Here is a 223,576-nt window from a genome sequence, read left to right on the forward strand (position 1 = left end):
GCGAACTCGACCTTGAGGGACAGCGTCGCTGCATCGATTTCATGATCGACGCAGGCTCGAACGGTCTGTGCATTCTCGCCAATTTCTCCGAGCAGTTCGTGCTCACGGATGCCGAGCGTGAGACCGTGATGCATGCGGTGCTGGAGCATGTCGCGGGCCGCGTTCCCGTGATCGTCACCACCACGCATTTCAGCTCGGCCGTCTGCGCCGCGCGCAGCCGGCAGGCCGAGGCGGCCGGTGCCGCCATGGTCATGGTGATGCCGCCCTATCACGGCGCCACCTTCCGCGTGCCCGAAAAAGGCGTCGTCGAATTCTTCAAGGTGCTGTCGGGCGCGATCAAGATTCCGATCATGATCCAGGATGCGCCTGTCGCCGGCACCCCCCTGTCGGTTGAGCTACTCGCGCGGCTGGCGCGCGATTTCGCCAACATCCGTTATTTCAAGATCGAGGTGCCGGGCGCGGCTGCAAAGCTGCGCAGCCTGATCGACGCCGGCGGCAGCGATATCGAGGGTCCCTGGGACGGCGAGGAAGCGATCACGCTGCTCGCCGATCTCGATGCCGGCGCCACCGGCGCGATGACCGGCGGCGGCTATCCCGACGGCATCCGCCAGATCGTCGATCCCTATTTCGCCGGCAAGCGTGAAGAGGCCAAAGCCGCCTACGAACGCTGGCTGCCGCTGATCAACTACGAAAACCGCCAATGCGGCCTGATCGCCTGCAAGGCGATGATGCAGGCCGGCGGCGTGATCAAGTCGGACACGGTGCGGCATCCGCTCCAGCCGTTGCACCCGGCGACGCGGGCCGGGCTGCTGGAGTTGGCCAAGGAGCGCGATGCGCTGGCGTTGAGGTGGGGGAAGTAGCGCAACGCTGTCGTCCCGGCGAAGGCCGGGACGACGCTGAGTGTGAGGTGCGCACCCCTGGCCTGATCCCGCCAGCTTCCATCTGGCTGAAGGCGTCGAATTAACGCGGTTCGGGCGGTTTCCCGCAGCCCGGCGATGACATATTGTACGCTCGCCAACCTGGCCCGCGGAGCAACTCAAGACATCGCGCAACAGCTCTTCATTATGCCGCTATTCCGAACCAGGTTGGTGCGAACCAACGAAACAGGGAGGCAGTGCCATGACGATGAGGCCGGATCCCACCTTTCACGCATCGCCCAAGCTTGCGATGGAAGCTCCTGCGGAGAACTTTGCCTACACGTTGCTGCTCAGTCCGGATTTCTCGAAACCGGATGCTCTCGCGGTGATCGACGCCAAGCCGGGATCGCCGACCTACAGCCAGATCGTCCACACCGTGACGATGCCCAACAAGGGCGATGAGTTTCATCACTTCGGCTGGAATGCCTGCTCCTCCGCCTTGTCGCCGCTCACTGGGCATGCCTTCATCGAGCGGCGCTATCTCATCATCCCCGGGCTGCGCTCGTCGCGGATTTACATCATCGATACCAAGCCCGATCCGACCAAAGCCAAAATCCACAAGATCATCGAGCCCGAGGAAGTCTTCAAAAAGACCGGCTATTCGCGGCCGCACACCATCCATTGCGGGCCGGACGGCGTCTATGTGAGCACGCTCGGCGGCGGCGGCAAGGACGGCACCAACGGGCCTCCAGGCGTCTTCATCATGGATTGCGAGACGTTCGAGGTCCTTGGACGATGGGAGATCGACCGCGGTCCGCAGACGCTGCACTATGATTTCTGGTGGAACCTGCCGCGCGACTACATGGTGACGAGCGAATGGGCATTGCCGCCGCAGTTCGAGAACGGGATCGTCCCGGAAGATCTGCTGGCGAACAAATATGGCCATCGTCTCCACTTCTGGGATCTCCGCGCCCGTCGCAACGTGCAGACCATCGACCTCGGCGCCAATCATCAGATGGCGCTGGAGGTACGGCCGGCGCACGATCCGGTTCGCGAATACGGCTTTGTAGGCGTTGTGGTCGACACCACGAATCTCGAAGCCTCGATCTGGACCTGGTGGCGCGAAGGCGGAAAATTCCATGCGGAGAAGACGGCGACGATCCCGCCCGAGCCTGCGCCAAAGGAGAAGCTCCCGCCGCTGCTTCAGGGCTTTGGCGCCGTGCCGCCGCTGGTGACCGACATCGACCTGTCGATGGATGATCGTTTTCTCTATGTCTCGTGCTGGGGCACGGGTGAAATGCGCCAGTACGACGTGAGTGATCCGCGAAAGCCGAAGCTTGCGGGCTCGGTTCACATCGGCGGCATCGCGCGCCGCACCCCCCATCCGAACGGCAAGGCATTTGCGGCCGGTCCGCAGATGGTCGAGATCAGCCGGGACGGCAGGCGGGTGTACTGGACCAATTCGCTCTATTCCACCTGGGATGACCAGTTCTATCCCGATGGCGTTCCGGGTTTGGAAGTCATGGCCAATGTCGGTCGCAATGGTGGCTTCGAGCTCGACAAGAACTACTTCGTGAGCTTCCCCGACGGATATCGTGCGCACCAGATCAGGCTGGAGGGCGGCGATTGTTCGACGGACTCCTTTTGCTACCCGTCGGCCTAGATTGGGCACACGCGAGCCTCGGCTGGCTGTGGCTCGCTCTTGTTGCGAGCGGTCTCTATCACGGGGTCAATCCGGGAATGGGCTGGCCGCTCGCCGTTTCGGCCGGGCTCATGGACAAGAGCCCGCGCGCGCTCTTTCGTGCGTTGTGGGCTCTGGCCGCCGGACATCTCCTGGCAACGCTTCTCGTGCTGCTGCCATTCGCGTTCCTGCTCGTGCTGGCCGAGTGGCAGCGTTCGATCCAGCTCGGCGCGAGCCTTTTCGTCATCGGCTTCGGCGTCTATCGGCTGGTCGAGCGGCGCCATCCGCGCGCGCTGGCACGAATTCCGCCGACGCAATTGGCGCTCTGGTCATTTGCCGTTGCCATTGCTCACGGCGCCGCCTTGATGCTCGTGCCGATCTATCTCGGGCTCTGCCAGGCCTTCGAACTCGATGCCGGCCATGAGGCCGCCGGCGCGCTGATGAAGGCGAGTCTCGGGATGGCGGTTCTGGTGTCTTTGGTGCACGTCGCTGCCATGGTCAGCGCCGGCGGATGTCTGGCGTGGCTGGTCTACCGCCATCTGGGATTGAGGTTCGTCTCGCGAAGCTGGTTCAATCTGGATGTAATCTGGGCCACCAGCCTCATTCTGGTTGGCGTTGTGGCCTTCGGCTTCAATCTCGCGAGCTGGCACTGACACTTACTGGGTCAAAGCCCACTCGCCGATGATGCGGAAGCGAGCCTTGGCGTGGTCCTGTTTGAACAGCGCGACGCGATCGATCGCAAGCGTCTTGAGGCCGAGCGCAGCAAACCTTCCCTGCAGCATTTCCAGAATCGGCCCGCGCCGCTCCACGTCGAGCCGGCCCGTCAACGTCATGTGGAAACGGAATTCCTCCATCACGTAAGGATAGCCCCAGCGGTCGAGATAGTGGCGCTGCCGTTCGCTCAGCTTCTCCGGCTTGCGCCGCGCACGGTCTTCCGCGCTCAGCGGCGCGCGGAAGGAGTCGAAGTCGCGCGCGCAATCGGCGGCGAGCTGCTGGAGTTCGCCGACCGGCTCCCCGGGAATGACGGCGATGAAGCCGCTGATGGAATCGACGACCGGGCGGATCACCGGAATTGCGCGTGCCCTGCCGGCGAATGTCGCGCAGGCCGCAACAAGCTCGACCTCGCGCCTGTCGGACGCCAGCGCCATCGGCGCCTTCAGCGTGGCGTGAAAGCCGTATTTGCGGGGATCGGCGGTGACATCACGCCAGTCCGGCGCGAGACGCGATGCGTCGGCGGGAAACGGCAGCTCGTTGCCGGTATAGGCATCGTAGCCGAGCAACTCCGCGCCGAAGCGGGTGAGCGCGCTGTCGCTGCCTGCGGCAAAATAGATCGCGTAGCGGGGGAAACTCGTCATCGTCCGAGCATAGCGGGTTTATGCCGCGGCGACAGCTTGGCGCGGGGTAGCTGGCATGCCAAGCAACCGCGTCGCCTCGGTGAGATGCACGAGCTTGCCGCCTGATATCACGGCGATCAGCCGCGGCCGCAGCGGCATGCTGTCGTCGACCAGCAGAATGTCCGCGCGCCGGCCTTCCGCGAGCACGCCGCGATCTGCAAGACCGGTCGCGCGCGCGGGCGCGGCGGAGACCAGATTCCAGGCCTCGGTCAGCGGCAGCACGCCATCGGCGGCGAGCCGGAACGCAGCGAGCAGCTGCGCGGGATAGTAGTAGTCCGAGGCCAGAACCGAGCAGAGCCCTTTGGCGATCATGTCGGATGCCCTGGTCCAGCCCGTGTGGCTGCCTCCGCGCACGACGTTCGGCGCGCCGTAGACGATGGCGTCACCGTGGCTTGCTGCCGCCCGCGCTGTCTCCTCGTTGATCGGAAACTCCGCAATCGCCACGCCCATGGCGCGAAAGCCTTCGCGCATCGCCGGCGTCGCATCATCGTGCGAGAGCATCCGCACGTCGGCGGCGCGGGCCGTCGCGGCCAGCCGTGACACGGAAGCCGGCACATCCGCGGCGCGGGACATTATGTGTCCGACCAGCCGGTCGAATTCCTCGCTCGACAGGCCGGTGCGCTCCACCATGCGATTGCGCTTGCGCGGCTTGGCCATGTCCCCAACCGTGCCGTCCATGTGGTCGTTGAAGGCGAACAGGTCGACGCGGCCCTCAGTGAGCCATTGGCTGATCTCGGTTTCGGCGTCGAGATTGTAGGTCTCGTGGCGCAGGTGAAAGCGGGTGTCGGCGGCGAATTGCGGGCGCTGCCGTTCGATCGCCTCCATCAGGCTGCGCGCATTGCCGGCGCTGCGCAGGCCCGGCTCCCACGAACAGGTCGTGGCGTGAAAAACCGTGGTGATGCCGTTGCTGATCGCCTGGCGGTCGCTGTCGGCGAGCGCGACGTCGATCGGGAAATCGACCCCGGCGCGCGGCATCATCTGTCGCTCGAAGGCATCGCCATGCAGATCGACGATGCCCGGCAGGACCAGCAGATCGCGCGCCTTGATCGCCAGCCGCGCCCGGCTGCGCGAGGCATTGATCTCTGCGATGTCCGTTCCGGACACGAGAAGCGACGTTTCGGCGAACTCGGAGCCGATCAGGGCCCGCCCGCCCTCGAGGAATATGTCTGTCACGCGACCGCGCTTCGTTTGCTGGCAGAAGAGGGTGCCCCTGCTTCGTATGCCGTGAGGAAATCCTCAATCCCGAGCTTGCGGAAATTGGGCAGGGCTTCACGCAACTTGTCGTGATCCCAGTCCCACCAAGCGAGCCTCGCAAGCCGCCCCGCAACCTCTTCCGAGAACCGCCGGCGCACGATGCGCGCCGGATTGCCGGCGACGATGGTGTAGGCCGGAACGTCCTTGGTGACGATGGCGCCGGCCGCGATCACCGCGCCGGTGCCGATGTTGCGGCCCGGCAGAACGATCGCGCCATGGCCGATCCAGACGTCATGGCCGATATGGACGTGATGCTGGCGCCGCCAGTCGAAGAATTCCGTGTCGTCGCTCTCGCCTTCGAAATAGGCGCTCGAACGATAGGTGAAGTGCGCCTGCGTGGCGCGTTGCATCGGGTGATTGCCCGGATTGATCCGTGTCATCGCCGCGATCGAGCAGAATTTTCCGATGGTGGTGTAGGTGATCTGGGCGTCGTTCACGACATAGGAGTAATCCCCCATCGTCACCTCGTGCAGCATCGTGCGCGCGCCGACCTCGGTGTAGGCCCCAAGCCTGGCGTCGTGCAGCTTCGCGGAGGGATCGACAGTCGGCTGGACCGAAAGAGCTTTGGCGGCCATGTTGAATCCGAACGAGAGGGCGGGCGTTTCTCTTCGAGCGGCTTGATGACAATGTCATGACGACGCCATGACAGGGGATGAACAGGAGATGAGGTGTGTAGGATCGCCGCACCGCAACGTCCGTGTCACACAAGTGTCAAGCGCCGGCGTTAGCGGTGGGTCCCAGCTACTCTGGAGCCCTGCATGCTGGTGGTTGAAGGTCTGACGTGTCGCTTCGGCGTGAAAGCCGCGGTGGACGACGCCTCGTTTCAAGTCTCTCCCGGCGGCTTCGTCGGCGTGATCGGACGCTCCGGCGCCGGCAAGTCGACCCTGCTGCGCACCATCAACCGTCTCGCGACCCCTGCACAGGGCCGCATCCTGTTCGACGGCCTCGACGTCACGGCGCTGCGCGGCAAGGAGCTGCGGCAGTGGCGGGCGCGCTCGGCGATGATCTTTCAGCAGTTCAATCTGGTGGGCCGGCTCGATGTGCTCACCAACGTCCTGATGGGACGGCTTGCGACGATGCCGGCCTGGCGCTCGCTGTCGCAGACCTGGCCCGAGCAGGACAGGGCGCTGGCGATGTCCGCGCTCGAACAGTTCGACATTGCCCCGCTCGCGGCCCAGCGCGCCGATCAGCTCTCCGGCGGCCAGCAGCAGCGCGTCGCGATTGCCCGCGCGCTGGTGCAGCAGCCCGACATCATCCTCGCCGACGAGCCGATCGCCTCGCTCGATCCGCGCAACACCAAGATCGTCATGGATGCGCTGCTGCGCATCAACAAGCACTTCGGCATCACGGTGCTCTGCAATCTGCATTCGCTCGACCTGGCGCGCAGCTATTGCGACCGCCTGATTGGCATGGCGCAGGGCCGCGTGGTGTTCGACGGCGCGCCGGCCGAGTTGACCGACCACGTGGCGCGCGAGCTCTACGATCTCGAAGCCGCCGAAGTCATGGGCGGCACGCCTGCACCGGTGCGACAGGGCATTCCGGCGCTTGGAACGGCGGCCGCCGCCTGAGCTGCGCCGCATCAGGACTTACCAATTTTGCGTCAACCGACCTCAACCAATGAAGAGGCTATCATGATTACTCGCAGATTGATTCTCGCCGGCGCCGCCGCGCTCGCGTTGACGACTTCGGCCTCCGCCGAAGACTGGAAAGCCAAATATCCCGAGCTGACCTTCGCGGTCATTCCGGCGGAAAACGCCTCGGGCGTGACCGAGCGCTGGGCGCCGTTCATGAGCTATCTCTCCAGGGAATTGGGCGTGAAAGTCACGCTGCGCATCGCCAACGACTACGCTGCCGTAATCGAAGGCCAGCGTGCCGGCAACATTCACATCGCGAGCTACGGCTCGGCCTCGTTCGCCCGCGCCCGCCTGACCGGCGTCAAGACCGACGCCTTCGCCAACGACATCAACTCCGACGGCTCCACCGGTTATTACTCGGTGTTCTTCGTCAAGGCGAGCAGCGCCTACAAGAGCATCGACCAGCTCAAGGGCAAGAACCTCGGCCTGGTCGACCCGAACTCGACCTCCGGCAACAACGTGCCGCGCTTCGAGCTCGACAAGATGGGCATCGCGGACGCCGACACCTATTTCAGCAAGGTCGTCTTCACCGGAAGCCACGAGAACGCGATCCTGGCGCTGGCGCAGGGCACGGTCGACGTCGCGGCCAACCAGTGGACCAGCGACAACGACTCGACATTAGCGCAGATGCTGACCAAGGGCATGCTGAAGAATGCCGATGGCTCGGCGATGAAGAAGGATGATTTCCGCATCATCCACAAGTCGGCGCCGATCATCAACGGCCCCTATGCCTACAATTCTGACCTGCCGGAAGAGGCCAAGGCCGCCATCGCCAAGGCGTTCTTCGACGCGCCGGCCAAGGACAAGGCTGCGTTCCATCGCCTCCAGGACGGCCAGAAGAAGGGTTTTCATCCCGCGACCACCAAGGATTGGGATGGCACGATCGAGCTGATCAAGTTCGTCGATGCGCTGCGTAAGAAGAAGGCGTCCTGAGTTTCGGGACGATGCCACTGGAGCCGGGTCGATGGACCCGGCTCTTTCTCTTTGATTGACCATTTTCCTGGCCAAGATGACCGTCGCGGTTTCGATCCTCCCCGAGCAACAGCTCGCCGTGCTCAACGCCGCCTATCGCCAGGCGGTGGCGCGCAAGCGGCTCCGAATCCTGTCTGGAGCCGTGATCTTCGCCGCAGCACTGTGTCTGGCCGCGATCGGCGCTGAAGTGAATCTGCGCACGCTGTTCGCCCACTTTGGCAACTTCATCAGCTATTTCGACCGCATCCTCACACTCGACACCGGCCAGCGGGTCTGGACCGATGTCGGCGAGTGGCTGTGGGGCTGGCGCAAATGGCTGAGGATGCTGGGCGAGACTTTGCTGATCTCCTATGTCGGCACGCTGATCGGCGCGACTTTTGCGTTTTGCCTGAACTTCTTTGCGGCTGAAAACACCTCGCCCGCGCCGTGGTTGCGCTTCGTCGTGCGGCGCCTGCTCGAATTCGCCCGCACGGTCCCCGGCATCGTGTTTGCCCTGATCTTCGTGATCGCCTTCGGGCTGGGGCCGATGGCGGGCGTGCTGGCGATCGCGATTCACTCCACCGGCGCGCTTGGAAAGCTGTTCTCGGAGATCGTCGAGAACGCCGACATGAAACCGGTCGAAGGCGTCCGCTCGACCGGCGCGAGCTGGCTGTCCTGCATGCGCTTCGCCATCCTGCCGCAGGTCACGGCGGGCTATGCCAGCTACGCGCTGCTGCGTTTCGAGATCAACGTCCGCGAGGCCTCCGTGATGGGCTTCGTCGGTGCCGGCGGCATCGGCCAGGAGCTCGTCGTCGCCATCCGCAAGTTCTACTACTCGGACGTCAGCGCCATCCTGCTCACCATCATCGTCACGGTTTTCATTATCGACATCAGCACCGGCTGGCTGCGCGGCCGCCTGTTCGGCAAGGAGGCGCGGACGTGACGGGGCCGCAGGACATTGACACATCAGCGCTTCGCGCGCGCTACCCTGATGTGTTCGACCGGCCGGCTTCGGCGCGGCTCCCGATGCCGGCGATGATCGTCGCGGCGCTCGCGGTTCTGATTTATGGCCTCATCGATCTCGACTTCTCGCCGTCGCGGTTGTTCGCGGGGCTCAGCCAGCTCGGTTGGATCAGCCTGATGATGATCCCGCCGGATCCCGGCTCGTCGCTGCCGGTCTATCTGAAGGCGCTGGGCGAGACGCTGTCGATTGCGCTGCTCGGCACGACGCTGGCCGCGGTCTTCGCGCTGCCGGTCAGTCTTCTTGCCGCGCGCAATGTGGTGCCGTCGAGGATTTTGCGGCGCTTCCTGGATTCAATCCGCGGAGTCGACACGCTGATCTGGGCGCTGGTGTGGATCAACGTGGTCGGGCTCGGCCCGTTTGCCGGCGTGCTCGCTATTGCCGTGTCGGATTTCGGCGCGTTTGGAAAACTGTTCTCGGAGGCGATCGAGGGCGCCGACCAGAAGCAGGTCGAGGGCATCCGCGCCTCCGGCGGTAGCGCGCTGCACGAGATTCGCTTCGGCCTGCTGCCGCAGGTCCTGCCCGTGATTGCCGGGCAGGTGCTCTATTTCATCGAGTCGAATACGCGCTCGGCCACCATCATCGGCATCGTCGGCGCCGGCGGCATCGGCCTCCAGCTCGCCGAGCAGATCCGCGTGCTGGAATGGCAGAAGGTGTCGTTCCTGATCCTGATGATCCTGGTCGCAGTCGCCGCGATCGATTTCGTTTCGGGCAAATTGCGTTTTGCGATTATCGGGCGGCGGGCGGTGGCGTAACCTTCTTCCTTCTCCCCTTGTGGGAGAAGGTGGCGCGAAGCGCCGGATGAGGGGTCTGCATCCTCAATTCAGATCAGTGCGCGGAGGCAACCCCTCACCCGTCTCGCCGCTAGCGCGGCGAGCCACCCTCTCCCGCAAGGGGAGAGGGGCAGAGGGCAGCCAGTTCACCCGTTCTCCACCAGAAATTCCACCCGCTCCGCCGCAAAGCGCGAATGCTTGGTGACCAGCGGCTTGCCGTCGAGATCGTGATCGGTGGCGTCGACCACCAGGATCGGCCGTCCCAGCGCCAGATCGAGCCGTGCGGCGTCGGTTGCGTCGACGATACCGGCGGTGATCCGGGTCGCGCCGCGGCGATAGTCCCGGACGCCGTAATGCTCGAGCAATTTCGTCATCGAGCGGGTCGCGGCAAAGACGTCGCCCGCAGCGGGGAATAGCTGTGCCGATAGCCACGTCGTGGAGACACAGATCGGCGTGCGGTCGGCGAGGCGCATCGCCTCGATCCGGACCAGCGGTGCGCCGGTCTTGAGGCCAAGCTCCCGCGCGAGTTCGCGGGTCGCAACGTCAGCGGACGCCTCGATCAGCCGGCCATGCGGTTCGCGGCCGTCCGCGCCGACGATCTCGGAGAAACGGGTCCGCGAGCGCAGTGGATAAGCGAGCTTCTGCGCCTCGACATAGGTTCCGCTGCCGCGTTCTGCCCGCACGATGCCGCGCTCGGCAAGCGCGGCCAGCGCGCGTCGCACGGTGTGGCGGTTGACGCGATAGGTTTCGGCGATCTCCACCTCGCCCGGCAGCTTGTCGCCCGCCGCAAAGCGGCCGTCGGCGATGCCGCGCTCGATGCCGTCGGCAACGAGGCGCCACAACGCGACGCCGGAGGAGGCTGTGTCCTGCATGCTCATGTGGCCGGGAAGCTACTCCAGAAATCACGCCTTTGTCACGAAACAGTCATGGCGCTCCCGTATCAAGTTGTCTAGTATCATAGACAACTTGGATTCGGCAAGTTCTGCAGAGAAGTCGGTGGATGCGGTGACCCAGCACAATAATCAGCAAGCCCAGCGCAAGGCCGCAATGTCCGTGCTGGCGCACGCGGAGGCGGGCGAGATCGCCGCTCGCCTCCACGCTCTCGCTTTGCCGGCGCATCAGGATCTGCGCGCGCCGGAAAACGGCCTCGTCATGCTGCGCGGCCGGGTCGGCGGCGATGGTGCGCCGTTCAACCTCGGTGAAGCCACGGTGTCGCGCGCCGCGGTGCGGCTTGCGAGCGGCGAGGTCGGTTTCGGCTACACGCTCGGCCGCGACGGCGAGAAGGCGCGGCTGATCGCGCTGTGCGATGCCCTGGTGCAGTCCAGCGATTTCGGCGCCGCGGTGGAGCGGGACATTATCGCGCCGTTGCGTGAGCAGCTGATGGTCAGGCGCAAGCAGGTGGCGGCCCAGACCGCCGCGACGAAGGTTGATTTCTACACCATGGTGCGCGGTGAGGGGTGAGATCATGACCACGATTGCGGAACTGCCGCCGGGGTTCGCCGATAAGGTCTTGTCGGCGCAATCGACCTTTCGCTCGGTCATGGACGCGATGGCGCGGCCGGGATCGGTGCAGCGCATCGTGCCGACATCAGGAGCGCCTCGTGTGATGATGCGCGGGACGGCCGCGATCGCGCTGACGCTGTTCGATCACGACACGCCGCTCTGGCTCGATGCGCGCATGCATGAGACTTCCGACGTCGTGAAATGGCTGAAATTCCATACTGGTGCGCCGGTGGTGCAGGATTCTTCCATCGCCAGCTTCGCGCTGATCAGCGACGGCGGGGCGCTGCCTTCGCTGGAGCGCTTCGCGCTCGGCACCAGCGAATATCCGGATCGGTCGACCACGTTGATCCTGCAGGTCGAGAGTCTCGATTCGGGACGCAGCTTCGAGCTGCGCGGGCCCGGCATCGACGGCGTCGCCACGCTCCAGGCGTCGATCAAGCCGTTCGACGTGTTCGAGCGACTTCGTATTAACGAGGCGCTGTTTCCGCGCGGTATCGATGTGGTGCTGGTCGCCGATGACGCCATGGTTGCGATCCCGCGCACCACGCGTATCGTGAGCAGGGGAAGCTAAGCATGTATGTCGCAGTCAAAGGCGGCGAACGCGCCATCGAGAACGCCCATCGCCTGCTCGCCAGTGCGCGGCGTGGCGACCAAAGCGTTCCGGAAATCTCGCTCGACCAGATCTCCGAGCAGCTTGGTCTCGCCGTGGACCGCGTCATGAGCGAAGGCTCGCTCTATGACCGCGAGCTCGCGGCGCTCGCCATCAAGCAGGCGCGCGGCGATCTGATCGAGGCGATCTTCCTGGTCCGCGCCTTCCGCGCGACGCTGCCCCGCTTCGGCGCCAGCGAGCCGGTCGAGACCGGCGCGATGCGGATACGGCGGCGGGTGTCCTCGACCTTCAAGGACATTCCCGGCGGCCAGATCCTCGGCCCGACCTTCGACTATACCCACCGCCTGCTCGATCCCTCGCTCGCCGAGGGCTTTGTGCCGGAGACACCGGCGACGGCCGAAGCATCGTCTGCGCCAACCCCGCGGGTGACCGACATCCTCGGCCGCGACGGGCTGATCGAATCCTCGCCTCAGGCTGAGGACGGCGCCAGCGTCGGCGATCTCACTCGCGAGCCGCTCAATTTTCCCGCCGATCGTGACCTGCGCCTGCAAAATCTCGCGCGTGGCGACGAAGGTTTTCTGCTGGCGATGGGCTATTCCACCCAGCGCGGCTACGGCCGCAACCATCCCTTCGCCGGCGAGATTCGCTTCGGTGAGGTCGAGGTTGAATTCTCCGCGGAAGACGTCGGCTTCGCCGTGCCGCTCGGCTCGATCGAGCTCACCGAGTGTCAGATGGTCAATCAGTTCAAGGGCTCCGCGACGGAGGCGCCGTGCTTCACCCGCGGCTATGGCCTCGCCTTCGGCCAGAGCGAGCGCAAGACGATGTCGATGGCGCTGGTCGACCGCGCGTTGCGTGCGCGCGAGCTCGGCGAAGAGGCACTCGCCCCCGCGCAAGACGAAGAATTCGTGATGTCGCATTCGGACAACGTCCAGGCTACCGGCTTCGTCGAGCATCTGAAGCTACCGCATTATGTCGACTTCCAGTCTGAGCTCGGCCTGTTGCGCAAGCTGCGGAAGGAATTCACTGAGGCCAATGCGCCCGATGCCATGAAGGAGGCCGCGGAATGAACGCGCCCGCCTACAATTTCGCTTATCTCGACGAACAGACCAAGCGGATGATCCGCCGCGCGATCCTCAAGGCGATCGCGATCCCCGGCTATCAGGTGCCGTTCGCCAGCCGTGAAATGCCGATGCCCTATGGCTGGGGCACCGGCGGCGTGCAGGTGACGGCCGCGATCCTCGGGCCCGAGGACGTGCTGAAGGTGATCGACCAGGGCTCCGACGACACCACCAATGCGATCTCGATCAGGAAGTTCTTTGCCAAGACCGCCGGCGTCGCCACGACGACGGCGACGATCGATGCGACCGTGATCCAGACCCGCCACCGCATTCCGGAGACGTCGCTACACGCAAACCAGGTGCTGGTCTACCAGGTGCCGATCCCGGAGCCGCTGCGCTTCCTCGAGGCGCGCGAGACGGAGACGCGGCGCATGCACGCGCTCGCCGAATACGGCCTGATGCATGTGAAGCTCTACGAGGACATCGCCCGCTTCGGCCACATCGCGACGGCTTACGCCTATCCGGTGAAGATCAATGCGCGCTACGTGATGGACCCGTCGCCGACGCCCAAATTCGACAATCCCAAGATGGACAATTGCCCGGCGCTGCAACTGTTCGGCGCCGGCCGCGAGAAGCGCATCTATGCGATCCCGCCCTATACGCAAGTTGTGTCGCTCGACTTCGAGGACCATCCCTTCGAGCCGTACCGCTTCAACGCGCCGTGCGCGTTGTGCGCCGCTGAAAATTCCTACCTCGACGAGATCGTGACCGACGACAAGGGCGGGCGCATGTTCGTCTGCTCCGACACCGATTATTGCGAGGGACGTCAGGCCGCCGGCCATCACGGCAGCCTCAGCGCCGCGCCGTACAAGGACAAGGCGCAGGAGGCATCGAATGGCTGATCAAGACATGCTCGAGAACGACGAGCCGCTGCTGGTCGCAAAATCCCTCAGTAAGTCCTATGGCCGGATCGCGGCGTGCCGCGACGTGTCCTTTGCGCTCTACCCCGGCGAGGTGCTGGCGATCGTCGGCGAATCCGGCTCGGGCAAATCGACGCTGCTGCAGCTGCTGTCGGGTCAGCTCGCGGCCAGCGGCGGTGAGGTGTCCTACCGGATGCGCGATGGCGTCACCCGCGATCTCACCACGCTGGGCGAGGCCGAGCGGCGCTTCCTGTTTCGTACCGATTGGGGCTTCGTTCATCAGGATCCCGCGCAGGGGCTGCGCATGACCGTCTCGGCCGGCGCCAATGTCGGCGAGCGGCTGATGGCGGTGGGGTGGAATCACTACGGCCGCATCCGCGATACCGCGTCGGACTGGCTGACTCGCGTCGAGATCGACATCGCGCGCATCGACGATGCGCCGCGGACCTATTCCGGCGGCATGCGCCAGCGGCTCCAGATCGCCCGCAACCTCGTCACCGAGCCGCGGCTGGTGTTCATGGACGAGCCGACCGGCGGCCTCGATGTTTCCGTGCAAGCCCGTCTGCTCGACCTCGTGCGCAGCCTGGTCGCGGAGCTGCATCTCGCGGTCATCATCGTCACCCATGATCTCGCGGTCGCGCGCCTGCTGTCGCATCGGGTCATGGTCATGAAGGGCGGCCGAGTCATCGAGACCGGCCTCACCGATCAGGTGCTCGACGACCCCCGCGAGCCCTATACCCAGCTGCTCGTCTCCTCGATCCTGCCGCCATGAGCCTTCCAACGTAATGAGCCTTGCAAGAAGAGTTCTCCAATGACCGCCATGATCGACATCGCCGACGCCAACAAGACCTTCACGATGCACCTGCAAGGTGGCATCGAGCTGCCCGTGGTGCGCGGCGTGACCTTTCACGTCAATCCCGGCGAATGCGTCGTGCTGTCGGGGCCATCAGGCGCCGGAAAATCGTCGATCCTGAAGATGATCTTCGGCAATTATCGTTGCGATTCCGGCCGGATCGGCATCCACCATCGCGGCGCGCTGGTCGATCTCGCCACCGCCGAGCCGCGGCAGGTTCTCAACATCCGCCGCGCGACCATTGGCTATGTCAGCCAGTTCTTGCGCGCGGTGCCGCGCGTCGCGACCCTCGACGTGGTCGCCGAGCCGCTGATCGTCAACGGCCTGGCGCGCGCGGAGGCGCAAGCCCGTGCTGGCGAACTGTTGCATCGCCTCAACATCCCCGAGCGGCTCTGGCAGCTTCCGCCCGCGACCTTTTCCGGCGGCGAGCAGCAGCGCGTCAACATCGCGCGCGGCTTCATCTCGGATCTGCCGATCCTGCTGCTCGACGAGCCGACCGCGTCGCTCGACGCCGCCAACCGCGCCGTCGTGGTCGGGCTGGTAGCCGAAAAGAAGCGCCAGGGCGTCGCCATGGTCGCCATTGTCCATGACGACGAAATCCGTCATCAGATTGCCGACCGCACCGTCGACGTCACCAGCTTCGCCGCCGCGGCCTGAAGGAAATGGACATGAACGCCAAGAAGGACATCGTGATCGCCAACGCCAGGATCGTGCTGGCGGAACGGGTGATCGAGCAGGGCTGGCTTGCCCTCGCCGATGGACGCATTGCCGAGATCGGCGAGGGCAGGGCGCCCGCGGGGGCAGAGGATGCCGGCGGCGATCTGATCATGCCCGGCTTGATCGAGCTCCACACCGATCACCTCGAGGCGCATTACGTGCCGCGACCAAAAGTGTTCTGGAATCCAGTCGCCGCCGTCGTCTCCTATGACGGCCAGCTCGCGACATCAGGCATCACGACGGTGTTCGACTCGCTCCGGGTCTGGCGCGAGGATGGCGCCGAGGAAGTCGACGGCCGCGCCGGCACGCTTGCCGCCGCAATCACGACCGCTCGCGATGCTGACCTGCTCCGCGCCGATCACTTCCTGCATCTGCGCTGCGAAATCCCGATGCCGAGCGTGGTCGAGGAGGCCAGGGAGCTGATCGACCGTCCCGACGTGCGGCTGATGTCGCTGATGGACCACACCCCCGGCCAGCGCCAGTTCCGGGACGAAGGCAAGCTGCGCGACTATTATCGCGGTAAGGGCGGCGGCAAGACCGACGCCGAGCTCGACGAGCTGTTCGCGAAGCGCTTCGAATATCAGAAGGCCTATGCCGCGACCAACATGCGCGAGATCGTGGCGCTGGCCCACAAGTACAAGATCCCGCTGGCGAGCCATGACGACACCACTGAGGAGAACGTCGTGGACGCCGTGCGCGATGGCGTTTCGGTGGCGGAATTTCCGACCACGCTGGAGGCCGCGCGCGGCCTGCACGAGGCCGGCATCGACATCCTGATGGGCGCGCCGAACGTCGTGCGCGGCGGCTCGCATTCCGGCAATATCGCCGCGGTCGATCTCGCCCGCGAGGGCCTGCTCGACATCCTGTCGTCGGACTACATCCCCTCGAGCCTTCTGATGGCCGCGCTGCACTTGCCCGAGCACGTGCCCGCCATCACTCTTCCGGCGGCGATCCGCACCGTGACGAAGGCGCCCGCGGAGGCAGTCGGCCTGTCCGACCGCGGCGAGATCGCGATCGGCAAGCGTGCCGATCTGATCCGCGTGCATGTCGCGGGCCGCGTCCCCGCGGTCCGCAGCGTCTGGCGCGAAGGAAGCCGTGTCGCATGAGCGAGGCCGTCACCGTGGCGGGAAAGACAACGGGTGCGATCGGGCCCGGGCGGCTCGTGCTCGTGGTCGGTCCCAGCGGTGCCGGCAAGGACACGCTGCTGCGGCTGGCGCGGGCAGCCTGCATCGAGGATCACGACATCGTCTTCCCGCGCCGTGTCGTGACGCGGGAATCCTCGGCCGACGAAGACAATATTGCGGTGAGCCCTGACGAATTCCGTCGCGCGCGCGAGCATGGCGAATTCGCCGTGCATTGGGAGGCGCATGGGCATTGTTACGCGCTGCCGCTCGACCTCAACGACGATATTCGTGCCGGACGCGCCGTCGTGGCCAATGTTTCGCGCACGGTGATCGGCGTGCTGCGCCAGACCTATGCAAACGTCGTGGTGGTCGCGATCACGGCGCCTCCGGATGTGCTGGCGCAGCGGCTTGCCGCTCGCGCCCGGCACAGCGACGGCAATATCGCGGAACGGCTGACGCGCAGCGTCGACGACGCATCGACTCAGGCCGACGTCACCATCCTCAACGCCGGCAGCGCTGAGTATCACGGCCGCCAGCTTCTGCGCGTGATCAGGAACCAGGGCTGGCACGAATAGCCCGCACAACAAGGAGACTGGAATGTCGGTGATCGAAACGGTCGAGCAGCTGGAGGCCATCTACGGCGTCACCAACGACGCATCGATCGTGAAAGTCGCCGACCACGTCACCCCGCTCTATCGCGTCTTCATCGAAAAGGCGCCGTTCGCCGCGCTCGCTACCATCGGACCCGAGGGGATCGACTGCTCGCCGCGCGGCGATCTCTCCGGCTTCGTCCGCATTCATGACCCGAAGACGCTGATGCTGCCGGATCGCCGCGGCAACAACCGGGTCGATTCCTTGCGCAACATCGTGCGCGATCCCAGGGTATCGCTGATGTTCCTGATCCCCGGCTCCGGAAATGCGGTTCGGGCCAATGGCCGGGCGCATCTGTCCATCGATTCCGAATTGCTGGCCTCGTTCAAGGTCGACGGCAAGGCGCCGCGCAGCGTCATGGTGATGACGGTCGACGAAATTTACTTCCAGTGCGCCCGCGCCATCGTCCGCTCCGATCTCTGGAATCCCGACAAGCGCATCGACCCCAAGACGCTGCCGACGCCCGGCCAGATCCTCGCCGAGATGAGCGAGAACAAGGTCGGCGGCGCGGAGTATGATCGCGCCTGGCCGGAGCGTGCGGCCGCGACGATGTGGTGAGTTCGTTCTTCCCCTCTCCCCTTGCGGGAGAGGGTGGCTCGCCGCGTAGCGGCGAGACGGGTGAGGTCTCTCTCCGCGTGCGACTCTCTTGAGGATTCGCGGAGGCAAACCCCTCATCCGGCGCTTCGCGCCACCTTCTCCCGCAAGGGGAGAAGGAAGAACTCATCGCGAGATGAATTCGTTTGTCGGCGCTCGCACCCGGAGACGCGCCCCTGCGCGCTCATCGCAATTATGGATAGACATTTCATTGACCGTTCGCGCTAAACGCTCGATATTCGACGCATCGACACTGCTCCTTCGAGCCGAAGCCGCGATATGAGAACCGATCACCCGCGCAGTAACAATGACATGCATGCGTGCATGACGCGCCGCTGTTTCTCGGCGGCCACCGGCGCATGTTGTTGTTGCTGACCGCCGCCTCCTAGCAGCACCTCACCCAGCAAATCCCAAGAAGCAAATCCAAAGACAGGAACGCCGAGACCCGGCGGACGAGCAGTCATGTCCCGAACTCAATCGAATGCCTACGTCATCGAGATCCACGACCGCGCCGCCGGCATCGTCACGAGGGATACGCGCGGCTTCCGCTTCTTCTCCTCCGAGCGTCTGTTCGACAGCCTCGAAGGCCGCCAGTTCCGCTCGGCGCGCGAGGCGGAGCGCGCCGCCCGTGCGGTATTCTCCGAGCGGGGCCGGCGCGCGAACTGATCAGCTCCGGCGGCGCGCCCTGGTGCGTGCCGCCTTCTTTGCGGCGCTGGAGCGGGCCTTGGCGCCCTTGGTGCGGCTCGCCTTGCGCGCGGCGGCTGAACGCGACGCGGCCGTTCGCCGGCTCGCGGCACGTTTGCCCTGCTTCGACAGTGCACTGCGCGAGGCGGTCGAGCGCGGCTCCTTCTTCAAAACCTTTTCGACTGCTTGCGACACGCGCGGCCGGCGCTTCGGGGTGCGCTTGCCCTGACCGACCTCGTAGGCATATTTGGCGCTGCGTCGCGTCGATTTCTTGACGCTTTCCTTGCGCGGTGGCGGCAGATCGATGCCGGCGCGGCGCGCTTCGGAGAGACCGATGGCAATGGCCTGCTTCGTCGAGCGGGCGCCATGCTTGCCCTTGCGGATCTTGTCGATCTGGTCCTTGACGAATTCGCCGGCCTGCGTGCTTGCCGATTTACCGGCACGCTTGTCTTGCCTGGCTTTGCGAATGACTTCCTGTCTTGGCATGGGTCCTGTTCCCTCGATCTTCACAGGGATATCTGACCGCAACGCGCAAGATGGATGATTGATCCTGTCAGTTCCGGAGCGCAGCCAACAACTCATCCGGGCGTTCGGCCATGATCATGTGGCCCGCGCCGGGCACCACGACGGTCTTCGCATGCGGGATCGCGGCGGCAAGTGCCTTGCCGGCCTTCACCGGCGTCATCATGTCCCGTTCGCCGAGGATGAGCGTCGTGGGCACCTTCACGCTTGCGGCTGCTTGCAGCGCATTCGCGTAAGCATTGCAGGCCGACAAATCCCGGAACAGCACGCCCGGCTCGCAGTGTTTCAATACGGCCTGCGCCCCGCCATGCATCCACAGGCCCGGTGCGAGGCTGCCACCGAGCTCGGCGTTGAAGCCGAGGCCCCAGATCGAGACCATGTCGTTTGCATCCTGCGAATTGGCTTCGGCCGCCTTCAGCAGATCCGGGCCGACCGTCATGGTCGCGGCCGTGCCGATCAGGCTGAGCGCGGAAACCTTGTCGGGGTGACGTGCGGCCGTCTCCAGCGAGATCAGCGAGCCCATGGAATGGCCGATCAGATGCGCTTTCGTCACTCCGGCCGCATTGAGCAGGGCCGCCGTCCAGTCGGCCATCTCGGCGATGCTGCCGAGCGAAGGTCCGGGCGAGCGGCCGTGGCCGGGCAGATCCGGCGCCAGCACGCCAAAGCCATGATGGGCGAACCAGCGCGTGTGCAGCGCCCAGGTCGAATGATCGAAGCCGGCGCCGTGGAGGAAGGCGACCGCGGGCAGGGATCTGTCGAAGTCGCGGCCGCCGGTTGCGACCAGCACCTCGGCGCCGTTGACGGAGAGCTTCATGGTGTCAGACCTTTTGCGAGATGCGCAGCGCTTGGGTGAGATCGTCGACGATGTCGCTTGCGGTCTCGATGCCGACCGAGAGTCGCACCAGCTCCTCGCCGATGCCGGAGGCCTTGAGCTGCTCGGCGTCCATCTGCTGGTGTGTGGTCGAGGCGGGGTGGATCACCAGCGTCTTGGCGTCGCCGACATTGGCGAGATGGCTGATCATGCGCAGCGATTCGATGAACTTGCGGCCGGCGGGCCGCCCGCCCTTGATGCCGAAGGAGACGATCGAGCCGGCGCCGCGCGGCAGCAATTGTTTTGCGAGCTGGTAGTCCGCATGATCTTCCAGCGAGGGATGCAGCACCCAATCCACGGCCTTGTTGGACTTCAGTGCTTCCAGCACGAGCTGGGTGTTTTGCATATGGCGGTCCATGCGCACCCCGAGCGTCTCGACGCCCTGCAACAGCTGGAACGCGTTGGTCGGGGATAGACAAGCGCCGAAATCGCGCAGGCCTTCGGTACGCGCGCGCATGATGAAGGCGGCGGTGCCGAACTGCTCGTCGAAGACGATGCCGTGATAGCCGCCATAGGGCTCGGTCAGCACGCCGAATTTTCCGGATGAGCGCCAGTCAAAACGACCGCCGTCGACGATGGCGCCGCCGATCGCGATGCCGTGGCCGCCGATCCATTTGGTCGCCGAATGCATGACGATGTCGGCGCCGAGCTCGATCGGACGGCTGAGATAGGGCGTGGCAAAGGTGTTGTCGATCAGCAGCGGAATCTTCGCGTCATGCGCGATCGAAGCGACTTTCGGAATGTCCAGCACCTCGAGCCCGGGATTGCCGATGGTCTCGCCGATCATCAGCTTCGTGTTCGGCTTGATCGCCGCGCGGAACGCGTCGAGATCGCGCGGCTTGACGAACGTTGTGGTGATGCCGAAGCGCGGCAGCGTGTGCGCCAGCAAATTGATGGTGCCGCCATAGAGCGAGCTCGATGCCACGATATGGTCGCCGGCGTTCAGAAGCGTGGCGATGGCCAGATGCAGCGCCGCCATGCCGCTCGCGGTGCAGATCGCGCCGACGCCGCCTTCCAGCGCCGCAAGCCGTTCTTCCAGCACGCCGGTGGTCGGATTGGAGATGCGCGTATAGATGTGGCCGGCGCGTTCGAGATTGAACAGCGCGGCGGCGTGATCGGAATCCTGGAACACGTAGGACGTGGTCTGGTAGATCGGCACCGCGCGGGCGCCGGTCGCGGGATCCGGATGCTGGCCCGCATGCAGGCTCAGGGTCTCGAAGGCAGGCGGTTTTGGCGCGGGCATGCGGGGCCTCGTTGCTCGGTCGGCGGAGGCGGCTCTTGTGCCATAAAATGGCGCGCTGCGTCAGCCCATTGACAGCGTTGTCTAACCCCGGATCGCCTGCTCGATGATCCGCGCCTCCCGCAGCAGGATCTCCGCGACCTCCTGTTCGCGTCGTGGGCCGAGCCTGGTGCGAACGGCGGAGACGGTCATCGCGGCAGCGGGACGGCCGTCCGGGGTCTCGATCCAGGTCGAGATCGACTTCGTACCCTGCACGAGACCAATTTCCCTCATGCCGTATCCCAGCCGTCTTGCGGCGGTGACCTGGCCCAGCACCGTCGCAACATCGGTCCGGTAGGCCTCCAGTCTCTTCTCGTTGGCTGCGACGATTTTTCGCGCGTCCTGCGCCGGCATCGCGGCGAGGATGGCGACGCCTGCGCTGGAGACGCCGAGCGGTCGGCGCGCGCCGACCTCGATCGACAGCACCTGGATCGGATAGACGCCAATCCGGCGATCAACGCACAGCGTGTCGTTGCCGGTCCGCACCGTCAGGAACAGCGTGTCGCCGATCTCGGCCGAGGCGCGTTGCAGCGACGGATTTGCCGCGATCAGCAGCCGCGACGGCCGAGGCCGTGCGAGCGCGAGCTCCGGCACCTGGTTGCCGATCGCGTAGCGGCCGGTCCGGTCATGCCGTTCGACGATGCCTTCCTCGATCAGCACGTGGACGATGCGGTGCACGGTCGGGCGGGTGAGGCCGGTCGCCCGCACCACCTCGGCCAGCAGCACGCCGTCTTCGCGGCCTGCGGCAAGGATGCGCAGCACCGCGAGCGCGCGCCGGATCGCCTGCGCGCCCTGTCGCGGTCCCGTGATGCGGCGGGTGGATTTCGCGGAAGTCGTCTTGTCCATAATATGGACGAGAACGCCACAATTCACTCGACAGGTAAAGCGCCCATCTGGAGATTGCGCTCCGAATCGACATGCCGTGTACGACGTCAGGCAAATCGACGTAAAATTGGAAGCGCCGCCGGGAGGTTAACATGCGATTAATCTGGATTGCCCTAGCTGCCGCAGCGGCGATGTTGACGGGACCGGCGTCGGGCCAGCAATGGCCGGCGCGCAACGTCAAGCTGATCGTGCCCTATCCGGCCGGCGGCAATGTCGATAGCGCCGCGCGCATCATCGCGGACAAGCTCCAGGAAAAGCTCGGCCAGCCCTTCATCATCGAGAACAAGGCGGGCGCCGGCGGCATGATCGCGGGCGAGGCGTTCGCGAAATCCGCGCCCGACGGCTACACGCTGTTCGTCGGCGCCAACGGCCCGGTGCTGTTCGCGACCGAAATCAACAAGCGCGACGCCTACAATTGGAAGAAGGACTTCCTGCCGATCACGACGATCTCGATGACGTCGTTGGTGCTCGAGGTGCATCCGTCGGTGCAGGCGACCACCTTCAAGGAATTCATCGACCTCGCCAAGCGCGAGCCGGGCAAGCTGACGATGGCCTCGCCCGGCCCCGGCACCACCAATCATCTGCTCAGCGAGCTGATGCAGTCCAGCCTCGACCTGCAATGGGTCACCGCGCATTATCGCGGCAATGCGCCTGCCGTCAACGATCTCTTGGGCGGGCAGGTGCAGTTCGCGTTCGACCAGCTCACGGTCAGCCTGCAGCACATCAAGGCCGGTCTGTTCCGGGCGCTGGCCGTCACCAGCCCGCACCGCCTGAAGTCGCTGCCCGACGTGCCGACCTTCGCCGAGCTTGGTTACAAGGATTTTGACGGCCAGACCTTCACCGGCCTGTTCGCACCGGCAGGCACGCCGGCGCCCGTGATCGACAAGCTGCACGAGGCACTGACCGCGATCCTGAAGGACCCCGCCGTGGTCGACAAGTTCGAGAAGCTCGGCGGTGAAGCCGTCGCGATGACGCCCGACGAATTCAAGGCCTATCTCGCGCGCGAGGACGCCAAATGGATTCCGATCGTGCGCAAGGCCAACATCAAGGCGGATTGATCGATGCGGATCGACCCCAGCGAGCTCGGCGCCGAGCGCATCTACCGGCTGATGACCGGCATCGTGGTGCCGCGTCCGATCGCCTGGGTGACGAGCCTGTCGCGCGCAGGCGTGCTCAACCTCGCGCCGTTCAGCGCCTTCACCTTCGTCTCGCAGAAGCCGCCGATGCTCGCGATCAGCGTCGGCCGCAAGGGCGCGGACTACAAGGACACCGCGCATAACATCCTCGATACCGAGGAATACGTGATCCACATCGCCGATACCCCGCTGATGCAGGCGGTGCACGACTCATCGGTCGAGCATCCGCCCGAGATCAGCGAGGTCGCGGAGCTCGGCCTTGAGACGCTCCCGAGCGAGCGCATCAAGGTGCCGCGGCTCAGCGTTGCACCCGTTGCGATGGAGTGCCGCTTTCGGCAGTGCCTCGAATTCGGCGACGCCCGCAGCCGTCTCATCGTGGGCGAAGTCGTGATGTTCCACCTCCGCGACGGCCTCGTGAACGACGGCAAGGTCGAAACCGTCGCGCTCGATCCGATCGCGCGCATCGGCGGGCCGCGCTACGCCCGGCTCGGCGAGATCGTGACGCTGCACGGCGTGTTCCAGACTCCCAAATCGAAAGACTGAGCGCGCCGCCCCCGCGCGCGCCCCAAGACCATTGGAGAACGACCATGCGACTCCTAAGCTATCTCGTGGACGGAGAGCCGCGCTACGGTGCCGTCATGGAAGGCGGCGTCGTTGATCTGACCCGGCGGATCGGCCGCGACTTCTCCGATGTCAGGGCGCTGATCGCAGCCAACGCGCTGGCCGACGCGCAGGAAGCCGTCGCCGGACAAAAGCCGGACTACGCGCTGGAAGAGCTCGTGCTGCTTCCGCCGGTGCTGGCGCCGGAAAAGCTCTGGTGCATCGGAGTCAATTACGCCGAGCGCAATGCGGAGTATAAGGACAGCTCTGACCTGCCCAAATATCCCAGTCTGTTCGTGCGCAGCATGTCCTCGATGACGGGCTCAGGCCAGCCGCTGGAGAAGCCTCACGTCTCCGAGCAGCTCGACTATGAAGGCGAGCTCGTCATCGTGATTGGCCAGGGCGGCCGCCACATTCCGCGCGAAAAGGCCTGGGCGCACATCTTCGGCATGACGCTGTGCAACGAGGGCACGATCCGCGACTGGCTCCGCCACGGCAAGTTCAACGTCACGCAGGGCAAGAATTTCGACCGCTCCGGCAGCATCGGTCCGTGGATCGTCACCGCGGACGAGCTCGATCCGCGCGGGCCTCATGACATCGTCACGCGCGTCAACGGCGAGGTGCGGCAGCAGGACACCACCGAGCGGCTGATGTTCCCGTTCGATTTCCTGATCTCCTATCTCTCGACCTTCGCAACCCTCAAGCCCGGCGACATGATCGTGACGGGCACGCCGACCGGCGCCGGCGCCCGCTTCGACCCGCCGCGCTGGCTCAAAGTCGGTGACGTCGTCGAGGTCGAATCCAGCCGCATCGGCGTGCTGCGCAACACCGTCGCGGCGGAGCAATAGGTCATGCTGGATACTGCCACGATCGAACGTCTTGCCACGCGGCTCGACGAAGCCGAACGCACCAAGACGCTGATCACGATGTTTTCGAAAGACCATCCCGATTTCAGCATCGAGGATGCCTATGCCGTTCAGCGCGCCTGGACCAGACTCCAGCTCGGACGCGGCCGGGTCATCAAGGGCCACAAGATCGGCCTGACCTCGAAAGCGATGCAGAACGCGGTCGGCATTTCCGAACCCGATTACGGCGTGCTGTTCGCCGACATGTTCTATGCCGACGCCACGCCGATTCCGTTCGACCGCTTCCAGGCGCCGCGAATCGAGGTCGAGCTCGCCTTCGTGCTGAAGGCGCCGCTGCGCGGGCCCGATTGCACCATCTTCGACGTGCTCAACGCCACCGACTACGTCACCCCGGCGCTGGAGATCCTGGAGACGCGCATGCACCGCGTCGATCCCGAAACGGGCAAGGCGCGAAAGGTCATGGACACGATCTCGGACAACGCGGCGAACGCCGCGCTGGTGCTTGGCGGCCGGCCTTTCCGTCCGATGGACGCGGACATGCGCTGGATAGGCGCGCTGTTGTTCCGCAACGGCGAGGTCGAGGAAACCGGGCTTGCCGCCGGCGTGCTCAACCATCCCGCCAACGGCATTGCCTGGCTCGCCAACCGCCTCGCGCCGCATGACGAGCATCTGGCCGCCGGCGAGGTGGTGCTGGCGGGATCGTTCACGCGTCCGGTCGACATTCGCCGCGGCGACACGTTTCATGCCGATTATGGCGCGTTCGGCTCGGTGTCGTGCCAGTTCGTCTGAATCAACACATGAAAGGGAGCGCATCATGACCGGTCACACGCGGCGCAAGAGCATCCATATCGGCGGCTTCAAGCATGCCAACCCGATTCCGAACGCCTGCCGCATCGGCAATCTCGTGATGTCGGGCGTCATTCTCGGCCGCGATGCGACTGGTGCGATGCCCGAGAGCCTGGAGGCGCAATGTGCCAACATGTTCGCGCATATGAAGGCGACGGTCGAGGCTGCCGGCGGCACCACCGACGACATCATCAAGATGACGGTGTGGCTGAAGGACCGTACGCAGCGCGGCCCGGTCAATGTCGAGTGGCTGAAGATGTTTCCGGACGAGCATTCGCGCCCGGCGCGCCACGCGCTGCCGATGGACAACATGGACGGCGGCGCGCTGGTGCAGTGCGACTTCACCGCCGTAATCGACTGAGGGAGTTTTGCGCATGCCGACCTATCTTCCGTTCGACCCGAACCCGCGCCGCCCGGTCAAGGGGCCGCCGCCCAAATCCCTCGACAGCCAGTTTCACGTGCTCGGCCCCCTCGACAAATATCCGGAGCGTCCCGGTGCTGCCTATCGGATGCCGACCGCGACCTGGGAGGCGGCGCTGCGCGTGCACAAGACGCTCGGCATCGAGCGCGGCATCATCGTGCAGACCACGACGTATGGCGCCGACCATGCCGTCGTGCTCGACGGTCTCGCCGCGATGGGCCCGAACTATCGCGGCTGCGCCAACGCGCTGGTGTTCGCCGAGGCGAACGATTCGTATCTTGCCAAGCTGCATGATGCTGGGGTCCGCGGCGCGCGCTTCAGCTTCCGCCAGGAGCTCGGCGCTGTGCTGTCGGATGCCGATTTTGCCCGCGCGATTGCGCGCATCCGCGAGCTCGGCTGGTACGTCAAGATCCAGCCCGAGAAGGACGGCATCGTCTCCAGCGTCGCCAAATACGAGAATCTCGACGTGCCCGTGCTGATCGACCACATGGCACGGCCCGATCCTGAAGCCGGCAGGAACGATCCGAACCTGCGCAAGATGCTGGAGCTGCTCGGCAAGGGCAATTTCTGGGTGATGCTGTCGCTCGGCGAGAAGTCCTCGAAGCTCGGGCCGCCCTACGACGACGTCATCCCGATCGCGCGTGCCTATATCGAGGCAGCAGTCGACCGCTGCGTCTGGGCCAGCGACTGGCCGCACCCGGTCTCGGTCAAGCAGCCGCCCAACGACGCCGATCTGCTGGAGTTGATGTACCGCTACGCGCCCGACCAGTCGACGCTGGAGAAGATCCTGGTGCACAATCCGGCCAAGCTGTTCGGCTTTCCGGACTAGGGCGCTCACGGCCTGCCACGAGCGCAGCTTCACCGTCGCAACAATCGCACCCGCTCACCCCGCCAACCGGTCCCTTACCCCGGCTGCGATCTCGAACGAGCGCAGCCGTGCGGCGTGGTCGTAGATCTGCCCCGTCGTCATCAGCTCGTCCGCGCCGGTGTCGGCGATCAGCGCCTTCAGCTTCGCTTCGACCATGTCAGGCGTGCCGACCGCCGAGCACGACAGCGACTGGCCGACCATCGCCTTCTCGGCTGGCGACCACAGCGCGTCCATGTCGTCGACCGGCGGCGGCAGCGGGCCGGGCGTGCCGCGGCGCAGATTGATGAACTGCTGCTGCAGCGAGGAGAACATGCGCTGCGCGTCCGCGTCGCTGTCGGCGGCGAACACGTTGACGCCGACCATCGCATAGGGCTTGTCGAGCTGCGTCGAGGGTTCGAACCGCGCCCGATACTCCCGCAGCGCCGGCATCATCATTTGCGGTGCGAAGTGTGAAGCGAACGCGAACGGCAGGCCGAGCATCCCTGCGAGCTGCGCGCCAAAGGTGCTGGATCCCAGGATCCACAGCGGCACCTTCGTCCCCATGCCCGGCACGGCCCGGATGGCCTGGTTCGGCTGCACGTCGCCGAGCAGCGCCTGCAACTCCAGCACGTCCTGCGGAAAGTTTTCCGAACTCGTCGCGAGGTCGCGCCGCAGGGCGCGTGCGGTAAATTGGTCGGTGCCCGGTGCCCGCCCGAGCCCGAGATCGATCCGCCCGGGATAGAGCGAAGCCAGCGTGCCGAACTGCTCGGCGATGACGAGCGGCGAATGGTTCGGCAGCATGATCCCGCCGGACCCGACCCGGATCGTCTTCGTCCCGCCCGCGATATGCCCGATCACCACCGACGTCGCCGCGCTCGCGATCCCCGTCATGTTGTGATGCTCGGCCAGCCAGAACCGCTTGTATCCCCAGCCCTCCGCATGCTGCGCGAGATCGAGCGAATTGCGGAACGCTTGTGACGCATCGCCGCCTTGGCGGATGGGCGCGAGGTCGAGCACGGAGAAGGGGATCATGGAAGGGTCCGGATGGAGCGTGCGGTGGTAACGTGGACTCGACATGTAGGAGCCGGTCGCAGGAATACCAGCCGAAACGATCATGGTGCTGCGCCGGCGGCTCCATCGCGCGGAGACGGGGCCATCGCTGCGCTGCATGCGGCAAATTCGCCTGTATGGAAACCGCGGGCCGCATTGCCGCGTTGCCGGCCGGTTTGATCAACGGCGACGATTTTCATTTCGGGGGCTTTCTTTGGACAGATTCAACATTGGTGTTCATGTCGTTGCGCTGGCTGCGGCCTTCGCACTCGCCGTTCCCATTGGCTGGGACCGCGAGAAGCGGGCGCGAAGCGCGGGCTTGCGCACCTTTCCACTGGTCGCAATGGCAAGCTGCGGCTTCGTGCAGGCCAGCGAAAGCCTGCTCGTGCATTCGCCTGACGGAATGGCGAAGGTGATCGAGGGCCTCATCACCGGCATCGGCTTCATCGGCGGTGGCGCAATTCTCAAGCAGGGGAATTCGGTGCAGGGGACCGCGACGGCCGCGAGCCTCTGGGCGACCGGCGCCATCGGCGTCTCCGTCGGGCTCGGCGCTTTTGATGTCGCGGTGACGGTCGCCGTATTCACGTTCCTGACGCTTCGCTTGTTGACGCTGGTCAAGGAAGAAGACGATCACTGATGCATGTGCGAGCGGCCTGCACCCCGTTCACAACAACGTCATCGCGACCCGCTGCGTCCCCCGGCCCAACTGTGCGTCTGGCGCGTTTTCTTGTACACTCACTGAGCCTTTGGACGCTCGCCAGGAGGAACCGACATGACCACGGTCGTACTCAATCGCCGGAGCCTCCTCGCCGCGGGCGGCTCGATCCTCGCAACCGGGCTCTTGGCGACCGGCGTCCCCGGCCTGCTGTTGCCTGCACGCGCGGACGGCCTCGCACCGACCGAGACGATGTCTGGCGGGGCGAACAACTACCGCAAGGGCGCGGCGATCGTGGAGCGGATCGGAAAGGGTGGCTTCTGGATGAGCGGCACCGTGCGCCGCGCCGGCGACGGGACTCCCTTGGCCGGGCAGCGCATCCAGATCTGGGCGCACACGGTCGAAGGCCAGGAGCACGAGCCGCAGAGTCATGGCGCCACGCTCACCGACAAGGACGGCAAGTTCCGGCTCGAAATGCCGCAGATCATTCCCATCTTCGGCCAGCCGCATGGCCACCTCGCCTATGACAGCGGTGAATTCAAAACCGTCTTCCTGCGGCCGATAATGCGGAGCGCAAAGGAAACCAGCCTCGAGGCGCACTTCGTCCTGCAGCCGGCCTGATCGCATTGGAGATGAAGGGGCGGAGATCGGCCCGGGCGCCCCTGATCTGGATCGCCCTTGCCTTGGCCATCGGCGTGCCGATCGCGCTCGCTGCGGGAAGCGAACAGCTCACATGGCGCGGCCCGGTCTACATCCTCGCCGGCTTCGCTGGCATCATTGCGCTCGGTCTCGTGCTCGCTCAGCCCCTGCTGATCGGCGGATATCTGCCGGGACTGTCGGCCTATCGCGGCCGGCGCGCCCACCACTGGATCGGCGGCACGCTGGCTCTGGCGGTGGTGATCCACGTCGCCGGCCTCTGGATCACCAGCCCGCCCGACATGATCGACGCCCTGACTTATACGTCACCGACACCGTTCTCCCCCTTCGGCGTGACCGCCATGTGGGCCATCTTCATTGTTGCGCTCCTGGCTCTGCTGCGCCGGCGGCTGGGATTGCGGTTGCGCACGTGGCGCATCGTCCATATTCCCCTCGCGATCGTCATCGTCGCAGGCAGCGTCGCCCATTGCCTGCTGATCGAGGGGACGATGGAGACGATCTCGAAGGCTGCGCTTTGCGCAGCTGTGCTGGCGGCGACCGTCAAGGTGATGGTTGATCTCTGGAGAAGGCGGACGTTGCGCGATAGCAGCATTGCGCGGCCGTAAGCGTAGGGTGGGCAAAGGCGCGTAGCGCCGTGCCCACCATCTATCTATCAATGGTGGTTGGTGGGCACGCTTCGCTTCGCCCAGCCTACGAGCTCCGAAACTTTCGCTGACCCCCTTGTTCCAACACGTTCGGCGTCGTTACCGCTGGTATCGGCTCCGCTTGCCCGGGAAGGCGGTCAAGATTATCCTCGCGCGATGGCCGTCAGTGTCCCCGACCTGAGAGCATTCCTGCTCGCCACACCGTTCTTCGGCGGTATCCCGGATCAAAGTCTCGACCTCCTGATGTCGATGCTGGTTGAGTGCCGATTTGATACCGGAGCAACCGTCGTGACGGAGGGCGAGCCCGGACGCTCGCTGTTCATCGTCAAATCCGGCCGGCTGGCGGTGAGCAAGCGGGCGAATGCGGGCAACGTCATCCCGATTTCCGTTCTGGAGCCCGGCGATTTCTTCGGTGAGATGACGCTGATTGAAATGCAAAATCGATCCGCCACGGTGGTCGCGGAGAGTCCGACCGTGCTTTACGAGCTGACCGCCCAGAAGCTCTACGCTTGCTACAAGGCCGATATCCACACCTATGTGATCGTCCTGCAAAACATCAATCGCGAGCTATGCCGACGGCTGCGCCGTTCAGACGATCGGTTAGCGGGGCATCAGGTGGGTGACGAGAGTTGACATGCGTAGCATGGGTAGAGCGAAGCGAAACCCATCATGTCTCGTCACCGCGCAAATCTTCCATGGATTTTCGTTTCGCTGTACCCATCCTACGAACTCCCCGGCACCGTAGGCTTCGAATAGGAAACTAACATGGCTCAAGCCGGAGATAATGGACGGTTCGCGGCGTTCAAGCACCACGCCAAGGTGCACTCCTTCAGAGTCAGCACTGCTTTTCTGACTTGGATTCTGCTCGGCGCGACGCTCTTTTACAAGCCTGAGTGGGTCCGATGGGCCCTGCGAACAGGCACGCACGCTATTGAAGCTGTCGGCGATGCGCTTCCTGGTTATTGGGGCGCTCAGGCCGAAATTGTCTTGCGCGAACTCGGTGGTTTCCTTTGGATCCAGATCACGGCCGCGATCCTGTTTGTCCGGTTCGTGTTCTGGCTGATCGGGGCCTCGTGGCGACGTGGTCGGCGGTAGATCCAGTCAGCTCGCGTAGGATGGGTAGAGCACTTGCGAAACCCATCATGCTTCGTCACCGAGCAATGCTATGCAATTCCTGGCCAAAACTGACTGGAGCTCTCGCTCGGGCGATGCCCGCAAGTGACCCCGAAGCGGCGGTCGCGGGGAAGTTGAGGTTCGCTAAGGCCCCACAGGCCTAAAATGTGCTTTAAGGAATATAAGAGACATCCTCAGCTGAGGGAGCCAACCTCAGCGGCGATTTCTTCCGTCAACCACGCAATGCCCGCATCCATCATTGCTGCCTTGGTCGTAATGGCCATGATTGCATCGGACTTCCGCTTCAAAGGAAGCTCAACCAATTGCAGCGCGAAACGAGCCGCGTATCTCTCGACGAGACGGCGCGGCAATGTTGCTATCAAGTCCGAGTTTGAAATTTGCGTGAGTGCCATCATAAAGGTGGGCACGGTCAGGACAATGCGGCGCTGGAGGCCGCGCTTCTCCAGGAGTTGGTCGACAAAACCTCGCGGATCGCCGTCGAGCGACACAAGAAGATGCTGTGCTCTGCAGAATGCAGCAATCGTTGGTGCGCGGGCGAATCCGTTTCCCTTGCGCATTGCGACCACGAAACACTCATCGTAAAGCTTTCTTGCCTGGAAGCGGGTTGGCACTGTGCCCAGGGGCAGGATGGCCAAGTCGATTTCGCGCTTCTCCAGCTTCTCCAGGCTTGACCGCCAAGGGTGCTCCACAGCGCTTGCATGCCTCCCTGGCATCAGATGGATCAAGCTCAGGTCGGCACGGGGTGCCTTTCTCCTGAGCCGCCCCGCAAATGGTCCCATCACCGTGTCCATGATCGCATCAGGAGCGCCAATGGAAAAACGGCGGCTACTTGTAGTCGCGTCGAAGGGCGTAGCTGAAGCAAATACGCGCCCTACGCGAGAAAGGATATCTGCTACTGGCTCGCCGAGTTCCAGCGCACGCTCCGTCGGCACAACACCCTTCGGCGTCCGTAAGAACAGGGGGTCATTAAATAGATGCCGTAGCCGCCCAAGTGAATGACTTACGGCAGAAGGGGTGATGTTCAAGCGGCTAGCCGCTCGCGCCACGTGGCTCTCCTCCAGCACAGTGTGGAAGACCAGCAGCAAGTTAAGATCGACTTTTGACAAGGAAATGTGGTTCAGCATATTGCTGAGGTTATATCACTGGATTCATGTCTCTGAAAGCTCCATGGATTGCGCAACGTTAGCCACAGGAGCTGAAATGACCAAACACCATGCAAACTGGCCAGGAACGCTGTCACGGCGGTCCGCGATCACGACAGTCGCTGCGGCATCGTTGACCCCTCGATTTTGCGCTAGTGTGGCTGCCAGTGACGACGTCGCTCACCTTATCGAGCGCGCCGCTGCGAAAAACGCGGCCTTCATGCGCGGGGACATGGATCGTTGGCTGGCCCTTGTTCGCATCGCCAGTGACTTCACGTTAATGCAACCATTCGGCGGCCCAACTAGCCACGGGTTCGACGCAAGTCCTGAACGTTTGGCGAAGCTATCCCAGTTTTTCAAGAACGGTGAGACGACCTTGGAGGTCGTGCAAACCTATGCATCGGACAAGCTGGTCGTTCTCGTCATGGTCGAGCGGCAATATGCCGAAGTCGGGAGCTTACCAAAACAAGACTGGTCGCTCCGAGTTACGGAAATCTATCGCAAGGACGGTTCTGAATGGCAGTTAGTCCATCGCCACGCAGACCCGCTGGTTCATGGCGTTACGTTGCAGGAGGCGGCGACGATTGCTCGCGGCGGACGTAAGGATGAATGACCGCGGCAACTGGCGTCTTATCAGAAGAAGGATCGATTGCGCCGAAGACTGCATTACATGCAGGTCCACTTCCCCTTTTGGCCCCATAGCGGAAGTCTGCTCGACGTCGGCTTGTATCCCCTTCCATAGGTTGGGCGATATACGTGCTTAGGCGCGCGCTAGGCAGGCAAATCTGACCCGTCGGGCAAAACACCTCTCTCCTGCAAAATCTCGTCAACCCTCCCCCACAAAAATATTCCACTTTACCGAAATTCGGAATCGCAGTATCAATCCGCCATCCCGGTCCAGGGAGAGGGGCGATCGTCCGTCGTAACGTGCGTGGGTCGGGGGGCGGTGGACGCGGCAGTGTCGGGCACGCGAAGGCGGAACCAGGGCGAGATGAACCTCGTGAGGTCCTGTTGCGTGCGGACGAACGGCGCCTGTGTCCGGCGAGCCTCTTGGCGAAGCCGGATCGCTGCGTACGGCAAAATCGTGTGGTCCTGGCCGTCGTTGCTACGGTCAAGCCTTGCGGAGATGGATCGAGGCTCAACCGGGTCTCAATGCATCGTCAATTCGCAAGGCGACGGTGACAAAAAGGAACTCGTCGCCGGGGAGAGCGCGGCATAAGCCGTCAACCCACTGCGCAGGGAAGGCCGAGTGTTCGGCGTCACCTGTATGCTGCTGTGCGGTCTTTTTGCGCTACATTTTCGCGCAGCGGACCGCGGGTGCTAAGCCGGCACCCGGTCTTCCCTGCGCCTCTTCACAGAGGAGGGTCAAGGTAGAAGCAAAACTCGGGCATCTCATGCCGCGAGAAGGCTGTTTCATGTGTGATTTGAGCGAGGGAATGGTGCTGCCAGACAGGATTGAACTGTCGACCTCTCCATTACCAATGGAGTGCTCTACCACTGAGCTACGGCAGCATGTGCTGGGATAAGAATCGGCCGCCACGAGGGGCCTACCAAGCGGGCCGATATCTGCCACAAGGCCCCCTCCTGTGCAAGCTTGCTAGCTCCGCCAAAGCGATAAAATCGGGTCGATATCGGGGCCAAAATGCCTGTTCTGGCGCGAAACGGCCGACTTTCCGCGGAATAGGTTCCGATATCCCCACCCAACTGGCCAGTTGCCCGATACGCCGGATTCGATCCATTTCGATTTTCGCACGATCGGATCGCGCGGGCCTCTTGAGCCGCCTTATTCCTCGGGCATGTTATCGCCGATCGCTGTAATGGACCGGTGATGGCAGACGAGAACGACAAGAGCACGAAGCAGGACTCCAGACAGGCGAGGGCGTTCCGCGACGACCGGCTCAAATCGGCGCTGCGCGAAAACCTGAAGCGGCGGAAGATGCAGGCGCGCGAACGCGCCGCAAGCACCGACCCCTCGCAGAATGAAGATGGTTCCCTAGATGAGGGGGCCGCCGGCGAGATAGCCGGCAAGACCGGCGACTAGAATTTTTGGAGTGCATGGACGTGGCAATGGGGCAGGACGAATCGCAACGACCCGAGAGTGACGCGCAGATGTCGCGGTTCACCCGCCCTGAACAGACCTTTCCGGCGCTGACACCAGCCGAGATCGGGCGTGTCAGGCATTTCGGCGAGGTCCGCAACTATGCCGATGGGGAATTCCTGTTCGAGACCGGTAAGCCGGGACCCGGCATGTTCGTCGTGCTCAAGGGCCACGTCGCCATCACCCAGCGCGACGGCCTCGGCCATGTCACGCCGTTGATCGATCAGGGGCCGGGGCAATTTTTGGCCGAGCTGAGCCAGCTCTCCGGACGGCCGGCGCTGGTCGACGGCCGCGCCGAAGGCGATGTCGAGACGCTGCTGTTGCCGCCGGAGCGGCTGCGCGCGCTGCTGGTCGCCGAGGCCGAACTCGGCGAGCGCATCATGCGCGCGCTGATCCTGCGCCGGGTCAATCTGCTCCAGGGCGGCGTCGGCGGCGTGGTGCTGATCGGTCCGTCGCATTCGGCAGGCGTGGTGCGGTTGCAGGGCTTCCTCACCCGCAACGGCCAGCCGCATCATCTGCTCGATCCCGCGCGCGATCGCGACGCCGCCGACGTCATCGCGCGTTATTCGCCCAAGCCGGACGACTGGCCGCTGGTCGTCACACCCGATGGTGCGGTGCTGCGCAATCCCGGCGAAACCGAGCTTGCGCGCGCGATCGGCATGATCGGCGGTCCGCGCAACGACCGTATCTACGACGTCGCGATCGTCGGCTCGGGGCCAGCCGGGCTCGCCACGGCCGTGTATGCCGCGTCCGAAGGCCTCTCCGTCGCCGTGCTCGACACCCGCGCCTTCGGCGGCCAGGCCGGCGCCAGCGCGCGCATCGAAAACTATCTGGGCTTTCCGACCGGCATTTCCGGCCAGGCCCTGACCGCGCGCGCCTTCAACCAGGCACAAAAGTTCGGCGCGGAAATCATGATCCCGGTGACGGTGAAGTCGCTCGACTGCACGCGCAAGGACGGCGCGTTCTCGGTGGCGCTTGACGGCTGCGATCCCCTGCATTCGCGCGCGGTGGTGGTCGCAAGCGGCGCACGCTATCGCCGGCCCGAGATCGAGAACCTCGACAAGTTCGAAGGCCGTGGCGTCTGGTATTGGGCCTCGCCGGTCGAGGCGAAGCTCTGCGCCGGCGAGGAAGTGGCGCTGGTCGGCGCCGGAAACTCGGCGGGGCAGGCCGCTGTGTTCCTGTCGGGGCACGCCAAAAAAGTGCTGATGATCATCCGCGGCGGCGGTCTCGGCGCCAGCATGTCGCGCTATCTCATCGAGCGCATCGAAGCCACGCCGAACATCGAACTGATGTTCAACACCGAGATCACGGCGCTCGAAGGCGACGAGGCCTCGCTGCTGCGGCGCATCCGCTGGAAGAGCCGGCTCTCGGCCGACGAGGATTTCGCCGACATCCGCAATCTCTTCCTGTTCGTCGGCGCCGATCCCGCCACCAGCTGGCTCGACGGCTGCGGCATCACGCTCGATCGCGGCGGCTTCGTCGTCACAGGCGCGCAGTCCGAGCAGAACCAGGGCCGGCTGGTTGCGCCGCTGGAGACGTCGGTGCCCGGCGTGTACGCCGTCGGCGACGTCCGCTCCGGCTCGGTCAAGCGCGTCGGCGGCGCCATCGGCGAAGGCGCCCAGGTCGTGGCCTCCCTGCACGGCTTCCTCGGCGACGCCGCAAAACCGGCGCTTTAGTCAAGGACAAGGCAAGTAAATGGCAAGTCGAATGAGGCTTGCCATCTTGCGGTGTGATGCGTGACTATCTCCTCATCCTGAGGAGCGCGCATTGCGCGCGTCTCGAAGGATGAAGGCCCAGCTGCCAAAGCCGGGCCTGCATGGTTCGCGCGGCGATGCGCAAGCATAGTCCGCAGGGGCGCTCGCGCGCCTCCTCACCATGAGGATCGACAAAGAAGCGCTTAACGGGAGGACTAAATGGCTGAAATCGTCGTGCTGTATAAAACGCCCACGGATGCTGCGGCCTTCGACAAATACTATGCCGAGACCCATATTCCGCTCGCCAAGAAACTTCCAGGCTTGAAGAAGTACGCCATCAGCAAGGGGCCGGTCGGCTCCCCCGCTGGACCTTCCGGAATCCATCTCGTCGCCATTCTCACCTTCGACAGCACAGCCGACATCCAGGCGGCATTCGCTAGCCCGGAAGGCAAGGCGACCGGTGCCGACGTGCCGAAATTCGCCAGTGGCGGCGCCGACCTGTTGATCTTCGACACCAAGGAAGTGTGAACCGCGATTCGACTTCGTCGACTCGTAGCCCCGGATTTCGCTTCGCTCCATCCGGGCTACAACTGCCGTCGTTTGTGACAGCGGTGCAAATAATTCAGCCATGCGTTTTCTATTCGCACGACGACGCATGGCTGCGCACGCATGTGTGACGCCAGCGCGTGTGGCAATTCGATGAGGACCGTAATATCAATCCCGACCTCAATATGGAGAGTAGGAGAGATGTCATGGTTCTTGGGTTGAGCTTGCCCGCCTTCACGCTGGTTCATGTCATCATCAGCCTGATCGGCATCGCCGCCGGCCTTGTCGTGATGTTCGGCCTGCTCGGCTCGAAGCCGATGCCGCGCCTCACCACGATTTTCTTAGCGTTCACGATCCTCACCAGCGCCACCGGCTTCCTGTTTCCGTTCAAGGAGCTGCTGCCGTCGCATATCATCGGCATCATCTCGCTGGTCCTGCTCGCGATCGCCTGCGTCGCGCTCTACGGCATGAAGCTCGCTGGGGTGTGGCGCCCGGTCTACATCGTGACCGCGATGATCTCGCTCTATTTCAACGTCTTCGTGCTGGTGATCCAGTCGTTCCTGAAGGTGCCGGCGCTCGCCGCGCTCGCTCCCGCCGTGGCGCCGGCGCCGCCCGGAGGTCCGGTGTTCGCCGTGGTGCAGGGCCTCGTGCTGGTGTTCTTCGTGGTGTTCACCATCGGCGCCTGGCGCCGCTTCAAGCCGATGGCGGTCGCCTGAACATACAAGGAGCCTAGCAATGCCCACCATCACCACCAAGGACGGCGTCGAGATCTTCTACAAGGACTGGGGAAGTGGCCAGCCGATCGTGTTCAGTCACGGCTGGCCGCTGTCGGCTGACGACTGGGACGCGCAGATGATGTTCTTCGTCACGCGCGGCTATCGCGTCATCGCGCATGACCGTCGCGGCCATGGCCGTTCGTCGCAGGTCGCCGACGGCCACGACATGGATCATTATGCCGATGATCTCGCAGCCGTGACGGCCCATCTCGATCTCAAGAACGCGATCCATGTCGGCCACTCCACCGGCGGCGGCGAAGTCGTGCATTACATCGCGCGCCATGGCGAGAGCCGGGTGGCGAAGGCCGCGATCCTCTCCGCAGTGCCGCCGCTGATGCTGAAGACGGAGGCTAATCCCGGCGGCCTGCCCAAGAGCGTGTTCGACGATTTCCAGGTGCAGCTCGCTGCCGGCCGCGCCAGCTTCTACCGCGACATCGCGGCCGGCCCCTTCTATGGCTACAACCGTCCCGGCGCAAAGCCGTCGGAAGCGGTGATCCAGAACTGGTGGCGCCAGGGCATGATGGGCGGCGCGAAAGCCCATTACGACGGCATCGTCGCGTTCTCGCAGACCGACTTCACCGAGGATCTGAAGAAGATCAATGTGCCGGTGCTGGTGATGCACGGCGACGACGACCAGATCGTGCCCTTCGCCGATTCCGCGCCGCTGTCGGCCAAGCTCTTGAAGAACGGCACGCTGAAGACCTACAAGGGTTTCCCGCACGGCATGCCGACGACGCACGCCGAGACCATCAACGCGGACCTGCTTGCGTTCTTCAAGGGGTGAGCGGCCTCAGTCCACGCGCGGACCGATCTGATTTCGAACCGGCCGGGTGCGAACACGTTCCAGTCGCGTGTGAGCCGGTGGTTGCAGCCTTTCATTAGTCAGTCTGCCGCGGAAGGCGCGCTGCGGGGAGATCCCGATGCAGATCATCATCTTCGGCGCGACCGGCATGGTCGGGCAGGGCGTCTTGCGCGAATGCCTGATCGATGCCCGCATCGATCGCGTGCTCGTGGTCGGCCGCAGCCCGACCGGCGTGCGCCACGCCAAGCTCACCGAGATCACACACGGCGAGTTCACGGACTACTCGGCGATCGAAGCGCAGCTCACCGGCTTCGATGCCTGCTTCTTCTGCCTCGGCGTCTCCTCGATCGGCATGAGCGAGGAGCGCTACCGCCATCTGACCTATGACATCACGCTCGCAGCGGCGACCGCGCTGGCACGGCTCAATCCGCAGATGACATTCGTCTATGTCACGGGCGCCGGCACTGATTCCACCGAGCAGGGTTCGCGGATGTGGGCGCGGATCAAGGGCAAGACCGAGAACGACCTGCTCAAGCTGCCATTCAAGGCGGCCTACATGTTCCGGCCCGGTGCGATCCAACCGCTCCACGGTGCCCGCTCCAAGACTGCGTGGGTGCAGGCCGTGTATGCAGCAAGTTGGCCGCTGTGGTCGGTGCTGCGCCGGCTCTCGCCGCGGCTCGTTACCTCGACCGAGCAGATCGGCCGCGCCATGATCCGGGTTGCGCGGGAGGGGTATCCGCGAAAGGTGCTGGAGATGGAGGATATCAATAGCCTCTAGTCCCGTAGGGCATTAGTTCTAGGGAAATTTCGCCGCCCGCGCGCGTTGAGCCCTATCCGCCCGAAGGAGAAAGCGCCGTCGATGTCTCCCCAGCTCAAACTGATCGCACTCGACGCCGACGACCTCTCCGTAATCTCGGCCCACGTCCAGGACGCCCGCGTGCAGCCCTCGGACATCATCTGGCGGCAAAGTGAAAAGCGGCTGGTCGTCGGCATGAGCCGGTTGGACTGGGAGCAGACGCTGGACGGCGAAGCCGAGCCGCGCAGGCTGGTGGCGGCTCTCCGGTTCGACCGCGTGCTCGCCTGCAAGTCGCGCGACATCGACCTCGACGCGCCGGACACTGTCCTGGACCTTGTCGGCATCGAATTCCACGGCCAGGACGCCCCCGGCGGGAGCGCCCTGCTGCTGTTTGCCCAAGGCGGCGCCATCCGCCTCGACGTCGAATGCCTGGAATGCGAGCTGACTGATCTGGGGGCGGATCAGCTGGGGACGGGGTTGGAGGCTGAAGGCGAGGGGTGAGGTGGCATGCCAACGCCACGCCTTCCGGTTTCGCCAGGACGACGCCGGAGGGGAGCGGCCCGGCTCAAGGGTTGACGCAGCTTCCCCGCCGCGCCATTGAGCAGGGGCCTGGTGAGCCAAACCGCGCCCCCAAAAACCAGTTAGAAGCCAAGATGCCCGTTCGTCTCGACCGCAGCAGCGCCGATTTTGACCAGCGATTCGGGGCCTTCCTCGCCGCCAAGCGCGAGGCCTCGGCCGATGTCGAGGCGGCCGCGCGTGCCATCGTCGACGACGTGGCGAAGCGGGGCGATGCCGCCTTGCTCGAGGCCACGGCAAAGTTCGACCGGTTGACGCTCGATGCATCCGACCTGCGCGTCACCGCCGCCGAGATCGAGGCCGCGGTGAAAGCCTGTGATGCAGCGACGCTGGATGCGCTCAAGCTCGCGCGCGATCGCATCGAGACCTATCACCGCCGCCAACTGCCGAAGGACGAGCGCTTCACCGATCAGCTCGGCGTCGAGCTCGGCTGGCGCTACACCGCGATCGAATCCGCCGGCCTCTACGTGCCCGGCGGCACCGCGGCCTATCCGTCCTCGGTGCTGATGAATGCGGTGCCGGCAAAGGTCGCCGGCGTGACGCGTCTCGTCATGGTGGTGCCCTCGCCCGACGGCAAGCTCAATCCGCTGGTGCTGGCGGCGGCAAAGCTTGGTGGCGTCACCGAGATCTATCGCGTCGGCGGTGCGCAGGCGGTGGCCGCGCTCGCCCATGGCACCGCGACGATCGCGCCCGTCGCCAAGATCGTCGGCCCCGGCAATGCATATGTCGCCGCGGCAAAGCGGCTGGTCTTCGGCAAGGTCGGCATCGACATGATCGCGGGTCCCTCCGAGGTGCTCGTCATCGCCGATGACACCGGCAATGCCGACTGGATTGCCGCCGACCTGCTGGCCCAGGCTGAGCACGATGCCAGCGCGCAGTCGATCCTGATTACCGATTCCGCGCGCCTTGCCGCCGATGTCGAAAAAGCCGTCGAGGCGCAGTTGAAGACGCTGCCGCGCGCCGTAATCGCCAGCGCCTCGTGGGCCGATTTCGGCGCCATCATCATGGTGAAGAACCTCAACGACGCCATTCCGCTCGCGGATGCGATTGCCGCCGAACATCTCGAGATCATGACGCAAGATCCCGACGCGCTCGCCGCAAAAATCCGCAACGCCGGCGCCGTGTTCCTCGGGCCGCATACGCCGGAGGCGATCGGGGACTATGTCGGCGGCTCCAACCATGTGCTGCCGACGGCGCGCTCGGCACGATTCTCGTCGGGGCTCTCGGTGCACGATTTCCTCAAGCGCACCTCGATCCTGAAATGCGGCCCGGATCAGCTGCGTGCGCTGGGACCAGCCGCGATGATTCTCGGCAAGGCGGAGGGGCTAGATGCCCATTCGCGCTCGATTGGATTGCGCCTCAATTTGTCATGACCCAGCCGCCCGAACAGGACGACTCGACCAATCGCATCGTCGGCGTCACGCTCGACGAGGACTCGATCGGCCGTTCCGGGCCTGACATCGAGCATGAGCGCGCGATCGCGATCTACGATTTGATCGAGCAGAACCTGTTCGCGCCGGAGGGCGCCGACGGGAAGGGGCCGTTCACGCTGCATATCGGGATCACCGGCAGCCGGCTGATGTTCGACATCCGTCGCGAGGACGGCACGCCCGTGGTCGCGCATCTGTTGTCGCTGACGCCGTTCCGGCGGATCGTGAAGGACTATTTCATGATCTGCGACAGCTACTATCAGGCGATCCGCACAGCGACGCCGGACAAGATCGAGGCCATCGACATGGGCCGCCGCGGCATCCATGACGAGGGCTCGCGCACGCTGCAGGAGCGGCTGAAGGGCAAGGTGCGGGTCGATTTCGAGACCTCGCGCCGGCTGTTCACGCTCATTACCGTTCTGCACTGGAAGGGTTAAGCGCGATGGCGGGTCCGCCACGCGCACGCGATCCGCAATCGGTGCTGTTCGCTTGCGCCATGAACAGCGTGCGCTCGCCGATGGCCGAGAGCCTGCTGCGGCACATGTTTCCGCAAGGGCTCTACGTGAAATCGGCCGGCGCCAGGCGCGGCGAACTCGATCCGTTCGCGGTGTCCGTGATGGCCGAGCTCGGCCAGGACATCTCCGCCCACAAGCCTCAGACCTTCGAGGAACTGGAGGATTGGGAGGGGTTGAATTTCGACCTGATCATCACGCTGTCGCCGGAGGCGCATCACAAGGCGCTGGAGCTGACCCGCACGCTTGCCGCCGACGTCGAGTATTGGCCGACGCATGATCCCACCACCATGGAAGGCAGCCGCGACCAGAAGTTGGCTGCCTATCGCGACGTCTGCGACCAGCTCCTGCTGCGCATCCGCCGGCGGTTTTCGAAGGTGGGCGCGGCGAACGGGTAGCATTCGGCGCCCGTAACACCCGCGTCACAGACTGCAGGCACACGCATCCTGTACCCGTCGAATCAGTAAAGTCCGGGTTCCCGGGTTGTGAAATCAGCCCCCGTCCGATAGGTTCCGCGCGCAATTCACCCCCTGCTTCATTCCCCAAATCACCTGATGCTCGGCCGCCCCAAATTCGTTCTCGCCTCCGGTTCGCCGCGGCGCCTGTCGCTGCTCAACCAGGCCGGCATCGAGCCGGACGCGCTCCGGCCCGCCGACGTCGACGAGACGCCGAAGCGGGGCGAGCTGCCGCGCGCCTGCGCCAACCGGCTCGCGCGGGCCAAGGCGGATGCGGCGCTCAAATCGGTGCAGCTTGACGACGAGCTGCGCGGCGCCTTCATCCTCTCCGCCGACACGGTGGTGGCGGTCGGCCGCCGCATCTTGCCCAAAGCCAACCTCGTCGACGAGGCCGCGCAGTGCCTGCGGCTGCTGTCGGGTCGCAACCACCGCGTCTACACCGCGATCACCCTGGTGACGCCGCGCGAGGCCTTCCGCCAGCGCCTGGTCGAGACCCGCGTCCGCTTCAAGCGCCTCTCGGAGGACGACATTCAGGCCTATATCGGCTCCGGCGAATGGCGCGGCAAAGCCGGCGGCTACGCGGTGCAGGGCATCGCCGGCTCCTTCGTGGTCAAGATGGTGGGGTCCTACACCAACGTGGTCGGCCTGCCGCTCTACGAGACCACCACGCTGCTGGGCGGCGAAGGTTTCCCGATCCGCTTCGGCTGGCTCAACGCCACCGCCGTCTGAGCCGAAAAGCCGCTCCTGCAAAAATCGCGAAAACAACCCCATGCACAGTAGAATTGCCCCGCGGAAATCTGGCCGGGACGCCTGCGCTTCCGCCGGAGGAACCCCTTTGGCGACGGGCTCTTGAACTCTCTCACCTCGTGTAAGCTGAGCACCCTATGGACGACCAGGTGAAAAAGCCCGCAAGCCCCCTCAAAACCTGTCCGATCTGCGGCAAGCCGCAGTCCGAGGCCACCCGCCCGTTCTGCTCCTCGCGCTGCCGCGACGTCGATCTGAACCGCTGGCTGAAAGGCTCCTATGTCATTCCCGGCCGGGATGACGAGGCAGACGGAGAGGAATAACCCTGTTCTATCAAGCATTTAAATTGTAGATGCACCGCTACGCGGCGTTGCCTCCGAGCCACGTCCTGCCTTGTGCACAGCCGGGCCACGCCCCGCGAAGCCATCGGCGAAGCGTGGGTGGACAGGCAGCCTTCAGCCCACTATAAACCGCCCGCTCGATGGGCTTTGGCCCCTCTTTGGAGCACGCCCAGGTAGCTCAGTTGGTAGAGCATGCGACTGAAAATCGCAGTGTCGGTGGTTCGATTCCGCCCCTGGGCACCATTTTCGCTCTCCACGGGCAACATCTTGCCCAGCGCCAAGCCTTGAGCGCCAAGCCTTGACCAGCCGGCTCGCGCAGCAATCCGTTCCGGAACCAGATCGCGCCCGCCGTTGCTGGCACTCTGCTTGCTCAGCCAGGACCAAAGTCTGGCCTTGGAAGAGAGGCCGTTTCAGGTTGAGGCAAGTGATGCAAGAAATGTCCCGTTCTGGTGCTGCCGGCGAACTCCGGCTCGATGCGTTGGTCGCCGATTTGTGGTGGCGCGTTAGACTCATCAACACCGACATTCTCGAGGAAGAGGCGAGAGCAGGGGTGTTTGACGTGCTTCAGCCGACCTATCCGCTTCTTGCGCTGAATCTTCGCGCGCGACGCGACAATTTGGTCTCGACGATCGGCGTGCTCGAGCAGCGTGCGCGATCAACGTCGGAAGCGGCTTGAGCGCGGTCTTCTGTTACACCGGGAACGTCAGCGATTTCGCGAGCCTGACCAGATCGACCTGGCGCCGGCAGCCCGTCTTTTCGAAGACGTGAATGAGATGGCTCTTCACGGTGCTGACGGAAACGCGGAGCAAGGCCGAGATTGCGTCTCGTGTGTGTCCCTCGCAGATGAGCTCGAAGATGCGAATCTCGGCCGGCGTCAGGTCATAGAGCTGGTTGAGCGCATCGTGAAGCAATCGCGGCGGCCCGGAGGCTGACGTCACGGCGGCAGCGGCGCTCTGGATCAGACCGGATCGTGTGTGGCTGCGTCGCAGCGGCAGAACGTGGATGACGAGAGGCTCACCGCTTTGGCGAGGGATCGGGATGCCGATGCCTTTTTGCCCGAGCGTCGCCTCGTCCTTTGCCGCCTGCGCGACGGCTGATTGCAATGTGGCCGTGCTCGCCGCGGATTGAACCGCGATCCTGCCATGCCTTGCCACGATCGGATCGCCGGCCGCGAGCATCGCCGCGGCTGCGGCGTTGGTGTGAACGATCTTCGAATCCTCGTCGGCCAGGACGACGCCCACCGTCAGGGCCTCCACCGTCGCCGCGAATGTGTTGGCTTCCACCGCCTTCATGTCGAACAGATTGCTGATCGTCACGGCGCGGCGGATGTGAGGCGCCAGAAGGCGCAATCCGTCGACCTGCGCATCGTCGATCCGGCCTGCCGACTCATGCTGGCTGAATATCGCATTTCCAACCATCGTCCTGTCGCGAACGAGGCCGACGGCAACGGCGTCGAACAGGCCCCTGGGCATGGCCCATTCGCGATAGTAGCGGTTGCTGGAAATAACGTCCGGCCGGACGGCTTGGGATTGAACGACCGGCTCGCCGAGCGGGTATTGCCGAATGCGTTCGGCGCCGCCCCAGAGCTCGATGATGTCGGGGCCGTAGCCGACCCCGTTCTGGGCCATCTGGGCCAGGTCGGACCCGGAGACCGCATTGACGACGGCCTTCATGTTGGTGAGGCTGGCGACCGAGAGCGCGCCGGTGGCAAAGCCGAACTGGGCGCAGATCTGATCTAGAACTTCGGTCCAGCCTTCCGGCGCGATCACACAATCATAGACACTGCCGATGAGGTCCGAGAACTTCTCGACCGAAGCCTGCTGCATTCCAAACCACTCACTTGAAAATAACGGACGTCACGTGAACGCTAGTTTAGGAGTGGCTTCGTCGCCTATGGTGTATTTCACAATCCTGAGGTGATCTTATCATCGTGATTCCGTGGCGCAAACGGGAACACCGAACACAAATGCTTATGACGCTCTCCTGGGCAGCTGCCATGATTTTCACGAATTACGGAACGTCAACGCCTTGGCTGCATAAGCCCGACGCTCGGGTGTCTGATTAAAACTGCGGCAGATTCGACGTCGATTGCAAAATCTACCTTGTTGTCAGGTAGCTCGCAGTGATCCACCAAGCGAAAGGCAGAACTCCATGCACAACTCCATCCAGCGATCGCATTGGCGACGTGGTTACACCCTCGAGCGCGACGACGCATCGTCTGCGACCATCGCGACCAGCCCATCGTGGGCGACCATCGCAATCAACCCATCGTCCGGGACCACCGCCACTAAGCGTCCTGGCGACGGAGCCGAACTGAGGAGGTTCGGCTCCGCTTCGCGTCATGCATCGTCTGCGCGTGGCGCCTATGTCCATTCGCGATTGTGAGGCTGGAGAACGAGCCACGCCCGCGCTCTCATGCTATTGCTGCCTCGCAACGACGCGAGGACACCCATGCTCCCCCTTCCCGCCGATATCTTCACCGAGCCCGAGGACGTCTCGCCCGACGGACTTGCCAATCTCGGCCCGCTCCGCCGTCTCGCCGGTGTCTGGCAGGCCGACAAGGGTATCGACATCAATCCGAAGGCCGAGGGGCCGGAGCGGCGGACCTTCATCGAGCGCATCCGGATGGACCCGATCGATCCGCAGGCCAACGGGCCGCAGCTGCTCTATGGGCTGCGGTATCACATCCACATCAACACGCCCGAGGAAGACATCACCTTCCACGACCAGGTCGGCTACTGGTTGTGGGAGCCCGCGACCGGGTTGATCATGCAGACGCTGGCGATTCCGCGCGGGCAGGTGCTGCTGGCGTCGGGCAAGGCCGGGCCGGGCGACAAGGAGATCTCCGTGACCGCCAAGCGCGGCGACACCGCTTACGGGATCTGCTCGACTGATTTTCTGGAACAAGCGTTCCGCACCGATGCTTACCGCTGCGACATCACCTTCAACGACGACGGCAGTTGGACCTATCTGATCCAGACCGAGTTGTTCGTGCACGGCGCGCCGTTCAACCATCGCGACACCAACACGCTGAAACTCATCGCGCCGCCAAAGCTCAATCCCCTCGCTTTGATCGTGAACGATCGCGCCACGGGGAATGAGAAGGGCAATGAGCCGGCTGCCTGAGCGCGGCCCGGAGATACGCATGAAGCCTTACGTCATCTGCCTGATGCATTCGAGTCTGGACGGCCGCACCCATCCGAGCCGCTGGCGCCCGAAGGGGGCAGGAACGGACTGGTTCGAGAAGATCCACGACGAGCTCGGCGGCGACGCCTGGGTGATCGGCCGCATCACCGGCTCGGAGTTCGCCAAGGGCGATGCCTATCCCACGACGGCGGACGCGAAATTTCCGCGCGAAAACTGGTTTGTGCGACGCGACGCGAAAACCTATGGCGTCGTGCTCGATGCGCAGGGCAAGATCGGCTGGGGCCGCTCCGATATCGGCGGCGATCCGATCGTCGTCGTGTTGACCGAGAGCGTCGCCGATTCGCATCTCGCGGGGCTCCGCGGCGAGGGCGTGTCCTATATCTTTGCCGGCAAGTCCGAGATCGACCTCGCGCTGACGCTGGACATCCTCAACCGCGAGCTCGGCGTGAAGCGCCTGCTGGTGGAGGGCGGCGGTGTCGCCAACGGCGCGTTCCTGCGTGCCGGCCTGATCGACGAGTTCAACCTGATCCTCAGTCCCGCGATCGACGGTGCCAAGGGCGCGCCCTTCGTGTTCGATTCCACGGACTCGGACGGCGACCGGCGCGCACCGCTGAGCGCGATGACGCTGGAGAGCACGCGGGATCTCGGTGGCGGCGTCCTGCTGCTGCGTTATCTGATCCAGAACGATCCGCAGGCCGTGGGCAAGTAACAGCACCGAGATGTCGGCAACATCCGAGCATATCGTCATTGTCGGTGCCGGCGCGGCCGGTCTGATGGCGGCGCGCGAGCTGGCGCGCGCGGGCAGGACCGTGACAATCCTGGAGGCGCGCGAGCGCTGCGGCGGCCGCATCCACCCGCTGCCTGCTTCGGAGTTCGGCTACCCCGCCGACGGCGGCGCCGAATTCGTCCACGGCGAGGCGCCGGTCACGCGCGCGTTGCTGCGTGAAGCCGGGCTGTCCCTACAGGAGATCGAGGGCGAGCGATGGGGCTTTGACGGCGCTGACATCGTGCGCGAGGATCGCCACGATCCGCATCAGGCTGAGCTGCACGCCGTGGTCCGGGAATTGAACGACGACCTCACTGTCGCCGATTTCCTGCGCCGGCATTTTGCCGGGGATGAGCATGCGCGGCTGCGCCATTCGATCGAGCGAATGGTTGAGGGCTATGATGCGGCCGATCCCGAGTCCGCCTCCACGCTGGCGCTGCGCGAGGAATGGATGGCTGGCGGGCACTCTCCGCAGGCGCGCATCAAGGGCGGCTATGGTGGGATGATCGACTTCCTGGCAGCCGAGTGCCGCAAGCTTGGCGTGACGTTTCGCTTCGGCTGCGTGGTGTCGGCGATCGAGGAGGAGGGCGGCGCGATCGTCGTTCGCTGTGTCGGCGGCGACGTGCAGGGCTGCGATCGCGTGATCATCACCGTTCCGTTGCCGTTGTTGCGCGAGATCGGGCTGCCGAGCCGCGCGCGCGCGAAGGCGGCGGCGGCCGACGATATCGGCTTCGGTAACGTGATAAAAATCCTGCTGCGCTTCAGGCGGCCATGGTGGCGTGAGCGCAAGGAAGAGCTCGCGGACATGGCCTTCCTTTTGTCCGACCAGGCCATCCCGGTGTGGTGGACGCAATATCCGAACCGGCATCCCGTGCTGACCGGATGGTTCGGCGGCCCGCGCACGGCAGCGCTGTCGCGTCTCGACCCGCAAGCGCTGATCGATACCGGGCTCGATTCGCTTGCGATCGTCTTTGGCCTGTCGGGCCAGGACCTCGCACGCGAACTCGTCATCGCGGTCGCGACAAACTGGGCGCACGATCCCTACGCCCGCGGCGCTTATTCCTGGGCGACGCCGCGAACGCGCGAGGCGCAAACGATCCTTGCGCGCGCCGACGGTCCGGTGCTGTTCTCCGGCGAGGCGCTCTATCGCGGAGCCGACATGGGTACAGTCGAAGCGGCGCTGGCGAGCGGTCAACAGACGGCGGGGATAATCTTGCGGGAATAGGCTGACGAGCAAAGAAAGGCCCGCGTTTCGCGAGCCCTTCGTCTTGCTGCCTTTCGTCTTACCAGCGGCTGCCGCCGAAGCCGAACGTCACGCTGGGACCGCCGCCGCCGTAATATCCGTACGGTCCACCGCCGTAATAGCCGTGGTGCCGCGGATAATAGCCGTAGCTCCGGTAGTGCGGACGATGAAATCCGTGATGGTGGTGAGGACGCCAGTGATGGCGATAGCCGTGATGGTGGTGCCTGTGCTGCGCGCTGATATCGGTTGACTGGGCGGCTGGCGCGTTCTGTTTCGCACTTGAATGATTGGCCGCGTTCGCCGCGGATCCGCCGACAAGCGCCGCAGCACCGACGGCCATCGCGACAAAGAGATACTTCATGTCATCACTCCGGTTGAATGTCGTGTGACAACACATGGTCATCCGGCACGTTCCGGCCAGTGCGGGCGTCGAAACGACGCAGTTACATTGGTCCGGTTCGCGCGGCTGCGTGCGTCTCTTGAGATCTATTGTCGCATCACCGGCGTGATCGCAACTCTGCCATCACTCTGCCGCGAATGACGCAATCACGTCATCGGTGGTGACGATGCGCGCGAATTCGTCGGTGAGCAATCTCGGCTTCGACACACAGCTGGTGCGCGGCCATCTGAATTCGACCCTGGCGTCTTCGAGGATGCGATCTGCATTCCCTGCCGCATGCCCTACATCACCAGCATGTTCATGCCGCGCAGCGCGGCCGACCGCTGCCGGTGCCCAGGAATTCCGTCAATCTCGCCTTCTTCGCGACGCTGGAAAGGCGTTCACGTAACGGATGGAGCTATTTGAACGGATCCTGGATCGACGGCGCCGACTGCCTGATGCGGCGCACGCTCACCGGCGTGCCGTCGGAGACGAACAGGAGTTCGTACTTCCGGCCCTCGCTGTCGGTCGCGGAGCAGGTGACGTCGTTCACCTTCTTGGCGGCGAAATTGCCGGTCTGGCGGCAGAGGCCGGTGGAGGTCTGCTCGGCCGGCACCGGCAGCCCGTCGACCTTGGGGCGGTCCTTGGAGTTGAGCAGCATGCGGTCGATCGGCAGCTCGTAGGAATTGTCGTCGGCGCGCTTGCCGTTCTCGCCGGAGAACGACACGACGTGATTGTCATCAGCGGGATCGTCGACCGCGACCGTGAAATTGACCCGGCCCTTGTCACCATGAGCGTAGGCGACCGTCTTGCAGGGGAAGGTGCGGCCGGCAACCTTCAACGTCTTGCAGTGGCCGGACATCAGCGCCAGCAAGTCGATAAAGGCGGTCTGTTGCCCGGGCGGATTGTTGACGGGAATCGGCGCGGAAGACTCGGCAAAACAAGGGCTTGCCAAGAGGACCAAGGTGGCGACGAGGGCAGCAGCGAGGATGGGGCGGCAGAGGCGCATCGGAAGGCTCACATGCCAGGGAACGACCGAAAAGTCCCGTCGGATAACCAGCGAACCGTAAATTGGTTGCGATCCCGTTTGTTCTGCCGGACTCGTCTGAAATACCACCGCGCCACCCCAACGGCAATTCGCCCATATCGCCCAACCCATTCCCGGCCAGCACTTGCCGTCAGGCCGGTGTTTTTTTCGTGGCGGGCTACCCCATAGCCGCCCGCCAGCGCGTATCGCGCAAGGATGGGCGGCGGTGCAGGCGGGCGTCGAGCAGGGCGCGGGCGCGCGGCAGGTCGCCGCTGCGCATGAGGGCAACGACAAAAGTGTCCTCGATCAACTCGCGCTGGGCGTGGCTGCCGCCGAGACGCACGACCTCGTCGAGGACCGGCGCGAGCATTTGCACGCATGCCGCGTAATCCTCGTCCGCAAAGGCTGCCAGCGCGCGGCAGACCGCCGGCACGACGGGGCCGGCCGGCAGCTTGCCATCGGCGAGCCGCTGCTCGATCGCGGTCAACCGCGCGACAAGCGCCTCGCGATTTTGCGTTGCGGCTGCGAACAGTGCCATGTGGATATCGGCGAAGGGCAGGCTCGATTTCGGAAACAGTCTTTGCGCGGTGGCATCGGCTTCGACCCAGAGCGCTCTCGGCACGACGTGGCCGTAAGCCGACAGGCGCCAGAGCAGTGACGCACCGTCGGTGACGAGATTGAGCGGCGGCGCCTGTGTGGCCTTTGGCTGCAGCACATCGGCATAGATCGCGAGCGCCCGCGCGGCATCGCCATGCTCCAGCGCGCCGAGCGCCTGATGCCAGCGGATGTGGCCGTGCAAGATCCCGGCGCGGTCGTAACAGGGGATCCAGTCGTCGACGAGCCGGTCGGCCGCTTCGATCGAACCGTCCTCGAACATCGCATGCAGCACGGCGTGCACGGCATGGGCATTCTGCCGGCGCAGCTCGAAGCCGCGCTCGGTGACACCGCGGCCGCGACTGACATTGCCGTTCTCGGTCATCGCCCAGCCGTACATGGTGAGGAACCACCAATCCTCGCCATAGTCATGCGCGACGCGCTCGCACAGCTCCTGCCGGGCGCGGTCGTGATCGGCCATGCCGGAGAACGCGAACAGGCCGAAGGCGCCGAGCGGCAGCGACAGCACCAATGCATCGCGCGGCCACGCCTCGACGTGCTTCATCGTCGCCGCGATTGCCTCGGGCAGCCGGCCCTCAATTGAAAGCGCCAGCGTCTCGACATGCGAACGCTCGCGTTCCTTGCCGCGTGTCGCCACGAGCTCACGGGCGAGTGCCGCCTTCTGCCGTGCCAGATCGCCTTGCTGATAGAAGCCATGCAGGCGGGCGCGGGCGATATGGGCCAGCGCAAAATCCGGATCGGCCGCAATCGCGCACTCCAAGGTTTCCGCCGTGCCGGTCCAGCCCGCGAGCATGAGGTCGACGCCTTCGCGATAAGCGGACGCCGCCTTGGGCGAAGAGGTAGAGAGCGGCAGGCCGTAGCGATCTTCGAGGGCCATTCTTGTCTCCGGCTCAGGCCGTCCGCGCGCGACGTCCTTCAATCGGATAGGCCGGGTCGTTGTAGCCTGGCGTCGAGGGATGACCCGGCACGACCAGTCTGTCGATCAGCGCCTCGTCCTCGGCGGTGAAGCGATAGTCGAGCGCGCCGGTATAGCCGTCCCATTGCTCCTCGGTGCGCGGGCCGGCAACGATCGAGGAGACAAAGGCGGAGTTCAGCACCCAGGCGACCGCGAACTGGCCTGCGGTGATGCCATTTTTCTCGGCGTGGGCCTTGATCTCCTGCGCCAGCTGGAGCGATTCCGGCCGCCATTCGGTCTGCATCATGCGGGTGTCATTGCGGCCCGCGCGCGTCTCCTTGTCGGGAGCCGCGTCGGGCGTGTATTTGCCGGTCAGCACGCCGCGCGCCAGGGGGCTATAGGGCACGATGCCGAGGCCGTAATAGGAGCAGGCCGGGAAGTGCTCGACTTCGGGCATGCGATTCATGGCGTTGTAATAGGGTTGGCTCACCGCGGGCCGGTCGATGCCGAGCCGGTCGCAGATGTTGCAGATTTCGGCGACGCGCCAGGCGCGGTAGTTCGAGACGCCGAAATAGCGCACCTTGCCGGCGCGGATCAAATCGCCCATCGCGCGCACCGTCTCCTCCAGCGGCGTCGAATGGTCTTCCTTGTGCAGATAATAGATGTCGATGTGGTCGGTGCCGAGCCGCTTCAGGCTCTCATCCGCCGCTTGCAAGACCCAGCGTCGCGACAGGCCGACACGGTTGGGATCGTCGCCCATGGGATTGGCGAGTTTCGTGGCCAGCACCCAGGCGTGACGGTTGTTGCCGATGGCGCGTCCCACGACCTGTTCGGATGCGCCCTTGGAATAGGCGTCGGCGGTGTCGATGAAATTGACCCCGGCCTCGTGCGCCTTCGCGATGATCCGCTTTGAGGTGGCTTCATCGGTCGGCCCGCCGAACATCATGGTGCCCAAGCAGATCGGCGACACTTTCAGGCCGCTGCGGCCGAGTTGGCGGTATTGCATGGGCGCGTCCTTGCTGCTTCTTCTGGCGACAGCATAACCGTCTCACTCCGTCATTGCGAGCGCAGCGAAGCAATCCAGAGATGCGTCTGCGGCGGCAGTCTGGATTGCTTCGCTGCGCTCGCAATGACGCGGTTGGCGGAGATGCTTGCTACGCTCTCAGCTGTCATCGCCCGGCTTGACCGGGCGATCCAGTATTCCGAGAGGGCTGTAGTTCAATCGAGAAGCCGCGGCGTACTGGATTCCCCGCCTGCGCGGGGAATGACAGCGGTGGGTATCGCTCCTACCCCGGCCCCTTCAAGATCTTGAACACACCATTGGCCATCACCACGCAGCGGCCGTCCACCGTCACCTCGGTGCTCATGAAGATCAGGCTGCGGGTCGAGCGCACCACGCGCGGGCGGGAGATCAGGATGTCGCCGATCTGGCCGGCTTCGACGAAATGTGTGTCGAGCTGCACCGTCGCCATGAACTCCTTGCCCGAGACATAGCGGGCAGTCATGCCGCAGGTACGGTCCGCGAACGTCATCATCACGCCGCCCTGGACCATGCCGCGGCGATTGTGGTGCTTGTCCTCGGTCGCAAGTGCGAATTCGTACTGGCCGTCGACCTTGCGCTCCCACAATGGGCCGATCAGGTGCATGAAGCCCGTGGTCTCCAGGATGGTCCAGCCGTCTGCTTTCAGCCTCGCGGCGGTCTTGTTGGTCATGTCGTCCATTTCCTGAGCGGGTCGTGCGATCTCGTTTCATCGGGGCCGGACGTGGTGTAGTCAAGCATGATGAGACCGTTCGACGATGCCACACGGCGGAATATCGCGGCTGCCTGTGCGGCCTTCACGCGGCTGCCGGAGGATGAGGCGCCGGCGGCGTTGAAGCGTGCCGCTGTGGTGATTGCGCTGACCGCAGCCAGCGAGCGCGATGACACGGCGTTCCTGCTCACGCTGCGCGCATCGCATCTGCGCGCCCATCGCGGCCAATGGGCTCTTCCCGGCGGACGCTGCGATGCCGGCGAGACGCCGGTCCAGGCGGCACTGCGCGAGCTCGACGAGGAGCTTGGCCTGCGCCTCACCGGCGCGGAGGTGCTCGGCACGCTCGATGACTATCCGACCCGCTCCGGTTATCTGATCACGCCGGTCGTGGTCTGGGCCGCCGATAGTGCCGCGATCAAACCAAACCCGGACGAGGTCGCCTCCGTCCATCGCATCGCGCTTGCGACGGTCGAGCGCGCCGACGCCTTCGATTTCGTCGCGATCCCCGAGAGCACGCGCCGTGTGATCCGTTTCCATCATCAGTCGAGCTTGATTCACGCACCGACGGCGGCCCTGATCTACCAGTTCCGCGAAGTGCTGGCAGGACGGCACACCCGCGTCACCGAGCTGGAACAGCCGGTATTCGCCTGGAAATGATGCGAGGGGCGAAAACGAGGTAAACGGCGCGTTAACGTGACAGTTACCGGATGCCTGCTAAGAGGGCAGCATGCATCAATCGATTCGAAATGCCGTGAGACTGGTTCCACTCGCGCTCGTCCTGCTCGCGCCTGCCGTGCGCGGCGGCGAATCCGACGCGCTGCCGCCGGCCGTCCGCAATGCCAATGCCCAGCTGTTGTCGCAGTTCTTTGCGCAAGGCGGCGTGTCGCCCGCCGTGCTGGAATATCGCCGCAAGCTGCAGGAGTATCAGGCGGCGCGCGCGGCCTTTGACGAGGAAGCCGGCGCCTATTGGAGTCAGATCTCCGAGAAGCGGAAAGGCCGTAATGCCAAGCGGCGCAGCGGGCAGCAGGTCACGCTCGACGATTACGTGCTGGAGCATCCGCCGCTCTATAACGGGCCGAAACGGCCGGTGAATCCGGAGCCGGAGGAAACCCCGGACCGCCCGACGAAAAAGCCGATCCCGGTGGTCGCCGATCTGCTGCGCGCGGCGCAGGAGCTTTATCAGTTCACGCCACAGCGGCCGGCCAACGAAGTCGAATTCAAGCGCGTCTATGCACGCTACGCGCTGGCCTCGGGGCTGACGCGCGAGCAGGCGGTGCGGGTCTACGCGTTCGAGACCGGCGGCACCGGCAGTTACGACGTGCAGGCGGGAATCGAACATGGCGGCAAGCGCGCCATTTCGACCGCGATGGGCTACAACCAGCTGCTGACGACCAACAGCGTCGAGCTGCTGGCCGAGCAAGGCCATGAATTCATCCGCGCTCTCTCTGACAAGGTGGCGCGGACCTCAGGCCCGGCGCGTCAGTCGCTCGAGCACAAGCTCACTGTGCTCAAGAAAATGGTGGCGCACGCCAAGTCGGTGCCCGACACCTGGTCGGAGCACGAGAAGATCGGCAACACCGCGCAGGGCTGGGCCATGCATGCCATGGTGCTCGACATCGATATCGGGCCGATGCTGCAGACTCACAAGCTGCTCACCTCGGTGCTGTTCGCGCGTGCCAAGGGCTACAACCGCCCGCTCAGCGCGGCCGAGCTCGAGATGATGAACCTCACCGGCGACGGCACCGGCCTCGACATGGTGACAATGCCGCAGGTAATGCGCGAGCAGGTGCCGACTTCGAACTTCTTCCAGCGCGGCGGCTACGAGCGTAACCCGGTCGCGATCCGCCACAACACGGTGGCGAAGCTGCTGGCGGTGACGGATACGAGGATGGACAGCAACAGCAACAACGCCGGCGCGCGCGAGCTGGCGGGGGCGTTTTAGGCGGCGTCGTCCGGCGAAGGCCGGGACCCATTACCACAGGGCATAGTTTGGGAGGACGGTCGTTCGGTACTGCGGCCGTACGCAATCGAGGGATCACGCGGTATGGGTCGCGGCCTTCGCCGGGACGACAGCAGTGTGTGGCGTCGCCGCGACCTCGCCCTACTGATCCGACCCGAACTTGAACTTGCCGTCGCCTTCCAGATACGGGCCGCTGCGCATGTAGAGCTGGCCGTTGTGGCCGAGGAAGAACAGCGTGCCCTTCGGCACCTTCTTGGCGCCCTTCAGAAGTTCGCCGGCATTGCTGGTGCCCATCTTGTAGGAGAAGGTCTTGCCGTCCTTGTCATAGGCGTAGCCGGTGTCGGGCTTGAGCTCCCAAGGTGTTGCAGCGGTCTGCGCCAATGCGGGTGCAGCGAACGCGCCGAGCACGGCCGTCACCAAAAATATCCTTGTCGAAAATGCCATCACCCTATCCTCCCCATCGAGGCTCCCGGCTTGAACAAATCACGAACGGCGCTTCCAGGTCAATTTGCGAAAGCGCCGCAGCGCATCACGTCTTGCCGAGCAGTTTGTGATTTTCCCTTCGTCCCCGTGCGACTATGTTCCGCTTTCCGTCTAGAACGCAATTCGACAAAAACATTGGGTAGGGGATGATTCGAATGAACCTCGTCATTAAAGCTTGCTGGGCCGCCGGCCTGTTGCTGACGGTGCTCGCGCCGGCCGCCCGTGCCGATGATTACCAGCTCAGCCACAACCAGAGGATCTCGTGCAGCCGCGGCCTGGCCCCGGGCAAGCTGAACACCGCGACCTGCAAGTCATACACCTACCTCTTCAACACCAAGACCTCGGAATATTTCCGTTGTCAGGTCTCGCTGGCGCTGACCCGGGACAACAAGGAAGTCATCAACGTCCAGACCGACGGCGGCTGTACCAAGAAGCCGCGCATCTTCGACACCGACGGCCATTACGATTTCGACGCGACCGAGACCGAGCCGCCGAACACCAATTCGTTCTTCGGCCCCGGCGGCTACTCGGTGTGGGCCGCCGACGTCGGCGCGCAGAAGGTGCGCGGCTGCATCATCATCTCCTCCGGCCTCGGCTCCGACATCTCCAAATGCCTGGACATGACCTTCCAGTGAGGGGCTGACCAGACCTGGCTGCGCCACCTCGCCGCACCTGGCGAGTTCCCCAAAAATCGAACCAGCACAGCCATTTACTGCAGTCCTGTTTTGACTTTTGGATGGGTTGACCCGCCCCCCTCATCCGGCCAACTTCCGGCCGGTTTGGGGAGTAGAAAGATCATGAAACGAACGATTTTCGGCGTGGCCGCGGCTCTTGCTCTGGCGGCCTCGGCACCTTGCGCGCAGGCGCAATCCTTTATCAATGTGCTGACCGGTGGCACCTCCGGCGTCTACTATCCGCTCGGGGTCGCGATCGGGAAGATCTACGGCGACAAGATTCCTAACGTGAAGACGCAGGTGCAGGCCACCAAGGCGTCGGTCGAGAATCTGATCCTGCTCCAGCAGGGTCGCGGCGAGATCGCGTTCACGCTGGGTGACTCGCTGAAAGCGGCCTGGGATGGCGACGAGGAAGCAGGCTTCAAGTCCAAGCTCGACAAGCTGCGCACGATCGGCGCGATCTATCCGAACTACATCCAGATCGTCGCGACTGCCGAGAGCGGCATCAAGACGCTTGCGGATCTCAAGGGCAAGAGCCTGTCGGTCGGCGCGCCGAAATCGGGCACGGAGCTGAATTCGCGCGCCATCCTGGCGGCGGCCGGCATGAGCTACAAGGATCTTGGCAAGGTCGAGTATCTGCCGTTTGCCGAATCCGTCGACCTCATGAAGAACCGCCAGCTCGGCGCGACGCTGCAATCGGCCGGGCTCGGCGTGGCCTCGCTGAAGGATCTGTCGACCTCGAGCCCGATCGTGGTGGTGTCGGTGCCGAAGGAGACCGTCGACAAGATCGGCCTGCCCTTCATCGCGGCGACCATTCCCGCCAACACCTACACCGGGCAGGACAAGGACGTGCCGACTGCGGCGGTGGTCAACTACCTCGTCACCAGCTCGGCGGTGTCGGACGATCTCGCCTACCAGATGACAAAACTGGTCTACGAGTCGCTGCCCGAACTCGCCAACGCGCATGCGGCCGGCAAGGAGATCAAGCTCGAGACGGCCGCCAGCGGCAGCCCGGTTCCGCTGCACCCCGGCGCGATCCGCTATTACAAGGAAAAGGGGCTGATCAAGTAACGTCGGCCTCGTTATCGGACGTCATGGCCGGGCTTGTCCCGGCCATCCACGTTCTAAGGCCAGGCGAGAAAGATCGTGGATGCCCGGGACAAGCCCGGGCATGACGGCGCGGATGGACCGTGCCAATGCTATAAGCGCTCGACGATTGGGGATGGGTTGAAATGCTGGAGAAGGCAGAGGGCGCTCAAGAGCCCATCAAGGTCGAGTTCGACAATTTCGAGCACGGTTTTCCGGAAGGCTTTGGCCCGGGCTGGTGGGGCACGCTCGCCTACTGGATCGGCATCGCCTTCGCGATCTTCCAGCTTTATGTCGCGGCCTTCAATTATCTGCCGAGCCAGGTGGTGCGCGGCGTCCATGTCGGCTTCCTCATTCTCCTCACCTTCGGCCTGATCGGCAACTTCACCGCCAAAAGCGATTTCGGCCGCGCGATCGGCTGGCTGATCGGCGGCATGGGCTTTCTGTGCGGGCTCTATCAATGGATCTTCTATGCGGATCTGATCGCACGTGACGGCGATCCGACGCGCCTCGATCTGGTGGTCGGCACGCTGCTCGCCGTCCTGATCTTCGAGGGCACGCGGCGGCTGATGGGCGCAGCGCTCCCGCTGATGTGCGGCGCCTGTCTCGTCTACTGGTTCTTCGGCCAGTATCTGCCGTCACCGCTCAACCATCGCGGCTATGATTTCGACCAGATCGTCACGCATCTGTCGTTCGGCACCGAAGGTTTTTACGGCGTGCCGATCTACGTCTCGGCGACCTACATCTTCCTGTTCATCCTGTTCGGCTCGTTCCTGGAGCGCGCCGGCATGATCCAGCTCTTCACCGACGTTTCTCTTGGGTTATTCGGCAGGACCCGCGGCGGCCCGGCCAAGGTCGCGGTGTTCGCCTCGGGCATGATGGGCACGATCTCCGGCTCCGGCGTCGCCAACGTCGTCACCGTCGGCCAGTTCACGATTCCGCTGATGATCAGGTTCGGCTATCGCCGCGCGTTCGCGGCCGGCGTCGAAGCGACAGCGTCGATGGGTGGGCAGATCATGCCGCCGGTGATGGGCGCGGTCGCCTTCATCATGGCAGAGACGCTCGGCGTCCAATATTCTGAGATCGTGAAGGCGGCCGCGATTCCCGCGATGCTCTATTTCGCCTCCGCCTTCTGGATGGTGCATCTGGAGGCCGGCAAGCACGGGCTCACCGGCATGAAGCGCTCGGAGATTCCGAGCGCCTGGAAGGCCCTGGTGACGCGCTGGTATCTCGTGCTGCCGCTCGCGGCGCTGGTCTACATGCTGTTCGAAGGTTTTACGCCGCTCTATGCCGGCAGCATGGGCCTCGCGCTCACAGTGGCGCTGATCCTTGGCACCGCCATCACGACAGGCGCGTCTTCGATGGCGATCCGCTATGTCTTCTGGATCGGGCTCGCGCTCGTCGTCGCGGCGCTCTCGCGCGACGGCCTTCAGATCGTGCCGGTCGCAGGCGTCGTCGTCGCGCTGATCGTGATCACTGCGTTCGTGCGTGGCGGATTTTCCGCCCTGCGCGCCTGCCGCGATGCCTTGGCTGAAAGCGCCAAATCCGCGATCACCGTCGGCATGGCCTGCGCCATCGTCGGGGTCATCATCGGCATGATGTCGCAGACCGGCGTCGGCACCATCTTCGGCGGCTGGGTGATCGGTCTCGGCGAGAAGAGCCTGTTCCTGGCGCTGATCATGACCATGCTGCTGTCGATCCTGCTCGGCACCGGCATCCCGACCATCCCGACCTACATCATCACGGCAGCGCTCGCGGCGCCCGCGTTGGCCAAACTGGGTGTGCCCCTGATCGCAAGCCACATGTTCGCGTTCTATTACGGCATCATGGCGGACCTCTCGCCGCCGGTGGCGCTGGCCGCGCTTGCCGCAGCACCGATCGCGAAGGAGAATCCGGACAAGATCGGCTGGGAGGCGATGCGCATCGCGCTCGCCGGCTACGTCATCCCCTTCATCTTCGTCTATTCGCCGGCGCTGATGCTGCAGGGCGGCGATCCCATGGCGGCCAAGCTCGGCTTCTACGGCGCGGTGGCATTGGCGACTGTCAAGGCGCTGGTGGCGATCGCGCTGTTCGGCATGGTCGCGATCGGATTCCTGTTCACGCGCCTGACGTTCCTCGAACGTTTGGTCGCGCTCGGTGCCGCGCTGTGCCTGCTCGGCGACTTCCCGTTCAGCGACACCGCGGGCTTCCTGCTCGCCGCTGCGATCGTGCTGTGGCAGTGGCGGCGGCGGCCGCCGGCGCCGGTCGAGGCGGTGTGAGCCTCTGCCTCGTCACAGCCTCAGGCCTGAAGGCGCTGGCGCTGTCCGCGTTCACACTGGTGTGGACGCATTCGATCGCGAAGGTCGACTGGCAGGAAGACTGGCGCGTCACCCCCGCCGGGCTCGAACTGGTGCAGGCACGCGTGAAGGGCACCGGCCCCGGCATGGAGCCGCCGCCCGAGGCGCGCCTCGTCGACGGCTGGTTTCAATGGAGGCCCGCGCGCGCGCCGATGCCGGAGGTCGTGCTGGGCAATTCGGACGCGGCTGGCGAATGGCGGCTATGCCATGACGGCAAGTGCCGGACGTTGTCCGAGATTGTCGGTCATCCCATTGGTGCTAACGTCACAAAGATGATCGTCTGCAAAGAACAATAATAAGGGAGACACGCGATGGGTCGGCTCAAGGGCAAGGTTGCGATGGTGGTGGGTGCCGGCTCGATCGGGCCTGGTTGGGGCAACGGCAAGGCCACCGCGGTCACCTTTGCCCGCCAGGGTGCGCAGGTGTTTTGCGTCGATCGCAACGGCGCGGCCGCCGAGGAGACCGCGAAGATCATCGCGGACGAAGGCGGCCAGGCGAGCGCGTTCACGGCCGACGTCTCGCATGCGCGCGAGGTCGAGGCGATGGTCGCGGCATGCCTCAAGGCCTACGGCCGCATCGACGTGCTCGACAACAATGTCGGCATCGCCGAGATGGGCAGCGTGGTCGAAGTGACCGAGGAAAGCTGGGACCGGGTCTTCAGCGTCAACCTCAAGAGCGCCTATTTCGCCATGAAGCACGTCATCCCCGTGATGGTGAAACAGGGCGGTGGCTCGATCATCAACATCTCCTCGATCGCTTCGATCCGCCACATGGGCATCTCCTACGTCACGTACGGCACCTCGAAGGCGGCGATGAACCAGATGACCCGCACCACCGCGATCGAGTTCGCGCGCCACCATGTCCGCGTCAACGCGATCCTGCCCGGCCTGATGAAGACGCCGATGGTGGAACATTCCGCAGGTCTTGCGAACAGCTATGCCAAGGGCGATGTTGAAGCGATGTGGCGGGCGCGCGATGCGCAAGTGCCGATGGGCCACATGGGCGACGCTTTCGACGTCGCCAACGCCGCGCTGTTCCTGGCCTCGGACGAAGCGAAATATGTGACGGGCATCGAGCTCGTGGTGGACGGCGGGATCACGTGCAAGGCGGGGGCCTAGGCGTCGTTCCGTGTTCGCCGTCGTCCTGGACAAGCGAGCGTAACGAGCGCTGATCTAGGACCCATAACCCCAGGGAGAAGTTTGACGAAGGCTGGCGGCTCCGGCTACTTCAACATTCGGCATTCGGGGTAATGGGTCCTGGCTTTCGCCAGGACGACATCATTGCGCCAGCGCCAGAATCCCGCCGGCGAATGAATGCCATGCCGCCGTTTCGCTGATCGGCCAGTTCAGCACCTTCACCGCCAGCAGCGCGAGCGTGCCGGTGATGTAGACTGGATGCACTCGGCCCGCGGTGCGCCAGTCGCGTACCATGGCGACGACGAGCAGCAGCGAAGCGACCATCGCGGGCGCGATGGTGACGGGCACCGGCGGCGGCCCTGGCGGTCCCGAAGGCGCGAGGAAAGTGAGAAACCAGCGCGCGATCGCGGCATCGAGGATGGAGACCGCCGCGAGCAGCATCAGGCGTTTGTGAATCTCCGGCTTTCGCGTGTTCATGATCGCGAGCACGAATACACCAGCGAAGAACGCGATCCCGCTCATCGGCACGATCGAGAAGGCGATGCCGGCCTCTTTCTGGCCGAGCGCCGCGGAATGCTGCATCACATGGACGGAGGCGAGGAAGCCGAAGATCGTCATCGCGGTCGCGAGCGAAACGCCGGCTATGCCGAGCGCACGGTGATTGACCATGCGGCCTGAGGCGGCGAGCCACGTCTGGATCACGAAATAGAGAGACCAGGTGAAGAACAACAGGCCGTGGAAATGAATGACGGGGCTTGCGGACAATGTCCGGTTCGCGAGCGGCACAAAATAGGTCGGTGCGAAGCCGAGAAAGGCGGTGGCCGCGCAGGCCAGTGCCATGTGGAGATAGAAATATCGTGCGGGCGACGCATCTCGCGCGCGCACACGACGGTCGTCGATCAGGGTCGTCATGAGGGATGAGTCTGGAGAGGCGGCGTTTGGTTCAAACCCCTAGCCACCTGTGCAGGGCGCTTGTCGGGATGACGAAATCTAACCCCCCGCGCTCAGTTCCGCGCGATCGAGCTCCTCCTCGATCCTGTGAAACGCGTCGTCACCGATCACCTCGGTGGCCCGGAGGTCGAAGATCGATTTTCGCGCGGCTTCGATGGCGCGGCGGCGCAGCGGATCGGCGGGCAATTCGCCGTTGGTGATGCCACCATGGGGATCGTCGTCGGCCTGCATCAGGATGGCACGATATTCGAGCCGCAGGATTTCGGCTTCCTCCGACGGATCGTCCTCGATCGCGTCGAGCGCCGCGCGATAGGCGACGGCGCGGGCGCGCGCGACCTCGATGCCGACGGGATTGTCGTCCTTGAGGCCGAACGCCAGGATCAGCGGCCGCAAGGTCAGGCCCTGCACGACCAGCGTGCCGAGCACGACCGCAAACGCCGAGAAGACGATGAAGTCACGATGCGGAAAGTTTTCCGGCAAGGCAAAGGCGGTGGCGAGCGTGACGAGGCCGCGCATGCCACACCAGGAGATGATGAGGCCGCCCTTGGCGGAGGCGACCTGCTTCGGATCCTTGGGGTGATAGATCCCGTGCGCCACCAGCGTGCGCAGCGTCGTGCGGTAGAGCGTGACCCAGGCCAACCGGACCAGGACCACGGTGAGCAGGATCCAGGCGGCGGCCAGGCAATAGTCCCAGCGCACGTCCGCGTCCAGCCGCGTCCAGATCGGTCGCATCTGCATGCCGATCAGCATGAACGCGAGCACGTTGAGCACGAACACCATCGTATCCCACACCGCGTAGGACGGCACCCGCAACCGCGCCGGCATGCGAGCGGGTGCAGCGCGTGCCATCGTGATGGCGTACACGACGATGGTGAGGATGCCGGAGAGGCCGAGATGTTCAGCGCCGATCCAGACCATGAAGGTAGTGGCGAATTGCATGATGATCGAACTGGGAGCCTCCGTGATCCGCACGATCACCAGTGGCATGACTCGCGCGGCGAGATAGCCGGCAACGACGCTGCCGACCAGGGCCAGAGCCATGGTTGGCGCGACCTGGCTCCATGCCAGATGCTCGGTGGCGGTCGCTCCGACGGCGATGCGATAGATCAAGAGCGCGGTCGCGTCGTTGAGCAGGCTCTCGCCTTCCAGGACCTTCACCATGCGGTGAGGCAGCTTCACCTGGCTCAGGATCGCGACCGCGGCGGCCGCGTCCGGCGGGGCCACGATGGCGCCGAGCGCAACCGCGGCGGCCCAGGGCATATCAGGCATCAGCCGGTGCGCGACGTAGGCCACAGCGGCCGTGGTCAAGCCGACCGCGGCGACGACGAGGGTGGAGACCGGAACCCAATTGTTGCGGAGATCGCGCAGCGAGGTGTCGAAGGCGGCATCGAGCAGGACCGGTGCGACAAAAAGAGCCAACGCCAGGTCGGGCTCCAGCGTCCAGGACGGGCTCGACGGCACAAAGGCGATCAGTGCGCCCCCGATTGCGAGAAAGGTCGGGTAGGGGACCTTGATCCGCCGCGCCAGCGCCGATAATGCAACGGCGCCGAGCAGAAGCACGATGATCCATTCGAATGTCGACACGTTGATCCCCGAACCCGATTTGAGCGGCGCCACAAGCTAGCACCAATCCGGTCGTATGATGGATGGTGCAGCCCCAAGGCAAGACCTCAAGGCGGACCTTAACTCAAGACTTTCCAACTGTGGCGAGCATGCGTTTTCTCATTCAATGGTCCGGCGCCGGGTTGCTCTTTGCGCTCTCGTTCGTTGCGGCTCATGCTGCGACCGGCGGCGAGCCGGCCGCGGTGCCGCAGGTCGACATCGCGCCGTGCCTCGCGGCTGCCGCAGCCGACGACATCGACAAGGCCGCCACGGCCTGCGCCGCCGTGATCGACAACGAGAAGACGGCGAAAGGGGACCTGATCAAGGCGCTGATCGCGCGCGGCGGGCTTTATGCGCGGCACGACCAAGTCGACCGCGCGATCGCCGACGACAGCCGCGCGCTGGAGCTCGATTCCGGTCTCGCCGATATCTTCAACGCGCGGGGCGAACTCTGGCTAAGGAAGGGCGACAAGCCCAAGGCGGTGCAGGATTTCGGTGCGGCGTTGAAAATCGATCCGAACCACGAGAAGGCCAAGCCCAATCACAAGGCGATGGCGCGCGAGATCGAGCGGATCGGCGCGCAGATGGCAGTCGCGGGCAAGCCCAGTTTCATTTGCAAGGGTGTGCGCCGTCCCGTCGAGAAGGCGATCTGCGCCAACCGCGAGCTCGCAGATCTCGACCGCGAGATCTTTGCCGCCAACGCGCGCGTGTTGCGCGAAGCCCGCAATGCAGGCGAAGCGAAGGCGCTTCAACGCGAGCAGGACGATTTCATCGCCGGCCGCAACGCCGGGTTCGGCCGGCCGGGGTACGATTTGAAGAAGGCGATGCAGGAGCGGCTGCAGCGGCTCAACGGGGTGGACGGGTATTGAGGCTCCTCGTCTCGCTCGTAAGAGCGGGACGAAGGAGGGAAGGGATCGGTGCGCCGCTGGCACGCCTCGATTTGAACCGATTCTTTGGCTGCCGCGACAATGGTGAAAGCCTGATGTCCCGGAGCCCTATGCCATGTGCGGCACGCATCCTTCCGCGCAAATGCTCTCGTTTGCAAAAATCTCGTTTCGCTCGCTCCTGCTCAGCGCGGCAATGAGCGTCGTTCTCGTCGCCCCTGCTTCGGCCGGCGTCGATTGCGTAATCGGGAGCAAGGCCGCTCCGGCTGAGCTGATCCCGGCCTGCAGCGCCATCATCGACCAGGCCTCGAATCCATCCCTCGATCGCGCCGCGGCATTGCTGGTGCGCGCCGACGCCAATGCGCGAACCTCGGGCGCCCTCACGCAGGCGCTGCGAGATATCGATCGCGCCATCGCACTCGATGGCAAGAACGCAAAAGCCTGGCGCCTGCGCGGTGATCTCCTGCGCGAGGCCGGCGGCGATCTCAACCGCGCCGCGGCGGACCTCAGCAAGGCCATCGAGCTCGATCCGCAGGATTCGGAATCTTACGAGCTGCGCGGCGTCGTCTACACCAACCAGCACCGGCTCGACCGCGCGCTTGCCGATTACGACCAGGCGATCAGGCTGAAGCCTGACAATGCACAGGCCTGGTCCGACCGCGGCGTGACCTATTATCTCGGCGGCGACAACGAGAAGGCGATCCGCGATCTCAGCGAGGCGTTGCGCCTCGATCCGAACCGGCCGCGCAGCTACACCAATCGTGGCGCCGCCTACAAGAAGCTCGGCCAGCTCGACAAGTCGGTTGCCGACGACGGCGAGGCGATCCGGCTCGATCCGAAAGTGCCCGAATATTACGACAATCGCGGGCTGGCGCTGGCCGCGATGGGGGAGTACGACAAGGCGATTGCCGATTACGATCAGGCGCTCCGGCTGGCACCGCGGCCGAATTTCTTCACAAACCGCGGCGATTCCTACCACCTGAAGGGCGAGCTTGGCGCGGCGCTGAGCGATTACGAGGCCGCGCTGAAACTCGATCCGAATTTCGCGCTGACCTACAACAACCGCGCCGTGCTCTACAAGAAGATGGGCGAGCGCAAGAAGGCGCTGGCCGACTACGAGACCGCGCTGCGGCTCGATCCCGGCAACGACAATGCGGCCGGCGGCCGCCGAACCATGATCGCGGAGATCGCGAAATTCGGCGGCGAGCCGCTGCGGCCGCTCGCGGCGAATTCCGGCAATGGCCCGTCGTTCGATTGTGCCACCGCGAAGCGCGAGGTCGAGAAGGTGATTTGTGCCGATCCGCAGCTGGGGGTGCTCGATCGCCAGATCGCCGAGACCTACGAGCGCGTGCTGAAATCGGCCGGGTCCCGCTTCGCCGGCGGCCTCCGTCGCACCCAGCGCGATTTCCTCACCACCCGCAATACGAGCTTCGGCCGCCCCGGCTATGATCTCAGGAAGGTCATGCAGGAGCGGCTGCAGCGGCTGAATGCGATGGATAGCTGAGCATTGTTCTTTTCAGCTTGAACCGCGGCCCGTTCCCGGGAAAATACCCCTCAAACAAGGCCGGTACTTGATCCCTGTCATGGCGGGACGTCTGTCCTGCAACAAGGTCAAGGCCAGGCGAATAAGGGAACGGGAGCGCGGGAATGAACGTCCGAGGAAACATCGACGGAAAAAGTCTCTATCACGAGGTTTATGCGCGCTCGCTGGCTGACCCCAAGGGCTTTTGGGCCGAGGTGGCCAAGGAGATCGACTGGATCGAGCCACCGAAAAAGATCTTCGATCCCTCGCAAGGCGTCTACGGCCGCTGGTTCAGCGGTGGCGTCGTCAACACCTGCTACAACGCGCTTGACCGTCAGGTCGAACGCGGCCGCGCCGACCAGGTCGCGCTGATCCATGATTCGCCGCTGGCAAATAGCGTCACCAAATTCACCTACGCCGAACTGCTGGCCGAAGTGCAGGCGCTTGCCGCCATCATGCAGGATTTTGGTGTCGCCAAGGGCGATCGCGTCATCCTGTATATGCCGATGGTCCCCGAGGCCGTCGTCGCGATGCTCGCCTGCGCGCGCATTGGCGCGGTGCACTCCGTGGTGTTCGGTGGCTTTGCCGCGAAAGAGCTCGCCACCCGCATCGACGATGCGCAGCCAAAGTTGATTCTGTCGGCGAGTTGCGGCATCGAGCCCGGCCGGATCGTGCAGTACAAGCCGCTGCTCGACGAGGCGATCAGGCTTGCGGGGGCAAAGCCGAAGGCCTGCATCGTGCTGCAACGTCCGCAGCTCGTCTGCGCCCTCACGCCCGGCCGCGACTATGATTGGGCGGGCCTGCGCCGCAAGGCGATGAACGACGGCAAGAAGGCGCCTTGTGTGCCCGTCGCCGCTACCGATCCGCTCTACATCCTCTATACGTCAGGCACGACCGGCATTCCCAAGGGTGTCGTGCGCGACAATGGCGGCCATCTCGTCGCGGTGAAATGGTCCATGTTCAACCTTTATGGCGTCAAGCCGGGCGAGGTCTGGTGGTGCGGCTCCGACATCGGCTGGGTGGTCGGCCACAGCTACATCGTCTACGGCCCGCTGCTGCATGGCGCGACCTCGATCATGTATGAGGGCAAGCCGGTCGGCACGCCCGATGCCGGCGCGTTCTGGCGCGTGATCAGCGAGCACAAGGCCGTCGCCTTCTTTACTGCGCCGACCGCGTTCCGCGCGATCCGGAAAGAAGATCCGGAAGGAAAATTCATCCGGCAATACGACCTCTCGACGTTCCGCACGCTGTTCCTGGCCGGCGAGCGCGCCGATCCGCCGACGGTGGAATGGGCGGAGCAGCAGTTGAAAGTGCCTGTGATCGACCATTGGTGGCAGACCGAAACCGGCTGGTGCATCGCCGGCAATCCGGTTGGCTTAGGTCAGCTGCCGGTGAAGCACGGGTCGCCGACGGTGCCGATGCCGGGCTATCAGGTCGACGTGGTCGACGAAGCGGCAAAGCCGGTCGGTCCGAACACCATGGGTTCGATCGTCATCAAGCTTCCGATGCCGCCGGGCTGTCTGCCGACGCTGTGGAATCAGGACGAACGGTTCAAGGAAGCCTATCTCACCGAATTCCCCGGCTACTACAAAACGTCGGATGCCGGCTACAAGGACGACGACGGCTATGTCTTCGTCATGGGCCGCACCGACGACATCATCAACGTCGCCGGCCATCGGCTCTCCACCGGCGGCATGGAGGAGATCCTGGCTTCGCATCCCGATGTCGCTGAATGCGCCGTGCTCGGCGTCAAGGACGCGATCAAGGGCGAGGTGCCCTGCGGCTTCCTGGTGCTCAAGGCGGGTGTGAAACGGGCCCCGGCCGAGATCGAGAAGGAGATCGTCGCGCTGGTGCGCGACAAGCTCGGTCCCGTTGCCGCGTTCAAGCTCGCCATCACCGTCGGCCGCCTGCCCAAGACGCGATCCGGAAAGATCTTGCGCGGCACGATCAAGAAGATCGCAGATGGTGAAGCTTGGACCATGCCGGCGACGATCGAGGACCCCAAGGTGCTGGACGAGATCGGCGATGCGCTGAAGGGGCGGGTGTGAGGTTTGCAATGGGGCTTGAATAGGCCGCATTTTTCCGCTCAATCCTCATCCTGAGGACCTGGCGCGCGTCTCGAAGGATGAAAGGCCCCGCTGCGGCAGCTTGGCCTGCATGGTTCGAGACGCCCGCTGCGCGGGCTCCTCACCATGAGGATGAAGGGCCTGCCATGAATTCGAAGCCGTTTCTAGCGATTGCATTTGCGGGCCTCATTCTCTCCGCCTGCTCCGCGCGCTACCAGACGCCGGTGGCGATGGGCGGCGATGATGACGACGCGGTCTGCCAGAGCCGCGGCTATGCGGCCGGATCGCCCGAATACGTGGCGTGCCGCAAGGACCGCGACGTCCAGCGCAGTTCCGCGACCACCCGCGCCGACCGCCGCCAGCGCGACCTCGGCGAATACATGCTGAACCATCCGGACCGGCCATAAAGGCTGCGCTGCGCCGCTGCGCTCGCAATGACGAGGTTGCTGAAGCTTCTTGCGTCAGACTAAAAACGCGGCGAGTTTCCCCGCCGCGTTTGCATTCGATGACGACTGAAGTGGAAGGATTACTCCTCCTCCTGGTCCTGCTTCTTGCCGCCGAGCGTCTTCAGCTTGGCGAACACAGCATCGACGTTGAGATCGTCGCTGGACCTCTCCGCGGGTTCGTACTCGTCCTTCTTGGTGGTTTCTGAGGCCGGCAGCAAAGTGGCGCCGCCATAGGCTGCGTCGATCGGCTTTTCCTTCGCCGCGCGCGCGACCTCGAAATCGAGCTCGATCTGCGAGCAGAGGCCGAGGGTGACGGGATCGATCGGCGTCAGCTGGGAGGTGTTCCAGTGGGTGCGATCGCGGACACTCGCGATCGTACTCTTGGTCGTGCCGACCAGGCGCATGATCTGGGCGTCCTTGAGCTCGGGATGGTTGCGCAGCAGCCAGAGGATGGCGCTCGGGCGTTCGTGGCGGCGCGAGACCGGGGTGTAGCGCGGGCCCTTGCGCTTGGGCTGCGGCGGCAGCACCACCTTGCTCTCCTGGAGGCGGAGCCGGTAGTCCGGGTTGTTCTCGCCCTTCTCGATTTCCTCGCGGGTCAGCTGGCCATTGGAAAGGGGATCCATGCCCTTGATGCCCTGGGCGGCGTCGCCATCGGCGATCGCGCGCACCTCGAGGGGGTGCATTTTGGTGAAATCGGCGACCTGATCGAAGGTCAGCGCGGTATTGTCGAGCAGCCAGACGGCGGTCGCCTTGGGCATCAGAGGTGCGTTGCTCATGGCAAATCTCCTTTGTGCTTCGCCCACCCCTTTGGAGGCGAAACCGGTGGTCATCAGCGATGACTGGGAATTCGCGCTATATAAGCCCGGAGGGGCTAGCCACGCAATGGTTCTGCTATAGATAGTGCCTTGACAGCGCCCGAAAGGGGGCCCAATTCCCTCTGAAGTCTCTGTAAGACCGTACCCAAGCCCTGTTCATCCATCGACCGCTTCCCGCCCATTTGGCGAGGTGATTCGGTCCCGAGATCGCTCAATGTCAGCCAAACCAGACCTCAAGATCGTGCTTTGTTCTCCCCGTGGCTTCTGCGCCGGGGTGGTCCGGGCGATCGACACCGTGGAACGGGCGCTCGATAAATACGGCGCCCCCGTCTATGTTCGCCACGAGATTGTGCACAATAAATACGTCGTCGATGGGTTGAAGAAGAAGGGCGCGATCTTCGTCGAGGAACTCGCCGAGATCCCGGAAAACACCACCGCGCCGGTGGTGTTCTCGGCCCATGGCGTGCCGAAATCGGTCCCGGCCGACGCCACCTCCCGCAATTTGTTCTCGCTGGATGCGACCTGCCCCCTGGTCACCAAGGTGCACCGCGAGGCCGCGATCCATTTCAAGCGCGGCCGCGAGATCTTCCTGATCGGGCATTCCCATCATCCGGAGGTGGTGGGCACGCTCGGCCAGCTCCCGACCGGCGCCGTGACCCTGATCGAGACTGCCGAGGACGCCAAGACCATCGCCCCGAAGGACCCGAACAACCTCGCCTTCGTGACCCAGACCACGTTGTCGATCGACGACACCGCGGAGATCGTGGCGCTCCTGAAGGAACGCTTCCCGAACATCAACGGGCCGCACAAGGAAGACATCTGCTACGCCACCACCAACCGCCAGCTCGCGGTGAAGAAGGTGGCGCCGGTGGTCGACGCCCTGATCGTGGTCGGTGCGCCGAACTCGTCGAACTCGCAGCGCCTGCGCGAAGTCGCCGAACGCGAGGGTTGCCCGATCGCCGTGCTGGCGCAGCGCGCCACCGAAATCGACTGGAAGCGGTTCGAGAACATCACCAGCCTCGGCATCACCGCGGGTGCCTCGGCACCGGAAGTGATCGTCGAGGAGATCATGGACGCGTTCGCCGAGCGCTTCACGCTGCATGTGGAGACGGTCTCGGCCGCGGAAGAGAACGAGTTCTTCCCGCTGCCGCGCCAGGTGCGCCCCGAAGCCGCCGCCGAGTAGACGTTCATGGCGGTCTACACCGACGTTGCCGCCGACGAGCTTGCGGACTTCCTCAACCAATACGATCTCGGCGAGTTGCTCTCCTACAAGGGCATCGCCGAGGGCGTCGAAAATTCCAACTTCCTGCTGCATACGACCAAGGGGTCGTTCATCCTCACGCTCTATGAGAAGCGCGTGGCGAAGAACGATCTGCCGTTCTTCCTCGCGCTGATGACGCATCTTGCCGAGCACGGCGTCAACTGCCCGCTGCCGGTGAAGGGAACGGACGGCGAGGCGTTGCGCGAGCTGTCGGGCCGGTCGGCCGCGATCATCACCTTTCTCGAAGGCGTCTGGCCGCGCAAGCCGAACGCGGTCCATTGCGCCGGCGTTGGCGAGGGGCTCGCCAGGATGCATCTGGCCGGCGCGAATTTCGCGATCAGGCGTGCGAACGCGCTGTCGGTCCCGGGCTGGCGGCCGCTGTTCGATGCCGCATCACACCGGGCCGACGAGGTGCAGCCCGGCCTGCGCGCGTTCCTGAGCCAAGAGCTCGACTACCTCGAGAGCGGGGTCTGGCCGACGCTTCTGCCCGAAGGCGTGATCCACGCCGACCTCTTCAACGACAACGTCTTCTTTCTCGACGACAAGTTGTCAGGGATCATCGACTTCACTTTCGCCTGCAATGACTGGCTCGCCTATGATGTCGCGATCTGCCTCAACGCCTGGTGCTTCGAGCCGGATCATTCCTTCAACGTCACCAAGGCGCGGGCCTTCCTCAATGCCTATGGCCGCGTGCGAAAGCTGTCCGAGCCGGAAGAGGCAGCGCTGCCGCTGCTCGCGCGCGGCGCTGCGATGCGCTTCCTGCTGACGCGGCTGGTCGACTGGCTCAACGTTCCGCCCGGCGCGCTGGTTCGGCCGAAGGATCCGCTGGAATATGTCCGCAAGCTGCGCTTCCACCAGAGCGTTTCCAGCGTGCGCGACTACGGGCTGATGCCGTCGGGGCTGGTGGCGTGAGCGAGCTTCCGATTGTCACGATCTACACCGACGGCGCCTGCTCGGGAAATCCGGGGCCCGGCGGCTGGGGCGCGATCCTGAAGTTCGGCGACAAGGAAAAAGAACTGAACGGTGGTGAGCGCCACACCACCAATAACCAGATGGAATTGATGGCGGCGATCTCCGCGTTGGAAGCGCTGAAGAAGCCGTGCACGGTCGATCTCTATACCGACAGCCAATATGTCCGTCAGGGCATTACCGGCTGGATCCACGGCTGGAAGCGCAACGGCTGGCGCACCGCCGACAAGAAGCCGGTGAAGAATGTCGAGCTATGGCAGCGCCTGGATGCCGCGCTGAAGGCCCATGACGTGCGGTGGCACTGGGTCAAAGGTCACGCAGGCCATCCCGAGAACGAACGCGCCGACCAGCTCGCGCGCGACGGGATCGTGAAGGCGCGGTTGCAGCAGAGGCTGGCGGAGTAGGCGCGCGGTCGGCGCTCCTTCCTCATGCTCCGCCGTCATCGCCCGGCTTGACCGGGCGATCCAGTACGCAGCGGCCTCTCGATTCAACAACAACTGCTCTGGAATACTGAATGCCCCGCTTTCGCGGGGCATGACAGAGTCGTTTGTGGCTGAAAGCGGCGTCTAAAGCTTACAGCTGCCCGAGCAGCGTATCGCCGCCGGACACCTCGACCTTGCCGGGCATCGCCTCGAGGTTCAGCTTCTTGACCACGCCGTCCTCGACCAGCATCGAATAGCGCTTGGAGCGGATGCCGAGACCGTTGCCGGAGGCGTCGAGCTCCATGCCGATCGCCTTGGTGAAGTCGGCATTGCCGTCGGCGAGGAAGATGGCCTCGTCGCGCTGGTCGGTATCGCGCTTCCAGGCGTTCATGACGAAGGCGTCGTTGACGGAGACGATGGCGATGGTGTCGACGCCCTTGTCCTTCAGGGCGTAGGCGTTGAGGAAAATGCTCGGCAGATGCATCTTGTGGCAGGTGCCCGTATAGGCGCCGGGCACCGCGAACAGCGCCACTTTCTTGCCCTTGAAGATGTCGTCGGTGGTCTTCACCTGCGGGCCTTCGGCCGTCATCACGCGGAATTTCGCCTCGGGCAGTTTGTCGCCAGTCTGGATCGCCATCGTCAGTCTCCCTGAAAATCGGTCCCGCTTTTTAGACCGTGCGGCGGCGCTGCACAATGTTGCCGGTAGGGCAGGCGGTGAGGGCGGGACCCTTCACCGTTATGTCATCAGCCGGCGAACCCGCCGCCGTCGAGGAAGGCCTGCTCGTCCGGGGTGGTGTCGCGGCCGAGCAGATGGTTGCGGTGGGGGAAGCGGCCAAACCGCCGGATGATGTCGGCGTGCTCACGCGCGTATTTCAGATTTTCGGCATTGTCGGTGTTTTGAAACAGCGCGACGCAGTGCAATTGGTCGGGCAGGTGCTCGGAATGCATGAAGGGCAAATAGAGGAATTCGAGCAGGACCGGATCGATCCTTTGATCTGCGCCCCGCGCAATGGCGCGGCGGGCGACGTCGCGCGCCAGCGCATCGCTGGCAAAGGCCTGCGACGTGCCGCGAAACATGTTGCGCGGAAACTGGTCGAGCACGATGACGAGCGCGAGTGCGCCCTCATCGGTCGCCTCCCATGACGAGAGTTCGCCGGCGACCGCCTTCTGCCACAGCGCGAGAAAGCGGCGCCTGATCTCCGCGTCGAATGCGTCGTTGCGCTCGTACCAGGCATCGCGGCCGGCCTCGCGCCAGAAGGCGAGGATGCCGGCCGGACTGATGTTGCCGTCGTCGGTCATGAACGAAAGAGGCGCTTACGCCGCCTCCGCCTTCTTCTCGTCGCGCAGCTGCCGCCGCAGGATCTTGCCGACATTGGTCTTCGGCAGGTCGGTGCGGAATTCGATGTGCTTGGGCACCTTGTAGCCCGTCAGCTGCTCCTGGCAGAACTTGACCAGGGCCTCCGCCGTGAGGTTCGGGTCCTTCTTGACCACGAACGCCTTCACCGCCTCCCCCGACTTGGAATCGGGAATGCCGATGACGGCGCATTCGAGCACCCCGGGGTTGCTCGCGATCACTTCCTCGATCTCGTTCGGATAGACGTTGAAGCCGGAGACCAGGATCATGTCCTTCTTGCGGTCCACGATCTTGGTGTAGCCCTTCTCGTCCATGATGCCGATGTCGCCGGTGCGGAAATAGCCGTCCGCGGTCATCACCTTGGCCGTCTCCTCCGGCCTGTTCCAGTAGCCCGACATCACCTGCGGGCCCTTGGCGCAGATCTCGCCGGGCTGGCCGAGCGGCATCTCGTTGCCGTCGTCGTCGCGGATCGAGATCCAGGTCGAGGGCACGGGGATGCCGATAGTGCCGTTGAACTCCGGATTGGTCGTGGTGTTGCAGGTCAGCGTCGGAGATGTCTCCGACAGGCCGTAGCCTTCGGCGATGGAGCAGCCCGTGATGGCCTTCCACTGCTCGGCGACGGGGCGCTGCACCGCCATGCCGCCACCGTTCGAGATCTTCAGCTTGGAGAAGTCGAGCTTTTTGAAGTCGGGATGATGCATCAGGCCGTTGTAGAGCGTGTTCACGGCAGGGAAGTTGTTGACCTGGTACTTCGCCAATTCCTTGATGAAGCCCGGGATGTCGCGCGGATTGGGGATCAGGAGATTGCAGCCGCCGGCGCGCACCGCGAGAAGGTAGCAGGCTGTCAGCGCGAAGATGTGATAGAGCGGCAGCGCGCAAACGACCATGAGTTGATCGACATGCGGCGGCGCGGCCATCGCCGGCTGCAGCCAGGCGTCGTTCTGCAGGACGTTGGCGACGATGTTGCGATGAAGCAGGGTGGCGCCCTTGGACACGCCGGTGGTGCCGCCGGTATATTGCAGGAAGGCGACGTCGCCGGGTGACAGCTTCGGCTTGTTGAAGGCCAGAGAGCGGCCGGCGGAGATCGCGTCGTTGAAGGACACCGCGCCCGGCAGCGACCATGCCGGCACCATCTTCTTGACGCGGCGGACGACCAGATTGACGATCACTCCCTTGAAGCCGAGCAGGTCGCCCATGCTGCCGACGATGACGTGCTTGACTTGCGTCTTGGCGATCACCTGCTCGACGGTGTGGGCGAAGTTCTCGAGCACGATGATGGCTTCGGCGCCGGAATCCTTGAGCTGGTGCTCGAGCTCGCGCGGCGTGTAGAGCGGATTGACATTGACCACCGCGAAACCGGCGCGCAGCACGGCTGCGGTCGCGACCGGATATTGCAGCACGTTCGGCATCATGATCGCGACGCGGGCGCCGCGTTGCAGGCCGCGCCCTTGCAGATAGGACGCCATCGCCAGCGACATCTGGTCGAGGTCGCGATAGCTGATCGACTTGTCCATGCAGATGAACGCCTTGCGGTCGGCGAACTTGGCGAAGCTCTCCTCCAGGAGGTCGACCAGCGATGAATATTGCGTCGGCTCGATATCGGCGGGGACGCCGGGCGGATATTGCTTAAGCCAGATGCGCTCCATGGAAACTCCCCTCATTGACCAGAGCCCGTTGTGTCTCGGGCTTGCCTCGTTGCCGTCAGTATCGAGCCTGCCGGAACGGGTGGCAAGCGGTCGAGGCTTAGGACAAACGTCAGGGAGTGGCTACCGGAATCCTTGCAAATGGCGCTGCCGCAACTGCGAAGTGCGGCGCGGTCTCGCCTCGCGTCGGCTGTTAACTGTTGTTGGCGGGCTTGGCGGGCTTGGTCGCGGCCTTGGGCTTGGCGGGCTTGGCCGCCTCGCCGCTCACCGCAGGCTTTGCCACCGCATCGGGCTTGGCTGCGGCATGCTTGGTACCGGCCGGCTTAGCTGCGGACTTGCCGTCGGCCGGCTTTGCGGCCGCCGCCGTCTTGGCATCGGGCTTCGCCGCCGCCGTCTTGGCATCCTTCGGCTTGTCTGCCGCGTCGGGCTTTTTGGCGACGCGCGACTTCTTGCCACGCGGCTTTGGCGTGGCCTGCTGGTCGGCATCGGCCGCGACCGCCGCGATCAGGGCGGTCCCGGTGCGGGTCGGACCGGTATACACCAGCACGGGCTCGGCCGCCGCCGGGGCCGAGGCCATCAGCTCGGAGGCCTTCATCAGAGGCGGCTGAAGCCCGGCCGTGAAGAAGGTGACTTGGGCTTCGCCGCCGGTGGCCGAGGCGGACCCGGACGTGCCGCCATTGGCCGCGATCAGCGCGTCGTCATCGTCGCTGGCCGGCCGCTTGCGATGGCCGCCGCACATGTCGTCACGCAGGTTCGGCGGCGAGGCGTCGACCGGGACCAGCTTGTCAACGGTGCCGAGCGAGGGGCGGAGCCAGGTGAGATTATCTTGCGAGAAGCCGCGCTCCAGCAGCTGCGCCGCCTTCACCGCGCGCGCGGTCCCGGAGTTGGCGCCCAGCACGACGGCGATCAGCCGGCGGCCGTTGCGGGTGGCCGACGCGACGAGATTGTAGCCGGAGGCGCAGATGAAGCCGGTCTTGAAACCGTCGGCGCCGGGATAGCGGCCGATCAGCTTGTTGAAATTGCCGGTGACGCGCTTGCCGAAGCGGATTGCCGGAATGTGCACGAAGTACTCGTACTCGGGCAGGTCGCGCAGGAACGAGCGCGCGAGAATGCCAAGATCCCGCGCGGAGGTGATCTGTCCGTCGGCGGGCAGGCCGTTCGGATTGACGTAGCTCGTCTGCGTCATGCCGAGCTTCTGCGCCGTGTCGTTCATCAGCGCCGAGAAACCATCGATCGAACCGCCAACGCCTTCGGCGAGCACGACGGCCATGTCGTTCGCCGATTTCACCATCATCATCTTGAGCGCGTTGTCGACGGTAAGCTGCGTTCCCGGGCGAAAGCCCATCTTCGAGGGCGACTGCGAGGCTGCCGTCGGCGAAACCGTGAGCAGTGTGTCGAGTGTGAGCTTGCCGTCCTTGACCGCCTTCAGCGTCACATAGGCGGTCATGATCTTGGTGACGGAAGCCGGATACCAGGGAATGGTCGCGTTCTCCGCCTGCAGCACCTTGCCGCTATCGGCCTCGATCAGGAGCAGCGCTTCGGCGCTCGCCGCGCGCGGCGCGAGCAACGCGGCACACGCGAGTGCCGCGGCGAACAGGTTGAACAGGGATTGACGAAGCAGCGGGCGAAGAGCGTGCACTATCCGATTCCGGTCCTTGGAGACCCGCCGGTTCCGGTCGGCTCTCGTGATCTGATGTTCGGTTCTGAAATCCAGCGCCGCCGCTTGCGGCGCCGCAAACCTATACCGGCTGGTGCGTCGGGAATAGGGGCATCAGCCGGGTATTCCGCAATGAAATGGGCCGAATTTCGACGATACGATGGGGACTTGCCAAGGCGGCTTGTTAAGGCGACTTGGCGGCCGTCGCGGCAGCCTCAGCCGCTGTCACGCTGGCCCGTGCGTTCTCCTGAACCATGAATTGAGCCCTGGCGAGGTCGGCGAAATGGCCGCCTTTGGCCACGAGTTCATCGAAAGTTCCGCTTTCGATCACGCGCCCGTTCTCGAACACCAGGATACGCGTGGCATTGCGGATGGTGGAGAGACGGTGGGCGATCACGAAGGTGGTGCGGCCCTTCATCACTTCGTCGAGAGCGGTATTCACCTTGGCCTCGGTGACGGCGTCGAGTGCGCTCGTCGCCTCGTCCAGGATCAGGATCGGCGGATCCTTCAGCAGTGCACGTGCGATCGACAGCCGCTGGCGCTCACCACCCGACAGCATCCGGCCCCGCTCGCCGGCATTGGTCTCGAAGCCGCCGCTGCGCTCGATGAATTCGAGCGCCTGCGCGCGCTCCGCCGCCTTGCGCATCTCGGCCTCGGTGGCGTCCGGCTTGCCGACGCGCAAATTCTCCGCGATCGAGCGGTTGAACAGCAGCGCCTCCTGAAAGACCACGCCGATGTTCCGCCGCAGCGATGTCAGCGTCACCCCGCGCACGTCCATGCCGTCGATCCTGATGAGGCCGGACTGCGGATCGAAGGCGCGATGCAGCAGCGCAATCGCCGTCGACTTGCCGGCGCCCGTCGCGCCGACCAGTGCGATGGTCTGGCTGGGAAGCGCGGTGAAGGAGAGGTCCTCGACCGCCGGCCGCTTGCCGTCATAGGAGAAGGTGACGTCGTTGAATTCGACGAGGCCGGAGAGCCGACCCGCATCGATCGCGTCGTGCCGGTCGTGCACCGCAGGAACCGCATCGAGCACGTTGAAGAACTCGCGCAGGCGCGGGGCTTCCATGAACACGTTGTTGATGAAGCTCACGACCTGCTCCAGCTTCTGGATCAGAAGCGTCGCGAAGCTCACGAACATGACGATCTCGCCGACAGAGGTCAGCCCCTGGTCGTGCAGCGCGATGCCGAAAGTGAAGATCGCGAGCACGGTGATCGTGGTGGAGGCGCGCGTGATGACGGTGACGAGTGCCCACCACGACAGCACCGGCATTTGCGCCGCTAGCAACTCGTCGGCGACGGAGCGCAGGCCCTTCACCTCGGATTCGACGCGGACGAAACTCTGCACCAGCGCGACGTTGCCAAGGGCGTCGGACGCGCGCGCGGAGAGCTCGCTGTAGTGCTCCTCCACCTCCATCTGCATGCCGAAGGTTCTGCGCACCACGAAGGTGGTCAGCGCGGTGAAGACGATGCAGAGCACGAACAGCAGGATTGCAAGCCGCCAGTTCAGGTAGAGCGATAGCGGCAGCAGCACCACGACCGAGAGGATCGCGGCAAAATGCTCTCGAAAGAAGCCGACCCATAACCGCCACAGCGCATCTGTGCCGTTCAGCATCACCTTCATCAACCGGCCCGAATGGGTGCCCGAATGGAAGGTCAGAGGCAGCTGCAGGATGTGCTCGAAATAGTCCGTCAGGACCGCCTGCCGCTGGCGGTGGGAGAGCCGGTCGGCCTGCAACGCTACGACCGCGCTGCAGACGATGGTGAACAGTCCGAACGCGACCCATGCAACCAGGAACGGCCAGGCCGAGTTGGAGCCTGCGACCGTCTTGCCGGAGAGCACATCGACGATCCGGCCGAACAGCACCGGTTCGGCGAATTGCGAGCCCGCAAGCAGGAGATTGACGACCGCAAGCAGCCAGCCCAGCCGTGCCTCCTTACCGAGCAGCTCGAGAACGCGGGTGTAGAGGCGGAGAATGGGCATGGGCGAGGAGCTCGGGCGGCTGGAACGGAGTGAGCGCATACTCTAATCAGGGATCGCCCGTGAGATATAGCGGAAGCTGTCGGTTTTGCTCAGTTGATCAACCGCCCTGCAACTGGCGGCAAGAACCCGCTGTCGAAGATGTCGCCCGCCGCCGGCCGGTTGCGGAATTTGAAATCCTGCCCGATCTGGTCGATCGCGCGATCCATGCGCGCCGGGTCGATGTCGCCGAGGCCGTTGCGACGGACCTCGTCCGTCAGGATGTTGTCGACGAGGACGGTGCGCAGCCGCTCCAGCTCAAGATCGCGATCGCCGCCGTCGATGCGGCTCGCGGCTTCGTCCGCCGCACGCGCCGGGTCCTTGACGGTCGCGTTGATGCCGGCGATCAATGCGCGGACGAATCCCTTCACGGTGTCCGGCTTGGCCGCGGCGAAAGCCGGGTTGACCACGACGGCAAAGCCATAGGCCTCGCAACCATAATCGGCATAGCGAAGCGCGACGAGATCGCCGCCTGGCACGCCGCGGTCGCGCAGGTTCACTGCCGAGAGATAGCTGAAGCCGGCGACGGCATCGACCTGTCCCGCGGAGAGGATCGGCTCGCGCACCGCGGCGCTGATCTTGTGGAATTTCACGTGAGCCGTGTCGATGCCGTTCTGCTGCGCCAGCGCCGGCCACAGCCGCATCGACAGATCGCTATCGGCAACGCCGACGGTTTTGCCGTCCAGGTCGGGCAGGAGGTGGATGCCGCGGCTCCTGCGGGCGACGATCGCGTAGGGCGCGCGGTTGAACAGCACGAATACCGCCTTGACCGGGGTCGCATCCTTGTCGCGGAAGCGGATCAGCTCGTTGATGTCGACGAGCGCGAGCTCGCTGTTGCCCTTGGCGACGCGCGCAAGCGCCTCCGGCGATCCGGCCGCGCTGCTGAAGGAGACGTTGAGACGTTCGGCGCCGAAGCTGCCGTCCTTGGCGGCAAGAAAGAACGGCGCCATGCTCGCATCGATCGGGCGGTCGAAGGTGAAGTGGATCGCAATGGAGGGCACGACGGTCTCGGCCGCGGTAGCATCGCGCGCAGTCAGCACCGCAAGCGAGATTGCAGCGGCCAGCAGACCGCGAAGAGCAATTGTCGTGAATTCGAACATCAGTCGCGCCGGTCCGGTGTTGTTATGGCTTGGTGACGCTCGGAGCGCCGGCTGGCGACAAGCTTGTTCGCGCCAACATGAACGGCGGATGAGCGGCGGTTGCGTCACGATCACGCAACCCCGTTCAGCTTGTGTTGGGGTTGGGGAACCCAACATGGGATGCGGGTGTTTGAGAGACACGAGCCTGTCATCAGGCACCATTCGAGGTCCCAAGGAGGGTCCAGGACATGTTTGACAGATTTTCAGGATTTGCCGGCCGTAAGGCCGTTCTCGCTACCGCCGCGGTGCTGGCGCTGACCGCAATAACCCCGACCGCTTCCTACGCGGGCGGCCGTCATTGGCATGGTGGCGGCGGTGGCGCGGCGGCTGCTGCAGCGTTTGCCGGCATCGTCGGCACCGGTCTTGCGATCGCCGCGACCCGCAACGCCTACGCCTATGACGATGGCCCCTATTATGGCGGCCCCGCCTATTACAGCGGCCCTGCCTATTACGGCGACGGCCCGTATTACGGACCCGGCCCGAACTACCAGTATCAGCGTTACGGCGGCACGGCTCCGTCGGAGCTCTGCGGCCAAGGCCACCGCACCAACTGCTACTAGTTTTGGCCACAACAAAAGGTTGACCACAAACGGGCCGTCGTGCTTGCCGCGGCGGCCCCTTTTTGGGCTCTACTATCGCGCGTTAACGCGCTGGCCATGGGTTTAGAGTAGCGTCGCGTACATGAGTGATTCGCTTGAGCGGCTATATCTGGCTGTGCTCGCGGCCAGGGACCTTGATCCGGCAACATCGCGCACAGCGCGGCTGTTTCAGCGCGGCCCGTCAAAAATGGCGAAGAAGCTGGCTGAAGAGGCCATCGAGGTCGTCATCGACGCGGTCAACGGCGATAGCGAAGCCGTGATCCGGGAAAGCGCAGATCTACTCTACAATCTGACCGTGCTCTGGGCCTCGGCCGGCGTGCGCCCCGAGGACGTCTGGCGCGAGATGACGCGGCGTGAAGACATGCTCGGCATCGCCGAGAAACTGCCGAAGTCGGCTATGAAACTGCCCAAAGTTGCGTCACCGCGTGTCGCCGCCAGGCGGCCAATCGTCGCGCTCGAAGGCCGCACCGCGCGCAAGCGCCACTAGTATTGGCACAAATCGGTCCCATCTCGGCATGGACAAATCCGTCCCATGGTGCTTCATCGCGGCGCCATGCTGAAACGTATTTACGACTGGTGCATCGACGCCGCTCACAAGCCTTACGCGCTCTGGATCATGGGCGCCGTGGCTTTCGCTGAAAGCTCCTTCTTTCCCGTCCCGCCGGACGTGATGCTGATCCCGATGTCACTGGCGCGCCCGCAACGCGCCTGGGTCTATGCGGCGATCTGCACTGCGACGTCGGTGCTGGGTGGCCTTCTGGGCTACGCTATCGGTGCGCTGCTCTTCGACTCGGTCGGCCATTGGCTGATCGAAGTCTATGGCCTCGGCGGCAAGGTCGACGCCTTCCGCGCCTCCTATGCCGAATGGGGCGCCGTGATCATCCTGCTCAAGGGCCTCACGCCGATCCCCTACAAGCTCGTGACCATCACGTCCGGCTTTGCCGGCTACAATCTCGGGCTCTTCATCCTGTGCTCGATCGTGGCGCGTGGCGGGCGCTTCTTTATCGTGGCGATCCTGCTAAACCGCTACGGCGACTGGATCCGGATCAAGATCGAGAAGCATCTCGGATTGGTGGTGGCAATCGGCGCCGCGGTGCTCGTGCTCGGCTTTGTCGTCGCAATCAAATTGATCTAACGCCCAAGGCGCTTTGCCACCGCGCCTCGTTCGGCTACGGTTGCCGCCATGATGCTTCGATCCGGCAATCCGGTCCTGCGACTGGGCACGCTGACATTTGCGGCGCTTTCGGTCCTGCTCGCTGCCGGCGGTACCGGATGGCCGCAATCCGCACCGCCGGCGCTCGGCTTGCAGGAGCAAGGACCGCAGGCCGCACCGGCGCCCTCGACAGCTCCTTCGTCGCCGCCGGCGCACGAGGAAAACCCCGGGCTGATCAACGAAATGGGCAAGCTGTTCGAAAAGCTGCCCTCGATCCTGCCGCCGATCAAAAGCCCGAGCGAGACCATGAACGATTTGTCGCGCCTGGCGAAGCCGTCGACCATGGTGTCGGGACGCGTGGCCTGTCCGGCCTCGTCGAACGGCGCGCCCGACTGCAAGCTCGCCGCCGACAAACTCTGCCAGAGCAAGGGCTACACGGAAGGCAAGAGCCTGAATGCCGACTCCGCGGAAAAGTGCTCGGCCAAGGTTCTGATCCCGGGCAGGCAACGCAAACCGGATGACTGCCGCACTGATACCTTCGTCACCAGCGCGCTGTGCCAGAACTGAGGACGTCGCGCGAGCAAGCAAGGAGCGCCCATGAGCCGCACGGAGCAGGACTTCCTCGGACAGCGTGAGATCGCCGACGACATCTATTACGGCGTCCAGACCATCCGCGGGAAGGAGAACTTCCACATCACCGGCATTCCGATGAACCAGGAGCCTTACTTCGTGAAGGCGCTTGGTTACGTCAAGAAGGCCGCCGCCATGGCCAACCGCGATCTCGGCGCGGTGGACACCAAAGTCGCGGAAGCCATCATCGTGGGCTGCGATCGCGTCATCGCCGGCGATATGATGGACCAGTTCGTCACCGACTTCATCCAGGGCGGGGCCGGCACCTCCACCAACATGAACGCCAACGAGGTGATCGCCAATCTCGCGCTGGAATCGCTCGGCTTTGCCAAGGGCGACTACCAGCACGTCAGCCCCAACGATCACGTCAATTACGGCCAGTCCACCAACGACACCTATCCGACCGCCTTTCGGCTGGCGCTGATCCTGCGGCTCGAGAGCTACATGACGGCGCTGCGTCAGCTCCAGGAGGCGTTCTTCGCCAAGGGCAGGGAGTTCGAGCGCGTGCTGAAGATGGGCCGCACCCATTTGCAGGACGCGGTGCCGATGTCGCTCGGCGCCGAATTCCGCGGCTGGGGCACCACCATGGGCGAGGAGGTCGATCGAATCTCCGAGGCCCGCGCGCTGCTGCGCGAGATCAATCTCGGCGCCACCGCGATCGGCACCTCCGTCACCGCGGCGCACGGCTATCCCAAGCTCGCGGTCCGGCATCTGAGCGCGCTCACCGGCGTCGACTTCATCCTAGCAGGCGATCTCGTGGAGGCGACGTCGGATACAGGCGCCTATGTGCAGCTCTCCGGCGTGCTCAAGCGCACCGCGAGCAAGCTGACCAAGATCTGCAACGACATCCGCCTGCTCGCCTCGGGCCCGCGTGCCGGCTTCAACGAGATCAACCTGCCGCAGCTTCAGCCGGGCTCCTCGATCATGCCCGGCAAGGTCAATCCTGTCATCCCCGAGGTCGTCAACCAGACTAGCTTCCTCGTGATCGGGCTCGACACCACCGTGACGCTCGCGGCGTCCGCGGGTCAGCTCCAGCTCAATGTGATGGAGCCGGTGATCTCGTTCGCGCTGTTCTTCTCGATCCGCACCATGGAGCGCGCGGTCAACAGCCTGCGTGAGAATTGCGTCGTCGGCATCACTGCCAACGAGGAGCACACCCGCAACATGGTGCTGAATTCGCTCGGTATCGTCACGGTGCTGAAGCCGCTGCTCGGCTACAAGGAATGCGCCGAGATCGCGCGCGAGGGCTACAAGAGCGGCAAGTCGCTGCATCAGATCGTCGTCGTCGAGCGCAAGCTGCTGACCCAGGAGAAATGGGACGAGATGTTCTCGTTCGAGCGGCTGATCAATCCGGATTTGCTTGCGTGATGTCGTCGGTCCGCGCTGAATTCCGCGGCTTGGAATTGCGGTAACGGCGTCCCTCCACGGCGCTAAAACGCAATACTTGACAGTGGAAAGATTGCCTTGTTGGTATGGCTCCCAACTTCGATGTGACCGCCAACAGAGGATCGTCTCGCAATGTCCATGCCTGCCTTGTTCAAGGGACGCCTGTCGATCCCCGTGATCGGTTCGCCGCTCTTCATCATCTCGGTGCCCGATCTCGTGATCGCGCAGTGCAAGGCGGGCGTGGTCGGCTCGTTTCCGTCGCTGAACGCGCGGCCGCCGGAGCTGCTTGACGAGTGGCTGGCGCGCATCACCGAAGAGCTCGCGGCCTATGATCGCGCGCATCCCGACAAGCCGTCGGCGCCGTTTGCGGTCAACCAGATCGTGCACAAGTCGAACAACCGGCTCGATCACGACATGCAGCTTTGCGCCAAGTACAAGGTGCCGATGATTATCTCCTCGCTCGGCGCACGCGAGGAGCTCAATCAGGCCGTGCACGGCTGGGGCGGCATCGTCTTCCACGATGTGATCAACCAGAAGTTTGCGCACAAGGCGATCGAGAAGGGCGCCGACGGCCTGATCCTGGTCGCCGCGGGCGCCGGCGGCCATGCCGGCACGATCTCGCCATTGGCGTTCGTCGCCGAGACGCGAAAATGGTTCGACGGCCCGATCGCGCTGTCGGGCGCGATCGGCAACGGCAAGGCGATCCGCGCCGCGCGCATACTTGGCGCCGACTTTGCCTATATCGGCTCGGCCTTCATCGCCACCAAGGAAGCCAATGCCGTCGACAAATACAAGGAGATGATCGCGGGCGCGACGGCTGACGACATCGTCTATTCCAACCTGTTCACCGGCGTGCACGGCAACTATCTGAAGCCGTCGATTCTCGCCGCCGGTATGGATCCGGAGAACCTGCCGACGTCAGATCCCTCCAAGATGAACTTCGGCACCGACGCCTCCGGCGAGCGCGCCAAGCCAAAAGCCTGGAAGGAAATCTGGGGTTCGGGCCAGGGCGTCGGCAGCATCGACGGCATCGTGCCAGCCGCCGAAATGATCGCGCGCTTCAAGAAGGAATACGACGAGGCGGTCGATCCGCCGTTGTGAACTTCGCCGGGACGACAGCTTTTGCTCAGCACCGAATGTGCATCACGGAGAAACGATGCCTCCCATCTACCGCATCGACGGCGACAGCGTCGTCACCAGCCCGGATGCCGCGGGCCCGTGGGACCGGCGTATGCAGCACGGTTCGGCGCCGGCCGCGCTGGTGACGTGGGCGGCTGAGCGCATTCCGACGCCAGTTGCAATGGACATCGCGCGCGTCACCATCGACCTGATGCGCCCGGTGCCGGTGGCACCACTCACGATCGCGACCGAGATCTTGCGCGAGGGCCGCAAGATCCAGCTCTGCGGAGTCAAGCTGCTCGCCGACGGCGTCCAGGTGGTCGGCGCCACCGTGCTCAAGATCAAGCGCCAGGCGCTGACGCTGCCCGAGCACGTCAAGGCGCTGCCGGTTACGCTGCCGTCGCCGGAGGACTCGCTGCTCGAGGACGGTCATGCCGCTACCAGCCCGTTCGTACGTTCAGTCTCGATGCGCGCTGCGCGCGGCCGCTTCGGGCAAGCCGGCGCCGGCGCGATCTGGTTTCGCGTCGACCATCCCCTGATCGCGGGCGAACCGCTCTCCCAGGCGACGCGCGCCGTGGTCGCGGCCGATTTTTCCAACGGCACCGCCTCGTCGCTCGATTTCCGCGCCTGGACCTACATCAACGCTGACCTCACCGTGAGCTTTGCGCGCCAGCCGGTCGGCGAATGGATCCTGCTCGACGGTGATTCCTGGATCGGCCCCGATGGTGCCGGGCTTGCGATGTCGCGGCTCGCCGACCGGCAGGGCTATTTCGGCCGAGCCGTGCAAAGCCTGGTGATCGAGAAGCGGTGAGGCACCTTATCTATCCCACCATCCGGCCCCGCCCGCTCCAAAAGCTCGCGCGCAGCATCTTCTTGTCGACCTTGCCGACGCCGGTCATCGGGAGTTGCTTGACGAACTGGATCTGCTTCGGTGCATGAGCCGAGCCTTTTCGCGTCTTCACCAGATTGATCAGTTCATCGGCGTCAGGTTTTGCGCCTTCGCGCAGGACGACGACAGCGGTCACGGCCTCGCCCCATTTCTCGTCGGGGATGCCGACGACCGCAACCATGGCCACATCGGCGTGCTGTGACAGCACGTCTTCGATTTCCCGCGGAAAGATGTTGAAGCCGCCGGAGACGATCATGTCCTTCTTGCGGTCGAGGATGAACATGTAGCCGCGATCGTCCTTACGAGCGATGTCGCCGGTGTGCACCCAGCCGTTCTTGAGCGTCTCGGCGGTGGTGTCGGGCCGCTTCCAGTACTCCGCCATCGCATGCGGAGCGCGCACGCAGATTTCGCCGGCCTCGCCCGTCTTCACCTCCTGGTCGTTGTCGTCGAGGATCTTGACCTCGCACGCCGCGATCGGGAAGCCACAGGACAGGAACAGTTCGGGCCTTTTGGGATCGTGATCCGCCTTGCGCAGCACCGAGATTGGGTAGCATTCGGTCTGGCCGTAGAGCTGCGAGAACACCGGCCCGATCCGTTCGATGCCCTCGACCAGCCGGCTCGGCGACATCGCGGAGGCGCCGTAGAGCACCAGCTCGAGCGAGGAGAGGTCGGTCCTGCTCAATGCGGGATGATCGAGCAGCACATAGACCATGGTCGGCACGAACAGCGTGAAGTTGATGCGCTCGCGTGCGATAGTCCCCAGCACCGCCTCGGGATCGAAACCCTTCAGCATGTGCACGGTGCCGCCCCGCATCAAGGTCGGTAGCACTTTCGTGCCGGCGACATGGCTGATCGGTGCCACCGCGAGGTAGCGCGCGCCATCGGGAATCTCGAAGTCGGCGAGGATCGCGGCCGCGGCTCCGGCATTTTCGCGGTGGTAGCGCAACGCGCCCTTGGATTTGCCGGTGGTGCCACCGGTGTAATTCAGCGTGGAGAGGTCGTCGGGTCGGGCGAGGCAATGCGCGCTGGCATGGCCTTCGATCTCGATCGCCTGCAAGAGATCGACGCCATAGTTGGCCGGTCCCGTGGTGAACACCGCCTTGAGCCAGGTCGCCTGCGCGGCGAGCTCGCCGCCGCGATCGTGGAAGGCGGCCGCATCGACCACCAGCACCTCGGCCTCGGAATCCTCGAGCTGGAACATCTGGTCTCCCGGCGATCCCAAAGGATGCAGCCAGGTGACGCAGAGCCGCGACAATTGCGCGGCAACGCCGGCGCACCAGGTGTCGGCGCGGTTCGCGGTGAGGAAGGCGACCCGCGCGCCGGGCTGCAATCCAAGCCGCATGAACACGCCCTGGATGCGCCCGATCAGGTCGATGGTGCCCTGATAGCTCAGCGATCCGCCGGGCCACGCGAACGCGGTTCGGCCCGGATAGCGCGACAGCGCCCGCAGCGCCTGCGCGCAAGTCGGGGACGATGCATGGAGCGGATCGGACATATGTTTCCTCGCTGCTTTGTTATCGGCTTCCGGCGTGCCAATGTTTACCGCGACGCTAGCACAGGGAATGCGGGATGGAACGACTAAGCCCGCGCGAGGGAGGCACGCGTGACGTCAGATCGGCTGCAACATTTCCACGGTCGTCTCGCCCTGCCGCTGATTGCCGCGCCGATGTTTCTGGTGTCGGGCGTCGAGCTCATGGTCGCGGCCTGCCGCAACGGCGTGATCGGCAGCTTCCCCACCGCGAATTGCCGTAGCACCGAACAACTCGATGAATGGCTCACCGACATCGAAGCGCGGCTGCGGCGGCATGAAGATCAAACCGGCCGAAAGGCCGCGCCGCTTTGCCCAAACCTGATCGTGCACCGCTCCAATGCACGGCTGGAGCAGGATCTCGCCGTGTTGCTGCACCACAGGCCGGAGATCGTCATCACCTCGGTCGGCTCGCCCACGACGGTGCTCAAGCCGCTGCACGACGTCGGCGCATTGGTGCTTGCGGATGTTGCCTCGATCCGCCACGCCGAACGCGCGGCGGAAGCAGGTGCCGACGGGCTCGTGCTGCTTACCGCCGGCGCGGGCGGGCAAACCGGCTGGCTCAACCCGTTCGCCTTCGTCCGCGCGGTGCGTGCGTTCTACGATGGCATCATCGTGCTCGCGGGGGGCATCAGCGACGGCCACGCATTGCGCGCGGCCGAAGTGCTCGGCTGCGATCTCGGCTACATGGGTACGAAGTTCATCGGGACGCGGGAGAGCATGGCGGATGAGCGTCACAAGCAAATGCTGGTCGACGGCAGCGCGGACGACATCTTGCTGACCACCGCGTTCACGGGCCTGCAGACCAGCATGCTCAAGCCGTCGATCCTGGCAGCCGGTCTCGACCCCGACGATCTGCCGGCGCGCGGTGCAATCGACGTCGGCAAGGACATCGAAGTCAACGCGCGCGAGAGCCGCCCCGAGCGCTGGCGCGATATCTGGAGCGGCGGGCATTCGATATCGGGTGTAACCGAAGTGATGGAGGCCAACGATCTCGTCGCGCGGACGGTCGCGGAGTATCGAGAGGCGGGTGGCCGCCTCTCCCCGTAAAAACCGGAGACCGACAGGGCCCGTCCCCTCCATCACAGTTAGTCGAGCGCTCCTTAGAAGCGGTCACTTAACGGCAGATTAACCATCGATCGCCCAGAATCCCCTCAGGCGCCAATCAGGACCGAGAGGGACAGGCGATGGACTTCGACTTTCTCAACGCCAAGACGGCGGCTTCGCTGGACGAAATTCGCGTTCGCGTGGCCCATGCGCTGGCCCGCCACCCGCTGTGCCGCAATGTTCGCTTCGACATCGTCAGCGTCCCCCGCACCCGCCGGGGCGGCAATTGGACGGTGGCGCTGCAATCGGTCGAGCCGCGTGGAGTCTGGGAGGCCTCGGAGATCGTGGCCGACATCCAGGACGCTTACGATCTGGCGCTAGCTGCTTGATTTTGTTGACCTTTCCAGATCATGTCGCCGCAGTCCGCGCGATTGCCGCCGCGATGGCACGGTTAAGCCTTAATTTTCGCCCAGTTTGCGGGCAGTGATCACGTGGACTTGAAGCCGGTTGCGGAGAGACGTTTGTCGAAAGCCATCACCATCGTCGTGCTGACCTGCTTCCTCGTCCTCGGCGCCGCCACCACCGCCATTCTCGGCCGCGATAGCGTGCCCAGCGTCAGCGCCGAAATGATCACGCAGGCGCCGGCGCCCAAGCTGCTTGCAACCAATCGGGCCGCCAAGGCCGACCGTCTGGTTCCGACGCTGGCGCTAGCCTCGGCCGCCATCGACCCGGTTCAGGTTCCGGCGGACAAGCTCTCGCAAATGCCCGTGCTGACCGAGCCGCTGCGTCAGGCGTTTGCCGCCGCCACGCCATCCGATTTCCCGATGCCCAAGGCGAGCGTGAACGAGGCTCCGGCCGCTGCAGAGATTCCTGCCGTCGAAGTCCCGGCCAAGCCGAAGGTCGTCGCCAAGCCGCAGCCGCAGAAATCCTATTCGCTGTTGTCCGACGTACAGATTGCGGGCATCAGGGACCGTCTGAAGTTGTCGTCGTCGCAGGAATATTACTGGCCGTCGGTCGAGACCGCGCTGCGCAACGTTGTCCGCAAGATCTCGGCAAACAAGCTGTCCAATCCGAACGTGCAGGGCGTGCCGATCGATCCCAATTGCGACGAGGTCCAGCAGTTGAAGTCGGCCGCGATGCCGCTGCTGTTCCAGCTGCGTGACGACCAGAAAGAGGAAGTGCGCAAGCTCGCCCGCATCATTGGGCTCGAGAAGGTGGCGCAGCAGATCTGACGCGCAAGTTCCTTCCGGAACTGCGGCTATATCGGGAACATCCTGCAATTGACAAGCGTTGCCCGCTCCAAAGAGGGAGTGGACCAATGCGCGCCTCGACAGCCTATTTCGTCGGTGCAGGAACCATCGTCGCAGCCATCGCCATTGGTCTCGGCGGCGGCATTGTCGCCGGCAATATCATGAATCCGGTCTCGCCCAAGCAGGGGCCTGATACCAGCAAGATCGCGCAGCGCGCTGACGCCAAGCCCGCCACGACGGAAGCGCCATCCGAGCGCCTGCAATATCTCACCGGCTCGCAAGCCTTCGGCGCCATGGTCGCCGCGCCAGCGCAGGCCGAAGCCAAATCCGACGCCAAGGCCGAGTCCAAGCCTGAGGCAAAGTCCGAAGCGGTGAAGCCCGACACGCAGACCACTCAAGCCAACGCTGAACAGCCAGCGCAACAGCCTTCGCAGGCGGCAGCGGTGGAGCCCCCGAAACCGCCACCGGCGTCGCCTCCGCAAGTCGCAAAGCCTGCCGAGCGGCAAGCATCGACAGAGCCGTCATCCTCATCCGACAACGCCTATGCCAAGGCCAGGGATTCTGACGTCAAGCGCGCCACGTCTGAACGGCGCCGGACGGAGCGCCGTGAGCGCTGGGCCGAGCGCCGCCACTACGATTTCCGCGATCCGCGTGGGATGCGCGACCGCACCGATTGGGACGACGTCGCGCGCAACATCCGCGAAGATGCCGATGCGCGCGAGGTCCCGAGCAGGCCGCGCGGCGGCTTTCCGCAGATCAGGCTATTCGGCGACGACGATTAGCGTCCATCCTCGCCGTCGTGCGCGCGCCCGACCTATGACCGGCGCATCGACGTCTATGGCCTGACGGCTTTGACGCCGCCGAGATTTGTGTTGTGGACGCGAGCACTCACCCGCCGTGTGACTCCACGACCTTGCGGCAGCCGTCCGAAAGCTTCGACTTGTTCTCGCGCAGGCAGGCATTCATCTGTGGCGGCTTGCCGATATGTTCGGCGCAGAATTTGTTCGCGTCGCTTCGGCAGGTCATCTGCTCCTGCGGCGTCGGACCGGATTGCGCAGCGGCGGTCTGGGCGGTAGCGGCGAGCAGCAGCACGGCAAGAACCGAGATCTTCATAAAACACCTCCTTGGGAATGTCGTTGGTCCCGCCTGGGATCAAGCGGGCCGGACCATCTCGCGAGCGCCGGGCGCAGGTCCATGCCATGTTCATGGCATCGGCCAGCCCCTCCCGCCGCCGTACCCCCATTTTCATGGCATGTATCAGCGCGCCGTCTTTTGTCATTCAGGCTGCACGTCGGCCGCGAGACCCGGTGATTGCATCGGGACGCCGAACGGGAAGCAGGAGAGCAAGATGTCGAAAAGAGCGGGAGCGCTGAGCGCCGGGCTGACAATTTTGGCGCTGGCAGGTGCGGCGACGGTCTCGCTGGGCACGAGCCCGGCGCAGGCGGTGGTCTATTGCAAGACGGTCGGCATACCCAAGGGCTGCGTGGTGCGGCCGAGAGCGGCAGTGGTCGCTGCGCCGGCCGCCGCAGTCGCGGTCGCGACACCCGGGGTCGGTGCGCCCGGTGTCGGCGTGCGCGCGGGCACGCCGATGAATCGCGGTGGTCCGGTCAATCGCGTCGGCGTGCGCTGAGAAAGACGAAAGAGTTCGGGCGAAGGAGCATTGCGGACGAACCCCCGTCTTCCGCAGGCAAATCATCCGGCCCGTCCCTCTCTCCGCGCGTCCCACACGTTCGGAGAGGGGGCTTTTCAGCCGACGGCGGCACCGCTGTCGGGGAAAATCTGCGGCAATTGCAGCCGCACGCGCGTGCCTGAGGAATCCGAGCTCAGATCGAGCATCGCCCCGCAGCGCGCGGCACGGCTCCTCATGTTGCGAAGCCCCCGCGCGGTCTGGCCCGCGTCGGTGGCTCTGCCGCTGCCGACCGGCGCAGAACCGTTCGCAAAGCCCTTGCCATCATCCGCGACCTTGATCACACCGAACGGCCCCTGACCTTCGTCGACCGTCTCGATGGTGACCGCGATGCGGCGGGCCTGTGCGTGCTTGACCGCATTGGTCACGGCCTCGTCGAGGATGCGCACGATCTGGATGACATGCCATGGCCTGAGCTCGGGATGCAGCGGCAGCCCCTGCGGCGTGGCCACGTGCCAGTCGAGCGCGATGTCGTGCGGTCGCAATTGCGCGGTCGCTCGCTCGCGCCAGGAGCCGAGTGCGAGCATCAGGTCGCCGCCGATGTCGTCCATGGAGTCGATGACGAGGCGGAGGTCCTTCAGCGCCGCACGGGCAGCGTCGGTGATGGTCGCGCCCTCGTGCCCGCGCTCGGACAGTGCCACGATGCTGATGAGCTGGCCGCCGAGGCCGTCATGCAGGTCGCGCATCAGCCGCGTGCGCTCATTGGCGAGCGCGGCTGCCCTTGCGCGCTCCTCCTCGCGGGCAAAGCTCGCCTTCAGCCGCTCCTCGGCCTCACGTACGCGCGTCACGAGCTGGTCGGCAAAGCTGTCGACCTGGTTCAGCGCGCGCGCGAACCGCCAGGTCAAGCCGGCGCCGATCGCGACCAGCATCGCCGAGTAGGACAGGCGCGAGAGGAAGATGCGCTCGTCGGTCACGATCTCGAACACCGACAGCATGTCGTGGACCCAGCAGATCAGCACGATGGTCACCGCGCAGCCGAGCGTGAAGCTTGCCGCGTCCTGCCGCCGCACCACCGCGGCAGCGGTGACGCAGGCCATCAGGAGCAGGCAGAGACCGACGGTAGGAATGCCAAGCAGGAGAAACAGAATGCGCGGCAGCGGCGGGCCGGCGATCAGTCCGACGCCGAACACGACGAGCCCCGGCGCGAACAGCAGCATGCCGTAGCGCGGCCAGCGCCAGCCGAAGAACAGCACGCCGAAGACGACGACCAGGGCGCTCTCGATCGGTGCGGACGCGAGCAATACCGCGGCGAGCCGGGACGTGTTGAGGGGGGGCACCGGTGGCGGCGCAAAGGCCTGCACTACGCCGAGTACCATCGCCACGGCCAGCACGCCGTAAACCGGCTCGCGGCGGCGCATCAGCCACATGATCGCCAGGATGACGGCGAGGATCGACTGCCAGGCGGAGAACACCACGGGCAACGTGACGAACATCAGCGTGCGTGTCTCGTAGGCCGGCCGCAAGGCCGCATCCAGCCCGACATAGACGGTGTCGAGAAAGCCCTTGAGCGGTCCCCAAACCAACAGCCGTACCGCGATCTCGTTCGTGCCCTCGCGCAGCAGCGAGGACGGGATCGCCCCGATTTGCGGAGTGTTGCGGTCGGGTCGGTTGGCGTTGGCATCGCGTCGGGAATCCAGGATGACGACGCCGTTGATTGAGACTTCCACCGCGTTGCTGAAGCGCGGCAGGAATACCGACCATCCCGACGCGACATCGCCGCGGCGGAACGTGAAGGCGCCGGTGTAGAGCGGCGGGTCGGCCAGGGAATAGCGTGACGACGTGAAATGCGGCAGCGTCACGGGACGTGCCACGCCGTCCTCGCGCAGCGAGAATTCGCTCAGCGCAAAGTCGTCGGGGTCGCTGGGCTGGAGCAGCCGCAGCCCGAGGACGGTCGCGACCACTATCAGCGCCTGCAGCAGCAGATAGGGCACGAGACGCGAGACCAGCAGCCGGCGCCGCCCGGGTTTGACCGGTGCCTTGGCCACGATCTCGCTCACAGCTTGATCAGGCCCTGCTGCACCGCTTCGAACACCGCTTCGCTGCGGGTGTGCACTTCGAGCTTGCGATAGATGTTCTTGATGTGGCCGGGCACGGTCTGCCGGGACAGGCCGAGATGGCTTGCGATCTCGGCGTAGCTGAAACCTTTGGCAATGCCCCAGAGGATGTCGATCTCGCGTGGGGTGAGCCTTGCGGTGTTGAGCGCGGGGCCCGGCGGAGGCTCGGCCGCATTCTGCGCGGAACCTTGCGTCCTGCGCACGATGAAGCGGGCGATCGAGGCCGAGATCGGCGAATGGCCGGCGACAAGATCGCGCACGGTGGTGGCGATATCAGTGGGGAACGCATCCTTCAGGAGATAGCCGGTGGCGCCAACCGTGATCGCGGAGATCACACTTTCTTCGTCGCCGAGCGCCGAGATCACCATGATCTCGGTGTCGGGAAAGCGTTGCCTTGTCTCGCGGATCAGCTCGACGCCGTGGCCGTCGGGCAGCCGCAGATCGGTGAGCAGCACGCGCGGCACAGCCGCGCTCAGCGCCGAACGAGCCTCTCCCAGCGTACCGGCGCTTCGCACCTCGTAGCCGGCCTTGACCAGCGCGTCCTGGAGCCGCCAGCAGGTCGGCGCGTCGTCCTCGACGAGGAGGATGGTGATGGCTTCACCCGTCTCGCCCTGTTCGGTCATGATCATCGTCGTCCTGCACCGCGTGTCCCCCGCGGCGCAGGGCCAAGTTTAGCCGCGGTGCGGGCGCCGCGACACCCATAATCATGGGGGCGCAAGGCATCGGTCTGGCGTTCCCGACGCGATGCCTACTGCTTCGTCGCACTGGCTCGTCCGGCGGCATGGGCGGGCCCGGCAGTCGCTGCACCAGATGCGCGGTACCGGCATTGTTCTTGTAGAACTGCTGATACGGCTCCTTGATCAGGTCGAGCTTCGTCGGCCGCAGTCATGCCGCCGGAGGTTTGGCCTGACGCCCACGGCGGCACCGGGAAGTGAGATAGGCCACAGACGGGTTGACTTACGGGAGGAGACCCTCGAAATCATCCCGGAGCCAGCCTAGGGCTCCTTGACGGAATGAAGCCTGCACCATGGTCGGATTGATCCTCCCGGCTCCGATGTCACGCCTGCAGCGTCTGGCCGGCCGTGTTGCGCTGGCGATTGCTCTGATGCTGGCAGCGGCGACGACCGCGCAGGCCGACAAGCGAGTGGCGCTGGTCCTTGGTGTGTCCAACTACCAGAGCGTCGCGCGGCTGGCCAATCCCGACAGCGACGCGGCCGCCATCAGCGACGTGTTCAAGCGGATGGGGTTCGATATCGTGGAGCTTCGCCGCGATCTCGGCGTCATCGAGATGCGGCGGGCGGTGCGCGATTTTGCTGCGGTTGCCGCGGATTCCGACATGGCCGTGGTCTATTACGCCGGTCACGGCATCGAGGTGAACGGCGCGAACTTCCTGATTCCGGCAGATGCCAGGCTGCAGAGCGATTTCGACGTCGAGGACGAGGCGGTCCCGCTGGACCGGATTCTCCAGGCGATAAATCCGGCGAAGCGGCTGCGGCTCGTCATCCTCGATGCCTGCCGCGACAATCCATTTGCAGAGCGGATGACACGCAGTGTCGCCACGCGTTCGATGGGCCGCGGCCTCGCCAAGATCGAGCCCGCCACGGCGGATACGCTGATTGCGTTCGCCGCCAAGGCCGGCGCGGTCGCCGGCGACGGCGACGGTGCGCACAGCCCGTTTGCGACCGCGCTCTTCAATCATTTGGCGACACCGGGCCTCGACCTTCGCCTGACGCTTGGCCGGGTTCGCGACGAGGTGCTCAAGAGCACGGGGCGGCGGCAGGAGCCCTTCGTCTACGGATCGCTCGGCGGCGACACCGTGGCGCTGGTGCCGCTGATTGCCCCAAAGGTCGATCCGGACGCGGAGTCCCAGCGAGACTACGAATTTGCGGCGCAGATCGGCACAAGGGAGGCGTGGACCTCGTTTCTCGGCGTTCACGGTAGCGGCCCCTACGCTGTGTCTGCTCATGCGGCCCTCGACAAGCTGGATGCGGCGGAGAAGGCCCGTGAAAAGGCAGACCTGCTGAGGCGGCAAGCCGAACAGCAAGCCAGGCAGAAGAACGAGGATGTCAAGAAGCAGATCGAGGAGCAGGCTGCGCGCCAGGCCGAGCAGGCGAAGCTCCAGGTCTCAGAACAGGCCCGGCGCGATCTGGAGAAGGAGCGCCAACGCATCGCCGAGCAGGCCAAGCGCGAGCTCGACGATGCCCGGCGGCAGGTTGCGGAGGCGCGCCGGCAGGCGGAGGATGCGGCCCTTCAGGTCGAGCAGGCAAAGAAGCAGGCCGCGCTGGACGCGCAGCAGCAGATCGAGGCCGCAAGGCGCGAACAGGAACAGCGCGAGCGGGAGCGACAGGCCACACTCGCCGCGCTAACTCCGCCGGCTGCGCCTGCCCCTGCGTCGGTTGTCGTGCCGGCAATGGATCCGGCGGATATTGCACGCCTGCTCCAGGCCCATCTGAAGCGCGTCGGCTGCGATCCCGGGACCACCGACGGTGCCTGGACGGCGCCGTCGCAAAAGGCGCTCGACAATTTCAACCGAAACGCCGGCACCAGATTCGACGTCAAAGTTGCCAGCCTCGATGCGCTCGATGCGGTGCGCGGCCGGCCCGATCGTGTCTGTCCGCTGGTGTGCGCCAAGGGACAAAAGGCAGAAGGCGATCGTTGCGTCCAGATCGTCTGCGACGGCAATGACGTGCTGGATGCCCAGAGCACGTGCCGCCGGCGTCCCGATCCGCCGCCGCAGAAGCCAAAGGCGGTATCGCGCCAGGAGCCGAGCCCGCGCGGTCGCGCACGTCCGTCCGGCGGAGCCGATTCATGCGGAGGCAGCTGTGAGGGTGATTGAGACCGGTGCCGAGAGCACGGTGCTTCGGCAGCTCACAGGCTGGGAACGACGTTGACGTTGACTTTCAGATTCAGGAACGTGCGCTTGCCGGCGCCGTCCTCGAAGTAGAGTCTGCTCTCGAAATGGTCGCTGCCGGTAAAGCCGGAATTCGGCCGGTACACAGCCTTCGTCGAGTTGACCAGGCTGTAAGATCCGTTCGCCGGAGAGACGACGACGTCCTGGCCCACGAACGGACCCAGGGATTGGAAATTGAACCCGCAACCGCGGTCTTGCGCGACCCGCATCGGGATGACGACATTACAACCCTGGCAGATGTTGAAATGCGGGCGACGGCAAGCTGCGTTGGCATTCAAGCCGTGGGCGTTTCCGTAGCTCTTGTAGCCCGGGCGCATCTTGTCGGCGCTCGCAGTGCCGGAAAGAAGCAACGAGGCGCTGGTTACAATCGACAATACAACTGTCATGAAAGGACGGATCATTCTGAAAACCCCTTGGCGGCCAACGAAGCAAAAGCGATTTATGCCGACATAGAAGCTCAAGCGCCCCGGGGAGGCAAGTATCTGCGGAAGGTTGCTGGACAGCTTCCCAATGCCATGCCCCTTCCACTATCATTTCGAACAGGGAGTCGCCCGGCAGGACACTGCGCGGCGGCAACCGTCTCGCCTGACGGCCGGGCCTGATGTGTGATCGATGGCACAGACCCGAGGGCGGACCGCTATCGAAATAGTACTCATATCGATTGCAGCCACATTGCTGACGCGTGGAGCGAAGCCTGCATCATGATCCGATTGAGCCCTTCAGTCCCGATGTTGCGTTCAAGCCGGTTGGTCTGCCGGCTTGCGCTGTCGATGTTGTGGATGCTGGCAGCGGCGACGACCGCGCAGGCCGACAAGCGAGTGGCGCTGGTCCTTGGTGTGTCCAACTACCAGAGCGTCGCGCGGCTGGCCAATCCCGACAACGACGCCGCCGCCATCAGCGACGTGTTCAAGCGGATGGGGTTCGATATCGTGGAGCTTCGCCGCGATCTCGGCGTCATCGAGATGCGGCGGGCGGTGCGCGATTTTGCTGCGGTTGCCGCGGATTCCGACATGGCCGTGGTCTATTACGCCGGTCACGGCATCGAGGTGAACGGCGCGAACTTCCTGATTCCGGCAGATGCCAGGCTGCAGAGCGATTTCGACGTCGAGGACGAGGCGGTCCCGCTGGACCGGATTCTCCAGGCGATAAATCCGGCGAAGCGGCTGCGGCTCGTCATCCTCGATGCCTGCCGCGACAATCCGTTTGCAGAGCGGATGACACGCAGTGTCGCCACGCGTTCGATGGGCCGCGGCCTCGCCAAGATCGAGCCCGCCACGGCGGATACGCTGATTGCGTTCGCCGCCAAGGCCGGCGCGGTCGCCGGCGACGGCGACGGTGCGCACAGCCCGTTTGCGACCGCGCTCCTCAATCATTTGGCGACACCGGGCCTCGACCTTCGCCTGACGCTTGGCCGGGTTCGCGACGAGGTGCTCAAGAGCACGGGGCGGCGGCAGGAGCCCTTCGTCTACGGATCGCTCGGCGGCGACACCGTGGCGCTGGTGCCGCCGGTTGCACCGCCGATCGATCCGAACGCGGGAGCCCGGCGGGATTATGAGCTTGCGGCGCAGGCCGGCACCAAGCAGGCCTGGCTTTCCTTTCTCGCCGTTCATGCCACCGGCATCTATGCCAACTTTGCGCATGCGGCGCTCGACAAGCTCGAGGCCGCAGAAAAAATCAGCGAAAACGCCGATGCCGTACAGCGGCAGGCCGAGCAGCAGGTCCGGCAGAAGAGCGACGATTTCAGGAAACAGATCGAGGAGCAGGCGGCGCGTGAGACGGAACGGGCCACGCAGCAGATCTCCGAGCAGGCCCGGCGCGATCTGGAGAAGGAGCGCCAACGCATCGCCGAGCAGGCCAAGCGCGAGCTCGACGATGCCCGGCGGCAGGTTGCGGAGGCGCGCCGGCAGGCGGAGGACGCGGCCCTTCAGGTCGAGCAGGCGATGAAGCAGGCCGCGCTGGAGGCGCAGCAACAGATCGAGGCGGCGAAGCGCGAGGCAGACCGGCGCGAGAAGGAGCGCCAGGCTACGCTTGCCGCTCTGACCCCGCCCGCCGCGCCCGCTGCTGCTCTCGCCGTGGCGCCGACTAGCGTGCCAGCGATGGATCCTGCGGACATCGCCCGCTTGCTCCAGGCGCACCTGAAGCGTGTCGGTTGCGATCCCGGTGCGGCCGATGGCGCCTGGACTGCACCGTCGCAAAAGGCGCTCGACAGCTTCAACAGATATGCCGGTACGAAATTCGACGTGAAGGTCGCAAGCCTCGACGCGCTCGATGCGGTGCGCGCCCGGCCCGATCGCATCTGCCCGCTGGTTTGTGCGAGGGGGCAAAAGGCGGTTGGCGACCGCTGCGTCCAGATCGTCTGTGACAACAAATTCGTGCTGGACGCCCAGGGCGTGTGCCAGCGGCGTCCCGATCCGTCGCCCCAGAAACCAAAGGCGGTGTCCCGCCACGAACCGAGCCCGCGCGCGCCGTCTGCTCCGGCCAGCAGCGAGGGCGGCAAATGTCATACCTATGGCGGAAAACAGTACTGCCAGTGATGCGGCGTTGCTCGCCCTGGGTTGACGGGGTGGCGAGATCCTCGCGTCCGTCCAGGATGGCCCCTCTACGAAGCCTCTGCCCGCGGCGGCGGATATCGCCGGGCCAGCGCCGACAACGGCAAGTGTCGCTCGCCCTCAGGTAGCTCGAGATAGGCGAGCACGAGCGGCCGTTTCCAGTCACCGACGCCGAAATCCATCGCCATCCATTTCTGCGGTTCGGGGCCCTCAAGACCGCGCACCCAGACGAAATAGCGGGGGAGATCGTCGGCTTCCGTTTCCGTCACGCGTCTCCTGGCCATCAAAGCTGCTCGCTGTATCGTTACGTGTTGCCACACGATATGGGGACTGGCCTGGCAAAGTCGAACCGTCGAGGGAGGGGATGCCGGGAAGCACGCGGCCCTCTCCTGGCGAAGTGTCCGAAGGATGCGAGCCGTACATCCGCGAGGAAGCTCCGATTTGATCTTTCGATACTGTCCTTCTAGCCTCACGGTGACGTCTCCCGCGCACGGGTGGTGCGAACGCAAGGGTTTGTTCAGTGAGGATTCTGATTGTCGAGGACGATGCCGCCATGGCGCGCGGCCTTGCCGAGCGGCTCAAGCTGTCCGGGTTCGCCGTCGATATCGAGTCTGACGGGGCTTCGGCGGCGCAGACCGCCTTGCTGGAACCCTACAGCCTCATCATTCTGGACATCAACTTGCCGAACGTGTCGGGTTTCGGCGTCCTGCACAAGATACGGCAAGCCGGGTCGACCGTTCCGGTCATGATTCTGACTGCCCGTTACGCGACCGGCGATAAGGTCAGCGGGCTCGATCTCGGCGCCGACGATTATCTCTCCAAGCCATTTGATATCGCCGAATTTGATGCCCGCGTTCGCGCGCTCGTGAGAAGGGGACAGGGGCTTCCAAATCCAACCTTGATCTGTGGCCCGCTCGCGTTCGACCGCGCCGCGGGCACGATTACACTGAGCGGCCGGCCGCTTGAATTGCGACGGCGCGAGTTTGCCGTGCTGGAAGTGCTGATGACCCGCGCCGGCAAAGTCGTCTCCAAGGAGCGCCTGATCGCGGAGGTATTTGGCTTCGACGAGGCGGTAGCGCCGAACGCGGCGGAACTCTATGTTGGTCGCGTTCGCCAGAAACTCGGTCCTGACGGGCCGCGGATCCGAACCGTCCGCGGGCTAGGCTATCTGCTGGAGGTACAGTGATCGCCACCTGGCGGCCGTCGTTGAGGCGAACGCTCCTCACCAATCTGGTGGCGCCCGCCATTGTATTGGCGATGGTGCTTGGAATCGGCGGTATGTTGCTGATCCAGCGCGTTGTGCAGACAGTTCATGACCGGTTGCTCGATGGGTCGGTTCTCGCCATCGCCGAACGCGTCGGCGTGGAAGATGGCGAACTGACGGTCGACTTGCCGCAGGTTGCGCTCGGCATGCTGGAAAGCCAGTCGCACGACAGCATCTATTACAGCGTGACTTACCTCGGCGAATTGATCACCGGTTACAAGGATCTTCCACTATCCGGCTTCGATCGATTGAAGGCTGGCGAAACCGGCCATCGCGATGGCGCGTATCGCGGCAAAACGGTTCGTATCGGCGCGCAGGCGCGGCAGGTCTACGGCAGGCCGGAGCTGGTCCTCGTCGCAGTGGCCGAAACGGTGCAGGCGCGCCGCGTCGTCGAACGTGAAATGCTGATCGGACTGGCGATGCTCGAGGCCGGGTTGATTAGCCTCATCGCTTGCCTCGGCTGGTACGCCGTCGATCGAGGCCTGAGGCCGCTTGGCGAACTCAAGCAAGAAATCGACGCGCGCGGTATTCAGGGCGGTCCAAATCTCAGTCCGCTCGACCTTTCCCGGGTGCCGCAGGAAGCTTTAGCACCGGCGCTCGCGGTAAATTCCCTGCTACAGCGGCTGGATCTGGCCATCGGACTGGTGCGCCGATTCACAGCCGATGCCTCGCATCAGATGCGAACCCCATTGGCGATACTGCGGACGCATCTCGATCTGGTGCGACGCCTGGGGTCGGAAACGCCGGCGGGCCAATCTGCCCTCGACGAGGTCGATAACGCCATCAACCGCCTTGAACGGCTGCTCGGGCAGCTCGTGACACTGGCACGGGCCGACGAGCAGAACATTGCGCAACCGGCCGCGGAGAACGTTGACCTGAATGAGGTCGCCTTCAATGTCCTGTCGGAGCGTGCCCCACAGGCTTTCGCGAACGACATCGACGTCCAGTTCGATCGATCCGACTGTCCCGCGGTCATCGCCGGCAATACGGTCCTGATTGGCGAATTGCTGGCAAACCTGATCGACAATGCGATCCGCTACAACCGCCCCGGGGGGATGGTCCTGGTTCGCGCGGTTGTTGACGCCACGACCGCGCGAATTGAAGTCGAGGATACCGGTCCGGGAATTCCGGAGGCCCATCGGGCCCGCGTTTTCGAGCGTTTTTATCGGATTCCGATGGCGAACGGCCCTGCAGGCAGTGGTCTTGGACTAGCCATCGTGAAAGCCTTGTCGGACCGTCTCGGGGCCCAAATCGTGCTTGCACCTGGCCCGGAAGGCCGGGGTCTGCGGGTTTCCGTGAGCTTTCCTCTTGCCAAGCGTGATGGTGAAAGCTCAAGTTGAGGCCGGATTGTGCGCTGCCGTACGAATGGCTGCGGTCCTGAACAAACTGAAGTCCGCAAAGCGGCTCATGGACGAGGAAACGTCACGATGGCGGCTGCCAAAGCCTTGGCCTTGTGCGTTGGGATCTTGCTGACGTGGCCTGCCATGTCGGAGCAGGCGCAGCTCGGCCCTCTCAAAGGGCAAGCATCCGCTATCGCCGGAGCTCGAGAGCAGCTCAACATCGTATCGACGACCCAGGACGCGGACGTCGCCGACTTGCTTGCCGATTTCCGGGCAAGTCATCCGGACATCGAGATCGTCCATACAAAGATCAACTCGAACGATATCTACAATCAAGTCGTGGATCCCTCGACCTCCAGCGCAGCACCCGGAGACATTGTCTGGAGCTCCGCGATGGATCTGCAGATCAAGCTCGTCAATGACGGCTATGCTCAACCCTATGTCTCGAAGGAAATTGCGCATATCCCGGATTGGGCCATCTGGAAAGACGAAGCCTATGCCATCACGGCGGAGCCGATTGTCATTGTTTATAACAAGAACCTCGTTGCGGAGTCCGATGTACCCCGAACCCGCACTGACCTGAAGAGCCTTCTAAGCCGAAAGCCTGACATCTATCGAGGTAAGATCGCAACCTATGACCCGGAGCAGAGCGGGACCGGTTTCCTGTTCATCACGCGCGATGCCGGAATCACCAGGACAACGTGGGATTTGGTCCGTGCGTTTGGCAGCGCCGGTATCAAGCTCTATTCGACCACCGGAACGGTGCTTGATCGGATTTCATCCGGCGAACATCTGCTCGCCTACAATATGATAGGGTCTTACGCGATCGAACGGGCCAAGGAAGATGCCTCTATCGGAATCGTGTTTCCTGCCGACTACATCACCTTGATGTCGCGAATAGCCTTTATACCCGTCACCGCGCCCCACCCGGAATCCGCGAAATTGTTTCTTGATTACCTGCTTTCAGAACGCGGCCAGAAATTTCTCCTGGCCCGGTCAGTCGGTCCTGTGCGCCTCGGTCTCGGCGCGGAAGGCGTGATACCTGCGGATCGCAGCGGCGCAGTCAAGCCGATCCATATTGGTGCAGAATTGCTCACCTATCTCGATCAATCGAAACGAGCGAGCTTCCTCAAAGAGTGGCGCCGCGCGTTGCAGGATCGATAGAAATCCAGGGATCTGGATTTCAGACGGAATAACATCCGAGAGAAGCCCCCCATATCTGCCGGCTCATCAAGCGCGTCGTCTTCAAACCGATTTTCTTGCGGAGTGCGGCAGCGACAGGTTGGTGACAGGCAGCTGATATACGATGAGGCAGCAATCGTAGCTTGAACGATCGCTCCTCGCGTATCGGTCAATCCGGCCGCGATCAAGTTTGCAACACCTGCAAGACGGGTGAACAAGACAAAAAAACATAAACGATAAAAGGGAGGACGGCATGACGGTTACCACCGGACAGTCGAAGCTTGGCATGGTGCTCCGCGTCACCAGTGGCAACTTTCTTGAGATGTTCGACTTCTTTCTGTCGGGCGTCTACGCGTCGTACATCGCCAAGGCATTCTTCCCACTCGAAAATGAATACGCGTCACTGCTGCTGACCTTCGTTGCGTTTGGCGCAGGCTTTCTGATGCGCCCGCTCGGCGCCATCATCCTCGGCGCCTACGTGGATCGGATCGGCCGGCGCCAAGGCCTGATCGTTACACTGTCGATCATGGCTGCCGGCACGGTGCTCATCGCGTTCGTGCCAAGTTACGCAACCATTGGCATATTGGCCCCGATCCTCGTCTTGATCGGACGCCTGCTGCAAGGCTTCTCGGCTGGCGTCGAGCTTGGTGGGGTTTCCGTCTATCTCTCGGAAATGGCCACACCGGGAAAGAAGGGTTTTTACGCCAGCTGGCAATCGGCAAGTCAACAGGTCGCGATCATCGTCTCGGCCTCGCTGGGTTTCGCTCTCAATGCATGGCTTGCACCGGCGCAGCTTGACGATTGGGGCTGGCGTATTCCGTTCTTCATCGGCTGCCTGATCGTTCCTTTCGTATTCTTCATTCGACGCTCGCTGCAGGAAACCGATGAATTCCTGGCGCGGAAGCATCATCCGACACCCCGCGAGATCTATCGCTCCATCCTCGCAAACTGGAGCATTGTGCTTGCCGGGATGATGATGGTGATCATGACCACGGTGTCGTTCTACCTCATTACCGTCTACACGCCGACATTCGGCAAATCGGTCCTCAAGCTGACCGCGGCCGATGGCCTGATCGTGACGATTTGCGTGGGAATATCGAACTTCATCTGGCTTCCCATCATGGGCTCGTTGTCCGATCGGATTGGTCGTCGGCCGATCCTCATCGCCTTTTCGACTTTGGCATTTCTGACTGCATATCCCGCGCTTTCCTGGTTGGCCGCAGGCCCGACGTTCCCGAAGATGCTGACGGTCCTACTTTGGTTGTCTTTCATCTACGCCAGCTACAACGGCGCGATGATCGTCGCATTGACCGAAGTCATGCCGGTGGGTGTGCGAACGTCGGGATTCTCCCTCGCATATAGTCTGGCAACGACGTTCGGCGGGTTTACGGCAGCGATCTGCACCTGGCTGATCGCTGCCACTGGTGACAATGCGTCGCCGGGATATTGGATGAGCGCGGCAGCGCTCTGTGGTCTGGCCGGGACGTACCTCGTTTACAGGCCGCAACAACGACGCGCGCTATCCGGCGCCAATTCGGTCGAGACGGTGATAGGGACGTGACCACCAAAGTGCTCGATGACGTCGACCGTCATCGAGCAAGCACAGTCCTCGAATAATTGCATCGAAGGAAATTGCCGATGAGCGTGACGATCGTCGTGCGCAGGCGAGTTGCGCTAAGCTTGCTGATTGTCTTGGCGGCCGCGGCTGGAATCGCCAAGGCGTCCGAAGTCAGGGTCATGATCTCGGGAGGCTTGGCGACGCCTTATAAGGAGCTCGTACCGCAATTTGAACGCGCGACGGGAAATACGGTCGTCACGGCCTATGGCCCCTCGATGGGAACGACGGAGAACGCCATCCCCGTGCGACTGGCACGCGGCGAGGCGGCGGACGTGCTCATCATGGTCGGCGACGCGCTTGGCGAGATGATCGAGCAGGGCAGGGCGGTCAGAACCAGCCGCGTCGACCTGGTACGCTCGCCGATCGGGATCGCGGTACGCGCCGGAACGCCAAAGCCTGATATCGGTACTCCTGACGCATTGAAGCAGGCACTGTTGAACGCGAAGTCAGTTGCATACTCCGACAGCGCCAGCGGCGTCTATGTGGGCACCGAGCTGTTCAAGCGTCTCGGGATCGCCGCCGAGATGAAGGACAAGGCCAAAATGATTCCGGCGGAGCCGGTCGCGAGTGTTGTTGCACGCGGTGACGCCGAACTCGGCTTTCAACAGATCAGTGAACTTCTGCCGATCGCTGGAGCCGACCTTGTCGGGCCGCTCCCGCCAGACGTCCAGAAAATCACGATCTTTTCTGCAGGCATAACCTCCGGTGCCAGTCAGCCGGAAGCCGGACGGGCTCTGATTGCCTTCCTCGCTTCCGCTGCTGCTGCTCCGGCCCTGAAAAAAGCGGGTCTCGATCCCTTTGCAGCATCGGAGAAATAGACCGCTTCAGATCTGCGCGAGGCGGACGATTCCAGCGAAGGGGGACTTGATAATGAAGCAGTATCTCAACAGCTTCGGCGCACGCCAGACACTTGTCGTCGGTGCAAAGAGCTACGCCTACTATTCGCTTGCCGCAGCGGAAAAGAATGGCCTTCCCAGCATCTCCAGAAGCTCGCGATCGAGATCCGCGAGTCCGATGGTGCGAATAAGGCCATCATACCCTTGACCTGCCGCATCGATACGCTCGACGAGCTCGAATATTTCCGCAACGGCGGAATTTTTCAATACGTCCTGCGCCAACTCGCTGCCTGACCGTCAACCCGAAACGAGGACGCCATGCCAACGAATTCCGCGCCGCTACCGAGGATCGAAGCGGAAACCATGCGCCGCATTACATGGCGCCTGCTTCCGTTTTTCATGGTGTGCTATTTCATTTCATACGTTGACCGCGTTAATGCCGGGTTTGCGGCCCTGCAAATGAACAAGGATCTGGGCCTGACGCAGGCTGCCTTCGGGGCGGGCGGGGCGCTGTTCTATATCGCCTACATTCTTTTCGAGGTCCCCAGTAATCTGGCGATGCAGAAAGTTGGCGCGCGGATCTGGATCGCGCGCATTATGATCACATGGGGGATAGTCGGTATTCTCTCCGCTTTTGCGGTAGGGCCGATTACTTTTTATCTGAGCCGCTTCTTGTTGGGTGCAGCGGAGGCCGGGTTCTTTCCTGGTGTGATCCTGTATCTGACCTTCTGGTTTCCGGCGGCCTATCGCGCACGGATCGTTGCGGTTTTCATGGTGGCGATACCGCTATCGAGCTTTTTGGGATCGCCAATATCCGGCGCTTTGCTGGCGATGGATGGCGTGCTCGGCCTTCGTGGTTGGCAATGGCTTTTCATCGTTGAAGCCATTCCGGCCGTCCTGCTCGGCCTGGTCTCGTTCTTCGGGCTTCCGAACAAACCCGCTGATGCAAAATGGCTCGAGCCGGAGGCGCGCAATTGGCTCGACGCGCGCCTGCAGTCGGAACGATCGATGGCGAAGCAGGTCGGCCACATGTCGCTGTGGCAAATTCTGACCAACAAATATGTGCTCATCCTCGGTTTGATCTATGCGGGAAGCTCGGCCACGAGCAACGCGTTGTCGCTGTGGCAGCCTCAGATCGTGAAATCGTTCGGGATGTCCAACATGGAGACCGGCTTCCTGAATGCCATCCCATTTGGCATCGCCTCCGTTGCGATGATCTTTTGGGGAAGATATTCGGACAGGTCGAACGCCCATGCCCAAAACACCGCAATACCACTTGCGTTATGCGCAACGGCGCTGCTTGCGACCATGCTCACGAGCTCATTACCCGTGACGCTTGCTATTCTGAGCGTGGTCTTGATCGGTAATTATTCGATCAAGGGACCATTCTGGGCCCTGGCGACTGGGACACTCTCTCCGGCAACTGCTGCGGCCGGAATTGCCGGCATCAATACCCTGTCGCACATCGGCACTTCTGGCGCGGTGTGGCTGCTCGGCGTCATTAAGGAGGCGACGGGTAGCTTCCCCATGGCCTTGATACCGCTGGCTTTGCTTCAAATCGCCGGGATCATCGCGGTGCTTTGGATCAGCAAGCAGGAAACGCTACCCGCCACCTCCGCCGCAAGCCCCGTACATTGAGTGCAAGGCAGCATGTCTGACATTCACAAAACCCCGCGGCTCTCATCTTCGAGGACATAGTAATGCCTGCTCAATCCAAAACGAAGCGGCCCGCTACGCTCATTCCAGGCGATGGTATCGGCCCCGAGATCGTGAAATCGGCCGTCGACATTCTCGAAGCGCTCGGCTCTCCATTCGAATGGGACATCCAGCAGGGTGGCCTGGCCGCGATCGAGGAAAGCCGTGATCCGCTGCCGCAGGCGACGCTGGACAGCATCCGACGTACGCGGCTCGCCCTGAAGGGCCCGCTAACGACGCCGGTGGGGGGAGGATTCCGCTCGATCAATGTTCGTCTGCGCGAAGAATTCGGCCTTTACGCCAATTTGCGGCCGGTTCGAAGCATGGTTCCCGGAGGACGATTCGACGAAATCGATATCGTGCTGGTGCGCGAGAACCTCGGCGGGCTCTATGTCGCTTTCGAACACTATATTCCAATTGGGGAAGATCCGCACGCGGTCGCCATTTCGACCGGGGTCAATACGCGTGAAGGATCGCGCAAGATCATCGAATTCGCATTCGACTACGCGCTCAAGAACGGTCGCAAGAAGGTGACCGTCGTGCACAAGGCCAACGTGCTGAAGGCGCTGACCGGCATCTTTCTCGAGGTCGGTCACGAGGTTGCAAAGAAGTACGAGGGCAGGGTCAAGATGGACGATCGCATCGTCGATGCCACGGCGATGCAGCTCGTCATGAATCCCTGGCAGTTCGACGTCATCGTCACTACCAATTTGTTCGGTGACATCCTGTCGGATCAGCTCGCCGGTCTGGTCGGCGGCCTCGGCATGGCGCCCGGCGCCAACATCGGTCCGGATGCGGCGATCTTCGAGGCCGTGCACGGCTCGGCACCGGATATTGCCGGCAAGGGAATCGCCAATCCGCTCGCTTTATTGCTGGCGGTCGGGCTGATGCTGGAGCACATTGATCAGCCTGATCTCGCAAACCGTCTTAGAACGGCAATTGATCAGGTCTTGCGCGAGGACGGCGTTCGCACGCCCGATCTGGGCGGCAAAGCGTCCACTGGCGACTTCACTCAAAGCATCATCCGTCGATTGGGAGGGTAAGCAAATGACCGCTGTTGCTGCATCGCACCCGGCAATCCCCGCTGACAGCACGGCGCAAAAGCTGTCGCGTATCAAGGCGATTGTGGCTGCGTCGTCCGGAAATCTGGTCGAGTGGTACGACTTCTATGCTTACGCATTTACCTCGATCTATTTCGCGGCGGCGTTCTTCCCGTCTGGCGACCAGACCAGCCAGTTGCTGGCGACGGCCGGCATTTTCGCCGTAGGGTTCTTCATGCGGCCGCTCGGTGGCTGGCTGTTCGGCTGGATCGCCGATGCGCATGGCCGCAAGAATTCGATGGTGCTGTCGGTGCTGCTGATGTGCGCGGGATCGCTGATGATCGGAATGCTCCCCACGTACCAAACAATCGGCGCCGCGGCGCCGGCGCTCCTACTGTTTGCGCGCATGGCACAAGGCCTGTCGGTCGGCGGGGAATATGGAACGGCGGCAACTTATATGAGCGAGATTGCCGGCAAGGGCAACCGCGGGTTCTATTCGTCATTCCAGTATGTCACGCTCATCGGCGGGCAACTTCTCGCACTCCTCGTTGTCGTGGTTCTGCAGCAAACCTTGTCGCTCGACGAGCTGAAGGAATGGGGATGGCGGGTGCCTTTCCTGTTCGGCGCCGTCGCGGCCGTTGTGGCGTTGTATCTCCGCCGCTCGTTGCAGGAGACGGCCTCGGCGGAGACCATGCACCGCAAGGAGGCAGGTTCTCTCTCCGGCCTCTGGCATCATAAGCGCGCGCTGCTGATCGTTCTCGCATTCACGATCGGCGGATCGCTATTTTTCTATACGTTTACGACCTACATGCAGAAATTCCTGGTCAACAGCGTGAAGCTGGATGCCAAGACGGTCAGCTCGATCATGACCGCTGCCCTGATCGCCTTCATGCTGCTGCAACCGGTGTTCGGGGCGCTATCGGACAGGATCGGCCGGCGCAACAACATGATCCTGTTCAGCGCATGCGCTACCCTCGCTGCGGTGCCGCTATTGATGGCATTGTCCAGCACCACCAACGTCTACGCCGTTTTTGGCCTGATCATGATCGGTCTTGTGATTGCGTGCTTCTATACCTCGATCAGTGGCGTCGTGAAGGCCGAACTGTTTCCGCCCGAGGTGCGCGCCCTAGGCGTCGGACTTCCCTACGCGATTGCCAATGCGATGTTCGGCGGAACGGCGGAATATGTTGCATTGTCGCTGAAATCGTCCGGATACGAAACCCTGTTCTTCTGGTACGTCGCGGCGATGGCGCTGGTCGCCCTGGTCGCGTCGCTCTGGATGCCGGATACGCGGACGCGAGGCTATCTCGACGGCGATGGCCGGATCTGAACTGAAACACGACGGCCCCGTCATGCCTGCGACGGCGTCCGGAGAGCATTGAATTCGAATGGGAGAGACGCGCTGATGGCCAAGGGATCAGATTTGTTGGTTGCCGCACTCGAGAACGAGGGCGTCGACCGAATTTTCGGCGTTCCCGGCGAGGAGAACCTCGATGTCGTGGAAAGCTTGCGCAACTCGTCGATCAAGCTGATCCTGACACGCCACGAGCAGGGCGCGGCCTTCATGGCCGCGACTTATGGACGGCTGACCGGCAAGCCCGGCGTGTGCATCACCACGCTTGGCCCTGGCGCATTGAACCTGACGACTGGCGCCGCCTACGCGCTGCTCGGCGCCATGCCCATGATCATGCTCACGGGCCAGAAGGGCATCATGAGCAGCCGACAGGCCAAATTCCAGATCGTCGATGTGGTTAGCGCTTTCAAACCGTTGACCAAGCTGTCGCTCCAGATCGTCAGCACAAGCGGCATTCCGACAATCGTTCGCGATGCCTTCCGGATCGCCATGGAAGAGCGTCCGGGTCCGGTTCTTCTGGAACTGCCCGAGGACATCGCGGGCGAGGAATCCGAAGACGTCGCGATGGTGGCGCCGCATCCGATCGAGATCCCGGTCGCCCATCGTGCCTCGCTGGATCGCGCTGCCGACATGATCCTCAAGGCCAAGCGGCCCTTGATCATGCTCGGCGCCGCCGCGTCCCGGCCGCGCAGCACGGCCGGCATCGGCGGCTTCGTCCGCCGCACGAAAATTCCGTTCTTCACCACACAAATGGGCAAGGGAACGGTACCCGGCGGCAGCAACCTCTACATGGGGACGGCTGCACTCAGCGAGCGCGATTACGTTCATGAAGCGGTCGACCGAGCCGATCTGATTATTGCCATAGGTCACGACACCATCGAAAAGCCGCCCTTCATCATGGGCCCCAAAGGTCCTCAAGTCATCCACGTCAGCTACACGCCGGCCAACGTGGAGCGGGTCTACTTTCCGCAGTGCGAAGTGGTCGGCGATGTTGGACCGAGCCTGGAGTTGCTGGCCGATCGTCTCGAGGGGCGGCTGCATCATGCCGGCGCGCTGTTAAGCCTTCGCGAAAGTATCCTGGCCCGGATCGGCGATCGCGCGACCGAGGACCGTTGGCCCCCGACGCCGCAACGCATCGTGCACGATGTGCGAAAGGTCATCCCTGAAGACGGCGTCGTCGCGCTGGATAACGGGATGTACAAGATCTGGTTCGCCCGCAACTACCGCACCTATGTGGCGAACACGCTGCTGCTGGACAATGCCCTCGCGACAATGGGCGCCGGGCTGCCATCCGCCATGATGGCGGCGATGCTGCATCCGGAACGCCGCGTGCTCGCGGTCTGCGGCGACGGCGGCTTCATGATGAATTCGCAGGAGATGGAAACCGCGGTTCGCCTTAAATTGAATCTCGTCGTGCTGATCCTGGAAGATTCGGCCTATGGCATGATCCGCTGGAAACAGGCGGTCGATAGTTTCCCGGACTTTGGCCTCACGTTCGGGAATCCGGATTTCGTCAAATACGCCGAGAGCTACGGCGCGAAAGGCTCGCGGGTCGAAAGCACGGATTCGTTGATTCCGACGCTCGAAAACGCTTTCAAAGGTGGCGGTGTGCACCTCGTCGTCGTGCCGATCGACTACAGCGAAAATACCCGCGTGCTCGTGGATGAACTTCGCGAGAAGCTGAAGCAGGTTATTGAGCCGACCGTGTGAGCCGTCGGCGAGGGCCGATTGATGAGCTGAGCTGAAATTGGCGTGGTCGCAAGCGCCGGCAATGGAGAGTGCAATGAGTGAGCAGATCAACGAGCAGGCTGAGAAGATGCGGGAAATGGCGCAGACCACGCTGGACAAGGCGAAAGAGGCTGTGTCGAAATACATAACCGAATCCCAGAAGTTGAGAGAGAAGGCCGATTCCAGCGTTCGCTCAACCTATTCGGCGGCGAAGGAGATGAACGAAAGAGCCGTCGCGTTCGCCGAGGAAAATGTGGCTTCGGGCTTCGAGCTTGCGCAACGGCTGTTGCATGCCAAGGACCCGCAGGAAATGGGTGCAGTTTATCAGAGCCATCTCAAGGAGCAGATGGAAAAAATGAACGCGCAGTTTCGCGAGCTTGCAAGTGCAATGAACCAGCCGTCGACTGTTGACCTGAATAAGTAGCGCCGGTCGCCTCAGAGCGAAATCAAATCGCTGATCACAGGATGTTGCCTGCACGCGTTCCGAGCGCGGACGATGCATCATCCGATCAAGACAATCGCATCGCAGTGCGTCGGGGAGGCTCCAAGGTGGGCACGGAAAAGTCAGATACGCTGATCCATGACGTGCCGGCCGGCTGGGCACGGCGGGCTCATGCTGACGCTGCGAAATACAGCAGCATGTATGCTTCGTCGGTGTCGACGCCGGATGCTTTCTGGGCGGAGCATGGCAAGCGGATCGACTGGATCAAGCCGTTCACGAAGGTGAAGAATACCTCCTTTGCGCCCGGCAAGGTCTCGATCAAGTGGTTCGAGGACGGCACCACGAATGTGGCGATGAACTGCATCGACCGGCATCTTGCCCGGCGTGCCGGTCAGGTCGCGATCATCTGGGAGGGCGACGATCCCGCCGAATCCAGGCACATCACCTACGCGGAGTTGCACGATCAGGTCTGTCGTTTCGCGAATGTCCTGAAAAGTCACGGTGTGAAGAAAGGCGACACCGTCACGATCTACCTGCCCATGATTCCGGAAGCCGCCTATGCCATGCTCGCCTGCGCGCGAATCGGGGCGGTCCATTCCATCGTGTTCGGCGGGTTCTCGCCGGATGCCCTGGCCGGACGTATCGAGGGCTGCCAGTCCAAAGTCCTGGTCACCGCCGATGAGGGGCTGCGCGGCGGGCGCAAGGTACCGCTGAAGGTCAATGCCGACGATGCGCTGAAGAAGGTGGCCGGCATCGTGAAGACGATGATCGTGGTCAAGCGCACCGGCGGTGGCATCGACTGGGTCGACGGCCGCGACGTCTGGTACGCGGACGAGGTGGCAAAGGCCTCGGCCGACTGCGCGCCGGTCGAAATGAACGCGGAGGATCCGCTATTCCTTCTTTACACGTCGGGTTCAACCGGTGCTCCAAAGGGCGTCGTTCACAGCACGGGTGGCTATCTCGTTTTTGCGTCGATGACGCACCAGTATGTGTTCGACTATCACGACGGCGACATCTACTGGTGCACCGCCGATGTCGGCTGGGTCACCGGCCACAGCTACATCGTCTATGGGCCGCTGGCCAACGGCGCGACCACGCTGATGTTCGAGGGGATCCCGAACTATCCCTCAACATCGCGCTTTTGGCAGGTCGTCGACAAACACAAGGTCAACATCTTCTACACCGCGCCGACCGCGATCCGTTCGTTGATGGGTGCGGGGGAAGAGCCGGTCAAACAGACCAGCCGTGCGTCGCTGCGCTTGCTCGGCTCGGTGGGCGAGCCGATCAATCCGGAAGCGTGGGATTGGTATCACCGCGTGGTCGGCGATGGACGTTGTCCGATCGTCGATACCTGGTGGCAGACCGAGACAGGCGGCATCTTGATCTCGCCGCTTCCCGGCGCGACGGCTTTGAAGCCCGGTTCGGCAACCCTGCCGTTTTTCGGAGTGATGCCGGAAGTGGTGGACGCAAGTGGTGCCGTGCTGACCGGCGCATGCGAAGGCAATCTCGTCATTGCCGATTCCTGGCCAGGCCAGATGCGCACGGTCTACGGCGACCACGAGCGCTTCATGCAGACCTACTTCGCGACCTATCCGGGCAAGTATTTCACCGGCGATGGCTGCCGGCGCGACGCCGACGGCTACTACTGGATCACCGGCCGCGTCGACGACGTCATCAACGTATCCGGTCATCGCATGGGGACAGCCGAAGTCGAAAGCGCGCTCGTCGCACATCAGAAGGTTTCCGAAGCCGCTGTTGTCGGTTTTCCGCACGACATCAAGGGGCAGGGCATCTACGCCTACGTCACCTTGATGTCGGATGCGGAGCCCTCCGGAGAGTTGCGCAAGGAACTAGTGGCCTGGGTCCGCAAGGAGATCGGACCGATCGCCGCACCCGATGTCATTCAGTTTGCGCCGGGCCTGCCCAAGACCCGCTCTGGAAAGATCATGCGTCGTATTCTGCGCAAAATCGCCGAGGACGAAGTCGGCGCGCTCGGGGACACCTCAACCCTGGCGGATCCGGCGGTGGTCGATGATCTCATCAAAAACCGCCATAGCCAAAAGGCGGCGCGGAAATGAATATCGACGCGATTTCGATCGGCGACAATCCCCCGGAGGACGTCAATGTCATCATCGAGGTTCCGATCGGCGGTGAACCGATCAAATACGAAATGAACAAGGCGGCGGGCGCGCTGTTCGTCGACCGCTTCCTGTATACGCCGATGCGCTATCCCGGAAATTACGGCTTCGTTCCGCACACGCTTTCGGACGATGGGGATCCGATCGACGTGCTCGTGGCCAATTCGCGGCCGATCGCTCCTGGCGCCATAATCAATGTGCGGCCGATCGGCGTGCTCAAGATGGATGACGAGGGCGGCGGCGACGAGAAGATCATCGCCGTGCCGATGCCGAAACTGACGATGCGCTACGCACACGTCAACGGGATCGCCGACATGCCGCAGATCGCGATCGAGCAGATCCAGCACTTCTTTGAACACTACAAGGATCTGGAGCCGGGGAAGTGGGTGAAGGTGATCGGATGGGGCGACAGTGCCGAAGCGCGCCGGCTGATCGTCGAGGCCATCGCGCGGGCAAAGAGCTGAAACCGAGATATGGGCAATGATATGAGACTGGTTCTGTTGGGGCCGCCAGGCGCAGGTAAGGGCACGCAGGCGACGAGGATCGTCACTCGATTTGCGATCCCGCAATTGTCGACCGGCGACATGCTGCGCCAGGCGGTTGCGGAAGGCACGGCTGCGGGATTGCGCGTCAAGCACATTATGGATCGGGGTGAACTTGTGCCCGACGACGTCGTGGTATCGGTGATCGCTAATCGTATCGACCATTCCGATGCGGTAAGCGGCTTTATCCTTGACGGCTTCCCGCGCACGGTCGCGCAGGCCGAAGCGCTCGATCAGGAACTCGCCACCCGGGGCATCAAGCTCGATGCGGTGCTTGAGCTCGAGGTCGACGAAGATGCGCTGCTCGACCGCATCAAAGGGCGCGCCGACGATGCGGCAAGCCGAGGCGAGCCGGTGCGCCGCGACGATAATCCCGAGGTCTTCAAGACCCGGCTCGGCGTTTATCGCGAGCAAACCGCGCCGGTCACGGAATACTACCGGTCGCAGGGACTGCTCAACGTCGTCGACGGTTTGCAGCCGATTGACGCCGTGACCGAACAGCTCGCCGCGGCGCTTGCGGCAGTAACGTCCGATCAGATCAGGAGTGATGTCAGATGAAAGCGTTTACCTTCCAGGCACCCCCCAACATCCTGTTCGAGGCAGGCGCATCGAAAAAGCTGGCGGAGTTGGTCGCTGGATACGGGGCAAAACGTGTTCTGCTGGTCACGGATAAGGGCGTACGCAATGCAGGCCTGACCAGAAACGCCGAGGCTGGCCTGGTTGCCGGCGGCTGCGAACTGACGATATTCGAAGATGTGGAGGCGGATCCGCCGTCGCATATCATCGAGCGGGCGGTCGCACTGTGTCGTGACAAGGACATCGAGCTGGTTGCCTCAATCGGCGGCGGCAGCGCGCTCGATACCGCGAAGTTGGTGGCCTATCTGGCCAAAACGCCTGATCGCCTCGAAGATATCTACGGCGTCGGCCTTGCCAAGGGCGAACGCCTTCCGCTGCTGCTGGTGCCGACAACGGCCGGAACGGGCTCGGAGGTGACCCCGATTGCGATCGTCACCACGCCGACGACCGAGAAAAAGGGCGTCGTTGCGCCCCGCCTGCTCCCGGACTGGGCGATCCTCGATCCGGAGCTGACGCTCGGCCTGCCGCCGCATGTCACCGCGGCGACCGGCATCGACGCCATGGTCCATGCGATCGAAGCCTATACCAGCAAGCACCGGAAGAATCCGATGTCGGACCAGTTGGCACGGCAGGCTCTCGCCCTGCTGTCGGCGAATGTCCGGACGGTCTGTGCGGACGGATCTAATCTCGAAGCGCGGTCGCAAATGCTGCTGGGTTCGATGCTGGCCGGCATGGCGTTCGCCAATTCCCCGGTCGCCGCCGTGCACGCGCTGGCCTATCCGATCGGCGCGCTGTTCCACGTGCCGCATGGCCTGTCGAATGCCTTGGTGCTGACCCAGGTGCTGCGGTTCAATTTGCCGGAGGCGGAAGGCCTCTACGCCGAACTGGCGCCGATCGTCGATCCCAAATCGGAAGGAATGAGCGTCAGCCAGCGGGCACGGCTGTTCGTCGATGCGATCGCGGCGATCTGCCGGGATTGCAACGTGCCGGCCTCGCTGGCCGATGTCGGCATTGCGAGGGGCGACCTGAAGAAGCTCGCCGAGGATGCGATGAAGCAGACGCGGCTTCTCGTGAACAATCCGCGGGAATTGAGCTTCGACGATGCGCTGGCGATCTACACCGAGGCGTTCGGCAACCGCGCGGCGGCCTGAGCGGCACAAAGAGTGAGCAGCATGAGCGAGAACGACAAATCGGCTTCCGCTGATTCCGATCCCGGCCTCGAATGGGCGAAGCTGTGGCAGACGATGGCCGAATCCTCGAACCGCATGGTCGAGGCGTGGTCGGGGTCGATGGCACCGTTCATGCTGGCGCGTCTGTCGGAAAAGCCGGGTGGTTTTGGCGACGGCAACGAACTGTCGGCAGCGATCGAGCGGATGGCGCAGGGGCCGCGGCTGGCCGACGTCTGGGACATCGACCGGAAAATGGCGTTGGCCTTTGGGGCCTGGATCGAGATGCGCCAGCGGCTTGCGAGCTACAATGCGGTTGCTGCCGCTCCATGGCCTGAAGCGTCGAAGCGGTTTTACGAGACGATGTCCGCCACCGGTAGCGATGGCTCCCCGCATCCGGAGTGGCGCGAGGCGTTCGCCAAATGGAGCGAAATCTCCAACGAGGAACTGATCCGGAATCAGCGCACCGACGGCTTCTTGCAAGCTCAGAAGGAACTGCTGCAGGCGGGATTGAAGTTACGGAGCCGGCAGGATGATGTCGCTGAGGCCGCGTCAGCCATGTTGGGGCTGCCGACCCGCAAGGATTTCGACGACGTGACGCAGCAATTGACCGAACTCCGCCGAGAAGTCCGTACGCTCGCCCGCCAGATCCGCGACCAGAAGAGCGAAGCCGCACGATGAGCGATCAGGAGAACCAAACCTCGCGCTTCGCCCGGGACATGGCGGCCAACGCCGAGAAGATGTTCAAGGCGACACAGTTGATCGCCAATACGCGGGATGAAGACGTCGCCATCGGCACGACACCGAAGCATCTCATGATGCGCCGCGACAAGGTCGAGCTGTTCCATTATGAGCCGATGGCGGAAGCGACGGCGAAGACGCCCGTCCTTTTGGCCTACGGCCTGATCGGGCGGTATACCATGGCTGATTTACAGCCTGACCGCTCGCTGGTGCGCAGCCTTCTCTCAAAAGGGCTCGATCTCTGGCTGATCGACTGGGGCCAGCCGGGCCGAACCGAGCGATGGCTGAAAATTGATGATTACGTCGATGACTACATCGATGCCGCAGTCGACCGCATCGCGCAGGAAACCGGCCATGACAAGATCACGCTGCTCGGCATCTGCGAAGGCGGCGTCTTTACGACGTGCTACACCGCTCTGCATCCGGAAAAGGTCAAAAATCTCGTCATCACCATTACCCCAATCGACTTCCATGCCGATGTCAAGGACAAGGCCGCGCACCACGGCTTCCTCAACCTTTGGACCCGCAGCCTCGATCCTGATGACATCGACAAGCTGGTCGATACTTACGGCGTGCTGCCGGGCGAGTTCATGAGCTCGGTGTTCTCGATGATGACGCCGATGCGCTCACTGACGAAATACAATGTCGATCTCATCGACGTCGTCGATGACGAGGCCAAGTTCATGAATTTCCTCCGCATGGAAAAGTGGCTCGCGGACCGTCCGCATCATCCTGGCGGAGCGGCGAAGCAGTGGCTGAAGGATCTCTACCAGGAGAACCGCCTGGTCGATGGCAGCTTTGAACTGTCCGGCCGTCGGGTCGATCTGAAGTCTATCACGGCTCCCGTGCTGAATGTTTTTGCGTTGGATGACCATATCATTCCGCCGGACTGCTCGCGCGCGCTCGGAGCGAAGATAGGCAGCACGGATTACACCGAAATTCCGCTGCCCGGCGGCCATGTCGGCCTGTTCGTCTCCAGCAAATCGCAGGGCAAGCTGAGCCAGAGCATTGCCGACTGGCTGGTCGCCCGCGACGCCAATCCCGGAAGTGAAGCCTGATGCGCAACAAGATCGTCGACGCCGCCGAGGCGGTTGCCATCATCCGTTCCGGTGACACCGTCGCCTCGTCCGGCTTCGTCGGCGTGGGAACGCCCGATGAAATCATCAAGGCGCTGGAGCGGCGTTTCGTGCAGACCGGAGAGCCGCGGGACCTTTCGCTGGTGTTCGCGGCGGCGCCGGGAGACGGCGCCGATCGCGGCCTCAACCGCCTGGCGCATCCCGGCCTGATCAAACGCCTGGTCGGCGGACATTTCGGCCTGGTTCCGAAGCTCGCCCGGATGGCGGTCGACAATCACGTCGAGGCCTATAACTTGCCGCTCGGATGCGTATCGCATCTGTTTCGTGAAATTGCGGGGCGCAAGGCCGGGCTTCTCTCCAAGGTCGGGCTCGGCACCTTCGTCGATCCGGCCAATGGTGGCGGAAAGCTGAATGCGCGCACCACCGAAGAGCTGGTGCGGATGATCGAAATCGACGGCGAACAATGGCTGTTCTACAAGGCATTTCCCATCAACGTTGCGATCATCAGAGGTACCACCGCCGACCACAACGGCAACATCTCGATGGAAAAAGAGGCGTTGACCCTCGACAATCTGGCGCTGGCAACGGCCGCCAAGAACTGCAAGGGATTCGTCATCGCGCAGGTGGAGCGCATCGCCGCCTCCGGCTCGCTCAATCCGCGTCACGTCAAAATTCCGAGCGTCTTGATCGACTGCGTCGTCGTTGCGCAGCCCGAAAACCATGTCCAGACCTATGCCACGGGTTACAACGGAGCATTTTCGGGCGAATTGCGCGCGCCGGCCGATCGCAATGTTCCGATGGCGCTGGATAACCGCAAGATCATTGCGCGCCGCTGCGCCCTGGAATTGCCGATGGGCGGCGTGGTCAATCTCGGCATCGGCATGCCGGAGGGAGTCGCCTCGGTTGCCGCCGAAGAAAAGCTGTTCGACTTTGTGACGCTGACTGCCGAGCCCGGCATCATCGGCGGTATTCCGCAAGGCGGTCTCGATTTCGGTGCTTCGATCAATGCAGAATCGATCATCGACCAGAACCAGATGTTCGATTTCTACGACGGCGGCGGGCTCGATCTGGCCTGTCTCGGCATGGCTCAGGTCAATGGCCGCGGCGACGTCAACGTCAGCCTGTTCAATGGCCGTCTGGCCGGCGCCGGCGGCTTCATCAACATATCCCAGAATGCGCGCCGGCTGATCTTCGCAGGCACCTTCACCACCGGTGGGCTCAAGACGTCGGTCGTGGATGGTCAGCTCAAGATCCTCAGCGAAGGCAAGTCCTCGAAATTCATCGACAAGGTGGATCAGATCACGTTTTCGGGCCAGCTTGCCGCAACCAACAGGCAGCCCGTTCTCTATGTGACGGAGCGATGCGTGTTCCGCCTCACTCCCGAGGGTCTCGAACTGATCGAGATCGCGCCGGGTATCGATATGGAGCGCGACATTCTCGCGCTCATGGGCTTTCGGCCCATCATCCGCGCGCCGAAATCCATGGATGTTTCGCTGTTCAGCGAGGCCCTGATGCAGCTCGACGACCGGCTGCTCAATCGGCCGCTGGCGGAGCGGCTGTCGTACGATGCCGATCGCAACACGCTTTTTCTCGGACTTGACGGCTATCGGGTCCATAGAGATGCCGACGTCGAGGTAATCCGGGCGTCGATCCTCGAACTCTTCCATCGTGTCGGACGCCGGTTTTCCGCAGTCGTCAACTACGATTCGTCTTACATCGCTCCCGACATGACGGAGAAATGGTTTTCAATGGCCGCCGAGGTCGAGCGGACCTGCTACGATCATGCCTCGCGCTACACCACCAGCGCATTCATGCGCCTGAAGCTCGGCGACGCGCTGGCCCGCCGCGACGTCGCGCCGCATATCTTCGAAACCTCGGCCGACGCCCACCGGTTTGTCGAATAGACCGATGGGGCTGAAATCCACCGAGTTGCGCCCCACGGACTGGCCTGAAGGACGGCAGAGGGCGCCCGACCGCACCGGATCGGTGCGCGGGCTGACCCGGCGCAGCTTCCATCGTATCGCATTCACGGATTGGGGGCCCGCGCCCGCGGTGCGGCCGGTGCTCTGCGTCCATGGCTTGACCAGAAACGGCCGGGACTTCGATCACCTCGCCGCAGTTCTCGCAATGGCAGGGCGGCAGGTCGTCTGCCCGGACTTGCCGGGCCGCGGACAAAGCGAACGGCTGCACGACAGCAGCGACTATGCCTTGCCGCAATATTGCAGCGACATGACCGTGTTGATGGCAGCTCTTGGTGCAACGGAGATCGATTGGGTTGGAACGTCGCTGGGCGGCTTGATCGGGATGGTGCTGGCTGCCCTTCCGGGCAGTCCGATCCGTCGCATCGTCATCAACGACATCGGACCCTATCTGCCCTGGACCGGATTGCTTCGTCTCGGTGCCAATCTCAACGAGGCGCCCAAATCGTTTGAGACGATCGAACAGGCCGAAGGCTACTACCGGCGGGTTCTGGCGCCTTTCGGGCGATTGGAGGATGTGCACTGGCGGCATCTGACAACGCATAGCGTGGCCTGGAGCGTGGAGGGGCGCTGCTTCAAGCCGCTGTGCGATGCGAACATCGCTCAGGCCTTTCGAAACCCTTGGCACTACAGCGTCGATCTCTGGAAATACTGGGATGCGATCGATGTCCCCATTCTGGTCATACGCGGGCAGCAATCGGATTTGCTTTCCGAAGGCGTCCTCAAGGACATGATGCGGCGCAATCGCAATGTCCGCGTTCACACCGTCGCGGACTGCGGGCATGCGCCGGCCCTGATCGCTGACGAACAGATCGAGGTCGTGACGCAGTTTCTGAGCGGCCACGACTCCACTTAGCGCTGAATGCTTCATGCCGAACTGCATTATAACGTGTTAATTCCAACCTGGCTGTCTTCATCATGGCTTCGAAACTCACGCTCAAAGATCCGACCCTGTTGCGCGATGCCTGTCCGGTGGCAGGTGCGTGGGTAGCCGCCGATAACGGCGCCACCATCACGGTCGATAATCCCTCGACCGGCGCCGTGGTCGGACATGTCCCCAACATGGGGATGGCCGAGACCCGGCGGGCGATCGAATTCGCCAACGCTGCGCTACCGGCGTGGCGAGCCCGTACCGCGAAAGAGCGCGCCGTGATCCTGCGACGCTGGTTCGATCTGATGATGGCGAACCAGGACGATCTCGGTGCGATCATGACGGCGGAGCAGGGCAAGCCGCTTGCTGAAGCCAAGGGCGAGATCGCCTATGCCGCAAGCTTCGTCGAGTGGTTCGGCGAGGAAGCAAAACGCGTCTATGGCGATACGATCCCGGGGTTCACGGCCGACCGACGCATCATCGTGCTAAAGCAGCCGATCGGCGTTTGTGCCGCAATCACCCCGTGGAATTTTCCGGCCGCGATGATCACGCGCAAGGCGGGCCCGGCCCTGGCGGCGGGTTGCACCATGGTCGTCAAGCCGGCAAGCCAGACACCACTGTCCGCGCTGGCGCTTGCGCTGCTGGCGGAGCGGGCAGGCGTCCCTCAAGGTGTGCTGTCCGTCATCACAGGTTCGGCGTCGGCGATCGGCGGCGAAATGACCTCCAATCCGATCGTACGCAAGGTGACATTCACGGGTTCGACCGAAATCGGCAAGAAGCTGATGGCGCAGAGCGCGTCGACGGTGAAGCGGACATCGATGGAGCTCGGCGGCAACGCGCCGTTCATCGTCTTCGACGATGCGGACATCGATGCCGCGGTCAAGGGCGCGATGGCTTCGAAATACCGCAATGCCGGCCAGACCTGTGTTTGCGTCAATCGCTTCCTTGCGCAGGACAAGATCTACGATTTGTTTGTCTCGCGTCTGGCTGAGGCGGTTAGTGCGTTCAAGATCGGTGACGGGTTCGAGCCCGGCGTCGCGATTGGTCCGCTGATCGACATCGCCGCCGTGGAGAAAGTCGAAGAGCATGTTTCCGATGCGGTTTCCAAGGGAGCGCGCGTCGCCATCGGTGGGAAGCGCCATGCGCTTGGCCGCACGTTCTTTGAACCGACGGTATTGGCGGACGCCACGCCGGACATGTTGATCTTCCGGGAGGAAACTTTTGGCCCGGTCGCGCCCGTATTCCGCTTCAAGACTGAAGAGGAAGCGATCCGCCTTGCGAACGATACCGAGTTCGGACTTGCGGCCTATTTCTACGGCCGCGATATCGGACGGGTCTGGCGCGTTGCCGAAGCGCTCGAGTACGGCATCGTCGGTATCAACGAAGGCCTGATCTCGACCGAGGTTGCACCGTTCGGCGGCGTCAAGGAGAGCGGCAACGGCCGTGAGGGTTCGAAATACGGCATCGAGGACTATCTGGAAATCAAATACCTCTGCATGGGTATCATCCAGAGTTCGGCCACTTGAGCGGCTGCCGGCATCGCGGAACAACGCATGGGCGGAAACCGTTTCGGGCCGTAGCTTGAATGGGGAGGGAGCGGCCACGTAGGGAATAGTCGCAACATTCAGCGGTTTAGTTTTGTTGCTCGGAATATCGAAATTCGCCGCGAAAATTTTTCTGACACTCCGGAATCGAAGTTGCCGAATAAGTGGTCGTTATCATTTATATTCGTGGGACAGGCGCCACTAACAATTCGCTTCACAGCTCAGCTCAACGCGTGAGCGGCCAATCCGTAGACCCACGGCTCGTTTTCCTTTCGGTTGAGGAATCGCCGCCCCTTGGACATGGTTGTGACCGTCTCGCTGATCGCGAGGCGGCTCTGCTGAAGATAGTCAGCAAACAGGCCCGTTTGCTCCCGGGTATCGACGCGGGCGAAACGGCCGGTGAGATCCTTAAGATGCACGGCCGTGAGATGGATCGCGTCATAATCATTGCTGGCGACAATGGGACCGATCACGTGACCACGCCCGAATTCGCGCTTCATGGAGTAGCCGACGGTCTTGCCGTCGCGGCGCAGTACACAGATTGACGCACCTTCCGAAAGCAGAGCAAGCAGCTCCCGGCGGCTCGTGCCGAATGCGCGCTCATCCAGCGCCGCAATCTCATTGAGAGTTTCGGCTGACGCCGACCTCAATTCGCCATCCAGAACTGATGTCGGTGGAAGGGGTGATACGATCTCTCCCTGCCACTGATACACGACCGCTTCCTTGGTGAAGCCCAGCGACAGATAAAGATGATAGGCAGCATCGGTCGAGTTCAGGGCAAGACTCCGATCCTCGCACCGTTCGAACACCTGTTCCATCAGCCATCGGCCGGTACCTTGTGCTTGGGTGCGCGGCGATGTGAGTACCAGGCCGATGGTGGCGAATTCGTGTCCGTGGGGGAACCACATCGCACTTCCGAAAACGCGCCCGATGCCGTCAACAGCGACGATGCCCTGACCGGCGCGGCGCAGGAAATCCCAGTCCTTTGGCCGATGCGGCCAGCCGACGGCAATCGAGAGCGCGTGGAGCAGCTTCACATCAACGTCTCGAATGTCGCGCGCGACCAATTCGAAGGACTTCAGGCGTACGGATCGTCCCATCTCAGTTCATTCCTTCGCGGAATGCCAACGTCTATGGCTTGTCGTGCTTTAGCTGCCCAGTTGCGACAGCAGACGTGTTTGCCGCAGCATTGCACGGAAAGCCAGCAGGTTTCACCTGTTTTGGTGCAAGTGTTCGAAATGTTCGGCATATAGCGCACCGATATTCGGCAGAGAAAGCTTCTGCTTGCCGCTAGGCTGTAGATGCCCGGCGAGCTCGCTGCGCGCCAACAAGTCATCGAGCATCTCGCCGCGTGACACGAAGGGTCCCTAGATGGGGTTTCTTTTCAATTCCGATGCCGCTCGGGGCGCAATTTTCCGCCAGATATTTGCGCGCGAGCTCCCCGATCTTGAATTCTACCAGGGTAGGAAAAGCATCGACCCGGAAAAGGTGCGGTATCTGCTGACCTGGAACGTGCCGGACGACGTCTCGCGTTATCGCAATTTGGAGGTGCTCTTTTCGATCGGTGCCGGAGTCGACCAGTTCGTGCCCGAGATCATACCCGATCATGTGATGCTGGTGCGTATGGTCGAGGATGGCATCATACGCATGATGCAGGAATACGTCGTGCTTGGCGTGCTGGCGCTCCATCGCGAGATGCTCGCATATCGGGAGCAGCAGAGAAGGGGCGAGTGGCAAGATATTGTCACTCCACAGGCGACCGAACGCCGCGTGGGTTTCCTGGGCGTTGGGATGCTGGCGCAAGCGGCAATCGATCGCCTCAAGCCCTTTGGATTTTCCCTTGCCGCATGGAGCCGCAGCAAAAAGGTAGTCGAGGGCGTCACCTGCTTTCATGGCGACGATCGGCTAGGCAGTTTCCTGAGAGGAACGGATATTCTCGTCTGTCTTCTGCCCCTGACGGAGCAAACCCGCGGCCTCCTGAACGCAAAACTCTTCTCGCTTTTGCCGATGGGAGCGCGACTGCTGCATCTCGGCCGCGGCCCGCAGCTCGATCAGGCCGCACTCATCGAGGCGCTCGACAGCGGCCGCCTCGCGGCAGCTATGCTCGATGTCACTGACCCCGAGCCGCTGCCGGAAGGCCATGCGCTCTGGGCACATCCGAAGGTCATGATAACGCCGCACATCGCATCCGTGACGCAACCGCATACGGCGGCACAATCCGTCGTAGAAAACATCAGGCGCCACCGCGCGGGAAAAAATCCGATCGGGCTTGTCGATCGAACACTCGGCTATTAACCAGGGATAATGCCATGTCACTTCTGATTACTATCGATACCAATCCGGACTTCGCACCAAAGAACACCTTGCCTGCTCCGGAACGACTCATTTCGGGCAATCCATCCTTCAAGACCTGGGCGCAGGACGCCTCCAAAGCCGAGAAGGTGCTGACCGGCGTCTGGGAAGCAACGCCCGGCGAGACCCATTCCATCAAAGGCACCACTTACGAGTTCTGCCACATCATCTCGGGTCTCATCGAAATTGAGGAAAAGGGTGGTGAGACCAGGACTTACCGCGGCGGCGACAGCTTCGTGATGAAACCGGGCTTTGTCGGCGTCTGGCGCACGATCGAGACCGTGCGAAAGATCTACGTCAGCGCTTATGACTGAGCGCAATGCTCAGAGCGGTCGAAATCTGGCTTGGCAGAACAATCGACTTTCAAAGTCGCGCCTGACCGGCTTCAGCGCCGTCAGGCAATTCTCGATGAAAAAATGCGGTGTGCGGCCTTTATTGCTCAAATGAGCCGGCTTTGCTCGCCAGTCGCAAATCCAAGAGCGTTCTCGTAGTGCAGACCTGCTCGGTTGGCAAGCAGGAATGGCGGAGTTGGGCCCGAAGGCAAAGGAACATGTAGATGATTGCATTGAAGGACAAGGATCTGTTTCGCCAGCAAGGGCTGATCGGCGGCAATTGGCGAGATGCGAGCGCGAAAGCCACTGCCAATGTCATTGATCCTGCCAGCCAGAACGTCCTTGGTACCATCCCCGATATGGGGCGTAACGAGACTGCGGCTGCAATCAACGCTGCGGCTGATGCGTTCAAAGCTTGGAAGAAGACTACTCATGCAGAACGCGCGGCACTTTTGGAGCGTTGGTATGAGCTGATGCGGCAGCATGAGCAGGATCTGGCGCTCTTGCTGACTCTGGAACAGGGTAAGCCGCTTGCTGAATCGCTCGGAGAAATCCGCTATGGGGCATCCTTCGTAAAATGGTTTGCGGAAGAGACACGCCGGATCAACGGATCGACCATCCCTTCACCCACTGCCGATCGCCGCATTCTGGTGCTGAAAGAGCCGGTAGGCGTCTGCGGGATCATCACCCCCTGGAACTTTCCTAACGCCATGATCACGCGCAAGGTGGCACCTGCGCTTGCTGCGGGCTGCACCGTGGTCATCAAGCCATCTGAATTTACGCCATTTTCGGCGCTCGCGATCGGCGTTCTTGCGCAGCGGGCAGGGATCCCGGCGGGCGTGATTAATATCGTGACGGGCATGCCCGCGGAAATCGGCCAGGAACTGATGGACAATGAAACTGTCCGCAAGATCTCGTTTACCGGGTCGACTCGCGTCGGCGCATTGCTGATGAAAGGCGCCGCCGCCAACATCAAGAAGCTCAGCCTCGAGCTCGGCGGCAACGCGCCGTTCATCGTCTTTGATGATGCCGATGTTGACCGGGCCGTCGAGGGCGCGATTGCGTCGAAGTTTCGTAATGGCGGACAGACCTGCGTTTGCTCCAATCGCATTCTGGTGCAATCCGGCGTTTACGATGCCTTTGCGAAAAGGCTCGCCAGCCGGGTCGCAAAAATGAAGGTCGGTGCCGGCACCGAAGAAGGTGTCGAAATCGGACCAATGATCAATGGCGCGGCGATAGAAAAGATCAAGCGGCACGTCACAGACGCCCTGGACAAAGGCGCGAAGATCATCTCGCAGAGCGAACGTATGCCGGAAGGTCGGCAGTATGCGCGCCCCGTCGTGCTCGGTGAGGCAACGACTGACATGCTCTTGGCCTCAGAAGAGACGTTCGGACCAGTCGCGCCGCTTTTCCGCTTCGAGACGGAGGACGAAGCGATCGCGATCGCGAACGGCACGCCCTTCGGCCTTGCCGCCTACTTCTACACTGAAAACCTCAAGCGCTCGTGGCGCGTTGCCGAGGCGCTGGAATTCGGCATGGTGGGCCTGAACACCGGCCTGATCTCGACCGAGGTCGCGCCGTTCGGCGGTGTAAAGCAGTCCGGGCTGGGGCGCGAAGGATCCCAGCTCGGGATAGATGAATATCTTGAGATCAAAACGCTTCATGTCGGCGGATTGGAATAAGGGGGCGATTCCTGGTTTCAGGAGAGGAATCGAAGGGTTCTCCGATTTTGCGGCGGACCGCATCCGCGCGACAACACCATGATGCCTCGACAGCGAAGTAACACAATTCTGTCGGATGAGTAGTTCGAACACAGAAAAAGGGAGCGGTTGAACCGCCCCCTTTATTCATCACGCAACAGTCTCTACTGAAATTTTCGAAGGTCTACGTGCCGCGAAAGAGCCCGAAAAGGATACGCCTTCACGCACTTCTTCGAAGGGGCTCCAAGCCGACTGCGGCGGCGAGCCCGCCGATGTCAGCGACCTCAGTGTATTCATAGAAGGGATTCGCGGGCTCATGACCGCGGTTCACCCACACCTTGCTCTTGATGCCCAGGTCGTAGGCTGTCATCAGGTCGTAGCGGAAGGAGGATGAGACGTGGGTGATATCTTCCGGACCGCAGCCAAGCTTGTCCAGCATGTATTCAAAGCCTTTCATGTGCGGCTTGTAGGCGCCGGTTTCCTCGGCCGTGATGACCGTGTGGAAGGGCGCGCCGAGCTTCTCGACGTTCGACATGATGAGGTTCTTCATGGAATTCGACAGGATGACCAGCGGAATCTCCCTGGCAACTTTGGCCAGACCCGCCGGGACGTCGGGGTGTGGACCCCATGTGTGGATCTCTTCATTGATGCGCTGGGCATCCTCCGGCCGAAATACGACACCGTTGCGCTTGCACGCGCGCTCTACCGAATTATGCACGACCTCGAAGTATGGCTTCCACGCGCCAAGAACTTCGTCCAGGCGATAGGCGGCGAAATCCTTGATGAAACTTGCCATCGTCGTGGCAGAAAGCTGGGAGCCGTAGACTCGCCTTGCCGCACCGGCCATGTCGAAATTCGTCAGCGTGCCGTAGCAATCGAAAGTGATATATTTCGGTCGGAACTCGGTCATGTCGTGGTATCCTCCAATCCTCTCGGCACCGCGTGCCAGTACGACAAGCATCATAATGAGCATCGCGTAAGATAAAGCGCCGCTTTCGCTGGAGCCGGAAGCAGATTGTGTCGTATCGGCTCGAAGCCTTGGCAGAGAGTTGCGCCAAGCAACCTTTCGAGTTGAACAGCACCGCCACGCGGCGGACGCCGCCGCGGTATAAGATGCGGCGTCGATCAAAAACGAAAGTCAAAACTCCTTTGGCTCAGGCGCAGCTTGGGAGGAACTGCTGTCGTCGATATCCTACTTTGCGTTTCGGGTTGATATGGAGGCCGAAATGTTGAGCAATTCGCTGATCGAGCTGGACCGCGCACATCTGGTTCACCCGGTCTCATCCTATCGCGGTCACGAGGCCTTGGGTGTGCGGGTGTTAAGATCAGCGAAGGGCGCGACCCTGACCGATGCATCGGGACATCAATTGCTCGACGGGTTTGCTGGTCTGTGGTGTGTCAACGTCGGGTACGGACAAGAGAGCATCGTTGAAGCTGCCACGAAGCAGTTGCGCGAGCTGCCTTACGCGACGGGCTATTTCGGGTTGGGCTCCGATCCGGCCATCCGGCTGGCCGCCAGGTTGGCCGAATTGGCGCCTGGCGATCTGAACCATGTTTACTTCACGCTAGGTGGCTCCGATGCCGTCGACAGCACAATCCGATTTATTCGGTACTATTATCATGCCAAGGGTACGCCGCAGAAGGATCAGTTCATTTCCGTCGAGCATGGCTACCACGGATCGTCGACGGCAGGGTCCGGCTTGACCGCGATCCCCGCCTTTCATGCGGGCTTTGGGGTACCTTATAGCTGGCAGCACAAAATTCCGTCGCACTATACCTATCGTAATCCTGTCGGTTCCCATCCTCAGGCTATCATTGCTGCGTCGGTCGCGGCCCTGCGAGCCAAGATCGCCGAACTTGGCGCAGATCGCATTGCGGCTTTTTACGTCGAGCCAATTCAGGGATCAGGGGGTGTCCTCGTGCCACCGCCATCTTGGTTGAAAGCCATGCACGCCGTTTGCAAGGAGAACGATATTTTGTTCGTAGTCGATGAGGTCATCACTGGCTTTGGTCGTGTCGGCCCATTTTTCGCCTGCGAAGAAGACGACGTCGTGCCGGATTTCATGACCACCGCAAAGGGTCTGACGTCGGGCTATGTGCCGATGGGAGCCGTTTTCATGTCCGACCGCGTCTACAACACGATTGCGGACGGAGCCGGCAAGACGGCCGTCGGCCACGGCTACACCTATTCCGCGCATCCCGTCAGTGCAGCGGTCGGGCTCGCGTGCCTGGATCTTTACGAAAATGGCTTGTTGGCAAACGGCCGAAAGGCGGGGCACCGCCTGATGGAAGGCCTTCGCGCGCTTGCCGATCATCCACTTGTCGGCGATGTCCGTGGTCGCGGCATGCTGGCCGCAATCGAGCTCGTCACGGACAAGGAGCGCAAGACGCCCCTGCCGGCGGAAGCTGACGCCGCGCGCCGCATATTCGACCGCGCATGGGACAACGGTCTCGTCATCCGCGCCTTTGCCCAGGGCGTGCTGGGTCTTGCGCCCCCGCTCTGCTGCACGGATGCGGACATCGACGGCATCATCGAACGAACTCGCATGACGCTCGACCAAACCCTCGAAGACAGGGACGTCCGCGCGGCGATGAAAGGATAATCACTGCGCCTGTCATTCCGAGGCCAGAAAAAGCCTGAGCCGTAGCGCCGGCCCGGCGATCTGCCCATGCTCCCCGGGGTGGAGGATTGTTCTTCAGCTATTGAATATGCTTTCGAGAGGCAGATGGGATTTCACGATCGGGGACTTCAGCACGACAAAACTGAAGTATTTGTCGATTCCGATATCCATCTCGACGAGACGTTCCATCAGCGCTTGATATTCGCTGATTCCCGCTGTGATAAACTTCACCAGGTAGTCATATCCGCCCGAAACCAGATGACATTCGACGACCGAATCTATCTTTTCGATGGTCGTGAGAAAGCGCGCGAAATCGATCTGGCGATGATTTTTGAGCGTGATCTCGGCGAACACAGTCAGAGTTTGTCCGAGCTTGGAGACGTCGATCTGGGCGGAATAGCCGGTGATGAAGCCCTCCGTCTGGAGCCTCTTGACGCGCATCAGGCACGGGCTCGGGGAAAGGTTTATCAGCTCTGCGAGCTCGACGTTGGAAGTCCGCCCGTTCTTCTGCAGTTCGCATAAAATCCTGATGTCGATCTTATCGAGCTTCATAGGCAATGCCATGAGATGGGAGCCATAGCGGCGTCAAGGCTTTGAGGCTTCAGCGTCATACGCACTGTCATAGCACCAACCAGCATCCTTTCCCACCGGGCGGAGAGATTGCTTTTCAGAACTCGGCGACCTTGCCCCAGGCACCCGTTTTCAGCCGCTCCGGCCTGTATGGACGCGGGTCGACGATCGGTGCAGTACCAGTAATGATGTCCGCCATCAGGTGCCCTGCGCCGGGACCAATCCCGAAACCGTGTCCGCTGAACCCGGCCGCAAGGATAAAGCCCGGAATCGCCCCCACCTCACCGATGGCGGGAACGCCATCCGGTGTGCTGTCAATATAGCCGGCCCAGACATTGGAGATTGCGACGCGACGGAGTTCAGGCAGCAATTCGCAAGCTCTTTTATGTGTCAGCCGAATCTGCCGCATGTCGGGACGGGGATTAAGTGTCCGGTTCAGCTCCATCGGGGTCGTCTCATCGAGCGCCCACTTCGCCAAGGATTCATGACCTTGGCGCATGCCCTCGAATGCTCCAGGGGCGAGACTGCGCCAGCGGCGAGCAAACATCGGCACGAATTCGCGGGCGAACCTGAATTGCTGCGGCGTTGGATCGACTCGCGCGCGCCCGCTTATCGCCAGCGTGTACCCGCCGCTGCTACGCCGCGTGAGCGACACGACTGCAGTGTGCAGGGCGTCGGGCAGACCCGCCGCGCCAGGAGCCACGGCGAGAATGGACTGGCGCACGGACGCCTGTGGGAAGCGAATGCCGAGCTGGTTGCAGAACGAAGAGGCCCAGGCCCCTCCTGCCATGACCACCGTGTTGGTCCGGATTGTGCCCATTTCGGTCACTACGCCGTTCACCCGGCCGGCACGGAGCTCTATGCCGCGAGCGGCGCAGTGCTGGTGCACCGTGCCGCCCGCCGTCATCATCGCACGCGCGACCACGGGCACAGCCTTCGAAGGGTCTGCCGTTCCGTCGGTTGGAGAGGAGACGCCGCCTTTCCATTTGCGGCCCGTCGCTTTGCCTCTCTCGCTAGCTTCGTTCGTGCTCAACATGTGTGTCGTAACGCCGACCGTCTTTGCAAAATCGCGCCATTTCGCCCAGCAGGTCAGCTCATTCTCGTCATTCGACAGATAGAGAAGCCCGCAGCGGCGGAAGCCCGTGTCTTCCCCGGTCTCCTGTGCTACTCTCTCCCAAAGATCGAGACTCTTGGTGGCGATCGGTAGCTCGCGTGCGTCGCGATTCTGTTGACGGCACCATCCCCAATTGCGACTGGACTGCTCGGCGGCGACACGCCCCTTCTCTAGCAAGGCGACCTTAACGCCGCGGCGGGCGAGATAGTAAGCCGTGAACACGCCCACCACGCCGCCGCCAATGACGACGACGTCAGCCTCTTGAGGCAGAGACGGGCTTGATTCAATATGGATGAGCGGCGCACTCATGAAGCGAGGACTCCCGGCGTTTGACCTATCGTAGCTGAGCATTCGCGGCAGGTGCTCTGCGGGAATTTGTGATTAGACGGAATATTCTGCGGTTTGCCGACTACTGTTCAAGCTATTATTGCGAGAACACGTTGCTCGCGCCCACCTCATTCGCCAAAGCACCAGGGCATCAGGCGTTGAGCGCGTGCAGCCGTGCCGTGCACAAGGCAGGCCGCCTGAGAGTTCTCTCGTCGCGGCGCAGACTGAAATGCCAGATGGCACTTCGTTTTCAGAACTTCCTGCTGCCCATACGGCGCGTTTCGGCGACTCTGGGGTGATTGAAGCAGTCAAACTCGCGAATGCCGGGTCAATGTCGATCAGTGGCAGAAGTTCTAAAGGGACGCTGGATGAGCCTTGTCCAGGAACAGACCTCCACAAGAGCAATCAAGCTGGATGGGACTGTTAGCTCCACGAACTTCGATTCAGTGATCGAGTTGGCCGCTCGTCCGATGTTTTGGCTTGAGCGACAGCTTTTTCCTGTCGAGCACCAAGCTTTGAATCATGTCGCACTCTCCGAACAGGGAATGGCAAAATGAGCGGCGAATTTTCGACCTGTCCGATCGTCGCGGCGGCAACAATGGCCGAAGAGCCAATCCGCAGCAGAATGACCCAACGCCGTTGAAAGGGGAGACTGTTCAAATGGCCTCTGCCTCTCAGGCTGTAGCTTCGGAAGATGTGGCACTCTCGGTGCGCGAACTGACCGTGAGCCTGCCGGCCGGGATGGAGCGGGCTCACGCCGTCGAGAACGTCTCCTTTGATCTGAAGCGGGGTCAGATACTGTGCATCATTGGAGAGTCCGGATCGGGCAAGTCGGTCACAGCCAATGCGATCATGGGGCTTCTGCCCAAGGCGATACGTGTTGCCTCGGGTTCGATCGACCTGAATGGGACCGACATCGTAGCCATCTCGCCCGATAAGCTCCGCAACCTTCGCGGCCGCGTCGTCTCGATGATCTTTCAAGATCCGCTCTCAGCGCTCAATCCGCTGATGACCGTGGGCGCGCAGATCGAGGAAGTGATGGCAGCGCACGACGTTGGGACCGCGAAATCCCGTCGCAGCCGCGCCATAGACTTGTTGGTTGAGGTCGGCCTTCCCGATCCGCAACTCATGTATCACCAGTATCCATTCCGGCTTTCGGGCGGGCAACGGCAGCGGGTGATGATCGCCATGGCTCTGGCTCTTGAGCCCGCGATCCTGATTGCGGACGAGCCGACGACCGCCCTCGACGTGACGACGCAGGCGCAGATCCTCAAACTGATCCGCGACATTCAGCGCCGCAAGGGAATGAGCGTGATGTTCATCACCCATGACTTTGGAGTCGTGGCGGAGATTGCCGATTCCGTTGTGGTGATGGAGAAGGGTCATTGCGTGGAGCAAGGCAGTGCCGAGCAGGTGCTCAAGTCGCCCAGTCACCTCTATACGCGCCGCCTGATCGCGGCCGTGCCGCACCTGACCGGCAAGGACCGCAATCCCTTGGAAGCCGCCGACAGGGCGTCAATCCTGAAGGTCGAGTGTCTGGTCAAGACCTATCGTAGCGGCAGTGCGCTTTTCCGTACGCAGCGCATCGTGCCTGCGGTCAATGGTGTCTCGTTCGATCTCACGCAGGGCCGCACGCTAGGCGTTGTCGGAGAAAGCGGTTCGGGCAAATCGTCGCTCGGGCGGCTGCTGATCAAGCTCATGGAGAGCGACGGTGGCTCGATTTTCTTCGAAGGCCGCGACGTCGCCCGGCTTACCGAGGCCGAGTTTAGGCCGCTAAGGCCAAAAATCCAGATGATCTTCCAGGATCCTTTTGCGTCGCTCAACCCGCGCTCGACGGTCGGGCAAATTCTCACAGTCGGGCCGGTCGCGCATGGCGTGCCGCACAGAGAGGCTGGTGAGCGGGCGCGGGAGCTTCTGTCCCATGTCGGCCTGGATTCAGGCGCCTTCGACCGCTATCCGCACGAATTTTCCGGCGGTCAGCGCCAGCGCGTCGGCATCGCCCGTGCGCTGATGTTCAAACCACAACTGCTGATCGCCGACGAAGCCGTCTCCGCGCTTGATGTCTCGATCCAGGCCCAAATCCTGAAGCTGCTGGATCAGATTCAGCGGGAGACCGGCGTCTCGATGATCTTCATCACGCATGATTTGCGCGTTGCCAGCCAGATTTGCGATGAGATCGCCGTCATGCATCGAGGACAGATCATCGAACGCGGACCGCCGTCGCAGATCTTCCTGGACCCGAAATCCGCCTACACGCGCGAGCTCGTCGCTGCCATCCCCGGCGAGCAGCCAAGGGGCGCTCGCGCGCTCGCGGGAGTCAATGAATACCGGCGGGACACAGCCAAGAACGAGGAGAGGTCATGACGGAAGCCTATTTTGACTCGAGCTATTCACGGCGCAATGCACTTCGATTGATGGTGGTCGGGGCTGCCGGCCTCGCTGCACCAGGCCTGTTGGGTACGCCCGCCTTCGCTCAGAAGGCCCCCGCCAAACCGAGCGGTCGCATCGTCGTCGGACTTGGACAAGAGCCGACCGTCTTCAATCCGCTGATGGCGCACATTGAAGTCGATGATGGTGTGCATTTCTCGGTTTTCGACGCGCTCTTCCGGATCGACCCAAAGGGTGAGATTGAGCCCAACCTTGCCGTCGAAGTACCGAACCAGAAGAACGGCGGCATTTCGGAGGACGGCCTCAAATGGCGCATCCGTCTGCGTGACGGTGTGCGCTGGCACGACGGCAAACCCTTCACGGCCGAGGATGTGAAATTCACCCTCGAACTGATCACCAATCCCGCCTTCCGGAGTTGGCGCACAGCTGGCCATGCCCTCGTGCGCGACATCACGGTGATCTCGCCCACGGAGATCTCGTGGCGAATGGAACAGGTTTTTGCGCCTTATCTTTCGTTCCTGACCGAAACCTTCATCGTGCCCAAGCACATCCTCGAGAAGGAGGCCAATCCAAACAACGCCGCCTTCAACCAAGCGCCGGTCGGCACCGGCGCATTCAAATGGGGTAAGCGGGTTGCAGGCGATCATCTCGAACTCGTGGCTAACCCCGAATATTTCGGAGAAGGCCCACACATCGAGAAGCTGATCTTCAAATACATTCCCGATCTCACCGTCCTCTACACTCAGTTCAAGAGCGGTGATGTGGACCTGATGGGGCAGCCGTACATCACAGCTGATCATTACGAGGAAGCCAAGGCGCTGGCGAACCGAGTGGTGACACTGGTCCCAAAGGCTTCATTCGAGTCCTTTTACCTGAATTTGGAGCGTCCACAGTTCAAGGAACTTGCAGTCCGTGAGGCGCTCTACGCAGCCATCGACAAGGAATCGATCATCCAGGGGCTCTATTACGGCGTGCCGACTCCGACGGAGACCTTCATGCCGAGGCAGTCCACCTACTATAACCCCAATCTTCCGGCACACGCATACAATCTGGACCGCGCGCGCCAGATCCTCGACCAAGCCGGCTGGGCGCCCGGGCGGGATGGCGTTCGTGCCAAAAGCGGCGTCCGTCTGTCCTTTGCCAGCTCGACCACGTCAGGCGATCCGCTTCGCGAGCAGGTGCAGCAGTTCTTGCAGCAGACATTTGCTCAGTTGGGCGTCGAGATGAAGATATCGAACTTGCCCGCCGCGGTGATGTGGGGCGAGTTCTGGCAGCAATCGCAATTCGATTCCGTGATCGTCGGCAGCACGTATCTGATCGGCGCCGACCCGGACGTGACCAATCGCTTGCACTCGCGTGCGATTGCAGCGAAGGGCGGGCGTGGTTCGAATAATGCGCAGTATTCAAATCCAGAGGTCGATGCCTTGCTCGACCAAGGCGCTCGCAGCTTCGATCCGGACGCGCGGCGCTCGATCTACCGTCGCGTACAAGAGCTCGTTCGCCGCGACCTGCCCTTCCTGCCGCTGTACCAGACCAATTCGGTCCAGGGTAACAAGAAGGGCATTTCCGGCGTCGTGCCGAACGTCAACACGCGCACCGAATCCTGGAACGCGCTGGCTTGGTCTTGGGCGAGTTGACGTATCGCCGCCCGAGGCCCGTATAGGCGCAGGGCGGCGCCTAGGCGCTGTCAAGCTAACATGGAGACTCGAATGCCCGGGTTCCTGCTTAATCGCTTTTCGCAAAGCATCGTGCTGTTGGTGATCGTCTCGATCATCGGCTTCACGGTGCTCAACTTCATGCCGGGCGGTCCTCTCGCGCAGTTCGGGCTGGATCCCGGCATGACCCAGAAGGACATTGAGCGACTGGCAGAGCAGCTCGGGCTGAACCGGCCGTTGTGGATTCAGTATTTTGATTGGGCCTGGCGGTTGGTTCAGGGCGACTGGGGTCACTCTTTCCGCGACGGAACGCCGGTGCTGGCGGTGATTGGGCGTCACCTCTTCGCTACGCTGCTGCTGATGGGGACTTCCACGGCACTGGCCATCGCCCTTGGTTCCTGGATCGGGATCCGCGGTGCCACCCACCGCTATTCCCTGTTCGATTATTGCGCGACGATTGGCGCCATGGTCGCGCTGTCGGTCCCGACCTTCTGGTTCGGCCTCGTCGGCATCTATATCTTCACGTTGAAGCTCGGTTGGGTGCCTGCAGGGAACATGTACACGATCGGCGACGGATCGGTGCTGGACTACTTGCATCACCTGATCTTGCCAAGCTTGGTGTTGTCGCTGGTCCATGTCGCGGTCTGGAGCCGCTACATGCGCACCGCGACCCTTGATGCGCTGAGCCAGGATTTCGTCAAGACGGCTCGTGCCAAGGGCCTAAGTGAGCGCCGCATCCTGCTGAAGCATGTCGTCGGCAATGCGCTGTTGCCGATGATCACCCTGGCTGGGGTGCAGTTGCCGAGCATTCTGACCGGCGCGTTGGTCACTGAGACCATCTTTACCTGGCCGGGAATGGGGCGGCTGTTTCTCGACAGCCTCGGCTACAGTGACTATCCGATGGTCATGGGGCTGTTGATATTCTCAGCCATCCTTGTCGTGCTGGGCAATCTCGTCGCAGACATCCTTGTCGCACTCGTCGATCCGCGCATTCGTCTCAGCTGAAGACGCCGGTTCGTGCCGTCAACAGGAGTCCCCCGTTATGACTGACATCTCCGCCCACCTCCCTCCAATTCGCTGGTGGCACAGCCGCGGGGTGCGCCGGTTCATGCGACACCATCTGGCGCTGCTCGGGTTCGCGATGATCGCCCTGCTCGTGTTGGCGTGCGTCGTGGGCCCCTACGCCTTGCCTTACGATTCGCTCTATATAGATCTGCGCGCCCGCTTTGCTCCTCCCTTGAGCGGTCATCATTATTTCGGCACCGACCCGTTGGGGCGAGACTTGGCCGTGCGACTCTTGATGGCCGGGCGTGTCTCGCTACTGGTGGGATTCTCCGCGATGTTGTTGTCAACGCTGATCGGAACGCTCGTCGGCGTGACCGCAGGCTATCGCGGGGGCTGGATCGGAGCCGCGCTGATGCGCACGGTGGATGGCTTTCTTTCCTTCCCCTCGATTTTCCTCGTGCTGGCGTTGGCCGCGACGCTCCGGCCCAGCCCGATGATGATCACTGTCATCATTGCTGTCACGAGCTGGATGGAGGTTGCCAGGATCGTCGAAGCCGAGGTCCGTTCGCTGCGCGAGCGCGAGTTTGTCCAGGCCGCGCGCATGGTCGGTCTGAGCGGCAGGCACATCATGCTTCGCGAAATTCTGCCCAATGCCACGGGTCCGATCATCGTGGCCGCAAGCCTCACCGTCGCCCGTGCGATTCTTCTGGAGGCCTATATCAGTTTCCTTGGTTACGGCATCCAACCACCGCTGCCCAGCTGGGGCAATCTGCTCAACGGCGCCCAGCAATATCTGGCCAGCGCTCCCTGGCTTGCCATCATTCCAGGCGCTGCGATTACGATCGCAGTGACCAGCTTCAACTTCATCGGCGACGGGCTGCGCGATGCGCTTGACGTTAGAGATGACCACATTTGACGGCTTGAGCCCAGGTGGCAGGCAGCGGACAGCGTTGAAGGCTATCCAGCAGAACCTCTTGATAGCGTAGACGTCGCAAGCATCGCGTTGGCTGATCAGAATCCGTCTTGTCAGTAATCCAAGGCCACTTTTAACACACGAGAAGTCAGCGACATGCACGAGCCCAGAGCCGCAGAGAAGGACACGCCCTATTGGTGGGAAGCCGCACCACTTAGGTCGCTGCCTCAACAGACTCTTCCCAAGAAACTTGACGTGCTGATCGTGGGCGCTGGCTATGCCTCTCTTTCGGCCGGGCTGGTGCTGGCGCGCGAGGGACGCTCGGTTGCGGCCTTTGACGCGATGAGTCCGGGCGAGGGAGCCTCGACGCGCAACGGTGGAATAACCAGCGCGAGCATACGGCCGGATTACGCCGCGATCTCCCGACGCTTCGGCGCAGACAAGGCGCTGGCAATCGAGGCGGAAGGCAAGATCGCCCGCGAGTTCCTTTACGATTTCATCAAGACCGAGGGGCTTGCCTGCGATTTCCAGCTGGTCGGGCAGTTCAAGGGCGCGTTCGGATATGAGCAGTACGACACGATGGCGCGTAGCGCGGAAGTATTAGCGAAGAGGCTGCGGATCGAGTCTCACGCCGTACCTTATGCCGAGCAGCACAGCTACATCGGCACCGATGTCTACCGGGGTGGAACAGTCCGGATGGATATCGGAGGGCTACAACCGGCGAAGTTTCACGCTGAACTGCTTCGCGTGGCGCTCGCTTCGGGCGTCGCGGTTCATGCGGATACGCCCGTCATCTCCATCGAGAGAGATGGTTCCGGATTCCGTATCGTGACCTCGGCCGGTTCGGTGCAGGCGCGTCAGGTGCTGGTTTGCACGAATGGCTATACTGATAGCGCCGTTCCCTTCCTGCGCCGCAGGCTGGTCCCGGTTCGCAGCCGGATCATTGCAACCGAGGAGCTCGCACCTGACGTCATGGCGCGGCTGATGCCCAAACGCATGATGATGACCGAGAACCGCCAGGTCGGGTTCTATTACCGCCCATCGCCCGACGGCAAACGTATCCTGTTAGGGGGGCGCGACAGCTCTCGTGTCGGTAACCCGGTGGCTCCAAAGCTCCTGCTGCGCAAGGGGTTGGTGAACCTTTTCCCCGAACTCGAGAATGTTCACCTTTCGCACAGCTGGTTCGGCAATGTGGCGATGAATCGCGACATGCTCCCGCGCATCTTCGAAGAGGACGGTGTGGTTTATGCCACTGGCTTCTGCGGTTCAGGCGTCGTCTGGGCGCCTTGGATCGGGATGCACGCGGCCCACAAGCTGATCGGAAACCACGAACGGGCGCGCACCGCCTTTGACTTCCGTCCGCCGGACTCCATCCCGCTCTATCGTGGCGATCCCTGGTTCATGCCCGCCATGATCTGGGGATATCGGATGCAGGATCGTTTTGCGCTGTGGCGCGACCGCCGCTGACGGCTGGAAACTCCATCGGGCATTCCCAAAGGTACAACTCAGGTCATGGAGCTGGCGGCACTGCCGCCTCTCGAAAGAAGAGCATCGATGCACTACGTATCCACGCGCGGACATTCAGGTCGCAGACAGTTCTGCGAAACATTGCTTGAAGGCCTCGCCGAGGATGGCGGGCTGTACGTACCTGAGACCTACCCGCGTGTGGACGCCGCTACATTGGATGCGTGGCGTGCCTTGTCCTATCCCAGCCTGGCCTTCGAGGTCCTGTCGCTCTACGTCAGCGATATTCCGCCCGCTGACCTGAAGGCAATCTGCGAAAAGACCTACACGCCCGAGATCTTTGGAACCTCGAGCATCGTTCCGCTTCGAAAGCTCGAGACGCGGCTTTACCTCCAGGAATTGTCGAACGGTCCTACGCTGGCGTTCAAGGACGTGGCCATGCAGTTGCTCGGCAATCTGCTCGAGTACGAACTGGCACGGCGGCACGACGAATTGAACATTCTTGGGGCGACCAGTGGCGACACCGGGAGCGCTGCGGAATACGCAATGCGCGGCAAGAAAGGGGTGCGGGTCTTCATGATGTCGCCCCTCGGACGGATGAGCTCCTTTCAGCAAGCTCAGATGTTCAGCCTGCAGGACGACAACATCCACAACATCGCCATAGATGGCGTGTTCGACGACTGCCAAGACATCGTCAAATGTGTGTCCAGCGATCTGGAATTCAAACGACGATATAAGATAGGTGCGGTGAATTCGATCAACTGGGCCCGACTGGTCGCGCAGGTCGTCTATTACTTCTCCGGCTATTTTCAAGTCTCCGAAGGGAGGTCAGCAGGCGTTGACTTTTCCGTGCCTTCAGGAAACTTCGGAAACATCTGCGCTGGTCATGTTGCGCGCATGATGGGACTTCCAATATCCCGTCTCGTCCTTGCGACCAACGAAAACGACGTGCTCGACGAGTTTTTCCGCAGCGGCATTTATCGCGTCAGAAGCCGAGCTGACACGCTTGAAACATCGAGTCCTTCCATGGACATCTCCAAGGCGTCAAATCTCGAGCGTTTCGTGTTCGACTTGCTCGGTCGCGACGCCCGTCGGACGAAATCGCTGTTTGAGAACCAACTTTGGGAATGCGGTTCGTTTGACCTCAGCGGTGATCCCAGCTTCGTAACGGCGGCGGCGCGTTTCGGATTCCGCAGCGGCAGGAGCACTCATGCCGATCGACTGGCGACGATCCGTGACACGTGGGAGCGCTACAACACAATGATCGATCCTCACACTGCGGATGGTGTGACGGTCGGGCGCATGCATGCGAGCCCCGAGACGCCGATGCTTGTGCTCGAAACTGCACAGCCAATCAAATTCGCTACGACGATCAAGGAAGCGTTAGGCCGGCAACCAGATCGTCCGCAACGGTTCGATGGACTAGAAGGGCTGCCGAGGCGAGTCAAAGTCCTTCCCCCGAATGCACAAGCTATAAAGAACTACATTGCGGACATCACGCAGGGTGCAACCTGTTGAAGGGTCGATTCCGGATCGAAGAGTGTTTCAGCCGTGGCTGTATTTACGGTGCTGTCACCCGACGAGGTCGCAGCGTTCGTTCAAGCGCGCTATCGGAGCGATCCGCGGTTGATGCCCGGTATCGTTCCGGGCCATCGGATGCCGGAACGGGATCGCGCTGCGGCGTGGCGAGACGCTGACAGCACATCGTCCCTTCTATCGGATCATCAATGCAATTCCCTGCCGAACTCTGCGTCAGCCTGATCGCGTAATGCTGTCGCAGCCAAGATACGCTGCAATTCGCGGGAACATCGTCAGATGGACCTCGCCGTGTCAGGCACTGACGATTAGTCCGCTAACCCAAGCATGAGACGTCGACGCATCATGGCAACCGAAGCTACCCAAGCCGGAGAACGCGAGATTGAAGACGTGGCCCTAGTCCCTTTCGCGAGAGCGCATCTGAAAGGTGCCTTGAAGCTCTCGCAGGAGATGTCTTGGCCGTATCTGCTCAAGGATTGGGAATTTGCGCTGCAGCTTGGCCGCGGTTTCGTGGTGACGAGTGCGGGTGCTGTGGTGGGGACCGCGCTGTGGTGGCCTTACGGCGACACCCATGCTTCCGCCGGAATGGTCATCGTCTCGAAAGCCGTTCAGGGACGGGGGTACGGGGCCCGGCTGATGGACGCGCTGCTCGCGGCGGCACGACCACGAATCGTCACGCTGAATTCGACCGCCGAAGGCCTTGCGCTTTACGCACGCCGCGGCTTCGCCAGCATCGGCATGCTGCACCAGCATCATGGCGTTCCTGGCCAGGGCCGCGACATGCCGCCGGTCGGAAACGTCAGAGCGATGGTTCCGTCGGACTTCGAGGCCATAGTCGGTCTCGATCACGAGGCCACCGGCTGGATGAGGCGCGAGATGCTGAACCGGCTGATCGAGGTCGGTTGCGGCTATGTCCTGCTGCGTGACGGCATACCCCGCGGCTACGCCATTTCCCGTCTCTTCGGCCGCGGGCATGTCATCGGCCCTGTGATCGCCGAAAGCCCGACCGATGCGCGCGCATTGATCGAGGCCGCGCTCGCGCCCCTCGGGAGTGTTTTCGTCCGGATCGACACCTCCGCCTCCTCGCAACTCGGTGACTGGCTTGGAAACATCGGCCTGCAGAAGGTCAGCGACGCCACCACCATGGTCTTGGGGACGCAGATGCCATGGACCGGGCCGGCGCGCACGTTCGCGGTCGCCAACCAGTCGTTCGGCTAGGAGACCTTGAGATGCAACGCCCCGATATGCGCCGGACGGATAGCCAGAACGCCGCGCCACGCGAGATAACCGCGACGGTCGGCGCACTGGCGACGCCGGCCCTCCTGCTCGACAAAGACCGGCTGGATCGCAATCTCGCCCGTCTGTCCTCTCGTATGGCCGCGGCTGGCGTCGTGCTGCGCCCCCATATGAAAACCGCGAAATCCATCGAGGTTGCCCAGCGCGCCTATCCCTCCGGGCCGGGGCCGATCACGGTCTCCACCTTGGCGGAGGCTGAGTACTTCGCGCAGTACGGTTTCCGTGACGTGACATATGCCGTCGGCGTGGCACCGCACACCGCTGAAAGGGCGATGCGTCTCCGCAAAGCCGGCGTTGACCTTAAGGTGCTGCTCGATTCGCCTGAACAGGCGGCGATGTTGGGCACGGCAGCGCGTGCCGCCGGCGTGACGCCCTCCGCCTTCATCGAGATCGACTGCGACGGCCATCGCGGCGGGCTGACCGCCACCGATCCCAAGCTCATCGCCGTCGCGGCGGCCCTGGCCGAGGCCGGCGTCACGCTCGCCGGCATTCTCACCCATGCCGGCGAATCCTACAGCCTTTGCTCGTCCGATGCCCTCGTCGCGGCCGCAGAGAACGAAAGGGCCGTGGCCGTGGCGGCCGCGGAGACATTGCGGGCGGCGGGGCATGAATGCCCGGTCGTAAGTGTCGGTTCGACGCCGACCGCCCATTTCGCCGAAGGCCTGACCGGCGTCACGGAGATGCGGGCCGGCGTCTACATGTTCTTCGATCTGGTGATGCACGGCGTCGGTGTCTGCACGACCGACGACATCGCGATCTCGGTTCTCGCCACCGTCATCGGCACGAAGCCGGAGAAGGGATGGATTTTGGTCGATGCGGGCTGGATGGCACTGTCACGTGATCGCGGCACCGCGGCGCAGCGGGTCGACCAAGGTTACGGTCTCGTCTGCGATCTGTCCGGCCAACTCTATCCGAATCTGATCGTCGCGCAGGCGAGCCAGGAGCACGGCATCCTCGCCATAAGGTCCAGATCGGCTGCAGCCCTCCCGCATATCCCGATCGGCGCGAAGGTCAGGATTCTGCCCAATCATGCCTGCGCGACGGCGTCACAGCACGAACTTTACAATGTCATCTCGGCGGGAAGTGACGCAATCGAAGCTCAGTGGCCGCGGATGCGCGGCTGGTAGATCTGAAACAGAATCGGGCGGCGATTTGCGCATGCCCAGCTTCCGCTGGTCGGCGTCTATTACCGGATCAAGGATCGCTTCCAATGACCTCGGCCGTTCGACACCTGACGGAAGCCGGCTTCCTCGGCAAATTTTACATCGACGGAGAATGGCGGAAGCCGACAGGGTTGGCGACGGCGATCGTCGTCAATCCGGCGATCGAGCAGCCGGTCGCAGAAATCGCGCTCGGCGATGACGAGGATGTAGACTGCGCGGTCGTAGCCGCGAGAAAAGCCTTTACCGGCTGGTCCCGTAAGCCGGCTGCCGAGCGGGCGGCGCTGCTCGACCGGGTTCACGGTTTGCTTCTCGATAGACTGGAGCTGTTTGCGCAGGCCATCACGTGCGAGATGGGGGCCGCCATCACTTACGCGCGCCGCGCCCAGGTGCCGCTCGCTGCCGAACATATCCGCGTCGCGCGTGACAATCTCGCGACCTATCCGTTCATCGCCACGCGCGGCAGCACCGCGATTATGCGCGAGGCAATCGGCGTCTGTGGTCTTATCACCCCCTGGAATTGGCCCCTCTACCAGATTACGGCCAAGGTCGCTCCGGCGCTGGCAGCTGGCTGCACGGTGGTGTTGAAGCCGAGCGAACTTTCGCCGCTGAGTGCCCTGTTGTTCGCCAAGGTGATGGACGATGCCGGCTGTCCGCCCGGCGTCTTCAACCTCGTCAACGGGACAGGTCCAGTCGTGGGGACCGGTCTGGCGTCGCATCCGCAAGTCGACATGATCTCGATCACCGGCTCGACGCGGGCAGGCGTTCTCGTCGCGCAAGCAGCGGCGCCCACCGTCAAGCGCGTCGCACAGGAGCTCGGCGGCAAGTCACCGAACATCATCTTGCCGGATGCGGATTTGAGCCGGGCTGTTCCGCTCGGTGTCGCCGCCGCCTTCCGCAATCTCGGCCAATCCTGCAGCGCACCGACGCGTATGCTTGTGTCCCGCTCACAGATGGCAAAGGTCGAGATCCTGGCGGCGGCGGCCGCTTCTGAATTGGTGGTCGGCGATCCGCTTGCGGAAAGCACGACCCATGGTCCGATCGCCAACCCGCCGCAGTTCGAGCGTATCCAGGCCATGATCGGCATCGGCCTGGAGGAAGGCGCCAAGCTTGTCATTGGCGGGCCGGGGCGGCCCAACGACCTTCAGGTCGGCCTCTATGCGCGGCCGACCATCTTCTCGAACGTCAATCGCGACATGAGAATTGCGCAGGAGGAGATCTTCGGCCCGGTGCTGTCGATCATTCCCTACGATAGGGTCGACGAGGCGGTCGAGATTGCCAACGATACCGTCTACGGCCTCGGCGCGCATGTGCAGGGCACGGATATTGAAACGATGCAGGCGGTCGCCGGGCAGATCCGGTCTGGTCAAGTTCATCTCAACTATCCCGACTGGGACCCGAACGCACCTTTTGGCGGATACAAGCGTTCCGGAAACGGCAGGGAATACGGCCGCGAGGGCATGGAAGAATATCTCGAGACCAAGGCCGTTCTCGGATTCTATCGATGAAATTCATCTCGGAAAGCGAATCGGCTTCCGCTGACGCGGAAGTGTTTCCGGCGGTGATCGCACACGCGTCGAATCGACGAACACCTTCTCAAGTCGGGTTCAACGCCTGATAGCGCCGAGCCCTTGAGGAGCGCGAAGTTGAATCATTAGATCAGATTGCACTGTTCCTGCAGCCATGAAGCAAGATAGTTCGCTTTCCCAGACAGTTCAGTTTCTCCCGCCCAGATGAGGCCATAGTGGCTTTCGTCCGGATCGAAACCGGCAGGTGCGATGAGCCGCCCTCTATCTACGTCGTCCGTTGCAAGGACCCGCGGGCTGAGGGCAACGCCCAATCCCGCCAATGCTGCTTCGACGATGAGGAAGTGGTGATCGTAGAAGCGTATCTCCGCGGGGCGCCGCACCGACGGGTGGGTGGAAAGCCATCGCGACCAAGCGTCCGCCCGAGTCTTCGAACCTAGGGCGATGTAGTTTCCTGAGGCAAACACCGCTGCGAGCTGAGGGCTCATGACCGGTCCTACCCTTTCAGGAAAAAGGCGCCGGACGTGCCACGCCTCTGGGAGCGCAAAGTCGAGCCGACGTATAGCCAGATCGATCCGATCGCGGCGAAACTCGACGGGGCCGCCGGCGACTGACAGATGTAGAGCGATGTCGGGATGGACGGCCTGAAAGCTTGCAAGCCGTGGAATAAGCCAGCGCATAGCGACTGAAGGCTCGCATGAGAGAACGAGGGAGTTCTGCTGTGCGTTGGCAGCACGCAAGCTCTCAACGGTTGTCGCCAGCTCGGTGAAGAAACGGCCGAGTGTGAGGTTGAGCACTTCTCCAGAGGCAGTGAGACTCAAGCCACGTCCGCTTTTTTCGAAGAGTTTGAAGCCAAGGTCTTCCGACAGTTTGGTGACACGGCGACTCACAGCCCCATGGGTCAAGGCAAGGCTGTTCGCGGCAAGCCGAACCGACCCCAGCCGCGCAGCGGTCTCGAACGCACGCAAGTCGTCCAATGAAGGTATTTCTGATCGCCTCATTGGTGATCTCATATCACCAATGTAGCGCAAAAAATATCGCTTTTTATGTTGAATTTGCTTAGCATAATTGATCCATGCGAACCAATGGCGAATACACAATCGGTATCCTAGCCGACGACCTGACCAGCGCCGCCGATGGGGCCGGTCCGTTTGTCGAGCGCGGTTTGCGAGCCGTTGTCGGCCGACGCCGGCTGCCGCACCAGGAGGCCACGATTGTCGCCGTTGATAGCGGATCTAGATCAGTGCCGGTTTCGCAAGCGGCGCGGCGGCAGTCAGAACTTGCCGAGCAGCTCGCTTCGCGGGTTGTCCTCTACAAGACCGTCGACTCGACTCTTCGCGGGCACGTGACGGCCGAGATGGAAGCGGCCTTCACCGTAAGCGGCCGCAAGATGCTGGTCTTTGCACCTGCGTTCCCTGGCGCTGGGCGTACAACCGTCGACGGCGTTCAGCTTGTGGACGGCATTCCTGTAACGGAGACCGAATACGGTCGCGACCCCGTCCATCCGGCGCGACATTCTCGGCTGGCTGAGCTCGTTCCGGCCTCCATCGGAAGCGTCGTCATCCTTGATGCTGCAACACAGGCCGATCTCGACAAACAAGTTGCGGCCCTGCCGGATCCGGAGTCGATCCTATGGGTGGGCTCTCCGGGCATGGCCCTTGCCCTGGCGAAGCGTCTTGCGCCGCTTGCGGTTGCGTCGGACGTGACCGCCGCGGTTAGTGGCGACATTCTTGTTGCGATCGGCAGCGCCAATCCGCGCAGCCATCGTCAGGCCGACTGCATCGCAATGGAGCCTGGAATCGCTCTGCTGCAGGCTCCGATCGAACGGATGAATGATCCCGGATCCGTCCTGCGCGACATTGCTCAAAATGCGGCTCGACGGCTGGCCGACGAGCGTTTCGATATGGTGATCGCCACAGGCGGGGACACCATGGAGGCGATTCTGGACGGCCTGGACATTTATGAGTTCGAGATCCTGCAAGAGCTCGAGCCAGGCTTTCCGCTTGGCCGCACGTCCCTCGGAGATGGACGAGAGCTGCTGATCGCCATGAAGGCAGGCGGCTTTGGCGACGACGATACGCTGCGTCGTGCGATCACGCGGCTCCGCCTTGGCACCTCGGTATCAGAACTGGTTGTATCATGACCCAATCCGCTCCCCTCGCCGTCACAATGGGCGATGCCTCCGGCATCGGCCCGGAGATCGTGGCGAAGACATTGGCCAAAGCCGGCGAAGGCACGGTCGTATTCGGCAGCTACGTCGTGATGGAGAATATCGTCCATCGTCTGGGTCTCGAGCTGACGGTCAGGCGTATCGCCCGACCTGAAGAGGCGCGCTCTGAGCCGCGGTCCATCGAAGTCGTCGAGGCGACGCAAATCATCGCGCCGCCTCCGCTCGGGAGCGTCAGCGCCATGTCCGGCCAAGCTTCCTTCGATGCCATCGTCGCCGCCGTCGCGGCAGCCAAGGCCGGCAAGGTCAGCGGCATCGTCACCGCACCGATCAACAAGGAAGCGATGGCAAGCGCGGGCATTCGCTATCCCGGGCACACCGAAATCCTCGCCGACTATGGTGGTGCGGAGCGCGTTGCGATGATGCTGGCCAACGATGATATCCGCACGGTTCTCGTCACCATCCACATGTCGCTGCGCAAAGCCATCGACCAAGCGGATTTCGATGCCCAGATGTCGGCGATCCGGCTCGCAAATGAGGGCGGCAAGGCCCTCGGGATCGCGGCGCCGCGCATTGCAGTGGCAGGACTCAACCCCCATGCCGGCGAAGGTGGTCTCTTCGGCGACGAAGAAATCCAGATCATCCGGCCTGCGATCGAAGCGGCCCGCGCCGAGGGCATCGACGCCAGTGGCCCCTGGCCCGGGGACACTGTCTACATGCAGGCCCGCAAGGGCCGCTTCGATGTGGTCGTGGCCCAATATCACGATCAGGGCCTAATTCCGGTGAAATATCTCGGCCTCGAAAAGGGTGTGAACATCACGCTCGGCCTGCCGTTCGTCCGTACAAGCCCTGATCACGGCACGGCATTCGACATTGCGGGTCGAGGCATCGCCGACACCGGCAGTCTCGAGACCGCGCTGGCTTACGCGCGAAGGCTCGTCGCCGCGCAAATTAAGACCAAAGAAGGGGTAGTCTAATGGGCCTTCGCTTTATCTTCATGCTCACGCGCAACGATCGCACCGTCGGGGACGCCTCTGAACAACTCAAGACCGCCCTGAGGCTTGGCGTTCGCCACATCGGTTTCAAGGACATCGGCCTGCCGATTGATCGACTCAAAGTTCTCAACCGGGTCATCAAGGCAGACGGCGCCACCTCCTATCTCGAAGTCGTCTCACTCGACCGGCAAAGTGAGATCGTTTCGGCGAAAGCGGCGGTTGAAATCGGCGTCAACGTCTTGCTCGGCGGCACACATGTTGACGACGTGTTGCCGATCCTTGCTGGCACCGGCATTCAATACTGCCCCTTCCCGGGTCGCATCACCGGTCATCCGAGCGTGCTCGAAGGGAGCATCGAGGAGATCGTTGAGAGCGCCCAGGCGCTCGCCGTGCGGGAGGGCGTGTATGGCCTCGACCTGCTCGCCTATCGCTCCAAGGAAGACGTCCCGGCCCTCATCAAGGCGGTGTGCGCGGCGGTGCCCAAGCCCGTCTATGTGGCCGGCTCGATTGATACGCCTGAGCGGATCGCCATCCTGAAGGACGCAGGAGCCGCCGGCTTCACTATCGGCACGGCCGCGTTGGACGGCAAGTATCCGGCCGACGACAAGGACGTCGCTCGCCAGCTTGGGGCCATCATCCGCGACGTGGCCGCTCTGAACCGGCATCTCTCGCCGCTCCACAAGAAGAACCTGGCCAGCTCGTTCGGGCAGCTCAAGGAGACTTGGTCTCCGAAGATCGCGGGTCAGATTAACGACATGCAGATCAAGCTCGCCAAGTTCGCGGGCGAGTTCGCCTGGCGCTTTCACAGGAGCGGTGACGAACTCTTCCTGGTGCACAAAGGCCGCCTGCTGATGAAGTTTCGTGATCGGGACGAGATCATCGAGCAAGGCGAGTTCATCGTGGTCCCGCATGGGGTAGAGCATTGCCCTGTCGCGCTGGACGACGTCTGCGAGGTCGTGCTGCTCGAACCCGGCACATCCATGGATGCCGGCACCGCTCACGACCTCGAAGGCTAGACCGTCTGCCTGCGATCGGAGCAAACGCTTGACGCCGTCGACCGGCCTTCGCCGGTCCGGCCTCGATGACCTCAGGACCTGGGAGCAGGACTCCTCCCGCGCCGACTCGGTGAAGACCGGAGTCTGGGAAGCCACGCCTGGCGAGAACCGCTCGATCAAGGGCGAGACCTTTGAGTACTGCCACATCCTTTCCGGCGTGGTGGAGCTGACCGAGGAAGGCAAGGAGCCTCGCATTTTCCGCGCCGGCGACAGCTTTGTGATGAAACCCGGCTATGTCGGCGTATGGAAGACGATCGAGACAGTGCGGAAGATGACTTCGGGCGCCGAAATGGGCTTTGCCGCCGCGCTGGTGCCTTCTCGACGCTCGTGGTTCAGGACATCACTCGTCCCGGTGTCGCCGAGCCAATCGCGACGGTCTGGGTCCATTTTTCTGGGGCATCGAAAAGCGGTCCAGTCTCCGTGGACAAGCAGGTCGCGCCGCCGTTGCGCCGAACTGGGACGATCGCGCTTGAGCAGCTCGTATCGCTCAAGCGCTCAAAAACCCGAACATCTTGCGAAGTCCTAGATGATTTCAGCACATTCTATCGGGCGCCTGATGCGATGAAGGGTTGATCGGAATTTTGCTTCCGCGTTCTTGGCAGCCGAGGTTCGTTGGAACATGTCGCCCCATGTCGAGCGCATTCACAGCGATGAGCGTCTCCCGGCCGAGGCCGATGTCGTCATAGTCGGCGGCGGTATCCTCGGCGCTACGGCCGCCTATTACCTGGCGAAGCGCGGCCTCTCTGTGGCGCTCCTCGAGAAGGGTCACGTCGCCTGTGAACAATCGAGCCGAAACTGGGGTTGGTGCCGGCAGCAGAACCGCGATCGCCGCGAACTGCCACTCTCGGTGATCTCTATGCGGCTGTGGGACGAGCTCACGCGCGATATCAATCGGGACCTCGGATTTCGGCGCTGCGGACTCGTCTATGCGACCCACGACGAGGCTGTGCTCGCCGGCTGGGAAAGGTGGCGCGAGGTCGCCAGGGAGTACGACGTCGACACCCGCGTGCTGAGCCGGGCGGAGGTGGCCGAGCGCGTCCCCGAAGCGCGCGACAAATGGGTCGGCGGGACCTATTCGGCTCGGGACGGCAAGGCCGAACCTGCGCTCGCCGCGCCGGCTATCGCCGAAGGGGCCAGAATTCTGGGCGCCACGATCCACCAGGGATGCGCCGCGCGGGCGCTCGACTTGGCCAATGGCAAGATTGCAGGCGTGCACACGGAGAAGGGCTATATCAGAACCAGCGCGGTGCTTTGCGCCGCCGGCGCCTGGTCCTCGCGCTTCCTTCGGCCGCTCGGGATCAGTTTTCCCCAAGCGAGCATCCGTCAGACCGCGCTGCGTTCCACCCCGACAATCAACATAGGCGAGGCGGTCTCCACACCCTACTGCACGATCACGCGTCGACTGGACGGCAGCTATACGCTTGCGATCAGCGGCAAGGCGAACCTCGAAATCACGCCCCAGGCTATCCGGTACAGCCGGGAATTCATGCCGCAGTTCTTGCGTCGCCTGAAGAACGTCAGGATTGGCGTCGGCCAATCGTTCGTTTCGGGGCCGGATTCAATGACGGCGCTGCTGACCAACGACGATCGGATCTTCGAACAGAATCGCGTGCTGGATCCTCCGCCCTTGAAATGGCTGGTGAGCCAAGTGGTGGCGAGTGTCCGGAAAACCTTCCCCCAACTCGGCGAAATAAAGCTCGGTAGCGCTTGGGGCGGCTTCGTCGATTGCACGCCGGATGCAGTGCCTGTCGTGTCGAAGGTGGACCGGGTGGAAGGCCTCGTCCTCGCAGCGGGCTGCTCGGGTCACGGCTTCGGTTTGGGCCCGGGCCTTGGCTATCTGGCCGCACAGCTTCTCGTCAACGACACTCCTTGCGTCGATCCCGCACCGTTCCGGCTGTCGCGTCTGACCGATGGCTCGAAGCTGGACATCTCGGCCATCTGAAGATCGAGCCGGAAGTCGGGCCTGACGCGTACCGAGCAACGCCAGGTTTGGAGTACTGCGGATGGTTGCGGACGATTTAGAACGGGCTTGAACAGCCTAGTTGGTGCCCCTGGCCGGAATCGAACCAGCACTCCTTGCGGAACTCGATTTTGAGTCGAGCGCGTCTACCAGTTCCGCCACAGGGGCCCTCGGTCGGCCCTAGGCGGGCGTCGCGAAGCCGGCGGACTATAGCCATGGACCAAGCGGGGTCAACCCGCGCCAAAGTGATCCGGGCCGTTCTCGACAGCCGCATGAGCCGGGGTTACAGCCTTGGAAAGCGACCCATCGAAAGGAGGCTGCCGTGACAACCCAGAGTGCCGCAATACCTGCGTTCAAACCGGCGGCCACGACCCCTGCGCTGGCCGCTTCGCTCGCGGTCGCGCTGACGGCAGCCGCGACCATCGCGGGCGCCTGGTTCTTCCAGCTGGTGCTCGGGATTGTGCCCTGTCCGCTCTGCCTGGAGCAGCGCTACGCCTATTACCTCGTGATCCCGCTCGGCCTGCTCATCGCACTCGCGGCGCGGGGCGGTGCGCCGAGACCGCTGCTGCTCGCGGGCCTGGCGATCCTTGCGCTCGCGAGCATCGCCAATGCCGGGCTCGGCACCTATCATTCCGGCGTCGAATGGGGCTTTTGGAAGGGACCGACCGACTGCTCCGGTCCCGTCGTCAATCTCGGCAGCGCCACCGACCTGCTGTCGCGGCTCGACACCGTGAAGGTGGTCCGCTGCGACGAGGTGCAGTGGCGCTTCCTCGGCCTCTCGCTTGCCGGCTACAACGTGCTGATCTCGCTCTTGATGGCTGCGATCGCCGCGTGGGGATTCGTTGCGACGGTGAAGCGCTGAGGCTCAATCATCCACATCGTCCTGCGTCCGGCCGAACAGGTGCACAATGCCCGGCGTCGCGATCGTCACGAAGACGAAGCGCGAGAGGTGATGTGCGCCGACGAAGATCGGATCGATGTGCAGCGTCAGGGCCAGCGCCAGCATGGCGTCCATCGCGCCCGGTGCGTAGGCGACCACGACGTCGGAGAATTTCACCTGCGTGGTGAGCGCCACGATGCCGACGAAGATCGCGGAAACGGCGATGGCGATGGCAAACGAGCCCAGTGCCGCGTTGATGTGGCCGGCGAGCGTCTTGATCCTCATCCGCGCGAAGCGGCTGCCGATCAGGGCGCCGATGCCGACCAGCGCCACGCCGCGTACCCAGTCCGGCAGGCCGCCCTCGACCCAACCGGCGCCATGCAGCACGCTTGAGCCGATCATCGCACCGAACATCCAGCTCGCCGGAAACCTGATCAGCCGCAGGAGGAGTGCCGCGGCCAGCGAGGCCGCGACCAGCTCGACGAGGTCGAGCGGCGAGGCGATCGTCGTCGTCAGCGATGGCGCGACGGAGGGCGCGACGCCGGCGAACGCCAGCACCATCGGCAGGGCCGCGGTGAGGATGATGACGCGCATGGTCTGCACCACCGCGATGCCCGGCAGGTCGGCGCCGCGCTCGACCGCCAAAATCGTGATCTGCGACAGCGCGCCGGGGCTGCCGGCGAGGAAGGCCGAGGTGCGGTCCCAGCCGTGAATGCGCTGGAGATAATAACTGGAGCCGAAGGTCGAGCAGAAGGTCGCGAGCGCGAGCAGCCCGATGGTGAGCGGATAGGCACTGACCTGTTGAAGCAGGTGGCGAGAGACGACTGATCCTAACGAAATGCCGAGCAGCACCAGCACCGTCTGGGTCAGGATCGGCGGCAGCGTCAGCTGGCGACCGGCGATCGCGGCGATCCCTACCGCGATCATGGAGCCCGAGATCAATCCCCCCGGAAGGCCCGCGAGCAGAAACACGAGGCCCCCGGCGGTGCCAATGACGAGCGTTTCCACCGTGCTCAACATCTTGGCACGGCTCGGCCATTCGAACGGCAGGGAGGCGGTGATTTGCTTCACACCACCTTATCGCAAATCAACAAGAGGCGCACAATTGCGGCCACGTCATACCGCAATGCGCGCGCCTCTCGCCGAAGCCGCGAGCAGGGGGGAAGGATTTACTTCTTCTCCGCAGCCGGCGCGGCCATGCCGGCCTTGGCGGTCTTGATGCATTCGGAGCGGAATTTCTTGCGCTCCTTGCCGTGCAGGCCCTTGGCGTCGGCCTGCTTGGAGCATTCGAGCGACTCGGCCGAGTGCTCCTTCGGTGCCTTCTTGTCCATGGGGGCGGCGGTTGTGGTTTTGGTGTCGGTCTTTGCTGCCGGCGCGGCGGTCTGCGCGAAGGCGGTGCCGGTGGCGAGCAGGGAGGCGAGAGCGACGACGGCGAGGCGAGATGTGAGGGTCATGGTGCTGCACTCTTCTTGCGGGAATTGCGAAGGGCGCGAAAGTCGGCTGGCGTTGCTGAACGCGACATGAATAATTGGAACGTGGAGGATCACTATATTTTGGCGGCAGCAGCCATCGCTTCCTTGTCGCGGGCGGGCGGCACGCTAGGATAGCAATCCTCGGTTCACTTCCCTCGGGGGAAGATCAAGGAGGAGACCAAGGATGACCATTCAATCAAAGTTGCTATGTGCAGTTGCGCTGTCGGGCTTTGCCGCGCTGGTGGCAAGTGCGCCGGCGCAGGCGCTGACCTCGCAGGAGTGCAGCGCGAAATACCAGGCCGCCAAGAAGGACGGGTCGCTCGGCACCACGAAGTGGAATGACTTCCGCAAGGCCCAGTGCGGCGCGGACGCGACGCCAGCGGCTGCGCCGACCGCGGCCGCTCCTGCTGCGCCCGCCGCTCCCGCCGAGCCGAAGCAGGCGAAGAAGGAGGCCGCCCCGGCTGCTGCCCCGACCCTGCCGGCCGGCCCCGCGATCTATCCGAACGCGGTCGATCCGAAATACGCCAAGGAGACCCCCGGCAAGGGGCGCCTGCACACCTGCGTCGACCAGTACAACGCCAACAAGGCCACCAACGGCAATGGCGGCATGAAGTGGATCGAGAAGGGCGGCGGCTATTACAGCGAATGCAACAAGAAGCTGAAGGGCGCCGCCTGACGCTTCAAGACGACGCAGAGGCCGGAGCCAAGCTCCGGCCTCTTGCTTTAATCCAGGAGCTTCTCGGCCGATTTTGCCACGAGCTGCGATCGCTTGCGCGGGCCGCGCTCGACGAACAGCAGGCTCTGGCCGAAGATGAAGCAGTAGAACAGGAAGGCCTGCGCTTCGGCTGCCTCGGTATCGAGGCCGGTCGCGCGATAGAGTTCGGCGACGTGCTTCAGCCGCGCGGCGTCCACGTTCGCCACCGCTGCCGCGGCGCCCTCGTCCGAGCGAGCCCATTGCCGGATCGCAAGCTCGATTGCCATCCCGTCCGGATTGAGCCGCTCCGAATAGAGCTGGATCACCGCCCGCAGCCGTTCACGGGGCTCTTGGCCATCGAGACTCGTTTGCTGCGCGATCGCCGTTGAGCGCCCCTCGCGCCAGCGTTCCAGCATGGCACCGAGCAGTGCGGCACGGTCGGCGAAGCGGCGGTAGAAGCCGCCCTTGGTGACGCCCAGATTCTTGGCGAGCACCTCGACCCGAACCCCCTCGACTCCCGATCGGGCGAGCTCGGTGAGCCCTGCCTCGACCCAGACATCGCCTTTGCCGTCACTCATGCAGGCAGCCTCGCCGATTCTTGATACGGTGCCGTATTGCTAACGCGGGAGGAGGTTGATACGCTACCGTATCGACAATCAAAGGCAGAAAAGGCCAGGGAGAATTGCGATGGAGCAGGAGGCGACCTATCGCGGCACGGTCTATCCATGGCAGTGCGATCACGTCGGCCATATGAACATCATGTGGTATGTCGGCAAATTCGACGAGGCCAACTGGAATCTGTTCGCTCGCCTCGGGCTGACGCCGAGCTATCTGCGCGGCTCCGGCCGCGGCATGGCCGCCGTGCAGCAGAACATCACCTATAAGCGCGAGCTGCGCGCCGGCGACATCGTCGAGATCCGCAGCCATCTGCTTGAGATCCGCGACAAATCGATCCGCTTCCGGCACGACATGACCAATGCCGAGACCGGCGAGATCGCCGCGTTCTGCGAGATCACGGGCGTGCACATGGACCGGAGCCAGCGCAAATCGGTGCCGTTCACGGATGCCATCCGCGAGGTGGCCTTGAGGCACCTCGCCGAGAAGGCGGAGGCCTGAGCCATGGCTGCATATGAGCCGAAGAACCCGGGCTATCGCGCGGCTGGCATCGCCATGTTCGACGGCCAGCCGGCGATGCACACGCTCGGTATCGTGATCGTCCGCCTTGCGCCGGGCGAGGCTGAATTAGCCATGCTGCATTCGCCGGCCCTCACACAGCAGAACGGCTTTGTCCACGCCGGCATCATTACCGCAGGCCTCGACAATGCCTGTGGTGTCGCCGCCTTCACCCTGATGCCGCGCGAGGCCGATATCCTCACCGTCGAGTTCAAGACTACGCTGCTCGCGCCGGCACGGGGCGAGCGTTTCGTCTTCAAGGCAGAGGTGGTCAAGCCCGGCCGCACGCTGACCTTTTGCGAGGCCAGGGCGTTTGCCGAGCACGAGGGCAAGGTCACGTTGATCGCCACGATGACCGGCACGCTGATGGCAATGCTGCCCCGCGTTGCCGCTTCCCAAGCGCCGGCCCCGATACCGGCATAGCGTGGCGATGACATCGGCGCCGCGACACTCTATATGACCTGTAACAATTCCCAGTCTCGGACCGTATCCACGGAAATGGGACCGAAATGGAACGAGATATGGCTGGATTCAGGAATAAGAGCCTTGTGCCGACGCGGCGCGCGGCGCTGACGCTGATTGGAGCGGGCGCCCTTGTCGCCGGTGGGATCACCGCGGCGCGGGCGGCAACCGACGAAGACGAGGTGCTGACCGAAGCCAAGGTGCTGCGCGATCCCGACGTTCCCGTGGCCGGCAATCCCGACGGGAATATCAGCATCATCGAATGGTCCGACTATAACTGCCCCTATTGCCGCAAGCTCGAGCCCGAGTTGCGTCAGGTCATCCAGGACGACGGCAAGGTCCGGCTGGTGATGAAGGACTGGCCGATTCTCGGTCCGGTTTCGGTCACGGCCGCGCGGACCGCGCTGGCGGCGAAATTCCAGGACAAATACCACCAGGCCCATGACGCCATGATGGGCGTCAGCTCGCGCCTGACGGAGCCGCGCATCAACGAACTGCTCGCGGCGGCCGGCGTCGACATGGATCGGTTGAAGCGCGATCTCGCCGATCACGCCAAGGACATCGACGCCGTGCTCAAGCGCAACAACGAGCAGGCCGAAGCCTTCGGTTTCCGCGGCACGCCGTCCTTCATCGTCGGCAAATACCGCGTGCCCGGCGTGCTCAGCATGAACGAGTTCGAGCAGGTCATCGCCGACGCCCGCAAGGCCAAGATGAACTGAGCCGAGCGATATTCACCGCGCAATACGAAGGCGCCGCCGCGGACCCGCGACGGCGCCTCATTCATGATACCACATCGTTACTTGGAGGAGATGCGGACCCAGTCCTTGTGCGCGCGATCGCGCAGCGCGTCCCAATCGGCTTTGGCGACATCCCAGTTTACGATGGTGCGATTGGTCGTCGCGACCTCGCCATGAGCAACCGACGACGTCTGCATGGAGTCATAGACATACACGCCGCAGGCAAGCAGCAGCGCGCCCAAAATCATTCCAAGAAACATCCGCATGGCGAAACCTCCGATGACGGGCGATAACGTCGGCCCGGATCGATTGTTCCGCGGCAGTAGGGCGCAGGGAAGGAGAGGTTGTTCATTCTCCATTCAGCCACTGCACCAGCTCCGCGTTGATCTCGCGAGGATAGGTGTGGCTGAGGTCGTCGATCTCGCGATAGGTGACGTCGGCGCCGGCGGCGGCGAGGGCCGCCTGCGTCTGCCGCGCGGTCTGCACCGGAAACATCCAGTCGAGCTTGCCGTGCGCGATGAAGATCGGCAGGCGCTGCAGACGCGCAGCGTCAGCCATTTCGACCCTCAGCGGATGGAAGGTCGCCGACACCGGCGCGAGATGCGTGAAGGGCGAGGCGCCGTCGAGGCCGGTGACATAGCAGAAGGTGCCGCCGTCGCTCATGCCGGTGAGCAGCATGCGCGAGGCGTCGATGGTCCAGCGGCTGCGCACGGTTTCGAGAATGCGCATGAGGTTGGGCGTGTCGGAATCGTCACCCATCAGCGCCCAGGTTGGGCCGGTCGCGGTCGGCGCCACCAGGATCGCACCAAGACTGCGGGCATCGCGCAGCCAGCTCCACAGGAAACCGCGGCCGTTGCCGCTGCCGCCGTGCAACGCCATCACCAGCGGCATGGCGCGATCGGGCGTATAATATTCGGGCACGTAGACCGAAAAGCCACCGCGGCTGCCGGGCTCGTTGTGATCGTGGATGATGCCGGTGTGCGCGTCCGCGCCGGCTTCGAGCCGCGACAACAGGTCGGCATTCTCGCGATTCGCGGCGTTGAGGAAGAAACTGCTGACCGGCGGAAACCGCACGGCCAGCGGATAGAGTGCCTCCTGCGCGCGCGGCACATGACGTAGTGCGCGGAAGACCGCGACGAGGTCGCCATTGCCACGTTCGACCTCGCGCAGGCCGGCAAAGGCGGCGAGCGTCTCGTCGCAGGCACGATCGAGCCGCTCGCGCAGTCCGGTGAACTCCTCCGGCCATTCTCGGATTGCCGCGCGCGCCGTTTGCAACGCCTCGTCGGGAGCGCCAATCGCATTCATCACGGAGCCGAAGGCCGGCGGGTGCAGGTTGCGCTGAAAAAAGGCGAGCGCCTCCAGCGCATTGAGCAGCGGCGGCAGCACGGCCACGATATCGTCAACGACGGCCTCGCTCATCGTCGCTTCCTTGCGTCAGTTCTGATCGTCAGTGCAGCTTCGGCGCCTTCAAGAGCTTGTAGCGATCGGTCGAGGTCACCGTGACGTCGAAGGTGACGCCTTCATGATGTACCGTCAGCGGCACGTCGACGCCGGCAGCGCCGAGGCCCCACAGCTTCTTGTAGAAGCCGGTTTGGCTCGTGACCTTCTCGCCGTCGACCGCGAGGATGACGTCGCCGGTCTTGAGCTCGGCACGGGCGGCGGGACCATTGGCGGAGATCCCGATCACAACCACGCGGTTGTCGATCTCGGTCGAAAACAGTCCGAGCCACGGCCGTGCCGGCTTGTTGACGCGGCCGAATTTGCGCAGATCGTCCAGGATCGGTTTCAACAGGTCGATCGGCACGATCATGTTGACGTGCTCGGCCTTGGCCTCGCGCTCGCGTTCGAGCTGCAGCGAGCCGATGCCGATCAGCTCGCCGCGCTCGTTGAGGAGCGCCGTGCCGCCCCAATTCGGGTGCGCGGGATGGGTGAAGATGGCCTCGTCCAGCAGATATTCCCAGTAGCCGGCGAATTCCTGCTTGGCCACGATCTGGCTCGCGACCGAACGCGTGCGTCCGCCGGCGCCGCCGACCACGACGCGGTCGCCGAGCCGGGTCTCGGCCGAGATCCCGAGCGGCAAGGGGGCGACATCGAGCTGGCCGAGCGCCTGCACCAGGCCAAAGCCGGTGACGGCATCGAAGCCGAGCACATGTCCCTCCACTACGCGCCCGTCTCCGACATGCAGCCACACCGACTCTGCTTCGGTGATGAGGTAGCCGATGGTGAGCACCAGCCCGTCGTCGATCACGACGCCGTTGCCGGCGCGTTCAGTCCCCAGTGTCTCGGCGCTGAAGGCGTCCGGCGGGATGATGGCATGCAGGCCGACGACGGAGGCGAGCGCGCGGTCGAGATCGAAACCGTAATCGCTCGCACGCGGCTGATTGGCCGGTGGCACTCTCCATTCGGTCAGGGCGGGCATGGAGTTCTCCTGGCTGAGAGCATCGCTCCGCCGATTAGCGGAACGACGCGCGAAGCACGGATAATTTAGGCCGGAGGAGGCCGTCTTGAAAGCCTCGTTCCCCAACTATTCCCGAGGCACCGGATGAAATCTTTGAAAGGCGCGGGAAGGCTTGATGCACGGTCGGTCGAGCGGGCCTCCGGCATTGGCCGCATGGCTGCTGTCCGGCGAGGTGCTAGGCGCGGTACAATGAAGCTGCTAACCATTGCCGCTTCGTTTGACCGAGGGATCACGGGGCCGAAGCATGGACAACCGCAGCGACATCTGGCGTGGCATCGACACGATCAAGGCACGTTTCATCGACCTCAGCGACAAGGTCTGGGGCATGCCCGAAGTCTGCTACACCGAGGCGCGATCCGCCGCCGAGCATCTCGCCGAGTTGCGTCATCAGGGTTTCCGCATCACCGAGCAGGTCGCGGGCATTCCGACCGCGGTGATGGGCGAATGGGGCGAGGGCGGACCGGTCATTGCCTTCATGGGGGAATATGACGCGCTCCCGGGCCTGAGCCAGGAGGCCGGCGTCGCGGAGCATCGTCCGGTCGAGACTGGCGGCCACGGCCATGGCTGCGGTCACAATCTGCTGGGTTCCGCAGCTCTCCTCGCCGCGACGGCGGTGAAGGACTGGCTTGCCGAGAACAAGGTGCCGGGCCGCGTGCGCTATTACGGCTGCCCCGCGGAGGAGGGCGGCGCGGCAAAAGCCTTCATGGTGCGCTCCGGTGCATTCGAAGACGCCGACATCGCCATCACCTGGCATCCGCACAGCTTCTGGGAAGTCGCGGTGACGCCGTCACTCGCCAACACCCGCGCCGATTTCATCTTCACCGGCCGTACCTCGCATGCGGCGGCCTCGCCGCATCTCGGCCGCTCCGCGCTCGACGCCGTGGAGCTGATGAATGTCGGCGTGAACTATATGCGCGAGCACATGCCGAGCGACGCGCGCGTGCACTACGCGCTGCTCGACACCGGCGGCATCGCCCCGAACGTGGTGCAGGCGCATGCGCGCGTGCGCTATTCGATCCGCGCCCGTGATCTGCCCGGCATGAACGAGCTGGTCGGACGCGTGAGCAAGATCGCGGACGGCGCGGCGCTGATGACCGAGACCAAGGTCGAGATGAAGATCATCTCCGCGGTCTCCAACATCCTGCCGAACACGCCGCTGGAGCAGGCGCTGCATCGGGTCATGGAAGAGCTCGGACCGCCGCATTTCGACGACGTAGACAAGGGCTTTGCCACGGAGATCCGCGCAACGCTGAGCGACAAGGACATCGAGTCGGTCTATTACGCGATCGGCATGGAGCCGACCGACCGGCCGCTGGCTGACTTCCTGGTGCCACTGGATGCCAAGCGCAATCCGCTGGTCGGCTCGACCGACGTCGGCGACGTGAGCTGGGTGGTGCCGACCGTGCAGGTCCACGCACCCACGGTTGCAATCGGTACGCCCTTCCACACCTGGCAGGTGGTCGCGCAGGGCAAGAGCGCGCATGCGCACAAGGCCATGGTGCAGGCCGCCAAGGCGATGGCCGGCATCGGTATCAAGGCGCTGACGGACCCGGAGCTGATCAAGGCTGCCACGGCTGACCTCCAGAAGCGGACAGCCAAGACGCCTTACGTCTGTCCGCTGCCAGACCACGTCGCGCCGCCGCTCGACATGTCCGTGGCGTAGAATTTCGCCTCGATACTTCGTCTGATGCGGCGATCAAATTTTCTGCAGTGCAGCGCGGAATTCAGCGTGTTTTGATGCTGGATTGCCGATCGGATGGGCTGCGGAATATGGTTTTGCCCAACAGACAGTCAGAAGACCGTTTGCATACACACGGTCGCAGTTGACGCGCACCCCATTCGGTGTGCCATCTACCGCCAGCCAAGCCCGGTGGTCGCCTCGCGCGACCGCCTGCATCCATACGGGAACCAGACGGGGACAACCATGCTGGATAAACAACTGCGTTCGATGATCGGTGACGTGAAGGACGGGCGGATGGATCGCCGCGGCTTCATTCAGCGTCTTGCCGCCGTGGGTCTCACCGCGCCTTTGGCCAACCAGATTCTCGCCCTTGGCGGCGTCGCCATGGCCGAGGGCGCCTCGACCTACAAGCCGACCAAGCGCGGCGGCGGTGGCGCGCTCAAGCTGCTGTGGTGGCAGGGGCCGACCCTGCTCAATCCGCATTTCGCCACCGGCACCAAGGACCAGGACGGCGCGCGTCTGTTCTACGAGCCGCTCGCCTGTTGGGATCCCGACGGCAACATGAAGCTGGTCCTGGCCGCCGAAATTCCCTCGATCCAGAACGGTGGCCTCGCCGCCGACGGCAAGTCGGTGACCTGGAAACTCAAGCCCGGCGTCAAATGGCATGACGGCACGCCGTTCACGGCCGACGACGTCGTCTTCAACTGGGAATATGCCAAGGATCCGGCGACCTCCGCACTGACCATCGCGACGCTCCGCGACATCACCGTCGAGAAGGTGGACGACCTCACGGTCCGCATCCTGTTCAACAAGCCGACGCCGTTCTGGGCCGACGCTTTTGTCGGGGCTCCCAATACCATCATCCCGAAACATCTGTTCAAGGACTATATGGGGTCCAAGTCGCGGGAGGCGCCGACCAACCTCTCGCCGGTCGGTACCGGCCCCTACAAGTTCGTCGAGTTCAAGCCGGGCGATCTTGTCCGCGGCGTGATCAATCCCGATTATCACATGGCCAACCGCCCCTATTTCGATTCGATCGAGATGAAGGGCGGCGGCGACGCCGTCTCTGCCGCGCGCGCGGTGATCCAGACTGGCGAATATGATTTCGGCTGGAACATTCAGGTCGAGGACGACGTGCTGCTGCGCCTGGAGAAGGGCGGCAAGGGAAAAACCGTCTACGCCGTCGGCGGCGACACCGAATTCATCGCGCTGAACTTCACCGATCCCAACACCGAGGTCGATGGCGAACGCTCCTCGATAAAGACCAAGCACCCGCTGTTTTCTGATCCAGCGGTGCGCAAGGCGCTCTCGCTGCTGATCGATCGCGAATCGGTCAAGAAGGCCATCTACGGCCGCGCCGGCCGCACCACCGCCAACTTCCTCAACGGGCCCGAAAAATTCGTGTCCAAGAACACCTCGTGGGAGTTCAGCGTCGAGAAGGCCTCGAAGATCCTCGACGACGCCGGCTGGAAGCCGGGCGCCGACGGCATCCGCGAGAAGGACGGCAAGAAGCTGAAGCTCCTCTACCAGACCGCGATCAACGGGCCGCGCCAGAAGACGCAGGCCATCGTCAAGCAGGCCTGCCAGAAGGCGGGTATCGACGTCGAGCTGAAATCGGTCGTCGCCTCCGTGTTCTTCTCCTCCGACGTCGGCAATCCCGACACCTATTCCAAGTTCTACGCCGACATGGAGATGTTCCAGATCCCGCTGAGCCAGCCCGATCCGTCGCAGCACATGCGTCGTTACCTTTCGAACCTCGTCGCCACCAAGGAGAACAAGTGGCAGGGCACCAACTTCCCGCGCTGGGTCAACAAGGAGTACGACGCGACCATCCTGGCCGCCGACGGCGAAATGGATCCGGTCAAGCGCGCGGCGCTCTACATCAAGGCCAATGATCTCATGTACCACGACATCGTTTTCATCCCGGTGCAGCACCGTCTGAAGGTCGAGGCGGCCGCCAACAATCTGCGCCCGGTCGTTTCCGGCTGGGCCAACGAGACCGACAATTTGTTCGACTGGTACCGCGAAGAATGATCACGCACGCCTAGAGCGGTCCTTCTTCATGAGCCAGTATGTCCTGCGTCGCCTCCTGATCGCGATTCCGAGCCTGCTCGGAATTTCGCTCGTGCTGTTCGTCGTGCTCGCACTCGCCCCGGGCGATCCCTTCTCCGAGCTAGCGACCAATCCGAACGTGCCGCCCGAAGTCGCTCTCGCGCTTCGGGCGAAGTTCGGCCTCGACGATCCGATCTACCTTCGTTACCTGCACTGGCTCAACGCCATGCTGCACGGCGACTGGGGTTTCTCCTTCGTCAGCCGGATGAACGTGGACACGCTCATTCTCCAGCGACTGCCAACGACGCTGTACGTGATCGGCTCGGCGCAGATCCTTGCGCTCCTGATCGCGATCCCGGTCGGGGTCTACGCCGCGACGAAACCTTATTCGCTGTTCGACCAGGTCGCCAACACGCTCGCCTTTGTCGGCTTCTCGCTGCCGACCTTCTTCACCGGCATCCTGTTCATCCTGATCTTCTCGGTCACGCTGGACTGGCTGCCTTTCGTCTACACGACCGACATCAAGGGCACGGGGATTCACTGGGTGCTGGAGATGATCCGTCAGGCGATCATGCCGGTGGCGGTGCTCGGCCTGTTCCAGGCTGCGTCGATGACGCGTTTCGTGCGCTCGGCGATGCTCGACGTGATCCGGCTCGACTACGTCACCACCGCGCGCGCCAAGGGCATCGGCCAGAGGCGGGTGATCATCAAGCATGTGATGCGCAACGCGATGATCCCGGTCGTCACGTTGATTGCGTTGCAAATCCCGGCGGTGTTCGGCGGCGCCATCGTCACCGAGCAGATCTTCCGCATCCCCGGCATCGGCTCGCTGCTGATCTCCTCCATCCTTTCCAACGACACGCCGGTGGTGATGGCCGTCACCTTCGTCTTTGCGTGCCTGGTCGTGCTGTTCAATCTCATCGCGGACGTTCTTTATGGCTGGCTTGACCCTCGCATCTCCCTCCGCTGAGCGGCGCGTCTACTCGCCCTGGCGCGAGACGTGGCGGCGCTATAGCCGCCACAAGCTTGCCGTGGTCAGCGCGTTCCTGCTCCTCGTTCTGATCCTGGCGGTGGTGGTCGGCCCCTTTATCTGGCGGGTCAAGATCGACGACATCGACATCGTGGCGGGCATGCAGGGGCCGTCGCTGGCCCATCCCTTTGGCACCGACGATCTCGGGCAGGATATCCTCGCCCGCATGATCTATGGCGGGCGCATCTCGCTCGCGGTCGGTCTCGCCGCGATGCTGGTCTCGGTCTTTGTCGGTGTGCTGATCGGCGCGCTCGCCGGCATGTCGCGCGGCGCGCTCGGCCATGGGCTGATGTGGCTCACCGATCTCTTTTTGTCGCTGCCGCAATTGCCCCTGCTGCTGCTGCTGATCTATCTCTTCCGCGACGGGCTGAAGGCAGCGTTCGGCCCCGAGGGCGGCATTTTCATCCTGATCGTGCTCGTGATCGGTGGCTTGCGCTGGATGCCGGTCGCCCGCCTCGTTCGCGCCCAGTTCCTGTCGATCCGCGAGAAGGAATTCGTCGAAGCCGCGCGCGCTCTCGGAGCCAGCCCGGTACGGCAGGTGGTGCGCCATATCCTGCCCAATGCGCTCGGTCCGGTGATCATCGCCGGCACCATCGACGTGGCCGCAGCCATCATCGCGGAATCGACGCTGTCCTTCCTCGGCCTCGGCTTCCCGCCGGATACGCCGACCTGGGGCCGGCTGCTTTATGACGCGAAAGACTTTCTCGACATCGGCCCGCACTGGGCGCTGTTCCCGGGCGGCGCGATCTTCATCGCAGTGGTCGCCATCAATTTTATCGGCGACGGCCTGCGTGACGCGCTCGATGCGCGGCGGGTGATCTGATGGCGCCGCTGCTCGAGATCAAGGGACTGAAAACCCACTTCTCCACCGACGACGGCATCCTCCAGGCGGTCGACGGTGTCGACATCTCCATCAACCGCGGCGAGACGCTCTGCGTCGTCGGCGAATCCGGTTGCGGCAAGACCGTCACCGCGATGTCGATCCTGAAGCTGATCGCGATGCCGCCGGGCCGCATCGCGGCAGGCGAGATCATCTTCGAGGGCCGCGATCTCGTGCCGCTGACGAGCAGTCAGCTCGACGAGATCCGCGCCAAGGAGATCGGCTTCATCTTCCAGGAGCCGATGACCTCGCTCAATCCGGTGCTGACCATCGGCGAGCAGATCGCCGAAAGCCTGCGCCGCCATGAGAATGTCACCAGGAAACAGGCGCTCGATCGCACCATCGAGATGCTCAAGCTGGTGCAGATTCCCAACGCCGAAGGCCGCGTGCACAACTATCCGCATCAGTTCTCCGGCGGCATGCGCCAGCGTGTGATGATCGCGATGGCTCTCGCCTGCAAGCCGAAACTGATCATCGCCGACGAGCCCACCACGGCCCTCGACGTCACTATTCAGGCGCAGATCCTCGACCTGCTCCAGGACATGAAGGAACGCTTCGGCATGGCGGTGATGCTGATCACCCATGCCATGGGCGTCGTCGCCGAGACCGCGCAACGCGTCGTCGTGATGTATGCCGGCAAGGTGGTGGAGGAGGCGCCCGTCGACGACCTCTTTGGCAATCCCGGCCATCCCTATACCCAGGGACTGATCCGCTCGATCCCGCGCATCGATCTCGCCAGCGAGCACAAGGTGCGGCTGGAGGCGATCGGCGGCTCGGTGCCGATCCTGATCAATCCGCCGGTCGGCTGCCGCTTCGCTCCGCGCTGCCGCCACGCCATGAGCGTCTGCACCGAGAGGGAGCCGCTGCTGCGCGAGATCGCGCCCGGCCACCGTATGGCCTGTCATCTGGGAGATACGCAGTTGGGAGGCGCAGCATGACCGAGCCCCTGCTCCGCGTCAGCGGCCTGAAGAAATATTTTCCCGTGCATGGCGGCCTGTTGTCGCGCCAGGTCGGCAGCGTTTATGCCGTCGATGGGGTCTCGTTCTCGGTCAACCGCGGCGAGACGCTCGGCCTCGTCGGCGAATCCGGCTGCGGAAAGTCGACGACGGGACGCTGCGTGCTGCGCCTGATCGAACCGACCGACGGCGAGGTCGTGTTCGACGGTCAGGATGTCCGCCAGCTCGGCGGCAACGATTTGCGCGCGATGCGGCGGAACATGCAGCTTGTGTTCCAGGACCCGTTCGCCTCCCTCAATCCGCGCATGACGGTCGGCGCCATCCTCGGCGAAGCCCTCGTCATCCATAAGCTCGGCTCATCCGCCAAGGAGCGTGAGGATCGCGTCGCGAGCCTGCTGGTGAAGGTCGGGCTCAAGGCCGAGCACATGCGCCGCTATCCGCATGAATTCTCCGGCGGTCAGCGCCAGCGCATCGTGATCGCGCGTGCGCTCGCGGTCGAGCCGAAACTGATCGTCTGCGACGAACCGGTGTCTGCGCTCGACGTCTCGATCCAGGCGCAGGTCATCAACTTGCTGGAAGATCTCCAGGCGGAGCTGAACCTCACCTATCTCTTCGTTGCGCACGATTTGTCGGTGGTCGAGCACATCTCCGACCGGGTCGCGGTGATGTATCTTGGCCGTATCGTCGAGCTCGCCAAGGCCAGCGACCTCTACCGCAATCCGCAGCATCCCTACACGAGGGCGCTGTTATCGGCGGTGCCGGTGCCCGATCCCAAGCTCAAGCGCGAGCGCATCCGCCTCAAGGGCGACGTTCCGAGCCCGATGAAGCCGCCGTCGGGCTGCCACTTCCACACCCGCTGTCCTATCGCCCAGCCGCGTTGCGCGGAAAGCGCACCGGAGCTGAAGGAGGGAGCAGGCGGGCACTTTGTGGCGTGCCATCTCGCCTGACGCCGGGAAAAGCGGATCGCGCATTCATGCGTGAAGCAGGCCGTGCTCCGACAGGGCCCGCCTGAAAGCCTCAACCGAGGTGTGGTGATGCGCGAACAGGCCCGCCTCTCGCGCACCGGCGACATTGGCCATGAGATCGTCGACGAACAGGACGTTCTCCGGTTTGACGTCGAGCTCCGACAGACAGAGGCGGAAGCAGCGCGGGTCCGGCTTCGCCGTCTTGAACCGGGCCGAGGCGTAGATTCGCGAGCCGAACAGCGGTGGCAATTCCGGCAGCAGCGCTGCGATATGGTCGGCGACCAGCGTCGTGTTGTTGGTCAGGACGGCAATGTCGACGGTTTGACGCAAGCTGCCGACAATCTCCAGCATGGCACGATCGGCCTGCATTGAACGGCGTCGCGCCTCGATCCACTCGTCCAGTGACAGCGGATAGCCGATGCGGTCGCCGAAACCCCGCAAATAGTCCGCGGCATCGAGTGTGCAGGAATCGCCGAGCAGCTCGAAGCCGCTGTCCCAGATCGCCTTGTGGACGGATTCGCTCGTGGTCCCCGCAACCTTCGCCAGCCATGCGACACGCTTTGCCGTGTCGTAGTCGCAGAGGACATTGTCCATGTCGAAGAGGACGAGTTTGATTTGACCGGTCACCGCAGCACTCTCGGATTGGCCGAACATCCGGCCGTGATCCAAGCCATACCGCGCTGGAGCGCAGGCAACAAATCGGGCCAGCGGTCGATCCGTCACGCGCTCCTGGCGGGCCAGGGAACGACCTGTCCCGACATCACCAGCCGGTCACGGCCGTTGTCCTTGGCGGCGTAGAGCGCGCGGTCGGCGGCGCCGACCAGCGTGCTGCAGTCCGCCGTGGTTTGGGACGGCAGACTCGTCGCGCCGCCAACGCTTGCGGTCACCAGGCGCGAGGGGGGACTTTGCGCATGCGGCATGGCGAGATCGTGCAGAGCCTTGCGAATCCCTTCGCCGACCTCGGCGCAGCCCTCGGGACCGGTGTTCGGCAACAGCACGGCGAATTCTTCGCCACCGTAGCGCGCCGCGACGTCGGCCTGGCGCTTGGTGTGGGTTGATAGGATCCGGCCCAGCGCGCGCAGGCATCCGTCGCCCGCCAGATGCCCGTATTGGTCGTTGAACTTCTTGAAATGATCGACATCGATCAGCAGGAGCGAGAGCTGCGTGCCATCGCGCCGGGCCCGGGCCCATTCCTCGGCGAGGCGCTCGTCGAACGCGCGCCGGTTGACGAGTCCGGTGAGGCCGTCGGTCGTTGCAAGCGAGGCGAGCTTGTCCTGAAGATCCTTCTGCTCGGTGATGTCGCGCACCACCGCGACGACGCCGTCGATCTCACCGCTGTCCGACGCCAGGGTCACGTGCAACGCCGCCTCCGCCCAAATCTCGCCCTTGTCGCGATGACGGTGGCGATAGACGAACCGCGTCTCCTCGGCCTCGCCATTCTTAAGCGCGGCGATAGCCTGCTCGACCCGCTCCATGTCGTCGGCGTGAATGCCGGCCAGGGCCGAGGTGGATAGCAGCTCGTCGGAGGACCAGCCCGTGATGCGTACGCACGAGGGGGAAACGTAGAGCAGCCGGTTGTCCAGCCCGATCCGGGTCACCATGTCGCTGGATTGCTCGGCCAACAGGCGGAAGTTTGCTTCGTTGACGACGAGGGCCTGGGCCGTGCGCTGCCGCTGTACGAGCTGACGGACCAGGTAGAAGCCGATCACCGCGATCAGCAGCACAAGGCCGAGGACGAAGGTGGTGCGCGCAGCCGCGGCTTGCCGCCACGGCGCCAGCACGTCGTCCCGCGACTTGCTCGCCAGCACCATTAGGGGATAGCGGCTGCTGCGTTGGTAATAGCTCAGCCGCTGGACGCCATCGAGCGGCGACTTGAAATAGTAGACTGCTGCGGCGGGGCGACTTTCCCATCCCTTGAACAAGGGCGCATTGGACAGGTCGCGTCCGACAAAGGCGCCACTGTCGTCGCGGCTGCGCGCCAGCATGATGCCGCTATCGTTGAGCAGCGATGCCGAGCCGTTCGTACCGATGTCGAACCGCTCGTAGAACTTGACGAAATAGCCGACGTCGATCGTGAGCAGGGCAACGCCGGCGAAGCCGCCGTCGGCATCGTTGATCCGGCGGGACGCGGTGACGACCCATTGGCCCCCGGCTCGACTCTTCACGGGCGGTCCGATCAGCGTGCCCATCTCCGGCGAGTGCCGATGACGCTGGAAATATTCGCGGTCGCTGTTGTTGAGCTTGGAGAAGTCGAGCCGCTCGGTCGTGACAAGCCACTGCCCGCTCGCGTCATAAACGAAGATGCCGCGGATCCGGTCCGATGATTTTCGTGTCGGCAGATAGGCCTGAAGCTTGGTGATCGTGTCCGGACCCGTCCCGTCGATTTCGAGCCGGTGGACCAGGCCTACGAGGATTGTATCAACGAGTTCGAAGGTGTCGTCCGCGTGCTGGATCAGCGAATGCGCCAGATTGGCGACGTCGATCTCGGCGTTCTTGAGATCGGCATTGCGTGTTTCCCATTCACGCCAGGCGCTCAAGCCGAGGATGGCGAAGCAGGTCAGGATGACGAAACCCGCTGCCCAGAGCGGAAGGCGCGTCTTTCCGAGTTCGCGGCCCGTGGTCATCAGGCTTGCTCCATTTCGGCGCAAACCTCTCACTTTGGCCTTAACGGGCTGTTGCAACTTCCGTGCGGATTGTGCGCTTCCGGTCGGAACAATCCTCGACAATTGACGGGCTATCGTCGAGCTAACCAGGCTGACCCCGCGCGCCGGGCCTTTCTGCCTCACTCATCCAGCGTGAAGCCGACCCGCAGCGTCACCTGGTAGTGGCGCACGGCACCGTTCTCGATATGGCCGCGCGTTTGCACCACCTCGAACCATTTCATCTCGCGAACGGTCTTTGCGGCCCGGCTGACCGCGTTCTTGATCGCATCCTCGATCGACGTCTCGGACGATCCGACCAGTTCCAGGATCTTGTAGACGTGATCCGTCTCGCTTGTGGCCATGACTATTCTCCCCTCGTGCTGTGGCGGGACCGGATATGTCTGTCGCGGACAACTGGCGCCCGCGCGACATCCGGCCTCGACTCTGAACGGATGCCGGCGCCCCGAGTTCCGTCCCGGCAGGAGCCTGCCGCTCGCCTTCCGAGCGCTGCCTAGGCGTCCCAATTTTTCTAAGTGCACGAAAATCTGGATCGCGTGTGCAAGCGGCGCTCCTGAATTGGCGCGCGGTCGCCGGCCCGCTCTTGCCGGTTCCGATATGAGTAAGCTAACCTTGGCCTTTCCTCTGGCGTCTTCGAAGTGCGGTGATGATCGAGCGTTGGACGAGGGGCGCTCTGGCTGCGATCGGTCTCTGCGTTGTGCCCGCGCCGGCCATCGCGCAGGACGATCTCGACGGTGCCCCGATGAGCATGTCGCTGCAGGTCACGACCGATCCCTCCACCATCGAGTGCCGTCGGCTGGAGAAGGTCAATCCGGCCTCGCTGGTCTTCTTGCCGCTACGCCGGACCTTCAACGAGGATTTTGACGAGCATCCGCTGGCAAACGGACGCTGGGTGCCGCATTACGCCGGCGGCGCGGCCTGGCCGGAGGCGCGTTACTGGGGCGGCGACGGCTCCGACTTCAAGCGCAAGACCAGCGCCAATGGCGAGCAACAGATCTATGTCGATCCGCGCTATGCGGGGCGCAACGCGGCGCCGCTCGGGCTCGATCCGTTCAAGGTCAAGGACGGCGTGCTGTCGATCGTCGCCAGCCGTACCCCGCCGGGGTTGAAGCCGGTGCTGTTCGACAACGAGTACATCTCCGGGATACTGACGACCCAGGGCACGTTCGCGCAGAAGCACGGCTATTTCGAGATCCGCGCCAAGGTGCCGGTCGGGCACGCAGTGTGGCCGGCGTTCTGGATGCTGGCGGATGACGGTGGCTGGCCGCCGGAGGTGGACGTGCTGGAAGGCCGCGGCGAAAAGCCGGGCGATCTCGTGATGACGACGCATTGGCGGATTCCCTCGACCCAGAAGATTCAGTCCTGCGGCTTCGACTTCGCGGTCGGCGACGCGTCGAGCGCATTCCACACTTACGGTGTGCTGTGGGAGGAGGATCGCCTGGTCTATTTCATCGACCGCAGACCGGTGTCCGACATCAAGGTGCCGATCGGTTTCGACGATCCCATGTACATGATCGTCAATCTCGCGATCGGATCCAAATTCTTTCTCGGCGTCGGTCCGGTCGACGCGGAGTCGCCGCCTACCGTCGCATTCGAGATCGACCGGATTTCCGTCTATCAGATCGATCTGGAGCAGGCGCGCAGATAGAAGCTCGCTGATCTCTCCCGGCGTTGGGCGGCGCGAGTCAACGATGGATTGCCGAGGGCCTGCACGCCGACGTTACGGATCCAGCTCCGTATCCCAGTAGAGATAATCCAGCCAACTGTCGTGCAGATAGTTCGGCGGGAACAGGCGGCCGTTACGGTGGAGCTGGTGCACGGTCGGCGCGAAGGCGTGCTGGCGTGGAAACATCTTGGCCTGCACCGGCGTCAGATTGCCCTTGCGCAAATTGCAGGGGGAGCACGCCGCGACCACGTTCTCCCAGGTGGTCTGGCCGCCTTTGCTGCGCGGGATGATGTGGTCGAAGGTGAGGTCTTCGGGCGAGCCGCAATATTGGCAGGCGAAACGATCGCGCAGGAAGACGTTAAATCGGGTGAAGGCAGGGTGGGTGGTCGGCTTGACGAAGGATTTGAGCGAGACGACGCTCGGCAGCTGCATTTGCAGCGTGGGGCTATGGACCGCCTGATCGTAATGCGCGACGATGTTGACGCGGTCGAGGAATACCGCCTTGATCGCGTCCTGCCACGACCACAAAGACAGTGGGTAGTAACTCAGCGGCCGGAAGTCCGCATTCAGCACCAACACCGGCCAATGGCCTTGCGAGACATGTGCGTTCAAGTAACGCTCCTGGCCTCCAATGTACGCTGCGAAGCAGCACGCAACTGACATACTACATGCAGCGTGACGGGATTGTGAAGCCCGTTGAGCGACTTATTCCGGCACAAGCAATGCGGCCGGGGGGTGGCAAAGCGCGCAAAACGCTGTGATTTCCAAGTCCGAGGCCGTTGAGGGAGCGTCATCCTGACAGCGCGACGTGGATGTGCCGAGGCAGCTACTCCCGCACGCGCTCCAGCTTCTGCAAACATCGCGTCGCGCGCACCACGGCCGGCATCTCCTCGTCCGGAAAGCTGGTCTTCCAGTCGGTGACGCCGACCTCGCCGACATAGATGTCGCCCCTGGAATCCAGTGCGATGCCGTGCGGCGCCAGGAACTTGCCGCTCGCAACGCCCGGGCCTTCCTCGCCACCGAGCCGCGCGATGCGGTTGCCCTTGGCGTCCACGATCGAGAGCCGCGGGCCGAGATTGGGCACCTTGCGGTTGACGGCCAGGCCAGGGCCGAGTTCCCCGATGACGAAGGTCGGGCTCTTAGCCCCACCGCAACAGCATAGCGCACAAGGGCGGTGCAGATTGTTCCACTGCGTCTCGTACTTGCCGTTGCCGTCGAACACCTGCACGCGGTGGTTCTCGCGGTCGGCGACATAGACAAAGCCGTCGGCGTCGGTGGCGATGTTGTGCACGATGTTGAACTGGCCGGGATCGGTGCCGGGTTCGCCCCAGCTTGTCATCAGCTTGCCGCCGGGCGTGAATTTGTGCACGCGCGCATTGCCATAGCCGTCGGAGACGTAGATTTCACCCTTCGGCGACAGCGCGGTGTGGGTGCAGCGGTGGAAGGGATCGCCGCTCATGAACGGCGACGGTTTCTCGGGGATGCCGATCGTCAGCAGCACCTTGCCGTCGGTGGTGCACTTGCGCACGGTGTGGTCGCCGTCATCGGTGCAATAGAGATTGTCGTCGGCATCGATGTGCAGGCCGTGGGCGCGCGAGAACAGGCCTTCGCCCCAACTTCGCAAGAAATTGCCCTCGCGGTCCAGCACGACCATCGGATGGGCCCCGCGGTTGAAGACGTAGACGCGGTCCTTGCTGTCGACCGCGACCGAGGCGACGTCGGTGAGCTGCCATCCGTCCGGCAGCTTTGCGAAGTTTTCAACGACGCGGTAGCGGTGCTCGCCGGTGCCGAGAATGGCTGGCATGAATTCTCCTCTTGTTCGTTATCGTGGTGCGACACTGCTTCTACGGTGTTGTTCAAGCGGTGCTCGCCGCTGCCGCTCCAGCCTGCCCCAAAATCCCTTCCTCGATCGCCTTGATCTGCAGCGCCAGATATTTCGAGTTGATCCGGCATTGCGCGAGGCTGCCGGCGATGAACCAGAGGCCGGGCTGCCTGGTGCGCGTATACATGTTACGCAGCTCGAGGCCGTCGCCAAAGCCCCAGATCGGGCCGACCCGGTCGGCGACGGCGTCGCCGAACAGTTTCTGCACCAGATATTCCTGTGTCTTGTAACCGGTCGAGAGCACGATCAGGTCGGCCGAAAGGGTTGTGCCGTCCTTCATGCGAACGCCCTCGGTGACGAAGCTCTCGATGTCGGAAAACTGCCTGAGCTTGATCGCGCCCTCGATGATGAGGTTGGAGCAGCCGACATTGAAATAATAGCCGCCGCCACGGGTGAGATATTTGAACTGCCAGCCGGTGCCGGCCTCGCCGAAATCGAGCTTGAAGCCGACGCGCCGCAACCCGTCGAGCAGTTCCTTGTCGAGCTCCTTCGACTGCTCCGTCAGCATCACATGGGTCTTTTTCGCGAGCGGTGTCGGCATCGAGGTCGCGATCAGATCGTTGTCCTCGAGCGTGCCCTCATTGTAGGTCGCATAAGCGAGTTGGGCCGACGGCTCGATATTGGTGACGAGCGTAGGTGAACGCTGCACCAGCGTCACTTCGGCACCACTGGAGTGAAGATCCTGCGCGATGTCGTGGCCGCTATTGCCGGTGCCGATGACGATGGCGCGTTTTCCTGTCCAGGTCTCGCCGTCCTCGTAGCGGCTCGAATGCAGCAGCGTGCCCTTGAAGTTATCCAGGGTCGGAATGACAGGCACATTGGCGATGCCGCTGACGCCGGTCGCCATCACCACATGGCGCGGGTGCATGATACGCTCACTGCCGTCGGTGTGCCGCAGTGTGACGGTCCAGTGGTCTTTCGCATCGTCGTAGGCGCCGCCCTCGAATTCGGTTCCGGTCCAGAAGTTCAGCTCCATCGCCTCGACGTAAGCTTCGAACCAGTTGGCGAGCTTGTCCTTGGGGATATAGGTCGGCCAGCTCGGCGGAAACGGCATGTAGGGCAAATGATTGACCTGCACCTGGTTATGCAGGGTCAGCGCGTGGTAGCGCTTGCGCCAATTGTCCCCGATCCGTGCCTCGCGATCGACGATCAGGGTGTCGATGTTCAACTGTTTCAGCCGCGCCGCGATCGCGAGCCCGGCCTGGCCGCCGCCGACCACCAGCACGGCGGGATCGCGATCGGCGTAGTCGCGCGAGCCGTTGCGCAAGTCCAGCCAGTTCGGTCCACGGAAGTCGCGCGAATAGGCCTGGCCGCGCGGCCGCGAGGTGCCGAGCTGCTCCTCGAAGCCCTTGAGCTCGTCGAGCGCGGTGAGGAGCGTCCACGCTTTCAGGCGGTCGCCGTCGGTGGCGTCGGGCACAAGCCTGACGATGCCGCTGCCGCGCCCCAGTGCGGTTTCGAAATTGAAGATCACCTCGATAGTGTTGGTCCCGGCACGCGTCACCCAGCGCGGTGGCGCTCGGTTCGGCGCAATCTTGAAGCTGCCCGGCGCAGCCTTTGCCGCGAGCGTTGTCAGCTCCCGCTTGATCGAGTCGCCGCCGCCGATCGTTTGCAGGTTCCAGCTTAGTGCCAGCACATCGCGCCAATAGCTGTCGGCGAGGAAAAGACGATCCAGCGCAGCGCTATCGGCTGCGCCCAGCGTTAGCTCGACCTCATCGAGCCAGGCTTGCGCGGATGCGACAATGTCCTTGGTCCTGTCCAGCATGCGCGACCTCGTGCCGTCTCCGCGGCGTTTCCTCTACGGTCGAAAGCTATACTGTTTCGCAGACGGCCAATAGCCGATTACCCGAGCAGTGAGAACATGTGGCCCTGCTTCAGCGGAATGCGCTCGTTGAGAGAGACCTGCGGCACCCTCGTGGTGTTCGAGGAGGGGCACGCGAAAAAGGCTCCACCTTGGTGGAGCCTCCCTCGCGCTCTTGGGATTCACTGCCGCTGGCGTGGCGGCGAGCGGAACATCCCTACCTCACCCGCGTGCCGGCGCCGTACAGCTCACGCTCACGGCCGACATCGTCGGGTGACAACGGCGGGCTTGCGGCATCGAAGCCGTTCCAGCCGGATTTTTGCCAGGCGGCGCTCCGTTCCTGCAGGTTCACGGCCTTCTCGTGCAGAAGGGCATCGAGACGTGTGCTGTCCTGGTCGGGTACCCGCGCCGATACCAGCGTTCCGCCGCGACGGACGCCCTCCGCGTAGCGCGACGCATCATCCTTGGAGACGCCGGCTTCGGTCAGCGCGCCAACGATGCCGCCCGTCGCGGCGCCGGCCGCGGCACCAACTGCGGTCGAAGCCAGCCATCCGGCGGCAACCACCGGTCCGAGTCCCGGAATGGCCAGCAGGCCGAGTCCGGCAAGCAGGCCGGCCGCGCTTCCGAGGCCTGCGCCGATGCCGGCACCCGTGCCGGCACCTTCGGCGCGATCGTCGACGCCGTCGCGATCACGGTCAACCTTGCCGGTGGAGGAGCCGTACCAGTTATCGGAATTGTTCGCGACGATGCTGATGTCGGAGTGCGGCACGCCCGCGGCCTCCAGACGCCTGACCGCACGTTCCGCATCCGAATAGGTGTCATAGAGTCGAGAAATAGTGGTCGTCATGTTTCATCCTCCTTACTTGGCGGGGTTCACGTTGCCTTGGAAATCGACGCTCACGTCCGCCTTGGTCCCGGCCTTGTCGGCCTTGCCGCGCCAGACGCCGTTGTCGTCCTTTTGCAGTCCGGAAACATTGGAATAACCCGCGCCCTCGATCTTCGACTTCGCCTGGCCCTCGGTGAAGCTGTTGCGGCCCGCGACCGGTGCGTTGGAGTTGTTGTGATCAGAGCTGTTGACGGCGTTGTTGCCCGGCCCGCTCTGCGCAGGCTGTGACTGTGCACTGACAGGCGCTGATCCGAGCAGCAGCAGAGCTGCGGCGAGCATGGTGAGACGAGACATTTTTTATTCTCCGGCTGTTGATTGTGCCGGTCGACAACAGGCGAGATTCGAATTGGTTGCTCTTCCATTTGCGACGGAAGCGCGCGTCTTCAATCTGCCGAATATTGGAGAGGCGCAGGAACGATTGCCACTCGTTCCCGTTTATGCGGTCCCGCACTCTCGGACGGCGTTGCCTGTCCTCACATCGTCCAATAGGGCTCCCGCAGCTTGCGCTTGAGAATCTTTCCCGTGGCCTCGCGCGGCAGCGCGTCACGGAATTCGACGTCCTTTGGCACCTTGAAATTGGCAAGCCGCCCGCGCAGGAACGATCGGACGGCGTCGGCCGAGAGCTCGGCATCCGATTCAGGCTCGACAAAGGCGCACAGCCGTTCGCCGAATTCCGCGTCGGGGATGCCGAACACGGCACAGTCGCGCACGCCGGGCATTCCGATCAGCACGTTCTCGATCTCGGCGGGATAGATGTTGACGCCGCCGGAGATCACCATGTCGCGCTTGCGATCGCACAGGAACAGATAGCCGTCCGCGTCGAGATAACCGACGTCGCCGACGCTGACCAGGCCGTCACGGCCGGCTTCGGCCCTTGCCTGCGACCTGCCGTGATAGTCGAAATCGGGCACTGACGTCTGGCGCATGTAGATTTCGCCGACTTCGTTTGCACCGCACGGGCTGCCGTCATCGCGGAAGATCCTGACGATGCCGCCTTCGATGGGGCGGCCGACCGTGCCAGGCTTCTTCAGTGCTTCCTCGGCCGAGTGCCACACCGGGATCCCGGTCTCGGTGGAGCCGAAATATTCGTTGATGACCGGTCCCCACCAGTCGATCATGGCGCGCTTGACGTCCGGCGGGCAGGGGGCGGCGCCGTGCACGACGAAACGCAGCGACGACAGGTCGTAGCGCTGCCTGACCGCTTCGGGCAACCGCAGCAGCCGGACGAACATGGTCGGTACCATGTGAATGTGCGTGACGCGGTGGCGCTCGATCAGCGCCAGCAGCTCCTCGGCATCGAACCGCGCCTGGAGGATGATGGTGCAAGCGCTGCGGAACGCCAGCATGCCGTAGGAATGCGGCGCCGAGTGATACATCGGGCCGTTGATCAGCACGATTTGGTCTTCCCGCGGCTTGATGCCATAGGCGATCCCGCCCACGCGTTCGGAGGCGGCCGCCTGTTCGGGCTGCATCGGCATGCGCCGCACGCCCTTCGGCATGCCCGTGGTGCCGGATGTATAAATCATCGCTGCGGCCCGCCGCGGCGGCTCCTGCGCTTGCGGATGGTCGTCGCGCCAGCGGTCCCAATCGGTCAGTCCCACCGGGATCTCGGTCAGTTCCCCAGGGATCGAAAAGGTCGCTGCGAGTTCGGGCGGCGTCGCGACGACCAGGAGAAGGACATCCGCCGGTACGCCGTCGCGGATCTGCGGCAGCAAATCCGCGTGGCAGACCAGGATCTTCGCCCCGCTGTCGGCCAGGATGTAACGGACCTCCTCGGCCTTCAAATGCCTGTTGATCGGCACCACCGGACTGCCCAGCGCGGCCGAGGCCGCAACCACCTCGAACAGAGCGAAATCGTTGCGCAGCATCATCGCGACCGGCGCGGCCTCGGCAAGCCCCAGGGCGCGGAAGCCGCTCATCGCCCGCCTGATCCGAGCCCGGATGTCGTCATAGCTGATCTGGCGTTCGCCGCTGATGATCATGGCGTCTCCTCATCCCGCTCGTCTAGCGATCATCCAGCACGTCGCCGAAGCCGACCCAGCTCTTGCCATTGAAGCGCCGGAGCTGAAGCTGCTGGAACGGCAGATAGTCGTCGGGGCCGGTCGTAACCGCCATTCCCGGCAGCAGCAGCGGCAGCTTCACATCCTTCAACGAGGCCGCCTGGCGCATGATGTTGTCGCGGCTGATATCATCCTTGCACCCCTTCAGCACCGTCATCAGCAGCGTGGCATAGTGATAGCCCGCGGCGTAGTTGGAGTTGGAGAGGTCCGCGGCCGGCATGTAGCGCTTCATGAAGGCGAAGTATTCCTTCACGCCGGGATCGTCGACCCATTGCGGGTCCATCGTGTCCTTCTGATTGCTCGACGAGATCAGGCCGACCGCGTTGTCGAGCCCTGCCGGTTCCAGGAAAGAGATCGACGACGCCGAGGTCGGCACGAAGAACAGCTCCGGCTTCCAGCCGATCTCGGCCACGCCCTTGACCATTTGCGAGGTGAACTTGCCGAGCACGACGCCGAACAGCACGTTGGCGCCCGAGGCCTTCAAGGTCGAGAGTTGCGAGCTGATCGTCGGCGCGCTGGTCTCGTAGCTCGCTTCCGCGATGATCATGCTTGCGGCCTTAGGCCCGAGCGCTCGCTTGAAGCCGGCGACATAGTCGCGGCCGAAATCGTCGTTCTGCGAGAGGATCGCGATCCTGGCGTTGGGCTTGGCCTGCAAAATGTATTTGGCATAGACCACGCCCTCGGATTCGTAGGCCGCCATGCCCGGCATGGTCCACGGGTTCTTCTGCGGATCGGCCCATTTGGTGGCGCCGGAGAGCACGAACAGCTGCGGCACTTTCTTGGCGTTGAGATAGCGCTGCACGGCGCTGTTGGTGGCGGTGCCGAGCGAGCCGAACATCATCAGCACCTCTTCTTGCTCCACCAGCTTGCGGGTCTGCTCGACGGTCTTCGGCGGCGAATAGGCGTCGTCCAGCGTGATGAACTTGACCTTGCGGCCGTTGATGCCGCCTTCGGCATTGACCTTCTCGAAGAACGCTTCCTGCGTCCGTCCGATCGCGCCGAAGCCGGAGGCCGGGCCGCTGTAGGGCAGGGTCTGCCCGATGCGGATCTCGTCGCTGCCTTCGGCATGGGCGCTGCCGCCGGCGAGCATCAGCAACGACATCCCGATCAGTGCGGCTGCCAGCTTCATGGTGTCCTCCCGTTTTATTGTCGGTCCGAGACGTCAGGCGCTGACGCGCATCAGGAAATCCTGTCGGGCCTGGTCGAATTCCCGTTTCATCCGGTCGACGAGCTCGGCGACCGGCGGCGCGTCGGCGATCTGGCCGATACCCTGGCCCGAGCCCCAGATGTCGCGCCACGCCTTGGACTTCATGTTGCCGCCGGAGCCGAAATTCATCTTCGTCTTGTCGGCCGCCGGCAGATTGTCCGGATCGAGCCCGGCCGCGGCGATCGAAGGCCCGAGATAGTTGCCGTGCACGCCGGTGAAGAGGTTGGTGTAGACGATGTCATGCGCGGTGTGCTGCGTCAGCGCCGACTTGTAGGCTTCGTCAGCGTTGGCTTCCTTCGTCGCGATGAAGCGCGTGCCCATATAGGCGAGGTCGGCGCCCAGCGTCAGCGCGGAGGCGATCGCGAAGCCGTCGCTGATTGCGCCCGACAGCAGGATCGCACCGTCGAACCATTGTTTGACCTCGCGTACCAGTGCGAAAGGCGAGAGCGTTCCTGCATGTCCTCCAGCGCCGGCGCAGACCAGGATCAGACCGTCGACGCCCTGCTCGGCGGCCTTGCGCGCGTGCTTGACGTTGATGACGTCGTGGAACACGAGGCCGCCGTACGAGTGTGCGGCCTCGACGAGCTCGGCGGGCGGTCGCAGCGAGGTGATGATGATGGGCGCCCTGTGCTTCACACAGGTCTCCATGTCCTTCATCAGCCGGTCGTTGGAGGCGTGGCAGATCTGGTTGACGGCGTAGGGTGCGACCTTCTTGCCGGGATTGCGCGACTTGTATTCGCCGAGTTCGTCCTCGATGCGGCTCAGCCATTCGTCGAGCTTTTCCACCGGACGGGCATTGAGTGCCGGAAACGAGCCGACCACGCCGGCCTTGCACTGGGCGATCACCAGCTCAGGGCCGGAGACGAGGAAGAGCGGCGAGCCGACCACGGGCAGCTCGAGCGAATCCTTCAAGAGAGCGGGCAGCGCCATGATGTCCTCCCGGAAACGCAGCCCGCCGGCAGGCGGATGACGAGGCGTTTCCTTCTTTGATTGTCGCGGGCGAGTTGCCGCCCATGTTTCATTTGACGTCATTATAGGGGTTGGAGTGGGGCCTCTTATCGTTCAATATTGAACGGACGACTTTTCAGATTTGAACAGAGGCCGCTCATGGACTGGGACCTTTGCAAGACCTTCCTCGCGGTCGCCGATACCGGCAGCTTCACCGGCGCGGCGCGCCGGCTGCACAGCAGCCATCCCACCGTCAGCCGCAAGATTGCGGCGCTGGAAGCCCAGCTCGGCACCAGGCTGGTGGCGCGTGCCGCCGACGGCCTTGCGCTGACGGCGGATGGACGGACGCTGCGCGAGCACGCCGAGGTAATGGCGGCGGCCGCGCTGCGGGCGGAGACGGCAGTCTCGGCCGGAGGGCATAAGGCGCGCGGGACCGTCAAGCTATCGATCGGCGCAACGCTGGCCTCGCATTGGCTGATGCCGCGCCTGCCTGCGTTCCTGCGCGCGCACGATCACGTCCAGCTCGAGATCATCACCCATCCGTTTCCGGCGAGCGTGCGCCGGCGCGAGGCGGACGTGGTGTTGCGGCCCTTCGACAGCGGCGAGGAAAATCTGGTCGGCCGCAAGATCGGCCGTCTCGGCACGGGATTCTACGCCTCGCGCGGCTACGCCGGCGGGCGGTCCTTGCCGGAACGGCGCGGCGAGTGGAAGGGGCACAGCGTCATCGGTTTCGCCGATCAGACCTCCAATCTCCAGCTTGCGCGCTGGAGCGACGTCGTCACGCGTCAGGCCTGGGTGGTGATGCGCTGCTCGTCCCAGGGCGACATGCTGGCGGCGGTCCGCGCCGGACTCGGAATCTCCGCCCTGTCGTGCTTTGTCGCCGAAAGCTATCCCGATCTTGTGCGTGTCGCGCCGCAGAAGCTCGCCAGCGTGGCGGACCTGTGGCTGCTCGCCCATCCCGACCTCGTCGAACTGCCGGCGGTGCGGGCCGTCATCGACTTCGTCGCCGATTGCGCCCGGACCGATCGCGTCGGGCTGCGGGGCTAGAGCGTGTTCGAGCGAAGTGGACACCGGTTCGCGTCAAGAAAACGCGTCAAAACAAAACACTAGAGCCCCGTTCCGATTCCATCGGAACGGAACTAGCTCTAGGTTGATCCCGCGATGACGCCTTCGCGTTTTTTCACCGCGCGATAATAGCTCCACCACAGATGTGCCGCCGCTCCGCGCAGGGGGCGCCAGGGTTCGGCGAGCGGCGCCATCTGCTTCTCCGTTGGCCGCGCCTGCAAGCCGAGCCCGATGCGGATGCCTTCCTGCACGGCGAGGTCGCCGGCCGGCCAGGCGTCGCCATGGCCGAGGCAGAACAGCAGATAGACGTCCGCGGTCCAGGGTCCGATGCCGGGCAGTGCGATCAACGTGTGATGCGCGGCATCAGCGTCTTCTTCCGCGAGCACGTCGAGGTTCAGCCGTTCTGCGGTGATCTCGCGCGCGAGATGTTTCAGCGTCTTGATCTTGGCGGCGGACAGGCCGAGCCGCCCCAGCCGGTCGGTGCGGGCGCGGCGGACAGCCTCGTGGTCGAACGGATCGAACGCGGCGGACAACCGTCCCCAGATCGCCGCGGCGCTCGCAGTCGAGAGCTGTTGCCCGCAGACGATGTGGGCAAGCCCCGCAAAACCCGGCTCGCGCCGCCGCAACGCCGGCATGCCGGCAGTCGCCAGCACTGGCTTCAGGCGCGGATCGCGCTTGACCAGCGCGTGGACGGCCTCTTCGAGATCGGATTGGGTTTCGAGGTGGATGGTCATGGCAATCGTCAACTCTCTCCGGCGTCATGGCCGGGCTTCCACCCGGCCATCCACGTCTTTCCAACGTGCATCATTGTTAGCACGGCTGGTGATCATCGCATTCTCGGGGACCTTGACACGATCGGTGCGCCGCTCCGAAGAACGTGGATGGCCGGGACACAGGCGAGCGGAAGCGACGCCATCCGTCTAGACGGCTATGCCCGGCCATGATGAGTTCCGAAGCATGTCGCCACCCGTTTTCCGATTTGCCCCCAGCCCGAATGGCTACCTGCATCTCGGCCACGCTTATTCCGCGCTGCTCAATTCCGACCGCGCGCGCGAGACCGGTGGGCGGCTGTTGCTGCGGATCGAGGACATCGACGCGACGCGTTGCCGGCCGGAATATGAGACAGCGATCTACGAAGACCTCGCCTGGCTCGGCATCGCCTGGGAGACGCCGGTGCGGCGGCAGTCGGAGCATCTCGATGCGTATCGGACGGCGCTGGACAGGCTCTTGGCGCTCGGCCTGGTCTATCCAGCCTTCGAAAGCCGCGCCGAGATCGCAAGGCTGGTTAAGGCGCGTGAAGCGGATGGGCCGTGGCCGCGCGATCCCGACGGCGTGCCGCTCTATCCCGGCGCCGCCAGATCGCTGTCCGCGGACGAGCGCGACCGCCTCATCGACACCGGTGCGCCTTACGCGCTTCGGCTCGACATGGCAGCCGCCTGCCGCCGCGCTGTGGGCCTGAGCTGGAACGAACTGGGCGAGGGGCCGGATGGTGAGCGTGGCGTCGTCCCGGCGCGGCCAGAAGCCTGGGGCGACGTCATTGTGGCCCGCAAGAAGACGCCGACGAGCTACCATCTGTCCGTTGTTGTCGACGATGCGCTCCAGGACATCAGCGAGATCGTGCGGGGCCAGGACCTGTTCCACGCCACTTCGGTCCACCGTCTGCTTCAGGTTCTGCTCCACCTGCCCGAACCCGTCTACCGCCACCACGGGCTACTTCGCGACGAGCGCGGCCGGAAGCTGTCGAAATCAACCAGCTCGACCGGCCTTCGTGAACTGCGCGCCGGCGGCGCCACGCCGGCCGGTATCCGCCGGTTGGTGGGATTAGGTTAAGTTTCTCTGGGGGTTAGCCAAACGGCGCCGTGACTCCGGGTGTTCCGCCGTGCCATGCTCGCCTGACAGCGCGGGGTTCGAAGGGGATACTTCGAAGGGGAGTTATGGCGGCGAAAACGCGCGCAGCGCGCACTACGGGGACGTCCAAGCGAGTGGCTCGGAAGCGCTCCGGGCCGACTGCCCGGTTGCGCAAGCGCAGCACCAAGCGGGTCGAGCTGGACGTCGTCCAAGCCGCGCTTGCCGCCTTTGCCCATGAGGTCCGCACCCCCCTGACCGGCATTCTCGCGATCAGCGACCTGCTCGCGACTTCGGATCTCGGGGAACGGGAAAGACGCTGGGCCGACACGATCAAGGCCGGGGCCGAGCATCTGGCGAACCTTGCCACCCTGTTCGTCGATGCCGCCCGAAGTGGCAAGGGGACCGGGAAGGGGGTCGGGGGTGGAAGCTCGCTGCGGCAGGATTTGTTCGACCTGCGGACGCTCGCCCGCAACGCCGGCGATTCGCTGGCCGGTCGCGCCGCGGCCAAGGGTCTCCAGGCTGAGGTCGATATCTCGGAGAAGCTGCCGGGGCTGGTGGTCGGTGATCCCGTCCGCCTGCGCGCCGCGCTCGAGAACCTGATCGACAATGCCGTGAAATTCACCGAGCACGGCGGCGTGGCGCTCACGGTCGCGCCTTGGCGTTCCGTCAAGAGCAAGGACAAGACCAAGAGCAAAGGCAAAGCAAAGGGCAAAGGCAGCGTCGGTGTCGCCTTCGCGGTGTCCGACAGCGGCATCGGCCTCACCATGGCCGAGATCAAACGGCTGTTCCGGCCGTTTACCCAAGCCAATGTCACCATTGCCTCGCGCTTCGGCGGCGCCGGACTGGGCCTGTCGTCGGTGAAGCAACTGGCGCGCGCGATGGGCGGCGACATCACGGTCGCGCCTCGGCCCGGCGGTGGCGCCACCTTCACATTGACGGTGTCGGTGTGTGCCACGGGATCGGGCAAGTCCCGCAAGTCGAAGGGCGAAGCCGAGATGGATGCGGTTCCGGCGCTGCGCTTGCTCAGCGTCGAGGACAATCCGTTCGGCCGCGTTGTGCTCAACACCATCCTGACCGAACTCGGTCATCATGCCGAGTTCATCGGGCGCGGCGAGGACGCGGTGAACCGGCTCGCGCAGGGCGCCTTCGACGCGGTGCTGATGGATATGGTGCTGCCGGGCATCAATGGCGTCGAGGCGATCAGGCGGATCCGCACCATGGCGACGCCGCTGGCTCAGATCCCCATCATCGGGGTGTCAGGTCGGGGCGAAGATGAAGTCGCCTCACGCGAGGCCGGCGCCGACGCCTTTCTGGTCAAGCCTGTGTCTCCGCGGGCGCTAGCGACTGCGCTGCTTGCAGCGACACGCCGTGAGGAAGCCGCGACTTGATGATCGCGGCGTTGAGCTCGCCGCCGTAAACGAAGATCGCGGCGATGAAATACAGGAACACCAGCGCGATGATCACCGAGGCGAGCCCCGCATACATCGTCACGTAATTATTGGCGAAGCGCGCCAGATATTGCCCGAACACGATGCCCGAGATCAGCGACGCCACGATGGTGAAGACGATGCCGGGCAGGATCTGGAGGAACCGGCGCCGTCCCGCCGGCAGCCAGGTATGCAGGATCATCAGCGCCACCACCAACGCGCCAACGGTGATGCCGTAGCGCAGCCAGGTGAGGATCCTCTCGTTGGATTCAACGAACAGCGGGATGTGCGCACGCGCGGCCTCGATGAGCAGCGGCCCGAGCACGATCAGGAATGCCATGGCGAGCGCGGTGAAGGCCGCAATCAGCGTGTAGGCGATCGATTCCAGCCGTAGCCAGTACCAGGGCCGCATCTCCACGACCGCATAGGCGCGGTTCAGTGCGACCCGCAGCGCCTCGACGCCGTTGGAGGCGAAGTAGACCGACAGCACCGCGCCGATGGTGAATAGGCCGGTGCGGGTCGTGGTCAGCACGTCGTGGACTTCCCCCGAGATCGAATCCGCGACCTGCTTGGGCCAGACCTGGAGCATGAGGCTCGCAGCCTGATCGGCGAGTTCCTTGGAGCCGAAGAAGCCGGCGAGCGATGTCAGGACGATCAGGAACGGGAATAGCGCCATCAGCGTCGACAGCGCGATGTGGCTCGCGATCGCCCAGCCGTCATCGGCGAGGAACGTGTAGAACGCGTCCATTACGACAAGGTAGATGGTGCGGATTGCCTTCACGCACCACCTGCACTGCTGTTGCTGCTTCCGCTTCCCGCGCGCGGGAAACGCATTCCGACCTCTCCCCGCAGGCGGGGATAGGTCAAGAGGATAGGCAATTGGCGCAAATCCAGATTCATCCAGCTAGCTTCTGATATTATTGGCTTAAAAGCCAGATCGGGAACGCCATGGCGGACCGGCGCGGAGGGTGTTATTTACCCTCGAATGGCATCTCTCCTGAGTACTTTCATCCTGCCGATTGCGGTCGGCGCCGTGGCGTTGGTGCTGCTGCTCGGTCTCATCAACATGATGCGCGGCGGCTCGCCCAACACCTCGCAGAAGCTGATGCGCTGGCGCGTGCTGCTTCAGTTCGTGGCGATCGTCATCGCGATGGCCGCCGTGTGGGCGATGGGGCGTTAACATGGTCGTGCTCAACCGCATCTATACGAAAACCGGTGACGACGGCACGACAGCGCTCGGCTCGGGCGAGCGCCGGCCGAAATACGATCTGCGCATCGAGGCCTATGGGACTGTCGACGAGACCAATGCTGCGATCGGCGTGGTCCGGCTTCACACCGGGGATGCGCCCGAGCTCGACGCGATGCTTGGCCGCATCCAGAACGATCTGTTCGACCTCGGCGCGGACCTCGCGGTGCCCGAACGTGAGGGCAAGGCGGAGCGGCTGCGGGTGGTGGCAAGCCAGGTCGAGCGGCTCGAGCGCGACATCGACGCGCTCAACGACAAGCTGGCACCTCTGACCTCCTTCGTGCTGCCGGGCGGCACGCCAGCCGCCGCCTACCTCCATGTCGCCCGTACGATTTGCCGCAGGGCGGAACGCGTGATGGTGGAACTGGCGGCCCGGCCGGAAGAACCTGTTGGTGCCGCTGGCATCCAGTATATGAACCGCCTGTCGGACTTCCTGTTCGTGGCCAGCCGCGCGGTCAACGAAGACGGCGCCGGCGACGTGCTCTGGGTTCCGGGCCAGAATCGCTGACCCATTGGGCCGCGCATTTCTGGGCGCCAAAATTAGACCCCTTCGCGCGTTGACCGGGCCGGATCAGGCCTTTAGGTTCCGCGCCAGTTGATAACCCCCTCCCAGATTGAGTGAAAGAGGATCGATGAAGGTCTTGGTGCCGGTAAAGCGGGTGGTCGATTACAACGTCAAGGTCCGCGTCAAGAGCGATGGATCGGGTGTTGAACTCGCCAACGTCAAAATGTCGATGAACCCGTTCGACGAAATTGCGGTCGAAGAAGCGCTGCGCCTGAAGGAAGCCGGCAAGGCGACCGAAGTCGTGGTGGTCTCGATCGGACCGGCGCAGGCGTCGGAAACGATCCGCACCGGTCTCGCCATGGGCGCCGATCGCGGCATCCTGGTGAAGGCCGAGGGTGCGGTCGAGCCGCTCGCGGTCGCCAAGATCCTGAAGAAGATTGCGGACGAAGAGCAGCCGGGCCTCATCATTCTCGGCAAGCAGGCGATCGACGACGACAGCAATCAGACCGGCCAGATGCTGGCCGCGCTGCTCGGCTGGTCGCAGGCGACCTTCGCCTCGAAGCTCGAGGTCGAAGGCAGCGACTTCAAGGTCACCCGCGAAGTCGACGGCGGCTTGCAGACCGTGAAGCTGAAGGGACCGGCGATCGTCACCACCGATCTCCGTCTCAACGAGCCGCGCTACGCCTCGCTGCCGAACATCATGAAGGCCAAAAAGAAGCCGATTGCGGACAAGACTGCCGCCGATTATGGCGTCGATCTCACCGCGCGCCTCGAGGTTCTCAAGACGACCGAGCCGGCGGGCCGCAAGGCGGGCGTCAAGGTCAAGGACGTCGCCGAGCTGGTGTCGAAACTCAAGAACGAAGCCGGGGTGCTCTGATGACGACGCTTCTGATTGCCGAACACGACAATGCGTCGCTCAAGGATGCGACCAACAAGGCCCTGACCGCGGCGGCCGCGCTCGGCGCGGACGTCGAGGTTCTGGTGGCCGGCGAGAACGCCAAGGCCGCGGCGGACGCCGCCGCAAAGCTCGCCGGTGTGAAGAAGGTGCTGCTCGCCGACGGCGCGCTTTACGCGCACGATCTGGCCGAGCCACTGGCCGCGCTGATCGTCTCGCTGGCGCCGTCCTATGACGCCATCGTCGCGCCCGCGACCTCGCGCTTCAAGAACGTGATGCCGCGCGTCGCGGCCCTGCTCGACGTCATGCAGGTCTCGGAGATCACCAAGGTGATCGCCCCCGACACCTATGAGCGCCCGATCTACGCCGGCAACGCCGTCCAGACGGTGAAGTCGAAGGACGCCAAGAAGGTCATCACGGTGCGCACCTCCACCTTCGCCGCAGCGGGTGAAGGCGGCAGCGCGTCGGTCGAGAGCGTCGCGGCGGCGGCCGATCCGGGCCTGTCGTCCTTTGTCGGCGAGGAGGTCGCGAAGAGTGACCGTCCCGAGCTGACCTCGGCCAAGATCATCGTCTCCGGTGGCCGCGCCATGCAGAGCCGCGAGAACTTCGCAAAGTACATCGAGCCGCTCGCCGATAAACTTGGCGCCGGTGTCGGCGCTTCGCGTGCGGCGGTGGATGCGGGCTATGCGCCGAACGACTGGCAGGTCGGCCAGACCGGCAAGGTCGTGGCCCCCGAGCTCTATGTCGCGGTCGGCATTTCCGGCGCGATCCAGCATCTGGCCGGCATGAAGGACTCCAAAGTGATCGTCGCGATCAACAAGGACGAGGACGCGCCGATCTTCCAGGTCGCTGATTACGGCCTGGTCGCCGACCTCTACCAAGCGGTTCCGGAGCTGACGGCCGAACTCGGCAAGCTCGGCAAGTAAAACGCGCTAAACACCGGCCGGAGCTATAAACTCCGGCCGGTGTTGCTTTTTGAGGCGTTTTCTTTGGCGCGGGACACGCCTTCGAAGCGATCCAATCTAGGTTTCGAGGCCGGGTTCTGATTAAATCAGACCTCCCGGCTCAGGGGGATAGGCAGGCGCGGTTGATAGCGCGCCGTTCCGGTGGATGACATTATGGCGGCAGTAATCAAGAAGGTCGGCGTGATCGGCGCGGGGCAGATGGGCAATGGCATCGCGCATGTCGCTGCGTTGGCCGGCTTCGACGTGGTGCTCAACGATATTTCGACCGACCGCCTCAAGTCAGGCATGGCCACGATCAACGGCAATTTGACGCGCCAGGTCTCCAAGAAGGCCGTCAGCGAGGACGACAAAGCCAAGGCGATGGCGCGTATCGTAGCCGGCGAGAAGCTGGACGATCTCGCGGACTGCGATCTCGTGATCGAGACCGCCGTCGAGAAGGAAGAGGTCAAGCGCAAGATTTTTCACGATCTCTGCGCTGTGTTGAAGCCCGAGGCGATCGTCGCTTCCGATACTTCCTCGATCTCGATCACGCGGCTGGCCGCCGCCACTGACCGGCCCGAACGCTTCATCGGCATTCACTTTATGAATCCGGTGCCGTTGATGGAACTGGTGGAGTTGATCCGCGGCATCGCCACCGACGACCAGACCTTCGAGGCGTCAAAGGAATTCGTAGGCAAGCTCGGCAAACAGGTCGCGGTCTCCGAGGATTTCCCGGCCTTCATCGTCAACCGCATCCTGCTGCCGATGATCAACGAGGCGATTTACACGCTGTACGAAGGCGTGGGCAACGTCGAGGCGATCGACGCGGCGATGAAGCTCGGCGCGCACCATCCGATGGGCCCGCTGGAGCTCGCTGATTTCATCGGCCTCGATACCTGCCTGTCGATCATGCAGGTGCTGCATGAGGGCCTCGCCGACTCCAAGTACCGCCCGTGCCCGCTGCTGGTGAAATACGTCGAGGCGGGCTGGCTCGGTCGCAAGACCCAGCGCGGTTTTTACGACTACCGCGGCGCCAAGCCGATTCCGACGAGATAAGGGGTTTCGTGCCGGGACATTGCGCAGCGCGTTAGCGATACGCAGCAGAGCCGGGAGACGGAGAAAGCCTACCTTACGGCGACTCGCGACAATTCATGTCCCGTTAACCGCCCGCCTCTAGGTTACCGCCGGTACGAGGGTTTGCGTAATGGACATGATGGCGATGGTCAGCAGCATGCTGGCCTCTCAGCAAGGCGCGCTGCAGTCGAATATCTCGGCGACGCTGATGAAGCAGAACGCGGATGCGGAGAAATCCACCGTCCTGACGCTGCTCGGCGCCGGACAGCCCTCGCTTGCCAATGTCGGCGCTGGCGTCGGCAGCAACCTCAACGTCACCGCCTAAAACATCATCGCTTAGAACGACGCTGCGGCTTTGCCCGTCGCAGCCCGGATCAGCTTGAGCGCATCCTCGCTCGCCCATTCCGCCGGCCCCGCGATCGTCGCGATCTCGCAGCCTTGAGGATCGACCAGCACCGAGGTGGGCATGCCCAAGGCCCGGCCTATCGCCTTAAGATCCTGAAAAACCTTGGCTTTCTGATCGCTGAAATAGCCGAGCCTGATGAGATTGGCCTCTTTCAGAAACGTCTTGGGCTTCTCGGGGTCGCGGGTGTCGATATTGATCGCCACCACCTCGAAATTCGGGCCCGAAAGTTTGCCCTGGAGCTCGTCCAACGCCGGCATTTCCTTGCGGCAGGGCACGCACCAGGTGGCCCAGAGGTTCACCAGCAGCGTCTTGCCGCGGAAATCCGACAGCTTCTTCGGCCTGCCGTCGGCGTCCTCGAAGGCCAGGTCCGGCAGCTTTAGCGGTGCGGTCGCCATGGTCAGCGCCGCCACCTCGCCATGGGCAAGCGGCGCGATCTTCTGTGCGGTGTTCACCGCGGCCCGGCAGGCGGGATCGCCGGAGGGGGCCCGGCCCAGGCCCAGCCCGTACAGCGCGGCAAAGCCAGCCAGGCCCCCGACCACCACGGTGGCGATGACCACGGGGATACGGCGCGTGGCCGACCGTGCTGTCCTTTGGTCGAGCCTGTCGTTGGGGTCGAGCATATCGTTTGTCATCCGGTCGCAGATATGGCTATCAGAGGCCTCTTAATACGGCTGGCAGCCGTCAGCAAACGTGCGGCGGCCACAGGCAAGGCGTGAGCAGGGGATCATGAGCAACAAGATGTGGGGCGGCCGGTTCTCGGAACGTCCCGACGAGATCATGGAAGAGATCAACGTCTCCATCGACGTCGATCGTCACCTCTTTGCCCAGGACATTGCCGCGTCCAAGGCCCACGCCGCGATGCTGGCCGCGCAGGGCATCATCACGGACTCTGATGCGAAAAATATCGGCAAGGGTCTAGACACGATTTTGTCAGAGATCGGCAAGGGCGCCTTCGAATTCAAGCGCGCGCTCGAGGACATTCACATGAATGTCGAGAGCCGCCTGTCCGAGCTGATCGGCCCTGCCGCCGGCCGCTTGCACACCGCGCGCTCGCGTAACGACCAGGTCGCGACCGATTTCCGTCTCTATGTCCGCGATGTCCTCGATGAGACCGACGCCTCGCTCGCCGCGTTCCAGCAGGCGCTGGTCGAGCGCGCGCTGGAGCACGCCGGAACGGTCATGCCGGGCTTCACGCATCTGCAGACCGCGCAGCCGGTGACCTTCGGCCACCATCTGCTCGCCTATGTCGAGATGGCCGCGCGCGATCGCGGCCGTTTCCAGGACGCGCGCAAGCGGCTGAATGAGTCCCCGCTCGGAGCTGCAGCGCTCGCCGGTACCTCGTTCCCGATCGACCGTCACGCCACGGCGAAGGCGCTCGGTTTTGACCGTCCGATGGCGAACTCGCTCGATGCGGTCTCCGATCGCGACTTCGTGCTGGAGACGCTGTCGGCGGCCTCGATCTGCGCCGTGCACATGTCGCGCTTTGCCGAGGAGATCGTGATCTGGACCTCGCCGCTGGTCGGCATGATCCGCCTCAGCGACAAGTTCACCACGGGATCCTCGATCATGCCGCAGAAGCGCAATCCTGACGCCGCCGAGCTGGTGCGCGCCAAGACCGGCCGCGTCATCGGCGCGCTCAATGGGCTGCTGATCGTCATGAAGGGCCTGCCGCTCGCCTATCAAAAGGACATGCAAGAGGACAAGCAGGGCGCCATGGAAGGCTTCGCCGCGCTGTCGCTCGCGATCCGCGCCATGACCGGCATGGTCCGAGATCTCGTGCCTGATGAAGCGAAGATGAAGCTTGCTGCAGGCGAGGGCTACGCCACCGCGACCGATCTTGCCGACTGGCTGGTGCGGACGCTGAAGATGCCGTTCCGCGAGGCCCATCACGTCACCGGCCGCATCGTCGCGAAAGCCGCCGAGGGCGGCGTGGCGCTGCACGAGCTGCCGCTGAGGGAGATGCAGGCAATCGAAGCGAAGATCACGAAAGACGTGCTTGGCGTGCTCTCGGTCGAATCGTCGGTGAAGAGCCGGACCAGTTTCGGCGGTACCGCGCCGAAGAACGTGGCATCGCAGGCCAAGGCCTGGCTGAAGCGGCTGGAAAAAGAGCGAAAATTGGGCTGAGGAGCAAAATTTCGCTTATGTTTCATGGTCATCCGGGTCTCGCCAGAGCGCGCCAATCTCTGTATGGTGCGCCGCGCGTAGTGGGGATTTCGTCGTGACGTCAAAGTTTCGCCCGGCCGGCTCGGGGTGGGCCATCATTGTCTTGAGCCTGACGGCGCTCGCGCTTGCCGGCTGTGGCCGCAAGGGCCCGCTGGATCTGCCGCCGACCGCCTCCAGCGCGTCAACGGCCAACGTCGCGCCGCCGACCGATACCGAGACCGAAGCCCAGAAGACGCCGAGCGTGTTCAACCCCACCTATGGCGCGGACGCCGCACCGGCGGCGACCAAGGGCAGGAAGAAACCGTTTATCCTCGACCCGCTCCTGGACGAAAGACCCAGCCGATAGGCTGGGGCAACTGAGCCAACGCCATGAATCATTTTGACTATCGCAACGGCGTGCTGCACGCCGAGGCGGTGAACCTGTCCGAGCTGGCTGCAACCGTCGGCACGCCGTTCTATTGCTATTCGACCGCGACGCTCGAGCGGCACTATCGCGTTTTCACCGACGCCTTCGCGGGCGAGAAGGTGCTGGTCTGCTACGCCATGAAGGCAAATTCCAACCAGTCGGTGCTGCGCACGCTGGCCAGGCTCGGCGCCGGCGCGGACGTGGTGTCCGGCGGCGAATTGAAGCGCGCGCTGGCCGCCGGCATTCCAGCAAGCAAGATCCTGTTCTCCGGCGTCGGCAAGACGGAAGCCGAGCTGCGCGCTGCGCTGGCGGCCGACATCCTCTGCCTCAATGTCGAATCCGAGCCCGAGCTCGAGCTGCTGTCGCGCCTTGCGACCGAGACCGGGAAGACCGCGCGGATCTCGATCCGTGTCAATCCTGACGTCGATGCCGGCACGCATGCGAAGATTTCGACCGGCAAGTCCGAGAACAAGTTCGGCATCCCGATCGCGCATGCCCGCGAGGTCTATGCCCGCGCCGCGAAGCTGCCGGGCATCGAGGTCACAGGCACCGACGTGCATATCGGCAGCCAGATCACCGACCTCTCCAAGATGGAGATCGCGTTCCGCATCCTCTCCGAATTCGTGCAGACGCTGCGTGCCGACGGCCACAACATCTCGCATGTCGATTTCGGCGGCGGTCTCGGCATTCCCTATTACATGGACCGCGAGGCGCCGCCGGCGCCCGACGCCTATGCCGCGATGGTCAAGCGCGTCAGCCACAATCTCGGCTGCACGCTGATGTTCGAACCGGGCCGCATGATCGTCGGCAATGCCGGCATCCTGGTCGCCAAGGTGATCTATGTGAAGCACGGTGACGGCAAGAATTTCGTCATCATCGACGCCGCCATGAACGATCTGATCCGCCCGACGCTGTACGAGGCCCATCACGACATTCTGCCGGTGACGCAGCCTGCGACGGGGGCCGCGACCATCATGGCCGACGTCGTCGGCCCGGTCTGCGAGACCGGCGACTATCTCGCACTCGATCGCACGCTACCGACGCCAAAGCCCGGCGACCTCATCGCCATCATGACCGCCGGCGCCTACGGCGCAGTGCAGGCCGGCACCTACAATACGCGGCCGCTGGTGCCCGAAGTGCTGGTGAAGGGCGACCAGTACGCGGTCGTGCGTCCGCGCATCGAGGTCGAGCAATTGATCGCGATGGATACGCCGGCGCCGTGGCTATGAGGCTGTGATTGTCCACGATGAGCGCAGCTAGCGCTGCGCCCATCGCTGCATTGACCCTACTTCTTGAACCGGTCCCTGATTGCGGCGAGGCCGGAATCATAGACGCCGCCGAGGGCATCGACCGCTTCCTTCTCCCGCCCCGGGTCGGGCGTGTAGATGCCGGTCCATGTCACCACCGATGCGCCTTCACCCTTTGCCGTGACCTTGATGGTCGACTTGTACTGGCTCACCGGCAGTGGGCTCGACAGGAACGCGTAGGAATAGCTGTAGTCTTTGTCGTTCCGCGCAGTCTGCGTCTCCACGAACGAGGCCTTGCCGTCCCTGGTGACGAGCGTCCGGGTTGGCGGCGACTTGCCGTCCGCAATGCACTGCCCCACCGGCGGCAGCCAATCCTTGATCGCGCAGAACGGCCCGATGACGGACCACACCTCGGCCGCAGCACTGCTGACCTCGATGCTCCTCGTCAGATTGGCTGCGGACGCCGGCATGACGCCGACGCCCAGGCCGAGGGTGCAAATCGCGGCGCTGCGAACCGAAACGAGCAATCTGGAAGCCGTTGAATCGTATTTCTTCATGGTAATCTCCTGTGTCCGGCGGGCCGCGATTGCGGCGGCCGGCTTGCCAATGCCGGTCGAATAGACGCTCACCACGGTCCGCGGCCAGTTCAGAGAATGAATCGCTGCTGATACAGAAACTGAACTAGGAAGCCGCGCGCCGCGGCCCTAAGGTTGCGCCTTCGCTTGTCACGGAGGCCCGCATGACCATCGGCAGCTACAGGCAGTTCTGTCCGGTCGCGATGGCGGCCGAGATATTGTGCACGCGCTGGACCGTCGTGCTGCTACGTGAACTCGTCGCCGGCTCGACCCGGTTCAACGAGTTGCGCCGCGGCGTTCCCCGCATGTCGCCTGCGCTGCTTTCCCAGCGCCTCAAGGAACTCGAAGCTGCAGGCATCATCATCCGCCAGCCGTCGGCTTCCGAGCGCGGCGTGATCGAGTATCAGCTGACCGCTTCCGGACGCGAACTCGGCCCCATCGTCGAGGCGTTCGGCATCTGGGGCCAGCGCCGCATCGAGTCGGATCTGTCGCTTCAGCATCTCGATGTCCAGCTGTTGATGTGGGACATGCGGCGGAATTTGAACACGACGCCGATGCCGACCCGCCGCAGCGTGCTGCAGTTCGCGTATCCGGAATTACCTTCGACGCAGCGATTGTGGTGGCTGATCGTCGATCCCGACGACAGTGTCGACCTCTGCTCGATTGATCCCGGTTTCGACGTTGACCTTTACGTGTCGGTTGATCTGCGCACCATGACGGCGATCTGGATGGGACTCGATTCCGTGCGGGCGGCCGCCGCAAGCCGGCGGATGCTGCTCACCGGCGATCGGCAGCTTGCCGCGGCCATGCAAAGTTGGCTCGGCCTTAGCCCGTTCGCCAAGGAACGCAAGCTGGCGAGCTGATCCAGGGCGGCGCAATTCAGTATTTGTATCGCCCCGCTACAGTTCCCGTACTGGCAAGTCCGCGCCGTGTTCTGGCACCAAGTGATGCCCGCCCTTCAACGCGGAGCTGAACTCGAGCCAGGAGACACGACATGACAGCGTATCTGATCGCGGACATCAAAGTGACTGACGGAAAGTGGGTGCCGGACTACGCCGCGTCCGTCCACGAGCTGGTGCACAAGCATGGCGGCAAGTATCTTTCCCGCAGCGGCAATGTGAAAACTCTTGAAGGTGCCCCTCTCGACACATCGCTGATCGCGATCATGTCTTTTCCCACGGCGAAAGCGGCGGAGTCCTTCGTTACTGATCCCGCCTACGGCCGATTCGCGGCAGCGCGCAGGGGCGGCAGCGAGAGCCGCTTCCAGTTGATCGACGATACGGACTTGGCCGGCACGATCCCCTATCTCGCCAAGGCTTGAACTGCGTCTTCGTCAAAAACCCGGCCGCAGGCGCAGACGTGCCCGGCCAACACAGGAGATCGAATGAACGATTCACTCGCCGGCGCCGGCCTGCTTCGCATGCTTTTCGTAGCTTGCAGCGTGGCCTTCGTGCTCGGACTCTCCGGCGTCGCGTCGGCCCGGGTCACACGGTGCGACATTACGTGGGTCAGCTGCAACAATACCTCTGCGAAATGCTCGAGCGAGAGACGGTGCATGCGCAGGTGCGACGAGAAGTATATCAAATGCAGCGGGGGCTCGGCCTCCCTGCAACTGGAGCAGCCGATCGACCTTCCGGAACTTGGCAGACGCCGCTCGTAGCAGATCGATCCAAGGAGGACAGCGCAGCGCCGGTCGTCGGCGCTGCGCTGTCGTGTTGGCGCTAGCCGGGTGGCCTGCCGCCCACCACAACGCCCGCCCTCTTCTCGATCGGCTTGATCGCCGCGGTGAAATCGGACTCGGCGCCTTCCGTGCTGATGACCGTCTCCCACAACCGGCAGACCGCCTCCGCGACCTCCATCGACAGGCCGAGCTGCTTCATCTCCTCCAGCGCCAGCCGCACGTCCTTCACCATCAATCCCGTGGCGAAGCCGAAGTCGAAGCTGCGCGGCAGCACCGAGCGCGGAAACTTGTCGCGGCTCGCGGTGTTCATGCCGGAGCCGGCATTGATGACGTCGATCATCACGGCGGGATCGAGCCCCGCCTTGACGCCCATCACCACCGCTTCCGAGGTCGCCACGATCGCGGTGGCCGACAAGAAGTTGTTGGCGAGCTTCATGGTCTGCGCCGCGCCGGGCTTCTCGCCAATGAAGAACACTTTCCCGATGACGTCGAGCGCGGGCTTGAGCAGCTCGAACTCGGTCTTCGGCCCCGAGACCATTACCGCGAGAGTGCCTTTCTCGGCGCCGCCGACGCCGCCGGAAACTGGGCAATCGATCTGCACGATGTCATGCTTGGCGAGCAGGCCGTGAATCTTCACCGCCATCGCTGAGCCGACGGTGGAGAGATCGACGAAGCGTTTGACGCGGCTTCCCTCGATCACGCCGTTCGGCCCCGTCGCAACCGCGAGCGAAGCCTGCAGCGAAGGCAGGCTCGCCATGACGGTCTCGACCTGGTCGGCGACGTCCTTCGGCGACGTCGCCGCAGTGGCGCCGCGCGCCACCAGCTTGTCGACGACCTCCTGGCGCGTGTCGAATACGACGAGCCGGTGGCCGGCCTCGATCAGCCGCCGTGCCATCGGGAAACCCATATTTCCGAGGCCGATGAATCCGATGTCCATGGTGTTTCCTTGTGGTGATTATTCGTTGTTGTTGATCGGCCCGTATCCATCCTCGGTGTCTTCCTGGCGAAAGCCAGGACCCATTACCCCAGGGAGACGTTTTGGCGCGAAGTGGCAACTCCGAGTGCCCGTAACCACACCTGCCAGTGGCTATGGGTCCGGCTTTCGCCAGGACGACATGGGGACGTCGCGTCCCCGTCCTTCACGCCGGCACCCCTCACGCCTTGCCGTCGATCTCCGCGAACACCTCGCGCGCAATTCGAAAACTGTCAACCGCGGCCGGCATGCCGCCATAGATTGCGACCTGCATCAGGATCTCGCGGATCTCGTCGCGGCTGACGCCGTTGGTGAGTGCACCCTTCAGATGCGCGCGGAATTCGTGCTGACGATTGAGGATCGCGATCATCGCGATGTTGAGCATGCTGCGGGTCTTGCGCGGCAGCTCCTCGCGGCCCCACACCGTGCCCCAGCAATATTCGTTGAGCATCTCCTGGAACGGACGGTTGAAGTCGTCGACGGTCTTCAGGGCGTTGTTGACATAGGCCTCGCCCAACACTGCTTTGCGGACTTCCAGGCCCTTGTCGTGCATCTTCTTGTCCATGGTGTTTCCTTTGTTTTCCTTGGCTGTCGGCGCGGAAATTACGGGGTTGCGGCGGGCCAGTCACGTCCTCGTGTTATGCGGGAAAAGGGGTGTCTCCCGTACAGGAACGGATGCCTCAGTGCTGCCGTTGTGGTACGCTTCTCTACCGGGCAACCTGGAGAGTTGATTGAACGGCGTCACCCCCGACCCGTCAGACCCGATCCGCGATGGCGACGCTCTGTCGCGGCTGAAGCTGGCGCAAGCCCTGCAGCGGGCCACTTATGCCATCGCGTGGGAGCGTGCCTGGCCAAATTTGGCGCGGCTTCTCACCGTCGTCGGTCTGTTCCTGGTGGTGTCCTGGGCCGGCCTCTGGCTGGCGCTGCCGTCCATTGCCCGCGCCATCGGTCTCGTCGTTTTCGCCGGCGTCGCGATTGTCACCCTGTTCCCGTTGAGTCGCTTCCGCTGGCCGAGCCGCGAGGAGGCGCTGGCCCGACTCGACCGCGGCTCCGGCATCCGTCACCGGCCGGCCACCACGCTGACGGACACGCTGAGCTCGCAGGACCCGGTTGCGCAGGCCTTGTGGCGGGCGCAGCGTGAGCGCACGCTGGCTTCGATCAAGCGCATCCGCGCCGGTCTGCCGAAGCCCCGGCTCGCTCTGCATGATCCCTGGGCGCTGCGCGCGCTGGTCATGGTGATGCTGGTTGCGACCTTCTTCGCTGCCGGCGACGAGCGTGCGATGCGGCTCGGGGCCGCCTTCCACTGGAACGGCGTGCTGGCCCCGACGAATGTTCGCGTCGATGCCTGGGTCACGCCGCCGCTCTACACCGGCAAGCCGCCGGTCATTCTGTCGGCCGCGAACAAGGAGGCCGCCGCGCTGCCGGCCAGCGGTCCGCTTGCCGTTCCCGCCGGCTCGACCCTGATCGTTCGCTCCTCCGGCGGCAGCCTTGATGTTGTCGTCTCCGGCGGCCTCAAGGAAGTAGCGCCCACCGAAGCCGCGCCCAAGGGCACCAACGAGAAGCATTTTGCCATCAGCGGCGACGGCACCGCGCATGTCCGCGCGCCCTCCGGCCAGCCGCAATGGGCGTTTGCGGCAACGCCGGACCGCGCGCCGACGATCGCGCTGGCCAAGGATCCCGAGCGCCAGGCCCGTGGCGGACTCCAGCTCACCTACAAGATCGAGGACGATTACGGCGTCACCGGCGCCGATGCGCAAATCGGCCTGCGTGCCGCCGATACCAAAGATGGTGTCAAGGATGGCAGCAAGGAGGCCGACACCAAGGCCGCCGCGCGGCCGCTATTCCAGCCGCCGCAATTCCCGCTCGTGCTGCCGAATGCGCGCACCCGCAACGGCGTCGGTCAGACGGTGAAGGACCTCAGCGAGGATCCCTATGCCGGTGCCGATGTCACGCTGACCCTCACCGCCAAGGACGAGGCCGGCAACGAGGCCAAGAGCGAGCCCTTCAACATGCGCCTGCCCGAGCGGCTGTTCACCAACTTGCTCGCGCGCGCGCTGGTCGAGCAGCGCCGCATCCTGGCGCTCGACGCCAACAAGAATTCGGATGTCTACGCCGCCCTCGACGCGCTGATGATCGCACCCGAATTGTTCACGCCGGATGCGGGCTGCTATCTCGGCCTGCGCAGTCTGGCGCTGCAGCTGGAAGCCGCCCGCACCGACGACGCGCTGCGCGATGTAGTGGGAAGCATGTGGGCGTTCGCGGTCACCATCGAGGACGACGGTGTCGCCGGCAGCGTCAACGCCGCGCTGCGCTCGGCTCAGGACGCGCTCAAGCGGGCGCTGGAACGCGGCGCCAGCGAGGACGAGATCAAAGCGCTGACGCAAAAGCTTCGCGAGGCGATGGCCGGCAAGGTGCGCGATCTCGCCCGGCGCGCCGAGCAGAATCCGCTTGGACCCCGGCAGCCTTTCCCGGCAGAGGTTCAGCTCATCCTCGACAAGGCGGTCGAGCTGCGACAGAAGACCCAGCATGCCAAGCCCGAGCAGCTCGAAGAGCTGGCGCAGCAGCAGGACGTCTTGCGCCAGCAGCTGCAGGCCTATCGGAAGTCGGCGAACAGCCGGGCGAAGGGGGGCGAGGACGGCGCCAATCAGTTTACGCGGGACCGGAAATGCGGAAGCTAGCGCGCGTGCCAGTCGTGAAGGCGATCTCGATCGCCTGTCTTGCCCTCCTCCTGGGAGGCTTCCCCGCTGCCGTCTCGGCCCAGCAGGACCAGGATCCCGATGCGCTGCTCGATAGCGCGGAAAAGGCGATGCAGGAGTCCGGCGACAGCCTCAGGCAAAAGGAGTCCGGACGGAGCCTGAACAATCAATCCGATGCGATTCAGAAGCTCGAGGACTACAAGCGCGCGACGGAAAAGAGCCAATCCTCCAATCGCGATCGTTCCGTCATCACGCAGCGCGATCTCGACGAGCTGTTGAAGCAGATCGAGAAGGCCGCGAAGGAAGGCAATCGCGAGGCGGCCCAGCGCCTGCTCGAGCAGCTCGCGCAGATCATGGAAAACCTCCAGATGGCGCAGCCCGGGCAATCCGGCGACAGCGACATGGAGCAGGCGCTCAACGAGCTCAGCGACATGATCCGCAAGCAGCAGCAATTGCGCGACAAGACTTTCAAGCAGGGGCAGGATTCCCGGCGTGAGCGCTCGCGCGGCAAGCAGCAGGGCGACCAGTCGATGTCGGATCTCCAGCAGGATCAGCAGTCGCTGCGCGACCGCCTGAAGAAGCTGCAGGACGAGCTCGCCAAGCGCGGCCTCACGCAGAAGGGGCAAAAGGGCCAGAAGAGCCAGGGCCAGAAGGGGCAAAAGGGTCAGCAGGGCGAGCAGGGACAGCCGGGCCAGGATGGCGATCAGGACGGTGACCAGGGCGATGACGACGGCAGTCTGGACGCCGCCGACGGGGCCATGGGCGATGCCGGCTCGCAGCTCGGCGAAGGCAATTCGGATGGTGCCGTGGACTCGCAGGGGAAAGCTCTCGAGGCCTTGCGCAAGGGCGCGCAGAAGATGGCCGAGGCGATGCAGCAGGGCGATGGCGACGGGCAGGGCGATGGCCCCGGCAACCGGCCCGGTCGTCAGCAGAGCGGCGGCAATCAGACCGATCCGCTCGGTCGCCCACTTCACGGCCGCGATCTGAGCGACGACTACACGGTCAAGATCCCCGGCGAGATCGACGCCCAGCGCGTCCGCCGCATCCTCGAGGAGCTCCGCCGCCGCTTGGGGGACAGCTCGCGCCCGCAGATCGAGCTCGATTACATCGAGCGGCTGCTGAAGGATTTTTGAGTTCTCTGTCATTGCCCGGCTTGACCGGGCGATCCAGTACTCCGACACGGTTGTGATTCAATCGAGAGGCTGCGGCTACTGGATGCCCCGGTCAAGCCGGGGCATGACAGCGGAATACGTGGCGCCCCGACGCCGCTACCCCTTCTTCGCCGCCAGCGCGTCCGCCACCGCCGTGCGGATGTCGGCGACCGAGAACGGCTTGGTCACGACGTCATGCACCAGCGCATTGAGGTTCGAGGCGCGCTCGCGCTGGTCGGCAAAGCCGGTCATCAGCAGAATGGTCAAATCGGGGAAATCGCGTGCGACGGAAAGCGCCAGCGCGATGCCGTCCATCACCGGCATCTGGATGTCGGTGAGCAGCAGGTCGAACCTGCCGTCCGCGCGCGTGAGGATCTCCAGCGCCTCGGCGCCGTCTTGCGCGGTGACGATCTCGTGGCCGTCCATGGCGATGGCGCGCGCCACCAGCTGGCGCATCGAATCCTCGTCGTCGGCGATCAGGATCTTGGACATGAGACCAACCTTGGGATCAATCTCGCCACCAACTTTGCCTGCGAGACCTGCGAAATCGATTATACGCTGCCGCCGGCGATGTCGCGTCGGTTGAAGAAGCGAACGTCGATATTGCGGCCCTCCGGCGGCGGCGAGGCCAGGCGCGAGCGGAAGAAGGCGCGCTCGCCGGGCTGTAATACGGTCTGTTCCAGAACGGCGTTCCAGGCGTAGATTTCCGCGCCTTGCGCGTCGCGCACTGCGAAGCGCAAGCGGGGAATGTCGAGCGGCTTCTTGCCCTGTCCCACGATCACGCCCTCGATCACCAGCACCTGCTTACCGTCTACTGTCTCGCTGGAGAGCTTGACGTCCTTGAAGGCGAGTGCGCGCAGGTTAACTTCGAGGCCGACCATCCTGTAGAAGGCTGCCGTCTGCGGCAGCAGCCGCACCATGTCTCCGCGCCAGATCACCAGCGCCAGGACCAGCGCGCCCATGGCGGCGCAGGCGGTCGGCAGGCCGAAATGGGATTTTCGCGGGGCCGCCGGACGGCGCACTCGCGCGCCGCGGCGACGGCCGAACAGGCCACGGAACCAGGACTGGTGCTGTTCGCCGCCGACTTCCTCCTCAACGGATCGGGCGGCCGCGGACCATTCGTCCTCGGTGTCGGCGGCTTCCTGGTCCGGCCAGTCGCTGGCGATCGAGGGGCTGTCAACGACAGGCGCGTCAGCGGCTCCGTCGTCCTGGGCATAGGAGTTCCATTGCTCGGCGAGATCGGCCTGGTCGTCGGCCCGGCTGGCCGCGGCCATGGCCGGCACAGATGCCTCCTCGATGGCATCCTCGGCATGGGCGACCCACGTTTCCTTGCAACGGGAACAGCGCACGGTCCGGCCGTTCGCCCCAAGGCTCGCGGGCTTGATGGCGTAGGATGTCGTACAATGAGGGCAGACGATATGCATGGACGAGCCTTGATGCATGGACAAGTCTTGATCGTGACACGGTCGTGGAGAACCGAGACGGAAAGATGCTACCAATTATGCTACAGGACGACCGTTAACGAACCGGAAACCATAACGGCCGCAAAACCCGCGGATCGCGTGTGGCGGAGCACAGCCGTGCGGCCCGCGGCCTCTCTCGAACGGAGCTGAGCTTGGTTCGGTTCGAAAATGTCGGATTGCGTTACGGCCTGGGGCCCGAGGTCCTGCGCGACCTCAACTTCCAGATCCCGGCGCATTCCTTCCAGTTCCTCACCGGCCCGTCCGGCGCCGGCAAGACCTCGTTGCTGCGCCTGTTGTTCCTCTCGCATCGCCCGACGCGGGGGCTCGTCAACTTGTTCGGTCACGACATCTCGCAGCTCGGCAAGGACGAGATCGCAGACTTGCGCAAGCGCATCGGCATCGTGCTCCAGGATTTCCGCCTGCTCGATCACATGACGACCTATGAAAACGTGGCGCTGCCGTTCCGCGTGATGGGCCGCAGCGAATCGAGCTACCGCAAGGAGGTCATCGATCTCCTGAAATGGGTTGGGCTCGGCGAGCGCATGGACGCGCTGCCGCCGATCCTGTCCGGCGGCGAAAAGCAGCGCGCGGCAATCGCGCGCGCCGTGATCTCGCGGCCGCAGCTGCTGCTGGCCGACGAGCCAACCGGCAGCGTCGATCCGACGCTCGGCCGCCGCCTGCTGCGGCTGTTCATCGAGCTCAACAAGTCAGGCACCGCCGTCATCATCGCCACCCACGATATCGCCCTGATGGACCAGTACGAGGCGCGACGCTTCGTGCTGCACCAGGGACGGCTGCACGTCTATGAATAGGCCCGACGAGCGCGGCGTGCTGGTCGATCTCGGGCAGGAGGGGCCGCCGCTTCCGGCCCGGGCGCGCAATATGTCGCCGATCGTGCCGCGCGCCTCGATCCACGGCCGCGCGCTGGTCGCCGTTGTCGCCATCATGACCTTCCTGGCCTCGATGACGACCGGCACGGTGCTGCTGGTGAGCGCCTCCGCCGCCGAATGGCAGTCGGATGTCGCGAGCGAGATCACCATTCAGGTCCGGCCGCAGACGGGCCGCGATCTCGAACGCGACACCGCGGCGGTGACCGAGGCCATGCGCGCGCAAGCCGGCATCGTCGAGGTCAAGCCGTTCACGAAGGACGAGAGCGGCAAGCTACTCGAGCCCTGGCTCGGCACCGGGCTGTCGATGGACGATCTGCCGGTCCCGCGCATGATCATCGCGCGCGTGCAGCCCGGCACGGCGCTCGATCTCGGCGCCTTGCGCGCCCGCGTGACCCAGGTGGCGCCAAGCGCCAGCGTCGACGATCACCGCGCCTGGATCGAGCGCATGCGCTCGATGACCAACGCCACCGTGCTCGCCGGTCTCGGCATCCTCGCGCTCGTCATCGTCGCCACCATCATCTCGGTGTCGTTCGCAACCCGCGGCGCCATGGCGGCGAACCGTCCGATCGTCGAGGTGCTGCATTTCGTCGGCGCCGGCGACCGCTACATCGCCAACCGCTTCCTGCGTCATTTCCTCAGGCTGGGGCTGGAGGGCGGCGTGATCGGCGGCGGCGCCGCCATGCTGGTGTTCGGCTTCTCCGAGTCGATTGCAGGCTGGTTTTCGGGCACTCCCGTCGGCGACCAGTTCGCCGCGCTGCTCGGCACCTTCTCGCTGCGGCCATCCGGCTACATCGTGCTCGCGGTGCAGGCCGTGCTGATCGGCGCCATCACCGCGGTCGCCTCGCGCCAGACGCTGTTCGCGACGCTGAATGATGTCGATTGAGATGGTTTTCTTCCTTCTCCCCTTGTGGGAGAAGGTGGCGCGAAGCGCCGGATGAGGGGTTCTATCCACGTGCACGAACGTCGAGGCGAGTTCGCGGAGACATACCCCTCACCCGTCTCGCCGCTATCGCGGCGAGCCACTCTCTCCCACAAGGGGAGAGGGGAAAGCTGGTTCGCGGCCCCAGCGCTTCGCCACATAGTTTGAGGCCGACAAACCGGACTCCACTTCGCCTCAAAACGTCCTAAAATCACCTCTGGGAAGGGATCACCGACATCGCATGAGCGCGCCGACCGCCGATCGATCGCCGAAACTGCCGCGCGGGTGGCTGCGCGCGGCCGTGATGTCGACGATTGCGCTCGCCTTCGTCGGCGCGGCGGCGGGCTTTATTGCGTTTCTGTCGCAATTGCGCGGCGCCGAGATCGCGCCGGACCGCAAGGCGGACGGCATCGTGGTGCTCACCGGCGGCTCCTCGCGGGTGTCGGATGCGATGGAGCTGCTCGCTGCCGGCTACGGCAGGAGGCTCCTGATCTCCGGCGTACACCCGACCTCGACGGCGAGCGACATCTCCCGGACGCTGCCGGAGAACCAGTCTTTCATGCGTTGCTGCGTCGATCTCGACCGCACCGCGGTCTCGACCCGCGGCAATGCCGCGGAAGCGCGGCGCTGGGCCGCGGGACGCGGCTTCAAATCGCTGATCGTGGTCACCTCGAACTATCATATGCCGCGCGCGCTGGTGGAATTCTCGCATGCGATGCCGGAGGCGACACTGATCCCGTTCGTGGTGGTCGGCGACAAATGGCGCGACGAGCCGTGGTGGACCTCGGCGTCCACTTTGCGGCTGCTGCTGTCGGAATATGTCAAGTATATCGCGGCGGAGGTCAGGGTGCGGCTGGAGGATTTCGGGATTGACCTTTCGCCCGAGATGTCGGAGCAGCCTTCCGGGCTGCAGGCGAAGCGGCCCGCCACCGCACAGGCCAATTGATCGGCAACTGATCGGCAATTGATCGGATCCTCGATGTTCTTGATTTTCCTGCGATCGCTCGTGTTCAACGTGCTGTTCTACACCGTGCTGGTGTGCCTCGCGATCGTGGCGCTGCCGACCTTCGCATTGCCGCCGCGCGCCATGCTCACGGTCGCGCAATGGTGGGCAAAGGCGACGCTGTTTCTGATGCGGGCTGTCTGCAACATCAAGGTGGAATTCCGCGGCCTCGAAAAGATCCCGAGGGGACCATTGGTCGTTGTGGCGAAGCACCAGTCGTTCTGGGAGACGTTCGTCTTGCCGGGCTTCTTCGACCGTCCGATTTTCATCCTCAAGCGTCAGCTCATGCAGATCCCGGTGTTCGGCCAGTTCCTGGTCAAGACCGGGATGATCGCGATCGACCGCAATGCCGGCGTCAAGGCGCTGCTGGACATGACGCGGCGGGCGCGGGAGGCGGTGCGCAGCGGCGGGCAGCTCGTGATCTTTCCCGAAGGCACGCGCCGCGCCCCGGGCGCGCCACCGGACTACAAGAGCGGCTTCGCGCAGATCTATTCGTCCTGCGGCGCGCCGTGCCTGCCGATCGCGCTCAATTCCGGCCTGTTCTGGCCGCGCCGCACCTTCATGCGCTATCCCGGCACGCTGGTGGTGGAATTCCTCGATCCGCTGCCGCCGGGCTTGCCCAAGGACGAGTATCTCTCCCGTGTGCAAACGGTGATCGAAGACGCGACCGGTCGCCTCGTCGAAGCGGGCCGCAAGGAGCAGGAGCAGCTGATCGGCTCGGCGCCGAGCTATGCGCCGTTGGAGAGCTAGCGGTTTTCCCGATCGTCCGCCGGAGCCGGCGCGTGCGGAGAATGCGCATCACCATGCAGCATCATGGCAAGCTGATGCAGCTGCGCATCGCGAAAGCCTTCGGCCTCGATCGCCTTCACCGTCGCAGTCACGTAGTCGCGGTTGGCGCCGGACTGGCCGTGGCCCTGGAGCACGTGGCGATGCTGGTCGGTGAGCGACAGCCGACCGGCATATTGCACATGGCCCCGGTCGACGACATAGGCGAGCGCGGAGACGCGCTGCCGCGCATCGTTCTCCAGCCACACCGAGCGCATGACTTCGCGATAGACCGACGTCACCTGCTCGCGCGCGCGCAGATAGGCGACGACGTCGGCGCGGTTCTTTTCGGCGACGCGGAAGGCGATGCCGCGGCAGGCGCCGCCGCGGTCGAGGCCGAGCACCAGACCCGGCTTCTCCGGCGTGCCACGGTGGACGAAGGAATAGACACAGAGCGCGCGGTGCTCGCCGACCAGCCGCGCGGGGACGCGCTCCTCGAATTCGAAACCCGGCCGCCACATCAGCGAGCCGTAGCCGAACACCCAGAGGTCGCCTTTGGCTGTGGTGACGGAGGGGAGGGTGATTTCCGACATTTCGGGCACGGCTACCAGAACCGCGCTCCCAAGCGAAGCGAATTCTCCGCCTTTCGGAGCACGCCAACCTCGCTTACATTTGACAAAATCAGGGGTCAAAGGGTCGCCGCATGTCCGATATGACCGTTGCCGCACGCCGGCGCTCCCGCTGGGGCCTTTTCATCGCCCCTGTCATCCTCCTGATCCTCGCGGTGGCGTGGAGCTGCTTCTGGTTCTATGCGGCGTCGCAGGCCGAAATCGCCGCCGATGCCTGGCGCGCGCAGGAGGCCAAATCCGGCCGCGTCTATGATTGCGCCAAGCGCTCGATCGCGGGCTTCCCCTTCCGCTTCGAGGTCCGGTGTTCGGGCGCCAGCGTCGCCCTGGTGTCGCAGAACGCCAGCAAGACGCCGTTCACGGCGAAGCTCGACAACATCCTGGTCGTCGCCCAAGTCTACGATCCCAAGCGCGTCATCGCCGAATTTACCGCACCCGCGACGCTCACTGACGGCGTCACGCAGAGCACCTTCGTGGTGAACTGGAGCAAGGGTCGCAGCAGTGTGGTCGGCCTGCCCGCCGTGCCGGAGCGCGCTTCCATCGTGTTCGAGGAGCCGACCGTCAATCGTGTCGACGGCAGCATGCAGGTGCCGCTCGCGCGCGCAAAACAGGTCGAGCTGCATGGACGCCTTGCGGATGGATCTCCGTCCGATCATCCCGTGATCGAGACCGTGCTCCAGATCGCGCAGGGCAGCGTCCAGGGCGTTCATCCGCTGCTCGCCGAGCCGTTCGAGGCCGACACGCGGGCGAAGATCACCGGACTGTCCGATCTCACGCCAAAGCCGTGGCCGCAGCGCTTCCGCGAGATCCAGGCCGCCGGCGGCCATATCGAGATCGTGCAGTCCCGCATCCAGCAGGGCGAGATGATCGCGGTTGCGGCCGGCACGCTCGGGCTCTCGGCAAACGGCCGCCTCGATGGCGAATTGCAGATGACCGTGACGGGCCTGGAGCGCGTGATCCCCGCGCTCGGCATCGAGAAGATGCTGCAGGAGGGGGTGCCGCAGGCGACCCTCGATCGCGTCGCGCCCGGCGTGAAGTCGCAGGACCTCAACAATCTGTTCGGTGCGCTCGACCGTGCCGTTCCCGGCCTCGGCAAGGTCATCAAGCAGAACGCCAATGCAGGCGTTGCCGCCGGCATCAATTCGATCGGCACCGAGAGCACGCTGGAAGGCAAGAAGGCTCGCAGCTTCCCGCTGAAGTTCGTCGACGGCGCCGTGCTGCTCGGCCCGGTCAAGGTCGGCCAGATCCCGCCGCTGTATTAGGTCGTGAATTCATAAACCTGCCGGGCGGACAGCTCGGTCCGTCTGATGCGTTCGAAACTGTGAACAGATCGTTTCTGCGAAGAGCTTCTTGTCGGCGCCGGTGACGCAACCTGCGAGGTCCTCTCCTGCGTCGGGCGAGGAGTGCGACAGTGCGTCTGGACAGGTAGCGTTCTGCCGCCCTATTGAAGACCAACTGACGGCTCTAAGGCCGCGCCCAAATTATCTGGGGTTCGGGGGAAACAATGCGCGCGTTGAATTGTCTCGTGGCAGCATCGCTGCTCGTTGCCTCGCTTCAGACCGCAACCGCAAAGGATAGCGAACATTGGGTGGTGTCCTGGACGGGCGCGGTTCAGGGCCCATACCCCGTCGGCAATCCGTCAGCCCAGCCCGAACAGAAATTCGCGTTTCCCGAGCCTGCGGCCGGTGCGCGGGACCAGACCTTTCGCCTGATCGTGCGGCCGGATATCTGGGGCCGTCAGGCCCGCATCCGGCTCAGCAACGCCTTCGGCACCAAACCCGTCACGTTTGACGGCGTTTACGTCGGCCTGCAGTCGGGCAGTGCCGCGTTGATCCGCGGCTCCAACATTCCGGTTACGTTCGCCGGCACGGCTTCCGTTACGGTGTCGCCGGGGAATTCGGTCTGGAGCGATGCGATCGCGCTGCCGTTTGCAAAGCGGCCCGATGACCTCGCCGGCCGCCGGCTTGCGGTCAGTTTTCATGTCGCCGGCCAGAGCGGCCCGATGACCTGGCACGCCAAAGCGCTGACCACCTCCTATGTCAGTGCGCCCGGCGCCGGCGCGAAGGGCGCCCTGGAAGACGAGGCTTCCTTCCCCTATGCGACTGCGTCATGGTTCTTCCTCGATGCGATCGAGATGACTGCGCCTGCCGATGCCTTCGCCATCATGGCGTTTGGGGATTCGATTACCGACGGGACCGCCTCAACCATGAATGGCGACGATCGCTGGCCCAACGTGCTGTCGCGTCGCCTGAAGGCAGTCTACGGCAACAAGGTTGCCGTAGTGAATGGCGGCATCGGTGGCAACCAAATCGCAGGCCCGGCCGAATATGGTCCCGACAAACCGTACGCGGGCGGCCCCGCTTCGGGCCAGCGGCTCGAGCGTGACGTGCTGTCGCTGTCCGGCATATCGAGCCTGATCTGGCTGGAAGGTATCAACGATTTCAGCAAGAACGGCAATTTTACCGCCGACCAAGTCATCGCCGCGATGAAGGATCGTGTCGCGAGGCTACGTGCGAAATGGCCGCAAGCCCGGATCATCGGCGCCACCGTCGTTTCGGCATTGGGTAGCACCAGCGCGGCACATGGTTTTCCCGAGCAGGATGACAAGCGCAAGGCGCTCAACGCATTCATCCGTAGCTCGGGGACATTCGACGGTGTAATCGATTTTGATCGGGCGACGCTCGATCCGGCCTCGGGTGGCCTCAAGCCGGAGTTCGTTCCCGAAAGCACGACTGGTGGCGCCGGCGACAAGCTTCATCCCAACCGCACCGGATATCTGGCGATGGGACAGGCCATCGACCTCGAGCTGTTCAAGCCGGGAAAGATTAGCCGTAGCGCGAAGCAGTAGGATGGATTCAGAGTCTCCTCTCTCCATTCATCGCCCTCAGCTGTCGTAACTCCCTCCATGCGGGTTACGAGCTGAACTCACGGCCGCTTCGCCGGATCGTGATGACCGGCCGGGAATGCCGAGCCGCAAACTCCGCTCTCTCTCCATGTCGGCCGCACGATGATGCGGTCGCCCAGGCAGGAGAGATATCATGACCAAGTCCAGGCTGTTCATTGCCGGTATCGCCATCTCGACCACGCTCGCGACGCCCGCGTTTGCGCAGTGGCAATGGCAGTTGCAGGAGCCGGCAGCATACGCCTCGATGTATCCGAACGGTGATCGCAACGTCTCGAATCCGACGACGCGGGAGACGATGGCCTTCGTCCCCTCGCCGAAATCACCGCGCCCAATGGTGATGCGCGCGACCAAGGGCAAATAGCCGCCATCCACCACTTGCCCGTCGCGAACTGGGCCCGGTCATGTCCCGGCCGGGCCCAATGCGCGTTGCCTTGAACGAGGCCTCGAAAAGTTGCCTTGGACAATCGCGACAGTCGCGCGTGCGGATCGACAGCCAACGAAAATATTCCGAACAGGATCGTCAGGAAAACGTGATGCACAAGATGCACGGCGCCGCGAATAACCGCAGCCGCATTCAAATCACTCCACACCAGGGAAGCATGCATGCGCCGGAGATGGCGCGCGGAATCCAATCCGCTTCCCAAATGGAGGAAGCTTCAAATGCGGATCATCAATTGCGGACTGATGCTGGGTATTCTCGCTGCCTGTTCAGGGCAGGCGCATGCCGACGACAATGTCACAACCGAAATCCACTCGCTGAAGGCGAAGCTGAAGGAGCTCCAGCAGCGCGTGGACTCCGAGGCGCGCAAGACGCGACAGGGTGAAGCGCAGGCGAAGGCCGTTCAGTTACCAGCAAGTTACAAGGCGCTCGCCGCCGATCCATGTGCGGCCGGCAAGGTCTGCTACAAGGGCGTGACGTTGACCTTCGGTGGCTGGGTCGATCTCACCGGCGTCTACCGCTCGCGGAATCTCGCTTCCGATACCGGCTCGGTCTACAACTTCATCCCCTATCAGCAGAGCCGCAACTTCAACATCCCGGAAACGCGCTTCTCGGCACGCCAGAGCAGGTTCTCGGTGCTGGCCGAGGGCAATGCCGATGCCGACACGCACCTCGCGGGTTATGGCGAGATCGATTTCGAAGGTGCGGCTCAGACGGCGAGCTCGGTTGCGACCAACTCGTTCAATCCGCGCATGCGGCAGCTCAGCCTGGAACTGGACCGCAGCGATCTCGGTCTTCACTTCCTCGCCGGGCAATCCTGGTCGCTGAACGCGCCGACCAAGTCCGGCATCGATCCTCGTGGCGTCGATGCGCCCGGCGTGATCGACTTCGAATCCGTTCCGGGATTTCTTGCCTGAATCAGGTGCCCGACGTCACGGTCAAGGCCGCCTGGGACCCAAGGCTCGGGCCCTATAAGTTGCATGTCGAGGGGTGGGCGCTCTACCGCCAGCTGTTCGACCGTTTCAACAACGCCAACCACCCCTACGACACCGGAAGCTTCGGCGGACACATCTTCGTCGAGCTGATTCCGAAAACCCTCGATCTTCAGCTCTATGGCTCGCACGGCGTGCTGGGCCGCTTCACGGCAACACCGTTCGCCGACGCGGCGGTGGCGCAGGACGGCACCCTCCTCCCGCTGACGATCACGGCGGCCGCCGTCGGCCTGATCTGGCACGCGACGCCCAGCCTCGATGTCTACTCCTATGCAGGCCTCGAAAAGGCCAAGGCGAATTTCGCCAATGTTGGAACGGTGCCGTTCGGCTACGGCAATCCGCTCTACAACAACACCGGCTGCTTCACCGAAAACTCGGCGGGCGCGACCTGCAACGGCAACACCAGGGAGGTTCGGCAGATCACGGCCGGGATCTACGACACCATCTACCAAGGCAATTTCGGCACGCTCAAAGCCGGCCTGCAATATTCCTACACGCAACGGTTCGCGTTCGCCGGCGTCGGCGGCGCGCCGAAGACCGACGACAACGTCGTCATGACGCAGATCCGGTACTACCCATTCTAGTCACGGAGCCACGCAGGCTCGTAGCCCGGATGGAGAGAAGCGCGATCCGGGAATCCTGCCTCAAGCGACGGAAGTCCCGGATTACGCCTGCGCTCCATCCGGGCCACTTCGGTGCTACGGCTTGTTGCCGAGCTGCGCATGCGGCCGGCCGAAATCGGGCGCGGCCGAATCCTGGCCGATTTCGACAATGCCGCGGCGGATGGCGCGGGTGCGGGTGAAGTGGTCGAACAGCGCCTCGCCATCGCCGCGGCGGATTGCGCGGGTGAGCTTTGCCAGATCCTCAGTGAAGGTGCCGAGCATCTCCAGCACGGCTTCCTTGTTGGCGAGGAAGACGTCGCGCCACATCGTCGGATCGGAGGCGGCGATGCGCGTGAAGTCGCGAAAGCCGCCGGCGGAGAACTTGATGACCTCTGACTCCGTCACCTGCGCCAGCTCGTCGGCGGTGCCGACGATGGTGTAGGCGATCAGATGCGGCAGATGGCTGGTGATCGCGAGCACGAGATCATGATGATCCGGCGTCATGATCTCGACCTTGGCACCCATCGCCGCCCAGAACGCGCGCAGGCGATCGGTGGCAGCCGCATCAACGCCCTCCGGCGGGGTGAGGATGCACCAGCGGTTGATGAAGAGCTCGGCGAAGCCGGAATCGGGACCCGAATGCTCGGTGCCTGCGACGGGATGCGCCGGCACGAAATGGACGCCTTCCGGCAGGTGCGGCGCCATATCCCTGACGATGGCGCCCTTGACCGAGCCGACGTCGGAGATGATCGCGCCGGGTTTGAGATGCGCGGAGATCTCCTGCGCCACCGGGCCGCAGGCGCCGACGGGAATGCAGAGGATGACGAGATCGGCGTCCTTCACGGCTTCCGCATTGGTCGCGACGACCTGATCGACGATGCCGAGCTCCATCACGCGTGCGCGCGTCTTCTCCGAGCGCGCGGTGGTGACGATCTCGGAAGCCAGACCCTGGAGCTTCGCGGCGCGTGCGATCGAGCCCCCGATCAGGCCGAAGCCGATCAGCGCGACGCGCTGGAAGTGCGGGGTCGCGCTCATCGTCCGGCCATGAAGTCGCGCAGGCCCTCGACGACGAGGCGGTTGGCCTCCTCGGTGCCGATGGTCATGCGCAGCGAATGCGGCAGGCCGTAGTTCTTCAAGCCGCGCAGCACCAGCCCGCGCTTGGTGAGGAAGGCGTCGGCTGCGTCCGAGGTCTTGCCCTCGGTCGGGAAGTGGATCAGCACGAAATTGGCGACGCTCGGCGTCACCTTCAGCCCGAGCTTGCCGATCTCCTCGGCGAGCCAGTTGCGCCAGGTCTCGGTGAAATGCTTCGACATGGCCTGGTGCGCTGTGTCCTCGATCGCGGCAACGGCGGCGTACATGGCCGGCGTCGACACGTTGAAGGGACCCCGGATGCGGTTGACCGCGTCGATGATGTGCTCGGGGCCGAACATCCAGCCGATGCGCAGCGCCGCAAGACCATGGATCTTGGAGAAGGTGTGGGTCACCACCGTGTTTTCGGTGGTCGCGACCAGCTCGATCCCCATCTCGTAATCGTTGCGCGAGACGTAGTCGCAATAGGCTGCGTCCAGCACCAGCAGCACGTGCGAGGGCAGGCCGGCGCGCAGGCGCTTGACCTCGTCGAACGGCACATAGGTGCCGGTCGGATTGTTGGGGTTGGCGAGCCAGACCAGCTTTGTCTTCGGCGTCACCGCCTTGAGGATGGCGTCGACATCGCAGGTGAGGTTCTTCTCGGCCGCGATGACATTCTTCGCGCCGACCGCCATGGTCGCGATCGGATAGACCAGAAAGCCGTGCGTGGTCGAGATCGCCTCGTCACCGTGGCTGAGATAGGTGTGGGCGAGCAGGTTGAGGATCTCGTCCGAGCCGGCGCCGCAGATGACGCGGTTGGGATCGAGCCCGAAGGTGCGCCCGATTGCTTCGCGCAGCACGCGCGAGGTTCCTTCCGGATAGTCTTCCAGATGATCCGCCACCTGCTTGAACGCCTCGATCGCCTTCGGCGAGGGCCCGAACGGCGTCTCGTTGGCCGAGAGCTTGAACACCTTGCGGCCAGGCTCTGCCACCGGGGTCTTGCCGGGCGTGTAGGGCGCAATATCGAGAATGCCGGGATTCGGCACGGGGCGGGACATCTTCAACTCCGGAGTGGGCTTAAGCGGTTCGCGACTTACGATTTCGACCCGGTCGGGGGCACCGTATAGCGCGTTGCGTGGCTGCCGACGAGGGCCGTGGAGCGCACCGAGGCCCCCGCTTCGATCAGGGCAGCCTTGATCTTGTCGATGCTGCTTGTCGCGGTGACCGAGACCAGCAGCGCGGCGCCGTCGAAGGCGGTGTCGGGCACCGCCACGATCTCGGCGAGCGGCGACAGGGCGCGCGCGACCTCCGCATTCCACCCAGAGACGCGTACGCTGAAGGTCTCGACCTCCGTCACCAGCGCGCTGTCGGCGACGCGCGAGACCGCGAACACGGGCAACGCCGCCGGATGGTCGGCGCGCTCGACGAAGGGCAGCCGCGCGATGATCTTTGGCGCGCCAGCTTCTTCCAGCGACAGCCACCACGGCGTGCGGCTCGAGGTCGCCGAGACCAGCGCCAGATCGCCCTTGGACTTCGCGACGGCCTCGACCGCCGCCTGCGCGCTGAAATGCGCGACGTAAGGCACGGTGAAGCCGAAATGGAATCGCGCGGAATCGCGCATGGCCGGCTCGCTCGCCGAGATGTCGGCGTGGACCGAGAACGGGGCCTGGACATAGGTGAAGGTCGCGATGATGACGCGCCAGATGCTCTCGACCGTGTCGAGCGGCAGGATGCCGCGATGACGCTGCACGAGGTCGCGCATCATGGAGGCCTCGCGTGCCGGGCGGAACGCCGAGCCGACCTCCTGGGTCTGCTTCACCTGGATCAGGCGGTCGATGATGTCGCCGCGTTGCATCAGCAGGCGATGCATGCCTTCGTCGATCGCGTCGATCTCCTTACGCAATTCCTGGAGTGATGGTGGCGCGGGCGGACGTTGGGACATGTCTGACAGGTGCTGCTGAGAGGCTTTCCAATGCGGATCAGTCGAGCCGTCACCGCTGTGATGGATATCCTGATTAGGCAGTCGGGGCTGCGAAAGCAAAGAGAAATGCAAAGAGAAATCGGGCCCTTTCCGCCCGTGGCGCGACAGGCGAATTTGGCTGATCCGGGCCGTGACTTGACGAAAACCGTCCAAGACGGTAGTTTTTACCCGTTCCGTGGTCATTTGAGCCGGCCGGCTTGCAGCCACGTTAAAAAACTCGCTAAACAGGCCGGGGACGCTTTCGATCCCGGCCGAACCTATCGTTCAGGCCGGGTTTTTCATGGCCTGATGTCAATGCGGTCACTTCTACGATCGCAAACGAGGTCGATGGTCAGATGGTTGGCGTCCAGTCCATTCCGAGTCCCGCGATCACCGCCGACGAGCGGTCGCACGAGGTGGATCATCCGAGTTCGCACGTCGCGCAGTTCGGCTCGGAGCAGCCGCTGCGGCTCGACTGCGGGGTCGATCTCAGCCCGTTCCAGATCGCCTACCAGACCTACGGCGAGCTGAATGCCGATCGCTCCAACGCGATCCTGATCTGCCATGCGCTGACCGGCGACCAGCACGTCGCCAACGTGCACCCTGTCACCGGCAAGCCCGGCTGGTGGGAGACCTTGGTCGGCCCCGGCCGGCCGCTCGATCCCAACGAATATTTTATCATCTGCTCCAACGTGATCGGCGGCTGCATGGGCTCGACCGGCCCGGCCTCGATCAATCCCGCGACCGGCAAGGTTTGGGGGCTCGATTTCCCCGTCATCACCATCCCCGACATGGTGCGCGCGCAGGCGATGCTGATCGACCGGCTCGGCATCGACACGCTGTTCGCGGTCGTCGGCGGCTCGATGGGCGGCATGCAAGTGCTACAATGGACTGCGGCGTATCCGAGTCGCGTGTTCTCCGCGCTGGCGATTGCCTGCTCGACACGACACTCGGCGCAGAACATCGCGTTCCACGAGCTTGGCCGTCAGGCGGTGATGGCCGACCCCGACTGGCACCATGGCGGCTATGCCGATCGAGGTATCCATCCGCATCGTGGCCTCGCTGTCGCCCGGATGGCGGCGCACATCACCTATCTCTCCGACGCCGCGCTGCATCGAAAATTCGGGCGGCGCATGCAGGACCGCGAGCTGCCGACTTTCTCTTTCGACGCCGACTTCCAGGTTGAGTCCTATCTGCGCTACCAGGGCTCGTCCTTCGTCGAGCGCTTCGACGCCAACTCCTATCTCTATCTGACCCGCGCGATGGACTATTTCGACATCGCCGCCGACCACGGCGGTGTGCTGGCGAAGGCGTTCGCGGGAATCCAGACCCGCTTCTGCGTGGTCTCCTTCACCAGCGACTGGCTGTTCCCGACCTCGGAATCGCGCGCGCTGGTGCACGCGCTGAATGCGTCGAGCGCGCGGGTGTCGTTCGCCGAAATCGAGACCGATCGCGGTCACGACGCCTTCCTGCTCGACGTGCCCGAATTCCTTGATATCTCCCGCGCCTTCCTGCAATCGGCAGGCAAGGCGCGCGGGCTCACCGCCAATAATGCTTAAGGACGGCTAGTCATGTCTGTACAGGAAGCGTTGCCGCTGGGCGGCCTTGCGACCGGGCAGCCCGGTGATTTTCGCGCGGACCATGTGCTGGTGGCCAACATGGTCAAGCCGGGCTCGAAGGTGCTCGACGTCGGCTGCGGCGAGGGCGACCTGCTCCAACTGCTGGAAACCCGCGGCGTCGACGGCCGCGGCATCGAGCTGTCGCGCGAGGGCGTCAACCGCTGCGTCGCCAAGGGTCTTGCGGTGGTGCAGGGCGATGCCGACACCGACCTCGTGAATTATCCGGATGACGCCTTCGACTACGTGATCCTGTCGCAGACGTTGCAGGCGACGCGGCAGCCGAAAGTGGTGCTGGAGAATTTGCTGCGCATCGGCCGCCGCGCCATCGTGTCGTTCCCGAATTTCGGCTTCTGGAAGATGCGGCTCCAGCTCCTGATCGGCGGCCACATGCCGCGCACGGAGAACCTGCCGGCAAGCTGGTATGACACCGCCAACATCCATTTCTGCACCATCAAGGATTTCGTCGAGCTCTGCGACGCGATCGACGTCAAGATGGAACGTGCCGAGGCGCTCGACCTCTACGGCCGTCCGCTGCGGCTGCGGATGCCTTGGTGGGTGTGGAATCTGTTCGGCGAGCAGGGCGTGTTTCTGCTGACGCGGGGCGGCAGGAAGTAGGCCGGCCCGTTACCCCATCTACGCGACCCAGTACCTGGTGACGCCTTCGCGCTAATGCGCCGCCAGTGACCTCGGGTCGCGCACCGGCCATCTTCCCGCTTCCACCAGCGTGACGAACCGTTCCACCGTTTCGTTGAACAGCGCTGGCTCTTCGAGATTGAGGACGTGGCCGGACTTTGGAAACATGGCGAGCCCTGCCGCCGGCAGATGCTTCTTCAGAAACAGGCTTGCGCCCACGCACGGATCGTCCTCGTCGCCGCAGATGATGAGTGCCGGCGTCGTGGCCGCTCTGATCGCGTCCGTCATCGTAAAGATCGAGGGACGGCCGGCCTGGAAGCCGCGCATCGTCCGCGCTGATCCCTTGGCGTCGTGCCGCGCCAGGGCGGCATAGAAATCGGCGTGACCGCGCGGGTCCTTCACCAGGAAGGGAATCCGGCTCGGCGCCTCGCGCGTGACTTTTGCGACTTCGGCTGAGCCGAGCATCTCGAATTGCTCCGCGTTGGCGCGGCACTGCTGGCGCCAAGCGTCGAGGTTCTCGATCTCCGAGCCCGAGCCGACGCCGGCGAGCGTCATCGACAGCGCACGTTGGGGCGCGTTGAGCCCGATCTGGAGCGACGAATAGGCGCCCATCGAGAGGCCGACGAAGTGCGCGCGATCGATCTTCAGATGATCGAGCACCGCGAGCGCATCGGTGTAGAAATGCGTGTAGCGGTAGACCTCGCCATCAGGCACGTCCGATGGCGTGTAGCCGCGTGCGGAATAGGTGATGCAGCGATGGCCGCGCGAGAAGTAGCGCATCTGCGGCTCCCAATTGGTGTAGTCGGCCGCGAATTCGTGCAGAAAAATAATCGGCGTGCCCGTGCCCGCTTCTTCGAAATAGAGTCGACAATTGTCCTTCGTGAGGGCGTGAGGCATCCGGTTTTCTCCCTGAGGTGGCTGCGGCTTTGGAATGCCGTCCTGCGGTCAGCGCATACGATGGTAGCACTTATTAATCATCGTCCAAATTCTTAGGGGCCGCGTCTTGTTCTCGCCACATCAGGATACTGATACAGCCCGCGGATGTCGGCCACCGCACGGGCCGACGGGGAAGTGGGGTGTCAACGAAGGATGAAGAATGTTCGAGTTGTTTGCGTCTCGCCTGTCGCGCTGTGTCGTTGCGCTGGCTGTTTTCTTCGCGGCGTTCGCCGCCTTCACTTCTCCGGCGTCAGCACGACCTCATCGTCATAGCGCAGAGCGGCACGCTTACGCGCATCACGCCAGCAGACATCATCATTACCGGCATGCACGCGGCTCGCGCTTCGAGCGCGGCGCGGCGCAATTGCAGGCGAACGGCTTCGGCAACACCTTCGCCAGCTATGATCCGAACGCCAATAGCGGCGGCATCGCCATAAGCGGCAGCGCTGGAACGGCTATGAGCGGCAGTGGTGGAATGGCCATGAGCGGCAGCCGTGGAATGGCCATGAGCGGCAACGCTGGAATGGTTACCAGCGGTGAGATGACCACGCGCGCCAGCCGTCGAATTATGAGGCGTGGAGGTGGGATAGCCACTAACGCGAATGACGGCGGCATGGCCAATAGCGCGACGAGCGGCGGCGGCTTCGGCGGTGGGTCGGGCCTCGTGTCCGAGGCACGCCGCTATGTCGGCGGCAATCCGACCGGTCGCGGTAGCCTGTGGTGCGCGCGCTTCATGAACATGGTGCTCGAAAAGACCGGTCATCGTGGCACCGGCTCCGACATGGCGAATTCGTTCGCGCATTACGGCACGCGCGTGTCCGGTCCGCAGGTCGGCGCCATCGCAGTGATGTCGCGTGGTGGCCGGGGCGGTCATGTCGGCATCATCACCGGTGTCGACGCGCAGGGCAATCCGATCATGATCTCCGGCAACAACGGCAACCGCGTTCGCGAAGCACCGGTCTCGCGCGGCCGGATCTATGCGTATGTGATGCCGAACTGACGGCCGTCATTGCGAGGAGCGAAGCGACGAAGCAATCCAGACTGTCTCCGCGGGCGCATTCCTGGATTGCTTCGCTTCGCTCGCAATGGCGGAGCGGGGCCAGCGCGCAGCGTCACACCAGCTTCGGCTGTTCCAATGCAACCGCGTCGCCCACGCCGATGTCGCCTTCAGCGATCACCTCGGCATAGATGCCGCAGTCCATGTGGCCGAGATTGCTCGAGAGCGTGGCGGGGATTTCGAGATCGCGCTTGGCGGTATCAGGGTCGACATTGGTGGCCGGGCAGCGCTTGATGCGCTTGACCACTTGCAGCCGGGCCTGTCCGATCGCGAGCGTCTGGCCGACGAGGTCGAGCTCGGACCAGGCCGGCCAGCCCTTCACGTAGAGATTGGCGCGGAAGCGTAGCGGGTGGACGGCGGCGCCGCCGAGCATGGTCTCGAGCGCGCGGACGCTGTCGAGATTGATGATGGACACGACCTTGCGGGCGACGTCTGAAAAGCTGTGGTCGCGGCCGGACAGGATCTTGGGCGGGCCCTTCAGCTCCGGCTGAAAATTTTCCCTGAAATAGTCCTCGATGGCGGCGCGCCCGGCGGCGGTCTCGAGATCGCCGCTGGCGACGATCTGGCCGTCCTTGCGGATGGTCAGGCAATTGGTCGCGTCCTCGAACCGGCTGTCGAGCGAAGCTAGCCGCTCATTCCGCGCCAGCATCAGGAACTGGATCTTCGGCTTCCACTGCGGTGCTTCCGGATCGAAGCCGCTCGGGCCGTTCTCGATGGCGTAGCGGCGGTCGGCGGGCAGGGTCTGGCCGGCTCGCAGGGAGACGCGGGGCAGGGCCTCCGGCGTCAGGCCCTTGATCGGGTAGCGGTAGAGCCCGGTGATCTCGGCGGTCTGGCTGATTGTCATTGCGCTGGGTGTCATGCCGCTACTTAGGGGATTCGGCCCACCGGCGCCAAGCGGGCGGATCCGCGCACGAAATTGTGAACTCGCCTCTTCCGGTCCGAGGCCTCGCTTCCCACATCTGGGTCAGGCCGGCGCCAGCGCCGGCTGATAACGACCGTTGCCGGTTGAGAAACGTCAATGCGGTAATCGGAAACCCAATGAAGATGCCGTTTGGAGTGCCTTTGAGGGCTCCAGGGGCAGGCCGAGGGAAAGACCACGAAATGAACATCGAAAAATATACCGAACGCTCCAGAGGCTTCGTCCAGTCCGCGCAGTCGCTTGCGGTGCGCGAAGGGCACCAGCAGTTTTCGACCCTGCACGTCCTGAAGGTGCTGCTGGACGACAATGAAGGCCTCGCTGCCGGCCTGATCGACCGCGCCGGCGGCAATTCCCGCGCAATCCTGAAGGCGACCGAGGACGCCCTGAACAAGGTGCCGAAGGTCTCTGGCGGCGGAGCCGGCCAGATCTATCTGGCGCCCGAACTCGCGCGCACCTTCGACGCCGCCGAAAAGGCTGGCGAGAAGGCCGGCGACAGCTTTGTCACCGTCGAGCGGCTGCTGCTCGGCCTGGCGCTGGAGAAGACCAGCGAGGCGGGCGCGATCCTGGCCAAGGGCGGCGTCACCCCGCAAAACCTCAACGCGGCGATCGAAGCGCTGCGCAAGGGCCGAACGGCGGACTCCGCCACGGCCGAGAACGCGTATGACGCGCTGAAGAAATATGCCCGCGACCTCACTCAGGCGGCGCGCGACGGCAAGCTCGACCCGGTCATCGGCCGCGACGAGGAGATCCGCCGCACGATCCAGGTGCTGTCGCGCCGGACCAAGAACAATCCCGTCCTGATCGGCGAACCCGGCGTCGGCAAGACCGCCATCGCCGAGGGCTTGGCGCTGCGCATCGTCAACGGTGACGTGCCGGAGAGCCTGAAGGACAAGAAGCTGCTGTCGCTCGACCTCGGCTCGCTGATTGCAGGTGCAAAATATCGCGGCGAGTTTGAGGAGCGGCTGAAGGCCGTGCTGCAGGAGGTGACCGGGAGCGATGGTAATTTCGTCCTGTTCATCGACGAGATGCACACGCTGATCGGCGCTGGTAAGGGCGATGGCGCGATGGACGCGTCCAATTTGCTCAAGCCTGCGCTCGCCCGCGGCGAGCTGCACTGCATCGGCGCCACCACGCTCGACGAGTACCAGAAGCACGTCGAAAAGGACGCGGCGCTGGCGCGGCGATTCCAGCCGATCTTCGTCAGCGAGCCCTCGGTCGAGGATACGATCTCCATTCTGCGCGGGCTGAAGGACAAATACGAGCAGCACCACGGCGTGCGGATCACCGATTCCGCGCTGGTCGCCGCCACGACCCTGTCCAACCGCTACATCACCGACCGCTTCCTGCCGGACAAGGCCATCGACCTCATGGACGAGGCGGCCGCGCGGCTCAAGATGCAGGTCGATTCCAAGCCGGAAGAGCTGGATTCGATGGATCGGGAAATCATCCGGCTGAAGATCGAACAGGAAGCGTTGAAGAAAGAAAGCGATGCCGGGTCGAAGAGCCGCCTGCAGACGCTGGAGAAGGAGCTGGCCGATCTCGAGGAGAAGTCCGCGGCGCTCACCGCACGCTGGAGCGCGGAGAAGAACAAGCTCTCCGACGCTCAGAAACTGAAGGCCGAGCTCGACGGCTTGCGGGTTGAACTTGCCAACGCACAACGGCGCGGTGAATTCCAGAAGGCCGGCGAGCTGGCCTATGGCCGGATCCCCGAATTGGAAAAGCAGCTTGCGGAGATCGAGGCCAAGGAGAACTCCGGCGAGATGATGGAGGAGGCGGTCACCGCCAACCACATCGCGCAGGTGGTCTCGCGCTGGACCGGCGTGCCCGTCGACAAGATGCTCGAAGGCGAGAAAGACAAGCTCCTGCGGATGGAGGACTCGCTCGGCAAGCGCGTCGTCGGCCAGGCCGAGGCCGTGCGTGCGGTCGCGACCGCCGTTCGCCGTTCGCGCGCGGGGCTGCAGGACCCGAACCGGCCGACCGGCTCGTTCATGTTCCTCGGGCCCACCGGCGTCGGCAAGACCGAGCTGACGAAAGCGCTCGCCGAGTATCTGTTCAACGACGAGACCGCGATGGTCCGCCTCGACATGTCCGAGTACATGGAGAAGCACTCGGTCTCGCGGCTGATCGGCGCGCCTCCGGGCTATGTCGGTTATGACGAGGGCGGTGCGCTCACCGAAGCGGTGCGGCGCCGGCCCTACCAGGTCGTGCTGTTCGACGAGATCGAGAAGGCGCATCCCGACGTGTTCAACGTGCTGTTGCAGGTGCTCGACGACGGCCGCCTCACCGACGGCCAGGGCCGCACCGTCGACTTCCGCAACACGCTGATCATCATGACCTCGAACCTCGGTTCGGAGTTTCTGGTGAACCAGCCGGAGGGCGAGGATACCTCGGCCGTGCGCGAGCAGGTGATGGGCATGGTGCGGGCGCACTTCAGGCCAGAGTTCTTGAACCGCGTCGATGAGATCATCCTGTTCCATCGCTTGCAGAGGAGCGAGATGGGCCGGATCGTCGAGATCCAGTTCGCACGGCTGCAAAAGCTTTTGATCGATCGCAAGATCGTGCTGACGCTCGACGCTGCGGGCCGCGACTGGCTCGCCGCCAAGGGCTGGGATCCCGCCTACGGCGCACGGCCGCTGAAGCGCGTGATCCAGCGTCACGTCCAGGATCCGCTCGCCGAGATGATCCTGGCCGGCGACGTCAAGGACGGCGACAACGTTGCGATCTCCTCCGAAGGCAACGTGCTGACCTTCAACGGCAAGGCGCCGCAGACCGCGGAGATCGCCCAGTTCGAGGCGCCGGTGTCGAAGCGGAAGCTGAACTGATCGTCGGCATTCGAAGCCTGAAGCAACAAGCCGCCCCGGAGATGTCAACCTCTCCGGGGCGGTTTGTTTTGCGGGTTGTTGGCGAACTTACTGCGGCGACCTATTTCTTCGTGAGCTTGTAGATCGCGTTCTCGATGTCAGAAGAGAAATAGATCGTGCCGGATTCCCCGATGCCGACGCCTGTCGGAATGTGCGTCGGCAGTCCTCCGGGTGCACCCACGAGGCCGATTGGAAGATTGGCCGCGATCTCGGTAACCGTGCCGGTCTCCGGCACGATTTCGATCAACCGTTTGGCGCCGACCTCCGCTACGATCAGCTTGCCGTCTCTGGCGCGGGCGATGCCTTCGGGCATTTTCAGGTCCTTGGCGACGACTGTCTTTTCGCCGTTGCTCTCGATCATCGAGATCACGCCGGAAAAGGCTTCGGTGAGATAGACCTCGCCACGCGATCCAGCGACGAGCCCGACCGGGCCCTCGAGGCCGCCGATCAGTGTGGTGCGATCCTTGCCGTGCTCGCCGCTGACGCGGACCAGCGATTTGGTGCCGAACTCGGCCACCAGGATGCTGCCGTCCGCGAGCACGAGCGCGTCGTGCGGCGCCTTGAAGCCGTGCAGCATGTCGCGGGTGGCCCCGGTCTTGCCGTCGATCACCTGCACCGTGCCGGTGAACCAGCTCGATAGGACCACATCGTTGCCCTTCGCCGTTGCGCTCATCGGATATTCGAGCGTGACGCCGGCGGCGTGCATGCGCGCCTTCTCGGTGACCTCGCCGGTCGCGCCGTCCACCGTGCGATAGGCGAACACGTCGGCGACGTGGATCGTATCCTTGCCGTTCTCTGACGTGACGCCGATGCCGCCGGGCAAGGCGAGCTTGCCGATGATCACCTGCCGCGCCTGGCCGGTCGCCGGATCGACCTCCTGGATGCCGTTATCGGCCATGTTGGAGACGTAGATTCGGTCCTTGTCGTCGATCGCGAGATTGTCCAGCGACGGCTTCAATTGTGCGACCATGGTCTTGGCGCCCGACTTGGGATCGACCCGAACGAGCTGGCCGAGCGCGGTGTCGACTACCCAGAGATCGCCCTTGGAATCGAAGTTCACCGCGGCCGGGACCTTGAAGCCGTCCGCGACGACGGTCAGCTCGGCCTTGTCGACGTCGACCTTTGCGACCTGTCCCTTGAACCAGAGCGGACCGTAGAGCTTGTCGTCGGGACCGAACTCGAAGCCGTTGAGGCCGCCCATCTTCTCCATGATCTGGCGCGGCGGTTTGACGCCCTCGACGTCGATCTCATAGAGCGTGTCGCCGAGGAAGACGGTGGTGGCGTACAGCCTGCCGTCCTTGCGGAAGGCGAGCGAGTTGATGCCGGGAAGGCCTGAAGCGAGTTTCTTGATCGGGCCGTCGCCCTTGCGCGAATAAAGATCGCCGGCCAGGAATCCGGTCCAGGCCATGGTGCCGTCGGGGGCGAATGCGATGTCGTCGGCCATTCCGATCGGGGCGGGGATTGCAACCTTCGCGCTACCGCCGGGGATGTCGACCTCGTAGAGCGCCGCGCCCGCGACGCTGCCGGCAAACAGATGGCCGGCCTTGTCGATCGCAAGCCCGTGCACGCCGTGGAACGCCGAGCCCGGAACGAGCTTGGTGACCTCCCAGTTTTCGGCCGAAACACTGGTAGCGGAGACGACCGCAGCGACGAAGGCTGCGCAGGCGAGCCTGTTCTTCATGGCGAGACCTCCCGTTTTTTGGAAAGTATTCGCTCCTCATGCCGCTTTGGCAAACGAAACTTGACGTTGTGATGCGGCCAAGCCGGGCCCCGCGCGACGTCGTCAAATCCGGCTCGTGCTTGAATATGTCCGGCCGATCTCGGCCCGGTTCGCCGGCTTTACCTGTTGGTGACCTGCAACGGACCGCCGGTGGCGTCCGACATCCGGGCGATGGCACCGGCGCGGCCGCTCATCATGCCGTCGAGCCGGTCGCGCTCCTTCTCGAAGCCGGCCAGCATCGGGCCTTCCAACGAGCGGCCGCGCGGCAGTTTCACACGCAGCGGATCGACGAAGCGGCCGTTGACCAGGATTTCGTAGTGGACGTGCGGGCCGGTCGACGCGCCGGTCGAACCGACGAAGCCGATCACCTGGCCCTGCCGCACCTTCTTGCCGGGCTCCATGCCCTTGGCGAAGGCCGACATATGGCCATAAGCGGTCTCGTAGCCGTTGTTGTGCTTGATGCGGATGTATTTGCCGTAGCCGCCCTCGGGGCCGGCCTTCTCGATCACGCCATTGCCGGAGGCGAAGATCGGCGTGCCGTAGGAGGTGGCCCAGTCGACGCCGGTATGCATCTTCACATAGCCGAGGATGGGGTGACGGCGGCCGCCGAAGCCGGAGCGCATGATGGCGTTGTTGACGGGCTTGCGCACCAGGAACTTCTTCGCGCTCTTGCCGGTCTCGTCATAGTAATCGACGACGCCGTCATCGGGGCTCTGGTAGCGGTAGTATTTCTTGGTCTCGCCGCCGAGCGTCAGCGAAGCGAACAGCACGTCGTTCTTTTCGCTCGCGGTCACGCCTTCGTCTTCGCCGGCGTAGAACACGTCGAATGAATCGCCCGGCGCCACCTTGCGCTGGAAATCGACGTCGTAGGAATAGATCTTGATCATGTCGTCGATGACGGGCATCGGCACTTTGTTGCGCATCGCGGTCTCGTAGATGCTCTGGTAGAGCCGCACGCCCGTGCCGTCATCCTCGTCATCGTCGTCGCTGTTGGCGTTCGCCGCCGCGTCGGCGACGGTGTTCATGCTGGAGACGTCGACCGCGACGTATTTGCCGAGATCGGACAGCGCCGCGATCGCCTCGACCATGGTCTCGTTGGCGATGACGACGCGGTAGGGCTGCAGGCGGGCGCCGGGGCTTGCGGGCGCCATCAGGATCCGCAGCTTCTCGCCTTCCTTCAGGCCGCCGTCGCGGCCGCGCGGCCCAAGCGTCGCGGTGATCGCCTTGATCTCCTCGGCCGTGGCGCCGAGATCGCGCAGCACGCCGGCGACGCTGTCGCCCTTCTTGACCACGTGGACGCGTTCGCCGTTGGGATTGCCGCCGGTGATCTGCTCTTTGGTCTTCGGCAGCAGCGTGACGTTTTCCGGCACCACGCGCGTCTCGAAGCCGGCATAGGGATCGGACGGCGACACTTCGGTGGCGTAGGCGCTTCTGATATCGGACGGGCCGGTCGCGCCGGAGACGTCGGCCGCAGCATTGGAGAGCGCGGCGTAGCGCACCCCGCCATTGCCGCGCCAGTTGGCGGCATCGCGGACCCGCATCAGGATGTCGTCGAGCGCCACCACTGCGGAAATCTTGGCTTTCGGCAGCACCTGGGAGAGGTCCTTGGTGACGAACGAGACCTCGGCGTCGGGTTCGACGGCTTCCGGATTGTTGGGATCCTCGGATGCCGCCTTCGGATCGGATCCGACATCGGTGAGAAGGCGCTGGGCGTTGAATGGCGGGATCTTCGCCGACAGATCGCTCGTCGTCATCGACAGATTGCCGGCAATCCGGATGAAGGGACGCACCCGCATCACGTCGCGGTTGCCGACGCGGGCGACGGTCGAGACGCGCACGATGTTGCGCGAGGCCGTGGATTCGCTCGGCGGCGGCAGGCGGTCGCTCTTGTGCAGCGTGGCGGTGCGGTCGGCTGCGCCGAATGCGCCGCGCAGCGCGCCTTCGACGCGCTCCGGCACCTTGGCGAAGGTCATCTCGCCGTCGAGCGAAGCGAAAACGGCGCCGCCGATCAGGGCTGCGCCGCAAAGTCCGGTTAGAATCGTCCCGCTGAACCATTGCACCGAGACGCGGCGGCGATCGATGACGGCGGCTTCCGAACCATCGACGGACAGCGGCGGCTCGTGGCCGAGATCGATGATCCCGGTCTCACGCCCGTAAGCGCCGCGTGACGTCCTATGGTTCAACCCAAGTCCCCCAATCAACGATCCGAGAGCCCGATTTCGAGCAGCCCCGTTTCGAGCAACCCTGTTTCGAGCCCCTCCTTGAGCCGCCCTCTTCGGGGCGTCTCTGGAAAAGGCAAGCCGCATAGGCGTCCGCGGTCAGAAGGCCCAGATGTCGGACCGGCCGAATTTACGAACAGCTAAGCGGAAAAAGATCTCTCGATGTGTCTCGAATGTCTGAAGAAGGCCGCTTCATCGTATGATCGCCTTC

General features: G+C 63.7%; 222 protein-coding genes, 3 tRNA genes, 2 pseudogenes and 1 riboswitch (1 of these 228 cut by a window edge). Of the genes and pseudogenes, 153 read left to right on the forward strand and 74 right to left on the reverse strand.

The window, feature by feature from the left end; translation table 11 throughout:
* The 3 genes from IVB07_RS03080 to IVB07_RS03090 all read left to right on the forward strand — a co-directional run.
* Positions 1–860, forward strand: the 3' portion of a protein-coding gene (locus tag IVB07_RS03080; protein ID WP_026232453.1) for a dihydrodipicolinate synthase family protein. The gene continues 82 nt to the left of window position 1, outside the view; only the last 860 of its 942 coding nucleotides appear in the window; its start codon lies off the left edge, out of view; the stop codon is at positions 858–860.
* Positions 861–1,119: 259 nt separating this feature from the next.
* Positions 1,120–2,520 (forward strand): selenium-binding protein SBP56-related protein, encoded by a 1,401-nt coding sequence (locus IVB07_RS03085; protein ID WP_018453068.1) that lies wholly within the window; start codon positions 1,120–1,122, stop codon positions 2,518–2,520.
* A 77-nt stretch (positions 2,521–2,597) separates the two neighbouring features.
* Complete coding sequence (locus tag IVB07_RS03090) at positions 2,598–3,191, forward strand: hypothetical protein (RefSeq protein WP_018453069.1); 594 nt, start codon at positions 2,598–2,600, stop codon at positions 3,189–3,191.
* A 3-nt stretch (positions 3,192–3,194) separates the two neighbouring features.
* On the opposite strand, the gene IVB07_RS03095 is transcribed toward IVB07_RS03090, so the two are convergent.
* From IVB07_RS03095 to IVB07_RS03105, 3 genes are read right to left on the reverse strand one after another with little or no spacing between them, the layout of a single operon-like run.
* Entirely contained in the window at positions 3,195–3,893 is a 699-nt protein-coding gene (locus tag IVB07_RS03095) for a DUF1045 domain-containing protein (protein WP_018453070.1), read from the reverse strand.
* Positions 3,894–3,911: 18 nt separating this feature from the next.
* The gene (locus IVB07_RS03100; RefSeq protein WP_018453071.1) at positions 3,912–5,105 is read right to left on the reverse strand and encodes an alpha-D-ribose 1-methylphosphonate 5-triphosphate diphosphatase; all 1,194 of its coding nucleotides are present in this window, start codon (positions 5,103–5,105) and stop codon (positions 3,912–3,914) included.
* Positions 5,102–5,761: an acetyltransferase gene (locus tag IVB07_RS03105; RefSeq protein ID WP_018453072.1), complete on the reverse strand. Its 660-nt coding sequence runs from the start codon at positions 5,759–5,761 to the stop codon at positions 5,102–5,104. The genes IVB07_RS03100 and IVB07_RS03105 overlap by 4 nt, the downstream gene beginning before the upstream one ends.
* 183 nt (positions 5,762–5,944) lie before the next feature.
* Here IVB07_RS03105 and phnC point away from each other — a divergent pair, with 183 nt between their 5' ends.
* From phnC to phnE (IVB07_RS03125), 4 genes are all read left to right on the forward strand, one after another.
* Positions 5,945–6,754, forward strand: coding sequence for a phosphonate ABC transporter ATP-binding protein (gene phnC / locus IVB07_RS03110; protein ID WP_018453073.1), 810 nt, complete (start codon positions 5,945–5,947; stop codon positions 6,752–6,754).
* Positions 6,755–6,817: 63 nt separating this feature from the next.
* On the forward strand, positions 6,818–7,753 hold the full coding sequence (gene phnD, locus IVB07_RS03115) for a phosphonate ABC transporter substrate-binding protein (RefSeq protein ID WP_026232455.1): 936 nt from the start codon (positions 6,818–6,820) through the stop codon (positions 7,751–7,753).
* Between the two features lie 76 nt (positions 7,754–7,829).
* Entirely contained in the window at positions 7,830–8,714 is an 885-nt protein-coding gene (phnE, locus tag IVB07_RS03120) for a phosphonate ABC transporter, permease protein PhnE (protein WP_026232456.1), read from the forward strand.
* Positions 8,711–9,547 carry a phosphonate ABC transporter, permease protein PhnE gene (gene phnE, locus IVB07_RS03125; protein ID WP_247767491.1) on the forward strand — a complete coding sequence of 279 codons (837 nt, stop codon included), beginning with the start codon at positions 8,711–8,713 and terminating at the stop codon, positions 9,545–9,547. Before phnE (IVB07_RS03120) ends, phnE (IVB07_RS03125) begins: the two co-directional genes overlap by 4 nt.
* Positions 9,548–9,711: 164 nt before the next feature.
* On the opposite strand, the gene phnF is transcribed toward phnE (IVB07_RS03125), so the two are convergent.
* Positions 9,712–10,443: a phosphonate metabolism transcriptional regulator PhnF gene (gene phnF / locus IVB07_RS03130; protein WP_018453077.1), complete on the reverse strand. Its 732-nt coding sequence runs from the start codon at positions 10,441–10,443 to the stop codon at positions 9,712–9,714.
* Positions 10,444–10,561: 118 nt separating this feature from the next.
* Here phnF and phnG point away from each other — a divergent pair, with 118 nt between their 5' ends.
* Genes phnG through IVB07_RS03175 form a run of 9 tightly spaced genes read left to right on the forward strand, consistent with a single transcriptional unit; the run spans position 10,562 to position 17,559 of the window.
* Positions 10,562–11,026, forward strand: a complete 465-nt coding sequence (gene phnG, locus IVB07_RS03135) for a phosphonate C-P lyase system protein PhnG (protein ID WP_018453078.1) — start codon at positions 10,562–10,564, stop codon at positions 11,024–11,026.
* Positions 11,027–11,030: 4 nt separating this feature from the next.
* The gene (gene phnH, locus IVB07_RS03140; protein WP_018453079.1) at positions 11,031–11,639 is read left to right on the forward strand and encodes a phosphonate C-P lyase system protein PhnH; all 609 of its coding nucleotides are present in this window, start codon (positions 11,031–11,033) and stop codon (positions 11,637–11,639) included.
* 2 nt (positions 11,640–11,641) lie between these two features.
* Entirely contained in the window at positions 11,642–12,745 is a 1,104-nt protein-coding gene (locus IVB07_RS03145; RefSeq protein WP_018453080.1) for a carbon-phosphorus lyase complex subunit PhnI, read from the forward strand.
* Entirely contained in the window at positions 12,742–13,638 is an 897-nt protein-coding gene (locus IVB07_RS03150) for an alpha-D-ribose 1-methylphosphonate 5-phosphate C-P-lyase PhnJ (RefSeq protein ID WP_018453081.1), read from the forward strand. The genes IVB07_RS03145 and IVB07_RS03150 overlap by 4 nt, the downstream gene beginning before the upstream one ends.
* A complete protein-coding gene (gene phnK / locus IVB07_RS03155) occupies positions 13,631–14,428 on the forward strand; it encodes a phosphonate C-P lyase system protein PhnK (RefSeq protein ID WP_018453082.1) in 798 nt (265 codons plus the stop codon). Before IVB07_RS03150 ends, phnK begins: the two co-directional genes overlap by 8 nt.
* Before the next feature lie 39 nt (positions 14,429–14,467).
* Positions 14,468–15,166 (forward strand): phosphonate C-P lyase system protein PhnL, encoded by a 699-nt coding sequence (gene phnL / locus IVB07_RS03160; RefSeq protein WP_018453083.1) that lies wholly within the window; start codon positions 14,468–14,470, stop codon positions 15,164–15,166.
* Positions 15,167–15,177: 11 nt separating this feature from the next.
* Positions 15,178–16,332 (forward strand): alpha-D-ribose 1-methylphosphonate 5-triphosphate diphosphatase, encoded by a 1,155-nt coding sequence (locus IVB07_RS03165; protein ID WP_247299237.1) that lies wholly within the window; start codon positions 15,178–15,180, stop codon positions 16,330–16,332.
* Complete coding sequence (gene phnN, locus IVB07_RS03170) at positions 16,329–16,925, forward strand: phosphonate metabolism protein/1,5-bisphosphokinase (PRPP-forming) PhnN (protein ID WP_018453085.1); 597 nt, start codon at positions 16,329–16,331, stop codon at positions 16,923–16,925. The genes IVB07_RS03165 and phnN overlap by 4 nt, the downstream gene beginning before the upstream one ends.
* A 22-nt stretch (positions 16,926–16,947) precedes the next feature.
* Positions 16,948–17,559, forward strand: a complete 612-nt coding sequence (locus IVB07_RS03175; protein ID WP_247299239.1) for a pyridoxamine 5'-phosphate oxidase family protein — start codon at positions 16,948–16,950, stop codon at positions 17,557–17,559.
* Between the two features lie 326 nt (positions 17,560–17,885).
* On the opposite strand, the gene IVB07_RS03180 is transcribed toward IVB07_RS03175, so the two are convergent.
* Positions 17,886–18,059: a hypothetical protein gene (locus tag IVB07_RS03180; RefSeq protein ID WP_247299241.1), complete on the reverse strand. Its 174-nt coding sequence runs from the start codon at positions 18,057–18,059 to the stop codon at positions 17,886–17,888.
* On the opposite strand from IVB07_RS03180, the gene IVB07_RS03185 reads away from it, so the two are divergent.
* Positions 18,058–18,261, forward strand: coding sequence for a hypothetical protein (locus IVB07_RS03185; RefSeq protein ID WP_018453086.1), 204 nt, complete (start codon positions 18,058–18,060; stop codon positions 18,259–18,261). The two genes, IVB07_RS03180 and IVB07_RS03185, sit on opposite strands and share 2 nt — an antisense overlap.
* On the opposite strand, the gene IVB07_RS03190 is transcribed toward IVB07_RS03185, so the two are convergent.
* From IVB07_RS03190 to IVB07_RS03205, 4 genes are all read right to left on the reverse strand, one after another.
* Positions 18,262–18,765: a DUF6496 domain-containing protein gene (locus IVB07_RS03190; RefSeq protein ID WP_018453087.1), complete on the reverse strand. Its 504-nt coding sequence runs from the start codon at positions 18,763–18,765 to the stop codon at positions 18,262–18,264.
* A 67-nt stretch (positions 18,766–18,832) separates the two neighbouring features.
* Positions 18,833–19,615, reverse strand: a complete 783-nt coding sequence (locus tag IVB07_RS03195) for an alpha/beta hydrolase (protein ID WP_018453088.1) — start codon at positions 19,613–19,615, stop codon at positions 18,833–18,835.
* Positions 19,616–19,619: 4 nt separating this feature from the next.
* Positions 19,620–20,915: an O-acetylhomoserine aminocarboxypropyltransferase gene (locus IVB07_RS03200; RefSeq protein WP_018453089.1), complete on the reverse strand. Its 1,296-nt coding sequence runs from the start codon at positions 20,913–20,915 to the stop codon at positions 19,620–19,622.
* A gap of 81 nt (positions 20,916–20,996) precedes the next feature.
* Positions 20,997–21,797, reverse strand: a complete 801-nt coding sequence (locus tag IVB07_RS03205; RefSeq protein WP_247337567.1) for an IclR family transcriptional regulator — start codon at positions 21,795–21,797, stop codon at positions 20,997–20,999.
* A 131-nt stretch (positions 21,798–21,928) separates the two neighbouring features.
* On the opposite strand from IVB07_RS03205, the gene IVB07_RS03210 reads away from it, so the two are divergent.
* Genes IVB07_RS03210 through IVB07_RS03235 form a run of 6 tightly spaced genes read left to right on the forward strand, consistent with a single transcriptional unit; the run spans position 21,929 to position 26,534 of the window.
* Positions 21,929–22,894 carry a tripartite tricarboxylate transporter substrate binding protein gene (locus IVB07_RS03210; RefSeq protein ID WP_026232459.1) on the forward strand — a complete coding sequence of 322 codons (966 nt, stop codon included), beginning with the start codon at positions 21,929–21,931 and terminating at the stop codon, positions 22,892–22,894.
* 3 nt (positions 22,895–22,897) lie between these two features.
* Positions 22,898–23,515 carry a flavin reductase family protein gene (locus IVB07_RS03215; RefSeq protein ID WP_018453091.1) on the forward strand — a complete coding sequence of 206 codons (618 nt, stop codon included), beginning with the start codon at positions 22,898–22,900 and terminating at the stop codon, positions 23,513–23,515.
* A 44-nt stretch (positions 23,516–23,559) separates the two neighbouring features.
* Positions 23,560–24,420, forward strand: a complete 861-nt coding sequence (locus IVB07_RS03220) for a fumarylacetoacetate hydrolase family protein (protein ID WP_018453092.1) — start codon at positions 23,560–23,562, stop codon at positions 24,418–24,420.
* A gap of 3 nt (positions 24,421–24,423) precedes the next feature.
* Positions 24,424–25,227: a 2-oxo-hept-4-ene-1,7-dioate hydratase gene (gene hpaH / locus IVB07_RS03225; RefSeq protein ID WP_018453093.1), complete on the forward strand. Its 804-nt coding sequence runs from the start codon at positions 24,424–24,426 to the stop codon at positions 25,225–25,227.
* 25 nt (positions 25,228–25,252) lie between these two features.
* The gene (locus IVB07_RS03230) at positions 25,253–25,645 is read left to right on the forward strand and encodes a RidA family protein (RefSeq protein WP_018453094.1); all 393 of its coding nucleotides are present in this window, start codon (positions 25,253–25,255) and stop codon (positions 25,643–25,645) included.
* A gap of 13 nt (positions 25,646–25,658) precedes the next feature.
* Positions 25,659–26,534 (forward strand): amidohydrolase family protein, encoded by an 876-nt coding sequence (locus IVB07_RS03235; protein WP_018453095.1) that lies wholly within the window; start codon positions 25,659–25,661, stop codon positions 26,532–26,534.
* A 54-nt stretch (positions 26,535–26,588) separates the two neighbouring features.
* Here IVB07_RS03235 and IVB07_RS03240 read toward each other — a convergent pair whose 3' ends face one another.
* Entirely contained in the window at positions 26,589–27,584 is a 996-nt protein-coding gene (locus IVB07_RS03240) for an LLM class flavin-dependent oxidoreductase (protein WP_026232460.1), read from the reverse strand.
* A 232-nt stretch (positions 27,585–27,816) separates the two neighbouring features.
* Here IVB07_RS03240 and IVB07_RS03245 point away from each other — a divergent pair, with 232 nt between their 5' ends.
* From IVB07_RS03245 to IVB07_RS03265, 5 genes are all read left to right on the forward strand, one after another.
* Positions 27,817–28,239: an MgtC/SapB family protein gene (locus tag IVB07_RS03245; protein ID WP_018453097.1), complete on the forward strand. Its 423-nt coding sequence runs from the start codon at positions 27,817–27,819 to the stop codon at positions 28,237–28,239.
* A 135-nt stretch (positions 28,240–28,374) separates the two neighbouring features.
* On the forward strand, positions 28,375–28,878 hold the full coding sequence (locus IVB07_RS03250) for a twin-arginine translocation pathway signal (RefSeq protein WP_018453098.1): 504 nt from the start codon (positions 28,375–28,377) through the stop codon (positions 28,876–28,878).
* A gap of 11 nt (positions 28,879–28,889) precedes the next feature.
* Positions 28,890–29,519, forward strand: coding sequence for a ferric reductase-like transmembrane domain-containing protein (locus IVB07_RS03255; RefSeq protein WP_026232461.1), 630 nt, complete (start codon positions 28,890–28,892; stop codon positions 29,517–29,519).
* 195 nt (positions 29,520–29,714) lie between these two features.
* Positions 29,715–30,191 (forward strand): cyclic nucleotide-binding domain-containing protein, encoded by a 477-nt coding sequence (locus IVB07_RS03260; protein ID WP_018453100.1) that lies wholly within the window; start codon positions 29,715–29,717, stop codon positions 30,189–30,191.
* 132 nt (positions 30,192–30,323) lie between these two features.
* The gene (locus tag IVB07_RS03265) at positions 30,324–30,653 is read left to right on the forward strand and encodes a hypothetical protein (RefSeq protein WP_085361134.1); all 330 of its coding nucleotides are present in this window, start codon (positions 30,324–30,326) and stop codon (positions 30,651–30,653) included.
* A gap of 212 nt (positions 30,654–30,865) precedes the next feature.
* Here the strand turns inward: IVB07_RS03265 and IVB07_RS03270 are convergent, their stop codons facing one another.
* On the reverse strand, positions 30,866–31,816 hold the full coding sequence (locus IVB07_RS03270; protein WP_018453102.1) for a LysR family transcriptional regulator: 951 nt from the start codon (positions 31,814–31,816) through the stop codon (positions 30,866–30,868).
* Between the two features lie 76 nt (positions 31,817–31,892).
* Here IVB07_RS03270 and IVB07_RS03275 point away from each other — a divergent pair, with 76 nt between their 5' ends.
* Positions 31,893–32,447: a DUF4440 domain-containing protein gene (locus IVB07_RS03275; protein ID WP_026232462.1), complete on the forward strand. Its 555-nt coding sequence runs from the start codon at positions 31,893–31,895 to the stop codon at positions 32,445–32,447.
* Between the two features lie 824 nt (positions 32,448–33,271).
* Here the strand turns inward: IVB07_RS03275 and IVB07_RS03280 are convergent.
* Positions 33,272–33,346, reverse strand: a tRNA-Thr gene (locus IVB07_RS03280).
* A 316-nt stretch (positions 33,347–33,662) separates the two neighbouring features.
* On the opposite strand from IVB07_RS03280, the gene IVB07_RS03285 reads away from it, so the two are divergent.
* From IVB07_RS03285 to IVB07_RS03350, 14 genes are all read left to right on the forward strand, one after another.
* Positions 33,663–33,875 carry a hypothetical protein gene (locus tag IVB07_RS03285; RefSeq protein WP_018453104.1) on the forward strand — a complete coding sequence of 71 codons (213 nt, stop codon included), beginning with the start codon at positions 33,663–33,665 and terminating at the stop codon, positions 33,873–33,875.
* Between the two features lie 26 nt (positions 33,876–33,901).
* Positions 33,902–35,608 carry an FAD-dependent oxidoreductase gene (locus IVB07_RS03290; RefSeq protein ID WP_018453105.1) on the forward strand — a complete coding sequence of 569 codons (1,707 nt, stop codon included), beginning with the start codon at positions 33,902–33,904 and terminating at the stop codon, positions 35,606–35,608.
* Between the two features lie 237 nt (positions 35,609–35,845).
* Complete coding sequence (locus tag IVB07_RS03295; RefSeq protein ID WP_007615494.1) at positions 35,846–36,154, forward strand: EthD family reductase; 309 nt, start codon at positions 35,846–35,848, stop codon at positions 36,152–36,154.
* 224 nt (positions 36,155–36,378) lie between these two features.
* Positions 36,379–36,888, forward strand: a complete 510-nt coding sequence (locus IVB07_RS03300) for a hypothetical protein (RefSeq protein WP_026232463.1) — start codon at positions 36,379–36,381, stop codon at positions 36,886–36,888.
* A gap of 19 nt (positions 36,889–36,907) precedes the next feature.
* Positions 36,908–37,732, forward strand: coding sequence for an alpha/beta hydrolase (locus IVB07_RS03305; RefSeq protein WP_018453107.1), 825 nt, complete (start codon positions 36,908–36,910; stop codon positions 37,730–37,732).
* A gap of 136 nt (positions 37,733–37,868) precedes the next feature.
* Complete coding sequence (locus tag IVB07_RS03310; protein ID WP_018453108.1) at positions 37,869–38,528, forward strand: NAD(P)H-binding protein; 660 nt, start codon at positions 37,869–37,871, stop codon at positions 38,526–38,528.
* Positions 38,529–38,609: 81 nt separating this feature from the next.
* On the forward strand, positions 38,610–39,047 hold the full coding sequence (locus IVB07_RS03315; RefSeq protein ID WP_026232464.1) for a DUF2948 family protein: 438 nt from the start codon (positions 38,610–38,612) through the stop codon (positions 39,045–39,047).
* A gap of 152 nt (positions 39,048–39,199) precedes the next feature.
* Complete coding sequence (gene hisD / locus IVB07_RS03320) at positions 39,200–40,495, forward strand: histidinol dehydrogenase (protein ID WP_018453110.1); 1,296 nt, start codon at positions 39,200–39,202, stop codon at positions 40,493–40,495.
* Complete coding sequence (locus IVB07_RS03325) at positions 40,492–40,989, forward strand: UPF0262 family protein (RefSeq protein WP_018453111.1); 498 nt, start codon at positions 40,492–40,494, stop codon at positions 40,987–40,989. Before hisD ends, IVB07_RS03325 begins: the two co-directional genes overlap by 4 nt.
* Before the next feature lie 5 nt (positions 40,990–40,994).
* Positions 40,995–41,462 carry a low molecular weight phosphatase family protein gene (locus IVB07_RS03330; RefSeq protein ID WP_018453112.1) on the forward strand — a complete coding sequence of 156 codons (468 nt, stop codon included), beginning with the start codon at positions 40,995–40,997 and terminating at the stop codon, positions 41,460–41,462.
* Between the two features lie 156 nt (positions 41,463–41,618).
* Entirely contained in the window at positions 41,619–42,248 is a 630-nt protein-coding gene (locus IVB07_RS03335) for a Maf-like protein (RefSeq protein WP_007597557.1), read from the forward strand.
* A gap of 155 nt (positions 42,249–42,403) precedes the next feature.
* Entirely contained in the window at positions 42,404–42,586 is a 183-nt protein-coding gene (yacG, locus tag IVB07_RS03340) for a DNA gyrase inhibitor YacG (RefSeq protein ID WP_007597555.1), read from the forward strand.
* A 185-nt stretch (positions 42,587–42,771) separates the two neighbouring features.
* Positions 42,772–42,847, forward strand: a tRNA-Phe gene (locus IVB07_RS03345).
* 184 nt (positions 42,848–43,031) lie between these two features.
* The gene (locus IVB07_RS03350) at positions 43,032–43,280 is read left to right on the forward strand and encodes a hypothetical protein (RefSeq protein WP_007615460.1); all 249 of its coding nucleotides are present in this window, start codon (positions 43,032–43,034) and stop codon (positions 43,278–43,280) included.
* Between the two features lie 13 nt (positions 43,281–43,293).
* On the opposite strand, the gene IVB07_RS03355 is transcribed toward IVB07_RS03350, so the two are convergent.
* The gene (locus IVB07_RS03355) at positions 43,294–44,430 is read right to left on the reverse strand and encodes a helix-turn-helix transcriptional regulator (protein ID WP_247767492.1); all 1,137 of its coding nucleotides are present in this window, start codon (positions 44,428–44,430) and stop codon (positions 43,294–43,296) included.
* A 625-nt stretch (positions 44,431–45,055) separates the two neighbouring features.
* Here IVB07_RS03355 and IVB07_RS03360 point away from each other — a divergent pair.
* Genes IVB07_RS03360 through IVB07_RS03370 form a run of 3 tightly spaced genes read left to right on the forward strand, consistent with a single transcriptional unit; the run spans position 45,056 to position 47,742 of the window.
* On the forward strand, positions 45,056–45,730 hold the full coding sequence (locus tag IVB07_RS03360) for a heme-binding beta-barrel domain-containing protein (RefSeq protein WP_018453115.1): 675 nt from the start codon (positions 45,056–45,058) through the stop codon (positions 45,728–45,730).
* A 19-nt stretch (positions 45,731–45,749) separates the two neighbouring features.
* Positions 45,750–46,460, forward strand: coding sequence for a dihydrofolate reductase family protein (locus tag IVB07_RS03365; RefSeq protein ID WP_026232465.1), 711 nt, complete (start codon positions 45,750–45,752; stop codon positions 46,458–46,460).
* A gap of 10 nt (positions 46,461–46,470) precedes the next feature.
* Complete coding sequence (locus tag IVB07_RS03370; protein WP_018453117.1) at positions 46,471–47,742, forward strand: NAD(P)/FAD-dependent oxidoreductase; 1,272 nt, start codon at positions 46,471–46,473, stop codon at positions 47,740–47,742.
* Between the two features lie 58 nt (positions 47,743–47,800).
* Here the strand turns inward: IVB07_RS03370 and IVB07_RS03375 are convergent, their stop codons facing one another.
* Positions 47,801–48,121, reverse strand: a complete 321-nt coding sequence (locus IVB07_RS03375; RefSeq protein ID WP_018453118.1) for a hypothetical protein — start codon at positions 48,119–48,121, stop codon at positions 47,801–47,803.
* A 270-nt stretch (positions 48,122–48,391) separates the two neighbouring features.
* On the opposite strand from IVB07_RS03375, the pseudogene IVB07_RS03380 reads away from it, so the two are divergent.
* Positions 48,392–48,525, forward strand: a pseudogene (locus IVB07_RS03380) (oleate hydratase); the annotation flags it as partial.
* Between the two features lie 32 nt (positions 48,526–48,557).
* On the opposite strand, the gene IVB07_RS03385 reads toward IVB07_RS03380, so the two are convergent.
* The 4 genes from IVB07_RS03385 to IVB07_RS03400 form a co-directional block, all read right to left on the reverse strand.
* The gene (locus IVB07_RS03385) at positions 48,558–49,148 is read right to left on the reverse strand and encodes a hypothetical protein (protein ID WP_018453119.1); all 591 of its coding nucleotides are present in this window, start codon (positions 49,146–49,148) and stop codon (positions 48,558–48,560) included.
* 196 nt (positions 49,149–49,344) lie between these two features.
* Positions 49,345–50,658 (reverse strand): tetratricopeptide repeat protein, encoded by a 1,314-nt coding sequence (locus IVB07_RS03390; RefSeq protein WP_247767493.1) that lies wholly within the window; start codon positions 50,656–50,658, stop codon positions 49,345–49,347.
* Positions 50,659–50,671: 13 nt separating this feature from the next.
* Positions 50,672–51,682: an aldo/keto reductase gene (locus tag IVB07_RS03395; RefSeq protein WP_018453120.1), complete on the reverse strand. Its 1,011-nt coding sequence runs from the start codon at positions 51,680–51,682 to the stop codon at positions 50,672–50,674.
* 280 nt (positions 51,683–51,962) lie between these two features.
* Entirely contained in the window at positions 51,963–52,388 is a 426-nt protein-coding gene (locus IVB07_RS03400) for a PaaI family thioesterase (RefSeq protein WP_026232466.1), read from the reverse strand.
* A 66-nt stretch (positions 52,389–52,454) separates the two neighbouring features.
* Between IVB07_RS03400 and IVB07_RS03405 the strand changes: the two genes are divergently transcribed.
* Positions 52,455–53,084, forward strand: coding sequence for a CoA pyrophosphatase (locus IVB07_RS03405; protein ID WP_018453122.1), 630 nt, complete (start codon positions 52,455–52,457; stop codon positions 53,082–53,084).
* A gap of 70 nt (positions 53,085–53,154) precedes the next feature.
* Positions 53,155–54,369, forward strand: coding sequence for a hypothetical protein (locus IVB07_RS03410; protein ID WP_018453123.1), 1,215 nt, complete (start codon positions 53,155–53,157; stop codon positions 54,367–54,369).
* A 159-nt stretch (positions 54,370–54,528) separates the two neighbouring features.
* Here IVB07_RS03410 and IVB07_RS03415 read toward each other — a convergent pair whose 3' ends face one another.
* Positions 54,529–54,831 carry a hypothetical protein gene (locus IVB07_RS03415; RefSeq protein ID WP_026232467.1) on the reverse strand — a complete coding sequence of 101 codons (303 nt, stop codon included), beginning with the start codon at positions 54,829–54,831 and terminating at the stop codon, positions 54,529–54,531.
* Positions 54,832–55,025: 194 nt separating this feature from the next.
* Between IVB07_RS03415 and IVB07_RS03420 the strand changes: the two genes are divergently transcribed.
* The 5 genes from IVB07_RS03420 to IVB07_RS03440 all read left to right on the forward strand — a co-directional run bounded on the left by IVB07_RS03420 (position 55,026) and on the right by IVB07_RS03440 (position 60,084).
* Positions 55,026–55,505: a hypothetical protein gene (locus IVB07_RS03420; protein ID WP_018453125.1), complete on the forward strand. Its 480-nt coding sequence runs from the start codon at positions 55,026–55,028 to the stop codon at positions 55,503–55,505.
* Positions 55,506–55,667: 162 nt separating this feature from the next.
* A complete protein-coding gene (locus tag IVB07_RS03425) occupies positions 55,668–56,615 on the forward strand; it encodes a TAXI family TRAP transporter solute-binding subunit (protein ID WP_018453126.1) in 948 nt (315 codons plus the stop codon).
* A gap of 161 nt (positions 56,616–56,776) precedes the next feature.
* Positions 56,777–58,888, forward strand: a complete 2,112-nt coding sequence (locus tag IVB07_RS03430) for a TRAP transporter permease (protein ID WP_018453127.1) — start codon at positions 56,777–56,779, stop codon at positions 58,886–58,888.
* Positions 58,885–59,262 carry a DUF1850 domain-containing protein gene (locus tag IVB07_RS03435; protein WP_198293337.1) on the forward strand — a complete coding sequence of 126 codons (378 nt, stop codon included), beginning with the start codon at positions 58,885–58,887 and terminating at the stop codon, positions 59,260–59,262. The genes IVB07_RS03430 and IVB07_RS03435 overlap by 4 nt, the downstream gene beginning before the upstream one ends.
* Positions 59,263–59,277: 15 nt before the next feature.
* On the forward strand, positions 59,278–60,084 hold the full coding sequence (locus IVB07_RS03440) for a glucose 1-dehydrogenase (RefSeq protein ID WP_204512522.1): 807 nt from the start codon (positions 59,278–59,280) through the stop codon (positions 60,082–60,084).
* 159 nt (positions 60,085–60,243) lie between these two features.
* Here IVB07_RS03440 and IVB07_RS03445 read toward each other — a convergent pair whose 3' ends face one another.
* Together IVB07_RS03445 and IVB07_RS03450 are read right to left on the reverse strand one after the other, a co-directional pair.
* Positions 60,244–61,014 (reverse strand): hypothetical protein, encoded by a 771-nt coding sequence (locus tag IVB07_RS03445; RefSeq protein WP_018453130.1) that lies wholly within the window; start codon positions 61,012–61,014, stop codon positions 60,244–60,246.
* Between the two features lie 78 nt (positions 61,015–61,092).
* Positions 61,093–62,670, reverse strand: coding sequence for a sodium:proton antiporter (locus tag IVB07_RS03450; RefSeq protein WP_018453131.1), 1,578 nt, complete (start codon positions 62,668–62,670; stop codon positions 61,093–61,095).
* A 95-nt stretch (positions 62,671–62,765) separates the two neighbouring features.
* On the opposite strand from IVB07_RS03450, the gene IVB07_RS03455 reads away from it, so the two are divergent.
* The 4 genes from IVB07_RS03455 (at position 62,766) to IVB07_RS03470 (ending at position 67,534) form a co-directional block, all read left to right on the forward strand.
* Positions 62,766–63,524: a tetratricopeptide repeat protein gene (locus IVB07_RS03455; protein WP_018453132.1), complete on the forward strand. Its 759-nt coding sequence runs from the start codon at positions 62,766–62,768 to the stop codon at positions 63,522–63,524.
* Between the two features lie 133 nt (positions 63,525–63,657).
* Entirely contained in the window at positions 63,658–65,043 is a 1,386-nt protein-coding gene (locus IVB07_RS03460; protein WP_018453133.1) for a tetratricopeptide repeat protein, read from the forward strand.
* Positions 65,044–65,186: 143 nt separating this feature from the next.
* Positions 65,187–67,109: a propionyl-CoA synthetase gene (locus tag IVB07_RS03465; protein ID WP_018453134.1), complete on the forward strand. Its 1,923-nt coding sequence runs from the start codon at positions 65,187–65,189 to the stop codon at positions 67,107–67,109.
* Positions 67,110–67,273: 164 nt separating this feature from the next.
* Positions 67,274–67,534, forward strand: coding sequence for a hypothetical protein (locus IVB07_RS03470; protein ID WP_018453135.1), 261 nt, complete (start codon positions 67,274–67,276; stop codon positions 67,532–67,534).
* A 119-nt stretch (positions 67,535–67,653) separates the two neighbouring features.
* Here the strand turns inward: IVB07_RS03470 and IVB07_RS03475 are convergent, their stop codons facing one another.
* A complete protein-coding gene (locus tag IVB07_RS03475) occupies positions 67,654–68,349 on the reverse strand; it encodes a cell cycle transcriptional regulator TrcR (RefSeq protein WP_007597507.1) in 696 nt (231 codons plus the stop codon).
* Positions 68,350–68,602: 253 nt separating this feature from the next.
* Between IVB07_RS03475 and ispH the strand changes: the two genes are divergently transcribed.
* From ispH to rnhA, 3 genes are read left to right on the forward strand one after another with little or no spacing between them, the layout of a single operon-like run.
* Positions 68,603–69,571, forward strand: a complete 969-nt coding sequence (ispH, locus tag IVB07_RS03480) for a 4-hydroxy-3-methylbut-2-enyl diphosphate reductase (RefSeq protein WP_007597506.1) — start codon at positions 68,603–68,605, stop codon at positions 69,569–69,571.
* 6 nt (positions 69,572–69,577) lie between these two features.
* Positions 69,578–70,561, forward strand: coding sequence for a homoserine kinase (locus IVB07_RS03485; RefSeq protein WP_247360879.1), 984 nt, complete (start codon positions 69,578–69,580; stop codon positions 70,559–70,561).
* On the forward strand, positions 70,558–71,022 hold the full coding sequence (rnhA, locus tag IVB07_RS03490; protein WP_018453138.1) for a ribonuclease HI: 465 nt from the start codon (positions 70,558–70,560) through the stop codon (positions 71,020–71,022). Before IVB07_RS03485 ends, rnhA begins: the two co-directional genes overlap by 4 nt.
* A gap of 169 nt (positions 71,023–71,191) precedes the next feature.
* Here the strand turns inward: rnhA and IVB07_RS03495 are convergent, their stop codons facing one another.
* The 6 genes from IVB07_RS03495 to IVB07_RS03520 all read right to left on the reverse strand — a co-directional run bounded on the left by IVB07_RS03495 (position 71,192) and on the right by IVB07_RS03520 (position 78,811).
* A complete protein-coding gene (locus IVB07_RS03495) occupies positions 71,192–71,677 on the reverse strand; it encodes a peroxiredoxin (protein WP_018453139.1) in 486 nt (161 codons plus the stop codon).
* A 107-nt stretch (positions 71,678–71,784) separates the two neighbouring features.
* On the reverse strand, positions 71,785–72,339 hold the full coding sequence (locus tag IVB07_RS03500) for a DUF924 family protein (RefSeq protein ID WP_018453140.1): 555 nt from the start codon (positions 72,337–72,339) through the stop codon (positions 71,785–71,787).
* Positions 72,340–72,354: 15 nt separating this feature from the next.
* Positions 72,355–74,040 carry a long-chain fatty acid--CoA ligase gene (locus IVB07_RS03505; RefSeq protein WP_018453141.1) on the reverse strand — a complete coding sequence of 562 codons (1,686 nt, stop codon included), beginning with the start codon at positions 74,038–74,040 and terminating at the stop codon, positions 72,355–72,357.
* Between the two features lie 190 nt (positions 74,041–74,230).
* Positions 74,231–75,676 carry a D-alanyl-D-alanine carboxypeptidase family protein gene (locus IVB07_RS03510; RefSeq protein WP_085361117.1) on the reverse strand — a complete coding sequence of 482 codons (1,446 nt, stop codon included), beginning with the start codon at positions 75,674–75,676 and terminating at the stop codon, positions 74,231–74,233.
* Positions 75,677–75,878: 202 nt separating this feature from the next.
* Positions 75,879–77,675, reverse strand: coding sequence for a glucan ABC transporter ATP-binding protein/ permease (locus tag IVB07_RS03515; protein WP_247360881.1), 1,797 nt, complete (start codon positions 77,673–77,675; stop codon positions 75,879–75,881).
* A gap of 89 nt (positions 77,676–77,764) precedes the next feature.
* Positions 77,765–78,811 carry an ABC transporter substrate-binding protein gene (locus IVB07_RS03520; protein WP_018453144.1) on the reverse strand — a complete coding sequence of 349 codons (1,047 nt, stop codon included), beginning with the start codon at positions 78,809–78,811 and terminating at the stop codon, positions 77,765–77,767.
* Between the two features lie 227 nt (positions 78,812–79,038).
* Between IVB07_RS03520 and IVB07_RS03525 the strand changes: the two genes are divergently transcribed.
* The 7 genes from IVB07_RS03525 to IVB07_RS03555 all read left to right on the forward strand — a co-directional run bounded on the left by IVB07_RS03525 (position 79,039) and on the right by IVB07_RS03555 (position 84,548).
* On the forward strand, positions 79,039–79,410 hold the full coding sequence (locus IVB07_RS03525) for a hypothetical protein (RefSeq protein WP_018453145.1): 372 nt from the start codon (positions 79,039–79,041) through the stop codon (positions 79,408–79,410).
* A gap of 121 nt (positions 79,411–79,531) precedes the next feature.
* On the forward strand, positions 79,532–79,936 hold the full coding sequence (gene hisE / locus IVB07_RS03530; RefSeq protein WP_007597487.1) for a phosphoribosyl-ATP diphosphatase: 405 nt from the start codon (positions 79,532–79,534) through the stop codon (positions 79,934–79,936).
* Between the two features lie 45 nt (positions 79,937–79,981).
* Positions 79,982–80,584: a YqaA family protein gene (locus IVB07_RS03535; protein ID WP_085385485.1), complete on the forward strand. Its 603-nt coding sequence runs from the start codon at positions 79,982–79,984 to the stop codon at positions 80,582–80,584.
* A gap of 48 nt (positions 80,585–80,632) precedes the next feature.
* Positions 80,633–81,169, forward strand: coding sequence for a hypothetical protein (locus IVB07_RS03540; RefSeq protein ID WP_018453147.1), 537 nt, complete (start codon positions 80,633–80,635; stop codon positions 81,167–81,169).
* 30 nt (positions 81,170–81,199) lie between these two features.
* Entirely contained in the window at positions 81,200–82,600 is a 1,401-nt protein-coding gene (locus IVB07_RS03545) for an aspartate ammonia-lyase (protein ID WP_018453148.1), read from the forward strand.
* A 150-nt stretch (positions 82,601–82,750) separates the two neighbouring features.
* Complete coding sequence (locus tag IVB07_RS03550; RefSeq protein ID WP_018453149.1) at positions 82,751–83,719, forward strand: nitronate monooxygenase family protein; 969 nt, start codon at positions 82,751–82,753, stop codon at positions 83,717–83,719.
* 55 nt (positions 83,720–83,774) lie between these two features.
* Entirely contained in the window at positions 83,775–84,548 is a 774-nt protein-coding gene (locus IVB07_RS03555; protein WP_247299252.1) for a thioesterase family protein, read from the forward strand.
* Positions 84,549–84,558: 10 nt separating this feature from the next.
* On the opposite strand, the gene IVB07_RS03560 is transcribed toward IVB07_RS03555, so the two are convergent.
* The gene (locus tag IVB07_RS03560) at positions 84,559–86,121 is read right to left on the reverse strand and encodes an AMP-binding protein (protein ID WP_247360883.1); all 1,563 of its coding nucleotides are present in this window, start codon (positions 86,119–86,121) and stop codon (positions 84,559–84,561) included.
* 108 nt (positions 86,122–86,229) lie between these two features.
* Between IVB07_RS03560 and IVB07_RS03565 the strand changes: the two genes are divergently transcribed.
* From IVB07_RS03565 to IVB07_RS03580, 4 genes are all read left to right on the forward strand, one after another.
* Positions 86,230–87,204 (forward strand): nitronate monooxygenase, encoded by a 975-nt coding sequence (locus tag IVB07_RS03565; protein ID WP_018453151.1) that lies wholly within the window; start codon positions 86,230–86,232, stop codon positions 87,202–87,204.
* Between the two features lie 137 nt (positions 87,205–87,341).
* Positions 87,342–87,590 (forward strand): hypothetical protein, encoded by a 249-nt coding sequence (locus IVB07_RS03570; RefSeq protein WP_018453152.1) that lies wholly within the window; start codon positions 87,342–87,344, stop codon positions 87,588–87,590.
* Positions 87,591–87,722: 132 nt separating this feature from the next.
* On the forward strand, positions 87,723–88,433 hold the full coding sequence (locus IVB07_RS03575) for a hypothetical protein (protein WP_018453153.1): 711 nt from the start codon (positions 87,723–87,725) through the stop codon (positions 88,431–88,433).
* Between the two features lie 86 nt (positions 88,434–88,519).
* On the forward strand, positions 88,520–89,233 hold the full coding sequence (locus IVB07_RS03580; protein ID WP_018453154.1) for a hypothetical protein: 714 nt from the start codon (positions 88,520–88,522) through the stop codon (positions 89,231–89,233).
* Between the two features lie 106 nt (positions 89,234–89,339).
* Here IVB07_RS03580 and IVB07_RS03585 read toward each other — a convergent pair whose 3' ends face one another.
* Positions 89,340–89,564, reverse strand: a complete 225-nt coding sequence (locus IVB07_RS03585) for a cysteine rich repeat-containing protein (protein ID WP_018453155.1) — start codon at positions 89,562–89,564, stop codon at positions 89,340–89,342.
* A gap of 235 nt (positions 89,565–89,799) precedes the next feature.
* Here IVB07_RS03585 and IVB07_RS03590 point away from each other — a divergent pair, with 235 nt between their 5' ends.
* Positions 89,800–90,081 carry a hypothetical protein gene (locus tag IVB07_RS03590; RefSeq protein WP_026232471.1) on the forward strand — a complete coding sequence of 94 codons (282 nt, stop codon included), beginning with the start codon at positions 89,800–89,802 and terminating at the stop codon, positions 90,079–90,081.
* A gap of 116 nt (positions 90,082–90,197) precedes the next feature.
* Here the strand turns inward: IVB07_RS03590 and IVB07_RS03595 are convergent, their stop codons facing one another.
* Together IVB07_RS03595 and IVB07_RS03600 are read right to left on the reverse strand one after the other, a co-directional pair.
* Positions 90,198–92,135: an ATP-binding protein gene (locus tag IVB07_RS03595; protein ID WP_247299254.1), complete on the reverse strand. Its 1,938-nt coding sequence runs from the start codon at positions 92,133–92,135 to the stop codon at positions 90,198–90,200.
* A complete protein-coding gene (locus IVB07_RS03600; RefSeq protein ID WP_018453158.1) occupies positions 92,132–92,815 on the reverse strand; it encodes a response regulator transcription factor in 684 nt (227 codons plus the stop codon). The genes IVB07_RS03595 and IVB07_RS03600 overlap by 4 nt, the downstream gene beginning before the upstream one ends.
* A 404-nt stretch (positions 92,816–93,219) precedes the next feature.
* Here IVB07_RS03600 and IVB07_RS03605 point away from each other — a divergent pair, with 404 nt between their 5' ends.
* Positions 93,220–95,028, forward strand: a complete 1,809-nt coding sequence (locus tag IVB07_RS03605) for a caspase family protein (protein WP_247360887.1) — start codon at positions 93,220–93,222, stop codon at positions 95,026–95,028.
* A gap of 32 nt (positions 95,029–95,060) precedes the next feature.
* Here the strand turns inward: IVB07_RS03605 and IVB07_RS03610 are convergent, their stop codons facing one another.
* Positions 95,061–95,564 (reverse strand): hypothetical protein, encoded by a 504-nt coding sequence (locus tag IVB07_RS03610; protein ID WP_247403749.1) that lies wholly within the window; start codon positions 95,562–95,564, stop codon positions 95,061–95,063.
* A gap of 267 nt (positions 95,565–95,831) precedes the next feature.
* On the opposite strand from IVB07_RS03610, the gene IVB07_RS03615 reads away from it, so the two are divergent.
* Positions 95,832–97,637 (forward strand): caspase family protein, encoded by a 1,806-nt coding sequence (locus tag IVB07_RS03615; protein ID WP_247482680.1) that lies wholly within the window; start codon positions 95,832–95,834, stop codon positions 97,635–97,637.
* A 65-nt stretch (positions 97,638–97,702) separates the two neighbouring features.
* Here IVB07_RS03615 and IVB07_RS03620 read toward each other — a convergent pair whose 3' ends face one another.
* The gene (locus tag IVB07_RS03620) at positions 97,703–97,936 is read right to left on the reverse strand and encodes a hypothetical protein (RefSeq protein ID WP_026232472.1); all 234 of its coding nucleotides are present in this window, start codon (positions 97,934–97,936) and stop codon (positions 97,703–97,705) included.
* Between the two features lie 236 nt (positions 97,937–98,172).
* Here IVB07_RS03620 and IVB07_RS03625 point away from each other — a divergent pair, with 236 nt between their 5' ends.
* The 5 genes from IVB07_RS03625 (at position 98,173) to IVB07_RS03645 (ending at position 103,874) form a co-directional block, all read left to right on the forward strand.
* A complete protein-coding gene (locus IVB07_RS03625) occupies positions 98,173–98,838 on the forward strand; it encodes a response regulator transcription factor (RefSeq protein ID WP_018453161.1) in 666 nt (221 codons plus the stop codon).
* Positions 98,835–100,256 (forward strand): sensor histidine kinase, encoded by a 1,422-nt coding sequence (locus IVB07_RS03630; RefSeq protein ID WP_018453162.1) that lies wholly within the window; start codon positions 98,835–98,837, stop codon positions 100,254–100,256. The genes IVB07_RS03625 and IVB07_RS03630 overlap by 4 nt, the downstream gene beginning before the upstream one ends.
* Before the next feature lie 87 nt (positions 100,257–100,343).
* On the forward strand, positions 100,344–101,420 hold the full coding sequence (locus IVB07_RS03635) for an ABC transporter substrate-binding protein (protein WP_085350789.1): 1,077 nt from the start codon (positions 100,344–100,346) through the stop codon (positions 101,418–101,420).
* Positions 101,421–101,691: 271 nt separating this feature from the next.
* Entirely contained in the window at positions 101,692–102,999 is a 1,308-nt protein-coding gene (locus IVB07_RS03640) for an MFS transporter (protein WP_018453164.1), read from the forward strand.
* A 77-nt stretch (positions 103,000–103,076) separates the two neighbouring features.
* Positions 103,077–103,874 (forward strand): substrate-binding domain-containing protein, encoded by a 798-nt coding sequence (locus IVB07_RS03645; RefSeq protein ID WP_018453165.1) that lies wholly within the window; start codon positions 103,077–103,079, stop codon positions 103,872–103,874.
* Between the two features lie 120 nt (positions 103,875–103,994).
* On the opposite strand, the gene IVB07_RS03650 is transcribed toward IVB07_RS03645, so the two are convergent.
* Positions 103,995–104,174, reverse strand: coding sequence for a hypothetical protein (locus IVB07_RS03650; protein ID WP_143273402.1), 180 nt, complete (start codon positions 104,172–104,174; stop codon positions 103,995–103,997).
* Positions 104,175–104,210: 36 nt separating this feature from the next.
* Between IVB07_RS03650 and IVB07_RS03655 the strand changes: the two genes are divergently transcribed.
* From IVB07_RS03655 to gabD, 14 genes are all read left to right on the forward strand, one after another.
* Complete coding sequence (locus IVB07_RS03655) at positions 104,211–105,530, forward strand: MFS transporter (RefSeq protein WP_026232474.1); 1,320 nt, start codon at positions 104,211–104,213, stop codon at positions 105,528–105,530.
* Between the two features lie 62 nt (positions 105,531–105,592).
* Positions 105,593–106,630 (forward strand): isocitrate/isopropylmalate family dehydrogenase, encoded by a 1,038-nt coding sequence (locus tag IVB07_RS03660; RefSeq protein ID WP_018453168.1) that lies wholly within the window; start codon positions 105,593–105,595, stop codon positions 106,628–106,630.
* Between the two features lie 4 nt (positions 106,631–106,634).
* Positions 106,635–107,957 carry an MFS family transporter gene (locus tag IVB07_RS03665; protein WP_018453169.1) on the forward strand — a complete coding sequence of 441 codons (1,323 nt, stop codon included), beginning with the start codon at positions 106,635–106,637 and terminating at the stop codon, positions 107,955–107,957.
* 75 nt (positions 107,958–108,032) lie between these two features.
* Complete coding sequence (locus IVB07_RS03670) at positions 108,033–109,691, forward strand: acetolactate synthase large subunit (protein ID WP_018453170.1); 1,659 nt, start codon at positions 108,033–108,035, stop codon at positions 109,689–109,691.
* 73 nt (positions 109,692–109,764) lie between these two features.
* Complete coding sequence (locus IVB07_RS03675) at positions 109,765–110,133, forward strand: phasin family protein (RefSeq protein ID WP_143273907.1); 369 nt, start codon at positions 109,765–109,767, stop codon at positions 110,131–110,133.
* A gap of 41 nt (positions 110,134–110,174) precedes the next feature.
* Positions 110,175–112,229: an acetate--CoA ligase gene (gene acs, locus IVB07_RS03680; protein WP_240543312.1), complete on the forward strand. Its 2,055-nt coding sequence runs from the start codon at positions 110,175–110,177 to the stop codon at positions 112,227–112,229.
* Positions 112,226–112,753: an inorganic diphosphatase gene (gene ppa, locus IVB07_RS03685; protein WP_018453173.1), complete on the forward strand. Its 528-nt coding sequence runs from the start codon at positions 112,226–112,228 to the stop codon at positions 112,751–112,753. Before acs ends, ppa begins: the two co-directional genes overlap by 4 nt.
* A 21-nt stretch (positions 112,754–112,774) precedes the next feature.
* Positions 112,775–113,389: an adenylate kinase gene (locus IVB07_RS03690; RefSeq protein ID WP_026232477.1), complete on the forward strand. Its 615-nt coding sequence runs from the start codon at positions 112,775–112,777 to the stop codon at positions 113,387–113,389.
* Positions 113,386–114,558 (forward strand): iron-containing alcohol dehydrogenase, encoded by a 1,173-nt coding sequence (locus tag IVB07_RS03695; protein ID WP_018453175.1) that lies wholly within the window; start codon positions 113,386–113,388, stop codon positions 114,556–114,558. Before IVB07_RS03690 ends, IVB07_RS03695 begins: the two co-directional genes overlap by 4 nt.
* A gap of 21 nt (positions 114,559–114,579) precedes the next feature.
* Positions 114,580–115,254 carry a poly(R)-hydroxyalkanoic acid synthase subunit PhaE gene (locus IVB07_RS03700; protein ID WP_039798611.1) on the forward strand — a complete coding sequence of 225 codons (675 nt, stop codon included), beginning with the start codon at positions 114,580–114,582 and terminating at the stop codon, positions 115,252–115,254.
* Entirely contained in the window at positions 115,251–116,372 is a 1,122-nt protein-coding gene (gene phaC / locus IVB07_RS03705) for a class III poly(R)-hydroxyalkanoic acid synthase subunit PhaC (protein WP_018453177.1), read from the forward strand. The genes IVB07_RS03700 and phaC overlap by 4 nt, the downstream gene beginning before the upstream one ends.
* Positions 116,372–118,294: a CoA-transferase gene (locus tag IVB07_RS03710; protein WP_085361112.1), complete on the forward strand. Its 1,923-nt coding sequence runs from the start codon at positions 116,372–116,374 to the stop codon at positions 118,292–118,294. The genes phaC and IVB07_RS03710 overlap by 1 nt, the downstream gene beginning before the upstream one ends.
* Before the next feature lie 4 nt (positions 118,295–118,298).
* Entirely contained in the window at positions 118,299–119,225 is a 927-nt protein-coding gene (locus tag IVB07_RS03715; RefSeq protein ID WP_085361111.1) for an alpha/beta hydrolase, read from the forward strand.
* A gap of 62 nt (positions 119,226–119,287) precedes the next feature.
* On the forward strand, positions 119,288–120,766 hold the full coding sequence (gene gabD / locus IVB07_RS03720) for an NADP-dependent succinate-semialdehyde dehydrogenase (protein WP_018453180.1): 1,479 nt from the start codon (positions 119,288–119,290) through the stop codon (positions 120,764–120,766).
* 239 nt (positions 120,767–121,005) lie between these two features.
* Here gabD and IVB07_RS03725 read toward each other — a convergent pair whose 3' ends face one another.
* Complete coding sequence (locus tag IVB07_RS03725; protein ID WP_018453181.1) at positions 121,006–121,884, reverse strand: GNAT family N-acetyltransferase; 879 nt, start codon at positions 121,882–121,884, stop codon at positions 121,006–121,008.
* 271 nt (positions 121,885–122,155) lie between these two features.
* Here IVB07_RS03725 and IVB07_RS03730 point away from each other — a divergent pair, with 271 nt between their 5' ends.
* The 3 genes from IVB07_RS03730 (at position 122,156) to IVB07_RS03740 (ending at position 125,150) form a co-directional block, all read left to right on the forward strand.
* Positions 122,156–123,079 carry a glyoxylate/hydroxypyruvate reductase A gene (locus IVB07_RS03730; protein ID WP_018453183.1) on the forward strand — a complete coding sequence of 308 codons (924 nt, stop codon included), beginning with the start codon at positions 122,156–122,158 and terminating at the stop codon, positions 123,077–123,079.
* A gap of 14 nt (positions 123,080–123,093) precedes the next feature.
* A complete protein-coding gene (locus tag IVB07_RS03735) occupies positions 123,094–123,450 on the forward strand; it encodes a cupin domain-containing protein (protein WP_018453184.1) in 357 nt (118 codons plus the stop codon).
* Positions 123,451–123,692: 242 nt separating this feature from the next.
* Positions 123,693–125,150: an NAD-dependent succinate-semialdehyde dehydrogenase gene (locus IVB07_RS03740; RefSeq protein WP_018453185.1), complete on the forward strand. Its 1,458-nt coding sequence runs from the start codon at positions 123,693–123,695 to the stop codon at positions 125,148–125,150.
* Between the two features lie 238 nt (positions 125,151–125,388).
* Here IVB07_RS03740 and IVB07_RS03745 read toward each other — a convergent pair whose 3' ends face one another.
* Positions 125,389–126,078 carry a haloacid dehalogenase type II gene (locus tag IVB07_RS03745; protein WP_018453186.1) on the reverse strand — a complete coding sequence of 230 codons (690 nt, stop codon included), beginning with the start codon at positions 126,076–126,078 and terminating at the stop codon, positions 125,389–125,391.
* Positions 126,079–126,394: 316 nt separating this feature from the next.
* Here IVB07_RS03745 and IVB07_RS03750 point away from each other — a divergent pair, with 316 nt between their 5' ends.
* Positions 126,395–127,771 (forward strand): aspartate aminotransferase family protein, encoded by a 1,377-nt coding sequence (locus tag IVB07_RS03750; RefSeq protein ID WP_026232478.1) that lies wholly within the window; start codon positions 126,395–126,397, stop codon positions 127,769–127,771.
* Positions 127,772–127,864: 93 nt separating this feature from the next.
* On the opposite strand, the gene IVB07_RS03755 is transcribed toward IVB07_RS03750, so the two are convergent.
* Together IVB07_RS03755 and IVB07_RS03760 are read right to left on the reverse strand one after the other, a co-directional pair.
* Positions 127,865–128,341, reverse strand: a complete 477-nt coding sequence (locus tag IVB07_RS03755) for an Lrp/AsnC family transcriptional regulator (protein ID WP_018453188.1) — start codon at positions 128,339–128,341, stop codon at positions 127,865–127,867.
* A gap of 115 nt (positions 128,342–128,456) precedes the next feature.
* Complete coding sequence (locus IVB07_RS03760; protein WP_247299260.1) at positions 128,457–129,782, reverse strand: FAD-binding oxidoreductase; 1,326 nt, start codon at positions 129,780–129,782, stop codon at positions 128,457–128,459.
* 678 nt (positions 129,783–130,460) lie between these two features.
* Here IVB07_RS03760 and IVB07_RS03765 point away from each other — a divergent pair.
* From IVB07_RS03765 to IVB07_RS03805, 9 genes are all read left to right on the forward strand, one after another.
* The gene (locus IVB07_RS03765; protein ID WP_039798616.1) at positions 130,461–132,164 is read left to right on the forward strand and encodes an ABC transporter ATP-binding protein; all 1,704 of its coding nucleotides are present in this window, start codon (positions 130,461–130,463) and stop codon (positions 132,162–132,164) included.
* A complete protein-coding gene (locus tag IVB07_RS03770) occupies positions 132,161–133,825 on the forward strand; it encodes a peptide ABC transporter substrate-binding protein (protein WP_247360893.1) in 1,665 nt (554 codons plus the stop codon). The genes IVB07_RS03765 and IVB07_RS03770 overlap by 4 nt, the downstream gene beginning before the upstream one ends.
* Positions 133,826–133,897: 72 nt before the next feature.
* Positions 133,898–134,848, forward strand: a complete 951-nt coding sequence (locus IVB07_RS03775; protein WP_018453192.1) for an ABC transporter permease — start codon at positions 133,898–133,900, stop codon at positions 134,846–134,848.
* A 37-nt stretch (positions 134,849–134,885) separates the two neighbouring features.
* Positions 134,886–135,764: an ABC transporter permease gene (locus IVB07_RS03780; RefSeq protein ID WP_026232479.1), complete on the forward strand. Its 879-nt coding sequence runs from the start codon at positions 134,886–134,888 to the stop codon at positions 135,762–135,764.
* Positions 135,765–135,917: 153 nt separating this feature from the next.
* The gene (locus tag IVB07_RS03785) at positions 135,918–137,228 is read left to right on the forward strand and encodes an FAD-binding oxidoreductase (RefSeq protein ID WP_026232480.1); all 1,311 of its coding nucleotides are present in this window, start codon (positions 135,918–135,920) and stop codon (positions 137,226–137,228) included.
* 87 nt (positions 137,229–137,315) lie between these two features.
* Positions 137,316–138,743 (forward strand): threonine synthase, encoded by a 1,428-nt coding sequence (gene thrC, locus IVB07_RS03790; protein ID WP_247360895.1) that lies wholly within the window; start codon positions 137,316–137,318, stop codon positions 138,741–138,743.
* Between the two features lie 408 nt (positions 138,744–139,151).
* On the forward strand, positions 139,152–139,979 hold the full coding sequence (locus IVB07_RS03795) for a GNAT family N-acetyltransferase (protein ID WP_247452354.1): 828 nt from the start codon (positions 139,152–139,154) through the stop codon (positions 139,977–139,979).
* Positions 139,980–139,990: 11 nt separating this feature from the next.
* A complete protein-coding gene (locus IVB07_RS03800; RefSeq protein WP_198293338.1) occupies positions 139,991–141,184 on the forward strand; it encodes an alanine racemase in 1,194 nt (397 codons plus the stop codon).
* Positions 141,185–141,267: 83 nt separating this feature from the next.
* On the forward strand, positions 141,268–142,725 hold the full coding sequence (locus IVB07_RS03805; protein WP_018453200.1) for an aldehyde dehydrogenase family protein: 1,458 nt from the start codon (positions 141,268–141,270) through the stop codon (positions 142,723–142,725).
* 146 nt (positions 142,726–142,871) lie between these two features.
* Here IVB07_RS03805 and IVB07_RS03810 read toward each other — a convergent pair whose 3' ends face one another.
* Positions 142,872–143,843 (reverse strand): LysR family transcriptional regulator, encoded by a 972-nt coding sequence (locus tag IVB07_RS03810; RefSeq protein ID WP_247767494.1) that lies wholly within the window; start codon positions 143,841–143,843, stop codon positions 142,872–142,874.
* Here IVB07_RS03810 and IVB07_RS03815 point away from each other — a divergent pair.
* The 5 genes and pseudogenes from IVB07_RS03815 (at position 143,819) to IVB07_RS03840 (ending at position 148,902) form a co-directional block, all read left to right on the forward strand.
* A complete protein-coding gene (locus tag IVB07_RS03815) occupies positions 143,819–144,886 on the forward strand; it encodes a four-carbon acid sugar kinase family protein (RefSeq protein ID WP_026232484.1) in 1,068 nt (355 codons plus the stop codon). The genes IVB07_RS03810 and IVB07_RS03815 overlap by 25 nt on opposite strands.
* Complete coding sequence (gene pdxA, locus IVB07_RS03820; RefSeq protein WP_026232485.1) at positions 144,883–145,887, forward strand: 4-hydroxythreonine-4-phosphate dehydrogenase PdxA; 1,005 nt, start codon at positions 144,883–144,885, stop codon at positions 145,885–145,887. The genes IVB07_RS03815 and pdxA overlap by 4 nt, the downstream gene beginning before the upstream one ends.
* Positions 145,887–146,921 (forward strand): cupin domain-containing protein, encoded by a 1,035-nt coding sequence (locus IVB07_RS40610; RefSeq protein WP_345946341.1) that lies wholly within the window; start codon positions 145,887–145,889, stop codon positions 146,919–146,921. Before pdxA ends, IVB07_RS40610 begins: the two co-directional genes overlap by 1 nt.
* A 73-nt stretch (positions 146,922–146,994) precedes the next feature.
* Positions 146,995–147,234: pseudogene (locus IVB07_RS03835) on the forward strand (cupin domain-containing protein); the annotation flags it as partial.
* A 345-nt stretch (positions 147,235–147,579) separates the two neighbouring features.
* A complete protein-coding gene (locus IVB07_RS03840) occupies positions 147,580–148,902 on the forward strand; it encodes an FAD-binding oxidoreductase (protein ID WP_018453207.1) in 1,323 nt (440 codons plus the stop codon).
* Positions 148,903–149,003: 101 nt separating this feature from the next.
* Here the strand turns inward: IVB07_RS03840 and IVB07_RS03845 are convergent.
* Positions 149,004–149,088, reverse strand: a tRNA-Leu gene (locus IVB07_RS03845).
* Positions 149,089–149,242: 154 nt separating this feature from the next.
* On the opposite strand from IVB07_RS03845, the gene IVB07_RS03850 reads away from it, so the two are divergent.
* Positions 149,243–149,782: a disulfide bond formation protein B gene (locus IVB07_RS03850; protein WP_018453208.1), complete on the forward strand. Its 540-nt coding sequence runs from the start codon at positions 149,243–149,245 to the stop codon at positions 149,780–149,782.
* A gap of 3 nt (positions 149,783–149,785) precedes the next feature.
* Here IVB07_RS03850 and IVB07_RS03855 read toward each other — a convergent pair whose 3' ends face one another.
* Positions 149,786–150,871: an AbrB family transcriptional regulator gene (locus IVB07_RS03855; protein ID WP_085350767.1), complete on the reverse strand. Its 1,086-nt coding sequence runs from the start codon at positions 150,869–150,871 to the stop codon at positions 149,786–149,788.
* Positions 150,872–150,969: 98 nt separating this feature from the next.
* Positions 150,970–151,254: a PsiF family protein gene (locus IVB07_RS03860; protein ID WP_018453210.1), complete on the reverse strand. Its 285-nt coding sequence runs from the start codon at positions 151,252–151,254 to the stop codon at positions 150,970–150,972.
* Positions 151,255–151,456: 202 nt separating this feature from the next.
* Here IVB07_RS03860 and IVB07_RS03865 point away from each other — a divergent pair, with 202 nt between their 5' ends.
* The gene (locus IVB07_RS03865) at positions 151,457–151,948 is read left to right on the forward strand and encodes a hypothetical protein (RefSeq protein WP_085361101.1); all 492 of its coding nucleotides are present in this window, start codon (positions 151,457–151,459) and stop codon (positions 151,946–151,948) included.
* A 47-nt stretch (positions 151,949–151,995) separates the two neighbouring features.
* On the opposite strand, the gene IVB07_RS03870 is transcribed toward IVB07_RS03865, so the two are convergent.
* Positions 151,996–152,544 carry a TetR/AcrR family transcriptional regulator gene (locus IVB07_RS03870; protein WP_018453212.1) on the reverse strand — a complete coding sequence of 183 codons (549 nt, stop codon included), beginning with the start codon at positions 152,542–152,544 and terminating at the stop codon, positions 151,996–151,998.
* Positions 152,545–152,653: 109 nt separating this feature from the next.
* On the opposite strand from IVB07_RS03870, the gene IVB07_RS03875 reads away from it, so the two are divergent.
* From IVB07_RS03875 to IVB07_RS03885, 3 genes are all read left to right on the forward strand, one after another.
* Complete coding sequence (locus tag IVB07_RS03875; protein WP_018453213.1) at positions 152,654–153,082, forward strand: acyl-CoA thioesterase; 429 nt, start codon at positions 152,654–152,656, stop codon at positions 153,080–153,082.
* A gap of 3 nt (positions 153,083–153,085) precedes the next feature.
* Positions 153,086–153,562, forward strand: a complete 477-nt coding sequence (locus IVB07_RS03880) for a PaaI family thioesterase (RefSeq protein ID WP_018453214.1) — start codon at positions 153,086–153,088, stop codon at positions 153,560–153,562.
* A 98-nt stretch (positions 153,563–153,660) separates the two neighbouring features.
* Positions 153,661–154,320, forward strand: a complete 660-nt coding sequence (locus IVB07_RS03885) for a DsbA family protein (protein ID WP_026232486.1) — start codon at positions 153,661–153,663, stop codon at positions 154,318–154,320.
* A 77-nt stretch (positions 154,321–154,397) separates the two neighbouring features.
* On the opposite strand, the gene IVB07_RS03890 is transcribed toward IVB07_RS03885, so the two are convergent.
* The 3 genes from IVB07_RS03890 to IVB07_RS03900 all read right to left on the reverse strand — a co-directional run bounded on the left by IVB07_RS03890 (position 154,398) and on the right by IVB07_RS03900 (position 156,757).
* Positions 154,398–154,604 (reverse strand): hypothetical protein, encoded by a 207-nt coding sequence (locus IVB07_RS03890; RefSeq protein WP_018453216.1) that lies wholly within the window; start codon positions 154,602–154,604, stop codon positions 154,398–154,400.
* Positions 154,605–154,686: 82 nt separating this feature from the next.
* A complete protein-coding gene (locus IVB07_RS03895) occupies positions 154,687–155,757 on the reverse strand; it encodes a phospholipase (RefSeq protein WP_018453217.1) in 1,071 nt (356 codons plus the stop codon).
* Between the two features lie 28 nt (positions 155,758–155,785).
* Positions 155,786–156,757 (reverse strand): S1C family serine protease, encoded by a 972-nt coding sequence (locus IVB07_RS03900; RefSeq protein ID WP_018453218.1) that lies wholly within the window; start codon positions 156,755–156,757, stop codon positions 155,786–155,788.
* Between the two features lie 283 nt (positions 156,758–157,040).
* Between IVB07_RS03900 and IVB07_RS03905 the strand changes: the two genes are divergently transcribed.
* The 6 genes from IVB07_RS03905 (at position 157,041) to IVB07_RS03930 (ending at position 164,342) form a co-directional block, all read left to right on the forward strand.
* A complete protein-coding gene (locus IVB07_RS03905) occupies positions 157,041–158,459 on the forward strand; it encodes a M20 family metallopeptidase (RefSeq protein ID WP_018453219.1) in 1,419 nt (472 codons plus the stop codon).
* Between the two features lie 261 nt (positions 158,460–158,720).
* Positions 158,721–160,511, forward strand: coding sequence for a peptide ABC transporter substrate-binding protein (locus tag IVB07_RS03910; protein WP_026232487.1), 1,791 nt, complete (start codon positions 158,721–158,723; stop codon positions 160,509–160,511).
* A 28-nt stretch (positions 160,512–160,539) separates the two neighbouring features.
* Entirely contained in the window at positions 160,540–161,499 is a 960-nt protein-coding gene (locus IVB07_RS03915) for an ABC transporter permease (RefSeq protein WP_007597394.1), read from the forward strand.
* The gene (locus IVB07_RS03920) at positions 161,465–162,382 is read left to right on the forward strand and encodes an ABC transporter permease subunit (protein ID WP_007597392.1); all 918 of its coding nucleotides are present in this window, start codon (positions 161,465–161,467) and stop codon (positions 162,380–162,382) included. Before IVB07_RS03915 ends, IVB07_RS03920 begins: the two co-directional genes overlap by 35 nt.
* Positions 162,382–163,377 (forward strand): ABC transporter ATP-binding protein, encoded by a 996-nt coding sequence (locus tag IVB07_RS03925; protein ID WP_085350758.1) that lies wholly within the window; start codon positions 162,382–162,384, stop codon positions 163,375–163,377. The genes IVB07_RS03920 and IVB07_RS03925 overlap by 1 nt, the downstream gene beginning before the upstream one ends.
* The gene (locus IVB07_RS03930) at positions 163,374–164,342 is read left to right on the forward strand and encodes a dipeptide ABC transporter ATP-binding protein (RefSeq protein WP_007597389.1); all 969 of its coding nucleotides are present in this window, start codon (positions 163,374–163,376) and stop codon (positions 164,340–164,342) included. Before IVB07_RS03925 ends, IVB07_RS03930 begins: the two co-directional genes overlap by 4 nt.
* A 24-nt stretch (positions 164,343–164,366) precedes the next feature.
* Here IVB07_RS03930 and IVB07_RS03935 read toward each other — a convergent pair whose 3' ends face one another.
* From IVB07_RS03935 to IVB07_RS03945, 3 genes are all read right to left on the reverse strand, one after another.
* Positions 164,367–165,014 carry an HAD family phosphatase gene (locus IVB07_RS03935; protein ID WP_026232488.1) on the reverse strand — a complete coding sequence of 216 codons (648 nt, stop codon included), beginning with the start codon at positions 165,012–165,014 and terminating at the stop codon, positions 164,367–164,369.
* A gap of 65 nt (positions 165,015–165,079) precedes the next feature.
* Complete coding sequence (locus IVB07_RS03940) at positions 165,080–166,984, reverse strand: diguanylate cyclase (protein WP_247360901.1); 1,905 nt, start codon at positions 166,982–166,984, stop codon at positions 165,080–165,082.
* 158 nt (positions 166,985–167,142) lie between these two features.
* Positions 167,143–167,364, reverse strand: a complete 222-nt coding sequence (locus IVB07_RS03945; RefSeq protein WP_018453224.1) for a dodecin — start codon at positions 167,362–167,364, stop codon at positions 167,143–167,145.
* Positions 167,365–167,666: 302 nt separating this feature from the next.
* On the opposite strand from IVB07_RS03945, the gene IVB07_RS03950 reads away from it, so the two are divergent.
* Positions 167,667–168,668, forward strand: coding sequence for a glycoside hydrolase family 16 protein (locus tag IVB07_RS03950; protein WP_018453225.1), 1,002 nt, complete (start codon positions 167,667–167,669; stop codon positions 168,666–168,668).
* A gap of 72 nt (positions 168,669–168,740) precedes the next feature.
* On the opposite strand, the gene IVB07_RS03955 is transcribed toward IVB07_RS03950, so the two are convergent.
* The 8 genes from IVB07_RS03955 to IVB07_RS03990 form a co-directional block, all read right to left on the reverse strand.
* Positions 168,741–169,298 (reverse strand): HNH endonuclease, encoded by a 558-nt coding sequence (locus IVB07_RS03955; RefSeq protein WP_007597381.1) that lies wholly within the window; start codon positions 169,296–169,298, stop codon positions 168,741–168,743.
* Positions 169,299–169,512: 214 nt separating this feature from the next.
* Positions 169,513–170,490: a peptidyl-alpha-hydroxyglycine alpha-amidating lyase family protein gene (locus IVB07_RS03960; RefSeq protein WP_018453226.1), complete on the reverse strand. Its 978-nt coding sequence runs from the start codon at positions 170,488–170,490 to the stop codon at positions 169,513–169,515.
* A 52-nt stretch (positions 170,491–170,542) separates the two neighbouring features.
* Positions 170,543–172,330, reverse strand: a complete 1,788-nt coding sequence (locus IVB07_RS03965) for an NAD(P)/FAD-dependent oxidoreductase (RefSeq protein WP_247299277.1) — start codon at positions 172,328–172,330, stop codon at positions 170,543–170,545.
* A 253-nt stretch (positions 172,331–172,583) separates the two neighbouring features.
* Entirely contained in the window at positions 172,584–173,213 is a 630-nt protein-coding gene (locus IVB07_RS03970) for a general stress protein (RefSeq protein WP_018453227.1), read from the reverse strand.
* A gap of 12 nt (positions 173,214–173,225) precedes the next feature.
* Positions 173,226–173,546: a hypothetical protein gene (locus tag IVB07_RS03975; protein WP_026232489.1), complete on the reverse strand. Its 321-nt coding sequence runs from the start codon at positions 173,544–173,546 to the stop codon at positions 173,226–173,228.
* A 179-nt stretch (positions 173,547–173,725) separates the two neighbouring features.
* Positions 173,726–175,234, reverse strand: a complete 1,509-nt coding sequence (locus IVB07_RS03980; RefSeq protein WP_247360903.1) for an acyl-CoA synthetase — start codon at positions 175,232–175,234, stop codon at positions 173,726–173,728.
* A gap of 22 nt (positions 175,235–175,256) precedes the next feature.
* Positions 175,257–176,441 carry an ABC transporter substrate-binding protein gene (locus IVB07_RS03985; RefSeq protein WP_018453230.1) on the reverse strand — a complete coding sequence of 395 codons (1,185 nt, stop codon included), beginning with the start codon at positions 176,439–176,441 and terminating at the stop codon, positions 175,257–175,259.
* A gap of 33 nt (positions 176,442–176,474) precedes the next feature.
* A complete protein-coding gene (locus IVB07_RS03990; protein ID WP_018453231.1) occupies positions 176,475–177,449 on the reverse strand; it encodes a nitronate monooxygenase family protein in 975 nt (324 codons plus the stop codon).
* Positions 177,450–177,626: 177 nt separating this feature from the next.
* Here IVB07_RS03990 and IVB07_RS03995 point away from each other — a divergent pair, with 177 nt between their 5' ends.
* Positions 177,627–178,514 carry a LysR family transcriptional regulator gene (locus IVB07_RS03995; protein ID WP_018453232.1) on the forward strand — a complete coding sequence of 296 codons (888 nt, stop codon included), beginning with the start codon at positions 177,627–177,629 and terminating at the stop codon, positions 178,512–178,514.
* A 98-nt stretch (positions 178,515–178,612) separates the two neighbouring features.
* On the opposite strand, the gene IVB07_RS04000 is transcribed toward IVB07_RS03995, so the two are convergent.
* Positions 178,613–179,266 (reverse strand): DNA-3-methyladenine glycosylase, encoded by a 654-nt coding sequence (locus IVB07_RS04000; protein ID WP_085361089.1) that lies wholly within the window; start codon positions 179,264–179,266, stop codon positions 178,613–178,615.
* Positions 179,267–179,489: 223 nt separating this feature from the next.
* Between IVB07_RS04000 and gluQRS the strand changes: the two genes are divergently transcribed.
* Positions 179,490–180,362, forward strand: a complete 873-nt coding sequence (gluQRS, locus tag IVB07_RS04005) for a tRNA glutamyl-Q(34) synthetase GluQRS (RefSeq protein WP_026232490.1) — start codon at positions 179,490–179,492, stop codon at positions 180,360–180,362.
* A gap of 104 nt (positions 180,363–180,466) precedes the next feature.
* Positions 180,467–181,768, forward strand: a complete 1,302-nt coding sequence (locus tag IVB07_RS04010) for an ATP-binding protein (RefSeq protein WP_026232491.1) — start codon at positions 180,467–180,469, stop codon at positions 181,766–181,768.
* On the opposite strand, the gene IVB07_RS04015 is transcribed toward IVB07_RS04010, so the two are convergent.
* Positions 181,695–182,588, reverse strand: a complete 894-nt coding sequence (locus tag IVB07_RS04015) for a YihY/virulence factor BrkB family protein (protein WP_026232492.1) — start codon at positions 182,586–182,588, stop codon at positions 181,695–181,697. The genes IVB07_RS04010 and IVB07_RS04015 overlap by 74 nt on opposite strands.
* A gap of 204 nt (positions 182,589–182,792) precedes the next feature.
* Here IVB07_RS04015 and IVB07_RS04020 point away from each other — a divergent pair, with 204 nt between their 5' ends.
* From IVB07_RS04020 to IVB07_RS04045, 6 genes are all read left to right on the forward strand, one after another.
* On the forward strand, positions 182,793–182,987 hold the full coding sequence (locus tag IVB07_RS04020; protein WP_018453237.1) for a twin transmembrane helix small protein: 195 nt from the start codon (positions 182,793–182,795) through the stop codon (positions 182,985–182,987).
* A gap of 1 nt (position 182,988) precedes the next feature.
* Positions 182,989–183,561: a cob(I)yrinic acid a,c-diamide adenosyltransferase gene (locus tag IVB07_RS04025; RefSeq protein ID WP_018453238.1), complete on the forward strand. Its 573-nt coding sequence runs from the start codon at positions 182,989–182,991 to the stop codon at positions 183,559–183,561.
* A gap of 124 nt (positions 183,562–183,685) precedes the next feature.
* Positions 183,686–184,435, forward strand: coding sequence for an electron transfer flavoprotein subunit beta/FixA family protein (locus IVB07_RS04030; RefSeq protein ID WP_018453239.1), 750 nt, complete (start codon positions 183,686–183,688; stop codon positions 184,433–184,435).
* The gene (locus IVB07_RS04035) at positions 184,435–185,379 is read left to right on the forward strand and encodes an FAD-binding protein (protein ID WP_018453240.1); all 945 of its coding nucleotides are present in this window, start codon (positions 184,435–184,437) and stop codon (positions 185,377–185,379) included. Before IVB07_RS04030 ends, IVB07_RS04035 begins: the two co-directional genes overlap by 1 nt.
* Before the next feature lie 192 nt (positions 185,380–185,571).
* On the forward strand, positions 185,572–186,453 hold the full coding sequence (locus IVB07_RS04040; RefSeq protein ID WP_018453241.1) for a 3-hydroxybutyryl-CoA dehydrogenase: 882 nt from the start codon (positions 185,572–185,574) through the stop codon (positions 186,451–186,453).
* Positions 186,454–186,601: 148 nt separating this feature from the next.
* The gene (locus IVB07_RS04045) at positions 186,602–186,796 is read left to right on the forward strand and encodes a hypothetical protein (protein WP_007615312.1); all 195 of its coding nucleotides are present in this window, start codon (positions 186,602–186,604) and stop codon (positions 186,794–186,796) included.
* Between the two features lie 11 nt (positions 186,797–186,807).
* Here the strand turns inward: IVB07_RS04045 and IVB07_RS04050 are convergent, their stop codons facing one another.
* Positions 186,808–187,497: a TlpA disulfide reductase family protein gene (locus IVB07_RS04050; protein ID WP_026232493.1), complete on the reverse strand. Its 690-nt coding sequence runs from the start codon at positions 187,495–187,497 to the stop codon at positions 186,808–186,810.
* A gap of 106 nt (positions 187,498–187,603) precedes the next feature.
* On the opposite strand from IVB07_RS04050, the gene argH reads away from it, so the two are divergent.
* The 3 genes from argH (at position 187,604) to lysA (ending at position 190,675) form a co-directional block, all read left to right on the forward strand.
* Positions 187,604–189,001 (forward strand): argininosuccinate lyase, encoded by a 1,398-nt coding sequence (argH, locus tag IVB07_RS04055; protein ID WP_018453243.1) that lies wholly within the window; start codon positions 187,604–187,606, stop codon positions 188,999–189,001.
* Positions 189,002–189,095: 94 nt separating this feature from the next.
* Positions 189,096–189,386, forward strand: a complete 291-nt coding sequence (locus IVB07_RS04060; protein ID WP_007615309.1) for a lipoprotein — start codon at positions 189,096–189,098, stop codon at positions 189,384–189,386.
* Positions 189,387–189,409: 23 nt separating this feature from the next.
* On the forward strand, positions 189,410–190,675 hold the full coding sequence (gene lysA, locus IVB07_RS04065) for a diaminopimelate decarboxylase (protein WP_018453245.1): 1,266 nt from the start codon (positions 189,410–189,412) through the stop codon (positions 190,673–190,675).
* A gap of 56 nt (positions 190,676–190,731) precedes the next feature.
* Here the strand turns inward: lysA and IVB07_RS04070 are convergent, their stop codons facing one another.
* Positions 190,732–191,250 (reverse strand): SRPBCC family protein, encoded by a 519-nt coding sequence (locus tag IVB07_RS04070; RefSeq protein WP_026232494.1) that lies wholly within the window; start codon positions 191,248–191,250, stop codon positions 190,732–190,734.
* 182 nt (positions 191,251–191,432) lie between these two features.
* On the opposite strand from IVB07_RS04070, the gene IVB07_RS04075 reads away from it, so the two are divergent.
* Positions 191,433–192,131: a helix-turn-helix domain-containing protein gene (locus tag IVB07_RS04075; RefSeq protein WP_018453247.1), complete on the forward strand. Its 699-nt coding sequence runs from the start codon at positions 191,433–191,435 to the stop codon at positions 192,129–192,131.
* 131 nt (positions 192,132–192,262) lie between these two features.
* Positions 192,263–192,589: a DUF1330 domain-containing protein gene (locus IVB07_RS04080; protein ID WP_018453248.1), complete on the forward strand. Its 327-nt coding sequence runs from the start codon at positions 192,263–192,265 to the stop codon at positions 192,587–192,589.
* 400 nt (positions 192,590–192,989) lie between these two features.
* Here IVB07_RS04080 and IVB07_RS04085 read toward each other — a convergent pair whose 3' ends face one another.
* Together IVB07_RS04085 and IVB07_RS04090 are read right to left on the reverse strand one after the other, a co-directional pair.
* Positions 192,990–193,886 (reverse strand): NAD(P)-dependent oxidoreductase, encoded by an 897-nt coding sequence (locus tag IVB07_RS04085; protein ID WP_018453250.1) that lies wholly within the window; start codon positions 193,884–193,886, stop codon positions 192,990–192,992.
* A 217-nt stretch (positions 193,887–194,103) separates the two neighbouring features.
* Entirely contained in the window at positions 194,104–194,487 is a 384-nt protein-coding gene (locus IVB07_RS04090) for a carboxymuconolactone decarboxylase family protein (protein ID WP_007597318.1), read from the reverse strand.
* A 166-nt stretch (positions 194,488–194,653) separates the two neighbouring features.
* On the opposite strand from IVB07_RS04090, the gene IVB07_RS04095 reads away from it, so the two are divergent.
* Positions 194,654–196,600, forward strand: coding sequence for a TIGR02302 family protein (locus tag IVB07_RS04095; RefSeq protein WP_018453251.1), 1,947 nt, complete (start codon positions 194,654–194,656; stop codon positions 196,598–196,600).
* Positions 196,588–197,751: a DUF4175 family protein gene (locus IVB07_RS04100; RefSeq protein ID WP_085350740.1), complete on the forward strand. Its 1,164-nt coding sequence runs from the start codon at positions 196,588–196,590 to the stop codon at positions 197,749–197,751. Before IVB07_RS04095 ends, IVB07_RS04100 begins: the two co-directional genes overlap by 13 nt.
* A 135-nt stretch (positions 197,752–197,886) precedes the next feature.
* On the opposite strand, the gene IVB07_RS04105 is transcribed toward IVB07_RS04100, so the two are convergent.
* Both IVB07_RS04105 and IVB07_RS04110 read right to left on the reverse strand, forming a co-directional pair.
* On the reverse strand, positions 197,887–198,261 hold the full coding sequence (locus IVB07_RS04105) for a response regulator (protein WP_018453253.1): 375 nt from the start codon (positions 198,259–198,261) through the stop codon (positions 197,887–197,889).
* A 59-nt stretch (positions 198,262–198,320) separates the two neighbouring features.
* Positions 198,321–199,193 (reverse strand): MJ0042-type zinc finger domain-containing protein, encoded by an 873-nt coding sequence (locus IVB07_RS04110; RefSeq protein ID WP_026232495.1) that lies wholly within the window; start codon positions 199,191–199,193, stop codon positions 198,321–198,323.
* A 191-nt stretch (positions 199,194–199,384) separates the two neighbouring features.
* On the opposite strand from IVB07_RS04110, the gene ftsE reads away from it, so the two are divergent.
* From ftsE to IVB07_RS04130, 4 genes are all read left to right on the forward strand, one after another.
* Entirely contained in the window at positions 199,385–200,044 is a 660-nt protein-coding gene (gene ftsE / locus IVB07_RS04115; protein WP_008135325.1) for a cell division ATP-binding protein FtsE, read from the forward strand.
* Positions 200,037–201,005, forward strand: coding sequence for an ABC transporter permease (locus IVB07_RS04120; protein ID WP_007597308.1), 969 nt, complete (start codon positions 200,037–200,039; stop codon positions 201,003–201,005). Before ftsE ends, IVB07_RS04120 begins: the two co-directional genes overlap by 8 nt.
* A gap of 277 nt (positions 201,006–201,282) precedes the next feature.
* The gene (locus IVB07_RS04125) at positions 201,283–201,987 is read left to right on the forward strand and encodes a YdcF family protein (RefSeq protein ID WP_018453256.1); all 705 of its coding nucleotides are present in this window, start codon (positions 201,283–201,285) and stop codon (positions 201,985–201,987) included.
* Positions 201,988–202,020: 33 nt separating this feature from the next.
* Positions 202,021–202,794: a lysophospholipid acyltransferase family protein gene (locus IVB07_RS04130; RefSeq protein ID WP_085361285.1), complete on the forward strand. Its 774-nt coding sequence runs from the start codon at positions 202,021–202,023 to the stop codon at positions 202,792–202,794.
* On the opposite strand, the gene IVB07_RS04135 is transcribed toward IVB07_RS04130, so the two are convergent.
* Positions 202,791–203,402, reverse strand: coding sequence for a gamma-glutamylcyclotransferase (locus tag IVB07_RS04135; RefSeq protein ID WP_018453258.1), 612 nt, complete (start codon positions 203,400–203,402; stop codon positions 202,791–202,793). The two genes, IVB07_RS04130 and IVB07_RS04135, sit on opposite strands and share 4 nt — an antisense overlap.
* Positions 203,403–203,512: 110 nt before the next feature.
* On the opposite strand from IVB07_RS04135, the gene IVB07_RS04140 reads away from it, so the two are divergent.
* The 5 genes from IVB07_RS04140 to IVB07_RS04160 all read left to right on the forward strand — a co-directional run bounded on the left by IVB07_RS04140 (position 203,513) and on the right by IVB07_RS04160 (position 208,355).
* Positions 203,513–204,697 (forward strand): DUF2125 domain-containing protein, encoded by a 1,185-nt coding sequence (locus IVB07_RS04140; protein ID WP_018453259.1) that lies wholly within the window; start codon positions 203,513–203,515, stop codon positions 204,695–204,697.
* A 242-nt stretch (positions 204,698–204,939) separates the two neighbouring features.
* Positions 204,940–206,283 (forward strand): GDSL-type esterase/lipase family protein, encoded by a 1,344-nt coding sequence (locus IVB07_RS04145; RefSeq protein WP_247299294.1) that lies wholly within the window; start codon positions 204,940–204,942, stop codon positions 206,281–206,283.
* 190 nt (positions 206,284–206,473) lie between these two features.
* Positions 206,474–206,701, forward strand: coding sequence for a hypothetical protein (locus tag IVB07_RS04150; protein WP_018453261.1), 228 nt, complete (start codon positions 206,474–206,476; stop codon positions 206,699–206,701).
* A 299-nt stretch (positions 206,702–207,000) separates the two neighbouring features.
* Positions 207,001–207,696 carry a hypothetical protein gene (locus IVB07_RS04155; RefSeq protein WP_240543318.1) on the forward strand — a complete coding sequence of 232 codons (696 nt, stop codon included), beginning with the start codon at positions 207,001–207,003 and terminating at the stop codon, positions 207,694–207,696.
* A gap of 5 nt (positions 207,697–207,701) precedes the next feature.
* Complete coding sequence (locus tag IVB07_RS04160) at positions 207,702–208,355, forward strand: hypothetical protein (RefSeq protein ID WP_245288367.1); 654 nt, start codon at positions 207,702–207,704, stop codon at positions 208,353–208,355.
* A 114-nt stretch (positions 208,356–208,469) separates the two neighbouring features.
* Here the strand turns inward: IVB07_RS04160 and IVB07_RS04165 are convergent, their stop codons facing one another.
* The 3 genes from IVB07_RS04165 to IVB07_RS04175 are packed head-to-tail and all read right to left on the reverse strand — an operon-like array spanning position 208,470 to position 211,383.
* Entirely contained in the window at positions 208,470–209,408 is a 939-nt protein-coding gene (locus tag IVB07_RS04165) for a prephenate/arogenate dehydrogenase family protein (protein ID WP_018453262.1), read from the reverse strand.
* Positions 209,405–210,499: a histidinol-phosphate transaminase gene (locus IVB07_RS04170; protein ID WP_026232497.1), complete on the reverse strand. Its 1,095-nt coding sequence runs from the start codon at positions 210,497–210,499 to the stop codon at positions 209,405–209,407. The genes IVB07_RS04165 and IVB07_RS04170 overlap by 4 nt, the downstream gene beginning before the upstream one ends.
* A 35-nt stretch (positions 210,500–210,534) precedes the next feature.
* Positions 210,535–211,383 carry a chorismate mutase gene (locus tag IVB07_RS04175; RefSeq protein WP_026232498.1) on the reverse strand — a complete coding sequence of 283 codons (849 nt, stop codon included), beginning with the start codon at positions 211,381–211,383 and terminating at the stop codon, positions 210,535–210,537.
* Between the two features lie 204 nt (positions 211,384–211,587).
* Positions 211,588–211,667, forward strand: a riboswitch (SAM riboswitch).
* A 90-nt stretch (positions 211,668–211,757) separates the two neighbouring features.
* Here IVB07_RS04175 and IVB07_RS04180 point away from each other — a divergent pair.
* Together IVB07_RS04180 and metW are read left to right on the forward strand one after the other, a co-directional pair.
* Entirely contained in the window at positions 211,758–212,960 is a 1,203-nt protein-coding gene (locus IVB07_RS04180) for a homoserine O-acetyltransferase (RefSeq protein WP_018453265.1), read from the forward strand.
* A gap of 12 nt (positions 212,961–212,972) precedes the next feature.
* On the forward strand, positions 212,973–213,635 hold the full coding sequence (metW, locus tag IVB07_RS04185; protein WP_018453266.1) for a methionine biosynthesis protein MetW: 663 nt from the start codon (positions 212,973–212,975) through the stop codon (positions 213,633–213,635).
* A gap of 51 nt (positions 213,636–213,686) precedes the next feature.
* Here metW and IVB07_RS04190 read toward each other — a convergent pair whose 3' ends face one another.
* The gene (locus IVB07_RS04190) at positions 213,687–214,550 is read right to left on the reverse strand and encodes an alpha/beta hydrolase (protein WP_018453267.1); all 864 of its coding nucleotides are present in this window, start codon (positions 214,548–214,550) and stop codon (positions 213,687–213,689) included.
* A gap of 199 nt (positions 214,551–214,749) precedes the next feature.
* Here IVB07_RS04190 and IVB07_RS04195 point away from each other — a divergent pair, with 199 nt between their 5' ends.
* On the forward strand, positions 214,750–215,589 hold the full coding sequence (locus IVB07_RS04195) for a TIGR02594 family protein (protein ID WP_018453268.1): 840 nt from the start codon (positions 214,750–214,752) through the stop codon (positions 215,587–215,589).
* Between the two features lie 112 nt (positions 215,590–215,701).
* On the opposite strand, the gene IVB07_RS04200 is transcribed toward IVB07_RS04195, so the two are convergent.
* A complete protein-coding gene (locus tag IVB07_RS04200) occupies positions 215,702–216,490 on the reverse strand; it encodes an MOSC domain-containing protein (protein ID WP_018453269.1) in 789 nt (262 codons plus the stop codon).
* Positions 216,491–216,747: 257 nt separating this feature from the next.
* On the opposite strand from IVB07_RS04200, the gene clpB reads away from it, so the two are divergent.
* Positions 216,748–219,387: an ATP-dependent chaperone ClpB gene (clpB, locus tag IVB07_RS04205; protein ID WP_018453270.1), complete on the forward strand. Its 2,640-nt coding sequence runs from the start codon at positions 216,748–216,750 to the stop codon at positions 219,385–219,387.
* 100 nt (positions 219,388–219,487) lie between these two features.
* Here the strand turns inward: clpB and IVB07_RS04210 are convergent, their stop codons facing one another.
* Both IVB07_RS04210 and IVB07_RS04215 read right to left on the reverse strand, forming a co-directional pair.
* A complete protein-coding gene (locus IVB07_RS04210; RefSeq protein ID WP_085350725.1) occupies positions 219,488–221,107 on the reverse strand; it encodes an SMP-30/gluconolactonase/LRE family protein in 1,620 nt (539 codons plus the stop codon).
* A gap of 158 nt (positions 221,108–221,265) precedes the next feature.
* Positions 221,266–223,329, reverse strand: a complete 2,064-nt coding sequence (locus IVB07_RS04215; RefSeq protein ID WP_018453272.1) for a M23 family metallopeptidase — start codon at positions 223,327–223,329, stop codon at positions 221,266–221,268.
* Between the last annotated feature and the right edge of the window lie 247 nt (positions 223,330–223,576).

Source organism: Bradyrhizobium sp. 172 (assembly GCF_023101065.1).
Classification (GTDB): Bacteria; Pseudomonadota; Alphaproteobacteria; order Rhizobiales; family Xanthobacteraceae; genus Bradyrhizobium; species Bradyrhizobium canariense_D.

What these genes read in the sequence shown, in the direction of transcription:
- IVB07_RS03455 (WP_018453132.1), top strand. Translation starts at nt 62,766, where the DNA reads ATGCGTTTTCTCATTCAATGGTCCGGCGCCGGGTTGCTCTTTGCGCTC.
- IVB07_RS04180 (WP_018453265.1), top strand. Translation starts at nt 211,758, where the DNA reads ATGGTTGGCGTCCAGTCCATTCCGAGTCCCGCGATCACCGCCGACGAG.
- IVB07_RS03315 (WP_026232464.1), top strand. Translation starts at nt 38,610, where the DNA reads ATGTCTCCCCAGCTCAAACTGATCGCACTCGACGCCGACGACCTCTCC.
- IVB07_RS03975 (WP_026232489.1), bottom strand. Translation starts at nt 173,546, where the DNA reads ATGTCTCGTCTCACCATGCTCGCCGCAGCTCTGCTGCTGCTCGGATCA.
- IVB07_RS03950 (WP_018453225.1), top strand. Translation starts at nt 167,667, where the DNA reads ATGATCGAGCGTTGGACGAGGGGCGCTCTGGCTGCGATCGGTCTCTGC.
- IVB07_RS03200 (WP_018453089.1), bottom strand. Translation starts at nt 20,915, where the DNA reads ATGCCCGCGCCAAAACCGCCTGCCTTCGAGACCCTGAGCCTGCATGCG.
- IVB07_RS03430 (WP_018453127.1), top strand. Translation starts at nt 56,777, where the DNA reads ATGCTGGAGAAGGCAGAGGGCGCTCAAGAGCCCATCAAGGTCGAGTTC.
- IVB07_RS03645 (WP_018453165.1), top strand. Translation starts at nt 103,077, where the DNA reads ATGAGCGTGACGATCGTCGTGCGCAGGCGAGTTGCGCTAAGCTTGCTG.
- IVB07_RS03930 (WP_007597389.1), top strand. Translation starts at nt 163,374, where the DNA reads ATGACCGAGCCCCTGCTCCGCGTCAGCGGCCTGAAGAAATATTTTCCC.
- IVB07_RS03440 (WP_204512522.1), top strand. Translation starts at nt 59,278, where the DNA reads ATGGGTCGGCTCAAGGGCAAGGTTGCGATGGTGGTGGGTGCCGGCTCG.
- IVB07_RS03775 (WP_018453192.1), top strand. Translation starts at nt 133,898, where the DNA reads ATGCCCGGGTTCCTGCTTAATCGCTTTTCGCAAAGCATCGTGCTGTTG.
- IVB07_RS03875 (WP_018453213.1), top strand. Translation starts at nt 152,654, where the DNA reads ATGGAGCAGGAGGCGACCTATCGCGGCACGGTCTATCCATGGCAGTGC.
- IVB07_RS03760 (WP_247299260.1), bottom strand. Translation starts at nt 129,782, where the DNA reads ATGAGTGCGCCGCTCATCCATATTGAATCAAGCCCGTCTCTGCCTCAA.
- IVB07_RS03330 (WP_018453112.1), top strand. Translation starts at nt 40,995, where the DNA reads ATGGCGGGTCCGCCACGCGCACGCGATCCGCAATCGGTGCTGTTCGCT.
- IVB07_RS03545 (WP_018453148.1), top strand. Translation starts at nt 81,200, where the DNA reads ATGAGCCGCACGGAGCAGGACTTCCTCGGACAGCGTGAGATCGCCGAC.
- IVB07_RS03305 (WP_018453107.1), top strand. Translation starts at nt 36,908, where the DNA reads ATGCCCACCATCACCACCAAGGACGGCGTCGAGATCTTCTACAAGGAC.
- IVB07_RS03285 (WP_018453104.1), top strand. Translation starts at nt 33,663, where the DNA reads ATGGCAGACGAGAACGACAAGAGCACGAAGCAGGACTCCAGACAGGCG.
- IVB07_RS03230 (WP_018453094.1), top strand. Translation starts at nt 25,253, where the DNA reads ATGACCGGTCACACGCGGCGCAAGAGCATCCATATCGGCGGCTTCAAG.
- IVB07_RS03860 (WP_018453210.1), bottom strand. Translation starts at nt 151,254, where the DNA reads ATGACCCTCACATCTCGCCTCGCCGTCGTCGCTCTCGCCTCCCTGCTC.
- IVB07_RS03095 (WP_018453070.1), bottom strand. Translation starts at nt 3,893, where the DNA reads ATGACGAGTTTCCCCCGCTACGCGATCTATTTTGCCGCAGGCAGCGAC.
- IVB07_RS03350 (WP_007615460.1), top strand. Translation starts at nt 43,032, where the DNA reads ATGCAAGAAATGTCCCGTTCTGGTGCTGCCGGCGAACTCCGGCTCGAT.
- ppa (WP_018453173.1), top strand. Translation starts at nt 112,226, where the DNA reads ATGAATATCGACGCGATTTCGATCGGCGACAATCCCCCGGAGGACGTC.
- IVB07_RS03275 (WP_026232462.1), top strand. Translation starts at nt 31,893, where the DNA reads ATGACCAAACACCATGCAAACTGGCCAGGAACGCTGTCACGGCGGTCC.
- IVB07_RS03940 (WP_247360901.1), bottom strand. Translation starts at nt 166,984, where the DNA reads ATGACCACGGGCCGCGAACTCGGAAAGACGCGCCTTCCGCTCTGGGCA.
- IVB07_RS03750 (WP_026232478.1), top strand. Translation starts at nt 126,395, where the DNA reads ATGTTGAGCAATTCGCTGATCGAGCTGGACCGCGCACATCTGGTTCAC.
- IVB07_RS03295 (WP_007615494.1), top strand. Translation starts at nt 35,846, where the DNA reads ATGGCTGAAATCGTCGTGCTGTATAAAACGCCCACGGATGCTGCGGCC.
- IVB07_RS03290 (WP_018453105.1), top strand. Translation starts at nt 33,902, where the DNA reads ATGGGGCAGGACGAATCGCAACGACCCGAGAGTGACGCGCAGATGTCG.
- IVB07_RS03395 (WP_018453120.1), bottom strand. Translation starts at nt 51,682, where the DNA reads ATGCAATACCGCCAACTCGGCCGCAGCGGCCTGAAAGTGTCGCCGATC.
- IVB07_RS04025 (WP_018453238.1), top strand. Translation starts at nt 182,989, where the DNA reads ATGGTCGTGCTCAACCGCATCTATACGAAAACCGGTGACGACGGCACG.
- IVB07_RS04030 (WP_018453239.1), top strand. Translation starts at nt 183,686, where the DNA reads ATGAAGGTCTTGGTGCCGGTAAAGCGGGTGGTCGATTACAACGTCAAG.
- gabD (WP_018453180.1), top strand. Translation starts at nt 119,288, where the DNA reads ATGGCTTCGAAACTCACGCTCAAAGATCCGACCCTGTTGCGCGATGCC.
- IVB07_RS03700 (WP_039798611.1), top strand. Translation starts at nt 114,580, where the DNA reads ATGAGCGAGAACGACAAATCGGCTTCCGCTGATTCCGATCCCGGCCTC.
- IVB07_RS03470 (WP_018453135.1), top strand. Translation starts at nt 67,274, where the DNA reads ATGAATTCGAAGCCGTTTCTAGCGATTGCATTTGCGGGCCTCATTCTC.
- IVB07_RS04080 (WP_018453248.1), top strand. Translation starts at nt 192,263, where the DNA reads ATGACAGCGTATCTGATCGCGGACATCAAAGTGACTGACGGAAAGTGG.
- IVB07_RS04195 (WP_018453268.1), top strand. Translation starts at nt 214,750, where the DNA reads ATGTTCGAGTTGTTTGCGTCTCGCCTGTCGCGCTGTGTCGTTGCGCTG.
- IVB07_RS03745 (WP_018453186.1), bottom strand. Translation starts at nt 126,078, where the DNA reads ATGACCGAGTTCCGACCGAAATATATCACTTTCGATTGCTACGGCACG.
- IVB07_RS03915 (WP_007597394.1), top strand. Translation starts at nt 160,540, where the DNA reads ATGAGCCAGTATGTCCTGCGTCGCCTCCTGATCGCGATTCCGAGCCTG.
- IVB07_RS03735 (WP_018453184.1), top strand. Translation starts at nt 123,094, where the DNA reads ATGTCACTTCTGATTACTATCGATACCAATCCGGACTTCGCACCAAAG.
- IVB07_RS03445 (WP_018453130.1), bottom strand. Translation starts at nt 61,014, where the DNA reads ATGACGACCCTGATCGACGACCGTCGTGTGCGCGCGCGAGATGCGTCG.
- IVB07_RS03365 (WP_026232465.1), top strand. Translation starts at nt 45,750, where the DNA reads ATGAAGCCTTACGTCATCTGCCTGATGCATTCGAGTCTGGACGGCCGC.
- IVB07_RS03980 (WP_247360903.1), bottom strand. Translation starts at nt 175,234, where the DNA reads ATGATCATCAGCGGCGAACGCCAGATCAGCTATGACGACATCCGGGCT.
- lysA (WP_018453245.1), top strand. Translation starts at nt 189,410, where the DNA reads ATGAATCATTTTGACTATCGCAACGGCGTGCTGCACGCCGAGGCGGTG.
- ispH (WP_007597506.1), top strand. Translation starts at nt 68,603, where the DNA reads ATGTCAGCCAAACCAGACCTCAAGATCGTGCTTTGTTCTCCCCGTGGC.
- IVB07_RS03205 (WP_247337567.1), bottom strand. Translation starts at nt 21,797, where the DNA reads ATGGACAAGACGACTTCCGCGAAATCCACCCGCCGCATCACGGGACCG.
- IVB07_RS03920 (WP_007597392.1), top strand. Translation starts at nt 161,465, where the DNA reads ATGGCTGGCTTGACCCTCGCATCTCCCTCCGCTGAGCGGCGCGTCTAC.
- IVB07_RS04150 (WP_018453261.1), top strand. Translation starts at nt 206,474, where the DNA reads ATGACCAAGTCCAGGCTGTTCATTGCCGGTATCGCCATCTCGACCACG.
- IVB07_RS03655 (WP_026232474.1), top strand. Translation starts at nt 104,211, where the DNA reads ATGCCAACGAATTCCGCGCCGCTACCGAGGATCGAAGCGGAAACCATG.
- IVB07_RS03740 (WP_018453185.1), top strand. Translation starts at nt 123,693, where the DNA reads ATGATTGCATTGAAGGACAAGGATCTGTTTCGCCAGCAAGGGCTGATC.
- IVB07_RS03145 (WP_018453080.1), top strand. Translation starts at nt 11,642, where the DNA reads ATGTATGTCGCAGTCAAAGGCGGCGAACGCGCCATCGAGAACGCCCAT.
- IVB07_RS03500 (WP_018453140.1), bottom strand. Translation starts at nt 72,339, where the DNA reads ATGACCGACGACGGCAACATCAGTCCGGCCGGCATCCTCGCCTTCTGG.
- IVB07_RS03215 (WP_018453091.1), top strand. Translation starts at nt 22,898, where the DNA reads ATGCGGATCGACCCCAGCGAGCTCGGCGCCGAGCGCATCTACCGGCTG.
- IVB07_RS03990 (WP_018453231.1), bottom strand. Translation starts at nt 177,449, where the DNA reads ATGGCGCTGCCCGCTCTCTTGAAGGATTCGCTCGAGCTGCCCGTGGTC.
- IVB07_RS04045 (WP_007615312.1), top strand. Translation starts at nt 186,602, where the DNA reads ATGGACATGATGGCGATGGTCAGCAGCATGCTGGCCTCTCAGCAAGGC.
- acs (WP_240543312.1), top strand. Translation starts at nt 110,175, where the DNA reads ATGTTGCCTGCACGCGTTCCGAGCGCGGACGATGCATCATCCGATCAA.
- IVB07_RS04130 (WP_085361285.1), top strand. Translation starts at nt 202,021, where the DNA reads ATGTTCTTGATTTTCCTGCGATCGCTCGTGTTCAACGTGCTGTTCTAC.
- IVB07_RS03765 (WP_039798616.1), top strand. Translation starts at nt 130,461, where the DNA reads ATGGCCTCTGCCTCTCAGGCTGTAGCTTCGGAAGATGTGGCACTCTCG.
- IVB07_RS03310 (WP_018453108.1), top strand. Translation starts at nt 37,869, where the DNA reads ATGCAGATCATCATCTTCGGCGCGACCGGCATGGTCGGGCAGGGCGTC.
- IVB07_RS03620 (WP_026232472.1), bottom strand. Translation starts at nt 97,936, where the DNA reads ATGGCCAGGAGACGCGTGACGGAAACGGAAGCCGACGATCTCCCCCGC.
- IVB07_RS03585 (WP_018453155.1), bottom strand. Translation starts at nt 89,564, where the DNA reads ATGAAGATCTCGGTTCTTGCCGTGCTGCTGCTCGCCGCTACCGCCCAG.
- IVB07_RS03255 (WP_026232461.1), top strand. Translation starts at nt 28,890, where the DNA reads ATGAAGGGGCGGAGATCGGCCCGGGCGCCCCTGATCTGGATCGCCCTT.
- IVB07_RS03925 (WP_085350758.1), top strand. Translation starts at nt 162,382, where the DNA reads ATGGCGCCGCTGCTCGAGATCAAGGGACTGAAAACCCACTTCTCCACC.
- IVB07_RS03935 (WP_026232488.1), bottom strand. Translation starts at nt 165,014, where the DNA reads ATGTTCGGCCAATCCGAGAGTGCTGCGGTGACCGGTCAAATCAAACTC.
- IVB07_RS04090 (WP_007597318.1), bottom strand. Translation starts at nt 194,487, where the DNA reads ATGGACAAGAAGATGCACGACAAGGGCCTGGAAGTCCGCAAAGCAGTG.
- IVB07_RS03910 (WP_026232487.1), top strand. Translation starts at nt 158,721, where the DNA reads ATGCTGGATAAACAACTGCGTTCGATGATCGGTGACGTGAAGGACGGG.
- IVB07_RS03270 (WP_018453102.1), bottom strand. Translation starts at nt 31,816, where the DNA reads ATGCTGAACCACATTTCCTTGTCAAAAGTCGATCTTAACTTGCTGCTG.
- IVB07_RS03475 (WP_007597507.1), bottom strand. Translation starts at nt 68,349, where the DNA reads ATGAGCAACGCACCTCTGATGCCCAAGGCGACCGCCGTCTGGCTGCTC.
- IVB07_RS03755 (WP_018453188.1), bottom strand. Translation starts at nt 128,341, where the DNA reads ATGAAGCTCGATAAGATCGACATCAGGATTTTATGCGAACTGCAGAAG.
- IVB07_RS03840 (WP_018453207.1), top strand. Translation starts at nt 147,580, where the DNA reads ATGTCGCCCCATGTCGAGCGCATTCACAGCGATGAGCGTCTCCCGGCC.
- IVB07_RS03250 (WP_018453098.1), top strand. Translation starts at nt 28,375, where the DNA reads ATGACCACGGTCGTACTCAATCGCCGGAGCCTCCTCGCCGCGGGCGGC.
- IVB07_RS03385 (WP_018453119.1), bottom strand. Translation starts at nt 49,148, where the DNA reads ATGCGCCTCTGCCGCCCCATCCTCGCTGCTGCCCTCGTCGCCACCTTG.
- IVB07_RS03985 (WP_018453230.1), bottom strand. Translation starts at nt 176,441, where the DNA reads ATGAAGCTGGCAGCCGCACTGATCGGGATGTCGTTGCTGATGCTCGCC.
- IVB07_RS03195 (WP_018453088.1), bottom strand. Translation starts at nt 19,615, where the DNA reads ATGAAGCTCTCCGTCAACGGCGCCGAGGTGCTGGTCGCAACCGGCGGC.
- IVB07_RS03415 (WP_026232467.1), bottom strand. Translation starts at nt 54,831, where the DNA reads ATGGCATTTTCGACAAGGATATTTTTGGTGACGGCCGTGCTCGGCGCG.
- IVB07_RS03535 (WP_085385485.1), top strand. Translation starts at nt 79,982, where the DNA reads ATGGTGCTTCATCGCGGCGCCATGCTGAAACGTATTTACGACTGGTGC.
- IVB07_RS04105 (WP_018453253.1), bottom strand. Translation starts at nt 198,261, where the DNA reads ATGTCCAAGATCCTGATCGCCGACGACGAGGATTCGATGCGCCAGCTG.
- IVB07_RS03690 (WP_026232477.1), top strand. Translation starts at nt 112,775, where the DNA reads ATGAGACTGGTTCTGTTGGGGCCGCCAGGCGCAGGTAAGGGCACGCAG.
- IVB07_RS03265 (WP_085361134.1), top strand. Translation starts at nt 30,324, where the DNA reads ATGGCTCAAGCCGGAGATAATGGACGGTTCGCGGCGTTCAAGCACCAC.
- IVB07_RS03865 (WP_085361101.1), top strand. Translation starts at nt 151,457, where the DNA reads ATGACCATTCAATCAAAGTTGCTATGTGCAGTTGCGCTGTCGGGCTTT.
- IVB07_RS03785 (WP_026232480.1), top strand. Translation starts at nt 135,918, where the DNA reads ATGCACGAGCCCAGAGCCGCAGAGAAGGACACGCCCTATTGGTGGGAA.
- IVB07_RS03635 (WP_085350789.1), top strand. Translation starts at nt 100,344, where the DNA reads ATGGCGGCTGCCAAAGCCTTGGCCTTGTGCGTTGGGATCTTGCTGACG.
- IVB07_RS04200 (WP_018453269.1), bottom strand. Translation starts at nt 216,490, where the DNA reads ATGACAATCAGCCAGACCGCCGAGATCACCGGGCTCTACCGCTACCCG.
- IVB07_RS03560 (WP_247360883.1), bottom strand. Translation starts at nt 86,121, where the DNA reads ATGTCCGATCCGCTCCATGCATCGTCCCCGACTTGCGCGCAGGCGCTG.
- IVB07_RS03400 (WP_026232466.1), bottom strand. Translation starts at nt 52,388, where the DNA reads ATGACCAACAAGACCGCCGCGAGGCTGAAAGCAGACGGCTGGACCATC.
- IVB07_RS03615 (WP_247482680.1), top strand. Translation starts at nt 95,832, where the DNA reads ATGTTGCGTTCAAGCCGGTTGGTCTGCCGGCTTGCGCTGTCGATGTTG.
- IVB07_RS03360 (WP_018453115.1), top strand. Translation starts at nt 45,056, where the DNA reads ATGCTCCCCCTTCCCGCCGATATCTTCACCGAGCCCGAGGACGTCTCG.
- IVB07_RS03805 (WP_018453200.1), top strand. Translation starts at nt 141,268, where the DNA reads ATGACCTCGGCCGTTCGACACCTGACGGAAGCCGGCTTCCTCGGCAAA.
- IVB07_RS03550 (WP_018453149.1), top strand. Translation starts at nt 82,751, where the DNA reads ATGTCCATGCCTGCCTTGTTCAAGGGACGCCTGTCGATCCCCGTGATC.
- IVB07_RS03300 (WP_026232463.1), top strand. Translation starts at nt 36,379, where the DNA reads ATGGTTCTTGGGTTGAGCTTGCCCGCCTTCACGCTGGTTCATGTCATC.
- IVB07_RS03870 (WP_018453212.1), bottom strand. Translation starts at nt 152,544, where the DNA reads ATGAGTGACGGCAAAGGCGATGTCTGGGTCGAGGCAGGGCTCACCGAG.
- IVB07_RS03175 (WP_247299239.1), top strand. Translation starts at nt 16,948, where the DNA reads ATGTCGGTGATCGAAACGGTCGAGCAGCTGGAGGCCATCTACGGCGTC.
- IVB07_RS03880 (WP_018453214.1), top strand. Translation starts at nt 153,086, where the DNA reads ATGGCTGCATATGAGCCGAAGAACCCGGGCTATCGCGCGGCTGGCATC.
- IVB07_RS03540 (WP_018453147.1), top strand. Translation starts at nt 80,633, where the DNA reads ATGATGCTTCGATCCGGCAATCCGGTCCTGCGACTGGGCACGCTGACA.
- IVB07_RS03495 (WP_018453139.1), bottom strand. Translation starts at nt 71,677, where the DNA reads ATGGCGATCCAGACTGGCGACAAACTGCCCGAGGCGAAATTCCGCGTG.
- IVB07_RS03995 (WP_018453232.1), top strand. Translation starts at nt 177,627, where the DNA reads ATGGACTGGGACCTTTGCAAGACCTTCCTCGCGGTCGCCGATACCGGC.
- IVB07_RS03695 (WP_018453175.1), top strand. Translation starts at nt 113,386, where the DNA reads ATGAAAGCGTTTACCTTCCAGGCACCCCCCAACATCCTGTTCGAGGCA.
- IVB07_RS03370 (WP_018453117.1), top strand. Translation starts at nt 46,471, where the DNA reads ATGTCGGCAACATCCGAGCATATCGTCATTGTCGGTGCCGGCGCGGCC.
- phnL (WP_018453083.1), top strand. Translation starts at nt 14,468, where the DNA reads ATGACCGCCATGATCGACATCGCCGACGCCAACAAGACCTTCACGATG.
- IVB07_RS03570 (WP_018453152.1), top strand. Translation starts at nt 87,342, where the DNA reads ATGGACTTCGACTTTCTCAACGCCAAGACGGCGGCTTCGCTGGACGAA.
- IVB07_RS03505 (WP_018453141.1), bottom strand. Translation starts at nt 74,040, where the DNA reads ATGGAGCGCATCTGGCTTAAGCAATATCCGCCCGGCGTCCCCGCCGAT.
- hisD (WP_018453110.1), top strand. Translation starts at nt 39,200, where the DNA reads ATGCCCGTTCGTCTCGACCGCAGCAGCGCCGATTTTGACCAGCGATTC.
- IVB07_RS03710 (WP_085361112.1), top strand. Translation starts at nt 116,372, where the DNA reads ATGCGCAACAAGATCGTCGACGCCGCCGAGGCGGTTGCCATCATCCGT.
- IVB07_RS04140 (WP_018453259.1), top strand. Translation starts at nt 203,513, where the DNA reads ATGTCCGATATGACCGTTGCCGCACGCCGGCGCTCCCGCTGGGGCCTT.
- phaC (WP_018453177.1), top strand. Translation starts at nt 115,251, where the DNA reads ATGAGCGATCAGGAGAACCAAACCTCGCGCTTCGCCCGGGACATGGCG.
- IVB07_RS03515 (WP_247360881.1), bottom strand. Translation starts at nt 77,675, where the DNA reads ATGCCCATTCTCCGCCTCTACACCCGCGTTCTCGAGCTGCTCGGTAAG.
- IVB07_RS03895 (WP_018453217.1), bottom strand. Translation starts at nt 155,757, where the DNA reads ATGAGCGAGGCCGTCGTTGACGATATCGTGGCCGTGCTGCCGCCGCTG.
- IVB07_RS03335 (WP_007597557.1), top strand. Translation starts at nt 41,619, where the DNA reads ATGCTCGGCCGCCCCAAATTCGTTCTCGCCTCCGGTTCGCCGCGGCGC.
- IVB07_RS04135 (WP_018453258.1), bottom strand. Translation starts at nt 203,402, where the DNA reads ATGTCGGAAATCACCCTCCCCTCCGTCACCACAGCCAAAGGCGACCTC.
- IVB07_RS03410 (WP_018453123.1), top strand. Translation starts at nt 53,155, where the DNA reads ATGCATCAATCGATTCGAAATGCCGTGAGACTGGTTCCACTCGCGCTC.
- IVB07_RS03725 (WP_018453181.1), bottom strand. Translation starts at nt 121,884, where the DNA reads ATGGGACGATCCGTACGCCTGAAGTCCTTCGAATTGGTCGCGCGCGAC.
- IVB07_RS04155 (WP_240543318.1), top strand. Translation starts at nt 207,001, where the DNA reads ATGCGGATCATCAATTGCGGACTGATGCTGGGTATTCTCGCTGCCTGT.
- IVB07_RS03425 (WP_018453126.1), top strand. Translation starts at nt 55,668, where the DNA reads ATGAAACGAACGATTTTCGGCGTGGCCGCGGCTCTTGCTCTGGCGGCC.
- IVB07_RS04165 (WP_018453262.1), bottom strand. Translation starts at nt 209,408, where the DNA reads ATGAGCGCGACCCCGCACTTCCAGCGCGTCGCGCTGATCGGCTTCGGC.
- IVB07_RS04175 (WP_026232498.1), bottom strand. Translation starts at nt 211,383, where the DNA reads ATGTCCCAACGTCCGCCCGCGCCACCATCACTCCAGGAATTGCGTAAG.
- phnN (WP_018453085.1), top strand. Translation starts at nt 16,329, where the DNA reads ATGAGCGAGGCCGTCACCGTGGCGGGAAAGACAACGGGTGCGATCGGG.
- IVB07_RS03815 (WP_026232484.1), top strand. Translation starts at nt 143,819, where the DNA reads ATGCGAACCAATGGCGAATACACAATCGGTATCCTAGCCGACGACCTG.
- phnC (WP_018453073.1), top strand. Translation starts at nt 5,945, where the DNA reads ATGCTGGTGGTTGAAGGTCTGACGTGTCGCTTCGGCGTGAAAGCCGCG.
- IVB07_RS03730 (WP_018453183.1), top strand. Translation starts at nt 122,156, where the DNA reads ATGGGGTTTCTTTTCAATTCCGATGCCGCTCGGGGCGCAATTTTCCGC.
- IVB07_RS03240 (WP_026232460.1), bottom strand. Translation starts at nt 27,584, where the DNA reads ATGATCCCCTTCTCCGTGCTCGACCTCGCGCCCATCCGCCAAGGCGGC.
- IVB07_RS04145 (WP_247299294.1), top strand. Translation starts at nt 204,940, where the DNA reads ATGCGCGCGTTGAATTGTCTCGTGGCAGCATCGCTGCTCGTTGCCTCG.
- IVB07_RS04000 (WP_085361089.1), bottom strand. Translation starts at nt 179,266, where the DNA reads ATGACCATCCACCTCGAAACCCAATCCGATCTCGAAGAGGCCGTCCAC.
- IVB07_RS03390 (WP_247767493.1), bottom strand. Translation starts at nt 50,658, where the DNA reads ATGGCCCTCGAAGATCGCTACGGCCTGCCGCTCTCTACCTCTTCGCCC.
- IVB07_RS04100 (WP_085350740.1), top strand. Translation starts at nt 196,588, where the DNA reads ATGCGGAAGCTAGCGCGCGTGCCAGTCGTGAAGGCGATCTCGATCGCC.
- IVB07_RS04020 (WP_018453237.1), top strand. Translation starts at nt 182,793, where the DNA reads ATGGCATCTCTCCTGAGTACTTTCATCCTGCCGATTGCGGTCGGCGCC.
- IVB07_RS03460 (WP_018453133.1), top strand. Translation starts at nt 63,658, where the DNA reads ATGTGCGGCACGCATCCTTCCGCGCAAATGCTCTCGTTTGCAAAAATC.
- gluQRS (WP_026232490.1), top strand. Translation starts at nt 179,490, where the DNA reads ATGTCGCCACCCGTTTTCCGATTTGCCCCCAGCCCGAATGGCTACCTG.
- IVB07_RS03525 (WP_018453145.1), top strand. Translation starts at nt 79,039, where the DNA reads ATGTTTGACAGATTTTCAGGATTTGCCGGCCGTAAGGCCGTTCTCGCT.
- IVB07_RS03665 (WP_018453169.1), top strand. Translation starts at nt 106,635, where the DNA reads ATGACCGCTGTTGCTGCATCGCACCCGGCAATCCCCGCTGACAGCACG.
- IVB07_RS03185 (WP_018453086.1), top strand. Translation starts at nt 18,058, where the DNA reads ATGTCCCGAACTCAATCGAATGCCTACGTCATCGAGATCCACGACCGC.
- IVB07_RS03605 (WP_247360887.1), top strand. Translation starts at nt 93,220, where the DNA reads ATGGTCGGATTGATCCTCCCGGCTCCGATGTCACGCCTGCAGCGTCTG.
- IVB07_RS03085 (WP_018453068.1), top strand. Translation starts at nt 1,120, where the DNA reads ATGACGATGAGGCCGGATCCCACCTTTCACGCATCGCCCAAGCTTGCG.
- IVB07_RS03580 (WP_018453154.1), top strand. Translation starts at nt 88,520, where the DNA reads ATGCGCGCCTCGACAGCCTATTTCGTCGGTGCAGGAACCATCGTCGCA.
- IVB07_RS03465 (WP_018453134.1), top strand. Translation starts at nt 65,187, where the DNA reads ATGAACGTCCGAGGAAACATCGACGGAAAAAGTCTCTATCACGAGGTT.
- IVB07_RS03905 (WP_018453219.1), top strand. Translation starts at nt 157,041, where the DNA reads ATGGACAACCGCAGCGACATCTGGCGTGGCATCGACACGATCAAGGCA.
- clpB (WP_018453270.1), top strand. Translation starts at nt 216,748, where the DNA reads ATGAACATCGAAAAATATACCGAACGCTCCAGAGGCTTCGTCCAGTCC.
- IVB07_RS04050 (WP_026232493.1), bottom strand. Translation starts at nt 187,497, where the DNA reads ATGCTCGACCCCAACGACAGGCTCGACCAAAGGACAGCACGGTCGGCC.
- IVB07_RS04210 (WP_085350725.1), bottom strand. Translation starts at nt 221,107, where the DNA reads ATGAAGAACAGGCTCGCCTGCGCAGCCTTCGTCGCTGCGGTCGTCTCC.
- IVB07_RS03090 (WP_018453069.1), top strand. Translation starts at nt 2,598, where the DNA reads ATGGGCTGGCCGCTCGCCGTTTCGGCCGGGCTCATGGACAAGAGCCCG.
- IVB07_RS03675 (WP_143273907.1), top strand. Translation starts at nt 109,765, where the DNA reads ATGAGTGAGCAGATCAACGAGCAGGCTGAGAAGATGCGGGAAATGGCG.
- IVB07_RS03260 (WP_018453100.1), top strand. Translation starts at nt 29,715, where the DNA reads ATGGCCGTCAGTGTCCCCGACCTGAGAGCATTCCTGCTCGCCACACCG.
- IVB07_RS03520 (WP_018453144.1), bottom strand. Translation starts at nt 78,811, where the DNA reads ATGTTCGAATTCACGACAATTGCTCTTCGCGGTCTGCTGGCCGCTGCA.
- IVB07_RS03220 (WP_018453092.1), top strand. Translation starts at nt 23,560, where the DNA reads ATGCGACTCCTAAGCTATCTCGTGGACGGAGAGCCGCGCTACGGTGCC.
- IVB07_RS04125 (WP_018453256.1), top strand. Translation starts at nt 201,283, where the DNA reads ATGAGCGCGCCGACCGCCGATCGATCGCCGAAACTGCCGCGCGGGTGG.
- IVB07_RS03890 (WP_018453216.1), bottom strand. Translation starts at nt 154,604, where the DNA reads ATGCGGATGTTTCTTGGAATGATTTTGGGCGCGCTGCTGCTTGCCTGC.
- IVB07_RS04085 (WP_018453250.1), bottom strand. Translation starts at nt 193,886, where the DNA reads ATGGACATCGGATTCATCGGCCTCGGAAATATGGGTTTCCCGATGGCA.
- IVB07_RS04110 (WP_026232495.1), bottom strand. Translation starts at nt 199,193, where the DNA reads ATGCATATCGTCTGCCCTCATTGTACGACATCCTACGCCATCAAGCCC.
- IVB07_RS03900 (WP_018453218.1), bottom strand. Translation starts at nt 156,757, where the DNA reads ATGCCCGCCCTGACCGAATGGAGAGTGCCACCGGCCAATCAGCCGCGT.
- IVB07_RS04010 (WP_026232491.1), top strand. Translation starts at nt 180,467, where the DNA reads ATGGCGGCGAAAACGCGCGCAGCGCGCACTACGGGGACGTCCAAGCGA.
- IVB07_RS04075 (WP_018453247.1), top strand. Translation starts at nt 191,433, where the DNA reads ATGACCATCGGCAGCTACAGGCAGTTCTGTCCGGTCGCGATGGCGGCC.
- IVB07_RS04120 (WP_007597308.1), top strand. Translation starts at nt 200,037, where the DNA reads ATGAATAGGCCCGACGAGCGCGGCGTGCTGGTCGATCTCGGGCAGGAG.
- IVB07_RS04190 (WP_018453267.1), bottom strand. Translation starts at nt 214,550, where the DNA reads ATGCCTCACGCCCTCACGAAGGACAATTGTCGACTCTATTTCGAAGAA.
- phnH (WP_018453079.1), top strand. Translation starts at nt 11,031, where the DNA reads ATGACCACGATTGCGGAACTGCCGCCGGGGTTCGCCGATAAGGTCTTG.
- IVB07_RS03780 (WP_026232479.1), top strand. Translation starts at nt 134,886, where the DNA reads ATGACTGACATCTCCGCCCACCTCCCTCCAATTCGCTGGTGGCACAGC.
- IVB07_RS40610 (WP_345946341.1), top strand. Translation starts at nt 145,887, where the DNA reads ATGGGCCTTCGCTTTATCTTCATGCTCACGCGCAACGATCGCACCGTC.
- IVB07_RS03660 (WP_018453168.1), top strand. Translation starts at nt 105,593, where the DNA reads ATGCCTGCTCAATCCAAAACGAAGCGGCCCGCTACGCTCATTCCAGGC.
- IVB07_RS03970 (WP_018453227.1), bottom strand. Translation starts at nt 173,213, where the DNA reads ATGACGACCACTATTTCTCGACTCTATGACACCTATTCGGATGCGGAA.
- phnE (WP_026232456.1), top strand. Translation starts at nt 7,830, where the DNA reads ATGACCGTCGCGGTTTCGATCCTCCCCGAGCAACAGCTCGCCGTGCTC.
- IVB07_RS03485 (WP_247360879.1), top strand. Translation starts at nt 69,578, where the DNA reads ATGGCGGTCTACACCGACGTTGCCGCCGACGAGCTTGCGGACTTCCTC.
- IVB07_RS03180 (WP_247299241.1), bottom strand. Translation starts at nt 18,059, where the DNA reads ATGACTGCTCGTCCGCCGGGTCTCGGCGTTCCTGTCTTTGGATTTGCT.
- IVB07_RS03235 (WP_018453095.1), top strand. Translation starts at nt 25,659, where the DNA reads ATGCCGACCTATCTTCCGTTCGACCCGAACCCGCGCCGCCCGGTCAAG.
- IVB07_RS03945 (WP_018453224.1), bottom strand. Translation starts at nt 167,364, where the DNA reads ATGGCCACAAGCGAGACGGATCACGTCTACAAGATCCTGGAACTGGTC.
- IVB07_RS03355 (WP_247767492.1), bottom strand. Translation starts at nt 44,430, where the DNA reads ATGCAGCAGGCTTCGGTCGAGAAGTTCTCGGACCTCATCGGCAGTGTC.
- IVB07_RS03885 (WP_026232486.1), top strand. Translation starts at nt 153,661, where the DNA reads ATGGCTGGATTCAGGAATAAGAGCCTTGTGCCGACGCGGCGCGCGGCG.
- metW (WP_018453266.1), top strand. Translation starts at nt 212,973, where the DNA reads ATGTCTGTACAGGAAGCGTTGCCGCTGGGCGGCCTTGCGACCGGGCAG.
- IVB07_RS03210 (WP_026232459.1), top strand. Translation starts at nt 21,929, where the DNA reads ATGCGATTAATCTGGATTGCCCTAGCTGCCGCAGCGGCGATGTTGACG.
- IVB07_RS03640 (WP_018453164.1), top strand. Translation starts at nt 101,692, where the DNA reads ATGACGGTTACCACCGGACAGTCGAAGCTTGGCATGGTGCTCCGCGTC.
- IVB07_RS03405 (WP_018453122.1), top strand. Translation starts at nt 52,455, where the DNA reads ATGATGAGACCGTTCGACGATGCCACACGGCGGAATATCGCGGCTGCC.
- thrC (WP_247360895.1), top strand. Translation starts at nt 137,316, where the DNA reads ATGCACTACGTATCCACGCGCGGACATTCAGGTCGCAGACAGTTCTGC.
- yacG (WP_007597555.1), top strand. Translation starts at nt 42,404, where the DNA reads ATGGACGACCAGGTGAAAAAGCCCGCAAGCCCCCTCAAAACCTGTCCG.
- hpaH (WP_018453093.1), top strand. Translation starts at nt 24,424, where the DNA reads ATGCTGGATACTGCCACGATCGAACGTCTTGCCACGCGGCTCGACGAA.
- IVB07_RS04070 (WP_026232494.1), bottom strand. Translation starts at nt 191,250, where the DNA reads ATGAAGAAATACGATTCAACGGCTTCCAGATTGCTCGTTTCGGTTCGC.
- pdxA (WP_026232485.1), top strand. Translation starts at nt 144,883, where the DNA reads ATGACCCAATCCGCTCCCCTCGCCGTCACAATGGGCGATGCCTCCGGC.
- IVB07_RS03670 (WP_018453170.1), top strand. Translation starts at nt 108,033, where the DNA reads ATGGCCAAGGGATCAGATTTGTTGGTTGCCGCACTCGAGAACGAGGGC.
- IVB07_RS03960 (WP_018453226.1), bottom strand. Translation starts at nt 170,490, where the DNA reads ATGCCAGCCATTCTCGGCACCGGCGAGCACCGCTACCGCGTCGTTGAA.
- IVB07_RS03190 (WP_018453087.1), bottom strand. Translation starts at nt 18,765, where the DNA reads ATGCCAAGACAGGAAGTCATTCGCAAAGCCAGGCAAGACAAGCGTGCC.
- IVB07_RS03800 (WP_198293338.1), top strand. Translation starts at nt 139,991, where the DNA reads ATGCAACGCCCCGATATGCGCCGGACGGATAGCCAGAACGCCGCGCCA.
- phnF (WP_018453077.1), bottom strand. Translation starts at nt 10,443, where the DNA reads ATGAGCATGCAGGACACAGCCTCCTCCGGCGTCGCGTTGTGGCGCCTC.
- hisE (WP_007597487.1), top strand. Translation starts at nt 79,532, where the DNA reads ATGAGTGATTCGCTTGAGCGGCTATATCTGGCTGTGCTCGCGGCCAGG.
- IVB07_RS03590 (WP_026232471.1), top strand. Translation starts at nt 89,800, where the DNA reads ATGTCGAAAAGAGCGGGAGCGCTGAGCGCCGGGCTGACAATTTTGGCG.
- IVB07_RS03150 (WP_018453081.1), top strand. Translation starts at nt 12,742, where the DNA reads ATGAACGCGCCCGCCTACAATTTCGCTTATCTCGACGAACAGACCAAG.
- IVB07_RS03420 (WP_018453125.1), top strand. Translation starts at nt 55,026, where the DNA reads ATGAACCTCGTCATTAAAGCTTGCTGGGCCGCCGGCCTGTTGCTGACG.
- IVB07_RS03555 (WP_247299252.1), top strand. Translation starts at nt 83,775, where the DNA reads ATGCCTCCCATCTACCGCATCGACGGCGACAGCGTCGTCACCAGCCCG.
- IVB07_RS03600 (WP_018453158.1), bottom strand. Translation starts at nt 92,815, where the DNA reads ATGACCGAACAGGGCGAGACGGGTGAAGCCATCACCATCCTCCTCGTC.
- IVB07_RS03105 (WP_018453072.1), bottom strand. Translation starts at nt 5,761, where the DNA reads ATGGCCGCCAAAGCTCTTTCGGTCCAGCCGACTGTCGATCCCTCCGCG.
- argH (WP_018453243.1), top strand. Translation starts at nt 187,604, where the DNA reads ATGAGCAACAAGATGTGGGGCGGCCGGTTCTCGGAACGTCCCGACGAG.
- phnD (WP_026232455.1), top strand. Translation starts at nt 6,818, where the DNA reads ATGATTACTCGCAGATTGATTCTCGCCGGCGCCGCCGCGCTCGCGTTG.
- IVB07_RS03770 (WP_247360893.1), top strand. Translation starts at nt 132,161, where the DNA reads ATGACGGAAGCCTATTTTGACTCGAGCTATTCACGGCGCAATGCACTT.
- IVB07_RS04040 (WP_018453241.1), top strand. Translation starts at nt 185,572, where the DNA reads ATGGCGGCAGTAATCAAGAAGGTCGGCGTGATCGGCGCGGGGCAGATG.
- IVB07_RS03965 (WP_247299277.1), bottom strand. Translation starts at nt 172,330, where the DNA reads ATGCTGGACAGGACCAAGGACATTGTCGCATCCGCGCAAGCCTGGCTC.
- IVB07_RS03325 (WP_018453111.1), top strand. Translation starts at nt 40,492, where the DNA reads ATGACCCAGCCGCCCGAACAGGACGACTCGACCAATCGCATCGTCGGC.
- IVB07_RS03715 (WP_085361111.1), top strand. Translation starts at nt 118,299, where the DNA reads ATGGGGCTGAAATCCACCGAGTTGCGCCCCACGGACTGGCCTGAAGGA.
- IVB07_RS03165 (WP_247299237.1), top strand. Translation starts at nt 15,178, where the DNA reads ATGAACGCCAAGAAGGACATCGTGATCGCCAACGCCAGGATCGTGCTG.
- phnK (WP_018453082.1), top strand. Translation starts at nt 13,631, where the DNA reads ATGGCTGATCAAGACATGCTCGAGAACGACGAGCCGCTGCTGGTCGCA.
- IVB07_RS03375 (WP_018453118.1), bottom strand. Translation starts at nt 48,121, where the DNA reads ATGAAGTATCTCTTTGTCGCGATGGCCGTCGGTGCTGCGGCGCTTGTC.
- IVB07_RS04170 (WP_026232497.1), bottom strand. Translation starts at nt 210,499, where the DNA reads ATGTCCCGCCCCGTGCCGAATCCCGGCATTCTCGATATTGCGCCCTAC.
- IVB07_RS04035 (WP_018453240.1), top strand. Translation starts at nt 184,435, where the DNA reads ATGACGACGCTTCTGATTGCCGAACACGACAATGCGTCGCTCAAGGAT.